This is a genomic window from Streptomyces sp. AP-93 (assembly GCF_022808175.1).
In the GTDB taxonomy this organism is placed as follows: domain Bacteria; phylum Actinomycetota; class Actinomycetes; order Streptomycetales; family Streptomycetaceae; genus Streptomyces.
This window is the reverse complement of the sequence record NZ_JALGBX010000018.1, coordinates 1-211,606: the sequence shown is the minus strand read 5'-3', so window position 1 is coordinate 211,606 and position 211,606 is coordinate 1. Positions and strand designations below refer to the sequence as shown.

Sequence of the window (211,606 nt, the reverse complement as noted above, 5' to 3'; positions counted from 1 at the left end):
ATGGAACAGCCGCTGAACGCACACCGCTCCGGCACCATCGTCGGCCTCGCCGCCGAAGTCGGCGCATCGCTCACCTCCGGCGCGGTGATCTGCGAGATCAAGAACTGATTCCTTCCGTTCCTTATCTTCCCTCCTTCTTTTCCCTCCTTCTCTTTGTTCACCATTCAGGAGCCTAACCATGCGTGTCTCGATAAATCCAGCAATGTGTTGCGCTGCGGGCCAGTGCGTATTGATTGCCCCCGATGTCTTCGACCAGGCCGACGACGGCACTGTCGTGGTGCTGCTCTCCGAGCCGCCCGCTGACCGTGAGGGGGCGGTCCGCGAGGCGGAGGCCGTGTGCCCCGGCATGGCCATCCAGGTGGAGGGATGAGCTCCACACCCACTATCGCCGTCGTCGGCGCCTCGGCGGCCGGTATCGCCGTCGTCGAGTCCCTGCATCGCTCCGGCTACGACGGCTCGCTGACCCTGATCGGGGACGAGTCCCGGCTCCCGTACGAACGGCCGCCTCTCTCGAAGCGGGTGCTCATCGGTGACCAGTCCCCCGAGTCCACGACGATCCGCGACGCGGGCCGCCTGGAGCAGCGGCCCGGCCTCGACCTTCGGCTCGGCATACGGGCCACGGCCCTGGACGTCGCGGACCGCCGACTGACCTTGGAAACCGGCGAAGAGCTGGACTGCGCCGCCGTCGTCATCGCGACCGGTGTCCGTCCGCGCCGGATCCCGGGTGCGGCCGGCACCTCCGGCGTCCATGTGCTGCGTACCGTCGACGATGCGACCGCCCTGCGCAAGGACCTGCTGGCCGGCGGCGACGTGGTCGTCGTGGGCGGCGGAGTCCTGGGCACCGAAGTGGCCGCCGCCGCCCGCACGCTGGGTCTGCGCGTCACCCTCGCCACGATGGACGAACAGCCGCTGGCCCCCGTCCTGGGCGCCTCCGTCGGCAGGATGATCGCCGACGAACACAGGCGCCGCGGCATCCACGTACGCCTCCGACGGACCGTGGCCGGACTGCTGACGGCGTACGGCCGGGTGACGGGGGTACAGCTGGACGGCGGTGAGGTGATCCCCGCCGACGTCGTGGTCGTTGCCGTGGGATCGGTGCCAGCGACGGGGTGGCTGGCCGGCAGCGGGCTCGACCTCGCCGACGGAGTCGGCTGCGACAGCTTCTGCGTGGCGGCGCCCTACGTGTACGCGGCGGGCGACGTGGCCCGTTGGTGGCATCCTCGCTACGAACGTGCCCTGCGTATCGAACACCGCATGAACGCCTCCGAGCAAGGCATGGTGGTGGCCCGCAACATCCTGGCCAAGCTGATCGGTTCGGGCACGCCGCCCGAAGCGTACGAGCCCGTGCCGTACTTCTGGTCCGATCAGTACGGCTGGCGCATCCAGGCGTACGGGGTGACCTCGGGCAGTCGGCGGATGGAGGTAGTCCGCGCCGAGCCCAGCGCGGCGGCCGATGAACCGCCGAGGGTTGTCGCCCTCTACGGGGACGAGAAGCGTGTGCTCGGCGCCGTGGGCATCGACCTGCGCCCGCCCGCGCTGCGGTCGCTGCGGGCCGCGGTAGCCGGGCTGGTTCCGTGGGACGAGGGGCTCGACGCCGCGCGGGCCGCGAGCGACGGTAATTGGTAGGGGTTCCCCCCATTCATTGTCTGGGGTATGCGATAGGGGCCTTGTGTCACTAGCGTGCATAAGCGACCCGGGATCACGGGCCGCGTACGTAAAGAGGCAGAAGGAATCCTTACCACCATGAACTCTGGAAACCCCGGTGACAGCCGGAGTTCCACGTCCGAATTCCTGGAGAGTTTCGACGCGGGACGGCTGCTGTGGTCCACCCTCGGCGAATTCCCCAAGCAGGACCCGGAGAACCGGAGCGTCGGCGACCGGATCGTCCAGGAGGTCGGCGAGTTCCTGGCGTCGACGCTCGACCCAGAGGAAGTCGACCGTACCGGCCGGCTCCCCGACGGCTTCATCGCCGCCCTGCAAGAGCGCGGCCTTCTCCGGCTTCGGGCGGAGCCGGAACTCGGCGGTCTCGGGCTCTCGGAGTACAACGCCTTTCGGGTCATCGAGTGCGCGGCCGCCTGGTCGGTGCCCGCCGGTCAGATCCTCGGCATCCAGGCCGGGGTCGGAGCCGGGGCGATGATCCCGGCGATGCCCGAGGGAGAGCTGCGGGACTTCGTCCGGCGCCGGATCGCCGAGGGAATGATCTCCGGGTTCGGCGACACCGACGAGTCCGGCCAGAACAACGCCTTCCCTTCGATGACTGCCACCCTCACCGAGGACGGCTCCGCGTATCTGCTGCGCGGCCGCAAACTCTTCACCGGCCACGGGACGGTCGCCGACCTGCTCGGCGTCTCGGCCACTCTGACCGAGGCCGGTCGGCGGCGCGTGGGAGCCTTCTTCGTCGACACCCGGGACGCTCCCGGCTTCCAGGTCTCCGCCACTCTGGATTACCTGGGCAGCCGCGGACTGCCGAATGGCGAGCTTGTCTTCGACGACGTACGGGTGCCCCGGGAGCATGCGCTCCTGGACAGCACCGGCGACCAGCTGCCCCCGCTGGTAGGGCTGCTGGCGCTGACCGGCCGGGTGTACTTCACCGGGGCCCCGGCGCTGGCCATCGCCCGCAACTGCCTCATCTGGTCACGTGAGTTCCTGGCACGGCGTGCGATCGACGGCCGCGAGCTCGCCTCGTACGACTCTGTGCAGCGGATCGTCGCCACCACCGTCGCCGACGTGTACGCGATGGACAGCGTGGCACGGTGGAGCCTGACCGGACGGGGCCCTCAGGACCGGCTGTTCGAGCGGTTCGTGGCCAAGAACGTCCTGACGACGACCGCCTGGCGCGTCGTCGACCGCACGATGTCGCTGCTGGCCGCCGAGGGTTTCGAGACGGTGGACAGCAAGGCGCGGCGCGGCGGTCCGGTGATTCCCCTGGAGCGGGCGTTCCGCGACGCGCGCGGGCTACGGGTGGCCGGGAACATCGACTTCCGGCTCGATGAGCAGGCCGGACAGCTGCTGCTGAAGCGTCATTACGCCGGCCAGGCCAAAGACTGCACACCGGACGGCGAGCTGACGCCCGAGGCCGATCCTCGGTTGTCGCGGTCCAACCAGGAGCATCTGAAGCACCTCGGCCGGACTCTGGTCGAACTGGGCCGTCTGTGTGCCTCGTTGACACAGGCCTGCCCCGATCCCGAGGAGCTTTTCAGCCGGCAGCACACGGTGCTGGCGATCGGCCGGATCGCAACCGAGCTGTTCACCGTCTGCGCCGTGCTCTCCCGGGCTGCGGATACGGCGGGCACCGATGCCGGGGTGAGCCAGGACATCGCCGACGTGCACAGCACGCAAGCCTGGCACCGGATCGCCACCCACTGGCGTGAGCTGCACGCCTTCTCCGAGCCGGACTACACGAAGGTCAGCGACAGCTGGCTGGCCGGGACGGCTTCCGTCGACCTGAACAGCCATTGAGGAATGCGAGGAATCAATGAGCGAACTGCCTGACGTTCTGGGTGGTTTCGACCTGACTGACCAGTCGCTGTACGCGGCGGGCGTGCCGTACGACGTGTTCGCGCGGCTGCGCCGGGAGGCCCCGGTGTTCTTCCATCCGCCGGGCACCACCGCGGACGGCGAGGGCTTCTGGGTGCTCACTCGGCACGCCGACATCGTGGCGGCCGGCGCTGACACGGCCTATTCGGCCCAGGGCGGCGGCAACCGGGCCGGCGGCGGTTCCCATCTGGAAGACCTTCCCTTCGGCGTCCACGCCGGAGTGCTGTTCGCCATGATGGACAACCCGCGCCACGAGCTGATCAAACGGCTCCTGACGCCCGCGGTGACCGGTCGCGTGGCGGCGCGGCTGGAGGGCGAGCTGCGCGGCATCGCGGCAGAGCTCGTCGACGCGGCCCTCGCGCACGGTGGTGAGACCGACTTCATGAGCGAGGTCTCGGAGCCGTTCGCCCTCCGGGCCATCGCGCTGATGCTGGGCGTTCCGCGCGAGGACTGGGACCAGCTCACCCAGTGGGGCCGGGGGGTTCTGGGCTTCGTGAACCGCCGTACCGGAAGGGTCGACGAATTCTCCACTACGACGTTCCACGCCATGCAGGCCTATTTCAAGGAGCTGTTGGACTCCAAGAAGGGACTGCCAGGCGACGACCTCGGCGCGATCCTCGCGAACGGGGACGTCGACACCAGCGGTGGTGAGGGTGCGCTGTCGCCGTACGAGCGCGAGGCCAACCTGACTCTGCTGCTGATCACCGGGTTCGAGCAGCCTCGCAATGTGATAGCCGCCGCGGTCCAGGCGTTCGCCGACCACCCGGAACAGTGGAAGGCCCTGCGCGACGACCGTTCGCTGCTCCCGACGGCGCTGGAGGAGGCGCTGCGCTGGAATCCGCCGAACCCATACAACCGGCGGACCGCGACCCGTGACATCGAACTGCGTGGGTCGCTGATCAAGGCGGGTGACAAGGTCACCTTCTGGTGGCCTGCCGCAAACCGCGACGAGGACGTCTTCCCCGAGGCCGACGTGTTCGACATCCGCCGGAACTCGAACCCCCACCTTTCGTTCGGCACCGGCACCCACTTCTGCATGGGCGACGAAGTCGGCCGACTGGAGATCAGGCTGGTCCTGGAAGCGCTGCTGGACCGGGTCGAGGAGATCCGCACGGCCGCACCGGTCGTGTACGCGCCGAACAACAAGCACACCGTGATTCTGGACATGCCAGTCGGGCTTGTCCGCGCCGCCGGCTGACCATCCGGGTGCCGGAGGCCCGTTTTCACGGTGATTTCCGCAGTCAATTTTCGAGACAGGACTCATCACATGACAGAGACCCACGCCCTCCCGCCGTCCGAGGCACCCGAGGTGCTTCCGTACGACCCGTTCGATCCCGCGTTCCACGCGGATCCGTACAAGGTCTACGAGAAGCTGCGGTCGGAGCAGGGCCAGGTCATACGGACGGCCGCCGGTGTGGCCGTCCTGGGCTACAAGGAGATCTCCGACCTGATGCGCGACCCGCGCTTCGGGCGGGGCGACGGCGCCGGTGTGCAGGACACCCTGATCCCCACCGACGAGGGGCTTGCCCGCGCCTTCATGTTCATGGACCCGCCGGACCACACCCGGATCCGGTCCCTGGTGAACAAGGTGTTCACGCCACGGACAGTGGAGCGGGTGCGACCGCAGGCCGAGAAGTTCGCCGCCGATCTGCTCGCCAAGCTGCGGGCCGAGCACGGATCAGGCGAGGTCGACCTCGCGGCGCAGTACTTCCGCCCGCTGGGCGCGTACGTGCTGAACGTCCTCGTCGGCGTCCCCGAGAAGTACCTGGAGCGCTCCATCGGGTTCGCGAACGACGCCGGCCGGGGCCTGGACCCGGAGTACACGCTGAGCCCGGCGGAGCTCGCGACCCGCATGGAGGCCCGCGAGGGCTTCGTGGAGATCTCGATCGAGCTGATCGAGACGCGCCGCAAGAAGCCGGTCGACGACCTGATGAGCGAGCTGGTCGCGGTCGAGCAGGACGGCGAAAAGCTCAGCGAGACCGAGCTGCTGACCACGGCCGCCAACATCTTCCTGGCGGGCTTCAGCGCCCCGCAGGCGATGATGGGCCTGAGCACGCTGGGGCTCCTGCGCCACCGCGAGCAGCTGGACTGGTTCCGGGCCAACCCGGACAAGGTCGCCAACTCCGTCGAGGAGCTCATGCGTTACGACTCCGCGGTGCAGTTGGCCAACCGTACGGTCCTGGAGTCCGCGGACATCGCGGGTGTGCCGGTCGAGCCGGGTGACGAGGTGTTCCTGCTGCTCGGCGCCGCCAACCGGGACGAGAGTTTCTACCCGAACGCGGCCACGCTGGACCTGACGCGTGTACCCAGCCGCAACCTGGTCTTCGGACACGGCATCCACTTCTGCGTGGCCGCGCCGATCGCCCGGCTGCTCACCCAGGTCGGGCTCAACGCGCTGACCGCGTACGACGTGGAGCTGGTGACCGAGACGCCGCGGACGAACGGAGCCCTCGCGATCCGCAGCCTCGCGGAGCTTCCGGTGACGCTGGGGGAGGTCAAGTGAGCCAGGACGTCCTTGCGCTCGCCGAGCGCTACCTGACTCTGTGGAACGAGCCGGACGACCTGCGCCGTCGCGTGCTGGCCGAGGAGGTCTTCACCGCGGACGGCGAATACACCGACCCAAACACAGCGGCCCGGGGCGCCGAGGCCATCACGGCCTACATCAACACTGAGCGAAAGAAGTTCGGCGACCTGGTCTTCACGATCGGGCAGCTGATCAGCGCGCACCACGGCGTCGCCCTCTTCACCTGGGAGCTGGGCCCCGCCGGTGCGGGTGCACCCGTCGCCACGGGGTACGACACCGTGTTCGTCGACGGCGGTCGGCTCCGCCAGGTGTACGGCTTCTTCGCCTGAGCCACGGCTCAAGGCCTGCCGGTGCCGCGCGGGCACCGGCAGGCCAAAGCAGGCTGGTCATCCGTCAGTCGACGGCCGGTTCGGGGGCCACGAGCCCGAGCGACTGGATCAGGTCGAGCATGTCGGCCTCGTAGAGCTTCTCCGGGTCGAGGACCTGGTGACGCAGGTGGCCGTAGACCTCCAACGCGAGGAGTCCGTGCATCCGGCTCCATACCCGCAGGCACAGCGCCACAGCGGCCGGCGGCAGCTCGGGGAAGGACTCCCGCGCCATCGCGACCAAGCCCGGCTGGAAGTCGGACCATGCGTAGTCGCAGCCCTTCCGTGACGCCGCAGCCTGTGGCCAGGCGGCAGCGACCAGCCCCAGCAGAGCGGCGCACAGCCGGTGTTCGGCTTCCTGCGCGGCACCCTCCTCCGGCGCCTCGTACCCGGGTACGGGGTCGCCGTAGATCAGCCGGAACTCGTCGGGGTGGGCGATGGCCCACTTCCGGTAGGCGTGCGCGTGGGCGAGCACCTTCTCCCGGGCGCCGCCCTCGGGCGCCGTCCTGTGTGATGCCTCCAGCACATTGGCCAGCGAGTCGTACACGTCGGCGGTCAGCGCGGTGATCAGGTCGTCGCGGCTTCCGAAGTAGCTGTAGATGGCGCCTGCCGTCATGCCCATCTCACGGGCGATGGCCCGCAGTGAGATGGAGGCCGGGCCACCGGCCGCCATGTGCTTCAACGCAATCGTCTTGATCTCGGACGTGGCCTCTGCCCTCAGTCGGGCCCGTCGGCTGTGCGTCGCATCTCCCATGTTGACAGCGTAACAGGGTTCAGGCACAGTACTCCGTGCCAAGACTGAACACCGTGCAGTAAACCTTCACCGTTCACCTCCTCTCTCCTCTCTCCGCTTACTACGCAAGAAGGAAGCCAAGTCGTGGTTGATACCGCCTCCGGAACCCAGCGGCGGACCGGGCTGATGCTCGCTCTCCTGGCGTTCGCCCAGTTCATCGTTGCCGTCGACTACAACATCGTGTTCGTCGCGCTTCCTGAGATGGGCAGCGCGCTCGGCTTCACCACCCAGTCCCTGCAGTGGGTGGTCAGCGCGTACGCCGTGGCCTTCGGCGGGTTCCTGCTCTTCGGCGGCCGAGCGGTCGACCGCCTCGGCGCCCGCCGCCTGTTCATCCTCGGCCTCACGATCTTCGGCCTCTCCTGCCTCCTCGGAGGCTTCGCCGAGAGCCCGGCCCTGCTGATCACGGCCCGCGCCATCCAGGGCTTCGGTGCTGCGCTACTCACGCCCGCCACCCTCACCCTCATCCACACCCGCTTCGCCGAGGGTGCCCCGCGGAACAAGGCCCTCGCGCTCTGGGGCGCCTGTGGCAGCGGCGGCCTGGCGGCCGGCGCGCTGCTGGGCGGTGTGCTCACCGACGCCTGGGGCTGGGAGTGGGTCCTGTTCATCCTCGTCCCGCTGGCGCTGCTCGCCGCGGTTCTCTCCCCCGGCATCCTCGCCGCCGACGAGCGTCCCGCCGGTGACCAGGGCGGCTTCGACGCCTTCGGCGCCATCCTCGCCACCGTCGGCTCCTCGCTGCTCGTCCTCGGCCTCGTGAGCGGTCCGGAGGCCGGCTGGGGCTCCCTGCGCGGCGCCGGCTCGATCGTCGCTGGTGTCGTGATCCTGGCGATCTTCACCCTCGTCGAGAACAAGACCAAGAACCCGCTCGTCCCCATGCGGTTGTTCGGCAACCGCAGTCTGGTCACCGCGATCCTGATCATCCTGGTGTTCCAGAGCGCCCTCGGCGGCGCTTACTACATCTTCACCAACTACGTTCAGGGCGTGCTCGGGTACGACGCCCTCCAGGCCGGTCTCGCCTTCATCCCGCTGACGATCATTTCCATGGCCGCCTCGCTGAAGCTGGCCGGGGCGCTGCTCGGCAAGTGGGGCCCGAAGGGCACCCTGTTCTTCGGCATGGCCGTCAACGGTGTCGGCATGATCGTGCTGGCCGTCGCGATGTCGACCAACGCCTCCTTCTGGGCCCTGGTTCCCGGCCTGATCGTCTGGGGCATCGGCGGCGGTGTCACCTTCCCGGCGATGTTCGCCTGCGCCGCCTCGGGTGTCGCCCCGCAGGAGGCCGGTATCGCCTCGGCCCTCGCCAGCACCTCGCAGCAGATCGGTGGCGCCGCCGGCCTCGCGCTGCTCGTCGCCGTGGCCACCGCGGGTCTGGCCGGCGACGCCGGTGCCGCCCCGGCCGTGGCGGATGTCGCGGACGGCCTGCGCACCGCGATGTGGATCGGCGGCGCCGCCTCGGTCATCGGCGGTCTGCTGGCCTTCACCCTGAAGTCCCCGGGCGCCTCCCCGGCGCCCGCGCCGGTCGCCGAGGGCGCCGACGGGCGGGTCGACGAGGTCCGCATCAACGGCTGACCCGACTCCGCCCCCTCATACGGTTCATGACCGGTGTTACCCCCGGCACCGGTCATGAACCCGTTCCGTTACCCAACCCCGGACTCCCGCACCACCCATCCGACTTGGTGAACTCATGTCCCAGCGCACTCCCCTCGACGACTCCTGGCTCCGCCGCTTCGCCCCTGCTGCGCAGCAGAGCACCGTGCGGCTCGTCTGCTTTCCGCACGCGGGCGGCTCCGCGGGCTGGTTCCGCCCCCTCACCCAAGCTCTGACGCCGCGCGTCGAAGGCCTCGCGGTCCAGTACCCAGGGCGTCAGGACCGGCGCCGGGAGCGACTCGTCGACAGTGTCCAGGAGCTCGCGGACGCCGCCTTCGCCGCCCTGCGCCGCGAACTGGAACCACCGTTCGCCTTCTTCGGCCACAGCCTGGGCGCCGTCGTCGCCTTCGAGGTGGCCCGCAGGTTCGAGCAGTTGACCCCGGCCGGTCCGGTCCGGCTGTTCGCCTCCGCGCGCCGCGCACCCTCCGTCGTACGCGACGAGACGGTCCACCTACGCGACGATGCCGGCCTGATCCACGAGATGATCCGGCTGGGCGGCACCGAGGAGGGCGTCCTCGACGATTCGGAGATCCGGCAGATGGTGCTGCCCGTCGTACGTGCTGACTACCGAGCGATCGAGACCTACCGGGCTGCCCCCGGGGCGCGGATCACCTGCCCCGTGTCGGTTCTCGTCGGCGACCGCGACCCGGTCACGCCGGTCGCGGACGCCGCCGCTTGGGGGGCGCACACCACCAAGGGCACCGACCTCCACGTCTTCGCCGGCGGCCACTTCTACCTCGAACCAAAGATCACCGAGGTGGCCGCCGCGATCGACGCGGCACTGTGAGCACCGCGAGGGGCGCTCTTCTGGCCATCAGCGATCTGCACATCGCCCACGCCGAGAACCGCAAGCTGGTTCAGGAGATGCGGCCGGGCTCCGACGAGGACTGGCTCCTGGTCGCCGGCGACGTCAGCGAGACGTACTCCGATGTCGAATGGGCCCTCACCCTGCTGCGGGACCGCTTCCACACCGTCGTGTGGGCTCCTGGCAACCACGAGCTGTGGACTCCTCCGGACGATCCGGTCCGCTCCCGGGGTGAGCGGCGCTACCGCGAGCTCGTGGACCTGTGCCGGGGGCTGGGCGTCCACACCCCCGAGGACCCGTATCCGGTGTGGGACCAAGACGGCCGGCGCCTGGTCGTCGCGCCGCTCTTCGTTCTCTACGACTACTCGTTCCGCCCAGCCGGTACGACCACCACGGCGGCCGCGCTCGCGCAGGCCGAGGAGGTGGGCGTGGTGTGCACGGACGAGTTCCTGTTGCACCCCGACCCGTACCCCAGCCGCGCGGCTTGGTGCCACGCCCGCGTCGCGTACACCGAGGCCCGGCTGGCCGCCCTGGACGGGACGCCCACCGTGTTGGTGAACCACTATCCGCTCGTCCGCGAACCGACCCGGATCCTGCGCTACCCGGAGTTCGCCCTGTGGTGCGGCACCGACCGCACCGCCGACTGGCACACCCGTTTCCACGCCGAGGCCGTCGTCTACGGCCATCTGCACATCCCCCGCACCCTTCATGTCGACGGCGTGCCGTTCCAGGAGGTGTCGCTCGGCTACCCGAGGGAGTGGCGCGCTCGCTCCGGGCCGCCGACGACACCGCGGCCCGTTCTGACCCGCCGCACGAACACGACGAGAGCACTGTGATCGAGATGCTGCTGCCGTCGGCGGTCGCCACCGCCGAGGCGTACGGCGACCCCCCGGCCGCCGTCCTGCTACCCGAGGAACACGCGGTCGTGGCGCACTCGGTGGCCTCCCGCCGCCGCGAGTTCTCGACCGTACGCCACTGCGCCAGGCAGGCGCTGAGCGAGCTCGGCGTCGGCAGCCCCTGGCCGGTCCTGCCGGGGCCGGGCGGTGCGCCGGTATGGCCCGACGGAGTGGTGGGCAGCATGACCCACACCGCCGGGTTCCGAGCCGCGGCCGTGGCGCGGTCCGCGGACATCCTGGCCCTCGGGATCGACGCGGAGCCGCACGAGCCCCTGGACCCCGATGTCCGCACGGCCGTGACCCTGCCTCAGGAGCGCGAGATGCTGGCCGCGCTGGCAGCCGCGCACCCCGGCACCGCCTGGGACCGGATCCTGTTCAGTGCCAAGGAGAGTGTCTACAAGGCGTGGTACCCGGTGGCCGGACGGATGCTCGAGTTCGAGGACGCGCTCGTGGACATCGACCCGCGCCGGGCGCGGTTCCGCGCCCGTCTGCTGGTGCCGGACCCACCGGTGTCGGGGGTCCGGCTCCAGTCACTGAGCGGCATGTGGTGTGCGGACGCCGGACTGGTGGCGACCGCTGTGGCGGTAGTGAACTCGCCGGACGAGGGGCGGACTCGAATCAGCAGGCCGGGCGGGCCTCGTCGGACCGCCGGGCCCCCCGAATGGCCTCCGCGAGATCCGTACGCCGCTTGATACCGAGCTTGCGGTAGATGCGGGTGAGATGCTGCTCCACCGTGCTCACGGTCACGAACAACTGGTTGGCGATCTGCCGGTTGCTGTGGCTCCCGATGGCGAGGTCCACCACCCGCAGTTCCGCCTCGCTGAGCGTGCTCAGCCGACCCGCCCGCCTGGGCGACAGCTCGGTGGGGAGGATCCCCTCGTCAGCGCTTGTCGCCGTGACAGGCACGGTGCGCGCCGGGACTCTTGCCCCGGACTCCTCCGCCATCAGCCGGGCCCGGCGCAGCATCAGGCGGCCTTTGCTGTACTGGCCCTGCTCCTGCAGAGCCCAGCCCAGGTCGTACAGGACAAGGGAGAGTTCGAGCGGGGCATCACAGTTCTCCAGTTGGTCGGCGGCTTTGCCCAGCAGCCGGAGCACCTCACCTCCACTGCTGCACGCGGCCAGCACCCGTAGCGCGCCGGCCATCACCCGGGGATGCCGAGTGCCGCACATGCGCAGCTCCTCAGCCGCCAGGACACGCGCCCGGTCGAGGGCACCTAGCCGCACGTAGGCCAGGGCGGCGCTGGAACGCCAGGGCACGGCCGCCGGATTGTCCGCGCCGTGGCGCGCGGCGATCTCCCCCACGGCGAGGAAGTCATCGAGTGCGGCGGCCGCTTGGCCGTTCTCCAGCGACCTGTGACCCCGCGCCCTGAGGAGCCGCATGCCGAGCGGCGTCTCGAACGTGGCGGCGGGCAGTACGGACAGCGCCTCGTCGAGCGCCTCGGACTCATTTCCGGTGAGCGCGTTCGCGTGCAGGGCGGTGCTGAGCGGCATGGCGAGCGCGATGCCCCAGTTCCGGGCCGGCAGCAGCGCCAAGGCCTCGTGCACCTCCTGCTCGGCGAGCTGCGGCTGGCCTTTCCGCAGCAGGATCTCCGCTCCTACACTGCGAAAGAACGCCTCCCACACAGGGGCGGACTGCCGCTGTGCCTCGGCAGTGAACTTCTCGACCCACTCGTGGGCCTCGCGCAGCCGTTCCGCGTAGATGAGAGTCTGCAGGGGCACCAGCAGCGCGGTAAAGGTGTCCTCGGAAAGCGGGTAGGTCCGCAGGACGTCCTGCGCCTCGCTGACGGCGGCCGCGTTGGGGCCGGACCCCATGTTGGCCCGCAGCATCGCGGCCGCCCTACGTTTCGCGCCGAGTTCGGGCGCCACTCCGAGAGCCCACGCGCTCGGCTCATCGTCATCGGGTCCGCCGGCGGCCCAGCCGGGGTACATGGCGTGCAGCCAGAGCTTGGAAGCACCCAGGTGGGACGTGGTCAGGGCGTCCTCGGCCGCCAACGGCTCCAGGGCCTCGCGGGCGATGAGTTCCGCGGCCTCGTCGGGGCGCCCGAACCACAGGAACGCATCGATGGCGGCAGACACCCGGGTGCCCGACAGCAGTCCCGCCATGGAGTCGTCGGTGAGGGAGGGCAAGCGGCGGTAGGCGGCGTACGGGTTGGAGCGCCAGGTCGCACGGACGAGCATGGCCATGCCGGCCGCCCGGCGGCGATCGTCGGCGTCGTACTCGTGCGCGAGACGCAGGCAGTCCAGTGCGAACTGGCCTTCGCCGTCCGCCAAAGCCTGCTCGGCCGCCTCGTGCAGCACGGGGATCGCGCACTGGCTGTCCAACCGATCTGCGGCGACCAGATGCCGGGCGACGGTAGCGACCGAAGATCCGTTCTTGAACAGCTCGTTGGCGGTGTGCGTCTGCGCCGCGCTGCGCTCCTCGGCGCTCATGCCTCCGAGGAGCGCGGCAGATGCCTGGGAATGGCGCAGCAGACCGTTCGAGAGGAGTCCGGTCTCGCGCATCAGGTCCAGGGCCTGGGCGGCGTTGTCCGTGTCGAGTCCGGCGAGCCTGGCCAGGACGGGAAGGGACGGAGCCTCGTCCAGCATGGCGAGTCGGCGGGCAACTTGACGGACTTCGGGTTCGTAGCGGTAGACACAGCTGATGAGGGCCTGACTGAAGCCGTCGGCGACGCGGAAGACGGGGATGCGCGGGGGCACCGGGTTCCGGTTGTCCTCTATGAGTCCGCGCAGCAGCATCGGATTGCCGCCGCTGACGTCGTAGGCGTCGTCGGCCAGGGTCCGGGCCACGATGGGGCCAAGGTGTTCGGCCATCATGTCCTCAACGCCCTGCCGTGAGAGCAGGGGGAGCCTGAAGTGGCGGGCGATCGGCTCGGCTGGGAGTTCCGCCTGGGAGAGAGTGGCGGGCCATCGGGCGTGCAGGGACTCGTTCAATACGACGAGCAGGCGAGCGGAACGCAGCCGCCGGACGACGAAGGAGAGGCATCGCAGGGAGTCCACGTCGGCGTACTGGGCGTCGTCTATGCCGATGACCAGCGGGCCGGGGGCCCTCTCGACGATGTCCAGCAGGGTCATGCACATACCGTGGAAGGTCCCGGGCGCGACATCGGGTGTACTGCCGTCAACGACGCTTCGGGACACCGGCGCCGACTGGGCTTCGTATACCCATGACGCGGCGCGGGACCTGAGGTCGGGGCCGATGTCGGCCCCATGGAGCAGGTGAGCCAGCAGTCCGAAAGGGACGGCCCGTTCCGCGCGGGACGCGGTCGCCAACAGCACGTCCGCGCCGGAGGCGGCCGCGTGAGCGGAGAAGGCGTTCAGTAACTCCGTCTTCCCGCAGCCGACCGGACCGCTGACGATCCCTACCCGGCTGCCGTCGTCCACTGCCTCCTTGAAGAGCGCCTGGAGCGAAGCAAATTGTCTGAGGCTCTCGGAGAGCGTCGGAGTGCTGACGCGTTGGCCAGGTATGCCGCTCTCGGCTGTGATGGCATGGGTCGACCCGCTAGTCATTTGCTCCCCCTGCAATTGCGAGTGCTACACCGGGGTGACTGTCGGGCCACCCTTCGTATCAACTGGCGTCCGAGTAACGGGGTTACCTCATCACACACCAGTCGACACGGACCTGGCGACGCTAACCCTGGGCACTTGTTCGAGTCAACTGATGTTGGATGTATCCACCATCGGCCCTCACACCAGTGTGAGGATAAGATGCATCCCGAACGATGGAGGCGCGGCGATGACCGACCTGGAGAGTGGGCCCGTGAACGGCCTGGCCCACAAGCTGAACCACCTGTTCACCAGCACGGTCCCTGCCGGCCGCAGCCCTTACACGACCGAGGAAGTCGCGCGCGCGATCACCTCTGCCGGTGTTCCCATTTCCGGCAGTTACATCTGGTTGCTCCGCAAGGGACAGCGGGACAACCCCACCTTGCGGCACGTGGAGGGGCTGGCCAAGTTCTTCGGCGTCCCACCCGCATACTTCTTCGACAACCGGGTCACTGACACCGTCAACACCGAGCTGGCCCTCCTCACGGCCCTCCGGGATGCGCAGGTGCAGCGAGTCGCACTGCGGACCGCCGGCCTGTCGGAGAAGAGCCTCAGATCCATCAACGAAGTTATCGAGCGCGTCCGCGAACTCGAAGGGCTCCCTGGAGATCCGCCAGAAACGGGTCGCTAGCGGAAGATTTCCTGTCCCACTTCTTGACATGTGACGTACTGTCTCATTCGAACCTGTACGAGCACAGAGCGCTGTGTTCAGATGGCCTTCATGGCGATCACACAGGGGGGCCCATGAGGAACACCAACACAGCACGCGCTGTCGACGTTTCGTGATCGTTGTGCGTTGGCGATTGAAACCCCCTGCCCGCGTCCCGAACAAACTGGGCGAACGCTGCGAAGAGCGAGTACACAGCCTCGGCCTACCTCTCAATCAGAGTCTGACCATCGGGGAACTCTGCGAACACATCGGTGGTCTGCGGCAGCGGCCGATGCGTGTGGCCTCCCTCACGCTTCCGCCTGCCAGTCCGCACGGCCTGTGGGTCTCCACCGAAGCCAACGACTACATCTTCGTCGAAGAGCGCCTCGTCCCCGTGCACCAGCAACAGGTGATCCTCCACGAAATCGGCCATGTCCTGTGCGACCACGAGGCATCGCCCGTCATGTCGGCGGAGGCCTCCCAGCTCCTGCTCCCCTCGCTCGACCCGAGTCTGGTACGTCGTGTCATGGGGCGCGAACACGCCCAGTCCGAAGCGGAGATCGAGGCCGAGATGGTCGGGTCGCTGATCGGTCAGCGCATCAGCACCTGGGGGGTACAGCGCACGTGGGCGGTGCCACCTGAAGCCCGGGAGATAGTCGAGCGGCTGACGGCCCTGGAGTCCCCTACCCATGAAAGAGACGATGAATAGCCTTCTGTACCCGCTCTGTTCGGCCGTCGCGCTCCTGGCGCTCATCTACAAGTCGCGGGTACTGAGAACCGAACGCTCCGTCACACAGGCTGCCCTCGTGGCCAATTTCTTCCTTCTCTTCGTCATCTTCACCGTGTCCACACCGTCGGTGTGGGTGGCGACAAGTGAACTCGTAGGGATCGCCAATTTCTCCGGACTCCTGACCCAGAGCTGCGTCGTCATCATGACCGCATGTCAGCAGCTCGTGCTTCTCCACCTCACATACGGTCCGGAAGCCGCGCGGCGCAAAGCGATACCCCGCATCCTGGCCCTGGGGCTGGTGCTGATCACCATGGCGGTGCTGTTCACCGGTGCGACGGCCCACGGCGAAGCACCGAACGATTTCGCAGTCACACGCGCCCAGTACACGCCTGCCTACCTCGCCGTCTACCTCGCGGCCTTCACGGCGAACCAGGTGGAGATCGGCGTGATGGGATGGCGGTACTCCAGGATCGCCCCCTCTGCCTGGCTGCGCCGCGGACTGCGGATGGTGGCCTTCACCCTGCCGTTCGCGCTTGTCTACACGGGGTGCCGAACCGCCGACATCGTCGCGGCGCAGTTCGGCGAGACCGGACACCCGTGGGAGCCGGCCGCACAGCTCGGCGTGGGCATCGCCGTCATCGTCCAGACCGTGGGGTGGATCCTGCCGGACTGGGGCCCGCACCTCACCTCCGCAGGAGACCAGCTGAGGTACCGGCGGGCCTACCGCGTACTGACCCCCCTCCACCGAAGCGTCACCGAGGAGGTGCCGGAACCGGTCATCCCGGTCAGTCCGGCCCTGCATCTACGCGCCCGGCTGTACCGCATGATGATCGAAATCCGCGATGCCCAATGGGCCCTGCGCACCTGGATGGATCCTGAAGTCGCCCGAATCGCCGGCGTGGAGGCCGAACGGGTCGGCCTGTGCGGCGAAGAACTCGCGGCCGTCGTGGAAGCCGCTCAGCTCCGGGGCGCGATCGAGGCAAAGCGCCGCAACCGCCCGCCTGAGCGGCCACCAGAGACACCTGTGGCCACGGCCCCGGGTGACCTTGCCGCCGAACTCGCCTTCCAGCAAAGACTGGCCCGGGCCATGACCTCACCCATCGCCATACGATCCGCCCGCTACGCCACCGCCTCCAACACAGCGCACAAGGAAACCGCATGAGCCAGAGCATCGCAGCGGAAGCCCTCCCCCAGCCGTTCGGAGGCGGCTTTCAGACCGATCCCCATGCGGTCTACTCACAGCTGCGCGAGCAAGGGTCCGTGCACCGTATCGCACTGCCCGACGGCTCGCCCGTGTGGCTGGTGACCCGTGAAGTCGACGTGCGGCAAGGCCTTGCCGACCCCCGGCTCTCCGTGAACAAAAGGCACTCCGGGACCGGCTTCAAAGGCTTCTCCCTGCCCCCTGCCCTGGACGCAAACCTTCTCAACATCGACGCGGACGACCACCTGCGGCTACGTCGCCTCGTCTCTCAGGGGTTCACCGCCCGGCATGTCGAAGGCATGCGTGGCCATATCCAGGGTGCTGTCGACGCCCTTATCGACCGGCTCGTGGAGCGCGTCGACTCCGAAGGCCGTGCCGACGTGGTGGCGGAGTTCGCCAAGCCCCTCCCCCTGAAGGTCATCGGGGATCTTCTCGCGGTTCCGGAAGCCGACCAGCAACGGTTTTCCGGATGGGTCTCCGGCATGCTGGCGCCCACCACACGCGATGGGCTGGTGGAGGCGATCGAACGCATCCACCGGTTCCTCATCGACCTTGTGGCCCAGCGACGCGCCGCCCCGGGCGACGACATCCTGTCGAGCCTGATCTCCGCGCGCGACGCGGAGGACCGGCTCACCGAGGACGAACTCGTCTCTCTCACTTTCCTCATCCTCATGGCCGGCAGCGAGAACGTCCAGCACCTCATCAGCAACGGTCTGCTCACGCTCATCACACACCCCGATCAGCTGGCTGCCCTGCGTGCTCGTCCGGACCTGCTTCCGGAGGCCGTCGAGGAACTGCTCCGGTACGCCAACCCCAACCACACGGCCATCCGCCGCTTCGCCACCGAGACGGTTGAGATCGGCGGGGTCCGGATTCCCTCTGGCGACACGGTGCTCTTCGCACTGGCCGCCGCCCATCGAGATCCGGCTCGGTACTCCGCGCCGGATCGGTTCGACATCGGGCGAGCAGACAAGGGCCACCTCGCGCTCGGGCACGGACTCCACTACTGCCTCGGCGCGCCCCTCGCCCGCATGCAGATCACCCTCGCCCTCGGCGCACTGCTCTCACGACTTCCCCTCATCCGGCTCGCGCAACCCGCCGAGGAGCTTCCGTGGACCGCGACCTTCAGGTTCCATGCCCTTCAAGAGCTCCCGATCAGCACAGATGAGACAGCTTCCTGATCCTTTGGCCGGCCTCCGTTCAGATCCCTGCCAAGCACGGAGATGAGACCGACAAGCCGCCTCCCGGACCAGCTTGTACACCTGGTACGGAAGGCGGCTTTCCGTTACTGACGCCCCATCAGCAGCTGCGTCGGGCGTGCACCGAACGAGCGTCACGTGCATCAGATCAGCGTCAAGACGGCGGCCATGGCTGCGGCTGGGGAGTTGCCGGCGGTCGAGGACGGCCCGGACCAGTCAGAGGCGACGGCAGGACCGAAAACGATCCGCCTGGGCAAGACCTACGGCCGCACGCCACAACAAGGGCCATGCGCAGGCCGAGCTGGAGCACCTCACCCGCCTGTGCATCGAGGACCCGAACTCGCCCACCGGGTCATCAGCGGCGAGTGAGCCCGACCAGGCCCGAACCGGGCAGCACCAGCTCACGTCTACTGTCCGCCGTCAGCGTCAGGTGGGGCCACGCCCGCCGGAGCTCCGTCAACGGTGTCCGGATCCAAGACATCGGCGGGAGTCCACTCGTGCTCCAGGATCGAGTAGGTGATCGAGTCTCGCCAGGCTCCGTGAACGAAGACGTGATCGCGGATCCGCCCGTCCTCGGTCATGCCCGCTCGCAGGAGGGTGCGCGCGCGGATGCCTCGCTGAGTGGCGCGCGCGCCGCCCAGATGCGGTACCGACCCAGGGCCTTGAAGCCGAGCGCGCACAGCAGGTGGACGGTCTCCGTACCGAGGCCCTTGCCCCACTGTGCCGGGTTCAAGGCGAAGCCGATGGTGGCCGCCTGCTGCGGTTCGGTCGCCAAGCGCGCGTAGCCGATCAGCCGGTGTTCACCGAGCGGGTGATGGCAAGGCAGTACTCGGTTCGCGGGGTGTCCTTCGCGGAGGCGATGGACCTGTCCGTGATCGCCTGGACCTGGTCGCGGGTACGGGGCTCGAAGCTGAGGTGCCGGGTCGCCTCGGGGTCGCCGTAAGTGGCCAGGATGGCAGCGGTGTCCTCGGGCTCGACTTCGCGTAGCGCCAGGCGGGGCCGGCCAGGCTGACCGGGGTCATGCCTTCGGAGCCTACCTGCGGGGTCACCGGGCGAGGACCGACGTCGCGAACGCTAGTATATGGACATGATTTCCATTACCGATAAGTGATGGCCCAGAGAGAGGCAGGAATCACCCATGTCCGCACACTGCCAACTGACCGGCGCCAAGCCCGGGTTCGGCAACAGCATCTCCCACTCGCACCGGCGCACGTCACGCCGCTTCGACCCGAACATCCAGAACAAGCGCTACTGGCTGCCCAGCGAGGGCCGCAATGTCCGCCTGACCCTGAGCACCAAGGGGATCAAGACGGTCGACGTCATCGGCATCGAGGCCGCCGTGGCCCGGATCAGGGCGCGAGGAGTGAAGGTCTGATGGCGAAGAAGAGCAAGATCGCCCAGAACGAGAAGCGCAAGGACGTCGTCGAGCGGTACGCCGCGCGGCGGGCCGCATTGAAGGAGATCATCCGGCGCCCTTCGTCCACCGAAGACGAGCGCCGGGGCGCACTGGCGGAACTGCGCCGGCAGCCGCGTAACGCCAGCGCCACCCGCGTGCGCAATCGCGACAGCGTCGACGGCCGCCCCCGCGGCTACTTGCGCAAGTTCGGACTCTCCCGCGTACGCGCCCGGCAGCAGGCACACGCCGGCTTCCTTCCCGGCGTGACCAAGTCCTCCTGGTAGCCCCACCCCCCGGATGACGCTCCGCCGGCGACGTACCCCGTCATGAGATCCGGTGGGGTACGTCGGCCTGCGCGGACGCCGGTTCAGCTGCCGTTCAAGCTGCGGCCGCCGCGCAGTCGGCGCAGGTTCCGAAGACTTCCACGGTATGGGCGATGCCGACGAAGCCATGTGTGGCCGCGATCTCCGCAGCCCACTTCTCGACGGCCGGACCGTCGACCTCCACCGCCTTGCCGCACGAGCGGCAGACCAGATGGTGATGGTGATCGCCGCTGGAACAGCGCCGGTAGACGGCCTCGCCGTCGCCGGTACGGAGCACGTCGACTTCACCCGCGTCCGCCAGGTGCTGGAGGGTGCGGTAGACGGTCGTCAGACCCACGGAGTCGCCGCGACGCTTGAGCACATCGTGCAGCTGCTGCGCACTCCGGAACCCGTCGACGTCGTCGAGCGCCGCCACTACGGCGGCCCGCTGCCGGGTCGACCGCTGCCGGACTGGCGTACCACTCGTCTCGCCAGGCACAGGCGCCACAGTCGCCACCGCTTCCTCCTCCTTGGGCACGCAGGCTCGTTGCGTCAGGCCACGGACCCTACGGACCCTACGCCCCCACCCTTACAAACCATGACAGATGCCACGGCAATTCCCCTGGCTCAGCGATCGGGAAGAGGAGGCCTCGCGAGGTCCGCCGCGTGCGCGAGTTCGGTCCTGCCGGGGGCCGAACCGACGCCGTTGACGACCGCAGCGTACTCCCAACCCGCGGCACGTCCCGCCCCCCTCTCACGCTCACTGCGCGGCCGGAAGCGCCGCGCCGCCGCCCCAGTGCGGCAAGGACGACCGCTTCATCCTCAGGTTGCCCGACCCTCCGCCGTTGAAAACGATTCCCATAACTGATTGAGTGGGCGCGGTCGCGCGCGACGCCCCCGCGGCGCCAAGGGGGGCTCCAACGGGCGTCGCGCGCGGCTGCGTTGAGCCAGAGGTCCCGCCTGCGCACGCCAGCCACAGAGACCCCGCCCCCCAGCCGCTCCCCGTTGGCGACACCCCCGCCTCCCCCGCACGGGAGGCCGCGCCCCCGCAACGCCGCACGCCGGCCTGCTGATCCTGGGACGACTACTACGGCGACCCTCCGACGGCAATTGAAGATCCACTCGCTTCGGCGGCCCTAGATTGAAAATGGTCGTCATTTTCATGTAGCTTTCCCGTCGAACGCTCTCGACACCTCAGGAGATCCCGATGGCCGTCCCCAAACGGAAGATGTCCCGCAGCAACACCCGCCACCGCCGGGCCCAGTGGAAGGCCACGACACCGCAGCTCGTCCCGATCACGGTCGACGGCTCCGTGTACCAGGTCCCCCAGCGCCTGGCGAAGGCCTACGAGCGCGGCCTCCTGCGCCCCGAAGGCTGAGCCGGATGACTGGCACGAAGCCTGCCGCGCTGCCCGTCACCGTCCTGTCCGGCTTCCTCGGGGCCGGCAAGACCACGCTGCTCAACCACGTGCTCGGCAACCGCGAGGGCCTGCGGGTCGCGGTCATCGTCAACGACATGAGCGAGGTCAACATCGACGCCGCCCTCGTGCGCGGCGGAGAGGCGGCACTGTCGCGCACCGAGGAGCGGCTGGTCGAGATGACCAACGGGTGCATCTGCTGCACCCTGCGCGACGACCTACTGGAGGAAGTCGACCGGCTGGCCCGCGAGGGGCGCTTCGACTACCTGCTCATCGAGTCCAGCGGGATTTCCGAGCCGATGCCCGTGGCAGCCACGTTCGCGTTCCCGCGCGACGACGGGGCCACCCTGGGCGACGTCGCCCGCCTCGACACCATGGTCACCGTCGTGGACGCGGCGAACTTCCTGCCGGAGCTCGCCGGCGGCGACGAGCTCACCGCCCGCGGGCTCGACCAGTACGAGGACGACGAGCGCACCGTCAGCGATCTCCTCATGGACCAGATCGAGTTCGCGGACGTCATCGTCCTCAACAAGCTCGATCTGGTCGGGCCGACTGATGTCGCCCGGCTTCGCGCGACGCTCTCGCGACTCAACCCGGAGGCGAGGATCGTTCCCGCCGTCCGCGGGCAGGTGGCTCTTGAGCAGGTGCTGGGCACGGGCCTGTTCGATGTCGAGCGGGCCCAGCAGGCCCCGGGCTGGGTCAAGGAGCTGAACGGCGACCACGTCCCGGAGACCGAGGAGTACGGAATCTCCTCGCTCGTGTTCCGCTCCGACCTGCCGTTCCACCCCGGCCGGCTGTGGACCTTCGTCACCAAGGGGCTCGACAGCGGGACGTTCGGGCAGATCCTGCGCTCCAAGGGCTTCTTCTGGCTGGCCAGCCGCCCCCGCGTGACCGGCCTCTGGTCTCAGGCCGGCGCCGTCGCCCGCTTCGAGCCCTCGGGCGCCCGCGGGCCGGACACCGCTCAGGGCCAGGAGCTCGTGTTCATCGGCACGGGCCTGCGCGCCGACTCACTGCGGGCGGCGCTCGAAGCCTGCCTGCTCTCCCCGGGCGAGGCCGTGCCCGCCGTGGACGACTTCCCGGACTGGGAGACGTACGGAATCGACGACGTCTGCGCGCACGAATCCGCCGCCGCCCCTCAAGCGGCCTGAAACTCCGGGCCGGACGGTGGTCGCAGCCACGGCACCGTCCGGCCCGGCCCGGCCTTCCATGCACACATCATTCGCGGGTTCACGCTCCCCCCAGGAGAGGAGTCGGAGTCATTATTGAAAATGATTCCCATTCCCGTATACTGTCGCCATGGCACGCAACGAAGTACGTCCGATCATCAAGCTCCGCTCCACCGCCGGCACTGGTTACACGTACGTCACCCGCAAGAACCGGCGTAACGACCCGGACCGGATGGTGTTGCGCAAGTTCGACCCGGTCCTCCGCCGGCACGTCGACTTCCGCGAAGAGCGCTGAGCAAGCCCCTCCTTCACAGAGAGCGACCCCATGAAGCCTGGAATCCACCCCGCCTACGGACCCGTCGTCTTCCGCGACAAGGCCGCCGACTTCGCGTTCCTCACGCGCTCGACCGCCTCCAGTGACAAGACGGTCGAGTGGGAGGACGGCAACACCTATCCCGTCATCGACGTCGAGATCTCCTCGCAGAGCCACCCCTTCTACACCGGCACCGCGCGCGTCCTGGACACCGCCGGCCGCGTCGAGCGCTTCGAGCGCCGCTACGGAGGGCCCAAGTGACCCTCCCCGTCGTGATCGTCGGCGGCATGCACGCCGACGCACGCAAGGAGACCGTCGAGCACCTGCTGCGCGCCGTGCCGGGGAGCATCGCCCTGCACCACGACCTGTCCTCCGCTGCCGGCGGTACGGTGCTCCGCACGCTGCGCGATTCCGGGGGCGCGATCTCCGCCGACGAGACGTCGCTGGTCAACGACTGTGCATGCTGCGCATTGTGCGAGGACCTCGTTCCCGAGCTGGAGCGACTGGCCGCCGGCGGGCTGACCCGCCTGGCCGTGGTGGAACTCTGGGACTCGGTCGAGCCCAAGGCGATGGCCGAGGTCGTGGCCGCCCACGCCGGTGACGTCATGGAACTCACCAATGTGATCACCGCCGTTGACCCCGCGCTCGTACTGCCCTGTCTCGCCAACGGGGACGACCTCAGCGAGGCCGGACTCGCCGCGGCGACCACCGACCAGCGGACCGTCGGGGACACCTGGGCCCGTCAGCTCGAATACGCGCCGGTCCTCGCGATCGCCGACAGCGAGGAGGCCGACGACGAGGACCGCGCCCTGCTCGCCCAGCTGCACCCGACCGCCCGCCAGGCGCCCACCGGCTCCAGTGAACTGACCCGCCTGGCGTTCGCCGGCTTCGATGTGGAGAGCGCCGCGGCCGCCCAGCACCCCGCCTGCGCGCTCCTCCCCCAGGAAGCCGACGAAGCCGGAGTCGCCACGCTCGTCTGGCAGCGCCGCCGGCCCTTCCACCCCGAGCGGCTCTACGAGGCCTTGGAGGACCTGACCTGCGCCGCTGCCCGCAGCCGCGGCCGGTTCTGGCTCGCCGACCGGCCCGACACCCTCTTGGCGTGGGACGCGGCGGGTGGCGCGCTGTGCGTGGAGAGCGCCGGCCCCTGGCTGGCCTCGCTCCCCGACGCCGCCTGGGACCTGGTCCCCGCCATGCGCCGGGCCGCGGCCTCCCTCGACTGGGACCCCGAACACGGCGACTGCTGCCAGCACCTCGTCTTCACCTCACCGGGCCTCGACCGCGACGGGCTCGAACAGCTCCTGGACTCCTGCCTCCTCACCGAAGCCGAGTACACAGCCGGGCGAGAGGGCTGGAAGCAACTCCCCGCCGCCTTCGGTCCGTTGCTCGACCCGGTCTCCTGACCGACCGCCCCCTTCACGCCCCACACCCCTGAGGAACACCGATGGCCCGCCGCCCCTCCCCGAGCAAGCCCCTGAAGTCCCGCCCCAATCCTCTGGACACGGCAGGAATCACGTACGTCGACTACAAGGACACCGACCTGCTCCGCAAGTTCATCTCCGACCGGGGCAAGATCCGCAGCCGCCGCGTCACCCGCGTCACCGCCCAGCAGCAGCGCCGGCTCGCCCTGGCCATCAAGAACGCCCGCGAGATGGCCCTGCTCCCGTACGCGGGCCGATAGGGGCCCTACGGCTCGGGCTCGCCATCGGCTCGCCCTGCCGGATCCCGGTGGGCCACACGGCGCTCCTCCAGCGGGGCCCGCCGCAGGACGTCGTCACCCACGCGGGGCAGGTGTGGGGTGTGGTTGACCAGGCGGGCCGAGTTCCCGACCACGGCGATGCTGCTCGTGTTGTGCAGCAGGGCCGCGAGGACGGGATTCATGGAACCGCCGGCGCCCGCGACCAGGCCGACGAGATTGACCCCTATCGCGAGCCCGTAGTTCTGCCGTACGACGCGCAGGGTATGGCGGCTCAGTTCCACGACCGCCGCGACCTGGCGCAGGTCGTTGCCCGCCAGGGCGATGTCGGCGGTTTCCAGGGCCACATGGGAGGAGTGCTCGCCCATGGTGATGCCGACGTCGGCGAGGGCCAGGGCCGGGGCGTCGTTGGTGCCGTCGCCCACCATGGCGACGGTGTGGCCTTCGGCCTGGAGATCGCGGATGAGTTGGAGTTTGGCCTCGGGGAGCGCGTGGGCGTGGACTTCGGTGATCCCGAGGGTGTCGGCGACGACCTGGGCGGTCTCCGGGGCGTCGCCGGTGAGCAGAATCAGGCGGGAGACCCCGAGGTCGCGCAGCTGCTGAACGACGGTTTCCGCGCCGGCCCGTACGGCGTCGGAGACGCCGAGCATGCCGATGAGGTCCTCGTCGTGGGCGAGGCAGATGACGGTCTCGCCGCCGGCGCGCAACCGGTCCGTCCAGTTGCGGGCGTCTTCGGTGAGGTCGACTCCGTGCTGGCGCAGGAGGGCGGGGCTGCCGACGAGGAGGCGGGTTCCGTCGAGTTCGGCGCGCATGCCCATGCCGAGGACGACCTCGCACGCTTGGTGGATCGGCACGTGGAGGTGCTGCTCTTCGGTGCGCGCGACGATGGCCTGGGCGAGCGGGTGACGTGCGTGCAGTTCGCCGGAGGCCGCCAGGCTCAGCACCTCGTCGGCGGTGACCGTCTCGCTGAGGGTCACCACGCTCGTGACCAGGGGCTTGCCGAAGGTGAGGGTGCCGGTCTTGTCGAAGACGACCGCGGTGACCCGGCCGATGCCCTCCAGGTGGGTGCCGCCCTTGATGAGGGTGCCTCGGCGGGCACCGTTGCCGATGGCCGCGCTGATCGCGGTCGGGGTGGCCAGCCCGGCCGCGCACGGGCAGGCGATGAGCAGCATGGTCATCGCGCGCCGGGCGTCACGGGTGACGACGTAGGTGAGCGCGGCCAGGCCGAAGGAGACCGGGACGAAGCGCTGGGTGAAGCGGGTGGCCACGGTCTGGATCGGAGCCCGGTCCGACTGGGCCTCCTCGACCCGGCTGATGATCCGGCCGACCGTGGTGTCCCGGCCGACGAAGTCCGCGCGGATGGTGAGCGAGCCGGAGGTGACGATGGTGCCGGCGTACACGTGGGCGCCTTCCCTGGCGTAGACGGGCAGCGCCTCGCCGGTGACGGCCGCCTGGTCCACCAGGGCCTCGCCGGTGAGCACGTGCCCGTCGACGGGGATGCGGTGGTATTCGTACACGGCGACGGTGTCGCCCGGCTCCACGGTCTCCAGGTCGACCTCGAGCTCGACGCCTTCGCGTACCAGCCAGACCCGCTCGTCACCGATGGTGAGCAGTTCTTCGATGGCGCGGCGGGTACGGCGCAAGGTGAGGGTCTGGAGGAACTCGCCGATGTTCAGCAGCCACAGGACGGTGAGGGCCACCACGTTCTCGCGGAGCACGAGGGAGATCACGGTCGCCGCCGTGACCAGGGTGTCCGTACCGGGGCTGCTGCGGCCGCGCAGCGTGCGCAGTGCGCCCCGGAAGAAGGGCAGGCCGGTGAAGATGGTGACGACGCCGAGCAGCCCGGAGGATCCGAAGGTGATCCGGGGCCGGCCCAGCAGGCGCCGCAGTGCCACGAAGGCCAGGACCGCTCCGCCGACCACCAGCCGGGCCACTTCTCCGGTGGAGGTGTCGGGCAGGGACCGGGAGGGCTTGGCCGCCACCACGGCGGCGGGCGGGGCCTCCTCAAGGGCGTCGACGAGCTGCTCGACGTTCAAGTGGTCGGGGGCCACCCAGATCACGACGCTGCCGGTACGCGGGAAGATCCGCAGCGCGCGGAAGCCGCTGATGCCGGTCAGCCGGTCGTCGACGAGGCCCGCGCAGCCGGGCCGTGCTCTCAGCCAGGGCACTGACAGGCGGATGCGCCCCGCAGCAACCGAGCAGACCAGGACGGTCGACATGATCAGTGCTCGTGTCCGTGATCGTCGTGATTGACGTTGACCGCGGACGGCGGGGGTACCTCTTCGCCGAGCGTGGTGCGGGCCTCGGCGAGCATGTCACCGGCCTTGAGCCGTGCCTCCTCGGCTGCCGAGGCCAGCCAGCGGCTCGCGACGATGCCGCCCGCGAGGCCGCCGACGAGCGCCTTGCGCGCAGCAGGCTTGGCGGCGGGGAGGTTCTTGATGATCAAGCCGCCCACCACGCCGGATACCGCGTAATGGGCCAGCTTGCCGGCTGTCGCACCGGCTATCGCGAGGGGGTGCATGAACAGCTCCTTCCGTACGCACCGAGCAGGTACGACGGACCTCCCTCTCAGTGTGAACCCGCCGAGCCCACCGGGTCGAGCCGAGCCCGGGCCACAGCCCCCCTGGGCGCCGCGCCGCCCGCCGGCCAGTCGGCACCCCAGGTAGATGAGGAACGAGATGGTCGTGACGTACGGGCTGATCGGGACGGTGCTCCCGAGGGCGAGCAGGATGCCCCCTTCCATCGCCACGAGCGCGAAGGCGACGCTCAGCACCGGCAGCAGCACCGGGGAGGCCGTGAGCCGGGCGGCGGCGGCCGCCGGGGTGACGAGCAGTGCGAGGTCGGCACGGGCCCCGGCCGGGGGCACCAGACGAGGGTCAGCGCGATGGTGACCCCGACAAGCGGGCCCAGACCACGGGCTGAAGAGACGCGCATGGCGTCCTCCCTGCCGGAGGGAAACCGAAACGGTCATCACTTCCACTATCTCCCCGTTTGACCCAGCCCTCTACTTACCGACCAGGCACCGCGCCCTCAGCATTCCGGCGCGTGGCCTGTCAGCGCCGTCCGCGAGGCGGACAACAGCTCCTTGGTGATCGCCTGCCGCGGCAGCTCGATCAGCTGACGAGCCGGGCCGGCCTCGACGATGCGCCCTGCGTCCAGGACCGCGATGCGGTCCGCGAAGGCTCCGGCGGCCGCGAGGTCGTGGGTGATGAACACCAGGCTGAGTTCGCGGTGTTCCCTGAGCCGGGCGAGGGCGTCGAGGATCGTGGTCCGCGTCTTCGAGTCGAGGCCGGAGGTGATCTCGTCGCAGATCAGGACGCTTGGCCCGGCCAGCAGGGCCCGGGCCAGCGCCGCCCGTTGGAGTTCGCCGCCGGAGAGCTCGCCGGGGCGGCGCCCGGCAAGCTTCTCGCTCAGGCCGAACTCGCCGAGGGTGCTCACGGCTGTACGGCGCGCTTCCGCCGGGGTGGCGCCCTGGAGCCGTACGGCACTGCGGGCGACCTGGTCGAGGACCGGCCGGTGTTCGTCGAAGGCGGCCTTCACGTCCTGGAACACGTACTGCACGGCGGCCAGTTCGGAGCGATTGCGGGAACGCAGGCTGCGCGGCAACGGCATCCCGTCGAGCAGGACCGTGCCCTCGTACGCCCGGTGCAGCCCGGCCAGGCAGCGTCCCAGGGTGGTCTTGCCGCTGCCTGAACGGCCGACGAGCGCCAGGCACTCCCCTGCCGCGACCGAGACTCCGATGTCGCTCAGCACCTCGGACACCCCGCGCGTGGTGCGGTGCCGTGCGGTCAGATTCCGCGTCTCCACACGCATCGGACCGCGTGGGCGGGGCTCTCGCGCAGCGCGCAACTCCTCCCGTGCGAGACCTTCCAGGACCGACGACGCGGGTCCGCGGTCCACGACCCGCCCGTCCCGCATCACCACGACCTCGTCGGCCAGCTCCCGTACGACGTCCAGGTCGTGGCTGAGGAGGACGACGGCGATGCCCTGTGCGGCCACGGCCGCCAGTTCCGCGACGATGCCCTGTTTGGTGAGGGCGTCCTGCCCGGTGGTGGGTTCGTCGGCGACGATGACCCGGGCGCCCAGCAGCAACGCCTGGGCCAGCACGACCCGCTGCTGCTGTCCGCCGGAAAGCTGGTGGGGAAAGCGCCGCAGCACGGCCCCTGGATCCGGGAGCTGCGCGAGCCGCAGGGCCTCGTCGACACGGCGCCTGCGTTCGAGCCGGTCTCCTCCCCGGCGGGCGGCGATGTCGGCGAGGAGCGCGCCCACCCGACGGGCGGGGTTGAGGACCGACGCCGGGTGCTGGGGGATGTATCCGACCGGGCCCGCGGGTGTGTGGACCTCGCCGCCGACGACGGCGCCGGCCGGGTATTCGCCGAGGAGGGCGAGCCCGGTGGTGGTCTTGCCGCTGCCGGACGGGCCGATGACGGCGGTGATCCTGCCGGCGTGGGCGGCGAGGCTCACACCGTCCACGATCGCCCGTCCGCCGATGGCGACTCGCAGGTCCCGTACCTCTGAGACAAGGGTCATCGCGTCGCTCCCTTCCGGGGAGTGTGCCGTTGGAGGGCGGCGTCGAACAGGAGGTTGGTGCCCATCGAGAGGGCCGCGATGAGTAGCGCGGGCACGACCACGGCCCAGGGCTGGAGGAAGAGGCCGGTGCGGTTGCGGTCGACCATGACCGCCCAGTCGGCGGCGTCCGGCTGGACGCCCACGCCGAGGAAGGCGGCGGTCGCGACCAGGTAGAGGGCTCCGGTGAGCCGGATCCCGGCGTCGGCGGCGAGGGTGCGGCGCATGCAGCGGGCCACGTAGCCGATGGCCGTGCGCCACCAGGACTCGCCCTGCATGCGCAGCGCTTCCACGGCGGGCCGGGAAGAGATCTCGACGGCCGCCGCGTGCACGACGCGGGCGGCGTCGGGTACGGCGGCCAGCCCGACCAGGATGGTCAGTCCGGCGGGTCCCGGGGTGAGGGTGGCCGCGACGAGCAGGACCAGGAGGAGGGAGGGGACCGCGATGACCACATCAAGGGGCCGCATCAGCGCCTCCTCCAGCCAGGTGCGGCGGGTCAGGGCCGCGGTGAGGCCGAGGGGGACGGCGACGAGGTAGGCGAGGGCGGTGGCGGCGAGCGCCACGAGCACGACGGAGCGGCCGCCGAGGAGCACCTGGTGCCAGACGTCGCGTCCGCTGAAGTCGGTGCCGAGCCAGTGCCCTTCGAGGGAGGCGAAGGAGACCGAGCGGGGGCCGGCCGGGCCCGCCACGAAGGGCCCGGCCAGCGCGAGGAGGACGGGAAGGACGATCAGCCCGAGTGCGAAGAGGGACCGTGCCGGCTTCTGCTTCATGCCGCCGCCTCGGACCGGGGCGCGAAGCGGCGGGCTGCCAGGTCGGCGGCGAGGTTGACCAGGACCGTGACGATTCCGAAGACGACGGCCATGCCCTGGACGACCGGGAGGTCACGGGCCGCGACAGCCTCGATGAGCACGGTGCCGAGGCCGGGGATCACGAAGAGTGCCTCCACGACGATCACTCCGCTGAGGAGCCAGTCGCAGGTACGGGCCAGTTGCTGAGTGGCGGGGGCGAGTGCGTTGGGCAGGGCGTGGGTCCAGGTGATGCGGGCGCCGGAGACCCCGTAGCGGCGGGCCTGGGCGACGTACGGCGAGGCCATCGCGTCGATCATCCCGGCGCGCACGAGGCGGCTGATGGTGCAGACGGGCCGCGACAGCAGGACGACGACGGGCAGGACCAGGACGGCGGGCTCGGTGAACGGGTCGGCTCCGACGGCCGTGGGCGGCAGCCAGGCCAGCCACAGTCCGAAGAGCGTGGCGAGCAAGATCCCGATGGCGAATTCCGGTACGGCGTGCACGGCGAGGGTCAGCGCGCTGACGGTGCGGTCGAGCGGCCCGCCCTCGCGGCGGGCGGCCAGGACCCCGAGCCCGACCGAGAGGGGGACGAGCAGGGCGAGGGTGGCGCCGGCGAGGAGGAGGGTGGGGCCGAGTCCGGCGGCCAGGTAGCCGGTGACGGGCCGTCCGCTGACCAGTGAGGTGCCGAGGTCGCCGTGCAGGAGGCCGACGGCCCAGTCCACGAAGCGTTCGGGGGCGGGCCGGTCCAGGCCCATCGTCTCGCGGATGAGGGCGATGCGGGCCGGATCGGGCTGGTCACCGGCGAGGGCGACCGCCGCGTCACCGGGCAGCGCCTCGGTGAGAGTGAAGATGAACAGGACGACGGCCGCCGTCTGCCCCAGACCGAGGAGCAGGCGGCGGCCGATCCATGACAGGTGCGGTGTCACGCGATCCAGATCTTGTCGAAGCGGGCCCAGTCGAGGGTGTTGGCGGGTGCCGTCTTGGACACCCCGTGCACCTTGGGTGCGGTGGCGATGATCCAGTCGGCGAAGCCCCAGATCAGGAAGCCGCCCTCGTCGTGCAGCCGGCGCTGCATCCGCTCGTAGAGGGCGCCGCGCTGCGTGACGTCGCGCGTGGACTGGGCCTGCTGGTACAGGTCGTCGAAGTCCTTGTGCTGCCACTTGGTGGCGTTGGTGGTGGAGCCGGTGAGCAGCCGCTGCGAGATGTGGGACTCGATCGGCATGGCGCCCGAGCGGTAGGAGGCGAAGGTGCCGGCGTTCAGGATGTCCTTCCAGTACGTGTCCTTGCTGCCGACCTTGACCTCGACGGTGACTCCGGCCTTCGCCGCCTGCTCCTTGAAGATTCCGGCGGCCTCGACGAAGCCGGTGGCGGCGGGGGCGGTGTCGAGGGTGACCTTGAGGCCCTCGGCACCGGCTTCCTTGAGCAGGGCGCGGGCCTTGTCGAGGTCCTGGGCGCGCTGCGGGAGGCCGGCGGGGTAGTACTGGTAGCCCTTGCCGAAGAGGTCGTTGCCGATCTCGCCTGCGCCGGAGAGAGCGCCGTCGACGAGTTCCTTGCGGTCGGCGATGAGGAAGAAGGCCTGGCGGACCCGAGGGTCGTTGAAGGGCGGGCGGTCGGTCTTCATGACGAAGCCCTGCATCGCGCTGCCAGGGAGGCGGACGATGTCGATCTTGCCCTTGCCCTCGTGGGCGCGGGCGGTGGCCGGGTTCAGTTCGTGGGCGTACTCGACCTGACCGCCGAGCAGGGCGCTGACGCGTGCCGACTCCTCGCCGGCGACGACGAATTCGAGCTCGTCCAGGTGGGGGGCGCCCTCCCAGTAGGCGTCGTTGCGCTTGACGACGAGGGAACTGCCCGGCTTGAAGGAGACGAAGCTGAACGGGCCGGAGCCGATGGGGTTGGCGAAGGCGGTGGCGTCCTTGGGGACGATGTAGGCGCCGAACGCGGCGAGGACGTTGGGGAATTCGGCGTACGGGCGCTTGAGCTTGAACTCGACGGTGGAGGCGTCCACCGCCCGGCTCGCGTCGAGGTCGATCGGCTCCAGGGAGGCCTTGGCGCGGAAGGTGCCCTTGGGGTCGGCGATCCTGCGGTAGCTGTACAGGACGTCCTCGGCGGTGACGGGCTTGCCGTCGTGGAAGGCGGCCTTGCGCAGGGTGATCTTCCAGGTGTCGAGAGCGTCGTTGGGCTCCCAGAGCTCGGCGAGCCGGGGGACCGCGGAGAGGTCGGCGCCGAAGTCGGCGAGCTTGTCGAACAGGGCCTTGGCGCGGGCGGCGTCGACGAACAGGTTGGCGGCGTGCGGGTCCAGGGTCTCGCTGGCTCCGCCACCGGCGAAGGCGGCGCGCAGCCGGCCGCCCTGCTTGGGGGCTCCCTCGGCGGCGTTCTTGGCGTCCGGGGTGGTGTCGCCGGAACCGCAGGCTGCGGTGAAGGCGAGGGCGGTGGCGCCCGTGGCGATCAGGAAGCCTCTGCGGGCGAGGCTGGAGCGGGCGTCGTTCATGGGGTGGTGTCTCCGTTGCTGGGGTGGGGCTTGAGCCGGGCGATGAGGTGGAGGCGGTCGGAACTCGTGGTCCCGTGCGGGGCCTCGCCTTCGCTCCACGGCGGTTCGGTGCGGGGGCCGGGTCCGTCGTGCAGCGCGAGGACCTCGAACCCTGCGGTGGCGAGGAAGTGCCGGAGTTCCTGCGGGAAGAGGAGCCTCCAGGCGGAGCGCTGCTCTTCCCGCGGACAGCCGTCGTCGGCGGTCCAGATTCTCCGGCGGCGCAGGAGTTGCGCGCCGTGATCGATCCACAGGGTGGTGTGGGAGGTGTAGGTGGTGCCGCGCCATGCGAAGGAGGCGGTGCGCGGGCCGTCGAGGAGTTCGGTGTTGCCGAGGAAGAAGGCCCCGTTGCGCATCTCCGCGACGAGGAGTCCGCCCGGGGTGAGGTGGGCGCGGCAGCGGGCGAGGAAGGCGGCGAGGTCCTCGTTGGTGTGGCAGTAGAGCAAGGCGCTGTCCAGGCAGACGATCGCGTCGAAGGTCGCTCCGAGGTCGAAGTCGCGCATGTCGGCCAGGCGGTACTCAGGGCCCGGGTGGTGCGTGCCCGCGTGCGCCAGCATGGCCTGCGAGGTGTCGATGCCGGTGACCTCTCGCCCGGCCCGGTGGTGCAGCCAGGCGGCGTCCCGGCCCGTGCCGCACCCGACATCGAGGACGCGGGGGCCGGCGCCGTGGCGGGTCAGCACCTCCTCGGTCCAGCGGGCGGCGAGCCGTTCGGGGTCGGGGAAGCGTTCCTCGTAGAGCTCGGGGTGGTCGGTGAGCAGGTTGCTGCTTGTCGTCACTGTCATCGCGTCTCGCTTCGGGGCCGGTCGGGGAGAGCGGGGGCCGTCGGATCGTGTGCCTGCCCTACGGGCAGCACGCCTCGGCGCTGGAGGTGTGCGACGCCCGCTGCGGATGCCAGGCCCAGGGCGAGGCAGCAGCCGTAGGGCAGCCAGGTCAGGCCGGTCTGGCCGGCGGTGTCCATGGACCAGCCGATGGCCGCGCTGCCGGCGGCGGCCGCGACCCCGGAGACCGCGTAGAAGAGGCCGTAGAACGTGCCGGTCAGGCTGTCGCGGCCGAAGGCCGGTATCAGCTCCATCACGAACGGCGAGGCGATCATCACCCCGAGGTGCAGCAGCAAGGCCCCGGCGAGCACGGGCAGCAGACGCAGGGGGTGCGCGGTGGCGGCGCCCGCGACGAGCATCGGGGGCAGAAATCCCAGGCCCATGACGCCCAGGCCGGTGGCGATCCAACGGCCCCTGCTCCCCCGGGCCTTCAGGGCGCGGGTGATGCGCAGCTGGAACAGCAGGTTGGCGACGGTCCCGGCGAGGAACAGCAGGCCGACCGAGCCGCCCCAGCCGGAGGCGTCGGTCGCCGCACGGGGCAGCAGCAGGTAGAGCTGGTTCTCCAGGCCGTACATCCCGACCATGGCGAGGGAGAAGAGCAGGAACCGGCGGTTGCCGGCCACCTCTCGCCAGTCGGCGAGGACACCCGACTCGGGAGCCGGTACCTCACGCGCCGGGAGCACCAGGAACTGCGCGAGCGTGAGTACGGCGAATACGCCGGCCGCGGTGACGGCGGCTGCCCGGAAGTCCACGAGCAGCAGCAGGGTCCCCAGCAGCGGGCCGAGCAGCGCCCCGGTCGTGGCGAACACGTTGAACAGCGCGAACGCCTCCGCCTTGCGCTCGCCGGCCTCCTGGGCGACGTACGTCCGCACGGCGGGGTTGAAGAGGGCCCCCGCGAGCCCGCTGAGTATGGAAGCGGCGATGAGCAGCGGCAGGCTGTCGCCGAGGGCGAACAAGCCGAATCCCACCGTGCGCAGCCCGCAGCCCGTGACGATCACGCCGCGGGCGCCGAGCCGGTCGGCGGCCGAGCCGCCGATCAGGAACAGGCCCTGCTGGCTGAGGTTGCGCAGGCCGAGGACGATGCCGACGACGGCGGCCGACAGCCCCAGGTCGTCGGTGAGGTGGGTGGCGAGGTACGGGATGAGCAGGTAGAAGCCGGTGTTGACGCCGAGCTGGTTGACCAGGAGGAGTCGTACGGCGAGCGGGAAGCCCCGCACGGATCTGAGGATCTTCACCGGACGACCGCCATGTGGGTGCGTCTGACGCCGAGTCCGGCCCGGTCGGCAGCACGTACGGTGCCGTCCGTGCCCCCGATGCCGGTCCACGGGTCGTCGGCGAGCAGCAGGTGCCCGTCGAGGTCCACCCAGCGGGCCCGGTCGGCGAGGTGCACGGCGGGGGCGATGCCGAGCGAGCTGGCGGTGAGGCAGCCGAGCATGAGGTCGGTGCCGGTGCCGCGCAGGGCTTCGTGGATGCGCAGCGCGGCCCGTACTCCGCCGCACTTGGCGAGCTTGACGTTGACGCCGTGGACCAGTCCGGCGAGCGCCACGGCATCCTCGTACGAGACGGCGTCCTCGTCGGCGATGACGGGGATCGGTGATTCCTTGGCCACGCGGGCGAGCGCGTCGGGGCTGCCCGGCGCGATGGGCTGTTCCACGGCGGTGACCCCGAGGTCGGCGAAGCGTGGCAGCAGGTCGATCGCCTGGCGTTCGGTCCACGCCCCGTTGGGGTCGAGCAGCAGGCTCGCCTCGGGGGCTCCGGTGCGTACGGCCTCCACGCGCGCGAGGTCTTCGGCCGGATCGGGGGATCCCGCCTTGACCTTGAGGGCGGTGAAGCCGCTCACGGCGAGCCGGGCCGCCTGCGCTGCGGCCGGTACGGGGGCGGTGATGCCGATCGTACGAGTGGTCTGCGCGGCCGGTGCGGTGGGCGTACCCAGCAGCTGGTGGGCGGGCCGGCCGGACCGCTTGCCGACCAGGTCGAGCAGGGCCGCCTCCAGCCCGGCCAGCACACCGGCCGGCAGCTTCGGCAGGCCGGGCAGCGAGGCGGCCACGTGTTCGTCCCACGCGGTCTCGGGGTCAGGCAGGCGTTCCACCGCGGCCCGCGCCGTGGTGAGGTACCGGACGATGCGGGAGGTGGGCAGGCCGAGGTACTCGCTGCTGACGACCTCGCCCCAGCCGGTCATGCCGCCGTGCTCGATCGCGACCCAGACCGCGTCGCGTCGGGCCATCACCGAGCGGGAGATGCGCAGCGGCTCGGCCAGTTCCAGCTCGGTGGTGTGCCAGGTGAGTCTCATGCGGCATCTCCCCGCGTCGGTGCGGGCAGGTGGTGCGGCCGGGTGGCCGCGCGCGGGTCGAGGACGGTGCGGCAGCGGGTCCAGCCGATCGCCTCGGTCGCGCGCGGGTGTGCGATCTCCAGGGGGCGCAGGGCCAGTTCAGCCCGGTCGAGGCCGTGGGCGTGGCAGAAGTCGTCGTCGTAGACGGTGCCGAGGTAGCGGTGCGGCCCGTCGGGGAAGACCGTCGCGACGACCGCGCCCGCTTCCACGCGGGCGGCCCAGGCGGAGACGAGGGCGACGGCGCCCGTGCTCCAGCCGCCGCTGACGAAGCTGGTACGGGCGAGCCTGCGGCAGGCGTCGACCGCTTCGGCGGGGCCCACCCAGTGGACCTCGTCGAAGGCGTGGTGGGCGACGTTGCGCGGGTGGATGCTGCTGCCGAGTCCGCGCATGAGGCGGGGGCGGGCGGGCTGGCCGAAGATCGCGGAGCCGATGGAGTCGACGCCGATCACCTTCAGCCGCGGCCAGCGGCGGCGCAGCGGGCCGATGAGCCCGGCGCTGTGGCCGCCGGTTCCGACGCTGCACACCAGGACGTCCAAGTGATCGAGCTGTCCGCAGAGTTCGGCGGCCATGGAGAGGTATCCGGCCGCGTTGTCGGGGTTGTTGTACTGGTCGGGCCAGTAGGCGTCCGGGATCCGTTCCAGTACCTCGCGGAGCCGGGCGATCCGGGCCGCCTGCCAGCCACCCTCGGCGGCGGGCCGGTCCACGAGCTCCAGCTGTGCACCGTACGCACGGAGCAACTGCCGCATGGACGGTTCGAGTTCGCGGTCACCGATGAGGACGACCGGGTGACCGAGGGCCTGCCCGGCGAAGGCGAGCCCGATCCCGAGGGTTCCGGAGGTGGATTCGACCACGGTGGCGCCCGGGCGCAGTTCGCCGCGCTGCCGGGCACCGCGCAGCATGGACACGGCGGACCGCGCCTTCATCCCGCCGGCGCCGAGGCATTCGAGTTTGGCCCAGAAGCCCGGGTGGGCGTAGGGCAGTTCCGTACGGATCCGCGCGAGCGGGGTGCGGCCGACCAGGGTCAGCAGCTCGGGGTTCGTGCTGTGGGCCGGCAGGCGGTCCAGCGGGGGTGCGACGGTCACCGGGTGCCTCCGTAGCGGTGGATGACCCCGGGGCCGCCGTCGAGCCAGAAGAAGGGGTAGGGCTCCGCGGACACGGCGCTGACCCCGGAGCCCAGGAAGCGCGGGAGGATCGCACTGCCGGTCTGCGCGAACATGACCAGGGGCTTCCCGGTGGCGGCGACGTGGTCGAGCAGGGGCTGGAAGGTGCCGTTCCCGAGGGTCATGCCGGAGGCGAGCACGGCGTCGCAGTGCCCCAACTCCGCGAAAGCGTCGGCCCGTACCTGCTCGCCCCACTCGGTGGTGCCGCCCTTGAGGTCGCAGGGCACGTATCCCAGGCCGCGCGCACGCAGCTGTTCCAGCAGGGAGTTGACCACACCGATGACGAGGATCCGGCGGATCCCGGCCTCGGGCAGCAGATCCACCACGGCGCGAGCGCGGGCTCTGGACCGGTGCAGGGAGCTGCCCGCCGGCAGGGCGTACGGGCGGGCGCCGTGGTCGGGGGTGTGAGGGCGTACGTGGCTCAGGTACGCGTCGAGCGCGGCGACCCGCACGGGAAGCATCGGGTGATCGAGGAGCTCGGCCACCGAGGCGCCGACACAGTCATCGAGTGCCGCGGCGGGCAGGGCGCCCGGCTCCACCGCGCAGGATCCGACGGCCGCGTCCAGGCGCAGACTGAGCACCTCGTTGCGGTAACCACTGCTGCGGCCGGCGTGGCGGACCGCCTGGGCGGTGGTGAAGGCGAGCGCGATGCGTTCCCGGGCGGGATCGGAGCCGTACGCCCCCGCGCGGACGGCCTCGACGAGCTGGTCGACGGTGCGTACGGCGAGCTCGGACAGGGTGGGTGCGGTCATGCGGGCACCGCCGAAGGCAGCTCGGCACCCTGCTCTTCAAAAGTGGGACGCAGGTGAGCCAAGAGCCGTTCGGCGCTTTCCCGCGCCCCACCGCCCTGGGTGTCGGCGGTCATGATGTGGCCGAGGTACTCGTTGTTGCTGGTCGCGGCCCGTACGGCGCGGCCGGGCTCGGCGAGGGTGAGCTCCAGGACCCCGGACTGCGCACGGACGTCGTCGGCGCCCTCGATACCGGCGAGGGTGCCGGTGGTGTGGGGAAGCAGGAAGGCGATGGCGGCGCTGTGCACGCCGGTCGCGCGCGCTGTCAGATCCGGCTTACGGCCGAGGGCGACGTCCACGCAGGCGGCTGCCAGGTCGATGCCCGTGACGTGGCGGACCAGCTCGGTGATCCGGTTGCCGGCGGGGCGCGGGTTGACCTCGACCACCTTGGGACCTTCGGGCGTCAGTTTGATCTCGGTGTGACACACGATGTGGTCCAGGCCCAGGGCCTTGATCGCAGCGACAGCCGTGTCGACCGCTTCCCGCTCCGACTGCGGTGCGATTCCCGCGGGGAACATGTGACCGGTCTCGATGAAGGCGGGTGCCCCGCCGATGCTCTTGTCCGTGACACCGACCACGCCCGTGACGCCGCCGAATGAGACGGTCTCGACACTGACCTCCGGGCCGGTCAGGAGCTCCTCCAGAAGCACGACGGGCATCCGGTCCTGTCCGCGCGCGTTGACCGGGAACTCGGCCAGCGCCCGGCAGGCCGCCTCCAGTTCCCGCTCGTCGCGGACCTCCCGTACGAGCATTCCGGCGCACAGGTCCACGGGCTTGACCACCAGCGGATAGCCGATCTCCCGGGCGGCGGCCGCGGCCTGCGCCGTGTCCGCGCACAGCGCGAAACGGGGGCCCGGCACGCCGGCCTCCGCCAGCACCCGGCGGGTCAGGTCCTTGCGGCAGGCGGCCTCGACGGCCTGGACGGCCGGGCCGGGCAGGTCCAGCCGGTCCGCGATCCGGGCAACGGCCGGCAGGTAGTAGTCGCAGGAGGAGACGACCCCGTCGAAGGCAAGCACCGCGTGCAGCCGTTCCAGGTGGGGCAGCAGCTCATCCATGTCGTTCGTGTCCGCGGTGATGATGTTGCGCGCCGCCAGCAGCGGATGCGGGCCCTCCGATCCGGCGCCGCGCAGGTAGTGGTGCAGGTCCCGGGTGACGAAGGTGAACTCGTGCCCGCCTTCCCCGATCGCCCTGGGCAGCAGCCTGCTCATCGACCCCACCCAGCTCTCGACAACCAGCAGATGTGCCAAGGGACTTCCTCTCAAGATGCCGCCACGACCAGTGGGCATACCTGCGAAGCGGACCGCCTGACGGGAGGCGTCCGCATCGAACCGAGGAGGAAGCTACCTGAAATCGTTTTCATTTCCAATAGGACGGATTTCCGGTAGCCTGCCGCTCACGAGACCGGAGTGCCGGAAGGGAGCCACCGAGCCATGAGAGACCTGACGCAGGGGCAAGAGATCGGCCCGTACGTGGTGCGGCACGCCAGGCCCGAGGACGTGGCCGGCGCGCGGAGCGTCATGCTCGACACGTTCTACCGGGAGTTCGACTACGGGTACGTACCCCAGTGGCACGACGACGTCGTCGACATCGACAGCACCTACCTCACGCACCCGCGCCACACCCTCGTCGTGGCGGTCCTGGGCTCGGAGGTGGTCGGCACCACCGCGCTGAACTCCCGGGGCCCCGCACACCCCCCGCACCCCCGATGGCTCACCGAGCGCTACCCCTCGGGGCGCACGGCGCAGCTCCTACGGGTGTACGTACGCCCGGACCACCGCCGACACGGTCTGGCCCATTCCATGGTCAGGACAGCCTGCGAGTTCGCGGCAGGCGTCCCCGGCTACGACGCCGTCTACCTGCACACGAACGTCGACATCCCCGGCGCGGAAGCCTTCTGGCGCAGCATGGCCGACGAGGTCTGCGACGCCCGCACAACCGGCGAACACGGCGGCTACGGGACCGTCCACTTCGAGATCCCGCTCCCCGTCCCGGCCACCACCGGCCGACGCGGCGACTAGGCGAAGCCGGCGAGCTGGGCCTCTGTCCGCCCCCGACCTGGCGACCACCCAGTGCCTGCACGACACCGGCTCCGGCAACGTGGACGGCCCTCCTTCACGGGGTTGATGCGGACGGATCCTTCATTCGCCGCCCGGCTTGGACTCCATGGCCCGCTCGGCTTCCCCGGAACGCTTCTCCATCTCGTCCGGCGGAACGTCCTCGATGTGCGTGGCGATGCTCCAGCGATGTCCGAACGGGTCCTCGAACTGGCCGGTGCGGTCGCCGTAGAACTCGTCCCTGATCGGCCGCAGCTCGGTGGCACCCCGGGCAAGGGCCTTGGCGAAGACCGCGTCGACGTCCTCGACGTACACGTGCAGGGTGACGGGCGTGCCGCCCACCGACTTCGGTGAGCGGAAGCCGATGTCGGGGTACTCGTCCGCGAGCATGATGACCGAGCTTCCGAGCTCCAGCTCGGCGTGGCCGATCTTGCCTCCGGATCCCGCCATCCTCATCCGCTCCCGTGCGCCGAGCACGGAGGCATAGAAGTCGATCGCGGCCGCGGCACCGTCGATACAGAGGTACGGAGTGACGCGCGGATATCCCTCGGGAACGGGCTGGACGCTCACCGGCCACCTGCCTTTGCGGACCGTGGCGGCCACGCCGACCGCCATCTGCGACCAGAGATATCCCGAAGGTGACGCACACGTGCCGGCGGCGCGCGGCGGCCGGGCACCGGATGCCCCAAAAGGGCTGCGGGCCCGGCGGGACGGTCGGCGCGCTCACCTACCGCCCCACGCGCCACTGCACGCGGCGGCCAACGAGGTCCCTCCACCCCACCGTCGGCGCCGCAGGCGCGTACCCGCGAGGTGGAACCCACGCACGGTCTCGGCGGCGCGCGGAAGTCAGCCGCCGTCGCACCTGCCACCTCGCACCCCACTCGCAGACGGACCGATCAGCCGAGGACACCTTTCCGCACACCGGTCTCCTCGTGCGCCTCCCGGACAGCAGCAGCCTCGCGCGACTCCCCCGGCTCCACCTTGCCGGCAGGGAACTGCCATGACAGGTCCCCCTCCGCGATGCGACGCCGCACCAACAGCAACCGCCCGTTGTCCACCACAACAGCGGCGGCAACAGGCCGCTCAGACTCATCGGCCACAGAGACCACAGCCTCCTCATCCAACCTGGACTCGGCGATACGCAGGGACGTCCGTGATCGCCAGGTCGCACCCTTCCCTTTCCTACGTCGCGTAGCTATCCCTACCGCCGGGATCACGGTCCCAGCCAGCGGCGATCCGCCGCCAGAAGCCGCCTCCGCTGGGGGGAATCTGGGGGGAATGAGGCCTCGCTGGGGGGGCGGCTGGGGGGAATCGGCTGCATATCAAGGGCAGCAGGGTGAAAGGCTCGGAAAGCTCTCGCATCACTTACGAATCGACTCAGAAGCGGCCACGGGGAGCCCCTGGGGAGAAACGGATGAGCGCCGGTCACTCCGCGGGTTCACTGCCGGATCCCTGGCGGGCCTGCTCGTAGCGGACGTCCTGCAGCTGGCGCTCACGACGCTGAACGAGACCAGGGCAGTGCAGTCCTCACGCCAACTGGCGGGCGCTGCGAGAGTAGTTGCTCAACCGGAAACGCTTGCTTCGACCCGGCCGGGATCTCGCCAGGCTCCGTCCCCATGCGGCGGGCCTGCCCGATGGTGAGCACCCACGCGAGTACGGCGTTCAGCAGCATCAGGGGCCGGCCGGGCGCCAGATCGCGCCGGGGCAGAAGGACCCCCGGTGGGTCGGCGCAGGCGGGGCCAGGCGGACGTGCGGTGGGGCGTACGTATCTCCGGGGATGCCGTGTCCGGAGAACAGCTCCCGCTCAGCTCTCCATCCCGCGCCGGCCTCCGCCGCGGCGCTCGTGATTTCCTACAACCGTTGCCCGGATGGGCAGTTGGATCGGCCACTCTTCCGGGAGCGGCACCCACAAGCCGGCGAATGCCGACTACGATCACGGCGTGATGACAGCCTGGTCGCGTTCCGGCGGCACGCCGACCCTCTCGCAGGTGCGTCGGCTGGTCATCGCCGGGCTGGCTGCCTTTCTCCTCCTGCCCCTGTTGGGCGTGTGCTGCTCGCTGCCGGGACACCATGGTGGAGCCGCCGCGCCGATCGCCTCAGCCTCCCTCGCACATGCGGCGGGCCCGGCAGCAGGGACTGCTGCGGACTGCTCCGACGGCGAAGGCCACTCCACAGATGAGGGTGGGCGCCGCTCGACGAGCGGACCGTCGCGTGCCGCGGACAAGCCCGTCCTCACCGACGCGCTGGACGGGGGGCAGGCTTCCCAGCCCCTCGGGCGTACGCGACTGGCCGAGCAGTTGAAGCGATCCCCTGCCGCGCCCTGCGAACATCTCAGATCACGCATCGTCCTTCAGGTGTAGGCGTCGGAGCTTTCCGACGACACCCCACGCGTTGCGGGATTCACGGACTTGCCCACCGGACGGCGATATGTTCAGCCGTCTCGGCTCCTGGCGTCCAGATCTCCCTGGCCCCGCGCGCACCCGCCCGCGTCACTTTCTCCGTCCGTCGGCCGAGGAAGCGACTGCCGCACGGAGGACTTGTGCTCCCCTTTCCACCGCCACGCCTTGATCGCCGGCTTCCGTCCTGGCCCGGCATCCTGCTTGCCTGCGCGCTGAGCGTGCTGCTCCTGGCCGCCGTCCACTGCTCGTCCTACCTCGTCAACGACGGTCACCAACACCTCTCCCTGTCCGAGCCGGCCACGTCGGGCGGACACGAAGAGCTCCCACACGATCCCCAGTCACCGGACCGTCCTCAGCACGAGCACGGTTCCGCCTGCGTCTCGCCCTGCCTGACCACTTGGGCCTCAAGCGCGGTGCAGCGCCCGGTCGATACGACCGCAGTCCTTGTTTCGCTCGAGCCCGGCGCGGTGCACCCCACACCGGTGACGGCGGTGCTGTCAGACCCCGGCAGATCGCCCATAGCCCGCACAGGTCGCTCCACGTTGGCCGACGTCTGCCGGTGGCAGATCTAGACCACTCGTCCCGTCCCGCAGCCGCGCGCGGCTGCCGCACGCCGTCCTCCGGGGCCGGAACCCCTGTTCCTGATGCCCTCCGACCACGGCGTGCCCTCCGAACGAGTAGTCGAATCCACCGCGAACGAAGGCACAGCCATGCATTCTTCGACCACCGACACGTCAGCCACAGGCCGCACGGCCTTGTCAGAACTGGTGGGCAACACCCCCCTGTTGCGCATCTCCGAACCCCTCACCCCGGCGGGACGCGGCTTCTGGGCGAAGCTGGAGGGCTTCAACCCCGGCGGCATCAAGGACCGTCCCGGCCTGCACATGGTCGAACGGGCCCGTGCCCGCGGCGACCTGAAGCCGGGCGCGAGGATCATCGAGTCCACCAGCGGAACCCTGGGCCTGGGCCTCGCTCTGGCGGGCATGGTCTACGGGCACCCGATCACGCTGGTCACCGATCCGGGCCTTGAGCCGTCCATGACCCGGCTGCTGGTCGCGTACGGCGCCCAGGTCAACATGGTCTCCGAGCCGCACCCCACCGGCGGCTGGCAGCAGGCCCGCCGCGACCGCGTGCAGCAACTCATGGACCAGCACCCGGGCTCCTGGTGCCCGGACCAGTACAACAACCCCGACAACACCACCGCCTACACCCCGCTCGCCCTCGAACTGGCCACCGAACTACGGCACATCGACGTTCTGGTGTGCAGCGTCGGCACCGGCGGCCACTCCGCCGGCATCTCCCGGGTGCTGCGACAGCTCTACCCGGATCTGACGCTGGTGGGAGTGGACACCATCGGCTCCACCATCTTCGGACAGCCCGCCCGGCCGAGGCTCATGCGCGGGCTGGGGTCGAGCATCTACCCCCGCAACGTCGCCTACGACAGCTTCAGCGAAGTGCACTGGGTCTCCCCCGCCGAAGCCGTGTGGACCTGCCGCCAACTGGCCGGATCCCATTACGCCACCGGCGGATGGAGCGTCGGAGCAGTCGCGCTGGTCGCCGGCTGGCTCGCCCGGTCGCTTCCCGAGGAGGCACGGATCGCGGCCGTCTTTCCGGACGGCCCGCAGCGCTACCTCGGCACCGTCTATGACGACGGCTACTGCGCCGCCCACGGTCTGCTCGACTCCCCGCCCGCCCCGGAACCGGACCTGATCGGCCGCCTGGACGAGAAGGAGGTCACCCGCTGGACCCGCTGCACCACCGTCGTCGACCCGCTCACCCTCGCCGGTGGCGGCAGGAGCGACACCTCCGGCGCACCTGAGGCCCGGGAGGCCCTGTGAGGGACACGATCAAGCAGGTCCGCTCGTACGACAGCAGCGTCCAGCTCCTGATGTTCAATCAGTTCACCATCAACCTGGGCTTCTACATGCTGATGCCCTACCTGGCCACACACCTGGCCGGGCCGCTGGGCCTCGCGGGCTGGCTCGTCGGGCTGATCCTCGGCCTACGGAACTTCAGCCAGCAGGGCATGTTCCTCATCGGCGGGACCCTGGGCGACCGGCTCGGCTACAAGCCGATGATCATCGCGGGACTCGTGCTGCGCATCATCGGATTCGCGACGCTCGGCCTGGCGGAGTCGGTTCCCGCGCTACTGGCCGCGTCGGCGGCCACCGGCCTGGCAGGGGCCCTGTTCAACCCGGCCACCCGGGCCTACCTGGCGGCAGACGCGGGTGAGCGCCGCGTCGAGGCGTTCGCTCTGTTCAACGTCTTCTACCAAGCGGGCATCCTGCTCGGTCCGCTGGTCGGCATGGTGCTGACCAACGTGGACTTCAGCGTCACCTGCCTGGTGGCGGCCGGTATCTTCGCGGTCCTGAGCATCGTCCAGATCCGGGCCCTGCCCGCCCGTCGCGCCGCCTACGCCGACACGGCGGAGGGGGAGCGTGAGGGAATCCTGCGGCAGTGGCGGGGGATGTTCTCGAACCGTCCGTTCCTGCTGTTCTCCCTGGCCATGATCGGCTCGTACGTCATGACCTTCCAGGTCTACCTGGCCCTCCCCCTGGAGGTCAGGCGCCTGGGCGGTGACGGGTCGTTCGCCGCCGCCGCGGTGGCGGCCCTGTTCGCCGTCTCCGGGCTGAGCACGATCGCCTTCCAGACCAGGGTCACCGCCTGGTGCAGCGCCCGGATGAAACCGGGCAGTGCGCTCACCTGGGGCCTGCTGACGATGGGAGCGGCTTTCGTCCCGCTCCTCGCGGCCTCGGCGGTGCCGGTGCCGGACAGCGGGGTGGGTCTGTGGCTCCTGGCCGCGCTGCCGTCGGCCGTGGCGGCGCTGCTCCTCGCGGTGGGAACGATGATCGCCTATCCCTTCGAGATGGACACCATCGTCCGCCTCTCCGGCAACCGTCTCGTGGCCACGCACTACGGCCTCTACAACACCATCTGCGGAATCGGCATCACGGTCGGCAACCTGGGGATGGGCATGGCGCTGGACGCGGCCCATGAAGCGCGAGTGCCTGCGCTGCCCTGGCTGGCGCTTGTCCTGCTCGGCCTTGCCTGCGCGACGGCGCTCCACAGGTTGCACCGCACCGGCAGGCTGTCACCCGGGCCGGCAGAGGGGGAACGCAGGCCAGTGGCCGCCTGACCGACGCCGCGCCGTACGCGCGCGGGGCGGCGGCCACTGCCGCCTCTCCCTGCCCCGCTCGGTGAGGCTGCCGCAGCGACTCGGGACACGCACGGGAATGCGCGGGCCGGCCGAACACCGCCGGCCCGCGCAGTCCTGCTGTCCACGGACAGTGCTCGTCGAGGAGTCCACCGCCCGCCCCTCGCCCGGAGCCAGGCGCTGCTCAGACGCCGCTGATGGCGGTGACGGCGCCATCGGCGACGGCTCCGGTCAGCAGGGCGTGATCGGCCGCGGTCCGGTCGGCGTAGCGGAGGGCGAAGTCGGCGACGGCGCGGTCGAAGGTGTCGGAACCGCCCAGGTATCCCGCGATCGCAATACGGTCACCGGAGCGGGCATGGGCGCGCGCCAGCGCCCTGCCGCACAGCCCGGCGTACTGGCCGAGGAGGACCCGGGACATGGTCGCGACATCGGCCGATCCCTTCATGTCGCGCAGCTGCCGACCGTAGAAGTGGCGCCCCTCGGGGCCGCTCATCCAGCCGAGGAAGATGTCGCCGGTGGCCTGCAGAAGCCTCTGGCCCGACACGACCCGGTGACCGTGGTGATCATGACCGTCGGCCGGGAGGTGGCCTTGCAGGACGGACGGACCGGCCTCCTTGATCTGCAGGAAGAGCGGGTCGTCATCGTCGCGTCCGGCGAGCAGCACGATGTAGCAGCGGGTCCCCACGCTCCCGACACCGACGACCTTCCGTGCCGCGTCGACGAATCGGTACCGGTCCAGCAGGAGGCGGCGCTCCTCGGGAAGTGTGGTGCGGTACTCGCTGAAGACCGTGCCCACGGCCTGTGACTCGGCTCCGGCCAGCGGTTCCAGCAGGGGCGGATCGTGGACGATCCGCCGGCCGCCGTCGCGGACCTCGGTCAGCTTCTCCAGAGCACGAAGGCTGGTGCGGCCGCGGGCGCGCGCCAGCCCGGCCTCGACCCGGCCCCGCAGCTTGGGCTTGCGGATGAGGGGCAGCAGATCGGCGGTGTCGATCCGGTGGTACCAGACCTCCAGTTCGCCCTGCCCGGCGAGCTCCCTGATGGTCTGCCGGTAGGACCGGGCCGCCGAAAGGGCCGATCCTCTGGCCCAGTCGTCGCCGTGACCGTTCTGGCGGGCGGCCACCGAGACACTCGCGGCGAGCCGTTTGACGTCCCACTCGAAGGGGCCGGGCAGCGTCTCGTCGAAATCATTGAGGTCGAAGAGCAGGGACCGCTCGGGCGAGGCGAACATGCCGAAGTTCAAGAGGTGCGCGTCCCCGCACAGCTGGACGGTCAGGCCCGTGTCCGGCTGGGCGGCCAGGTCGGCCGCCATGACCGCGGCCGCGCCCCGCAGGAACGCGAACGGCGAAGCCGCCATTCGGCCGTAGCGGATCGGCAGCAGCTCCCGTACCCGGTCGGCCGCCTGCCGCTCCAGCACACCGACGGGATCGGGCCGGTCGGTCGACGCGGTCCACCGTCCGTGCGAAGCACGGCTGACGTTCTTGCGGACGGCCCGCCCGCGTCGGGACCGCTCACCCGGACTGGTCATGATCCGCTCCTTCTCGCCGGTCCCCCTCATCCTGAGCGCACCGCGCCTGAAGCGCATGTCACTGCCCGCGCACCCGTCTGCGCGGGACCTGGGTAACGAAAGCGGGTGGCACGGCATCTGCCGTGCCACCCGCTTTCGGTCACAGCACTAGCGAGCGAAGTATCCGAAGGCAACACCATTGGCCGGCAGGCCGCCCGAGCCGGGCTTGTACGTGGTCACGGGAGCGACCTTGCCGCCCTGGGTGACGTTGGACATCGGCAGCGCGTAGAGCGCACCGGCCGCGTTCGGCCCGAACGGCATCCCCACGTACAGCTTGGTCGCGGTGAAGTGGATGTTCTTGCCGAGCTGCTGGTTGGCCCCGGGCGTCCCGGGGATCCCGTCGCCGTCGCCCGCCTCGATCCAGCGGTCGTTCGGTCCGGCCGAGCCGGCCATGGAGAACGTGTGGATCGCGCCCGCCTTGGTCACGGTTCCGAGTGCCTCGCCTGGCGTGCCGACCGCGAGCCGCATGGAGGCCACGGTGCTGACCGAGCCCGGGGCGGTGTTGACGGCGGCCAACGTCTCGCCCATGCGGTCACCGGTCTCGGAGGTGCCGGAGACGTCGTCTTCCGCGGTGCCCTGCTTCAGCTCGCGCAGATAGCTCCAGCTTCCGTCCGCCTTGATCCGGATCAGCACCACGCGGCCCGCGTTGAGCCGGTTCTCGGTGCCCACGACCACACCCTCACCGGGCGAACCGATCGCGAGGATCGATTCGGTCGGGGCCGGGGAGCCCGTGGCCCGGAACGGTGCGACGGCCACCGCGTGGCCGAACTGGTCGCCCGCCTCGGCGTCACCGGAGATGGCGGCGCTGTCCTGGTCGAGACCGGCCAGCGGGGCCGGGCGGCCGTCGGCGTCGTACGCATTGGCGTCGAAGATGGCGACACCGCCCGCCTTCGCCTTGGTGCCGAGCGCCTCGTTGGGGGAGGCGATGGCGATGTAGTTGGCGTCCGCGGTCAGGGCGAAGCCGAAGTTGTCGCCCGCCTCGGGGTCACCGGGGACGCCCGGCTTCTCCTGGCTGATCGTCAGGCTCGTGTTGCCGTACACGTAGAAGGCGGTACCCGCGCCGGTGAGCGTGCCGATGGCCTCGCCGGGCGAGCCGATCAGCAGGTACGGCCGGCCGGCGTCGTTGACGGCCGCCGCGAGCGACTGCCCCATCCGGTCGTTGGCCTCGGCCGTCGACGCGGCGATCGCGCCGGTGCCCGCGCCCTGCTCGAAGGTCGTGGACTTGAGGGTGCCCGCGCCCAGGCCGCCCGCGGAGCCGTACAGGATGTCGACCTTGCCCGCGTTCGTGGCCGTGCCGATGGCCTCGCTCGGGGTTCCGGCCACCAGGTCGGTGAAGCCGTCCTTGTTCCAGTCGATGGTGGCGAGGGTCTCGCCGAAGTAGTCGTCCTTCTCGGAGCCGCCCGACACCCAGTCCAGGTCCTGACTGAGCTCTGCGGTGCCCTTGCCCGCGCCGTACACGACGCGGATCAGGCCGGCATTGGCGTTCGTACCGACGGTGGCCTGGGTGTCGGAGATCGCGATGTCCTCGGCGCCGTCACCGTTGAAGTCGCTCATGCCGGCCGGCTTGGGCGTGTTGCCGCCGCCGCCCAGCGCCGCGCCGAGGTCGATCCGGGACGTGGTGGCACCCGTGTAGATGACGGGGCGGCCGCTGTTCTTCAGCAAGGCCGTGAGGTCCGCGACGCTCTTGGCCGGGTAGGCCTGCTTGAGCACGGCAAAGGCGCCGGCCACGTGCGGGGTGGCCATCGAAGTGCCGTTCTTCGGGGCGTAGTTGCCGCCGGGCACCGAGGAGACGATGCTCGTCCCCGGGGCGAAGAGGTCGAGCAGCGGGCCCCGGTTGGTGAAGGTGGACAGCTCGTCGTCGTCGGTGGTGGAGCCGACCGTGACGGCGGAGGAGATACAGCCGGGGACGCTCACCGCGTCGGCGTAGCCGTTGTTGCCGGCCGCGATCACGGTGGCGACACCGGCCGCGAGCAGGTTGTCGACGGCCGCCTTCCGCGGGTCGGCGTCACAGGCGGCCGTGTAGTGGCCGCCGCCCAGGCTCAGGTTCGCCGCGATGACCGGCGTCCCCGCCTGCTTGATCTTCAACACCTGCTCCAGACCGGCCAGTTGGGCACTGGGGAAGCTGGCGACACACGGCACTTCGCCGGCACAGGAATCGGCCGTGTTGAACTGCGAGAAGACCTGGATCGCGATGATGTCGGCGCCGGGGGCGACACCCGTCTTCGGCGCCCCGGTGGCGCCCGTGCCCTTGCCCGCCGCAATGCCGGCCACATGGGTCCCGTGGTCGCAGGCGGTCAGGGTCGCGCACGGCCCGGAGTCGGTGTCGGCGGAGCCGGGACCCTCCTGCTCGGCGGCACCGTTGGGGCAGAGGCTGGTGGCGCCCAGATCCGGATCGATCGGCGAGAAACAGGCCTCGGCCTTGACCCGGCCCTTCAGGAACGGGTGCTGGGTGGCGACACCCGTATCCAGAACGGCGATCGCGGTGCCCGCACCGGTCTTTCCCGCCGCGGCCGCCGCGTCACCGCCGATGAGCGGGACGCTCTCGTCCAGCGACGCCGGCTCCGGCTTGTCCTCGGTGACGGCGATCACGCCCGGCTGGGCGGCGAGCCGGTCCAGGCCCGCCCTGTCCACCTTGAGCGTGACCACCGGCAGCGACTCGAAGTCCTGCTTCGTCACACCCGCGGCGGCCGCCTCGGGGAGGTCCGTACGGCTCTTGGTGAGAACGTTGACGCGGATGGTGCCGGCGTCGGCGGCCCGCGCGTACAACGGCGGGTCGACGACCCCGCTCGGGACCGCGGCCTTGACGGCGTCGGGGACGCTCGTCGGCGCGGCGGCCCGGGCCGGTATCGCACCGAGGGCCGTGGTCATCGCGACGGCGACGACCGTGGCCCAGATCTTCTTCTTCATGGTGCCTCGGGGAGCAGGGGGCCTGGCGTGGCCCGTGGACGGGCGGGCATGGCCGGACCCGTGGAGATGGGGGGAGAGTGCGACGGAGAAGAGGTGGGGTGAGGAAGAGGTGGGTGCCGACCGGGCCGGGTGGCGCTGCTGGGGCGCCACCCGGCCCGGTCGCCTCACCGGGGCATGAACCATGAACCTCAGGAGGTCGTGCGGAGGAACATCAGGAGTCCTCGCCCGTCATCAAGTGGCGTTCGCGCCGTTCTTGGCCCGCCCGAAGACCGTCACCGCGCCGTAGTACGTGTTGGCGAGGGAGCGGCAGGTGCTCTTCCAGAAGTAGGCGGGGCAGGTCTTGCTGTAGAGCGTGTCGTAGAACACGGCGTCCACGGCGAAGCCCTTGTTGCGCGACAGGTAGTACTTGTAGCCCTTGTACGAGTTGCCGATCAGGCCGTAGCCGTAGTCGTGCATGTCGCAGGACGGGATGAAGTTGTAGCCGAGCGGCTTGTCGGGCGCGGTGGTGCAGTGGTCGTGGTTGATGCCCCGGACCCAGTAGCCGGTCGGGGTCTTCTTCCACTGGGGCGAACGCCACCCGTAGTGGGCCACCTTGGCGGTGCAGCCGGTCTTCCAGTAGTACATCCAGTGCCGCGCCCAGCTGCACTTCGACGGGTACGACGTCGGGTCGGTGATCTCGCCGCCGGGGAAGTCCGAGGCGGGCGGCGGGGTGGTGACGCCGGTGCTGCCGTCCGGGGCGTCACCCTCGACGGGCAGGCCCGGGGCCGGGACGGCCTCGCCGTCGAGGGTGGCGGTCGGGGCCGCGGAGTTGGCCGCGAAGCTCAGGTCCCAACTGCCGCTGCTGGGCGAGCTGATGTCGGAGAGGCGCCGGGTCGCGTCGTAGGCGTAGGTGGCCTGCGGCTCGGCGGCTTCGCTCGGGTTGGTCACGGTGCGCAGCAGGCCTGAGGAGTCGTAGGCGTACCGGGCGAGGGTCTGCGTGGTGGCGCCCTCGGTGACGGTGATCTGCTTGACGCGGCCCGTGTAGTCACCGAACGAGGTGCCGGCCGCGGTGGTCGAGGCCGCGTAGGTGACCGCGGTGGACGTCGCGAGCCGCTCGCCCGCGGCGGGGTTCGAGATCTTGAACACGCGGCCCTGGGCGTCGTACTGCACCGTGGTGGCGTAGACGTTGTTGCCGACGCTGGTGACCCGCCACCTGTCGGTACCGGTCGCGGACTGCTGCCACTTGTAGGTGGGCTTGAGGTCCGTGGCCGGGATCGGGTTGCCGGCCGCGTCGGTGAACGCGTCGTCGCCCGAGGCGACCGCCGAGAGGTCCACGCCGAGCACCTCGACGATGGTCGTCACCAGGGTTCCAGTGGCGTCGTTCCACTTGGAGGTCGCCGTGACCTGGGACCCGTCGGTGGTCGCGTACTTCTTCACGCCACCCCCGTCCGGGTAGTCGATGCTCGACTTCAGCGCGTACGTGATCTTCTCGTCGACCCCGAGGTCGGTGACGACGACGCTGTCGCCCTTCTGCTCCAGCTTCCGGTTGAGCTGGCCGCCGACGAACTCGGCTTCCCAACTGGGGCCGAAGACACCCATCTCGGGGCGCGTGGTGGGCGCGGACTCGGGCTTGGCGAGTCCGCCGTCAGGCTGCGCGGCGACGGTGTGGCGGCGACCTATGAGGGCCGCGTCCACGTCGTTCTCGGTGACCTGGAAAGTCTTGTCCTCGGTCGAGTACTGACCGGGGCCGATCGTGGACAACGTGCCCTGGGCCAGCGGCTGGTCAGGTATCTCGGCCGCCACGGACTGCGGCTGCTGGGCGGATGCGACCGCCACGGACTGCTGCGGCAGAAGCAGCGTCAGTGACAGCGCGGCAATGGCAGGAAGCGCGATTTTACGCACGAGTCCCCCGTCGAGGTCGTTCTTGGCTGGTGATCGCTGCGGACAGTAGACGCCTGAAGATCACCTCCACAAGGCACTCCTGACGCGGACACAGCAGCCCCGCGCTTGCTCCCGTGAAGATTCCGCTACCGCCGCCGAATGCCCGAACACAACTGAGTACCGGTACTCATGTGGCGCTCGGTCCGCCGCTCCAGACTGTGCGCATGACGGAAACCCCGGCCCTGATCACGGTCACCGCGCGGCCCGCGAGCCCCCTGCGCCAAGAGGTCGGGAGGCTCCGCTCAGCGAAGCCGAAAGGACCCTTTCCAGGGCGCGCCCAGCACCCCGAAGGGACGTTCCCGATAGCGAATAAAAAGATCCACACCTCGACCGCGAGCGACTCCAGCCGCCTACCCGACACTTACACCGGAAGGGATCCCATCGACTCCCAATCCCCATAAACCGGACATAATCAGCCCCAATACTCCCTCTCCGAGAGGCTTCGAATGGTGCGCACCTCTCACTCCCACCACCCGAACCGATCACCCCTCTTGTTGCGTCAGCAATTCCGGAGCCGTTCGGGGCAGTCGGCGAAAGCCATGGGGCTCGGCGGTGCGCAACTTCCTCGGGCTTCGTCGAGGTGGGTGGGAGCGATCACGCGAAGCAGGGCGGGGCCGTCGTCGACGATCAGCCAGGCCGCGTTGAGGCCGAGTTGGCGGGCGGTGGCGAGCCCTGCGATCGAGTACACCGCCCCGCCGTCCCCGGAGACGGCGAGCACCGGGCGGTCCGGGGCGGCGACCGCTGCCCCGAGCGCCTCGTGGAAGCCGCAGCCGAGGCCGCCGGCGCCCCGGGCGGGATGGAGTTGTGCAGGGCAGCCAGGGCGAGGCGGGCGTCGGAGCAACGTCTGCGCGGAGGCGGCCGACAGCGGCGGGCCACCTCACAGATTCACCCAGAAGCGGCCGTGGGGAGTCCTTGGGGAGAACAGATGCGGGTGATCTCCTCGCTCAGTCCCTACCAAATCCCTGACCAGGCGCCTCGCATCCCGCGGGACGATCTCCAAGGCAAGGCATGGCAGACCGGGCAGCGCCTGCTCACGTCTCCAGTCCGCTGTCGGCGTCAGGTGGGGCCACGTCCGCGGGAGCTCCGTCGGCGGTGTCCCGCTCCAGGACGTCTCTCGGGGTCCACTCGTGCTCCAGGATCGAGTAGGTGATCGAGTCTCGCCAGGCTCCGTGAACGAAGACGTGATCGCGGATCCGCCCGTCCTCGGTCATGCCCGCTCGCAGGAGGGTGCGCGCGGATGCCTCGTTGAGTGGCGAACGCGCAGCCCAAATGCGGTGCAGGCCCAGGCCCTTGAAGCCGAGCGTGCACAGCAGGTGCACCGTCTCCGTGCCGAGGCCCTTGCCCCACTGCGCCGGGTTCAATGCAAAGCCGATCGTGGCCGCCTGCTGCGGTTCGGTAGCCAGACGCGCGTAGCCGATCAGTCGGCGTTCGCCGAGCGGGGTGATGGCAAGGCAGTACTCAATTCGCGGAGTGTCCTTCGCGGAGGCGATGGACCGGTCCGTGATCGCCTGGACCTGGTCGCGGGTACGGGGCTCGAAGCTGAGGTGCCGGGTCGCCTCGGGGTCACCGTAGATGGCCAGGATGGCAGCGGTGTCCTCGGGCTCGACTTCGCGTAACGCCAGGCGGAGGCCCGCCAGGTTGACTGGGGTCATGCCTTCGGAGCCTACCTGCGGGCCACCGGAGGAGGACCGATGTCGGGGTGGCCATAACTCAGCGAGGTGAGCGGTGGGCATGCCTTCGCGACAGGTACCGTCGAGGATCTCCTGCTTCCTGCGCTCCAGGCGCTCGGTACGCCGTACAAGGCTCCTGTGGATCGCCTCGGGGCTGGAGGCCAGGCGTCGCTGCAGAACGGTGAGCGCGAAACCGACGGTGTTCTTGCGTGTGCCACCGATGCGGCCGGCACGGTTCATCCCCTCGCGGACGTAGTGGGTGACGTCCTCGTAGAGGTCGCACTCAAGTGCCGTGAGTTCGTAGGGGACGGTCTCCGCCGAAACCGCCGACAGCGCCCCGGAGGCATTCGACATCACGGACGCCGAGCTGGCGCGGGAGATCGTGGCGGCCGAGCGCGAGCGGCTGCTCGCGGGCGGCTGCTCGCGGGCGGCTGACGGACCCGGGCTCCCGCGGTGCGTCCTGGTGTGCGACACGAGGCGGGCGGGCGGCCCGGAGGAACTCTTCGCGCGTACGCCACACACGTAGGCTGCCCGTACTGGCCCATTCGTCACGAAAGGGAGTGAACGTGTCCTCTCGCCTGAATCCGTACATCAGCTTCGCCGGTGAAGCGAAGCAAGCCATGGAGTTCTACAAGGAGGTGTTCGGCGGCGATCTGGCCGTCCACACCTACGGCGAATTCGGCTCCGAGGCGCCCTCCGGATACTCGGACAAGATCATGCACGGCATGCTCGAGACCACCGGGGGATTCACGCTGATGGGCGCCGACAATCCGCCCGGAACGGAACACACACCCGGGAACAACATCGCTGTGAGCCTGAGCGGCGACGACATGGACGAGCTGCGAGGTTATTGGAGCAAGCTGTCCGATGGCGGCACGGTGTCCGTCCCCCTGGAGAAGCAGATGTGGGGCGACGTCTTCGGCATGTGTACGGACAAGTTCGGTATCACGTGGATGGTCAACGTCAGCGAACAGCAGAGCTGAATCCGGCGGCCTCAGGGTCCGGGGGCGCACGTCTCTCAGTCGGCGAAGCGCCGGCGGGTCCGGCTGAAGCCTTGACCTCTGCCTTCATGGTGTCCGTAGGGACTTCACCGCTCCCGGCTCGTGAGCAGCAGCCCCCGGGTCCAGGCGATCAGCTGTCGCACGATGGCGGTGGCATGTGCGCTGCGGCGCCGGGAGAACGGCAGTACCAGCAGTGCGGGCACGCAGGCGAGCGTCACGATGACGACGGGCACGAGCGCGAGCCCGACGATGAGCACCCGAGCGGCCCATCCGGCGCCGGCGACGGCAGAGGTCCATACGGCGGTGGCCATGGGCGGAGTCCTTCCAGGAGCGGCTGATTGACGACCCCAGCCTGGGGAGGGCCGGATAGGCTGCGACAGCCGCAAGGCTTGCCAGTACGGGTGCAAGGCACGGGGAGGCCGAGATGCCGGAGATGGCCCGCTCAGCTGCGAGTTCGTCCGCGACCGAGCGGGGCGATACGCCGGAGGTTGCGGCCCTCGGCAAGACGTTGACAGACCTGTTCAAGACCCTGGGCATCTCACAGGAGGCGTACGCGGTCCGCGTTTCCCTGGACCCCGGCACCGTCTCCCGCTTCCTGCGCGGACGCCGGCTCGCCACCAAGGACTTCATCGGCCGCCTCATCCGCGAGGCGGAGCACAAGCTCGGCAGCCCTCTCAAGGAGGAGGTCAGGGCCGAGATCCACCGGCAACGCCTGACGGCCCTGCGGGCCACCGATCCCGCCGGGTACGAACTGGAAAGCCTCCGCCAGGAGATGATGCGCTCCCAGCGCACGATCGCCCGCCTGACCCGTCAGGAGGAGGCGCTGCACGACCTGTTGGCGAAGCGCGAGTCCGAGGTCCTGTCCGTGAGGGGTGAACTCGACTCCCTCCAACGCGACTGGTCGGCGGACCTGACCGCCGCCACCCGCCGCGAGGTCGAGCTCCGCATCGCGCTCGACGACCACGCCTCCGTCCGCGACGCCCTCCTGGCCGAGATCACGAAGCTCCGCACCGATCTGGCCGACACCTCCGCCCTGCGGGCCGATGCGGAGACCCGGTGCCGGGGCTTGGAGGACCGGGTACTGGCCATGGAAGAGGAACTGGCCGGGCTCCACCGGGACGGTGGCGGGCCGATCGGGGTGCTGCTGGCGCGCCTTGACGGTTTCCGGTCCGGCGGTGACGTACGCACGCTGGGCCGCGAGCTGGCCGACGTGGCCTGGGAACGTCCGGCCGCGGAGATCGTGGTGGTGCTGCAATGGCTCGGGGACGCGGGTGAGCGTTCCAGGGGGGAGTCCTTGCTCCGGGACGTCGCGCAGTCCCGGCCCATCGGCGTGGTCACGGAGATCGGTGACGTGATGCCGCAGGGGCCGTTCCACGCCGCCTTCAGGTCCCATCTCGTCCGGTGCGCCGCCCGGTTCCGGTCCGTGCCCGAGCTGGCCGTGCTGCACCGCCACTGGCACGGCGGGACGTGGCCCGCGGCGGACGACGTCCTGGTGTGCCTCGTACAGACGGACCGACCTGCCGTCGAGGTGCTGGAGGTGATCTCGCTCCTGGCCGACGAAGACGCGTCCGTCCTGCCGAGCCTGTCGACGGCCGCAGCTGCCTACCGGCTTCCCGATCGCCTCGTCGCTGTCCTGGCGGAGCTCGCGCACCGCGGTGACGAGCGCCTCGTCCGTGCCCCGTTGGGACACCTGATGAGGAACGTCCACGCAGCGGGCCTGGGGCAGTCCTTCGGCGCCGACCTGATGACGCTCCCCCAGGACCGGCGGCGCGCACTGCTGGAACACATGGCCGCGGCACCGATGAGGACCCTGCTGGACTTCCTCGACACCCTCAACTCTTCGCCCAGGACGGCCCAAGCGGCCGCGGAGCTGCTGAACCGGATCGAGGCGACGGGCCGCGGCGCCGACGTGCGTTCGTACCAGGGGAAACGCGCCCGGGCGTACCCGCACCACGAACGGGAGGATGCGGCGGACGGCAGGTGACTCCCCATGAGTTGGCGCACGGGCCAGGAGAAGCCGCACGGTCGCGGCGGGCGAAAGAGCGAAATCACGCCGCCAGGCCGAGAATCGATCACGAGCCAATGCCGGGCGCCGCAACCTGCCGGTGAGGCCCTGCCCGCCCAGGGGTTCGGTTGGCGGTGCATCGTCGGACAGATGTGAGAGATCGCCCCTCCTCTCGTGAAGAACTGCTTAACGAATCGGTTGCGAGAGGGGCGGCCGCCGACGGAAGCAGAGGGCTGAAAGGCCAAGTCAACCCGCCCCTGTGGCAGCCTGGTTGGGGAGATACCGTGCAGTAGCGGGCGTCCGAGAGGGCGAAGATCCGGTGATAGCATCCCGGCATCTGTGATCTTGTTCCATTTCGGCGCAGATGCTGATTTGGATCGGCGGCATGCTCTCCGCATAACAGCAGGTGAACCGTGCCGATCAGCTGTGTTGCGGGGCCTCGCGAGGTGTATCTGCAGCCGTCCGCATGGCACGCGCCGGGAAAGGTTTCCATGAATCGAGACGCACTTGTGTGGTGCCTGGTTGCGGTGGCGGCGATAGCCGTTGCCGCGGTCGCGGCACTGGTCGCCCGCAACAGAGCACTGGGGGCGAAGAAAGAGCACACCGAGGCCGAGCTGAGGCACCAACTGCTCACGGCGGACAGCTACCTGCACGCGTCGCACGCCGAGCTGCAGCGGTTCCGCAGCGAGCAGGACGCCACCCTCCGCGATGCCAAGGAAGCGGCCGAGGAGAACACCAAGGCCGTCCTCAAGGGGGCCGCCAGCCTCCTGCAGAGCCTCGCGGCCGAGCAGACGACGCTTCTGGACGGCATCCAGCGCAAGTACGGCGGACACACCGTCCTGAGCGACCTGTTGGACGTGAACCACGCCAACGCCCAGATGGCGCGCAAGGCTCAGGGCATCGCCGTCATGTGCGGTGCGCCGCTCGGCCGTCGCAACCGGCCCGCCAGCGTCTACGACGTGGTGCGCAGTGCCCAGGGCCAGATCCGCAACTTCCACCGGGTCGCCATCATGCAGCAGACCAGTCTCGCCCTGAAGGCGTCCGCGGTCGCGCCCGTCGCCCTCGCCGTGGCGGAGCTGCTCGACAACGCGGCCAGCTTCTCGCAGCACGACGCGCCGATCGAGGTGACGTTCCAGCGCGTCCAGAACAACCTGTGCATCGTCATCGACGACGCCGGCGTCAGCATGAACGACGAAGAGCGGCAGCGGGCGACCGCGCTGCTCTCCGGGGAGGTCGCCCCCCGCCTGTCGCAGCTCGGGACCCAGCCGAAGTTCGGCTTCCCGGTCATCGGCCTGATCGCGCGCCAGCACGGTTTCAAGGTCGATGTCACCGGAGTCTCCCGTTACGGCGGCGTCCGGGCCGTCGTCCTCTTGCCCGAGGAGCTGTGGACCATGGAGGAGATACCGCCCGTCCAGGAGGCTCCGGTCAGCGAGATCCGGCGCGTCACCGAGAGCAGGCCCCCGCAGACCACGGCGACGCAGACCACGGCGACGCAGAGCGTGACGCCGCAGAGCACGACGTCGCGCACCATGCACGGTCTGCCCAAGCGCGGCGCACGCCAGGTGCCCATCGCGAGCGTCCCCGATCCGGACGCCACCGCGCCGGCGCCGCGGACCCCGGGGGAAACGGGCCGCGCCTCCGGGCGCAGCCTGGGCGCCTTCCAGCGCGGCACTCTCTCCGGCCGCAATCTTGACGCCACCTCGTTCGAAGGGCCCGAAGAGGCATGACCTCAGACCTCTCGTGGATGCTCGAGGACATCGTGCACAACGTGCCCCGTGCGCGGCACGCCGTCCTGCTCTCCGCTGACGGCCTTCCTCGCGGCGCGACCGAAGGCCTGGCCGAGAAGGACGTACGCACCATCTCCGCGGCCATGGCCGGGATGCAGTCGCTCAGCCGGGCGACGGCCCACTTCGCCGGGCCGGAGGAGGACCGGCAGTGGAACCAGACCATCATCGAGTTCTCGCACGGCTGGAGCTTCCTGATCGGGGCGGGGCAGGGCTCCTACCTCGCCGCCGCGGCCGCGCCCGATGTGGACATGCAGCAGATCTCCTTCCGCATGCACCGCCTCGTCGCCCGGCTGGGCAACAACCTCACCTCGCCGCCGCGGGTGAGCACCGAGGACGCCGGAGGTCCGCGCGGGAGCGCACCGCGGCAGCAGAGCGCCGGTGACGCGGGATTCGTCCTCGGCGAGCTCGACCGGGTGATGTCGGAGGTCAAGGGCGCCCGCCACGCCGTACTGCTGGGGTCGGACGGCCTTCCCCGCGGGGCGACCGCCGGGCTGAGCCGCGACCTCGCGGACACGATCTCCGCGGCCATGACGGGCATCCACGCCTACAGCCGGGTCACCTCCCAGTTCGCGGGGGCCGCCGAGGACGCGCAGTGGCGTCAGACGGTCATCGAATTCCAGCACGGCTGGATCTTCCTGATGGCGGCCGGCCCCGATGCCTTCCTCGCCGCCGCCGCCGAACACGACTGCGACATAGAGCAGTTCACGACGCGTCTGCACGAGGTGGTTCCCCGACTGACCGCGACGGCGACGGCGACGGCGACGGCGACGGCGACAACAGGGAAGGGGACGGGCCGTGCCTGATGGGTTCGAACAGGACGAAGAGCTGGAACTGACCTCTCCATTAGTCCCGCTCTTCGTGATCACCAACGGACGAGCGCTGCCCCCGGAGCACGAGTACGAGCACACGACGCTCGTGACGGCGGCGGTGGACAACGGACAGGTCGCGGCGCGCACGCTGTCGCCGGAAGCGGGGCAGGTCATGGACCTGGTCGCGAAGGGCTTCCTGTCCGTGGCCGAGGTGGCAGGGCACACGCACCTGCCCCTGGGCATCGTCCGCATCCTGCTGGCGCAGTTGGAGGATGACGGTCTCATCCTCGCGAGGACACCGATACCGCGCGCCGAACGTGTCGACAGAGAACTGGTCAGCGCCGTGCTCGAGGGCCTGAAGAATCGATTCGGAGCGTAACGCGTGTACCTGGATCCAGATGTCTCCCACGCGGTGAAGATCCTCATCGTGGGGCATTTCGGGGTCGGCAAGACCACCTGCATCGGCAGTCTCTCGGAGATCGAGCCCCTGCGGACCGAGGAGGAGATCACCGAAGCCAGCGTGGGCTTCGATGACCTGTCGGGCACGCCCGACAAGACGACCACCACCGTCGCCATGGACTTCGGCCGGCTCACCCTGAGCGACACCCTGGTGCTCTACCTCTTCGGTACGCCCGGCCAGGAGCGCTTCAAGGAGATGTGGGAGGAGCTCTCGCGGGGCGCATTGGGCGCGCTGGTGCTCGTCGACCCGGAGCGGCTGCACGAGTCGTTCCCCGTCCTGGACCTCGTCGAGCGTTTCGGCCTGACGTACGCCATCGCGGTGAACCACTTCGAGGGCACCACGCACTACCCGCTCGACGAGGTCCACGAGGCCCTGAACCTCACCGCCGAGACCCCTGTCGTGGAGTGCGACGTACGGGACCAGAACTCCTCCGCGCGGGCCCTCATCACCCTCGTGAAACACCTCATGTCCCAACTCGGCTAGGAGCGCCGGAATGCAACAGCCACGTGACCCGCAGGAGATACCCCCCGGGTGCCCCGCGCACGGGAACGTCCAGATGTTCGGCCCCCCGTTCGGGGCCGACCCCGACAGCCACTACGCAGAGCTGCGTCAGTACGGTCCCAGTGCACCCGTGGACATCGCCCCCGACGTCCAGGTCGAGCTCGTCACGAGCTACGACGCCGCTCTGTACGTCCTGCAGAACCCCGCCTCCTTCGTGCGCGACTCCCGCCGCTGGAATGCCCTGGGCGAAGGCCGCGTACCGGCCGACAGCCCGGCACTGCCCATGATGGGGTACCGCCCCAACGCGCTCTTCAGCGACGGCGCGGCACATGCCCGGCTGCGGCGCGCCGTCACCGACAGTCTCGCCACGGTCAACGAGCACCAGCTCATCAGGCAGACGCAGCAGTCCGCCAACTACCTGATCAGCCAGTTCAGTACCGACATCCGCGGCCAGGCGGAGCTGATGGCCGAGTACGCCCAGCCGCTGCCCCTGCTGGTCTTCAGCGACCTGTTCGGCTGCCCGCCCGAGATCGGCGACCGCGTGATCGCCGGCATCAGCGGCATCTTCGAGGGAACACCCGGCGCCGACGAGGTGCTCGGCGGGGCGCTCACCGAGCTGATCGCCCTCAAGCGCCGGCGCCCGACCGACGACCTGACGACGCGTCTGATGGAGCACTCGGCCCAACTGAGCGACGAGGAGGTGCTGCACCAGCTGGTCACCCTGCTCTCCGGCGGCACCGCGCCGCTGGCCGCGGCCATCGGCACCAGCAGCGCCCTGTACCTCGGCGAGGAATGGCAGGGCGGCCTGCCGGTCGAGGACGCGGTCTCCCAGACGCTCTGGAACTACGCGCCGATCGCCAACTACGCGGCGCACTACCCGACTCACGACGTGGAGCTCGGCGGCAGGCTGATCCGCGCCAACGACCCGGTGCTCGTCTCGTTCGCCGCGGCCAACACCGACCCGAAGCTGACGGAGCACCGCGAACAGCTCAGCGCCAAGGCGCACTTGGCGTTCGGAGCGGGCCCGCACGCCTGCCCCGCCAAGGACCCGGCCTTTATGATGGCCGTGACCGCCGTCGAGACGCTGCTCAACCAGCTTCACGACGTCGAGCTGCGGGTCCCCTTCAAGTCGCTCACCTGGGCGCCGAGTCCGTGGAGCCGCTCGCTGGTCACCCTCCCGATCCGTTTCACCCCGAGGACCGTTCACCATGCGGCCGTGCCTGGCGGACCGGCCGGATCGAACGCGGGCTGGGCGCCTCAGCAGCAGACGGCCGCCGCCTCCCCCGCCGACACCGGCCCCTCGCGTACGAACACCGGTGCCGCACCGCAGCCCAAGGGCGGCCTGTTCAGCCGCTTCCTGGCCTGGACCAGGGGCGAGTAGGAGCTAAGAGGAGGATGTGATTCTAGTAACATCCTGAGTACTCAGTGGTAGCGGATGCCCTAATGATCATGCGGGTATGCATGGCGGCTGGTTCTCAGAAAGGAGCCGCCATATGGGCGTTGCCACGATCCCGACGTACGACCGCCGGGCGTCCGCCTCCCTCTTCTCCCGTCTACGGACGGCCAGAGGGCAGGCCGACCCCTTCCCCATCTACGACGAACTCCTCGCGCGGGGCGAGGTGGTGCCCGCGCCCTGGGGCGGTTTCGCCATAACGGGCTTCGCCGCCTGCGACCAGATCCTGCGCAGCCGTCAATGGCTGGAGCCCGACCGGGCATGGCGGGAGCGACAGGGCGCCGGGACCCGCTGGAACGCGCCCTCCTCGCGCGAGATGGGCAACACGCTCGCCGCGCTCAACCCCCCGGACCACACCAGGGTTCGGCGGGCGGCGGGCACGTTCGACCGCGGCACCGTGGAACGCATCGGCCGCAACGTGAAGGGGACCGCGGATCTACTCCTCGACGCCTTCACGGAGCGAATACGCACCGGCGAGGCGGACTTCTCGCAGCTTGTCTGCGAGGAGCTGCCGGTGGCCACCATAGGAGACTGGCTCGGACTTCCGCAGGCCGACTGGCCGAGGCTCCGGGAATTGACACACGATCAGGTATTCACCCAGGAGCTGCTGCCGTCGGCCAGCCAACTGGCACTGTCCGACGCGGCCACGGCCGAACTCCGCACGTATTTCACGGACCTCGTGCGTGACCGGCGCTCCCGCCCCGGTGACGACCCCGTCAGCCGGTGGATCCAGGCGTGGGACGCGATCGAGCCCGACCGGGACAAGGCCGACGAAGCCGTCTACCACCTGGTGTTGTTCGTCCTGCTGGCCGCCCTGGAAACCACCGCGACCCTCCTCTCGACGATGGTGCTCCGGCTCGTCGAAAGCCCGGACCGCTGGGCCGTGGTCGCCGACAACCCGGACCTCGTGCCCGGGTTCGTGGAGGAGACCCTCCGCTACGACCCGCCCACCCACGTGATCAGCAGGGTCGCATCGCAGGACTCCGTGGTGGGCGGCTTCGAGATCCGCCGCGACGAGATGGTCCACCTCATGATCGGAGCGGCGCACAGGGACCCGTCCCGGCACCGCGACCCGGACCGGTTCGACCCCGAACGCGCCCCCGACCACCTCGCGTTCAGCGGCGGCATCCACTACTGCCTCGGCGCGCCGCTGGCCCGCGTCGAAGCCCAGACCCTTCTCCACCAACTGGTCCAGCGCCTCCCCCGCCTGACCCTCGTACGCCCCCCGTCGATGGCGCCCCGCGTGGCGTTCCGGCGACTCCTGAACCTGGACGTAGCACTCGCATGACCGACTCCACCCCCGTCCCCACCCTCATTTCCTCCCCCTCCCCCTCCCCCTCCCCCTCCCCCGTCCCCGCGCACGTCCCCGCGTACGTCCGGACCGCTCCCAAGGCGATACGCACCGACCAGGACGGCCCCGTCCTGCACGTCCGCCTCAACCCCTGGGGGCAGGACGACACGTTGGACACCACGGTCCTCGACGATCTCATCACCCTGCTCGACGAGCTCCACGAGAGACCCGACGTCCGGATCCTGACGCTGTCGTCACTGGGTTCGGACTTCTGCCTGGGCGCCGACCGCGGCGAGTACCAGGAGGCCTTGGCCGCCGATCCGTCCGGCGTGGGCCTGCGGCGCATCGCCGACAAGGCACACCGCCTGTGCCAGGCCCTGGAGAACACCCACGCGGTCACCATCGCCCGGCTGCACGGGCGGGTCATCGGCGCGGGCCTCGCCCTCGCCTCCTTCTGCGATCTGCGCGCCGGCGCCGACACCAGTCGCTTTCGCATGCCGGAGGTCGGCATAGGGCTGCCGCCCGCCTGGGGCGGGGCCATGGGACGCCTGGTCTCCGAGGCCGGCACCTCCAGGATTCGCGAACTCCTGCTCACCTGCGACGTCTTCGACGCCGACACGGCCCACCGGATCGGTCTGCTCCACAAGACCGCCCCGCTCGACCAGTTGGACAAGGTGGTCGATTCCTGGATCGGGCCCCTCGCCCGGCGCTCCCCCGAAGCGCTCGTCCTGACCAAACGGATGATGGCCGGCTACGCACGGGCAGACAGGACGGCGGACGTCTCCCTGCTCGACTCCCACCTCCTGGCAGCCACCCTCCACCAGCACACACGCGGCTGATCGGGGAGGGACGGACCCCGGTATCACCGGGGCCCGCCCCCTCCGTCGCCTTCGTCGGTGTCAGCCGCCCGTGGCCACCGTAGCCGGGCTGTCGTGAGCCGGGTGGGGCGTGATCCGTTCGAGGATCTCCGCGTAGCGGGACCGCTTGTCGGGGCGGGCGTGGACGGTGACGTGTCTGAGTGCCGGGATCGCCGACGTGCCCATGGCGACGAGTCCGTCGGCCGCAGCCCTGCGGACGACGGGGTGCGGGTGCTCCAGCAATCCCGTCAGCGCGGGGATCGCGGGGACCCAGGTCGCGTGGCAGAGGGTACGGATGGCCGCGCGCACCAGGTCCGGCTGGGGGTCGTCCAGCAGGATCGCCGTGTGGTGCAGGTGGGTCTGCCGGTCGAGCATGGCCCGCGAGGTGCGGTGGGCGTGCAGGCGGACCTTGGGCTTGGGGTGACGCAGCAACTCGCCGATCAGGTCCCGTAGGCCGGGGTCCTGGTCGGGGTCCGGGCCGGTGTGTCCCTCGGACAGTCGCGTGAGCGCGTGGCGTATCCACACCGGGTCGCCGGTCCGTGCCAGATCCAACAGTTCCTGGCGGGACCGGGGTTGTGACGCCCCCGCCGACGCGGCCGGGCCACGGTCGCGGGGTGCTGCCAGCGCGGCGGCATCCTGCCGTACGGTGCCAGGGCGGCGCAGCGGACCGTCTACGAGGAGCAGGCTGTCCGCGAGGGCGTCGCGTCCTTCGGCGCGCAGCCGGCGGCAGGTCTCCGTGAGCGCGGGGGTGCGCAGCAGGGGACGCCCGCCGAGCAGGTCGAGGAACCCCCAGGCGCCGGCGCCGAGGCGGTCGCCGAGGCACTGCGCCAGTACGTCGGCGGGGACCCGGCGCAACGCCTGCCCGGCTGCGGAGCTGCCGGCCGGCGGGTCGTGCTCCCACCATTCCAGCAGCAGCGGGACCAGCGGTTCCAGGTCCCACGGGTCGAGTCGGCTCGCCGTGAGGGCGACCCTGTCGTGCAGGATGCCGTCCGCGCGGAGTTCCCTCTCGTCGACGGCGCTCAGTGCGCGGGCCAGGTCGACGCCGACGGGTACGTCGACGCGGCCTCGCAGGAATGCCCGGAGCACGGGAAGCCTGCACTCCAGCTCGGGCCATTCCAGGAGTGCGTGGGCCGCGGTGTGCCGGCGGTCCTGAGCAGGTGCGCGCAGCATGGCCAGCAGGCGGTCCCGCAGTGCGGTCGACCGGGGCTGGTCGAGGTCGTCGATGTGCACGGTCCTCGGTCGCGCCGCCGGCGCGCGGGCGGTTTCGGTGAGCGTCCAGGGTGGTGCGTCGAGGGGCTGGACGTCCGTCATCCAGTCGATGAGGGCGGCGCGGACCTCGGCGCCGGCCCTGGTGTAGACATCGATCAGCGCGGTCAGGCGGTCCCGGGAGGCCGGGACGGTGCCTCCGTCCTCCCGGCGAAGGCGGTCGCGTCGGCGGAATCCCTCCAGGGTGCCCGGTGTGCGCACCGCGGCATCCAGCGCGGCCCGCCACGCCTCGGCTTCGGCGTCGGACTCGGACTCGGACTCGGGGGTAGCCGACGCAGTGGACGACCCGATGGATGACCCGATGGCCTCAGGCGACCGCGGGGCGGCGAAGGCGGCCCGCAGGGCGGCCGTCTCGGCCTGCCGGGGGCTGGTGCCCAGCCGGGCCGAGGCCAGTGCCTGGTCGAGGTCGGCGCGGACCAGTACCGTGCCGAGGCCGCGGAGCAGTGTCAGGGTGGACGGGCTGTCCGCCGGGGCGCCGGGCAGTGCGCGTACCGCCTCGGCGACGGCCTGCTTCGTGACCGCGGGCAGGGTCGGCGCGACCGCTTCGAGTACCGCCATGAGCGCGTGCCGGTCTTCCGCGCAGGCTCCGGCGAGCCCGTCGAGGAGGACCCCGGTGGACCGGGCGAAGGCCGCCACTTCCCCGGGTGTCCACGGTGCGGGGCAGATCCGGAGCGTGAGCCGCAGGACGCGGGCCCGCCCGGCGGGTTCTTCGGCGGCGGCCAGCCGCAGCCAGTCCGGCAGCAGGGGCCGAAGCACCCACAGCCGGGTGGGACGCGGCAGTTCGTGCCGGGCGGCGAGACGCAGGGCGACGGATGGGTGCCAGCCCTGCGCCTCCAGCGAGCCGACGTCGAGGTCCGCTCCGGCGGGCACGGTGATCCCGTGCCGGGCCATGGCCGTCGACAGGTCCTCGACCGTCCCGGAAGCGAGTCCGACGCGACCGGTCGCCACCAGGGCGAGCAGGGTCGGCGCGACCCGTGATGCCTGGTCGTCCAGGGCGAGGACCGAGCGCGCGGCCAGCGTGCGGTCGAGGCCGCCCAGCAGGAGTTCGCGGGCGCGGCCGTCATCGGTGTGTTCGGCGGCGGCGAGGACGGTCGCCGGGTACGCGTCGCCGAGGATGGCGCGCAGCGCCTCGATGAGCGTGCCGCGCAGACCCGGATTGTCGTGACGCCCGAGCCGGAAGAGCAGTGCCGGTACCGCCGTGGGCGTGCCCGCGCCGACCAGGACCGCGGCGGCGGTCTTCTTGATGTTCATGTTCGGATGGGCGAGACATGCGGCGATCGCGGTGGAGGCCCAGCGGGCCCGCGCGTGGCCGAGGGCGAGCAACGCCTGCCGGACGGTCTGGACGTCCTGGGCGGCGGTCAGTGCGATCAGCGTCGCCGACAGCGCCTGCGCATCGTCCCCCGTGGCGTCCCGGGCGAGCAGCGCGATCACGTGCTTGCGCACGTGCCGGTCGCGGTGGCGCAGCAGGCGGTGCGCCCGCGCACGGGTGCCCGCGTAGGGGGCCCGGAGCAGGAGTTCGAGCAGGATCGTCTGCTCGCCGCTCGACAGTCCGGGCCGGTCCAGCAGGTCCAGCGCCGTGGTCGCGACGAGCGCGTGCCCCGCCTCCTGCCGGGTCTGCGCGTCGAGCAGGCAGGAGGGCCTGATCCGTCCCCGTTCGTGGAGCCGGCGGCCCAGACCGTGTACGGCGTCCAGGATCTCCTGGGGTACCACGGGCTCCCCGGCCGGCTGTCCGGCGTCGGGCCGCGGGGCGGGTCCACCCGGCTCCCGGGACGCCGCCAGCTCGGCCACGATGCGCAGGAGGAGGTCCGCGATGACCGGCAGGGTACCGGCGCTGCCGTGGGCGGCCAGTCGGCACAGGGCCGCCACGGGCTGGTCCGGGTCCAGATGGGAGCTCAGGAGGGCCAGTTCCCGCTCGTCCGGCCCACCGACGTCCGCCGCGATGCGCGCCGGCAGATCGGCGGGATCGAGCCGGACGAGGAGGGCACTGCGCTGTGACGGATCGTCGGTCAGGTGCCAGAGCACCTCAAGGGCCCGGTTCCGCACGGCGCGGAGGTGCGACGCGATCTCTCCCCCGCTCTCCTGAGCCTCCTGCGCTTCCTGCGCCTCCAGCCCGGCGAGACCGAGCCCTTCCCTCAACGTGGTCGTCGTCCGGTGCCCGCCGATGGCCTCCAGAGCGTCCAGGGCCGCTGCGGGCGCCGAGGGCAGGAGGGCGATCACCGCGTCCTCGGCATCCGCGTGGCGCACCGCGCGGATCGCGTCGAGGAACGGCCCCGGCACGGGAGCCGAGGGAAGGACCCGGGTGATCGCGTCCCCGATCGGAAGTTCCCCCGCCCCCTGTCCGGCCAGGGCGACCAGCAGCGTGAGCCGACGCGGCCAGCTCGGATCGTCGGCGGGTGCGTCCACCAGTACGCGGAGCATCTCCTGCCGGCAGGTGAACAGGATCGTCGCGACCTCGTGGGGCGCAATCGTGTGATCGGCCAGCGCCAGGCCGATGAGGGACGGGACGTGCGCCCCGTCCGGGAAGTGTCCGCGCCGGTGGAGCCCGCGCAGGCAGGTCACCGCCGGACCGCCGAACAGCAGCGGGTCGCGTGCGGCGATGGCCGTCAATGCGCCGATGTCCCCGCGGTCGGCCAGGTCACCGAGCCGTTCCATCGCGCGCCGGCGAAGACCCGGTGGCAGATCCGGGTCGCCGATGACCTGCCGCAGCAGGGCGTGGTGTCCGTGGTGGGCCGGGGCCGCGAGTGCGGCTTCGGCGGCCTGTGGCCGTGCGATCACCGAATCGGCGGCGAGGAAGGGCGACAGCCGCCCCGCGGGTAGTGGCTCCAACGCCGCCCAGGGCTCGGCGAGTTCCCCCAGTGCGGCGGCGACGACGGCCGCGCTGCCGGCGCCGAGCAGGCCGATCACGTGTGCGCGTACCAGTGCGGGAGCCAGCAGGCCGGCGTGCAGCCCCTGCCGGGCCAGCCGCAGCGCATCGGCCTGGAGCACCGGGTCGCCGCTGTCCACCAGCTCCTTCACGAGGTGTTCGGGCCGGTGCGCGGGGGTGACGGTCGTCTCCCGCACGGCCTGGTAGAGCAGTTCGCCCGGAGGCTCCTTCCGGAGCAGCGCCGGATCGTTCAGGAGCTCGGCGCGCAGCCAGGCGATCCGTACGCGTACCGGCAGCCCGGCCGTACGCCAGGACGGCCGGCGGGGCCCCGGGAGGTACGGCCCCAGTCGTTCGTGGAGCCGCGCCAGGACGAGCGCCTCCTCCGGCGCCGCCGGCACCGACACCGGCAGCAGCTCCGCGAGTTCGGCCGTCTCGTGCTCGTCGCCCGTCCGGCCCGAGGTGACGCGCTCGGCCAGGAGGACCAGCCCCAGGTACCGCACGCGGGAATCCTCGTGCCGGATGAGGAGTCCGAAGACGGCCGGCGGGCACAGCTGTGCGTCGAGCAGCGCTGCCAGCCGGCCGACGTCGGCTCGGCGTACCGCGTCGTGGAAGGACTTGTCTGCCGGCATCGTCATCGTCGGACTCTAACCGGGACGTTCCCGGCGCCACCAAGTGATTTCGTCCAGCCGGCGCGGGCAGGGTCAGATCCAGCCCCGACGGGCGGCGTCGACCAGGGCGGCGTCCAGCGCCTGGAGCTGGACGACTGAGACGGTCCGGGCCCTCGCGGTCCGGGCCCTCGCGGTCCGGGCCCGGGCGGCGCGATCTTGACAACTCCTCATGGGCATGACACGAGTGGGGGCTGCACCACGTCCACACCCGTCAGCGGCACCACACCCCGGAGGGGGCGATCAGGGCATGCCCAGGCCTGAGAGCGCGGAACACGACTACGACGTCGTCATCAGCGGAGCCAGCCTCGCCGGCAGTGCCGCGGCGATCCTGCTCGCCCGACGCGGCCTCCGCGTCGCACTGCTGGAACGCCACTCGGACCCCGGGGCGTACAAGGTGCTGTGCACCCATTCCCTTACGGCCAACGCCTATCCGGTGCTGCACGAGCTCGGCCTCGTCCCCGCCTTGGAGAAGGCCGGGGCCATGCGCAACACGGCGCGCTGGTACACCCGTTGGGGATGGATCGAGCCGAGGCCCGCTCCGGGAGGGCCCGAGCTGCCGTACGCGTACAACGTCCGCCGCAGCACGCTCGACCCGTTGATCAGGTCCCGTGCGGCGCAGACCCCCGGCGTCGAGCTGCTGCTCGGCCATCGCGTGACCGGGCTGGTCCGGGAAGCCGGACGGACCGTGGGGGTCCGCGCGTCGACCCCGGACGGGGAGCGCGAGATCCGGGCCCGCCTGGTGGTCGGCGCCGACGGCAAGGACTCGGCCGTGGCGGGGTTCGCCGGGATGCGCACGTGGAAGCACGAGAACACGCGCTTCGGCTACCTCGCCCACTACCGCAACCTCCCGCTGCCCGACGGGATCGGACACACCTGGTTCCTCGAACCCGACATGGCGTACGCGTTCCCGAACGACGACGGGGTGACGGTCCTCGCGGTGCTCCCGGACAAGAAGCGGCTCCCGGCCTTCCGGGAGGACCTGGAGGGCAGCTTCTCCGCGTTCGTCCGCGCCCTGCCCGGGGCGCCGCCCCTCGACTCCGCCGAGCGCATCTCGAAGATCATCGGCACGGTCGACTACCCGCTGCAGATCCGGAAGCCGACCTCACCGGGCGTAGCCCTCATCGGCGACGCCGCCCTCACCGGCGACCCCCTGTGGGGAGTCGGATGCGGGTGGGCCCTGCAGTCCGCGCAGTGGCTGGCCGAGGCGGTCGCCCCGGCCCTGGCCGGCCGGGGCAGCCTCGACAGATCCCTCGACAGATCCCTCGGACGGTACAAACGACGGCACCAGTGGCGACTTCGCGGTCACCAGCAGCTGGCCATCGACTTCGCCGAGGCCCGCCCGTTCAATCCCGTGGAGAAGCTGGTGTTCTCGGCGGCGGCCCGCGATGCGTCGATGGCGCGGCACATGCACCGGTTCGCGTCCCGCCTGATCGGCCCCGGGCGGTTCCTGAACCCCGTGGTGATGGCCAAGGCGGCGGTCGTCAACATCAGACATCGCGAGGTCTGATGCGCCCGACCGGATCAACCCGGCGGGCTTGCACCGCCGTTGCGGCCGGGTAGCAGGACACGGACCGTGAGCCCCCCGCCCGCGCGGGGCGTGGCCACGACCTCGCCGTGGTGCGTGGCGGTGATCGCCTGGACCACGGCGAGCCCCAGCCCGAACCCGCTGCCGCGCTCCCGGCCCTGGTGGAACGGCGCGAACAGGGCGGGAACCTCCTGCGGCGGCAGGACTGGGCCGGTGTTGGAGACCTCCAGGAACACCGTGCCGCCCGTGGCTCCGGTCGTGATCACGGCGGTGCCGTCGCGGTGGTTGTGGCGTACCGCGTTGGCCAGCAGGTTGAGCGCGACCTGCCGGAGCAGCGAGGGGTCCCCGTCCACCGGCGCGTGCGCCGCGTCGAGCGTGACCCGGACCCCGGCGCCAGAGGCCTCCTCGGCCAGCTCCCGCACCGCGGCCCGCGCGGCGTCCGCCAGATCCGTGGGACGCAGCGCCAGCGCGGCGGTCTCCGCGCGCGCCAGGGTCAGCAGCGCCGCGATCAGCCGCTCGATCCGCACGTTGGCGTCCAGCGCGCGGAGCACCGAGGGCCGCAGGTCGTCCGGGACCCGGCCCTGGGCCAAGGGGATCTCCAGCGCGGTGCGCAGGACGGTCAGCGGGGTGCGCAGCTCGTGCGAGGCGTGCGCGGTGAAGCTGCGCTGGGCCGTGAAGCTGCGGTCGAGCCGGTCGAGCATGGCGTCGAAGGTGTCGCCGAGTTCGCGGATCTCGTCGTACGGACCGTCGAGCGCGAGCCGCTCGTCCAGGCTGCTGCCGGTGCTGATCCGCCGGGCGGCCGCGGTCACCTGGTGCAGCCGGTGCAGGGAGCGGTGGCTCGCCCACCAGGCCAGCAGGGCTGCGAGCGCCGTGAAGACGGTGAGCAGCAGCACGGAGCGGGTCAGCAGGTCGCCCAGGATGGCGTTCTGGAAGTGGTCGAAGGCCCGGGCCGGGGTCGTGAGGACGGCGTCGGTGGGGCCCGGGGGCACCTCGACGGGCGCCGGGTCGGGGAGCGGCGGCTCCGGGGCTCCCGCGGCCTGTGTGATGAGGTCGCGGTTGGCCTCGATGAGCTGGCGCGAGCTGAGCCAGTTCAGCGCCAGCACCCCGCAGCCGAGTACCGCGAAGACGGCCGTGGTCACCAGGGTCAGCCGGCCGCGCAGCGGCAGGCGGCCGGGGCCGAAGCGGCTCACAGCCGGTATCCGTAGCCGGTGTCGTGCACGATGAGCGGCGGATCGCCGATCTTGCGGCGCAGCGCGTGCACGGTGACCCGTACGGCCGTGGTGGCCGGGTCGAGTCCCGTGTCCCACAGCCGCTCCCGCAGTTCCTCGGTGGAGACCGGGGCGCCGTCCGCGGCCAGCAGCAGTTCCAGGACGCCCAGTTCCTTCGGCGTCAGGTGCAGCGGGCGGCCGTCGCGTTCGGCGACCCGGCGCACCGTGTCGAGGCTGATGCCGCGCCGGCTGAGCACGACGTCGGCCCGGCCGGCCGCGGAGCGGCGGCCGAGCGCGCGCAGCCGGGCGACGAGTTCCAGGTAGGAGAAGGGTTTGGTCATGTAGTCGTCGGCGCCCTGGCCGAGGCCTTCGACCAGGTCGGACAGGGTGTCCGCAGCGGTGAGCATCAGGATCCGGGCGGGATGGCCCATCGCGACGAGCGCCCGGCACACGGCGTCGCCGCCCAGTCCGGGCAGGTCCCGGTCCAGGATCACCACGTCGTAGTCGGCCTCGCCGGTCCGCCGGAGCGCCTCCAGGCCGTCGTGGGCGAGGTCGCAGAGCATCCCCTCGTCGCGGAGCCCTTCGGCGAGCATCACGGCCAGTTCCCGCTCGTCCTCGACAATCAGCACCCGCATCGCGTCCCGCTCCGTTCGCCCGTGGCGCCGCTGTTCCACCCGAGCCGGCGCCGGGGACCAGCCTGCCCGCAGGCGGGTTAGCCGGTGGTTAGGCGCGCGATCACAGGTGGCTCACCGCGCGGCCCATAGAACTTGGGCGTTCATCAGGAACGCCCAGAGGAGTGTGGGACATGCGAAGCGCATCCGCGATACGCGGCCGGTCGGTACGAGGGCTCGGAGGGCTCGGAGGGCTCGGAGGGCTGCGAGGCCGGCACGGCGTGCGAGGTCTGCCCGGTCTGCAGGGCCCGCGCGGTCTACGAGGCGTGCGCGCGCTGCCCGCTGCGGCCGCCGCGGCGGTGGTGCTGGCGCTGGCCGGTTGCTCGGCCGGCGCCCCGGCGCCCGAGGTCGCCGGGGGCGAGGGCGGGGGGAAGGTGAAGCCGCAGGACGACAACGCGGTCCGCCGGGCCTGGGTGGACTGCATGCACAAGCAGGGGCAGACGAGCGTCGAGCAGGACAAGGACGGCAACATCGGCTTTCCGGCGGCGAGCACGGACTCGGGCCTGCCGTCCGGCTACGAGGCCGCGAGCCGGCTGTGCGACGAGAAGGTGCCCGGCATCCATCAGGTCCAGAAGGCCGACAACGCCAAGTTCGTGGAGATGGCCCGCAAGTGGGTCGACTGCGCGCGCAAGAACGGCTACTCCGACATGCCGGACCCCGATCCCAAGGAGGCCGTGGTCGTCGTCCCGCGCGCCGTGTTCGACGCGGCCAAGTGGGATGCCGCCTCGCGCGCCTGCGATGCGCAGTTCCCGCTGCCCGGCTACCGGATCGGTGAGTGAGCGTGACCCGCACGGTGGAACCCGTGAACCCCGTGAACCCCGTGAACCCCATGGAACCCGTGGAACCCCTTGAACCCGTGGTCCGCGGGAAGAAGCGCGGCAGGGTCCTCGTCCCGCTGCTGCTGGTCGCCGTGGTGGCCGGGACCGGGGCCGTCGCCGTCACCCGCCCGTGGGACCGCGGCACCGCGGGGACCGAGCGGGAGGGTGTGGAGTACGGCCTCGCCCCGGTGGAGCAGGGCTCGCTGTCCAGCAGCATCCAGCTCACCGGCTCGCTCGTGTACGACGCTCCCACCCCCGTCCTCCCGGCCGCCAAGGGCACCCTCACGGGGCTCCCCGCCGTGGGCGCCGTCGTCAAGGCCGGACAGAAGCTCTACGAGGTGGACGGACAGCCGGTGGTGCTGATGGTCGGCGACCGCCCGATGTGGCGCGACCTGGGCCCCGGTGTTCCGGCCGGCTCCGACGTGGAGCAGCTCGAACGCAACCTGATCCGGCTCGGCCACGCCAGGGGGCTCGGCCTGACCGCCGACCAGAAGTTCACCCCGGACACCGCCACCGCAGTGAAGCGCTGGCAGAAGTCCCTGGGCTTGAAGGAGACCGGCACGGTCCCCCTCGGCGGCATCACCATGCTGTCCCACGCGTCCGTACGCGTGCAGCAGGTCGGCGTGCAGCTCGGCGCGGCCCTGGGCGGTTCCTCCGTCATGACCGTCACCCGCGAGGATCTCGTGGTCACCGCACGGCCCGCCGAGAACCAGCTCTCCCGGTTCAAGCCGGACGGGCGCGTCCGCATCAAGCTGGCCGACGGCGCCGATGTCGAGGGCCGCATCCGTTCGCTGATCCGAGGCTCCGGCTCCGGCTCCGGCTCCGGCGGGGAGGACGGCTCCGGCGGGTCGGGAGGCGGCTCCGGGGAGGGCCCCGGTGGAGCCAGGACCACCGTGACGATCGTGCTCGACGGCCAGGAACAGGCGCAGCGGGCGGGGCAGTCCGCGGTGACCGTCACCGTGGTGGGCGACACCGCCGACCACGCGCTCATCGTTCCGGTCACCGCGCTGCTCGCCCTCGACGGCGGCGGCTACGGCGTACGGGTCTCCGACGGCCCCACTCCCCGGCTGGTCAGGGTCCGGCTCGGCCTGATCGCCGACGCCAAGGCACAGATCACCGGCGACGTCCGGCCCGGCGCGCAGGTGGTGATCCCGAAGTGACGCCTCCCCCTGCGGCGAACGCCGCCCCCGTCCTGGGGTTGTCCGCCCCCGTCCTGGAGTTGTCGGCCATCGTCAAGGAGTATCCGGGCACGCCCGCGCTGCGCATCCTGCACGGCATCGACCTCACCGTCGAAGCCGGTGAACTCCTCGCCGTCGTCGGGCCGTCCGGCTCCGGCAAGTCCACCCTCCTCGCGCTGCTCGGCTCGCTCGACCGGGCCACCTCGGGCCGGCTCCGCTTCGAGGGCCGCGATCTGGCCGGTCTCTCCGACCGGGAGCTCGCCGCGCTGCGGGCGCACCGGATCGGTTTCGTGTTCCAGCAGTTCTTCCTGCTGTCCGGACTCACCACCGTCGAGAACGTCGCGACGGGGCTGCTGTACGCCGGGGCGCCGGTCTCCGAGCGGCGCGCGCGAGCCGTCGAGACGCTGCGCTCCGTGGGCCTAGGGCACCGGCTGGAGCACCACCCCGACCAGCTCTCCGGCGGCGAGAAGCAGCGCGTGGCGATCGCCCGTGCGCTGATCGGCCGCCCGGCGCTGCTGCTCGCCGACGAGCCCACCGGAGCCCTGGACAGCGTGTCCGGCGCCGCCGTCGTCGATCTGCTGTGCACCCTGAACGCGAATGGCACCACGGTGGTGGTCATCACCCACGACCGTGCGCTGGCCTCCTCGTTCCCCCGGCGCGTCGGCATCCAGGACGGCCGCATCGAGTTCGACGAACGTCTCCCGGAGCCCGCTGGAGCCAACCGATGACAACCCACCGGGCGCAGGCCGACCTGGCCGACACCGAATCGACGCCACCTGACCCGCCGAAGGCCGGGCGCAGGAAGCGGCTGCGCCGCACCCGGCCGCGGCGCAGCCGGCTTCGCCCCATGGATCTGCTGCGCCTGGGAATGATCGGGCCCCGTACCCGCAAAATGCGTACCGCGCTGTCCGCGCTGGGCATCTCGCTGGGCATCGCCGCCGTGGTCGCGGTCACCGGCATCTCGAACTCCAACCAGCAGCACCTGCTGGCACGGCTGGACCAGCTCGGCTCCAACCTGATCACCGTGGCCCCCGGCAAGGGGCCCGACCAGCAGCCGGTGCCGCTCCCGCTCACCGCGGAGAAGATGCTCTCGGCCATCGCGCCCGTGCAGCGGACCACCGCCACCGGGGCCACCAAGGCCCAGGTGTACCGCAACGACCTGGTACCGGCGCAGCAGACCGGCAGCCTCACCGTGCTGGCCGCGCGCCTCAACCTCCTGGAGGTGCTGCGCGCCGAACTGCACAGCGGGCGGTGGCTGGACGCCGCGAGCGAGAACCTCCCGGTGACCGTGCTCGGCGGCCAGGCCGCTCAGCGCCTCGGCGTCACCGGACCGGGCGAGCGGGTGTGGCTGGGCGGACAGTGGTACCAGGTCCTCGGCATCCTCGCTCCGAACGAGCTCGCCCCCGAGCTGGGCACCGCGGCCCTGGTCGGCTGGCCCCAGGCGGTCGCCCACCTGGGGGCCGACGGGAGCGCGGCGACCGTCTACCTGCGGTCGCACTCCGCACGCGTGCCCCAGGTCCAGGCGGTGGCCGCGGCCAGCGCGAACCCCGGCAGCCCGACCATGGTCGCGGTGAGCCGGCCCTCCGATCTCCTCCTGGCCCGCACCGAGACGGAGAACAGCCTCACCGCACTCGTACTCGTCCTGGCCGGCGTGGCGTTGCTGGTGGGCGGCGTCGGGATCGCCAACACCATGGTGGTCGGCGTGATGGAACGCCGGGGCGAGATCGGGCTGCGCCGCGCCCTGGGTGCCCGGGGCGGCCAGATCTCGGCGCAGTTCCTGCTGGAGGCCGTGCTGATGGGCTTCATCGGCGGGATGGGCGGACTGGTCCTCGGCAGCCTGACCGTGTACGGCTACGCGCTGGTCCAGGGCTGGCCGGCGGCCATCCCCCTCTACACCCTGGTCGCCGGCCCCTCGGTCTCCGTGGTGGTGGCCGCGCTCGCCGGGCTCTATCCCGCACTGAGGGCCGCCCGGGCCTCCCCCACGGACGCCTTGCGCTCGGCGTGACGCCCACGGATCCGCGCAGGTCGGGGAGCTCTTTCACGCTACGAGTGCGCAGGTCCGGGATAGGGTGCCGCCGACGGACGTACACGGGTGGGCGGGGCGGGACATGACACTGCGGGACGGGGATCCGCGGGCGATCGGCGGGTATGTCCTGATCGCCCGGCTGGGTTCCGGCGGGATGGGGACGGTGTACTCGGGGCGGGCCGCTTCGGGGCGGCTCGTCGCGGTGAAGCTGGTGCACCAGCAGTTCGCCGACGACCCGGAGTTCCGGACCCGGTTCCGGCAGGAGGTGGCGGCCGCCCGGCGGGTGAGCGGGGCCTTCACCGCCGCGGTGGTGGACGCCGACCCGGACGCGGAGCGGCCCTGGATGGCCACCCAACTGGTGCCGGGGCGGACCCTGGGCGCGCGGGTGAAGGCGGACGGGCCGCTGCGCGGGAGCGCGCTGCGCGTGCTCGCGCTGGGACTGGTGGAGGCGCTGCGCGAGCTGCACACCACGGGGGTGATCCACCGCGATCTGAAGCCGGACAACGTCATGCTGACGGACGACGGGCCGCGGGTCATCGACTTCGGGATCTCGCGGGCGACGGGGCAGCAGACGCTGACCTCGACCGGGCAGATCCTGGGGACGCCGCCGTACATGTCGCCGGAGCAGTTGTCGGCTCCGGCGCGGGTGCGGGCCTCGTCGGACGTGTTCTCGCTGGGGTCGGTGCTGGTGTTCGCCGCGACCGGGCGGGGGCCCTTCGAGGCGGAGTCGCACTACATGACGGCCTACCGCGTGGTGTCGGAGGCGCCGGACATCGCGGGTCTGGCCGATTCGCTACGGGGCGTGGTCGGGGTGTGCCTGGCCAAGGAGGCGGCCGCCCGGCCCGGCCCGGACGAGCTGTTGGAGGCGCTGGCGCGGATCCCGGCGGCCGACTGGGAGAACCCGGTCGGCGAGGACGGGGAGCCGGGCGGGGAGGCCCGTAAGCCCCTCGGGGCCGGGACCTGGACCGGCTCGCGGGCCGGCGCGGAAACGGATCCGGCGGCCGGTGCTGGTACTGGCGCCGGAGCCGGAGCCGCTGCCGGCGCTGCCGGCGCTGCCGGCGCAGACGGCGCAGACGGCGCAGACGGCGCAGACGGCACCGACGCAGACGGCACCGGCGGCCCGGCGGGATCTCCCACCGGGCCCGGGGAAGGAGCCGAGGACACCGGCGGGCCGCTCACCCGGCGCTCCGGGCCGCCGACCGGCCCCGCCGGAGACGTGGCGGCGGCCGTGCGGCCCCGGCGGCTGCGCAGGCCCCGCAGCTCCCGCAGCCCCCTCATCCCCCTCAGCCCCCGCAGGCGTTCCCTCCTCGCCGGCGCGCTCGTGGCTTCGCTGCTGGCCGGCGGCGGGGTTTACCTGCGGCTCTCCCCCCTGGACGGCGGTTCCCGGGACAACGCGAAGGCCCCCGAGTCGTCCGCCGGGCCCTCCGGGACGCCCGGCCCCTCGGGCAGCCCCGGCGGGGCCACGACTGCGCCCTCCCGGCCGGCGGTCACCGGGAGCCTCGCGCCGTACGTGGCCACCGAGGGCGGCAGCCCGGGTGGCAGCCGTGCCTACGCGGACACGCCCGCCCGGCGTCCCGCCGGGTGGCGGGCCTGGAACGGCGGCGACCGCATGGGGTCCTGCGCGTACGCGGAGTCCTCACTGGTGTGCACCTCGCCCCGCCCCGGCAAGGAGCTGCCGGGCGACGCGATCAGCCGGTTCGACGCGGCGACCGGCGAACTGCTGTGGGGGCAGATGCTGGAAGGCGCCGCGGACGGGCAGGCCCCGGTCGTGGCCCCGGGAGCGGTCGCCGGAACCCGCACGGTGATCGCGCTCGACAGCAGGGGGTTCTCCGCGCTGGACCTCGCCGAGGGCACCCCCCGGTGGGAGTTCCCCACCAAGGAGAAGCTGCGGCGGCCGGTGCTGGACGCGGACGGCGGCCGGGTGTTCGCGGTCTCCGCGTCCGGCACGGTCACCGCGCTGGAGACCCGGTACGGGAAGGTCCTGTGGCAGCAGGAGGTGTCCGGGTCGGACGACGGCTATCCGGCGCTGCGCGTCGACGGGGACCGGGTGTACGTACAAGGGCGGGCCCAGAACGCCGACATGGGGTTCGAGAGCTTCGTGACCGCCCTCGACGGGGCCACGGGGAAGAAGCTGCCGTTCGGGACTCCCCAGGACGGCACCCGCTTCACGATGCCCGGGACCTGCGAGACGCGCGGACTGACGCTGGGACGGGACGAGAGCGGGGCGACCGTCTTCCTGTGCAACAAGGAGAACGGGGCCGGGGTGCTGCGCGGTGAGCCGGCGCGGCGGCGGAGCGCGGACCTCCCGTACGCCGGCACCACGCTGTCCGGACCGGCGGTGGTCGGGGACAAGGTGTACCTGATGGCGACCGCGGCGGGCGGCGAGCCGGGGTTCATGGAGCTCAACCAGGAGTCCGGCGGCGCCGTGTGGCGGATTCCGCTCGCGCAGGAGTGCACCGACCCGGAGCGACCGGAGGCCGCGAACGCGGTGGTGGTGACGGGCGGGCTGGCGTACGTACGGTGCCGGACCTCGGGCGTGGTCATCGACCTGGTCTCCCGCAAACAGACCGGCCGGTTCCCGGTCCCGGGCGGCGTCCGCCCCGGAGCCGACGACCCGTTCGGTTTCCTGGTGGTGGGCGGAATCGTCTTCACCCCCACCACCAAGGGGTGGTCGTCCGTCCAACCCTCCCCGGTCTAGGACCTGTTCCGCGGCGGCCCACGGCGGATTCCGCCCCGCACCGAACCGAACCGAACCATCGCCGCCTAGCGCGCCACGCGGTAACGGAGGTAGACGACCTTCGAGCTGAAAGTGCGAGTCTCGACGAGTTCGAGGTCCACCCGGCGCTCGCGCCGGGGAAAGAACGGAATGCCACCGCCGACCAGCACCGGGTAGACCATGGCCCGGTACTCGTCGATCAGACCCGACGCGGCCGCCTCGGCGGCGAGCGTCGCGCCGCCGATCGCGATGTCGCCCTCCCCCGGCTCGGCTCGCAACCGCTCGATCTCCTCCGCCAGGCTTCCGGAGGCCAGGCGTGCATTGCCCTGCACCGCCGACAGCGTGGTGGAGAACACCACCTTCGGGAGCGGCTTCCAGAGCGCGGTCCACTCGCGCATCGAGTCGTCGAGTGCTGGATCCTGGTCGGCGGTCTCCCAGTACAGCATCGTCTCGTACAGCCGTCGTCCCAACAGGTGGACGCCGACGTCTCGAATCTCGTCGATCCAGAAGCGGAAGACCTCCTCGACGGGCTCCGTCCAGTCGAAGTCACCGTCCGGCCCGACGATGTAGCCGTCGAGCGATACGCCCATCGAATAGGTCACGCTGCGCATCAGAAGTCCTCCTCGGTAACGGGTTCGACAGTACGACCGCCGGACTCCGCAGGACTCGTCGCGACTCGCGAAATCCCTCAGATCCCACCCCCCGGAAGCCGGTGTCGGGGGCGCCGGCAGGACGCCGAGTGGTCGGGATGAGCGCGGCCGGTCACCGTTGACGTATGACCGCACCCTCCCGGACCAGCTCCGCGCTCCCCACCGTGACCGGCTCCCGGGGCTCGCGGGTGCGGCAGCTCGGCCCGAACTGGTACGCGAGCGTGATGTGGCCAACGCCGGCGTGGCCCTCCCCTGGCGCATCCCGGGCCTGCGTACGGCCTGCACGGTGGTCTGGGCCCTGTCCGCGGTGATGCTGGCGGTGCTGCTCATCACCCGCACGGTCCATTGGGCCCGCCACGGCGACCAGGCGCGCGCCCATCTGCTCGATCCGGCGGTGGCGCCGTTCTACGGCTGCCTCTCCATGGCCCTGCTGGCGGTGGGAGCGGGCACGCTGCTGGTCGGGAAGGACTGGATCGGCCTGGGCGCGGCCGTCGCCGTGGACGCGGTGCTCTACGCGGCCGGCACGGCCGTCGGGCTGCTGGTGGCCGCCGCCATCCCCTATCTGATGGCGCTGCGGCACGAGCTGAAGCCGGGCAGCGCCTCGCCGGTGTGGATCCTGCCCGTGGTCGCGCCCATGGTCGCCGCCGCGCTCGGACCGCTGCTGCTCCCGCACCTGCCGGCCGGCCAGTGGCGACAGGCCCTCCTGCTCGGCTGCTACGCGATGTTCGGCATGAGCCTGCTGGCGACGCTGTGCCTGCTGCCCATCATCTTCGCGCGGCTGCTGGCGGGCCCGCGGCTGCCGCTCGCCCTGACGCCCACGCTCTTCCTGGTGCTCGGCCCGCTGGGGCAGTCCACGACGGCGGCGAACAACTTCGCCGATGCCGCGCCGCAGGTGCTCCGGGACCCCTACTCCGAGGGTTTCAGGATGCTCGCGGTGCTCTACGGGGTGCCGACGATGGGTTTCGCCCTGCTCTGGTTCGCGCTGGCGGGCGCGGTGGTGCTGCGGGCCCGGCGCCGCGGCATGGGGTTCTCGATGACCTGGTGGGCCCTCACCTTCCCCGTCGGCACCTGCGTCACCGGCGCGGAGGGGCTCGCACGGCACACCGGGCTGACCGCCTGCGCCTGGCTCGCGGGCGGGCTCTACGTGTTCCTCGTGCTGGCCTGGCTCACGGCCGGGATCCAGACGCTGCGCGGACTGTTCGCCGGGACCCTCGCCCCGGCCTCGTAAGGGGCCGGCCCCTCAGGATCCACACGTGCCGATTCCCCGGCCGGGCCAGGTGGCCGGCCGGGGAAGGAATGCCCCGGCCTCAGAAGAGGTCGGTGAAGAACCGGTAGCCGGTGGGGTCTCCGGGCATCTGCCAGTGGAAGCCCTGCAGGAAGAAGCAGGCGATGAGGTTGCTGACGGCGAAGAGGGCCAGGACGGCCAGGGTGAGGGTGGCGGCGCGGCGAAGGGCGGGCGAGCCGGCTGCGGCGTCCAGGGGTGCGGCCTGATCGGCCAGGACGAGGTTGACGCCGGCGGCGAGGGCGGCCAGGAAGAAGGTGATGGCGGCCCAGGTGTACAGGTGCAGGCCGAAGAGGGCGCCGGCGTACCCGGGGTCTCCGGGGGCGATGTGCATCAGCACCTGTGCGCCGGAGACGGTCCCGCCGACGAGGGCCGAGACGATGGCGACGCCCCAGCCGGAGGCGAACTCCCGGGTGGTGACGGGGCCCTTGCGGGAGCGGGCGATGATCATGGCGGGCCCGATGGCGCTGAGCAGCATGAACATCCGCTGCAGGAGGCACATGGGGCAGGGGTACTCCCACAGCCCGAACTGGAAGACGTAGGCGCCGCCGATGGTGGCGCACATCCCCAGCACGTAGACGTGGGCGAACCAGAGGCCGAGGCGCTGGGTGAGCCCGGCGGTGGTGCGGGTCGCCGCGGGGCGGGCTCCGGGGGTGGTGGTTTCGGTGGTTTCGGTGGTTTCGGTGATGGACATGGCTGCTCCTCCTCAGAAGCTCAGGTTGAAGGCGCGGTCGAGGTGGGGGAGGAACGTGAGGAGCGTGACGCTCAGGGTTCCCGCCCACAGCAGGAGCCGTGTCCTGCCTGGCCAGTCGCGGACGACTGCCAGGACGCATACGGAGATCAGGAGGAAGAGGATGGTGTACATGGTGTCCCTGCTTCATCGGAGGCTTACGTGTTCATCCTCCGGCGGGGACTTCCGGCCCGGTAGCGGCAACGGATCAATGGATCCATAGAACGAATCTATGGCCATCCCTCATCTATGCCCCCGCGGCGAGCTGCCTGCGCGCCAGGGCGTACAGGTCCCGGGCCGGCCCGGTCGGACGCCGGCCGGTGGGCCAGACGGCGCGCAGCGAGCGGCCGAGTTCGAGACCGGTGACCGTCGGGGACCGCAGGGTGCCGGCGGCCAGTTCGTCGGCGACGGCGAGCGAGCTGAGGACGGCGGGGCCGCCGCCGCCGGCCACGGCGGTCTTGATGGCGGTGGTGGAGGCCAGTTCGAGCAGGGCGGAGGGCTTCCAGTCGGGCAGGTGGGCCGTGATCGCGCGCTCGAAGGCGGTGCGCGTACCGGATCCCGCCTCCCGCTGGATCAGGGAGGCGGCGGCGAGTTCGTCGAGCGTGATGGCGGTGCGCCGCGCCCAGGGGTGCGCCGGCGCCACCACGACGCGGAGCCGGTCCCTGGCCACGGCACGGCTCTCCAGCCCCTTCGGCGCGCGGGGGCTCTCGATGAAGCCCAGCTCGGCGCGGCCGTCCAGGACCGCCCGTGCCACGTCGGCGGAGTTGCCCGATTCGAGGGCGACGCTGGTGGCGGGATGCTGCGCACGCAGCCCGATGAGCCACTTGGGGACCAGGTACTCGGCGACCGTCTGGCTGGCCGCGACCTTCAGGTGGGAGCTGCGCCGTTCGCGCAGGGCGCCGATGCCGGCGTCCAGCTCGTGCGCCGCGTCGATCACGGTCCGGGCCCACTCGGCGATCAGCGCCCCGGCCGGGGTGGGCTTGGAGCCGAGCGAGGAGCGTTCCAGTACGGGCAGGCCGACGAGCTTCTCCAGGTAGCGGATGCGGGAGCTGGCCGAGGGCTGGCTGATGCCGTGCGCCTCGGCGGCCCGTCCCAGACTGCCGAGCTCGATGACGCTGAGCAGCAGGTCGAGGGCGGGGAGGTCGGGGACGCGGGGGGAGATGGGCATAGAGCCATTCTATGGATGCATCGATCCGGTGCCGCTACCGCGACGCGTGGCACCGGCCGATGGTGGACCCATGAGCACCAGGACCGCGCCTTCCACCCCTTCCACAGCCTCAGCCCCCTCCACACCCTCCACACCCTCCAAGCCCTCCGCACCCTCCACGCCCTCCGCCCCCTCGCAGCGCCGGCTGCTGCGAGACCTCGAACGCCCCCGCGACGCCTTCCGGCACCTGGGGCCGAACTGGTTCGCCTCGGTCATGGGAACCGGGATCGTCGCCAATGCGGCGGCCTCCCTGCCCCTGCGGTTCCCGGGGCTGCGCACCGCCGCCACGGTGGTGTGGGCGGGCGCGGCCCTGCTCCTGCTCGCGATGTGTGCCGCCTGGGCCGTGCACTGGGTGCGGCACCGCGGCAACGCCCGTGCCCACGGCGCCGATCCGGTGATGTCGCAGTTCTACGGCGCTCCCCCCATGGCCCTGATGACCGTCGGCGCCGGCACCCTGCTGCTGGGCAAGGACGTCATCGGCCCGGACGCTGCCGTCGCCGTCGACTGGGCGCTCTGGCTGACCGGCACCGCACTCGGCCTGCTGGCCGCCTTCGCCGTCCCCTACCGGATGATCACCCGGCACGCGGCGGCTCCCGACGCGGCCTTCGGCGGCTGGCTCATGCCCGTGGTTCCCCCCATGGTCTCCGCCGCGATGGGCGCCTTCCTCATCCCCCACACCGGATCCGGCCAACTGCGGCTGACCATGATCCTGGCCTGCCTCGCGATGTTCGGCATCAGCCTGATCGCCGCGCTCCTGATCATCACGATGATCTACTCCCGGCTGGTGCACCACCCCATGCCCGCCGCGGGCACCGTCCCCACCCTCTGGATCGTGCTCGGCCCCCTCGGCCAGTCGGTCACCGCCGCCGGGCTGCTCGCCAACGCCGCCCCCTCGGCCCTGCCCGCCCCCTACGCCCAGGGCCTCCAGGTGTTCGCGCTGATCTTCGGGGTGGTGACCTGGGGGTTCGCCATGCTGTGGCTGGCCGTCGCGGCCGCCGTCACCGTACGGACCGCACGCGTCGGCGGACTGCCCTTCAGCCTGACCTGGTGGGGGTTCACCTTCCCCGTGGGCACCTGCGTCACCGCCAGCACCGTCCTGGCCGCCCGTACCGGCGCCGACCTGTTCATCTGGGCCGCCGTCGCCCTGTACGCACTCCTGGTCACCGCCTGGGCCGTGGTGGGGATCCGTACCGCGCGCGGCGCCCTGCGCGGCACCCTCTTCCTCCCTCCCCGCGCCCCGGCCGTCACCGCCGCTCCCGCCCCCGCCCACCTCGCCGCGGTGCGGGCCGCCTCGTGAACCTCGCACTGGCACCGGAGACCATGGCCCGCTGGCAGTTCGGCATCACCACCGTCTACCACTTCCTCTTCGTCCCGCTCACGATCAGCCTGGCGGCCGTCACCGCGGGGCTGGAGACGGCCTGGGTGCGGACCGGCAAGGAGAAGTACCTTCACGCCACGAAGTTCTGGGGCAAGCTCTTCCTGATCAACATCGCGCTGGGCGTGGTGACCGGCATCGTCCAGGAGTTCCAGTTCGGCATGAACTGGTCCGACTACTCGCGGTTCGTCGGCGACGTCTTCGGGGCTCCGCTGGCCTTCGAGGCGCTCATCGCCTTCTTCCTGGAGTCCACCTTCATCGGCCTGTGGATCTTCGGCTGGGACAAGCTGCCGAAGAAGGTCCACTGTGCGTGCATCTGGATGGTCTCGACCGGCACCGTCCTCTCCTCGTACTTCATCCTCGCGGCCAACTCCTGGATGCAGCACCCCGTCGGCTACGCCGTGGACGGGGCCACGGGACGGGCCCGGCTCACCAACGTCCTCGCGGTACTGACCCAGCACACCACCCTCGTCCAGGCCTGGCACACCCTGTCCGCCTCCTTCCTGACCGGCGCCGCCTTCGTCGTCGGCATCGCCGCCTTCCACCTGCGGCGGGCCCGGCGCAGCCGGAGCGGGCCCGGCATGCGGACCGCGGTGATGCGTACGTCGCTGCGCCTGGGGCTCGTCCTCGCGGTCGTCGCGGGCACGGCCACCGCGCTGAGCGGCGACAGCCTCGGCCAGGTCATGTTCGAGCAGCAGCCGATGAAGATGGCGGCCGCCGAAGCCCTGTGGGACACCACGGCTCCCGCCCCCTTCTCCGTCTTCGCGGTCGGTGACGTGAGCCGCGGACGCAACGACGTCGCCATCGAGGTGCCCGGGGTCCTGTCCTTCCTCGCCCACCACGACTTCACCGGCTCCGTACCCGGCATCAACGACACCGCCCGCCAGGAGGCGGCCCGCTTCGGCGGAAGGCCCGAGGACTACGTCCCCGGCGTCTTCATGACCTTCTGGGGCTTCCGGCTGATGATCGGCTTCGGCATGGTCTCCTTCGCGGCCGGAGCGGCCGGCCTGTGGCTGACCCGTACGAGATGGCGGCTCGACCCGCGCCTGCGCACCGCCCCGGACGAAGTGCCCCGGCTGGCGCTCACCCGCCGCCGCGAGCTCGGCCCCCGGCTCACCAAGTGGGCCTGGCGGACCGGGACCCTGACCATGGGCTTCCCGCTGATCGCCAACTCCTTCGGCTGGATCTTCACCGAGATGGGCCGCCAGCCGTGGGCCGTCTACGGACTGCTGAAGACCAGGGACGCGGTCTCGCCCGGGGTCTCCACCACCTCGGCCGTCATCTCCCTGTCCGTCTTCACCCTGCTCTATGCCGCGCTCGCGATCGTCGAGGTCAGGCTCCTGGCCAGGTACGCGAAGGCAGGCCCGCAGACCGACGGGGCGACGGACCCCGCATCCGGCTCCACGTCCGACCCCGCGTCCGGCCCCACGCCCGGCGGCCTCGTATCCGGCCCCGCGTCCGACACCGCGTCCGGCGCCGCCCGGGCGTTCACCTACTGACCTCCGCCCACCGGCCTCCGCCTACTGGCCCACCACCCCGCGAGGACCACCCCGTGCAACTCCACGACCTCTGGTTCGTGCTCATCGCCTTCCTGTGGACCGGCTACTTCTTCCTGGAGGGCTTCGACTTCGGCATCGGCGTCCTCACCGGGCTCCTCGCCCGCGACCCCGAGGAACGCGGCGTGCTCCTCGCCACCATCGGGCCGGTCTGGGACGGCAACGAGGTCTGGATGCTGACCGCCGTGGGCGCGACCTTCGCCGCCTTCCCCGACTGGTACGCCACCTTCTGCAGCGGCTTCTACCTGCCCGTGCTCGCCGTCCTGGTGTGCCTGATCGTGCGCGGCGTCGCCCTGGAGTACCGGCACAAGCGCGAGGACGAGCGGTGGCGGCGCACCTGCGACCGCTGCGTGTTCTGGACCTCGCTGGTCTGCTCCGCCCTGTGGGGGCTGATCTTCGCCAACATGGTGCGGGGCGTGCCCATCGGCGCGGACAAGAACGTCACGGGCGGCCTCCTCGACCTCCTCCACCCGTACGCGCTGCTCGGCGCGTCGGCCACCCTGTGCCTCTTCACCCTGCACGGCGTCCTCTTCGCCGCGCTGAAGACGAAGGGAGTGGTACGGGACCGGGCCCGGGCCAAGGTCCGCCCCCTCGCGAACGTCACCACCGTGGTCGTCGGCACCTTCCTCTTCTGGACGCAGGTCCACAACGGCCGTCAGGTCTACGGGCTCATCGTCCTGGGCGTGGCCGTCCTGGCGCTCGTGGCCACCGTGGAACAGAGCGCGACGCACCACGACGGCCGGGCGTTCGCCCTGTCCGCGACGGCCGTCGCCGCCACCGTCGCCGTTCTCTTCCTCTCCCTCTTCCCCGATGTCATGCCCTCCTCCACCAACCCCGCCTGGAGCCTGACCGTCGCGGGCTCGGCCGCGAGTCCGTACGCGCTGAAGATCCTGACCTGGGTCGCCGCGTTCATGACCCCCGTCGTCCTCGCCTACCAGACGTGGACGTACTGGGTCTTCCGCAAGCGCGTCGGCTGACCCCGGCGGTCCGGGAACAGGTGCTCGGTTTGGCGGGTGCGGGGAATCTCAATACGATCCGGCGATGATCACTAGAAGATGGGTGAGGGCCAGTGCGTGCGGCCTGTTCGTCACCCTCGCTGTCGGGTTGTTCCCGTCAGGTGCCGCCGCCGGTGAGCCGGTGGCGAAGGAAGCGCCCAAGGTCGAGTTGGTGCTGGACGTCAGCGGCTCGATGCGCGCGCGGGACATCGACGGGCAGACGCGCATGTCCGCCGCGAAACAGGCGTTCAACGAGGTGCTGGACGCCGTACCCGACGAAGTGCAGCTCGGCATACGGACCTTGGGCGCCAACTACCCCGGCCCCGACAGGAACCTCGGCTGCAAGGACACCAAGCAGCTCTACCCCGTCGGCCCCCTGGACCGCACCGAGGCCAAGACGGCCGTGGCCACGCTGGCCCCCACCGGGTGGACGCCCATCGGACCGGCGCTGCTCGGAGCCGCCGAGGACCTGAAGGGCGGCGACGCCACCCGGCGGATCGTGCTCATCACCGACGGCGAGGACACCTGCGCCCCGCTCGACCCCTGCGAAGTGGCCCGGGACATCGCGGCCAAGGGGATCCACCTGGTCATCGACACGCTCGGGCTCGTTCCCGACGCCAAGACCCGCGACCAGCTGATCTGCATCGCCGAGGCCACCGGCGGCACTTACACCTCCGTGCAGCACACGGCCGAACTCTCGGGCAGAGTCCGGCAGTTGGTGGGCCGGGCAGCCACGCCGGTGGTCAATCCGGTGGCCACCGAGGGCGCGAAGCAGTGTGCGGGAGCACCGGAGTTGAAGCCCGGTCTCTACAGCGACCGCGAGACCTTCGGGGAGCACCGCTGGTACCGGGTCTCCGTGGCACCGGGCCAGGAACTGCGGGCCTCGGTCAGCATCGGCGCCGACCGCGCCGTGAACAACGACTACGGCGTGCTGCTGCGCGCGACGACGGCGAGCGGCCGGGAGATCGTACGCGGCCAGGAGGCCGGTGACGGGCGGACCGACCTGATCTCGTCCGGGCTGCGCTACCCCAAGGCCGGGGACGCCGACGACGAGGAGCCGGTCGAGACCGTGTGTCTCCAGGTCAGCAACTCCTTCTCGGCGCCCGCCTCGGTCAAGACCACCCCGGGCATGCCGGTCGAGCTGACCATCGACGTGGTGGACGGCCCCGACGGGGCCTCCGACGTGGCCTCCTTCGGCCTCGGACGCGGCTGGTGGCTGCTCGGCGCACTGGCGCTCACCGGCCTCCTCGCCGGACTGGTGTGGGGCTGGGTCTCCCGCTGGCGCATCGCGGTCTGGAGGACCAACTGATGAGTACTGCCGTCCTGCGACGTGAACGAAACGAGGGCCCCGCGCCCACCGGACGGCGCGCGCGACGCGCGCTGACCGCCGCCCTCCTCGTGGGCGGCGGCCTCCTCGGGGTGGCGGCCTCGCCGTCGCCGAGCCCGAGCGGCTCCGGGGAGGGTCCGACCGAGGCCGGTACGGCCTTCCGTACCGCCACCCCGCTCCAGTTGGGCCAGGAGGCCACGGCCGACGCCTCCACCGGCGACTACCTCTACTGGGTGCTCCCCCTGGACTCCGGCCGGCGCGCCACCGTGCGGGCCTCGGTCACCCTGCCCGCCGCGACCGGCCGACACTCCGCCTCCACGTGGCAGCTCGACGTGTACGACGGCCTGCGCCGCCGCCAGCCCTGCATGTACGGCACGCAGACCGCCGCGGCCGCCAAGGACGCCTCGACCGTCGACCTGTCCTGCACCCTGCGCCCGGTCCGCTCGGGCGCCGACCAGTGGGCCAACGACCCGCTGCCCGGGGCCTATTACGTCCGGCTCACGGTCACCGACCTCGCGCAGGAGGACCTCGGCCAGCCGGTACGGGCACGCCTGCGGGCCGAGGCCGAGGACGTCGGCGGCGCCTACGCCGCCGACAACGCCCTGGCCGTACCGCTCGTCCCCGGCGCCGGCACCGCGTCCGGCGTCGCACCGGCCGACGGCTGGTCGGGCACGTGGTGGTCGGACCGCTGGCTCTGGACGGCGGCCGGCGGTCTGCTCGCCGCCCTCGCGGGCATCGGCGGCTACCGCCTGACCCGCGGCGCGGGCCGCCCGGGACGGGTACCGCCCACCGCCTGACCCGGGGAGCACGCCCGGGTGCGGGACCGGCAGGCCCCGCACCCGGCCGATCCACCGGGGTCACGGTCCGGGCCGGGGGGTACCCCCCTCGGCGCCGGCCAGACGGAACGTCGCGGTGCCCGACTCCGGCAGGAGCGGCCGCCACGCGAGGGGAAGTGCGGCGGGAACGTCGAAGGTCACGTCTTCGAAAGCCCCGTAGTCCGCGAAGTCGGCCCCGGCGAAGGTCGCCATGTCCGCGAAGACCGCGTGCTTGAAGACCACCGAAGCCCCGAACACCGTCTGATCGAAGACGGTATGGCCCTCGAAACGGACCTCGTCGAACACCACGGGGTGTCCCCATAGGGTGTGGGCGAAGGAGGCCGTTCGGAGGAAGACCGCACGGGTCCACACGTCCCCGCCGAAGAAGACCGCGTGCGAGAAGTCGGCCAGCCCCCGGACCTTCACCCCGCTCATGCGCAGCTGGTTCGACAGATCCGCCCAGGTCAAGTCCAGGTCCTGGGCGAACAGTGCGTCCGTGAAGACCGCGAGGCCACCGAAGTCCGCCATGACGAACCGTGCGTCACGGTCGAAGGTGGTCCCTTCGAAGGTGGCCCCATGGCGGAACACGGTCCGCCCGAAGGACGCGGTCCCTTTGAAATGGGAGCCCATGAAACCCGCACCCTGGGTGAATCTGGCCCGGTCGAAGGAGACACGCCCCTCGAACTCGGCGCCCGACGTGCTCCAGGCGTCGACGAAGTCGGCGCGGTCGAAAGCCGCGTTCCCCATCCGGACGTGCCCGGTCAGCCTGTCCTGCAGGGCGATCAGCACGTCGCGGAGCAGACCACCGGTGAACGTGGTGCCCCGCAGGTCGATGTCATGGCCCGGCCGGAGCTCCCTCAGGTACGCGTCCCGTTCGGGGAGCGTCACATGGGCCAGGCAGCGCTCCCGGCCCGGCAGCCGGATCCCGATGCAGCCGGTCGGAGTCTGCGCCCTGGCCCTGTCACCGCAGTGCGCCCAGTCGAGTGCCGGGTCGTCGGCCCTCAGGTCGGCGCTGATCAGCACCCTGGCCAGCCCGACGGGACCGTTCTCGACGACCCACCCTGCCGGTCGTACGCGCTCCGGCCCGGTCCGCGGACCCATGACGTCCGGCAGGTCGCCCGGCCCCCCGGCCCTCGGCTCCGGGCCCAGCCGCCGGACCGTCAACATCTCGAACCCGTCCACATCACCAAGCGACTCGCCCGCCAGCAAGAGGATGCCGTCCCGAGTGTCCGACCGGTCCAGCCTCGCGGTGATCTCCGGGTGGCGGACCAGCCGCAGTGCCTCGTTCGGCCCCGGCCCGTCCGCCCTTTCCCCCTGCCCCGCGAACGGGCCCCTGGCCAGGGCCACCGCCAGACTGAGCCCATGCTCGCGGGAGCTCGCGCGCAGCCGGCCCAGGGCGTCGGGGAGTGCGGACAGCAGCAGCCCGGTCTTCCCGAGAGCTCCCGGATCCGCCACCACCATGACGCGCAGGCCGCCCTCGTGGGTTGCCACCGCCCCGCGCACCCCCGAGTCCGCCATCGCCTCCACGAGGAGCTCGTCGATCGCACGCCCCACCCATGTGTCCGAGCCCGAGAACACCCGGGGCAGTACCGCCAGGCAGATCGCGGACCGCTCGTTCAGCCCTCGCGCGTGCGTCGCCACGACCTCGCGGAACCCCGGCTGCTCCAGCAGCGTCTGGCCCGTGAGGAACACCATCCGGTCCCGCAGCACCGTGTGCACGATGCCCACCAGCAGGCCGTCCCGGGAGACCGGGGAGCCCACGTAGTGGGTCCAGGCCTCCGGCTCGGCGGAGAGCCGGACGAGCTCCCCGTTGCGCTCCCCCTCGTACGGGAGGACCCCGGCGGCCAGCGCCACCGCCTCGCTCTGATCGGTCGCACCGTCCACGACCAGGCGATCCCCCGGACCCGCGAACCCCTCCGCCCAGGCCGGCTCGGTCCAGTCCGCCGGGTCCACGAGGTCCGTGTCGGAGACGAACAGGAGCACTTGGGGCGCCGCTCCGTCTCCCCAGGCGCGCTGACAGAGCACCTCCTGCCCGTCGACCCGGACCCAGGCCGAGGTGTGCGGCGGCCCGGTCTGCGCATCGCCGACGACCGTCAGGACCAGCCGGGGCGACAGCAGCACGCCCACCGCCTGCGGCTCCCGCTGCGACTCGAGTCGGACCCGCACCACCCGGTCGGCCAGCCCCGACACCGGCCCGGCGGCGAGGGCGAACGGCATGGCCTCCGGCGCCAGTTCGCGCCGTCCCCCGCCCCGGGGCCCCCGGCGGATGGCCGTGAAGTCCCGGCCGGTGCCGCGTTTGTGGGACATGTACTCCCACACGCGCCGCCGCACCAGCTCCCGTACGGAGGCCACGTCACCGCGCAGCTGCGATCCGAGCAGGGCCTCCCGTACGCCCGGCAGGAACTCGAACTGGGCGGTGTCGGCGTCCTGTTCGCCGTCCCAGGGAGCGAGCAGCCCGCCCAGGGCCACTTCCGCGAGGTGGCCGTGCTCGGACTCCCGCAGCAGGGACCGGCGTACGAGGGTCATCACGGGCAGGGTGAGCGGTACGGCGGCCAGGTGGTCGGCGAGGCGCTGGGCCGTCGGCGAGGCGCTCGCGCGGAAGCGCTCCACCGCCTCCAGGGGGTCCGGGAAGAGCTTCGGAGCCCCGGGTGCCTCGTACGGGACACCGCGCGCGGGTTCCGCGTCGAGGCGCAGGCACGCGAGCCGCCGCCAGCGGCCGTCGCCGGACACCACCCGCACCAGCCGGGCCAGGCTCCCGGAGGCGATGCCGACGACCGGGACCACCGCCCCGCCGCCGCGGGCCCGCCGGGCGACCGGGACCCGCTGCCAGGAGCGGGTGGCCGCCGCGGGCCGGTCCGCGCGGACGGCGAAGGGGACCGGCTGGACCGCGCCGCGCGTCCAGAGCCGCTCGGGCAGGACGTTCAGTACGGCCACGGCGTTGTGCGTGGACCACTGCCGGAGCAGACCGCGCAGGGGGGCTTCGCGCCAGCCGCCGGCGACCGTGTCGGAGAGGACCAGGATCAGCCGCCGGGCCGCCGGGTCGACCAGCTCCAGGGGGTTGCGGGGCGGGCTGTCGCGATGGTGCGCGACCATGGGGGCGCCGCCGGGGCCGGTGCCCGTGAGCCGCCAGGTCCGTACGTCGCGGAAGACTCCGCTGCGGATGAGGACCCCGCGCACCTCCTCCACCAGATCGGACCAGAGCAGCATCGAGTGGTGGGAGTCGACGACCAGGGCCACGTCCAGCCAGCGGCTCTCGGCGGGGCGCAGGACCGGGGTGAGCACCATCCGCTCGATGCTGCGCTCGACGGTGAGCTGTTCGTCCAGCTCCTCGCCCGGGCCGCCGATGTTGCGGCGGCCGATCGGGCGCAGGGCGCGCATCAGGGCGAGCGGGTCGTCGAGGGTGGCGGCGCGCGGCAGCCGCACCGCCGTGCCCCGGCGCGCGGCCGGCGCGGGCGCGCCGCCGGGGGTGCCTCCCGCGGTCCGGCCGGCGGAGGGGTCCGCGGGGGCGTCGGGGGCGGGGGCGGGGGCGGGGGCGGCCGCGGGGAAGTACTGGACTCCCGGTTCGACGGCGCCGCCGCGCGTCTTGGGGGGTGACTCCGCTGCGATGGCGGCGGGTTCGGGGGCGGCGGCGGGGGGCGCTGCGGGAGGCTCCGGGCGGAGGGCGGCCGCGTCCACCCGGGTCGCGAGCCACAGGATGTCGGCGATCTCCTCCGCTCCGACTCCGGGGCGCGGGCCGTTGTCCTCGGCGCCTTCGGCCAGGGCGGCGAGGAGCCTCTCGATCACGCGGAGGGTCCGGTGAGGTGGTGCATGACGGTGGCGAGGAAGCGTTCGCGGTCGCCGGGGGCGGACCAGGCGCCGGCCAGCCGGAGCTGGATGGCGTTGAGGAGCTGGTCGGTGGCGAGGTCGCCGTCCTCGGCGCGTTCCAGGAAGCTCTGGACGAGATCTCGGTACTCGTCGCTGTTCTCGATGTCGACGCCGAGCCGGCCACGCACGATGCGGGCGAGTTTGTCGGGTCCCGGCGGGTCCAGGTGGAGCCGGACGCAGCGGCGCAGGAAGGCGGGCGGGAAATCGCGTTCGCCGTTGCTGGTGAGGACGACGATGGGGAAGTACCGGCACTGGACGCGGCCTTGGGAGATCCGGACGGCCGCGTCCGTGTCGTCGTCGGTGCCGATGGAGACGGTGGGGGCCTCCTTGACGAGCCGGGCGAGCTCGGGGATCACGAAGCCGCCGTCCTCGAAGACGGTGAGGAGGTCTCCGGGGAGGTCGATATCGCTCTTGTCGATCTCGTCCACGAGCAGGACGCGGGGGCGGTCCTGGGGCAGGAGGGCCGTACCGAGGGGGCCGAGGCGCAGGTAGCGGGCGATGGACGGTCCGCCGTCCGCGGGGGCCGGGGTCTGGGACTGGGACTGGGCGGGGGTCTGGGGGCGGGCAGCGGGCGGCTCGGCTCCGGGCGTGCGCAACTGCTCCAGCCCGGCTTCCTGGAGCCGGCCGATCGCGTCGTACAGGTACAGGCCGTCGCGCAGGACGGTGCGGCTGGTGACCGGCCAGTGCAGTACCGGTCCCAGGTCGAGGTCGGCTGCGATGCTGGAGGCGAGCGTGGACTTGCCGACCCCCGGCTTGCCGGTGATCAGCAGCGGCCGGCGCAGGTGCAGGGCAGTGTTGACCACGTCCTTCTCCAGCTCGTCGGGCACGTAGCCCTCGCCGCGCCGCCAGGTGCGCTCCCAGGCCTCCCCCGCGCAGCCGGGGGGCGTGTACCCCGGGTCGGGCACGCCCTTGAAGTCGCGCCAGGGCGGTGGCGGTCCGGCCTCCAGCCTGGCCCGGCGCTCGGCGGCCTCGCCGGTCCCTTGGTACAGCCACCAGTCCTTCACCACAGCCTCTGCCTCCATCGTCGGTGTCGCGGGCCGTCGCCGCGAACGGTCATCGGGATCGGTGCGGATGCGAATTCGGGGTCCTGCCCGGGCCCAGGGTCGGCGTCGGGCCCGGGGTCGGTCCCAAGCCCTGGGTCCGGCCCAAGCCCGGGATGGGGCCCAAGCCCGGGATGGGGCCCATGGTCCGGCCCCGGGGCCGGGATGGGGTCCGGGGTCCGGCGTCCGAGGTCCGGATGGGGTTCGGGATCGGCGGTGGCATCGGGAGCGGGTTCAAGCCAGGGACCGGAGGGTGAGGGTGTCGTCGGGATCGTCCCACAGGAGGACCAACCGGTCTCCCCCCGACGGCTGTCGGAGGTCGCCGCCGGGGGCGCCCGCGCCCGCGACGGCGGCCGCCCGGCGCACCGCGCGCACGCGGGCGGGCAGGGCGAGCACGTCGAGTGCGCCGGGGTCGGACGGCCGCCCGTCCTCGCCGGCCGGCGCCAGCAGATCGAGCAGGTCGCCCGCGGACCCGCCGGGACCGGCGCCCCCGGCACCCCCGGCGGCGTACGCGAAGCCGCCCCGAGCCGCGTGCGCCGGCCCCGGCTCCCCGGCCCGGTCTGAGCCCGCCGGAGCGGGGCCGCGGTGCCAGAGGGCCACCGGGACACCGCCCTCCAGGACCGCGTCCACCACCGCCGCCGTCCGCGCCCCCGCCCGCGTGTGCGCCAGTACGCACGCGGGCGCCGGTCCCGCACCCAGTTCCATGCCGAGCCCGTCGCCCGCGTCCGCGTCGGCCACCACCCGGACCGCCTCCGGGTGCCGGCCGCCCTGGGCCCACAGCCAGCGCCACTTGCCGCGCCATTCGGTGCCGGTGTACTCGCGCTCCTGCGGGCAGCGCACCACCACCTGGTAGAGCACGCCCAGGGCCCGGGTCCGCCCGCCCGGGCCGCGCGGGACCGGCCACTGGTCGAAGTCCAGGTCCAGCAGCTCGTACGGCACGTGGAACTCGATCCGCTCCACCGCGCCGGAGAGCCGCCCCGCATCCGCGTCGGCGCCCAACACCTTTGCCGTCGCCACGAGTTGCCGTACGAGTGCGTCCCGTACCGCGTCCAGCCGTACCGGCGCCCCCTCCGATTCCCAGATGTGCTCGGTCGTCTCCCGCCGCAGCCACATCCGGGCGAGGAACCCCTCCTCCCCGCCCGGCGGCGTCTCCAGCCGCACGTGCAGGGCCGTCCTGCGCGGCGGCGGGGGCGGGGGCGGCAGCGCGGGCAGGGCGAGGCGTTCGCGGGTGGCGTGCACCCAGTCGCGCAGCCGGGCCGACCACGGCCCGTCGCCGGGCGCGCCCTGTTCCGCGAGGAACCGTACGAAGGGCACCGGGAGCGGCATCCCGCCCGGTCCGCCGTGGCGTTCGTCGAGGTCCTGGACCACCTCCAGCAGGGTGTCGCCGGGCAGGCCGCCCCGGACGGGGGCCGCGCAGCCGGCCGCCTTGAACGCCCACAGGTACGCCTCGTGGGCGCAGCGCGGCAGGTCGCGGTCCTCGAAGAGTTCGCCGAGCCCGTCCCAGGCGACCTGGTCGAGGCGGCCCGTGCGCGGCGGCGCCATCCCGGGCAGATCGTCATCGAGGAAGGAGGAGGCGTCCCAGTCGCGGTCCACGACGAACTGCGGGAGCTGCCAGCCCTCGCCGCGTTCGCGCAGGCCCAGGAAGGTGCGGTGAATGGAGCGGGCGGTGTCGGCGAGACCGGAGACGGCCTCGCGCACCGGGCGTTCCCCGAGTTCGGCGAGGAGCTCCTCGGTGAAGCGGCCCGCGCCGCGCTCGGCGTCGTTCTTCGCGGCCTCGCCCTCGCGGGAGGCGTACAGCCGGAACTGGCGCCGCCCCGGGACGGTGGCGCCGCCGCCGTAGTCGCTGGTGCCGAAGTTCCACCGGACGTCGCGGGGTGCGTCGACCCGGCATGCGTCCACCAGGGCGGCCTGGTACCGGAAGAGCTCGCGCTTGACGAGGCTGGTGCGCCACCAGCGCAGCGCGGAGTCGAGGTTGAGGTGGCGGATCTGGCCGGGCCGGGCGTCCGTGGAAGGCAGCATCAGTTCACCGCGGCGCGGTTCCGTGTAGCCGTGCCCGGCCCAGAAGATCACCAGCAAATCGCCTTCACAGGCGGGGAGTTCGTCGAACAGCACCGACTTCACGTTCGCCTCGGTCGCCGGGCGGTGCGTGGTGCGCAGGGCCCGCAGAGCGGCGGAGGCCGACCAGTCGAGCGAGTCCGGGTCATCGAGCGGGGACAGCAACAGCCGTACGTGGCCCGGCGGCACCTCTCCCGGTCCGGTCAGCCAGCGGGCGAACCGCAGGGCGTCTCGGGCCGGGCCGCGCAGGTTCCAGTGGCGGCTGACCTCGTAGCTCTCGACCCCGGCGACGAGCGCGAAGGTGCGCGGCCCCAGGTCGGGGGGCAGCAGGTCGAGGGGGTTCACCCGATCTCCGCTTCGGCCACCGCCTGTTCGATGCGTGCGTAGAGGGAGTCCTGTTTCCAGTAGGCGCTGTGGCAGGCCGGGAAGGGCTGGCGGCTGCCGATCTCCTGGTCGCTGACGCGCGGGTCGCCGGGGAAGACGGGCTCGGCGAGGTAGGACAGCACGTCCTGGCGGTCGTAGACGTTGAGCCAGCGCGGGAAGGCGTACGGGAGCCTGGCGCCCGGCACGATCCCGGCCAGCGCGCCGAGTTCGTGGAGGAAGGGTGCCTGCGAGCCGACGGTGACGAGCAGTTCGACGCCGGGCACCGGCTCGCCTCGGGCGGCCGCCAGGGCGAGGAGGTCCACCAGGGCGATGCCGCCGAGGCTGTGTCCGATGAGGACGGTCGGCCCCGGCTCGGCGGTGATCCGCTCGTGCAGGAACGCGCGGAGGCCGGCGCCCCGGGCCTGGTAGCGCAGGATGTCGCCGAGGGCGGGGGTGGCCCCGACGGTGAGGGAGCCGCGCCAGGCGTTGAGCAGCGGTTGGGTGGTGACGCGCATCGCGAGCCGGCCGAGGACGGCGGCGGCGCGGGCGCCGGGGACCCGGGCGTCGCCGCCGAGGCGGGTGGTGATCAGCTCGACGAGGCGGTCGCGCTCGGCTCCGGTGCAGTCGGCCTCGGCTCCGGCCGAGGCGAGTGCGGCGGCGGTCACCGCGCGGGCCAGGACCTTGGCCAGCTCCCGGGCCTGCGTCTCGCCGGCGGCACGGGCCCCGGCGCGGGCGGCCTCGTCGGAACGGGAGACGGTCTTCAGGGCGGCGGGGAATCCGGCGGCGAGGCCGGTGCCGAGCAGTAACGCGGCCTGTTCGCCGCCCTCGGGGACCCCGGAGACCCCGGAGACTTCGGAGACCTCGGCGAGCAGTTCCAGTACGCGGTCGCCCGCGGACTGTACGCCGGGCATCGCGAAGCCGTCGTCATCGGAGGCGCCGTCCGGGTGGCCGTCCGGGTGGCCGTCGAGGTCGCGGTCGGCTCCGGTGTCCCAGCCGGCTTCCGCCAGTACCCGCAGCTCGCAGAGCGGGTCGGCGACCAGCAGCCCCCACTCGGCGGTCTCCTCGTCGTCCGGTCCCATGGCCGCGCCGGGGGCGCTCAGTCCGGGCACGGAACGGCCCTGGGCGCTCAGGGTGGCCCCGTACCGCTCCCCCCAGAAGCAGGAGTCGACGCTCGCCCCGGGGAACCGGGCGGTCAGCCGGTCCCGGACCAGGGCGAAGAGCAGGTCGTGCCGCTCGCGCCGCACCCCCGTGCCGTGCACAAACAGAAATCGCATCGCGGCTCCGCCCCCTCGCACAGTCGTCCCCGCTCGGCACGATAGCGCCGCGCGGCGAACGGGGCCCTTGGAACGTCGAGTTCGGATGGCCGGCGCAAACGCCCGGCCCCACCCGGGCACATGCCCGGCCGCGCCGGACGCCCACCCCTCCCACATCTATCAATCACCTGTCACATGTGAAATATTACTCGCGCTCCGGCCAACCCGGCCGACCGGAAACTCCAGAAAGGTCAGCTACGTTGCGCAGACTCGCTGCGGTGGGAGCGGCGATATCACTCGCCCTCCTCGCCGCCCCCGCGCTCGCCGCCACCGCATCCCCGGCCCCGCCCGCCACGCCGACGCCCGTCGGGCAGCAGCACGCCGAGCAGCAGCAGGCCGCCGCCCCGCCGCCCGCCCCCCTGGAGCTCCAGCGCCAGGCCCTGCGCCGCCAGGCCCTCGAAGAGGTGGCCGCCGGCCGTCCCGGCGGCCTGCGCGCCGAGGCCGACGGCACGCTGCCGCGCCTGGCCAAGGTCGGCAAGCGGTACGTCGAACTGGCCCGGGAGCGCAAGGACAAGGTCTTCGTGATCCTCGCCGAGTTCGGCGACCAGGTGGACAACACCACCGAGTTCGAGGGCAAGCCGCGCTTCGGCGGCACCCCGGGCCCGGCGCACAACACCATCGGCAAGCCGGCCGCGGACGACAACCACACCCTGTGGCGCAAGGACTTCGACCGGTCCTTCTACGAGAAGCAGTTCTTCTCCACCGACCCGCGGTCGGCCTCCCTGCGCGCCTACTACCGGCTCCAGTCCTCCGGCCGGTACGACATGGACGGCATGGTGACCGACTGGGTCAAACTACCCTGGAACGAAGCCCGTTACGGCACCGACAACTGCTCCGAGCCCGGCCAGTGCCGGACCAACTGGGACATGATCCGGGACGCCACCGACTCCTGGTACAAGTCCGAGCGGACGAAGGGCCGTACGCCCGAGCAGATCAAGGCGCAGCTCGCCGAGTACGACGTGTGGGACCGCTACGACGCCGACCACGACGGCAACTTCGACGAGCCGGACGGCTACCTCGACCACCTCGTCGTCGTCCACGCGGGCAAGGACCAGACCTGGGGCGGCGGGACGCAGGGCAAGGACGCCGTGTGGGCGCACCGCTGGTTCGCCTACTGGAACCAGGCCGGCAGCGCGGGCCCGGAGGGCAACAAGGCGGGCGGCACCCCGGTCGGCGACACGGGCATCTGGGCCGGGGACTACCTGACCGGCGGGGAGAACAGCGGCGCGGGCCTCTTCGCGCACGAGTTCGGGCACGATCTGGGCCTGCCGGACCTGTACAGCTCGGACGGGGACAACAGCGTCAACTTCTGGTCGCTGATGTCCTCGGCGTCCTACCTGGGCAAGGGCCGCAATTCCACGGGCGAGTTCCCGGGCGACCTCGACCCCTGGAGCAAGCTCCAGCTGGGCTGGCTCCAGTACACGGAGGCCGACGCGGGTCGCACGACACGGGCGACGCTCGGGGTGTCCGGCTACAACACCGAGGATCCGCAGGCCCTGTTGGTGCACCTGCCGCCGTCTTCGACCACCATCGACCTTGTCGACCCGTACGAGGGCGCCGGCCAGTGGTGGAGCGGTACGGGCGACTTCATGGACAACACGCTGTCGCGCACGGTCGACCTCTCGGGAATCGCGGCCGGCACGGCGGCCCGCCTGGACGCCCGGGTCTGGTACGACATCGAGCAGGACTTCGACTACCTGACGGTGGAGGCCTCCACGGACGGCGGGGCCGGCTGGACGGCGCTGCCGGGCACGGTGGAGGCCACGCCGATCGGGGCGAAGGGGATCTCCGGTACCTCGGCGGGCTGGACGCGGCTCTCGGTACCGCTGACCCAATTCTCCGGCACCTCAGTCCAGTTGAGGCTGCGCGTCACCTCGGACAGCAACACCCACGGCAAGGGCGTCACCTTCGACGACATCCGTGTCACCGCGGGCGCCGACGGCCGGGAGCTGCTGCGCGACGGGGCGGAGCAGGGCGCGAACGGCTGGACTGCGGTCAAGTGGTCGCGCACGCAGGGCCGTACGGGCAGCGAGCAGCACCCGCGCGCGTACCTCGTGGAGAACCGCCGCTACACCGGCTACGGCAGCCTGCTGAGGACGGGGCCGTACAACTTCGGCTTCACGGGCGACAAGGTCGAGTTCTACCCGTACCAGCAGGGCGTGCTGATCTGGCTCTGGGACACGGCGTACAGCGACAACACCACCAAGGCGCACCCCGGCGGCGGCATGCTGCTGCCCGTCGACTCGCGCCCCGAGCCGCTGACCCACGCGGACGGCACGCTGCTGAACGCGCGCGCCCAGACGTTCGACGCCCCCTTCTCCCTCGGGAAGAGCGACCGGATCGTCCTGCACAAGGCGGGCGTCCCCACCACGATCCCGGCCCGGAGCGGCGTACCGGTCTTCGACGACCGCCACGGGTCGTACTGGAACCCGGGGCTGCCGCAGCTCGGCGTCAAGGTGCCGGACACCGGGACCCGGCTCACGGTGGTGAAGGAGGCCGGGGGCGGGGCGCTGACGACGGTGCAGCTCAGCCCGTCGAAGTGACCTTCCCGGGCTGAAGCACGGGGGCCGGCGGGGGCAGGCGGGGCCGGCGGGGGCAGGCGGGGCCGGCGGGGACCGGGGTCAGTGGCGCACCAGACAGAAGGGGTGCCCGGCCGGATCGGCGTAGACCCGCCAGCCCTCGCCCGCCCGGTCCCCGTCGAGCAGGGTGGCACCGCAGGCCAGGACCTCCGCATGGGCCGCGTCCAGGTCCGCGACGGCGAAGTCCAGGTGCAGCTGCTGGGGCCGGGCCGGGTCCGGCCAGCGGGGCGGCCGGTGGTCCTCGGCGTACTGGAAGGCGAGGACCTGGCCGGCCGGAAGGTGCAGGGTCGCCCAGGTGGCGTCGGTCGCCCAGCGCCGGTCGGGACGGTTGACCTCACCGCCGGTCAGGCGCTGGTAGAACGCGGCCAGCGCCGCCGGGTCGGGACAGTCCAGCACCACGCACTGCATCTCGGCGATCACGGGCCGATCCTAGACTCGCCCTAGACGGTCCGGCGCGCGCCCCGCTGCGCCGGCGGACCGTGGTGGGCCGGGTAGGCGGTGGACTCCGGGCCGGCCGGGAGGTGCCGCTTGGACAGGACCCGGAGCATCGTGACGGGGTCGAGCAGGGTGCCCGGCGGGCTGGTCAGCGACAGCACGCCGAAGAAGCGGGCGGCGATCGCCGGGTCGGTGTTGGCTCCCGCCATCACCCGGGACATGTAGCGCTGCAGGATCCGGGTGGCCCGGTCCGGCGGCGGCCCCTCCGTCACCGGGTACCGCATGTCCTCGCTGGTGGCGATCTGCCAGGGCACGGCGGCCGCCGCGAGGGTCCGGCGCTGGATCCGGCGGGAGGCCGCCGCGATCCGCTCCGGGTCCAGGGTGCGGATCTCCTTGGCCAGGGCTTCCGCGGCGAGCGCGGCGACCGTCATGCCGTGCCCGTACACGGGGTTGAAACGGCAGGCCGCGTCGCCGAGGACCACGAACCCGGCCGGCCAGCGCTCCAGGCGCTCGTAGTGGCGCCATTCGTTCGCCGTGTTCCGGAAGGCGGTGGGCGAGGACAGCGGGACCGCGTCCCGGATGGCGTCGTACAGGGCCGGGCTGCGCAGGCTCCCGGCGAACGGGAGGAACTCCTCCTCCCGCACGGGCGGCGCGTGTTCGCCGTTTCCGACCAGGGTCACCAGCCAGCGGTTCCCGTCCAGCGGCATCAGCACTCCGCCGCGCGGAAGGTCCGGACGGCCCTGGACGTACAGGCCCTGCCAGCGCCGTCCCGGATCCTCCGGGATCTTGAAGTAGCGGCTGGAGTACCCGAGATGGGAGTCGTACCGGGTGACCTCCGGGGCCGGGTGACCGAGCGCGGCGAGCCAGGCGGGGGCCTTGGAGGTGCGGCCGGTCGCGTCGACGACGAGGCGTGCGGCCAGCCGCTCGCCGTCGCGCAGTTCCACACCCGTCACCGTGCGGCCGTCCGGCCCGGCGACCAGTCCGGCGGCCGCCCGGCCGGCCCGGATCCGCACGCGCGGATTGCGGAGCACTTCCCGGCGCACCGCCGAGTCGAGCAGTTCCCGGCTCGCGAGCAGGACCCTGGCCCCGGCCACCGGCCCGAACCAGTCGGCCGGGCTCAGCCAGAGGAAGTCGCGCGGCGAGTCGGCGAGGACGGCGCCCGCGGCCAGGAGCTTGCCGGTGATGCCCGGCAGCATCAGCTCGATCAGGTCCAGGCCCCGCGCCCACAGGACGTGCGTGTGCCGGGTCTGAGGTAGCCCCGGCCGGAACACCGGCTCGCCGTCGGGTAGTTCGTCCCGCTCGATCACCGTGACCCGGGAGAACCGCATCGCGAGCACCCGCGCCGCCAGCAGCCCGGCCATGCCCGCGCCGAGGACCACGGCATGGTCCCCGGCGTGCTCCTCGGCATGGTCCTCGGCATGCGGTCCGGTGGTGCGTGGGTGGTTGTCCGTCGTGTCGTCGTCCATGCCGCCGAGTGTGACGGCGGGCGGGGCTCCCAGGTCAGGGCCCGGACGGGGCGCCCGGAGGCTCGACGGGGGCGGACGGGCTCATACCGGGGCGCGCCCCCGTCCGGACCCCCGTCCGGACCTCCGCCCGGACCCCCGTCCGCACCTCCGCCCGGACCTCCGCCCGGATCAGGGGCAGAGGGCGGTCCAGGTGACCTTCACGTGCCCTCCGTCGTCCCCGCGGAACTCGCTGGTGCGGGTCCCCGGCTGATCGGTGTACGGATCCCAGGCCACCGTGCCCCGGGCGACCAGGTCGTCGGCCGAGGAGGCGTCGTAGTCCCAGAGGAAGACGCCGATCTCGAACGGGCCGGGCCCGTACGTGGTCCCCGAGCCGACGCGCTGGTAGAAGTACGGGTCGGGGTTGGTGCGGTTGCCCTGGTTGGGGAAGGTCGACGGGTCCGAGCCGGAGCGCGACCACACGGCGGTGCGCGCACCGTCACCGGTCCGGACCGCGATGTCGCCGTAGAGCGCGGGCCGGGTCGTGCCGTCGTCGAAGTAGGTCAGCTCCGCCTGGTCCACGCGCACCCGGCAGGCGGGGACGCCCTGCACCGGGGTCACGGTGTAGGTGACGGAGGCCTCGCCGCCGTCCACACCGGCCATCTTGGCGGTGAACCGGCCGAAGCCGAGCGCCGGGTCCCAGTGGACGCGGCCTGCGGCCATCACGTCGTCGTTGTTCCCGGCGCTGTAGTCGGCGTCGACGAGGTGGGCGGTGACGGTCGCCCGGCCGCTGAAGACCTGACTCCTGACGGAATCATCGAGCCCGAACCACGGGTCGTGGTCGGGGAAGGCGGTGGCGCCGGACCGGTCGCGGTGCCAGAGGGAGCGGGCGGTCCCGTCGGTGGTCAGGGTGAGCCCGTCGTAGAGCTCGGGTCCGCTCTCGCCGCTGGAGGTGAACCGCGCCGAGTCGACCGTGATCCGGAACGGACCGGCCTTCAGGTCGACTTGACTCACCGGGTCCTTGGAGAACTCGGCGACGATCTGCCGGCGGACCCACTCGTTGCCGAGCAGTCCGTAGTGCGAGGGGCAGCCGCTGTCGCCCACCGGCAGGACGTGGTTCACGGCTCCGGCCAGTGCGGTGGAGCGCGGGGCGCGGCTGTCGCCGGGTGGGATCTGCTGGTCGCAGGTGGAGCTGAAGGTGGTGTAGCGGGTGGCGCCCGGGGTTTCGTCGCCCGCGTTGAGGGAGGCCAGGAAGGGGCTGCCGGGGGTCATGTCGGCGAGCGAGGCCGCATGGATGTCGCAGAAGGTGGCGAAGGGGCCGCAGGGCGCGGCGTCCCCCGCCCCGTGGTTGGGTCCGCCGAGCGAAACCCAGGAGCGGACCCGGGAACTCCCGCCGTCCTTGAGGTACTTGCGCGTCAGCAGCGAGCCCATGCTGTGGGCGACCACATCGACGGGGCGGCTGCCGAACCGTTCGGTGAGGAAGGCGCCGAAGCGGGCGGCGTTGGAGTCGTTGGTGGCGGCCCAGTCGTAACCGAATTCGGCGAGGTCGCTGGATAGCCACCCCTGGGCGTGCAGGTGGTCCTCCAGCCCGTCGAGGGAGGCCGCGGTGTCCCCGAATCCGTGGACGAGGACGACCGGCGTACGCCGCTCCGCACGGGCGGCGGCCTCCGCCGCCTCCACGGCCCGAGCCGTCGGGGCGGTGAGCAGGGTGGCGACGAGCGCCGCGGCGAGGGCCGCGGCGAGGGCGACGAGCATCGGGAACAACAGGGGCACGGGCAGGGCGGATCTGCGCATGGCTCTCCCAGGGGAATGCGACGTGACGCAACTCGGACTCGAGCTCGGACTCGGCAGCCTGAAGTGACTGGCGAGTAGCAAGCTAGCCCCCGGGGATTCAGCGCGATAGGGACGTGTACGAGACTCCGGTGAGCTTTTCGGAGGCGCCCCAGAGCCGTTCGCCGGACTTGTCGTCCAGGGTCCATTTCGCCCGCCGGGAACGGACGGGAGCGCCGCGCCAGCCGAGCCGCGGCCCGATGAACTCGTCGGGCCCGACGCCGGGCGCCGTGGCCGCGAACAGGGTGGGCAGCGCGCCGGCGGCAGCGGACTGCGCGATGACGGTGGTGCCGATCTCATGTCCGACGGCGGTGGCGGCCGCGGCGAACCGCGAGGTGAGCGTGGCCCCCGCCTGCGGGGTCGCCCCGACGTGCAGGTTGGTGGCGGCGTAGCCGGGGTGGGCGGCGGCCGCGACGACCTCGGAACCGGCGGCCGCCAGGCGGCGGGCGAGCTCGTGGGTGAAGAGCAGGTTCGCGCTCTTGGAACGGCCGTACGCGATCCAACGCCGGTAGTCCCGCTCGCTGTTCAGGTCATCGTGCGCCACGTCCCCGAGGGCGTGGAAGCTGCTGGAGAGGTTCACGATCCGGGCTCCGGGCGGGGCGTCGAGGAGCCGGGGCAGCAACAGCCCGGTGAGGGCGAAGTGGCCGAGGTGGTTGACCCCGAACTGCGTCTCGAACCCGTCGGCGGTCCGGCCGTAGGGCAGCGCCATCACGCCGGCGTTGTTGACGAGCAGATCAAGAGCCCCGCTCCGCCGCCGCCCGTACGCGGCCGCGAACTCCCGCACGGAGGCCAGATCGGCGAGGTCCAGCTCCATGAACTCCACTTCCGCGCCGGGTACTTCACCCCGCAACGCGACCTCGGCGGCCCGCCCCCGCGCCGCGCTCCGGCAGGCCAGCACCACCGAGGCGCCGCGGCGTGCGAGCTCCCGGGCGGCGGCGTAGCCGATCCCGCTGTTGCCTCCGGTGACGACGGCGGCACGCCCGCTCTGGTCCGGCATCCGGGTGGCCTTCCAGCCCGCCATGGCAGCTCCTCCCGTCCCGGCGGCCCCCACGGCCCACCGGCCCCCGCACCCTACTCCCGGCGCCGCGCCCGTAACACGGCCCCTCAATCCGGGCCCGCGCTCGGGTGCGCGCCGCCGCTGCGCGGGGCGGATTTCCCCTACCCGCCCTTCGCCCGTTCCCCGGGGCTCCGCCCCGACCCCGCGCCTCAAACGCCGGCGAGGCTGAAATGGCGCTCCGCGCCATCCAGCCCGCACCGGCCACATCCAGCCCCTCCGGCGTTTGAGGAGCGGGGGTCCGGGGGCTGGCCCCCGGGAACGGCGCCGCACCCGGCAACGGGTCCGGGCGGAGCCCGGGGAACGGGCGAAGGGCGGGTAGGGGACCAGCCCCGCGCCAGGGGCCGGACCCGGCTCGGGGCCCGCCCGCCGGGGGCCCGGGGCGGGCCCAGTAGGCTGCGGGTCCACCCGCTTCCCGTACCCCGAGGTCCACCCAGTGAGCTCCGCACCGCCCCCCGTACCCGTGTCGGTCGTCGGCCTCGGCGCCGACGGCTGGGACGGGCTGACCGCCCCCGCCCGGGCCGCGCTGGCCGGGGCCGAGGTGCTGATCGGCGGGCCACGGCAGCTGGACCTGATCCCCCTCGGGGAATGCGGCGGCGCCCGGGTGGCGTGGCCCAGCCCGCTGCGCCCGGCCGTGCCGAAGCTGATGGCCGAGCACGCGGGCCGCCGCATCGCGGTGCTGGCCAGCGGCGACCCGATGTTCTACGGGATCGGCCGCGCGCTGTCCGAGGAGCTCGGCCCCGGCGCCCTGCACGTCCTGCCGCACCCCTCCTCCGTCTCCTACGCCTGCGCCCGCCTCGGCTGGCCGGTGGAGGACACCGAGGTGGTCACCGTGGTCGGCCGCCCGGTGGCCCGGCTCGCGGCCGCGCTGTACGAGGGCCGCCGGGTCCTGGTGCTGAGTGCCGGAGCACTGACCGCAAACGAGATCGCCGCTCTGCTTCGAGAGCGGGGCTTCGGCCCCAGCCGGATGCGCGTCCTGGAACAGCTCGGCTCCGAGCGCGAGGACACGTACGAGGGTCTCGCCCAGACCTGGCAGCACCCGCCCGGCGACCCCCTGAACGTGGTCGCCGTCGACTGCCGCCGCGACCCCCGCGCCGAAGCCCCCCGGCTCGGCGCGACCCCCGGCCTGCCCGACGCCGCCTACGAGCACGACGGCCAGCTCACCAAGCGCCACGTCCGCGCCGCCACCCTGTGCGCCCTCGCCCCCGCCCCCGGCGAACTGCTGTGGGACATCGGCGGCGGCTCCGGCTCCATCGGCATCGAGTGGATGCGCACGCACCCCTCCTGCCGGGCGGTGACCGTGGAGCGGGTGACGGAGCGGGCCGCGCGGATCACCCGTAACGCGGCCGCCCTCGGCGTGCCCGCCCTGCGCGTGGTCACCGGCTCCGCGCCCGACGCGCTCGCCGGGCTGCCCGCCCCCGACGCGGTGTTCATCGGCGGCGGCCTGACCGCGCCGGGCCTGCTCGACGCGGCCTGGGAGGCACTGGCCCCCGGCGGCCGGCTCGTGGTGAACACGGTCACCCTGGAGTCGGAGGCGGTCCTCACCGACCGCTACCGGCGCCACGGCGGCGAGCTGGTGAAACTGGCCGTCGCGCACGCCGTACCGGTCGGCGGTTTCACGGGCTGGCGCCAGGCGATGCCGGTCACCCAGTGGTCCGTTACGAAGCCCCATCCCGAACCCGAATTGGTGGATCAGACGATATGACCGTGTACTTCATCGGTGCGGGCCCCGGCGCCGCCGACCTGATCACGGTGCGCGGCGCCCGGACGCTGGCCGCCGCCCCCGTCTGCCTGTACGCGGGCAGCCTGGTCCCCCGCGAACTCCTCGCCGAATGCCCGCCGGACGCCCGCCTGATCGACACCGCACAGCTGAATCTGGACGAGATCATCGCCGAGTGCGTACGCGCCCACGCGGCCGGCCAGGACGTGGCCCGGCTCCACTCCGGCGACCCCTCCGTCTTCAGCGCCGTTGCGGAGCAGATGCGCCGGCTCGACGCGGCCGGCATCCCCTACGAGGTCGTCCCCGGCGTCCCCGCCTTCGCCGCGGCGGCCGCCGCGCTGAAGCGGGAGCTGACCGTCCCCACCGTCGGCCAGACCGTGATCCTGACCCGGATCTCCCAGCAGGCCACGCCGATGCCGCCCGGCGAGGACCTCGCCACGCTGGGCCGCAGCGGGGCGCTCCTGGTGCTGCACCTGGCCACCCGCTACGTGGACCGGGTCGTGGACGAACTCCTGCCGCACTACGGGGCCGAGTGCCCGGCGGCGGTGGTCGCGATGGCCAGCCGCCCCGACGAGCTGATCCTGCGCGGGACGCTGGCCGACATCGCCGCCCAGGTGAAGGAGGCCGGGCTGGTCCGCACGGCCGTCATCCTGGTGGGCCGCACCCTGGGCGCCGAGCAGTTCCGCGACAGTCACCTGTACTCCGCCGAGCGCGACCGGCATGTCTGCTGATCCGGCCGGCCCGGGTCCGCACGTCCTGATCCTCGGCGGCACCACGGAGGCGCGCCGCCTCGCGGAGGCCCTGGCCGCCGCCCCGGACTCTCCCCGGGTGACCACCTCGCTGGCCGGCCGGGTCGCGTCGCCGGTACTTCCGCCGGGCGAGACCCGGATCGGCGGCTTCGGCGGTCCCGACGGCCTGGCGGCCTGGATCTCGGCCCACGGGGTCACGCACCTGGTCGACGCCACGCACCCCTTCGCGGAGCGGATGAGCTTCAACGCGGCCGGGGCCGCGGCCCTTTCGGGCGTACCGCTCCTCGCGCTGCGCCGCCCCGGCTGGACCCCGGGCCCCGGCGACGACTGGCACTTCGCGGACTCCCTCACCGAGGCGGCCGCGCTGCTCCCCGCGCTCGGCACCCGCGCCTTCCTGACCACCGGCCGGATGGGCCTGCACAGCTTCGCGCACCTCACCGAGCCCTGGTTCCTGGTGCGTTCGGTGGACCCCCCGGACGCCCCGACCCCGCCTCGCCTCGAAGTCCTGCTGGCCCGCGGCCCGTTCACACTGGCCGACGAGCGAGAACTCCTCGCCGGGCACCGCATCGACCTCCTGGTGAGCAAGGACAGCGGCGGCTCCGCCACCGCCCCCAAACTTGACGCCGCCCGCGAGGCCGGCATCCCGGTCCTCCTGGTCCGCCGCCCGCCGGTACCGCGGGGCGTCCCGCAGACCGGCTCGGTGGACGAAGTCCGGACCTGGCTGTCCGGCTGAGAGCCGAGAGGTGAGAGCTGCGGGCTGCGGGCTGCGGGCTGCCGCCCGGATTCCGGGTCCGGCAGCGCCGAGCTCGCCACGCCGAGGGATCGCGGAGGATCGATTCGCCGTTCGGAGCCCTTCTAGGGTCGTGCCCGCACTGCCCGACCCGCCCCCACGGAAAGGGATCCACTCCCTCATGAAGCTCCGCACCACCGCTGCCGCTGGCCTGGCGGCCTTCGCCCTGGTCCTGTCGCTGCCCGGCTCGGCCCTCGCCGCCGAAGGCTATTTCCACTACAAGTACGTCGACGGATACGGGCAGGAGCAGCACGTCACCCTGCACGACCCGCACAGCGGCAAGTGCGTCAACCTCTACGCCGTCGCCGACGACGACGAGCAGCCCGGCTACGGCCCGCACAACGACACTGACTCCGCCGTGGTCGTCTACGCGGGTGCCAACTGCGAGGGCCCCGAGTGGAGGCTGCGGGCGCACGGAAACCCGGCGCGCGACGACCTCCTCGTCCGCTCCGTACGCTTCGAAGTCAAGACCGGCTAGCGCGCGGAGCCCCCTGAACCCGGTGAGCCCCGGGGCGGCCAACCGCCCCGGGGCTCACACCTGTTCGCCGCCCGGCAGGCGTCAACCGTACCGGCGCGGAGTCCACGTCACCCTCGACCCGTCGGGCCGCACGGTCACCTGGGTCTGCGAGGAGCCGATCAGCAGGATCGTCCGCATGTCCACCTCGGACGGCTCCAGTTCGGCCAGCGTGACGATCCGGACCGACTGCTCCGGCCCGCCCACGTCGCGCGCCACGACCACCGGGGTCTGCGGTGCGCGCAGCTCCAGGAGCAGTTCGCGGGCCTGGGCCACCTGCCAGTTCCGGCTGCGCGAGCCCGGGTTGTACAGGGCCAGTACGAGATCCGCCGCGGCGGCCGCGCGCAGTCGCTCCGCGATGACCTCCCAGGGCTTGAGCCGGTCCGAGAGGGAGATGGTGGCGTAGTCGTGGCCGAGCGGGGCTCCGGCCGCGGCGGCCGCCGCGTTGGCGGCCGTCACCCCGGGCAGCACCCGTACGGGCACGTCCTTGTACTCGGGCTGCCCCGCGACCTCCAGGACGGCGGTGGCCATGGCGAAGACCCCGGGGTCACCGCCGGAGACCACGGCCACCCGCTTGCCGCGCCGGGCGAGGTCGAGCGCGAACTCGGCTCGCTCCGACTCGACCTTGTTGTCGGAGCCGTGCCGGATCTGGCCCGGCTTGACCGGCACCCGGTCCAGGTACGTCGTGTAGCCGACCAGCACTTCGGCGTCGGCCAGCACCCGCCGGGTCTCGGCGGTGAGCCACAGCGGCCCGGCCGGTCCGGTGCCGACGACGGCGACCTCGCCGGGGCCGGACGGCACGCTGCCCGGGTTCCCGATCCGGCTGGGCACCACGGCGACGGCGAAGTAGGGGACGGATTCGGGGTCGGTGTCGGCCAGGACGCCGGTCCGCTCCCCCGCCATCGTGGCGCGCTCCACGTAGCGCGCCTCGGCGAGCCGGCCGCTGTTCTCCATGGCCCGCCGGATGGCGGGGAAGGTGCGGCCGAGCTTCATCACGACCGCCGAGTCGGTGGCGGCGAGGCGGGCCGTGAGCTCCTCCTCGGAGAGGGTGCCGGGCAGGATCGTCAGCACCTCCTCGCCCTCGACGAGCGGGGTGCCGAGCCGTGCGGCGGCGGCGCTCACCGAGGTCACCCCGGGGATCACCTCGGTCTCGTACCGGCCGGAGAGCCGCTTGTGCATGTGCATGTACGAGCTGTAGAAGAGCGGGTCGCCCTCCGCGAGCACGGCGACGGTGCGGCCGGCGTCCAGGTGGACGGCGAGCCGGGCGGCGGAGGCCTCGTAGAACTCCTCCATCGCACCCTGGTAGCCGCCGGGGTGGTCGGTGGTCTCGGTGGTGACCGGGTAGACCAGCGGCTCCTCGATGTGGTCGGTGCGCAGGTGCTTCGCGGCGATGGAGCGGGCGATCGAGCGGCCGTGGCGGGCGGAGTGGTACGCGACCACGTCGGCCTCCGCGATCACCTCGACGGCGCGCAGCGTCATCAGCGAGGGGTCGCCGGGCCCGAGCCCCACTCCGTAAAGCCGTCCGGTGCTCATTCGGCCACGCTCGCGATGGCGTTGACGGCGGCGGCGGCCATGGCGCTGCCTCCGCGCCGGCCCCGGACGATCAAGTGGTCGAGGGCGGAGGGGTGTTCGGCGAGGGCGTCCTTGGACTCGGCGGCGCCGATGAACCCGACGGGGACCCCGATGACCGCGGCGGGGCGCGGGGCGCCCTCCTCGATCATCTCCAGCAGCCGGAAGAGCGCGGTCGGCGCGTTCCCGACGGCGATCACCGATCCCTCCAACAGGCCCCGGTCCCGCCAGACTTCGAGGGCGGCGGCGCTGCGCGTCGTGCCCATCTTCGCGGCGAGCTCCGGCACGGCCGGGTCGGAGAGGGTGCAGATCACCTGGTTGTCGGCGGGCAGCCGCTTGCGGGTGACCCCGCTGGCGACCATCTGCACGTCGCACAGGATCGGCGCGCCGGCCTCCAGGGCGGCGCGCGCCCGCAGGACGACCTCGGGCGAGTAGCCCAGGTCCCGGGTCAGGTCGGTCATCCCGCAGGCGTGAATCATGCGCACCGCGACCTGGGCGACCGAGGCGGGCAGCCCGGAAAGGTCCGCCTCGGCGCGGATCGTGGCAAAGGACTGGCGGTAGATCTCGGCGCCGTCCTTCTCGTACTCGAACACGGTGTACTCGCTCATTTCTTCACTGCGTCTTCGGACACTCGGGGTTGGCTGCGCGCGTCGGCGACGGCCTGGGCAAGTTCGTGGGACGGCACCGGGCGACCGTCGAGGCGGTACCCGCCGGGGGTGGCGACGAGGTCGACCCAGGCGGCGCCGCGCGGATGCCCGCACCGGCGCTCGCACCCGGACCAGTGCACGGGCGCGCCGCCGGGCCCGGCCGGCGCCTCACCGTCCGCGACGCCCGCACCGTCCGCGTCCACGACGGCCCGCGCGTCGGCGCGTACGTCGGACAGCGCCTTGGCGCAGCCCGGCCGCCCGGTACATGCGGTGACGGACTCCCAGGGGCCGTCGGGTGCGACGGACAGGCCGGCGGCCACGAGCTGGGCGTAGCCGTCGACGGGCCGCCGGGTGCTCGCGCGGGGCAGGACGATGCTCCGCCAGGGGGTGATCCGCAGCTCGCCGTCGCCGCCATCGGCGCCGGTGCCGGTGCCGGTGCCGCCGTCGGCGCCGGTGCCTCCGTCGGCGTCCTCGGCTCCCTCGCCGCCGCCCGCGACGCGCACCAGGAGCCGCCACTGGTCCGCGGTGAGCCGGCCGAGCGGGGGCAGTACGCACAGCGGCGTGCGGTCACCGGTGCCGGCGCCCCACGGCTTGGGCGGCGGGGCGTACGGCCAGGCCACCTCGGGAACGAGGTCCGCCGCGATGCCGGCCGCCCCGAGCCGTGCCGCGAGCTCCGCGGCCTCCAGGGCGTGTACGGCGGGGAGTTCGGACACCCGCCAGGCGCGGGTGCCGGCGGCGTCCGCGGAGTCGAGGAAGTACTCGGCAGCGAGCAGCGCGGCCCGGGGCGCGTCGGGAGCATCCACCTCCACGGCGTCCGGGGCCGCGCCGAGCCGGACCAGTGCCCGGCCCCGCGGTCCGCCGAGCACGGTGACATCGGGGTCGAGCGCGGCGACGTCACCGCGCCCGTCGTCGATGGCGAACAGGAACCGTCCGGACAGGGCCGCCGCTCGGGTGCTCGCGCACAGCAGCCGGTCCAATTCCCCGACCCAGGGGGTCACATGGGGCCGCTCGGGGCTCAGGATCCCCGACAGCGGGGTCGCCACGATGTTCCGTACGCGCTCGTGGCCCGGCGCGGGCAGCAGTCCGGCCCCGTCCAGCAGCTCCGCCAGCCCCCCGCCGCAGCCTTCGGCGAGCCCGCGCAGTTGCACGTTCCCGCGCGAGGTGAGTTCCAGGTGGCCGTCCCCGAACCGGTCGGCGGCGAGCGCCAGTACCGAGGCCTGCCGGGCGGTCAGCAGACCCCCCGGGATCCGGACCCGCGCCAGGTACCCGTCGTCGGCGGCATGCAGGCGCAGCGCGCCGGGGCAGGCGTCGCCGCGATCCCGTATGACGGGTTCGTCCCGCGCTGTGGCGGAGGGGGGCGTGGGCATGGCGGCGAGCATACCCACGATTCTGCGCCCACCCCCTGTGTCGATCACCACCCCGAACCGGCCACCGTCCGGCCCCCCGGTCTCTCCCGGCCCCGCCGAATCCAGCCCCGCCGGCGTTTGAGGCGCGGGGCCCGGGGCAGAGCCCCGGCAGCGGCGCCGCACCCGACCACGCCCACGCCCACGCCCCCGGACCCGCCCCCGGACCCGCCCCAAGACCCCCACTCACCAGCCCCCTAAGATGAGTCCAAGGCGGCCAACAGGCCCGCCATCGCCGAGGACGGCGACATGGGAGGAAGCCCGGTGCGAATCCGGCGCGGTCCCGCCACTGTGAATCCGCGCGGCCCCGGCCGCACCGGATGAGTCAGGAACTCCCGCCGTCCTCACTGCCCGGGGCGCGGAAACCCCGAGGAAGGCCTGCCGCCGCATGATCCTGCTGCTGTCGACGTCCGACACCGATCTGCTCAGCGCCCGCGCAGCGAACGCCGGGGACGCTCCCGTCCCGTACCGGTTCGCCAACCCCTCCCGCCTTCCCCTCGACGACCTCCCCGGTCTCCTCGACGGCGTGACCCTGGTCGTCGTACGCCTCCTCGGCGGCCTGCGTGCCTGGCAGGACGGCCTCGACCTGCTCCTGGCCCCCGGCCAGACCCGCCCGGTGGTCGTCCTGACCGGCGAACAGGCCCCCGACGCCCAGCTGATGGAAGCCTCCACCGTCCCGATCGGCATCGCCGCCGAGGCGCACGGCTACCTCGCCCACGGCGGCCCGGCCAACCTGGACCAGCTCGCCCGCTTCCTCTCCGACACCGTGCTGCTGACCGGCCACGGTTTCGAGCCCCCGGCGGCCTCCCCCACGTGGGGCCCGCTGGAGCGCACCCCGCAGCGCACGGAGGGCCCCCGGATCGCGGTGCTCTACTACCGCGCGCACCAGATGAGCGGCAACACCGCCTTCGTGCACACCCTCTCCGAGGCGATCGAGGCCCACGGCGCCCAGGCGCTCCCCCTCTACGTCTCCTCCCTCCGCTCCCCGGAGCCGGAGCTGATCGAGCAGCTCGCGTCCGCCGACGCGATCGTCACCACGGTCCTCGCGGCCGGCGGCACCAAGCCCGCCACCGCCTCCGCCGGCGGTGACGACGAGTCCTGGGACGCCGGCGCCCTCGCCGCCCTCGGCGTGCCGATCCTGCAGGCCCTGTGCCTGACCGGCTCCCGGTCCGCCTGGGAGGCGAACGACGAGGGCCTGTCCCCCCTCGACGCCGCCACCCAGGTCGCCGTCCCGGAGTTCGACGGCCGCCTGATCACCGTCCCGTTCTCCTTCAAGGAGCTGGACGAGGACGGCCTGCCCGCCTATGTCGCCGACGCCGAGCGGGCCGCCCGCGTGGCCGGCATCGCCGTGCGCCACGCGCGCCTGCGCCACATCGAGCGCCGCGACAAGAAGATCGCCCTGGTCCTCTCCGCGTACCCCACCAAGCACTCCCGCATCGGCAACGCGGTCGGCCTGGACACCCCGGCCAGCGCCGTGGAGCTGCTGCGCACGCTCATCGCGGGCGGGTACGACTTCGGCCCCGTCGAGGACGTCCCGGGCCTGGTCTCCGGTGACGGCGACGAGCTGATCCGCGCGCTGATCGAGGCCGGCGGCCACGACCAGGACTGGCTCACCGAGGAGCAGCTCGCCCGCAACCCGGTCCGCATCCCGGCGGCCGACTACAAGCGCTGGTTCGCCGAGCTCCCGGCCGAGCTGCGCGAAAGCGTCGAGCGGCACTGGGGCGAGGCCCCGGGCAACATGTTCGTGGACCGCTCGGCCAACCCCGAGGGCGACATCGTGCTGGCGGCACTGCGCCGCGCCAACCTCCTCATCCTCATCCAGCCGCCGCGCGGCTTCGGCGAGAACCCGATCGCGATCTACCACGACCCGGACCTGCCGCCCTCGCACCACTACCTGGCCGCGTACCGCTGGATCCAGGCCCGCGCCGAGGACGGCGGTTTCGGCGCCGACGCGATGATCCACCTGGGCAAGCACGGCAACCTGGAGTGGCTGCCGGGCAAGAACGCCGGCCTGTCGGCGGCCTGCGCCCCCGACGCCGCGCTCGGCGACCTGCCCCTCATCTACCCGTTCCTGGTCAACGACCCGGGCGAGGGCACCCAGGCCAAGCGCCGCGTGCACGCCACGCTGGTCGACCACCTGGTGCCGCCGATGGCGCGTGCGGAGTCGTACGGCGACATCGCGCGCCTGGAGCAGCACCTCGACGAGTACGCCCAGATCTCCGCGATGGACCCGGCGAAGCTGCCGGCCATCCGCGCCCAGATCTGGACCCTGATCCAGGCCGCGAAGCTGGACCACGACCTGGGTCTGGAGCAGCGCCCCGACGACGACGGCTTCGACGACTTCCTCCTCCACGTCGACGGCTGGCTGTGCGAGATCAAGGACGCCCAGATCCGCGACGGCCTGCACGTCCTGGGCGGCGCCCCGACCGGCGACGCCCGCGTCAACCTGGTCCTCGCCATCCTGCGCGCCCGCCAGATCTGGGGCGGTACGACGGCCCTGCCGGGTCTGCGCGAGGCGCTCGGCCTCGACGAGTCCGCGGCCACCCGCACCACCGCCGACGAGGCGGAGGAGACGGCCCGCGCGCTGGTCCAGGCGATGGAGGACGCGAACTGGGCTCCGGAGGCGGTGGCTTCGGTCGCCGCCGGGCACTCGGCGGACGTGGCGGCCGTACTGGACTTCGCGGCCCGCGAGGTCGTCCCGCGGCTGGCAGGCACCACCGACGAGATCGCCCACGTGGTGAGCGCCCTGGACGGCGCCTTCGTCCCGGCGGGCCCCTCCGGCTCCCCGCTGCGCGGTCTGGTCAACGTGCTGCCGACCGGCCGCAACTTCTACTCGGTGGATCCGAAGGCCGTCCCCTCGCGCCTCGCGTGGGAGACCGGCCAGGCCCTGGCCGACTCCCTGCTGACCCGCTACCGCACGGACAACGGCGAATGGCCCGCCTCCGTCGGCCTGTCCCTGTGGGGCACGAGCGCGATGCGCACCTCGGGCGACGACGTGGCCGAGGCCATGGCGCTGCTCGGTGTCCGCCCAGTCTGGGACGAGGCCTCGCGCCGCGTCACCGGCCTGGAGCCGATCCCGCTCGCGGAGCTCGGCCGGCCGCGCATCGATGTGACCCTGCGCATCTCGGGCTTCTTCCGCGACGCGTTCCCGCACGTCATCGGCCTGCTGGACGACGCGGTACGGCTGGCGGCCTCGCTGGAGGAGCCCGCGGAGGACAACTTCGTACGGGCCCACGCGCAGGCGGACCTGGCCGTGCACGGGGACGAGCGGCGGGCCACCACCCGCATCTTCGGCTCGCGCCCCGGTACGTACGGCGCGGGCATCCTGCAGCTGATCGACTCCCGCGACTGGCGCACCGACGCCGACCTGGCGGAGGTCTACACGGTGTGGGGCGGGTACGCGTACGGCCGGGGCCTGGAAGGGCGCGCGGCGCGCGAGGAGATGGAGACCGCCTACAAGCGGATCACGGTCGCGGCGAAGAACACCGACACCCGTGAGCACGACATCGCCGACTCCGACGACTACTTCCAGTACCACGGCGGCATGGTGGCCACCGTCCGCGCCCTGCGCGGGACGGCCCCCGAGGCGTACATCGGGGACTCGACCCGGCCCGAGACGGTCAAGACGCGCACGCTGGTCGAGGAGACCTCCCGGGTCTTCCGTGCCCGCGTCGTGAACCCGAAGTGGATCGAGGCGATGCGCCGCCACGGTTACAAGGGAGCCTTCGAGCTCGCGGCCACGGTCGACTACCTCTTCGGCTACGACGCCACGACCGGGGTGGTGGCCGATTGGATGTACGACAAGCTGACCGAGACGTACGTCCTGGACCCGGAGAACCGCGCCTTCCTGGAGGAGGCCAACCCCTGGGCCCTGCACGGGATCGCGGAGCGGCTGCTGGAGGCCGAGTCCCGCGGGATGTGGGAGAAGCCGGACCCGCAGGTCCTGGAGGCGCTGCGCCAGGTGTACCTGGACACGGAGGGCAACCTCGAGGGCGAAAGCGACTAACCGGGCACCGGCTGGATCAGACTGAGCCGCATGTGCCACTACTGCGGCTGCCGCGAGATCCCCCTGATCAAGGAGTTCATCGCCGAGCACGAGGCGGTGACGAACGCCGCGGGCGACGCCCTGCGCGCCCTGGACGCGGGGGACCTCCCGAGGGCGCGTGTCCTGGTCGCGGAGATGACGGCCGTCCTGCTCGCCCACTGGAAGGGCGAGGAGGACGGCCTGTTCACCGTCATGGAGCAGGACCCGGAGTACGCCCCGTACATCGCGGCGCTGGTCGGGGAGCACCGCGAACTGGCGGCGTTCCTCGCCGGCGCCGACCTGGCGGACCCGGCGGACACGGCGGCGCTGCGCCGGGCGGTGGAGGAGCTCCACCACCACATCGCGAAAGAGGAGGACGGCCTCTTCCCCGCGTCCCTCACCGCCCTGACGGGCGACGACTGGGACCTGTCCATCAAGGCCTGGCGCGCGGCCCATCCCGACGGGGACCTGAGGCCCGCCGGGTAGCCGGGCACCCGGCGGCCGCGCCTACTTCGTGGTCTGGTTCAGCGCCACCAGCGCCTGGGCCCAGCGCGCGTACTTCAGCTGGCCGAAATCGGCGACGGTCTTCACCCCGAACGCTTCGAGGAGCAGCTCGCCGTCCTTGTCGGTGACTCCCTTGAGCGCGGCCACCGGCGCCGCGAGCACCTCCGCGAGCGGCTTGTCTGCCCACGCCTTGTCCAGCACCTTGTCGAGGTCGATCGCCATGAGTCTCTCTCTCCCGGAACTCGAAAGTATGAACTGATGGGGCAAACCTAGAACAATCGGACAAGCATGTCGGGGTGCGACACCAGCGCCTCGGGCGCGCCGGGCACCCTTCCGGCCAAGGGGCGGGCGTCCCCCCTCACCCTTACCGATTCCACGTATAATCCGCCCCGTTCACCCTGTACGTCGCGTCGGATATCGGAATCGAAAAGGCTGTGACCAAGAAATGAATTCACTGCGGGCGCTTCTCGACGGCGGGATTCCGCTGGTGGCCGTCAGCTTCGACGACAGCGAGACCGAGCCGCGCGCACACGCCGCGAAGAGCGCCGGCGTCGACGTGGCCGAACTGCGCGTCGACCGGTACGCGGCGACCGACACGGCCCACGTCCTGGCGCAGGTGGACGCGTTCAAGGCACTGCCCGTCCTGGCCACCATCCGGTCCGCCCACGAAGGCGGCGACTGGAAGGGCACCGAGGCGCAGCGCCTCGAACTGTTCCGCGCGCTCGCCCCTCAGGTCCAGGCCGTGGACATCGAACTCTCCTCCGGGGAAATCCTGTCCGAGGTGATCGAGGCCGCCCACCGGCACGACACGGTGGCGCTCGTCTCCTATCACAATTTCGAATTCACCCCGGCCACCGAGGAACTCCAGGCCGTCATCGACGACGCGAAGAGCGCCGGCGCCGATGTGGTGAAGGTGTCCACCATGGCCCGGTCCGAGGACGACGTCCGGCGGCTGGCCTCGCTGCTGCTGCGCGCCGGAGCCGAGGACACCCGGCTGATCGTCATCGCCATGGGCGGGGCCGGAGCGGTCTCGCGCGTCTTCTTCCCCGCCCTCGGCTCGCGGATCACGTACTCCTTCTTCGGCGCCAGCTCCGCCCCCGGCCAGCTCGACTTCCCCGAGACCTTCGGCCTGCTGCGCAAGTTCTACCCGGCGTTCGACGAGCGGAAGTCCGCCGGGGCCTGAGCCCCGGGCCGGAGAGGGGAACCCAGCCCCGGGCCGGGGAGGGGGACCCCCTTCCCGGCCGCCACGGCAGCCTCACTACCGGTCCCCGGCCCCATCCGCCACAGAACGACCCGCGCGTCACCTGATGAAGTGAACTCCCCCTTATCCCACCGGCAACACGGGTAGTGCCCTGCTGATCTCGTGAGGAACCAACGAGACAGTCAGATGAAAGGCCCACCCTGCCGTGACGCAGCCGTTTCAACTGCCGGATTTCTATGTGCCTTATCCGGCGCGACTGAACCCCCACCTGGAGGACGCCAGGGTCCACACCAAGAAGTGGGCCCGCGACTTCGGGATGCTGGAAGGTTCCGGCGTCTGGGAGGAGAGCGACCTCGACTCGCACGACTACGCCCTGCTCTGCTCCTACACCCACCCCGACTGCGGCAGCGAGGCGCTGTCCCTGGTCACCGACTGGTACGTGTGGGTGTTCTTCTTCGACGACCACTTCCTGGAGATGTTCAAGCGCTCCCAGGACCGTGCGGGCGCCAAGGCCTACCTCGACCGGCTCGGCGCCTTCATGCCGATGGACCTGGGCCCCTCCTTCGACGGGTTCCCCGAGGCCACCAACCCCGTCGAGGCAGGACTCGCCGACCTGTGGGCCCGTACCGTCCCGGCCATGTCGATGGACTGGCGGGAACGGTTCTCCCTGTCCACCAAGAACCTGCTCGACGAGTCGATGTGGGAACTCGCCAACATCAACATCGGACGGGTCTCCAACCCCCTCGAATACATCGAGATGCGCCGCAAGGTCGGCGGCGCCCCCTGGTCGGCCGGGCTCATCGAGTTCGTTTCCGCGGAGGTCCCGGCGCGCGTCGCGCACTCCCGCCCCCTCGGCGTGCTGCGCGACGCCTTCTCCGACGCCGTGCACATCAGGAACGACATCTTCTCCTACCAGCGCGAGGTCTCCGATGAGGGCGAACTCTCCAACGCCATCCTGGTGCTGGAGACCTTCCTCGGCTGCACCACCCAGGAGGCCGCCGAGGCCTCCAACGACCTCCTCACCTCCCGGCTCCAGCAGTTCGAGCAGACCGCCCTCGCCGAACTCCCCCAGCTCTTCGCCGACCACGCCATGAACCCGGCGGAGATCGCCGCCGTCCTCGCCTACGCCAAGGGGCTCCAGGACTGGCAGTCCGGCGGCCACGAGTGGCACATGGTCTCCAGCCGCTACATGAACAAGGAGGCCCGGGCCACCGCGCCGCTCACCCTGCCGTTCATGCCCACGGGCCTGGGCACCACCGCGCTCGACCTCCGCTCCATCCTCGCCCCCCGCGCCATGGAACTGCGCCGGCGCTCCTTCACCCACGCCCCCTTCGAGCGCACTGGCCCGTCCGTCGTCCCGGACATCTACATGCCGTTCCCGCTCACCCTCAGCCCCCACCACATCCGCGCGCGCGAGGAATCCATCGAGTGGTCCCGGGAGATGGGCCTCCTCCACCCACAGCCCGGCGACCCCGGCTCGACGATCTGGAACGAGGAGAAGCTGCGCGGCTACGACTTCGCGCTCTGCTCGGCCGGCATCGACCCCGACGCCACCCCCGAGGCCCTGACCCTCAACGCCCTCTGGCTGACCTGGGGTACGTACGCCGACGACTACTATCCGCTGGTCTTCGCGCAGGCCAAGAACCTGGCCGCCGCCAAGGCCGCCACGGCCCGGCTCATCGCCATGATCCCGGTGGACCACGCCGAACAGGCGACGCCGGCGATCGCGATGGAGCGCTCGCTGGGCGACCTGTGGGTGCGCACCAGCCGCGACATGGGCCCCGACATGCGCACGGAGTTCCGGGCCACGCTCGTGGGCATGCTGGAGAGCTGGCTGTGGGAGGTGGAGAACCAGATCCAGAACCGCATCCCGGACCCGGTGGACTACGCCGAGATGCGCCGCTACACCTTCGGCACCTACCTCACCACGTACCTGTGCCGACTCGGCCAGGCAGGCCGGGGCATCCCTCCCGAGATCTACGCCTCCGGCACCATCCGCTCCCTGGAGAACGCGGTCGCCGACGCCGCCTGCCTGATGAACGACATCTTCTCGTACCAAAAGGAGGTGGAAGTCGAGGGCGAGGTGCACAACTACGTGCTCGTGACCCGCAACTTCTTCGACATCGGCTACGCGGAGGCCCTGCACATCTGCCACTCGCTGATGACGCAGCGCACCGAGGAGTTCGAGCACATCATCGCCTCCCAACTGCCGCTGCTCTACGAGGACTGGAAGCTGGACGAGGGAGCCCGGGCGGGACTCGACAGCTATGTCGGCGAGTTGCAGGACTGGCTCGCCGGAATCCTCAACTGGCACCAGAAGGTGAAGCGTTACCGCGAGGAGGACCTTCACCGGCTGGGTGACGGGATCTCCACCGGCGTCCTGAGCCCCGGCTTCGGCATGTCGGCGGCCCGGATCTCCCTGCCCGCCCGCTGAGCTGCCGAGCCCTTCAGAACTCGTCCGCCGTATGCGGGAGCAGCGCGGTGCGCAGCCCCGCGTCCAGGGCCGCCGCCGCGCCGGACGTGTGCTCCACCACCAGTGCGGCCGCGACCAGTTCGACGGCCCGGGTCCCGCCGAGGTAGCAGGCCGCGAGCTCCCGTACGTCCAGGGACAGGTCCGGGGCCCGGCCCGGGGCGGGCTCGTACGCCGCCCCGTCCGGTCCGGCCTTCAGGAGGAACCGCCCCGCGTTCGCGGGCAGCCGTACGTCGGTCAGCTCCAGTACGAGTTCCACGGGCGCGGCCCACGCGCGCCCGGTCAGTGCCGCCGCCACGTCGACCAGCCGCAGCCACAGCGCCGGGAACACGGAGGTGACCCGGACCTGGTCCCGGTCGGCGGCGAAGTGCAGCAGCGGGTCGTCGGCCGGCCGGCCCCACGCGATGACCCGGCCGGTGAGGTCGAGGGAGGCCAGGCACTGCCACAGCGCGGCGGCGGCCTCCGGGGTGTCGGCCTCCAGCTCGTCGACCCGGACCAGGCCCGGGGTCCGTACGCCCCCGGAGTCCTCCCCCGGCTTCGTGCGGTAGAGGACGTAGCCCGCGATCGGCTCGCCCGGCTCCCCCAGGACGACGATCCGCGGCGGGCTGAGCTCCTCGTCCTCCTCGTCCTGCTCGGTGAGCCACTCCTCGGTCCAGCGCCGGTCGCTGCGGGTGGGCCGCCCGGCCCGGACCGCGCGGGCCGCCTCGTGGTACGGGCCGACGACGGCGACGGCGTCCTCGGGGTCCGCGGTGGCGACCAGCCGCAGCGGCCGCCGGTCCGGCTCGATGCGCAGGGCCAGCGGCCGGGTGGAGTCGATCTCGATGGTGGCGCCCTGGGTGGCGCCGCCGTAGCCGAAGCGCCCGTAGATGGCGGCCTCGGAGGCCCACAGTGCCGCGACGGGGCTGCCGGCCGCCCCCGCCCGCCGCAGCATCTCGTCCATCAGGGCGGTCAGCACGCCGCGCCGGCGGTGGGTGGGGGCGACGGAGACGAAGGTGAGCCCGGGACAGGACAGGTCCGCCCCTGGCACCGAGAGCCGGAACGCGTGCGCGGCCATGAAGCCGACGATCGCGTCGCCGTCGTAGGCCCCGATCCGCAGGCAGTGGCCGAGCAGTTCGCGGTGCCGCTCGCGCACCTCCTTCTCGGGGCGGTCGTGGAAGACCAGGTACGCGAGCTCCAGAGCACGGTCGATGTCGAACTCGGGCACCTCGCGGATCTCCACCATGATCCGGAGACTAATCGGTCATGGCGGACCAGTCACTTCATAAGGGGCGGATTCCCGCCACGGCCGGGTGCATTCCCGCCCCGGCCGGCTACGGGTCAGCGCGCCGCGGGCCCCGTCCAGCCTGCCGGGACGCGTCCGAGGCGGATCCGCTGCGGGTGGTCGCCGACGGGTACGGACACCCGCTTGGTGCCGGTCGCGAAGTCGATGGCCGTGACCTGGTCGGCGCCGCTCTCGGAGATCACGCAGCCGGAGCCGTCGCCGTCGACCGTGGCCCAGTACGGCTTGGCGGCGGGTACGAGCGGACCTTGCTCCAGGGTGGCCCGGTCCACGACGGTCACGTAGTCGTCCATGGTCCCCGCGACGCACAGCTTGGACCCGTCCGGGCTCATGGACATGCCGTGGTGCCGGGAGTCGTTGACCCACGTGGTGCGGTCGGTGCTGGTGGCGGGGTTCTCGGGGAGGGTCTTGATCCGGGTGATCCGGTCGGCGGCCACGTCGTACTCGACGAAGCCGTTGAAGAAGGAGACCTGGAAGTACAGCTGCGACTCGTCCGGGGCGAAGGACATGGGCCGTACCGCGTCGGACAGGTCGGAGCGCCCGAATGCGTCCAGGCGGGCCCGCATGTCGATCACCCGGACCGGGCGGAGGGTCTGCGCGTCGGCGACCGTGATCCTGCGGTCCCCCTTCGTCCAGTCCAGCCAGGGCGCGTCGAGGGCCGAGGTCACGTCACCGATGGAGCTGTTCCACAGGAAGCGGCCGCCCTGGGTGAAGGTGTTCTCGTGCGGCTTGTCGCCGGTGGCGAAGGAGCCGGCCTGCCGGCCGGTCGCGATGTCGAGGACGTGCACGGTGTTGGCGGTGGAGGCCGAGACCGCCACGCGGGTGCCGTCCGGGGAGACCGCCATGTGGTCGGCCCGGTAACCGGCCACGGGAAAGCGCCAGTTGACCCGGCCGGTGCGGACGTCGATGGAGACGACGTCCGCGAAGCTGGGGCGGGAGGCGACGACCGCGGAACCGTCCGGGGTGGTGTACATGTCGTCCACGAACTGGTCGTGGCCCTCGCCCGCGGTGGCCCGGACGCCCAGGAAGTAGGCGAGTTTCACCGGGTTGAGGTAGATCTCCCGGAGCCGCTCCTGCTTGTCCGGGATCATGTTGATCCGGCCCACCTTGGCCAGGTTCCCGGTGGAGGCGAGGACGTCGGCGGTGCCCTCCCAGTTGTTTCCCACGAACAGGACCTCGCGCGGGCCGGAGCCGGCGGCCCCGGTGCCCGCCGCGAATCCGGCGCCCACCGCGGGCGCGGGACCGGCCACGAGGGCGGCCAGCGCCAGCGCGGCCACGGCCGCCACGGCCGACAAGGCGCGATGGTTACTCGATCGACTGGCGAACATCCGGTCAACTCCGTTACGGGGAGACGCTGTTACCGGCCGGTAAGATAGGTGGAACAACGAAAGGGCGCAACCCCCACGGGGTTGCGCCCTTTCCGCACCGCGCCAGAAAGCTAGAGCTCGTCACCTCTTCAAGCGACGGAACCGATCCTGCTGATCACCGTGTTCGCGACGTCCGGGTGGATCGGGATGTGCGCGCCGGTCAGGGCCACGCCGGTGCCGCCGCGCCGGTTGGCGACGATCTCGGCGGCGATGGACAGCGCGGTCTCCTCCGGGGAACGGGCCCCGAGGTCCAGGCCGATCGGGGAGCGCAGCCGGGCCAGTTCGAGCTCGGTCACACCGACCTCGCGGAGCCGCTTGTTGCGGTCCTCGTGGGTGCGGCGGGAGCCCATGGCGCCGACGTAGGCGACGGGAAGTTTGAGGGCCAGTTCGAGGAGCGGGACATCGAACTTGGCGTCGTGCGTGAGGACGCAGAGGACCGTCCGGCCGTCGACCGTACCGGCGGAGGACTGCTCCTCAAGGTAGCGGTGCGGCCAGTCGACCACGATCTCGTCCGCTTCGGGGAAACGCTTCTTCGTGGCGAAGACGGGCCGGGCGTCGCACAGCGTCACCCGGTAGCCGAGGAACTTGCCGATCCGCACCAGGGCGGAGGCGAAGTCGATGGCCCCGAAGACGATCATCCGCGGCGGCGGGACGCTGGACTCGACGAGCACCTTGAGCGGCTCTCCGCAGAGGCGGCCGTCGGCGCCGATCTCCAGCACACCGGTCTTGCCGGCATCGAGCATGGCCCGCGCCTCGTCGGCGATGGCGCGGTCCAGCTCGGGGTGACCGCCGAACCCGCCCTCGTAGGAGCCTTCGCCCCGGACGAGTACGGCGCGGCCCATGAGCTCGGCCGGGCCCTCGGCGATCCGGGCGACCGCCGCCGCCTCCCCGCGGGCGGCGGCGGCCAGCGAGGCCGCGAACACCTCCCGTGCGGGAGAGCCCACGGGGACCGGGGTCACGAGGATGTCGATGATTCCGCCGCAGGTCAGACCGACGGCGAAGGCATCGTCATCGCTGTACCCGAAGCGCTCCTGGACGGTCTCGCCGTCCTCCAGCGCCTGCTGGCACAGCTCGTACACCGCACCCTCCACGCATCCACCGGAGACCGAACCGATGGCCGTGCCGTCACTGTCGACGGCGAGGGCCGCTCCGGGCTGCCTGGGTGCGCTCCCGCCGACCGCCACGACCGTGGCGACGGCGAAGTCACGTCCCTGCTCGACCCACCGGTTCAGTTCTTCGGCGATATCCAGCATGGGGGCCTCCTCGGAGGGGTTCAGATTCCAGTATCGGATACGTGGAGGGTGCGGCTTTTGGTACTGATCGGATCAGCCGGGGTCAGCTGACCCCGAGCCAGCCCTCGATCGGGTGGAGCGCGAAGAAGACCAGGAAGATTCCGGTCAGCGCCCACATGAAGGCACCGATCTCGCGCGCCTTGCCCTGAGCGACCTTGATGGCGACGAAGGAGATGACACCCGCGGCGACACCGGCGGTGATCGAGTAGGTGAAGGGCATGACCACGACGGTCAGGAAGACCGGGATCGCGGTCGAGCTGTCGGCCCAGTCCACGTGGCGGGCGTTCTGCATCATCATCGCGCCGATGACGACGAGGGCCGCGGAGGCGACCTCACCCGGGACGATCTGCGTGATCGGGGTGAAGAAGAGGCAAGCGGCGAAGAAGAGGCCGGTGACGACGGAGGCGAGGCCTGTGCGGGCACCCTCACCGACGCCGGTGGCGGACTCGACGAACACGGTCTGGCCGGAGCCACCCGCGACGCCACCGATGGCGCCACCGGCACCGTCGATGAACAGCGCCTTGGACAGGCCCGGCATGCGGCCCTTGTCGTCGGCGAGCTTGGCCTCGGTGCCGACGCCGATGATGGTGGCCATCGCGTCGAAGAAGCCGGCGAGCACCAGGGTGAAGACGATCATGCCGACCGTCATGTAGCCGACGTCGCCCCAGCCGCCGAAGGAGACGTCACCGAAGAGGGAGAAGTCCGGCGCCGAGACCGCGGAGCCGGTGAGCTCCGGGGCGCCGTTCTTCCAGGCCTTCGGGTCGATGTCCACGATGGCGTTGAGGATCGCGGCGAGGACCGTGCCGCCGACGATGCCGATCAGGATCGCGCCGGGGATCTTCCGCGCCTGGAGCATGAAGATGGCGATCAGGGTGACGGCGAAGAGCAGGACGGGCCAACCGGAGAGTTCACCGGTCGCACCGAGCTGGACGGGGGGCATGAACTCCCCGCCGTTGCCGACGAAGCCCGCCTTCACGAAGCCGATCAGGGCGACGAAGAGGCCGATGCCCATGGTGATGGCGTGCTTGAGCGCGAGGGGGATCGCGTTCATGATCATCTCGCGGAGGCCGGTGACGACCAGGAGACAGATCACGACGCCGTAGACCACGCACATGCCCATGGCCTGCGGCCAGGTCATCTGGGGGGCTACCTGCGAGGCCAGCACGCCGGACACGGAGAGACCGGCGGCGAGCGCGAGCGGGACCTTGCCGACGAAGCCCATGAGGAGCGTCGTGACGGCTGCGGCGAACGCCGTGGCGGTGATGATCGCCGAGGCGGCCATCGTGTCGCCCGCGACGTCCTTGCCCGAAAGGAGCAGGGGGTTCAGCAGGAGGATGTAGGCCATGGCCATGAAGGTCGTGATACCGCCACGAACCTCGTTGCCGACCTTGGATCCGCGCTTGCTGATGTGAAAGTACCGGTCGAGCCAAGACTGTCCAGCGGGAGTAGAAGAGCCGTCTCCGGCTCCCTCCGCACTGGTCTTGGGCTCCACAGAGGACTGGGTCATGGTGCCTAACTCCCAAGGTTCAAAGGGGCACCCGCATAAAGATTGGAGACACGGGATTTGGGAAAACGCGTTTGGCTGCACGACCCGGGGTGACGGCCCGAGGCGACGCACATTGTGCACTGCGTGTACTGCGGGTACTGCGAGGGTTCTGCGGTACGGCTGGTACTCCTGGTGTCACCTGGGGTAGGCGGTGCACCGGGGGGTACTACTGGGGGGTACTTCCGGTGAAACTGACCGCGAGCGGTGCGGTACTGATGACTCCGGACTTCTGTGCTCCGGGCGGTGCGACTGGAAGTGTGACGTTCCCGTGTCACACCGCCCGGAAATCTGGGGGGGGTCCGGGGGCCTCGCGGCCCCCGGACCACGCCGTCCTAGAGGGTGCCGGTGAGCAGTTCCGGACGGATCGGCGTCTTGTTGATCTCCAGACCGGTCGCCGCCCGGATCGCCGCGATGACGGCCGGGGTGGACGAGAGGGTCGGGGCCTCGCCCATACCGCGCAGGCCGTACGGGGCCTTCGGGTCGGCGAGCTCCAGGACGTCGACCGGGATGGTCGGGGTGTCGAGGATGGTGGGGATCAGGTAGTCCGTGAAGGAGGGGTTGCGCACCTTCGCGGTCTTCGGGTCCACGATGATCTCTTCCATGATCGCGACGCCCAGGCCCTGGGTGGTACCACCCTGGATCTGGCCGACCACGGAGAGCATGTTCAGCGCCTTGCCGACGTCCTGGGCGGTCGCCAGCTCGACGACCTTGACGAGGCCGAGCTCGGTGTCCACCTCGACGACCGCGCGGTGCGCGGCGAAGGTGTACTGGACGTGGCCGTTGCCCTGGCCGGTGACCAGGTCGAAGGGCTCGGTCGGGGCGTGACGGAACTCGAGCTCGATGTCGATCGCGTCCTCGCCCTCGAGGATGTCGGCGATGTCCGCGAGGACCTCTCCGCCATCGGTGACGACCTTGCCGCCTTCGAGGAGCAGCTCGGCGGTCGCCCACGCGGGGTGGTACGAGCCGTTCTTGCGCCGGCCGATCTCCAGGACCGCCTCGCGGACGGCCTCACAGGTGTTCTTCACCGCGCCACCGGTCATGTACGTCTGCCGCGAGGCGGACGTGGAACCGGCGGAGCCGACCTGGGTGTCGGCCGGGTGGATGGTCACCTGCGTGACACCCAGCTCGGTACGGGCGATCTGCGCGTGGACGGTGATACCGCCCTGGCCGACCTCCGCCATGGCCGTGTGGACCATCGCGACGGCCTCGCCGTTGATGACCTCGAGGGTCACGCGGGCGGTGGAGTAGTCGTCGAAGCCCTCGGAGAAGCCGACGTTCTTGATGCCGACCGCGTAGCCGACGCCGCGGACGACGCCTTCACCGTGGGTGGTGTTCGACAGACCACCGGGCAGCGCGCGGACGTCCGCGCTCTCGCCGGCGGACTCCCACTGGCGCTCCGGCGGCAGCGGACGGGCCTTGACCCGGCGCAGCAGCTCGGCGACGGGCGCCGGAGCGTCCACGACCTGGCCGGTGGGCATGATCGTGCCCTGCTCCATGGCGTTGAGCTGGCGGAACTCGACCGGGTCCATGCCCAGCTTCGCCGCGAGCTTGTCCATCTGGGCCTCGTAGGCGAAGCAGGCCTGGACGGCGCCGAAGCCGCGCATCGCGCCACAGGGCGGGTTGTTCGTGTAGAGCGCGATCGCCTCGATGTCCACGTCCTCCAGGACGTACGGACCGACCGAGAGGGAGGAGGCGTTGCCCACGACCGCCGGGGAAGCGGACGCGTACGCGCCGCCGTCCAGGACGATCTTGCACTTCATGTGCGTGAGCTTGCCGTCCTTGGTGGCGCCGTGCTCGTAGTACAGCTTCGCCGGGTGACGGTGCACGTGGCCGAAGAAGGACTCGAAGCGGTTGTAGACGATCTTGACCGGCTTCTGCGTGGCCAGGGCCAGCAGGCAGGCGTGGATCTGCATCGAGATGTCTTCACGGCCACCGAACGCGCCGCCGACGCCCGAGAGCGTCATGCGGACCTTCTCCGGCGGCAGGCCCAGGACCGGGGCGATCTGCTGGAGGTCCGAGTGCAGCCACTGGGTGGCGACGTAGAGCTCGACACCGCCGTCCTCGGACGGTACGGCCAGACCGGACTCCGGGCCGAGGAAGGCCTGGTCCTGCATGCCGAAGGTGTACTCGCCCTCGACGATGACGTCGGCGCGCTTGCGGGCCTCTTCCACGTTGCCGCGGATGATCGGCTGGCGGTGCACGATGTTCGGGTGCGGGACGTGACCGATGTGGTGGTCGTCGCGGCCCTCGTGGATCAGCGGCGCGCCCTCGGCGAGGGCGGAGGCCTCGTCCGTGACGAGCGGCAGCTCACGGTAGTCGATCTTGATCTTGGCGGCCGCGCGGCGGGCGGTCTCCGGGTGGTCGGCGGCCACGAGGGCGACCGGCTCACCGTGGTGACGGACCCGGCCGTGGGCGAGAACCGGGGTGTCCTGGATCTCGAGGCCGTAGTTCTTCATCTCGGCCGGCAGGTCGTCGTACGTCAGCACCGAGTAGACACCCGGCATCGCCAGGGCCTCGGAGATGTCGATCGAGACGATCTCGGCGTGGGCCACGGTGCTGCGGAGCGTCTGGCCCCACAGCATGTCCTCGTGCCACATGTCCGAGGAGTACGCGAACTCACCGGTCACCTTGAGGGTGCCGTCCGGGCGCAGCGTGGACTCGCCGATGCCGCCCTTGGTGTGCTTCTGCGTGACGTTGGTCGGCGTGCCCGCCGGGACCGTGCGCGTGTTCTGGGCCATGGTCAGACCGCCTCAGACTGACGGGCGGCCGCGAGGCGGACCGCGTCGAGGATCTTCTCGTAGCCCGTGCAGCGGCAGAGGTTGCCGGACAGGGACTCACGGATGTCCTGGTCGGACGGGGAGGGGTTCTCCTCCAGCAGCGCGTCCGCCTGGACCAGGAGGCCCGGGGTGCAGAAACCGCACTGGACGGCGCCGGCGTCGATGAACGCCTGCTGGATGGTGGAGAGCTCGACGCCCTCACCGGTCTGCGAGTCGCCCGGCTTGGCCTGCCACTGCTTGGCCGCGTCCAGGGTGACGCCGCCCTTGCTGCCGCAGCCGCCGCCGGTGCCGCAGGCACCGCCGTGGCCGTGCTCGTCGCGCTGCTTGGCGAACTCCGCCAGGCCCTCGACGGTCACGACGTCGCGGCCCTCGACCTGACCGGCCGCGACCAGGCAGGAACAGACCGGCACGCCGTCGAGACGGACGGTGCAGGAACCGCACTCGCCCTGCTCACAGGCGTTCTTCGAACCGGGCAGGCCCAGGCGCTCGCGCAGGACGTAGAGAAGGGACTCGCCCTCCCAGACGTCGTCGGCTTCCTGCTGACGGCCGTTGACAGTGAAATTGACGCGCATGATTACGCAGCCCCTTCAAGCGAGCGGCCGTTGTTCGAACCGCGGTACTGCTCCCACGTCCAGACGAGCTGGCGGCGAGCCATGATGCCGACCGCGTGGCGGCGGTACTTCGCCGTGCCGCGGACGTCGTCGATCGGGTTGGCCGCGCCCGAGGCGAGGTCACCGAACTGCTTGGCGATCGACGGGGTGATGACGTTGCCGGACTCCCAGAAGCCGCCCTCTTCGAGCGCGGCGTTGAGGAACTCCTCGGCGGCCTTCGCCCGGATCGGGGTCGGCGCGGCCGAACCGATACCGGTACGGACCGTGCGGGTCTCGGGGTGCAGCGCCAGGCCGAACGCGCAGACGGCGATGACCATCGCGTTGCGGGAGCCGACCTTGGAGTACTGCTGGGGGCCGTCCGCCTTCTTGACGTGGACGGTCTTGATGAGCTCGTCGGCGGCCAGCGCGTTGCGCTTGACGCCGGTGTAGAACTCGTCGATCGGGATCAGGCGGGATCCGCGTACGGACTCCACCTCGACCTCGGCACCCGCCGCGAGCAGCGCGGGGTGGGAGTCGCCGGCCGGCGATGCGCAACCGAGGTTGCCGCCGACACCGCCGCGGTTACGGATCTGCGGGGACGCGACCGTGTGCGAGGCGAGCGCGAGTCCCGGAAGCTCCGTGCGGAGGTTCTCCATGATCTGCGTGTACGGGACGGAGGCGCCCAGACGTACCACGTCCTCGCCGACCTCCCACTCCCGCAGGAGACCGATGCGGTTCAGGTCCAGGAGGTACTCCGGCCGACGGTGGTCGAAGTTGATCTCGACCATCACATCGGTGCCACCCGCAATCGGCACAGCTGTGGGGAACTCGGCCTTAGCGGCGAGCGCCTCCTCCCAGCTGGCGGGGCGAAGGAAGTCCATGTGCGGCTCTCTTCTTCTTAATCGGGTCGTTCACTTCAAGCCAGGAGGCCGTTGGGCCCTCGACTGGTCGTTCACGTGCTGTTAACGCGGTGTGGACTCAGTACACCGGCCGCGTGTCCCCCGGGTGCAGTCACCGAAACCATGAAGGAGTTGGCTGGGGACCTCCCTCGTCTTGTAGATTCGTATGAAAGGCAGGATGCGACGACCTGCCCGATTTCCAACGGCAACATTCGAGACAGATCGGCGGCGACATCATGCGGCTGCGCGCACTGCTGGAAACCGAGGCGCTGGGGCTGCGGCTGCTGGGCGGCGAGGAAGAACTCGACCGGACGGTCCGCGGGGTCATGACGACCGACCTGAGGGATCCCAGCCGATACCTATCCGGAGGGGAGCTAGTCCTCACTGGCCTGGCATGGAGACGAAATTCAGCCGACTCCGAGCCGTTCGTACGAATCCTCGCGAGCGCCGGCGTGGCCGGGCTCGCGGCCGGCGAGGCCGAGCTGGGTGACATTCCCGACGACCTCGTCTCGGCGTGTCTGCGCAACCGTCTGCCGTTGTTCGCTGTAAACGAAGACGTTGCATTCGCCACCATCACCGAGTACGTGGTGCGGCAGGTGTCGGGAGAGCGTGCCGGCGACCTCGCGGCCGTCGTGGACCGCCATCGGCGGCTCATGACCTCCGGTCCCGCCGGTGGCGGACCCGATGTGGTGCTCGATCTGCTCACCACGGACCTCGATCTCCGGGCCTGGGTGCTCTCCCCCACCGGCCGGCAGATCGCCGGGGCGGGCGAGCCGCTGGCGCCGGGCATCTGCGCGGCACTGGCGAGCGAGCACCTCGCGGCGGTCCGGACGGGCCGCAGAGGACCGCACCGGATCTCCCTCCAGGGTATTACCTACTCCCTCTTCCCGATCAGGGGACACGGGCGCGGCGCCGCAGGTCCGGCGGCCCGCGACGTCCGCGAGAGCGTGCTCTCCGACTGGCTGCTGGCCGTCGAGGCCGACGCCGGCGACTGGCCGGCCGAGCGGCTCGACCTGCTCCAGGGCGTCACCCAGCTCATCGCGGTCGAGCGGGACCGCCGCGACGCGGCCCGTACGGTGCGCCGCCGCCTCGCCCAGGAAGTCCTGGAGCTGGTCCAGACGGGCGCTCCGCCCGCCGAGATCGCCGCCCGCCTGCGGGTGGCCGCGCCGGTCCTCCTGCCCGGCCTGGGCACCGCCCCGCACTGGCAGGTCGTCGTGGCCCGGGTGGACTGGGACGGCGGTGACATCGCGGGCGGCCCCGTAGCCCAGTCGCTGCTGGAGGAAATCCTCGTAGACCCCTCCGTCTCCGGTCCCGAACCCTCGGACCGGATCGCCGTCGCGCACGCCGGGGACGAGGCGATCGCCCTCGTACCGCTGCCCGCGCCCGCCGGGGAGCCCGGCGAGGAGAAGGGCCCCGACACCGCCCTGCACGCGGAAACGCTGCTCGCGTCCGTACGGGACCCCCTGGCGGCCGGACTCGCCGACGACGGCCGGCTCACCCTGGGCGTCAGCGCGGCCGTGTCCTCCGCCGAGGGGCTCCGCGGGGCCCTGGAAGAGGCCCGGCACGCCCGCCGGGTCGCGGCGGCCCGCCCGGGCCGGGTCTGCGCGGCCGGCCACCACGAGCTGGCCTCGCACGTCCTGTTGCTCCCCTTCGTCCCGGACGACGTCCGCCGCGCCTTCACGGCCCGGCTGCTGGACCCGCTGCGGGACTACGACCGCCGCCACCGGGCGGAGCTCATCCCCACCCTCGAGGCCTTCCTGGACTGCGACGGCTCGTGGACCCGCTGCGCGACCCGGCTGCACCTCCACGTCAACACGCTGAGGTACCGGGTCGGGCGAATCGAGCAGTTGACGGCGCGGGATCTTTCCCGGCTGGAGGACAAGCTCGACTTCTTCCTGGCACTGCGGATGAGCTGAGAAGATCCACCGCCTGACCGGCCGGGGGGCCGGTCGGGACCGACCGGGCTCCCGTCCGGGGCCGGTTGGGGGCGGCTGATGATCCGTCCGGACTTTGTGAAAGAGTTCACCCGACCCCTTGGCCGAACCTGCCGATCCGTGCTCTCATTTCGCCCCAGGGCTCAACGACGTGCTGCTTGGTTGCTTTGGGGAGGGCAATGTGGCGGATACCGCCATGTCCAGTGCCGGAACTATCGGGGGAGACGACCCCCTCCAGCGGGCGATATGGCGGCTGCGCTCGCGCGGCTGTTGGACCGACGCGGCGGCCCTGCTGACGCCGCACCTGCACGATGCCGGAGCCACCGTGCAGCGGACCGCACTGCTGGTCGAACGCTGCCTGTTCACCGGACAGGGCTGGGCCGAGGCGGAGGACGCGCTACGGGTCGCCGAAGCGGTCTCGCAGGACGACGACGACCGGGGCGCGGCCGCGTGCGAGCGCGGTCACCTGGCGTACGCGGCGACCGTACTGGGCGTGCGCGACCGGGCCGACGAGGCCCGCTCGGCGCTCGGCCGGGCCGCGGCGCTGCTGTCCCCGGGGTCGCGTACCCGGCCCCTGCTGGACTTCCGGCGGGGCCTGGTCGCCGAACACCTGGCGGACGCCCCGTCCTCGGCCCTGCCGGCGTACCGGCGGGCCCACGCGGGCGCCCTGGCCCACGGCGACACCCTCCTCCTGTCCTTCACCTGGCGGCACCTGGCGGCGCTGGCCCTGCGGGACGGGGAGGTCGCCGAGGCCCGCAAGGGCTTCGCGGAGTCCCTCCGCATCCGGGAGGACCTGGGCTTCCTGGTCGGCACGGCCCCGGCGCTGGCGGCCCTGGCCGAAGCCGAACCGGAGCCGGAGGCCACCCGCCTCCGCGCGGAGGCCCGCCGCCTCTTCCACCTCCTGGGCGGCATCCCCACCTGGCTGGCGGACCAACTCCACCCCCTGCCCGCAGTGCCTTCGTGACGCGCCGGGCCCTTTTTGACGCGCCGGTCCGGGTGCGGGTGGTTCTGCCCTCCGGGGCCGAGTTCCCCTACCCACCCTTCGCCCGTTCCCCGGGCTCCGCCCGGACCCGGTCCTCAAACGCCGGACGGGCTGAAGGCGGGCTCCGCCCCAGACCCCGGTCCTCAAACGCCGGACGGCTGAAAGAGCAACCCCGGCGGAGCTGAAAAGCCCACCCGCCGACGGGGCTGGAGGCGGCCGGGACGGGGCTGGAGCCGGCCGGGACGGGGACGGGGGCGGGGTGGGGTGTCGGCCTGGACGTAAAGCGTGATTTGTGGCGCAGGTACACCCCACGCCCTGTCGGAGTAGAGCCGAGGGCGCCTAAATCATGCAGTCCAGGCCGACACCCCACCCCGACCCCGGCACCGGCCCACCCCCGCAGCCCAACCCCACGACCCGCCACATACAGGCCGACGCCGGCCACAACCCAGCCCCGCCGGCGTTTGAGGCGCAGGGTCTGGGGCGGAGCCCCAGGGGCTCCGGCGCAGCAAAGGGTCAGGGGCCCGTGAAGTGGGCCCGGATCAGGGACTCCGCCTCCGGAAGCGCGCCCGAGGACAGCGCGGCCAGGACGCCCACATGCTGCGCCGCGTCCGCGACGAGGTCCGTCCGGCGGATGCGGCGCGGCCCCGGCAGGGGCCACTGGGAGCGGCGGTGGAGATCCTCCGCCACCACGAGGAGCTGGCCGTTGCCCGCCAGCGCGAGCACCGCGCGGTGGAACGCCCGGTCCGCGTCGGCGTACCGCGCCGCATCACCCTCGGCCGCCGCCTCCACGGTCTCCGCGGCCGCAGGCCCCAGCGCGGCCCAGGCCCCGGACGGCACCGTACGGGCCAGCCGCAGCATCACGGGGACTTCGAGCAGCGCCCTGACCTCGGCCAGCTCCGCCAGCTCCCCCGGGGTCCGGGTCAGGACCCGGAAGCCCCGGTTCGGGAGGCATTCGACGACCCCCTCCAGCGCCAGCTGCTGCATCGCCTCGCGCACGGGCGTCGCGGAGACCCCGAAGCGCTCCCCCAGGGCCGGGCCCGAGTAGATCTCCCCCGGGGCCAGCTCGCCCGCGACCAGCGCCGCGCGCAGGGCGTCGAGGATCTGCCCGCGCACGGAGTGGCGTACCACCTTGCGGTCCTGCTTGCCGTCCTGCTTGCGGTCCTGCTGTTCCGGTACCCGCGCTCGGTCCGTATCGCGCACTCGGCCCTCCCACGGGTTTCGACCTGCCCGAAGAATAGCCCGCCTTCCCACACCCGACGGAGATCAGGTAAGGTAAGGCTTACCTGTTAACGATCGCGTGATTCGGTGGTTCGCGCATGACCGTCATGACCGTCACGGCCGTCGCGCCCACCCAGGGCGGCGTCCGCTTCGTACACCCCGTACGCACCCCCGCCCCGGCCGGCTCTCCGGTGTCGGACGCCTACGCCCGGCTGACCGAGGCCTACGGCGGACTGCGCGTCACCGAGCTCGCCCCGCACGAACCCTCCCCTCGCGGTGTGGGGTGGGTCGGTGCGGACGAGCTCGCGGCGGGCGGCGAGGCCCTGGAGGCCTTCATCGCGTGGGACGAGGCGCAGATCCTCCGCGACTACGGGCGCCCGGGCCGGCCCGACGTGGTGGCGGGGTTCGGGCTGCACCGGTACGCATGGATGGCCTGTCTCCTGATCACGATCCCGTGGTTCCTGGACCGGCGCGTACCGCTCCTCCCCCCGGAGTCCGTGTCCTTCCACCGGACGCAGGGCCGGATGGCCGTCCGCGTCCACTCCTTCGCCTGCCTGCCGGACGACCCGGCGGCAGCGCTCCCCGGGGCCCGGGTCGTGCCCGACGAGGACGCGCTGCGTGCAGAGGTACGGGCTGCGGTGGCCCAGCACCTCGAACCGGTCATGGAGGGCTTCGGCCCGCGGATGCGGCGCGGGCGGCGGGCCCTGTGGGGCATGGTGACCGACGACGTGGTCGAGAGCCTCTGGTACGTGGGCAACCTGCTCGGCGAGGCCGAGGAGCAGCGGGCGATGCGCGAGCTGGACCGGCTCTTCCCCGGCGCGACCGCCCCGTACACCGGAGGCGCGGGCTTCCGCACCCTGGAGGCCCCGGACGGCCGGGAGCTGCCCACCCGTGACCGGGCGAGCTGCTGCTTCTTCTACACGATCCAGCCCGACGACACCTGCGTCACCTGCCCCCGCACCTGCGACGAGGACCGCGTCGCGCGCCTGACGGCCGACGGCTGAGAAAGCCGGTCCCGCCCGACGGCCCTACGGCCCGACGGCCCTACGGAGCCAGAGTCCGCAGTACGCAGAACTCGTTCCCCTCGGGGTCGGCCATGACCACCCAGCTCCGGTCCGGGCCCTGGCCCACGTCCGTCCTGGTGGCGCCGAGGCCGAGCAGCCTGGTCACCTCGTCCTCGGTACTGCGGTCGATCGGGCTGACGTCGAGGTGCAGCCGGTTCTTCACGTCTTTGCCCTCGGGCACCCGGACGAACACCAGGGTGGGCGGCATGTGACGGGCCCGGATGTCCTCGACGGTCGGCACCCAGGAGCCGATCTCGACCATGTCCTCGCGCCGGTCGATCACCTTGATGTCCAAAACCTCGCACCAGAAGGCCGCAAGCCGCTCCGGATCGTGGCAGTCGACGCTCAACTCGGTGAACCTGCTCGTCACGAACCTTCTCCAGGACAGTGCGGACCGGCACCACGCAGGGCGCCGACGGTCGGCCAGTGTTACCCACCCGGCCGTACGGCCGCCACCAAGTTTCCCCGCCGCCACCCCCACCGCCTCAACCCACCCGTCCGGCTGACGAAAATCGAACTCAACTCAACGCGCACGACCTGGAGTTCGATCCGCAACACCCTATCCGGCGGGCTCCGCCCCCCGTTGGCGTCCACTTGCCCCGAAACCCGCGTGTACGGCTCACCGGCTGCGCCACTATGGCGCCCGGAAAGCCGCACCGGCCACAAGCCGAACAGCTGCATACGCGAGGCAAGGGACAACCGCATGAGACTGACCGACATATCGCTGGACTGGCTGCTGCCCGGCAGCCTGCTGATCCTGGGCGTACTTGCGGCAGTGGCGGTACTGGCCCGGGGCAAGCGCGAGGGCGAGAAGGCCGGAGTGGCCGAGGACAGCTGGGAGCGCAGCGAGGAGCGGCGGCGGCGCAAGGAAGCCGTCTACGGGACCGCCTCCTACGTCCTGCTGTTCTGCTGCGCGGCGGTCGCCGCGGCGCTCTCCTTCCACGGGCTGGTCGGCTTCGGCCGGCAGAACCTCAACCTCACCGGAGGCTGGGAGTACCTGGTCCCCTTCGGTCTCGACGGCGCCGCCATGTTCTGCTCGGTGCTCGCCGTGCGCGAGGCCAGCCACGGCGACGCGGCCCTCGGCTCGCGCATGCTGGTCTGGCTGTTCGCCGGCGCCGCCGCCTGGTTCAACTGGGTGCACGCCCCGCGCGGCCTCGGCCACGACGGGGCTCCGCAGTTCTTCGCCGGCATGTCGCTCTCTGCGGCCGTGCTCTTCGACCGCGCGCTGAAGCAGACCCGCCGGGCCGCACTGCGCGAACAGGGCCTGATTCCACGGCCGTTGCCGCAGATCCGGATGGTCCGCTGGCTGCGGGCACCCCGGGAGACCTTCGGCGCGTGGTCGCTGATGCTGCTGGAGGGGGTCCGCACGCTCGACGAGGCCGTGGACGAGGTGCGCGAGGACAAGAAGGAGAAGGAGAACGACCGGCACCGCCGGCGGGAGCAACACCGCCTGGACCGGGCGCACATCAAGGCGCTCGGCCGGCAGAACCGGGCGTTCGGGCGCGTGGCCCGGGCCCGTCAGGTCGAGGTACCGGGGCTGGCCCCCGGAGCGGGCTCCGCGCCGGTCGGCGCGGAGCCGGCCATAGCGGAAACCGGACAGCTGCCCCTACGGCGCCGGCCCTCCCTGCAGGCGGTGAGCGGAAGCGACCCTCATGACCAGGCCGACATGGCCCTCGGCCCCCGGACGGTGGACCTCACCGCCGAGGACGACACGCAGACGCTTCCCCGACTCGACTCGCTGGAACGCAAACTGAAGGACCTGGAGCAGCAGTTCGGCTGAGGCGGAGGTGACGGGCACGGTCCCCCGTCCAGGATCCACCGCTTCGCGGGGCTCGCCGGTCATCACTCAGGCGGGCCCCGCCTCCTTCGCTCCGTCGAGCTCGAACCACACCACTTTGCCTCCGCCGAGCGCGAGCCCGAGCGCGTCCACGCCCCAGGCGTCGGCGAGCGACTGCACCAGCACCAGCCCCCTGCCGTGCGTACCGTCGTCGGCGGACGGTACGTGCGGCCGGGGCCGGCGGGCGGCATAGTCGCGGACCTCCACCCGTAGCCGGTCGGCGGCGAGCGTCGCGGAGACCTCGGCTCCCTGATCGGTGTGGACGAGGGCGTTGGTGACGAGCTCGGTGATCAGTAGCTCGGCCACCTCGGCGGCCTCCACTCGGCACCGGTGACGCATCAACTCCCGTAAGTCCCTGCGGACTTCCCCGACCGCTTTCAGATCGGCCCGCCGCACGCTCCGGGTGATCCCCGACGCGTCCACCGCCGCCCCGTCCTCGGCCGACGGTTCGCGCGGCACCGGCCGCCCTCTCCGCCACAGCTTTCCGGCCTTCGCCCCCACCCGCACGGCGATGTACCTCCCGTATGCCCCCTGCTCCGACGGCCCGCCGGTCGAACAGGCCTACGGGATGCATGCCCCCCGGGGGAATCCGCACGCATCCGGCCTCAAGGGCGCGGCACGTTACGGAGGTTGGATCGCGCCATCTGGATCATCCGGCCCACCCCTCCGTCCAGCACGATCTTGCTGGCCGAAAGTGCGAATCCGGTCACCATTTCAGCGCTGATCTTCGGCGGAATGGACAGGGCGTTGGGGTCTGTGACCACGTCCACCAGAGCGGGTCCCTTGTGCTTGAAAGCGTCCTTCAAAGCCGCTGTGAGCTGCTTGGGCTTCTCCACCCGGACCCCGTAGGCGCCCGCCGCGCGGGCGATCGCCGCGAAGTCGGGGTTCTTGTTCGTCGTTCCGTACGAAGGAAGGCCGGAAACCAGCATCTCCAACTCGACCATGCCGAGGGATGAGTTGTTGAAGAGGACCACTTTGACGGGGAGGTCGTACTGCACCAGGGTGAGGAAATCTCCCATCAGCATGGAGAAACCGCCGTCGCCCGACATCGACACCACTTGACGTCCGCGATCGGTGAACTGTGCGCCGATGGCCTGTGGAAGGGCGTTGGCCATGGAGCCGTGGCTGAAGGAGCCGATGATGCGGCGCTTTCCGTTCGGGGAAAGATAGCGCGCCGCCCATACGTTGCACATGCCCGTGTCCACGGTGAAGACGGCGTCCTCGTCGGCGAGTTCGTCGAGGACCGCGACCACGTACTCGGGGTGGATGGGCGTGCGCTTCTCCACCTTGCGCGTGTACGCCTTCACCACTCCTTCCAGGGCGTCGGCGTGCTTCTTCAGCATCCGGTCGAGGAACCGGCGGTCCGTCTTGGCCTTCACCCGGGTGTTCAGCGCGCGCAGGGTCTCGCGTACGTCGCCCCAGACCGCGAGGTCCAGCTTGGTGCGGCGGCCCAGGTGTTCGGGCCGGATGTCCACCTGGACGATCTTGACGTCGTCGGGGAGGAAGGCGTTGTACGGGAAGTCCGTGCCGAGCAGGATCAGCAGATCGCACTCGTGGGTGGCCTCGTAGGCCGCGCCGTAGCCGAGCAGCCCGCTCATGCCGACGTCGTACGGATTGTCGTACTGGGGCTACCTGCGTACCTCTACGCCGCCGGCCACCCCCCAGGAAGGTACGCACCTAGGAATTGTCGTACTGGATCCATTCCTTGCCGCGCAGGGCGTGCCCGATGGGGGCCTTGACCCGGCCGGCGAACTCCATGACCTCGGCGTGCGCGCCGGCGGTGCCGCTGCCGCAGAAGAGGGTGACCCGGTCGGCCTCGTCGATGAGCCGGACCAGCTTGTCGATCTCGCCGTCGCCGGGCCGTACGGTCGGCCGCGCGGTCACCAGCGCCTGCTCGGCGCTCTGCTCCGGTGCGGGCAGGGAGGCGATGTCCCCGGGCAGGGACACCACGCCGACGCCGCCGCGCCCGATGGCGTGCTGGATGGCGCTCTGCAGCACGCGGGGCATCTGGCGCGGGTTGGAGATCAGCTCGCTGTAGTGGCTGCACTCGGTGAACAGCCGGTCGGGGTGGGTCTCCTGGAAGTAGCCGAGGCCGATCTCGGAGGAGGGGATGTGGGAGGCCAGCGCGAGGACCGGGGCCATCGAGCGGTGGGCGTCGTAGAGCCCGTTGATCAGGTGGAGGTTGCCCGGGCCGCAGGAGCCCGCGCAGGCGGCGAGGGAGCCGGTGATCTGGGCCTCGGCGCCGGCCGCGAAGGCGGCGGTCTCCTCGTGGCGCACCTGGATCCACTCGATGCCGCCGGTGCGGCGGATCGCGTCGACGACGGGGTTGAGGCTGTCCCCGACGACTCCGTACATCCGGCGCACGCCGGCGCGCACGAGAATGTCGATGAACTGCTCCGCCACGTTCTGCTTGGCCATGGAGGGGGGCGCCCTTTCCGGTTCGGCTCTGCTTCGGCTCTGCCGCGTGCGCCTCCCATCCACGCATGATCCGCCGGGTTACGCCTCCCAGACCGCGGCGGCCGTCCGGTCGTCGGCGTAGCCCTTGAGGCGGAGCTGGGTGTCCGCGAGGAAGGCGGCGAGGCCCGGCGGGGCTGCGTCGGCCCAGCGGGCGGCGAGCTCCGCCGAGAGCGGCTCCTCCTCGCGCATCGGGTCCGCGAGGCCGCCGGAGCACAGGAGCAGGGTGTCGCCGGGGCGGGCCACGGAGGCCCTGAAGCGGAAGCCGGCGGGTCCGGCGGGCGCCGGAGCCGGGGTCGTCGGTGTCGCCGCGGCCTGCGCGGGCTCCTCCAGGTCCCGCCACTGTCCGTCCCGGAGCCGGAACAGGCCGCCCGCGCCCGCGCCGAAGCAGACCCGGGTGCGGCAGCCGGGGTCGACCGGCAGCAGCAGTCCGCGCAGCCCGGCCGTGTAGCCGTCCTCCGGGAGCCCCAGCTCGGCGGCGCGGGCGCGCAGCTGCCCGTAGCCGCGGTCGGTGAGCCGCTGGAGCCCCGAGCGCAGGGCTTCGCGCCGGCCGTCACGGATGTCCTGCGACAGCCGCTCCTGGCTCCGCCCGACGGCTCCCGCGACGGAGCGGCACACCTCGGCGGCGGCCTCGGCGGCTCCGGGCGCGGCCCGGTCCCCGCCGGCGAGCACGACCAGCACCAGCGCGTCGGGGCCGGTGCCGAAGCGGGCGGTGAGCAGGAAGTCCCGCCGGGCCTCGCCCCGGAACCGGGCCGAGTCCCCGCGCACGGAGGCGGCGCGCAGCGTGTAGCCGCCGTACTGGGCCCCCTCCAGCACGGTGTCGGGGGTCAGCGCGGCGAGCCCGGCCGGATCGGCGGTGGGCAGCGCGATGGGCTCCGCGGCGTAGGTGGGCGGCCGGTCCCCCAAATGCGCCACCACGGGCCGCGGCCCCCCGGAAACCCCGGCTCCCGAAGCCCCGGACCCCGACACCCCGGCTCCCGATAGCCCGGCTCCCGAAGCCCCGCCCCCGTGCCGGGCCCCTTCCCCGGCCTCCGGGACGGCTCCCGCGCCGACGCCCGGCAGGGCCCCGGTCCCGGCCCCTTGCCCGGCCCCGTGCCTTGCCTCCGGGACGGCTCCCGGGCCGGCATCGTTCCCTGCCGGGCCGCCCGGCGCGCCGGGCCGGGCCCCGTGACCGGAGCCCGACCCGAGGCCGGCGCCGGACCCGTCCCCGGGCGCGGCACCCCAGCCCGCCCCGGACCCCGGATGCGAGCCCAGGCCGAAGCCGGTGCCGAGGTCAGGACCTGAATCGAGCCCGGGCCCGAAGCCGGGTCCCGGAGCGGCTCCTGAGCCGTGACCGCGGCTGCCGCCGAACCCGGAATCGACCCCCAAGCCGGACCTAGCACCCGAGCCGAGACCAGGCCCCACACCAAGACCGGACCCGGGCACGCCACCAGCACCCGGCCCAGAGCCGGGACCGAACCCGGACCCGCGATCGGGACCGGAACCGGGGCCATAACTGGCGCCAGGCCCGGAATCGGCCCCCAAGCCGGAACTAGGGCCTGAGCCGAGACCAGGACCCGCACCAAGGCCGGACCCCGGGACTGGATCAGAACCCGGCCCGGAGCCGGGACCGAACCCGGAGCCGCGATCGGGACCGGAACCGGGGCCGGAACTGGCGCCGGGCCCAGAATCGGCCCCCAAGCCGGAACTGGGACCTGAGCCGAGACCAGGACCCGCATCAAGGCCGGACCCCGGGACGGGACCAGAACCCGGCTCAGAGCCAGACCCGGGAACTGGACCAGAGCCGGAGCCGGAATCGGCCCCCAGGCGGGAACTAGGACCTGAGCCGAGACCGCGACCCGCGCCTAGGCCGGACCCCGGGACGGGACCAGCACCCGGCCCGGAGCCGGGATCGGGACCGGAGGCGGGACCGGCAACGAAGCCGGTGTCAGAGCCGGGACCGGACCCGTGGCCGGAGATGGCGCCGGACCCGTGGCCGGGGATGGCTCCGGACCCGTGGCCGGGGATGGCTCCGGACCCGTGGCCGGGGATGGCTCCGGACCCGTGGCCAAGGCCGGGCCCGGGGCCGGACCTGAGGTCGGGACCGACCCCGGAGGCGGGACCGGGGTCAGAGGCCGGACCGGGGTCGGAGGCGGATGCGGGCCCAGGGCCGAAGCCGGCGTCATGCGCGGGGCCGGACCCGAAGCCCCCGCCGGGCCCGGAACCGGCGGCAGGGCCGGACCTGGGATCTGAGCCGGGGCCGGACCTGGGCCCGGGAGCCGGAGCAGAGCCAATGCCGGAAGCGGGAGTCGGCCCGGAGCCCGGGCCGGACCCGGAAGCGGGGCCCGGCGGTGGGTCGGTGTCCGGACCCGTCCACGGATCGCCGTCGCGGCCCGCACCAGGGGCCGGGCCGGACCCTGCCGGGGTGGCCGGTGTCGTGCCGGATCCCGCCGGGCCGGCCGGGCCCGGGTGCCCGGCTCCGGCGTACGCGCCGTCGGGGCCGCGCCCGGCCCCTGCCGGGTCCCGCTCCGGGGGCGCAGCCGCTGTGGGCGCCTCGTCCCGTAGGCCCCAGCTCCAGTCGGACGGTTCCCCCGACTCCTCGGCGGGCAGCGCGGGCGGGACGGCGACGCTCCCGAGCGCGTACCAGGTCTGGCCGCCCTCCCGGGGGTCACGGGGCGGCGGCAGCACCGAGCCGCCGTACGCCTCCCCCGCCTGGGCCTCCGGCTCCACCGCCGGCCCGGAAACCGCCGCGGGCGGCTCCGCTTCCGCCTCGGGCACCTGTCCGAAGGCCGGCGCATGCAGCCCCGCCCCAGGCCCGGACTCCGGCGCGGGCGCCCCGACCGCGGCCACCGGCCCAGACTCCGGCACCGGCACCGGCACCGGCAGCCCGAAACCCGCCACCGGGACCCCGACCTCCGCCGCGGGCGGCCCGGCCTCGGCCACCGGCCCGGCATCCGCCGCCGCCGGGCCCGACTCCGTCTCCGGACCCGGCGCGACCAGCGCCCCCGCCCCCGCCCCCGTCCCCGAGTCGTGTTCCGTCACCGGGGCCGGGTCCCTCCGGGGGTGGGGTACCGGGGTCGGGGCCACCAGGACCGCTGCCGAGCGGAAGCGGTGTTCCAGGGTGTCCCGGGGGTCGGGTTCCGGTCCCGCGTCGGGGTCTTCGTAGAGCTTCTGCCACCAGTCATCCGCGCCCGCGTCCCGCTGACTCATGGCCCTCATTGTCGGGCTCCGGCGTAGCCGAAATCCGGCGAACGCCGGAAAAAGGGCAGGGAAGCGCAGGGAAGGGCGGGGAAGGGCAGGGGAAAGGGGGGCCCATCGGACCGCCGTCCGATGGACCCCCCTGCTTCGTGTCGTACGACTCAGCGAATGTCGTACGCCCGCGCGACCATCTGGGTGACGGTGGCGCCGTTCTTGTCGGTCAGCTCGACCTTGAGCATGACCTGCTTGCCCGTGGCTCCGGCGTGGTCCACGGTCGCGGTCCACTGCCCGCCGCGCTCGGCGACTTTCGCCTCGGTCCAGCTGCCGCCCTCGTCGTACGAGTACGACAGCTTGGCCGACTTCAGCGCGCCCGGCGCGTAGCCCCCGTGCCCGCTGACCGAGAGGCCGATCTGCTGGCCGTTGGCCGCGGCCAGCGTCTTCAGGCCGTCCAGCGGGGCGGAGATCCGCGGGAAGACGATCGGCAGCGCCTGCGAGTACTGCGCCGCGTCGAGCTTCGAGCGGAAGGTCCAGGTGGTCTGGATCCCCGAGGAGCGCTGCCAGGTGCGGGCCGGCTGGCCGATCTTCTCCAGGTACTGGGTCAGTTCGTACGTGGCCTCGCCGGCCGGGACCTCGAAGGCCCCGAACGGGTAGCCGGTGTCGCCCAGCGACTCGCCGTCGCGCTTGAGCGAGACGTTGCCGAGGTCGCCGAAGCCGCCCTGCTGCGCGTAGTGGCCGGTGTCGCCCCACATGGCGGAGGCGAAGCCGATCCAGTTGCCCTGCCGCTCGGCCGCCAGCTGCTCCTTGCCCGCGGTGTCGCGCGGCGCCACCGGACCGATGACCCCGTCGTACCAGTTCTCGGCGCGCCGGGAGCCCGCCGTGTACGTGCGGTGCTGGTCGGTCATGAACTCGCCCCACGGGAAGCTGCTGGAGACCATGTGGTCCCAGGCGGTGTCCCCGGCGGAGTAGTACTCGGTGCGCTTGCCCGGTACCGCGACGGTGTCGATGGAGCCGAAGTACACGGCGTTGCCGAGCGGGCGGTAGGCCCCGGTCACGTCGATGAAGTCGGAGGCGACGCCCATCGACTGGTAGGCCGATTCGACGGCGCCGAGCTCGCGGTCGCGCACCCGGTAGGTGCGGTCGCCGTGGATCGAACCCTTCTCGATCTGGGCCAGGTTGTAGACGTACGGGCTCTTCGCGCTGCCCTTCCAGCTCAGCGTGACCGGCCCCTGGGCGAGCTTGGCCAGCAGGGCCTTGCCCTCGGCGGACTCGATGGACAGGGCCGGGAGCGAGCCGCCCGCGTAGCCGGTGAAGCCGGCCCAGCGGCCGGGGGCTTCGCGATAGGCGAGGAGGGCCTTGGCTCCGGCCGCCTTCGCGTCGGCAGCGACCCGGTAGAGCGAGGACTCCTCGACCTTGACCAGGACGATCGCGCCCTTGGCGGCGACGGCGGCGAGCTCCTCGGGGGTACCCGAGCCCGCGCCCACGAGCGGGGCGCTGCCGGTGCCGTCGAGGTTGTCGCTGCCGGTGGAGGCGGTGATCGGGTGCAGCACCGGGCCGCCGTTCGCCTTCAGCTCGGAGAGCAGCGGAGCGGCCGCCCGCCAGTAGCTGCCGAACTCGAAGTCGCCCTCCTTGGCATTGCCGTCGACCGAGGCGTAGTAGCCGCGGATGGTGCGGCCGCCCATGGCGGTGCCGGCGTGCTGCCATTCCGCGCCCCAGGTGCGGGAGAAGGCGAGGGTGGTGGCGCGCGCCTCGGTGGGCTTGTCGGTGGCGATGCTCAGCCTGGCCGCCTTGCGGGCGTCCAGCACGATCACCGTGTCCTTCTTGATCTCCGTCTGCGGACGGCCGAGGTAGGTGAGCGAGTCGTACATCGTCGCGTTCTCGCCGGCGTCGGGGGTGCCGACGAAGGCGGAGAGGAAGTACGAGCCCGGACGGACCCGGTAGACCTGGTCGGCGGCGCCCTCGTTGAAGCGGCGCTCACCGGTGGCGTCGTCGGTGCCGATCACGTCCAGGGAGGACGGGCCGGTGGCCGGCTTGCCCGCGCGGTCGAGGAGCTTGACGCGCAGCGTGACCGTCTGCGGCTCCACGTAGAGGGAGAAGGGGGTGGAGACGTGCACGCCCCTCGCCGTGGCGACGACGCGGCCGGTGACGTCTCCGTACTGGGAGCGCTCCAGCTTCGCGGCGGGGTCCAGGGCGAGCGGCACCTTGACGGTGGCGCCGGCCGGGACGGTCACGGTGCGCTTGTCCAGGCGGGCGACCTGGCTGCGGACGGCGGACCCGTCGTTGCCGGTGACCTTCTCGACGGAGAGGTTCAGCGTGACCGGCTTGGTCCCCGTGTTGGTGTACGGGACCGAGACCGCGGTGCGGTCGCTGCGGTCCTGCGGCCAGTTGAAGGTGCCGCCCTGGAGGGCGGGGGCGCCGGTGACGGTGGTCTCGACGGCGGCCTTGACGTCGAGCCGCCCGCCGCCGGTCTCCCGTACGTCGCCCGGGACCGCGGTGTTGGCGGAGCCGACCAGCGCGGCCTTGATCTGCTGCGGGGTCCAGTCGGGGTGGCGCTGCTTGACGATGGCGGCGGCGCCCGCGACGTGCGGGGTGGCCATCGAGGTACCGGACATGGACGTGTACGCGTACACCCCGCGGCCGCCCATGGCGGCGGCGGAGATCTGGACGCCGGGGGCGGCGATCTCGGGCTTGAGGGTGTGGTTCAGGCCCGCCGGGCCGCGGCTGGAGAAGGAGGCCGTCTTGTCGTCGCGGTCGACGGCGCCGACGGTCAGCACGCTGGGCGCGCAACCGGGCGAGGAGACCGTGTTGTTGCCGGGGCCGGAGTTGCCGGCGGCGATGACGAACAAGGTGTCGCTGCTCTGGGCCAGCGCCTCGGTGGCGGCGGCCATCGGGTCGTCACAGGAGAGCTGGGAGGGGTCTCCCAGGCTCATGGAGACCACGTCGGCCTTGCTGTCCACGGCCCACTGCATGCCCGCGATGATCCACGAGTCCAGGCCGTAGCCGTAGTCGTTGAGGACCTTGCCGCTGAGCAGCTGCGCGCCGGGGGCGACGCCCTTCTTCGCGCCGCCGCTCTCGGCGGCGGAGCCGCCGACGGTGGAGATGGTGTGGGTGCCGTGGCCCTGGCGGTCTTCGGCGGTGTCCGAGTCGGTGAAGTTCTTCGCCTCGGTCACCCGGCCCTTGAGGTCGGGGTGTCCGAGGTCGGTGCCGGTGTCGAGGACGGCGACCTTGGTGCCCGTGCCGTCGAGTCCGGCGGCCCACGCGGCGGTGGCTCCCACCTGCTTCGTGGAACGCTCCAGGTTCGCCTGGACCTTGCCGTCCAGCCACAGCTTCTTCAGCCGGGGGGCGGCGGCCGACCGTGCGTGGGGGTTGATGTTCGCCCCGGTGACGTCGGCCCAGAAGTCGGCGGCCTTCTCCTTGTCGGCGGCGAGCGCGACGCCGCCGATGGAGCCGAGGACCAGCGACTGTTCGGCGCCGGCCGGAACGGGCGGGGCGCTGCGCGCGAGGCCCGCGGAGGCCTCGTAGACCGCGATGAGCGGGAGCTTCTTGGCGTGGGCGTCGTCGTAGCCCTGCCGGATCAGGCCGGTGACGTTGAAGAGTTCCTCGTCGGCCTTGCCCGCGGCGAGCGCCTTGACCGCGCTCTCGGGGTAGACGTAGAGGTCCTTGCCCGCCTGGCGGGTCTGCACGATCGGCTGCGAGCCGTCCTCGCGGGGCATCGCCGTGGCGGCGGTGCGGCCGGCCGCGTCGGTGGACACCAGGATCCGGTCACCGGTGACCAGGGTCACCGTGACGGGCCCGGTGGGCTGCTGCGCGGCGGCCTCGCTCCCGGTGAGGGGCCTCTTCTCGGTGCCGGTCCCTGCTCCGGACGCTCCGTCGCTCGGCTGTGCCGTGGACGGGCCCACGGCCGTGACGGCCAGGACGGCCGCGACGGCCGCTCCCAGTGCCGTACGCGATATCGGGCGCATCGCTCTCCCCAGGTGAATTCCGGCCAACTACTGCATTGCACGGCGAAAATGCCGCGTAAATGGCTTCTGGCCAGCGGATGTTGGTGCTGCGGTGGCGCCACCTTGGCAGAGGGGCGCCGGGTGCGGCGATGATGTCGGCGGCGGGTTTGCGCCGTGGCCGCTTCCCGCCAGGAACGGCACTGAGAGGGTTGGGTGGACGGGTTGCTGAGTGCGATAGGTCTCGACGAAGGACAGGAGTCCGCTTACCGCGCGCTGGTCGCGCTGGGGGCGGCGGAGATACCGGACCTCGCGCACCGGCTGACGCTGCCGGTGCAGCAGACCGAACGGACCCTGCGCCACCTGGAGCGCCACGGGCTCGCCGCCCAGTCCTCCGCCCGGCCCGGCCGGTGGGTGGCGGCCCCGCCCGGGGTGGCCCTGGGCGCCCTGCTCACCCAGCAGCGGCACGAGCTGGAGCAGGCGGAGCTGGCGGCGGCGCTGCTGGCGGAGGAGTACCGGGCGGAGGCCGCCGAGCCGGCCGTGTACGACCTGGTGGAGGTGGTGACGGGTGCGAGCGCGGTGGCCCACCGCTTCCACCAGCTCCAGCTCGGCGCCGTGGAGGAGGTGTGCGCGCTGGTCAGCGGCCGGCCGCAGGTGGTGACGGGCACGGACAACGAGGCGGAGGAACGGGCGTCCGTACGGGGCGTCGCGTACCGCGTGGTCATCGAGCGGGAGGTACTCACCCTGCCGAGCGGGATCCGCGAGGCGTCCACGGCGCTGGCGCGCGGCGAGCACATCCGGGTGACGGCCGCGGTGCCGACCAAACTCGTCATCGCGGACCGGACGCTGGCGATGGTCCCGCTGACGGCGCGCGGCGCGGAGCCGGCGGCGCTGGTCGTGCACGCGTCGGGACTGCTGGAGTCCCTGATGGGCCTCTTCGAGGCGGTCTGGCGGGAGTCGCTCCCGCTGCGGCTGGGCTCCACCGGGGCGCCGGAGGAATCGGGCGGCGGACCCGACGTCACGGACCTGGAGATCCTCACCCTCCTCCTGGCGGGGATGACGGACGCGAGCGTGGCGAAGCACCTGGAACTGGGCCTGCGCACGGTCCAGCGACGGGTCAAGGGCCTGATGGAACTGGCGGGGGTCACGACCCGGCTCCAGCTCGGCTGGTACGCGTACGAACGGGGCTGGGTGGCCCGATAGCCCCGGGCCGGGCAGGCTGAGCAGATGGATCTGCCTCAGCTGCCCCAGTTGCTGCTGGTGGGGCTGGTGCTGGTGCTCGGATTGCTCGGGGTACTGGTCCCCGGCGCCCCCGGCACCCTCCTCGTCTGGGCCGGACTCCTGTGGTGGGCGCTGCACGAACGGTCGTCGGTGGCCTGGGGCCTGCTGGCGGGCGCGACGGCGCTGCTGCTGGTGGTGCAGGTGGTGAAGTGGCTGTTGCCCCCGCGGCGGCTCCGGGGGGTCGGCGTCACTCGCCCGATGGTGGTGTACGCGGGTGTGGGGGCGGTACTGGGCTTCGTGCTGCTCCCGGTCGTGGGCGCGGTCCCCGGCTTCGTGGGCGGCATCTACCTCTGCGAGCGGCGCCGCCTGGGCACCCACGGGGAAGCGTGGGCGTCGGTACGGGCGGTGATGCGGGCGGTGGGGACGAGCGTGCTGGTGGAACTGTTCGCGTGCCTGCTGGTGGTGGGGGCGTGGGTGGGGACGCTGCTGTGGTCGTAGCCGCGTAGCCGGGGGGGCGGGCGGGCCGTCCGCCGCGCCGGGTCCCCCACCCGCCCTTCGCCCGTTCGCCGGAGCACCGGAAGCCCGGAACCCCGGCACCCCGGAATCCCGGACGGGCGCGCCGGCGTGATGAGAGGTGCCCGCGGCGACTCGTCAGCAGCGGTAGCCGTGGGGAACCTGTAGGAGAGCGACGAAGATCCGCACCATGACCGCGGTGCCGACCGTGCCGCCCAGAAGGGCGACCGGGAGGTTCCGGCGTCCTACGTACCCGATGAGCACCCCCCACCACAGCGCCGCGATGCCTGAGAGCAGGGCTCCGTAGAAGATCAGCGCGAGCCCGTTGGCCGCGCCGTTGACTCCTACGCCGCACGTCCGCCAGGCTGCCGCCAGGAGTACCGACCCGAGCACGCCGGTCGCCAGACCCGCCACAGGAGCGACCACACAGCCCCACTGTGACCGCGTCACTTCCGGTTCCGGATCTGCGGGACGTTCTCCCCGTTGCGCTGCGCCTGCTCCATCGTGTCCATCGCGTCGTTGATTCCTTGGCGGAGCTGGTCTTCGGTCATGTCGTCGCCGTACTCCTGGAGTTGAGGCTTGTGGTCCCAGTCCTGCCCCGGGGCCACCTTGACACCCCACATCGCCAGGGCGGTCCACGGCCCGCACCGCCGGTGGGTGACTTCGCCCCGCGCAGCGGCACGCCCCCGCCCGGGGCCGGGCGGGGCCCAGTCCGGACGGGGGCGTGCCCGGCCCACGGCGGGGGCGGGAGGTGTCAGGCGTCAGGCCCGGCCGGTTCGCTTCGCGGAATAGTTCGCGCGGCCCTCCGCCGAGCGGAGCCTCCAGTCGCGCCTGATCTCCGCCCGGAGCCGCGCGTCGGTCTTCGCGACGATCCGCTGGTTCTCCCGCAGCAGCTTGCGGTAGCTCTCCAGCCGCCGCACCGCCAGCTCCCCGGAGTCCACCGCGGCCCGCACCCCGCACCCCGGCTCCGCCTCGTGCGCGCAGTCGTGGAAACGGCACCGCTCCGCGTACTCCTCGATCTCCGAGAAGACCTGCCCGACGCCCGCTTCCGCGTCGAAGAGCCCGACGCCCCGCAGCCCGGGGGTGTCGATGAGCACGCCGCCGCCCGGCAGCGCGAGCAGGTTGCGCGTCGTGGTGGTGTGGCGGCCCTTGCCGTCGACGTCACGCGCCGCCTGGACCTCCATCACTTCCTCCCCCAACAGCGCGTTGGCCAGCGTGGACTTGCCCGCGCCGGAGATCCCGAGGAGCACGCTCGTACCGTCCCCGACCACCGCGGCGAGCACGTCCGTGCCCTCCCCGGTCATCGAGGACACGGTGAGGACGGCGACCCCGGGGGCCGTCGCCTCCACGTCCTCGACGAGGTGTCCGAGGGTGACCGGGTCGGGGACCAGGTCCGCCTTGGTCAGGACCACGAGCGGCTGCGCCCCCGATTCCCAGGCGAGCGCGAGGAACCGCTCGATGCGGCCCAGGTCCAGTTCGACGGCCAGCGATACCGCGATGATCGCGTGGTCGACGTTCGCGGCGAGGATCTGCCCCTCGGACCGCTGGGAGGAGGTGGACCGTACGAAGGCGGTCCGGCGCGGCAGGTACGTCTTCACGTAGCGCGGATTGCCGTGCGCCTCCAGCACCGCCCAGTCGCCGGTGCAGATGACCCGGAGCGGGTCGTGCGGGGTGACGAAGGCGGTGTCGGCGCGGACGATGCCGTCCGCCGTCATGACGTCGCACTGGCCGCGGTCGACCCGTACGACCCGGCCGGGCAGCAGGCCCTGATCCGCGTACGGCGCGAACTCGGCCGCCCACGCCTCGTCCCAGCCGTAGGGGGCCAGGGCGTGCGGAAGCCCGGAGGGCTGCGGGGAGGACGAAGAGAGGGAGGAGAAGGAAGAGAGAGACAAGGGAAACCCTTCACAGGGTGGCCCCGGCGGTGCGCGCCGCTACCGGGCGCGAAAGAGGTGAGAGGTCAGCCGGAGACCACAGAAGTGACATTGATGGTCTTCTGAGTGCGGGCAACGCCCTGCGCCATGGCGACAGTCATCAATGAACTCACCTCCGGGTCTGCATACGTACTGACGAGCCGTCCCGCACTGATCGGCGGGAACGTCCCCACGGTAACAAGCGCCCTCGGGCGTGCGCCACTTCTTTTACGGGCTGCCTGAAGCCGGAAATCGAACTTACCGCCGGTCAGGGGGGACCGAGAGGATCGACGGGCAAGTCGGTTACAGAGATTAGGGTGTTCCGCATGGACAGCAGCGGAACCGCAGATTCTGAGACGATTTACGAGACGCACACCGCGCTCGCCGCGTCGCGGAACGCCTCGACGACCGATACGGCTACCGACACCCGGCGGCGGATCCTGCGCGTCTCCACGGAGTTGTTCGGAGTCCGCGGCTTCCACGAGACCTCGCTGCGGGAGATCGCCGAACAGGTGGGCGTCTCCAAGCCGGCGGTGCTCTACCACTTCCCCGGCAAGGCCGACATCCTGGGCGCCCTCGTCGAGCCGATGCTCCGCGATCTGGCGGCCGCCCTGGCCCGCGCCGCGGCAGCCGGCGGTTCCGGCGCGACCGAGGGGCCCGACGGGCCCAGCGCGTCCGGCACGTCAGGGACGTCCGGGACGCCCGACGCGCCCGACGCGTCCGGCACGCCCGGCCCCTCGGACCGGGTCCGGTGGGCCGCCATCGAGGGGGTGCTCGACGTCTGGCTGGACCACCGTCACCTGCTGCGCCTGAACCTCCAGGACATGGCACTGGCCACCCCCGGCCCGGCCTTCGCCCGCCTGCGCGACGCCATGCTCCGGGCCGGCTTCCTGGTCGCGGGGCCGAACCCCGGATTCGCGGAACGGGTGCGGGCCGCCCAGGCCGTCGCGATGCTCTCCGACCCGGTGGTGCTCTTCGCCGACGCCCCCGTCCCGGCCCTGCGCGAGGCCGTCCTGGACGGCGTACGGCGCCTGCTCGACGGGCCGCACGGCTCCGACGGGCCCGCTCGGCCCGTGCCGGGGGGACGGCGCGGGCGGCCCGCCGCCATGAGCCCGGCCATGATCGAGGCGGCCCGCCGGATGCACGCGGCGGGCAGCGGGGCCACCGCGATCGCCGCCGCCCTCGGGGTCTCCCGGGCCACGGTCTACCGGCACCTGCCCCAGGAGGAGCCCTCCGAGTGACCGGAGCGGACCGAACCGGACCGAACCGAACCGGAGCGGACCGGACCGGCCTGCCTCGCGGGCCCGGCCCCGCGCGGCAGGCCCGTGTCCGATGCGTTCAAGACCGGCCCGGCCCGGCGTGCCTACGGTGAGGTCATGACTCCCCGACTCGACATGATCGGCATCATCGTCTCCGACATGGCCGCATCGCTCGCCTTCTACCGCCGCCTCGGCATCGACGTACCCGCCGAGGCCGACTCCCAGCCGCACGTCGAAGCCGTCCTGCCGGGCGGGCAGCGGATCGGCTGGGACACGGAGGAGGTCATCCTCTCCTTCGACCCGTCCTGGACCCGTCCCACGAGCGACGGCCGGGTGGGGCTCGCGTTCCTGTGCGACTCCCCCGCCGAGGTGGACTCGCTGTACGCGGAGCTGACGGCGGCCGGGAACACGGGCCACCTGAAGCCCTGGGACGCCTTCTGGGGGCAGCGCTACGCCGTCGTCCTGGACCCGGACGGCTCCGGGATCTCGCTCTTCGCCGCCTCCGAAGCCGCCGGAGCCGACGCGCCGGCCCCAGCCCCCGGCCCCGCCGCGTAGGCCCCCGGCGTGGTCCCCGCCAGGGCGCGCACCTCGCGGGTGTAGTGGGCCTGGTCGGCGTATCCGGCCGCCGTGGCCACCGCCGCCGGCGGCAGCCCGCGCCGGGTCAGCGCGAGGGCCCGCTGGAGGCGCAGGATCCGCCCCAGGGTCCGGGGCCCGTAGCCGAAGGCGTCGAGGGAGCGCCGGTGCAGCTGCCGCTCCCCGAGGCCGACCGCCCCCGCCACGGCGGCCACGCCCTGCCCGGCGCGCAGCCGGGCCGTCACCTCCGCGACGAGGGGGTCCGGGGGGCCGCCGTCGGCCGTGCGGAGCCGGGCCAGCTCCTCCAGTCCCGCGCGGGGATCCCCGTACGCGGCCACGAGCGCGGTGAGGCGCCGTACCTCGGCGGCGGGCCACAGGTCGGCCAGCTCGACCCGCCGGTCGCGCAGGGCCCTGGCCGGTACGCCGAGCAGCGCGGGCGCCGTGCCGGGGGCCAGCCGGATCCCGGCGAAGCCCGAGCCCGGGACCTCTCCGGCGGGGTGCGCGGCGGTGTCGGGTCCGGCCACCAGGAGCCGGCCGTCCACCCACAGCAGGTCCATGCACCCGTCGGGCAGCACCAGGCCGGCGCCGGCCCCGCCGGCCCGCCAGAGCACCGCTCCGGCGACCGTCCGGGACGGGTGTTCCTCGTACCCGGAGCCGGAGCCGGAGCCGGAGCCGGGCACCGAGTCCGAGTCCGCGCGATCCGTCACGGACACCACGCTACGGCGGCGGTCAGTGCTTGCGCAGGCGGGAGTGGTAGTCCTCCGGGGGCAGGAACTTCGACCAGCGCTCCGGGAACTCCGAGGGCATGCCCCCGTCCTCCTCGCCCTCGTCGTCCTCCGACTCCCCCTCGGCCAGGGCCCGCCAGGCGGCCGCCCGGGCCACGAGCTGGGCTGCCTCCGCCTCGCGGACCCGCTCGTTCGCCTCGCGCGCCGCCGCGGTGGCCACCGAGGGCCAGACCCGGTCGATGGCGGCGTTGACGGCGGCCCCGACGAGGACGGCGAAGGCCGAGATGCCGATCCACAGCAGGATGGCCACGGGGGCGGCGAGCGATCCGTAGATGGTCGGGCCCTCCACCGTGTTGGTGAGGTAGATCCGCAGCAGGAACGAGCCGAGCACCCACATGGCGAGGGCGACCAGCGCGCCGGGCACGTCCTCGATCCAGGGCGAGCGGACCGGGACGGAGACGTGGTAGAGCGTGGTCAGGAAGGCGATGGAGAGCAGCGTGACCACGGGCCAGTACAGGACCGCGATCACCTCGGTGCTCCAGGGCACCAGGCGCACCACCGCGTCCGGGCCGACCACCATCAGCGGCAGCACGATGGCGCCGATCAGCAGGGCGGCGATGTAGAGGACGAAGGCGAGCAGCCGGGTCTTGACGATGCCGCGGTGTCCGTCGAGCCCGTACATGACGGTGATGGTGTCGATGAAGACGTTGACGGCGCGCGAGCCCGACCAGAGGGCGAAGGCGAATCCGAGGGAGATGAGGTCGGGGCGGCCCCGGCCGGTGACGTCGTCGAGCATCGGTTTGGCGATGTCGTTGACGCCCCGGTCGGAGAGCACGGTGCCGACCGCCCCCAGGATGTTCTCCTCGATGCTGGCGACGGTCGTACCGCCCGACCAGCCGTCCACGTAGCCGAGGAGGCCCAGCAGGCCCAGGAAGAGCGGGGGCAGCGAAAGCAGGGTGAAGAAGGCCGCTTCGGCGGCGAGTCCGAGGATCCGGTACTCGATGCACGAGTTCACGGTGTCTTTGAGCAGCAGCCACGCCATCTTGCGCTTGGAGACGTTGCGGTAGAGGGCGCGGGCCCGGTGGAGGCGTCCCGGAATCCGCTCGGGTGTTTCTTTCGCGTGCTGCACGTCCTTACGGTATCGGCATGGCAGCCACCACCCACACAGTCAGCAACCAGGCCCCGCCCCTCGTGGGCCACGACGTCTACGGCAGCGACCGGGCCCTGAGCGAGGGGGTCGAACGGCACCTCGCGGACGCCGCGCCCGAACTTGCCGCGGAGGTAAGGGAAGAGCTCACGGATCTCGGGCGCGCGGCCGGATCCCGGCAGGCGCAGGACTGGGGGACGCAGGCGAACGAGAACCCGCCGAAGCTGCGGACGCACGACCGGTACGGCAACCGGATCGACGAGGTGGAGTTCCACCCCTCGTGGCACCGGCTGCTCGGGCAGGCGGTGGGGAGCGGGCTCACCGACGCGTGGGGGCGGCCGGCGGGGCACCTGCGGCGGGCGGCCGGGTTCTTCGTGTGGTCGCAGGCGGAGGCCGGGCACGGCTGCCCGGTCTCGATGACGCACGCGGCGGTACCGGCGCTGCGGACCGATCCGGAGCTGGCGGCCGAATGGGAGCCGCGGCTGACCTCGCACGTGTACGAGGAGGGCCTGCGGCCGGCCGGGCAGAAGGCCGGGGTGCTCTTCGGGATGGGCATGACGGAGAAGCAGGGCGGCAGCGACGTCCGGGCGAACACGACGACGGCGGTGGCGCTGGACGCTTCGGGCGAGTACCTGCTGACGGGGCACAAGTGGTTCTGTTCGGCGCCGATGTGCGACGGGTTCCTGGTACTGGCGCAGGCGCCGGGCGGGCTGACCTGCTTCCTGGTGCCGCGGGTGCTGCCGGACGGGACGCGCAACGTCTTCGCGATCCAGCGGCTGAAGGACAAGCTGGGCAACCGGTCGAACGCCTCGAGCGAGGTGGAGTTCGACGGGACGTGGGCGCGGCGGGTGGGTGAGGAGGGCCGGGGGGTGCGGACCATCATCGAGATGGTCGCGGCGACGCGGCTGGACTGCGTGATCGGTTCGGCCTCGCTGATGCGGCAGGCGCTGACGCAGGCCGCTCACCACGCGGAGCACCGCTCTGCTTTCGGAGCACCGCTCATCGACCAGCCTCTGATGCGCAACGTGCTGGCCGACCTCGCCCTGGAGTCGGAGGCGGCCACCACCCTCACGCTCCGTCTCGCGGCCGCGTACGACGCCGTCCAGAGCACGGGCAACGAGCAGGAGCGGGCCTTCCTGCGCATCGCGGTGCCCGCCGCGAAGTACTGGGTGACCAAGCGCTGTACGCCGATGGTGGCGGAGGCACTGGAGTGTCTGGGCGGAAACGGCTACGTCGAGGAGTCCGGGATGCCCCGGCTGCTGCGCGAGTCCCCGCTGAACTCCATCTGGGAGGGATCGGGCAACGTCCAGGCCCTCGACGTGCTGCGCGCCCTGCAGCGCGAGCCGCAGGCGCTGAACGCCTTCCTCCAGGAGGTCGGCCTGGCGCGCGGCGCCGACCACCGGCTGGATTCGGCCATCAAGAACCTGCTGACCGAGCTCGCGGACCTGGAGGGCATCGAGGCGCGGGCCCGGCGGGTCGTGGAGCGGATGGCCTTGGTACTGCAGGGATCCCTGCTGGTGCGCTGGGCCCCGCCGGAGGTGGCCGACGCATTCTGCGCCTCGCGCCTGGGCGGTGACTGGGGTGCGGCCTTCGGCACGCTGCCGCACACTCTGGATCTGGGATCCGTGGTGGAACGGGCCCGGATCGCGGGCTAGCGGAGGGCCCCAACCCTCCGGAAGCCGGGCTGATGCGGAGGGCCCCAACCCTCCGAAAAGCACTGCGGCCGGGATCCGGGCCCGTTGACCTGGAACAGGGATGGCGCCGCGCCGACTCGGCACCACCCCTGATCCGAGAAGCCCCGAGGAAGGAGCTGTCACGTCGCTCGGCGACGTCCGTACAGTTTCGATCGGCCGACCGGGACTTGGCGAGAGTTGCAAGACGTTGCAACCTTTGACTCGGAACCGCCCTCCGGACGTACCGGTCCGCCCCTGGAAGGGGCGCGCACCGGACGGCCCACCGGGCGGGAGCCGTCGTACGTCTGTTCCGCACGGGGAGGTTCCGGTGGCCCACACCACAGGCAGCGCGGTCGATGCGGCACGCATCTCGGCCATGGACGCGCGGGAGGCCGCACGTCTGCTCAAGGGGGTACGGGCGGCCGCGCTGGCCGGGGACCGGCCGCCGGCCGCGCCGCGCCCGGAGATCGCCGAGTCCTGGCGCCGGATGATGGCGGGCGGGGTGCACCCGGACCGCGACAGCCGTTCGCGGATGCTGTCGCTCGCCGAGACCGAGGAGCGGCGCCAGACCTCTCCGCTACGGGACCTGCTGCCGGTCCTGCGCGAAGGGCTGCTGCCCTCGCTGGACGAGGCCCTGCACATCATGGTCGTCGCCGACGCCGACGGGCGGCTGCTGTGGCGGGAGGGCCACTCCTCGATCCTGCGCAACGCGGACCGGCTCGGCTTCGGGGTGGGCGCCCACTGGGACGAGGCGGTGGTCGGCACCAACGGGGTCGGCACCGCCCTGGTGGCCCGCAGACCGGTCCAGGTCTTCTCGGCGGAGCACTTCGTCTCCAGCCACCACGACTGGACCTGCGCCGGAGCCCCCGTGCGGGACCCCCGCGACGGCTCCCTGTTGGGGGTCCTCGACGTCAGCGGGCCGCTGGCCACCATGCACCCGGCGACCCTGGCCTGGGTGAGCTCGGTGGCCCGGCTCGCGGAGCGGGAGCTGCGCGTACGGCACCTGGAGTCGCTGGAACGGCTGCGGGCGGTGGCGGCCCCGCTGCTGGCCCGGGTGCCGGGGCGGGCGCTGGCCGTGGACGGCAACGGCTGGACGGCGGCCGTCACGGGGCTCGCACCCGTCGACCGGATCCCGCTGCCGAAGTCCTTCGGACCCGGCCGGGTGTGGGTGCCGCAGCTCGGCGACTGCCTGGTGGAGCCGCTGCCGGGCGGCTGGCTGGTGAACGTCACGGAGGCCCGTGCCGGCGCCGGGGCGGCCGCCCGCGTCGTCCTCGACCTCAGCCGGCCGGGCGCCTGGCGGGCCACCGTCTACGGGGCCGCGGGGAGCTGGTCGCAGGAACTGAGCCCGCGCCACGCGGAGCTGCTGTTCCTGCTGGCGGAGTCCCCCCGGGGACGCTCGGCGGCGGAACTCTCGCAGGAGCTGTTCGGGGACCCGACGCGCACGGTGACGGTCCGCGCGGAGATCTCCCGGGTGCGCCGCAACCTCGGCGGCGTGCTCGCCCACCGGCCGTACCGCTTCGCGCACGACGTGGAGGTGGAGCTGATCCGCCCCGGGAACCCGGCCGCGCTGCTCCCGCACTCCACGGCGCCCGCGGTGATCAGCGCCCGGCTGGGCCCGAACGGGACCGGCATGATTCCCTGACGTCCATGAGCACCATCACGCTGACCACCTGGTCCCTGGAAATGACCGCACCGTCCGACCTCGTCCCGGCGGCGGTCCCGGGCCCCGAGATCCGGATCGTCCGGTCGGAGGTCCCCTCCCCCGAGTTCAGCCGGTTCCTCTACGCCTCGGTGGGCGGTGACATCCACTGGACGGACCGGCTGGCGCTGACCCGCGCGCAGTGGATGGAGCAGCTGGGCCGTCCCGGCGTGGAGACGTGGGTGGCGTACGACCGGGGCACCCCCGCGGGGTACGTGGAACTCGACCCGCAGCCCGACGGTGTGGTGGAGATCATGTACTTCGGCCTCCTCCCCGACTTCCGGGGGCGCCGCATCGGCGGCCACCTGCTGACCGTGGGCATCGAGCGGGCCTGGTCCCTGGCCGAGCGCTGGCCGGAGCTGGACCCGACGCGGCGCGTCTGGCTGCACACGTGCAGCGAGGACGGGCCGACGGCGATGGCGAACTACCAGCGCCGCGGCTTCAAGGTCTTCAAGGAGGAGACGGAGGAGAAGGTCCCCGCCCCCACCCCGGGCCCCTGGCCGGGCGCGTAGCCGCGACCCGGCCTGGCCGCGCCTCAAACGCCGGCGGGGCTGGATATATCCAGCCCCGCCGGCGTTTGAGGCGGTCTTTCAGCCTCGCCGGCATTTGAGGCGGGAACGGCGGAAGGGCGGGTAGGGGACAAGAGCCCGCGCAGCGGAACAGGTGGGGCTCAGGGGGGCCCTGAGGTGACCCCCATCACGGGGATCTTGCGATGCGAGACGAGTTCGTCCGGATTGTGGACAGTAGTGGACTCCTCCAATCGCCCCATGCCACGCTTCCCCCCATGAACGGAGCTGGAATTGCCTTGGTGAGTCGGCGGCACGTCGACCTCGGCCGCATGTCCAGCGCCATCTGTCCGGCGCGCTGACGCACAGCACCGCCGTGACAGCGCCCCGCAGCGCTGACGCCGCGGACGCGATCACACCGCCCGCCGTCAGCTACCACCGCAGTCCCCTGTAGGCCGGTCGTCGCCCCAAAAAGGCGACGAAACAGCCACATCCGCTCCACGCGCGCCAGGGGTCACGCCGCCGCTCCCCCCTGCCCCTGCCTCGAGCCGCCGAAGAAGGACGTACCGCCATGGCCGCCACCCCCGATACGACCGCAGCCGCCGCACCCGCCGCCGCCGCGCGCCGCAAGACCGGCCGTCACCGCGGTGAGGGCCAGTGGGCCGTCGGACACCACACGCCCCTCAACGGCAACGAGCAGTTCAAGAAGGACGACGACGGTCTCAATGTGCGGGCGCGCATCGAGAACATCTACTCCAAGGCGGGCTTCGACTCGATCGACCCCAACGACCTGCGCGGCCGCATGCGCTGGTGGGGCCTCTACACCCAGCGCAAGCCCGGGATCGACGGCGGCAAGACCGCGATCCTGGAGCCGGAGGAGCTGGACGACAAGTACTTCATGCTGCGCGTCCGCATCGACGGCGGCCGGCTGACCACCGAGCAGCTGCGCGTCATCGGCGAGATCTCCGAGGAGTTCGCCCGCGGCACCGCCGACCTCACGGACCGGCAGAACGTGCAGTACCACTGGATCCGCATCGAGGACGTCCCGGAGATCTGGCGCCGTCTGGAGGCCGTCGGCCTCTCGACCACCGAGGCCTGCGGTGACACCCCCCGCGTGATCCTGGGCTCGCCCGTCGCCGGCATCGCGCTGGACGAGATCATCGACGGCACCCCCGCCATCGACGAGATCTACGCCCGCATCGTGGGCAACCCGGACTTCTCCAACCTGCCCCGCAAGTTCAAGTCCGCGATCTCCGGCTCGCCGCTGCTCGACGTGGCGCACGAGATCAACGACATCGCCTTCGTGGGCGTGAACCACCCCGAGCACGGCCCCGGCTTCGACGTCTGGGTCGGCGGCGGCCTCTCCACCAACCCGAAGCTGGGTGTGCGCCTGGGCACCTGGGTCTCGCTCGACGAGGTCCCGGACATCTACGAGGGCGTCATCTCGATCTTCCGCGACTACGGCTACCGCCGGCTGCGCACCCGCGCCCGCCTGAAGTTCCTCGTCGCCGACTGGGGCCCGGCCAAGTTCCGCCAGGTCCTGGAGGACGAGTACCTGAAGCGCAAGCTGACCGACGGCCCCGCGCCCGAGCAGCCCAGCGGCCAGTGGCGCGACCACGTCGGCGTGCACCAGCAGCAGGACGGCAACTTCTACGTCGGCTTCGCGCCGCGCGTGGGCCGTGTCGACGGTGCCACCCTGACGAAGATCGCCGCCGTCGCCGAGCAGCACGGTTCCGGCCGGCTGCGCACCACCGCCGAGCAGAAGATGATCGTGCTCGACATCGAGGCGGGCCAGGTCGACTCGGTCGTCGCGGCCCTAGAGGCGCTGGACCTGCGGGTCAACCCGTCCCCGTTCCGCCGCGGCACGATGGCCTGCACCGGCATCGAGTTCTGCAAGCTGGCCATCGTCGAGACGAAGGCGCGCGGCGCCTCGCTGATCGACGAACTGGAGCGCCGCCTGCCGGAGTTCGCCGAGCCGCTCACCATCAACATCAACGGCTGCCCGAACGCCTGCGCCCGTATCCAGGTGGCGGACATCGGTCTCAAGGGCCAGCTGGTCCTGGACGACGACGGCAACCAGGTCGAGGGCTACCAGGTCCACCTGGGCGGCGCACTCGGACTGGAGGCCGGATTCGGCCGCAAGGTCCGCGGTCTCAAGGTCACCTCGGCCGGTCTGCCGGACTACGTCGAGCGGGTCGTCTCGCGCTTCGAGGACCAGCGCGAGGACGGCGAGCGCTTCGCCGCCTGGGTCACCCGCGCCAAGGACGAGGATCTGTCGTGAGCGAGCGCGCCGCACCGTTCTACTGCCCGTACTGCGGCGACGAGGACCTGTTCCCGAACGAAACAGGCCACGGCGCCTGGGAATGCAGGGCCTGCAATCGAGCCTTCCAGCTGAAGTACCTCGGGCTGCTGGCCCGGGGTGTTCAGTCCAATGACGCTGGAGGGGACGAGATATGACCACGATTCAGGACGCCGGTCTCAAGGCCGCGGACCTCACGTCCGCAGACCTCGAGACTGCCGACCTCAAGGCGCTGGCCGAGCAGGCCGGCCGTGACCTCGAGGACGCCACCCCGCTGGAGATCCTCACCTGGGCGGCCGAGACCTTCGGCAAGAAGTTCGCCGTGACCTCCTCCATGGAGGACGCGGTCGTCGCCCACCTCGCCTCCCGCGCCTTCCCCGGCGTGGACGTGGTCTTCCTCGACACGGGCTACCACTTCGAGGAGACCATCGGCACCCGTGACGCGGTCGAGGCCGTGATGGACGTCAACGTCATCACGCTCACCCCGCGCCAGAGCGTCGCCGAGCAGGACGCCGAGTACGGCCCCAAGCTGCACGACCGCGACCCCGACCTGTGCTGCGCGCTGCGCAAGGTCAAGCCGCTCGAAGAGGGCCTGACCGCGTACGCCGCGTGGGCGACGGGCCTGCGCCGCGACGAGTCCCCGACCCGGGCGAACACCCCGGTGGTCGGCTGGGACGAGAAGCGGCAGAAGGTCAAGGTCTCGCCGATCGCCCGCTGGACCCAGGACGACGTGGACGCGTACGTCCTGGAGCACGGGGTGCTCACCAACCCGCTGCTGATGGACGGGTACACCTCCGTCGGCTGCGCCCCCTGCACCCGCCGGGTGGCGGAGGGCGAGGACGCCCGCGCCGGCCGCTGGGCCGGGCGCGGCAAGACCGAGTGCGGACTGCACGGCTGATGGCGACCACCAGCACGACGACCAGTGCGTCCGGCAGCGGGGCCACCGGCAAGACCGACGCACGTACAGAACCGACGGAGACGAACCAGATGAGCGTGAGCGACCAGGGCGCCACCGTGTGGCTGACCGGGCTGCCGAGCGCGGGCAAGACCACCATCGCCTACGCGCTGGCCGAGCGGCTGCGCGCCGAGGGCCACCGCGTGGAGGTCCTCGACGGCGACGAGATCCGCGAGTTCCTCTCCGCCGGTCTCGGTTTCAGCCGCGAGGACCGGCACACCAACGTGCAGCGGATCGGCTTCGTCGCCGAACTCCTCGCGTCCAACGGCGTGAAGGCTCTCGTCCCGGTGATCGCGCCGTTCGCGGACAGCCGTGAGGCCGTCCGCAAGCGGCACGCCGCCGAGGGCGCCTCGTACCTGGAGGTCCACGTGGCCACCCCCGTCGAGGTCTGCTCCGAGCGTGACGTGAAGGGCCTGTACGCCAAGCAGGCGGCGGGCGAGATCTCCGGTCTGACCGGGGTCGACGACCCGTACGAGGCGCCGGAGTCCCCGGACCTCCGTATCGAGTCGCACACGCAGTCCGTACAGGAGTCGGCTTCGGCCCTGCACGCGCTGCTCACCGAGAGGGGTCTGGCATGACCGCCACCGTCGCACACGTCCACGAAGGGACGGACGCGCCCTACGCGCTGTCGCACCTCGACGCCCTCGAGTCGGAGGCCGTGCACATCTTCCGCGAGGTGGCGGGCGAGTTCGAGAAGCCGGTGATCCTCTTCTCCGGCGGCAAGGACTCCATCGTCATGCTGCACCTGGCGCTCAAGGCGTTCGCGCCCGCGCCGGTGCCGTTCACCCTGCTCCACGTGGACACCGGCCACAACTTCCCCGAGGTCCTGGACTACCGCGACCGCGCGGTCGCCAAGCACGGCCTGCGCCTGCACGTGGCCTCGGTCCAGGAGTACATCGACGCCGGCAAGCTCCGCGAGCGCCCCGACGGGGTCCGCAACCCGCTGCAGACCGTCCCCCTCACGGAGGCGATCCAGCAGCTCAAGTTCGACGCCGTCTTCGGCGGCGGACGCCGCGACGAGGAGAAGGCCCGCGCCAAGGAGCGCGTCTTCTCCCTGCGCGACGAGTTCTCCCAGTGGGACCCGCGCCGCCAGCGCCCCGAGCTGTGGCAGCTCTACAACGGCCGCCACGCGCCGGGCGAGCACGTGCGCGTCTTCCCGCTCTCCAACTGGACCGAGCTGGACGTGTGGCAGTACATCGCCCGCGAGAAGATCGAACTGCCGGAGATCTACTTCGCCCACGAGCGCGAGGTCTTCAAGCGCAACGGCATGTGGCTGACGGCCGGCGAGTGGGGCGGCGCCAAGGGCGACGAGACCACCGAGACCCGTCTGATCCGCTACCGCACCGTCGGTGACATGTCCTGCACCGGTGCCGTCGACTCCGACGCCACCACGCTGGACGCCGTGATCACCGAAATCGCCGCCTCCCGGCTCACCGAGCGGGGCGCGACCCGCGCCGACGACAAGATGTCCGAGGCCGCGATGGAAGACCGCAAGCGCGAAGGGTACTTCTAACCATGACCTCCACCACCGATCAGTTCGCCGGCTTGGTCGACCCTTCCGTGACCACGCTGCTGCGCTTCGCGACCGCCGGTTCCGTCGACGACGGCAAGTCCACGCTCGTCGGGCGCCTCCTGCACGACTCCAAGTCGATCCTCACCGACCAGCTGGAGGCCGTCGAGGCCGTGTCCGCCCAGCGCGGTCAGGACACCCCCGACCTGGCGCTGCTCACCGACGGCCTGCGGGCCGAGCGCGAGCAGGGCATCACCATCGACGTCGCGTACCGCTACTTCGCCACGGCGCGGCGGCGGTTCATCCTCGCCGACACCCCGGGGCACGTGCAGTACACCCGGAACATGGTCACCGGCGCCTCCACCGCCGACCTGGCCGTGGTCCTGGTCGACGCCCGCAACGGCGTGATCGAGCAGACCCGCCGGCACGCCGCCGTCGCGGCCCTGCTGCGGGTGCCCCACGTGGTCCTGGCCGTCAACAAGATGGACCTGGTGGGCTACGAGGAGGCCGTCTTCGCATCGATCGCCGAGGAGTTCACCGCGTACGCCTCCGACCTGGGCGTCCCGGAGATCACCGCGATCCCGATCTCGGCCCTGGCCGGTGACAACGTGGTGGAGCCCTCCGCGCACATGGACTGGTACGGCGGCCCCACGGTGCTGGAGCACCTGGAGACCGTCCCGGTCAGCCACGACCTCACCGCCTGCCCGGCGCGTTTCCCGGTGCAGTACGTGATCCGTCCGCAGACCGCCGAGCACCCGGACTACCGGGGCTACGCGGGCCAGATCGCCTCCGGCGTGCTGCGCGTCGGCGAGGCCGTCACCGTCCTGCCGTCGGGCCGCACCTCGGTCATCGAGGGCATCGACGCGCTCGGCGAGAGCGTCGACATCGCGTGGGCCCCGCAGTCGGTGACCCTGCGCCTGCGGGACGACATCGACATCTCGCGCGGCGACCTGATCGCGCCGTCGTCGAGCTCCCCCGCCACCACGCAGGACGTCGTGGCGACGGTCTGCCACGTGGCGGACCAGCCCCTCGCCGTGGGCGCCCGGGTGCTGATCAAGCACACCACGCGCACGGTGAAGGCGATCGTCAAGGAGATCCCCTCGCGGCTGACCCTGGACGACCTGTCCCAGCACCCGAACCCCGGGCAGCTGGTGGCCAACGACATCGGCCGAGTCGTCGTCCGTACCGCCGAGCCGCTCGCGCTCGACTCGTACGCCGACTCGCGCCGCACCGGGTCCTTCCTGCTGATCGACCCGGCGGACGGCACGACACTGGCGGCCGGCATGGTCGGCGAATCCTTCGCCTCCACCGCCGAGACCACCGTTCAGGCTGATGAGGAAGGGTGGGACTTCTGATCATGCTTGCCGATATCTTCTCCACCTTCGCGAAGGAGGGCGGCCGCGTAGGCAGCGGCTCCCTCGGCAGCGGCACGGGAGGCGTGGGGCGATGTGCGTGATGACGTACGCGCACCGCATGCGCGCCCACACCCCCCACGAGCCGTACCTGCCCTCGCTCAGCAAACGAAGACGTGCGTCGTGACACGACGCTACGAGAGGAAGCCCTCCCGTGCCTGCCATCGGTACCTCCGCTAAGACCCTGCGCCGCAGCATCGTCGCCGCTGCCGCCCTCCCGCTCCTGATCGGCGCGCTCGCCTCGTGCGGCTACGGCTCCGAGGCCACGAAGGACGACGCTCCCGCGAAGGAGAACGTCGCCGCCGACGCCGGCAAGAAGCTGTCGGCCTCCGAGGTCCGCATCGGCTACTTCCCGAACCTGACGCACGCCACCGCGCTGGTCGGTCTCCAGGAAGGCCTGATCGCCAAGGAGCTCGGCGCCACCGCGATCAAGCCGCAGTCCTTCAACGCCGGCCCGTCCGAGATCGAAGCCCTCAACGGCGGCTCTCTCGACATCGGCTTCATCGGCCCCTCGCCGTCGATCAACGCCTACGTGAAGTCCAAGGGCAACAACCTGCGGATCATCTCCGGCTCCGCATCCGGCGGCGTCAAGCTGGTCGTGAACCCGGACAAGATCAAGACCCTGGACGACCTCAAGGGCAAGAAGATCGCCACCCCGCAGAAGGGGAACACGCAGGACGTCGCGTTCCTCAACTGGATCGCCGAGAAGGGCTGGAAGGTCGACCCGGAGTCCGGCAAGGGTGACGTCTCCGTCGTCCGCACGGACAACAAGGTCGCCCCGGACGCCTTCAAGTCGGGCTCGATCGACGGCGCCTGGGTGCCGGAGCCCACGGCCTCCAAGCTCGTCTCCGACGGCGCCGCCGTCCTCCTCGACGAGACGGCCCTGTGGCCCGACAAGAAGTTCGTGATCACGAACATCATCGTGTCGCAGAAGTTCCTCAAGGAGCACCCGGACGTCGTCGAGGCCGTGCTCAAGGGCACGGTGAAGACCAACGAGTGGATCAACGCCAACCCGGACAAGGCCAAGGCCTCCGCGAACGCGAAGCTCGCGGCGGAGGGCGGCAAGCCGCTCGACGCCAAGGTCATCGACCCGGCGTGGCCGAGCATCCTGATCACCGACGACCCGCTGGCGGCGACGCTGAAGACGCAGTCGGAGTGGGCGGTCAAGGCCAAGCTCATCGAGAAGCCCGACCTGAACGGCATCTACGACCTGACGCTCCTGAACAAGGTGCTCAAGGCGGCCGGCAAGCCCGAGGTCTCCGACGCCGGTCTCGGCGCCACCAAGTAGTCCGTCCAGCAGTCCGTCCAGCAATCCCTTCAGTACCCGTCCCGAATCCCAGGAGGTGACGACCATGGCCACCATGCTTGCCAAGGCTGCCGAGGGCACCGTAGCGGAGCAGACGCACGCCGCTCGGATCGAGCACGTTTCGAAGTCCTTCTCCGGCCCGGCCGGATCGCAGCTCGTCCTGGACGACATCAGCCTCGATGTCGCTCCCGGAGAGTTCGTCACCATCCTGGGTGCCTCGGGCTGTGGAAAGTCCACGCTCCTCAACCTGGTCGCCGGACTGGACAAGCCGTCCGCGGGGTCGATCGAGACCCCCGGCGGCCGTCCGGCCCTGATGTTCCAGGAGCACGCCCTCTTCCCGTGGCTCACCGCGGGCAAGAACATCGAACTCGCCCTGCGCCTGCGCGGGGTGGCCAAGGCCGACCGCAAGCCCGAGGCCGAGCGGCTGCTGGAGCTGGTCCGCCTCGGCGGCTCGTACGGCAAGCGGGTCCACGAGCTGTCCGGCGGCATGCGCCAGCGCGTGGCCCTGGCCCGGGCGCTCGCCCAGGACAGCCAGCTGCTGCTGATGGACGAGCCCTTCGCGGCGCTCGACGCCATCACCCGCGACGTGCTGCACGGCGAGCTCACCCGCATCTGGGAAGAGACGAACCTGTCCGTCCTGTTCGTCACGCACAACGTCCGCGAGGCCGTACGGCTCGCGCAGCGTGTGGTCCTGCTGTCCTCGCGCCCCGGCCGGGTCGCGAAGGAGTGGACCGTGGGCATCCCGCAGCCGCGCCGCATCGAGGACGCGGACGTCGCGGAACTGTCCCTCGAAATCACCGAACACCTGCGTGGGGAGATCCGCCGCCATGGCCAGCACTGACACCACTCCCGAGGCCCAGTCCAAGGCCAAGGCCGAGGACCTCGCCGGACTGGAGGCGGGCCTCGACGCGCTCGACGCCGTCCAGACCCACCGCACCCCGGTCCGCGAAGTCCTCGTCAAGAAGGTCCTGCCGCCGGTCATCGCCGTCGGCCTGGTCCTCCTCGTCTGGCAGATCCTCGTCGCCGCGAAGATCACCGACGAGACCAAGCTCCCCGCCCTGTCCTCCGTCTGGGACAGCCTGTCCGACATGTGGATGAAGGGCACCCTGCTCGAGGTCATCTGGACCAGCGTTTCGCGCGGTCTGCTCGGCTTCCTGCTGGCCCTGGCCATCGGCACCCCGCTCGGTCTGCTCGTCGCCCGGGTGAAGTTCGTCCGCGCCGCGATCGGCCCGATCCTGCAGGGGCTGCAGTCGCTGCCCTCGGTCGCCTGGGTGCCCCCGGCGGTGCTCTGGTTCGGGCTCAACGACGCGATGATGTACACCGTCATCCTGCTCGGCGCCGTCCCGTCGATCGCCAACGGCCTCGTCTCCGGCATCGACCAGATCCCGCCGCTGTTCCTGCGGGCCGGCCGCACCCTGGGCGCCACCGGCCTGCGCGGCGCCTGGCACGTGGTCATGCCGGCCGCGCTGCCCGGGTACCTGGCCGGCCTCAAGCAGGGCTGGGCCTTCTCCTGGCGCTCCCTGATGGCCGCCGAGATCATCGCCAGCTCCCCCGACCTGGGCCTGGGCCTCGGCCAGCTCCTCGAGAACGGCCGCAACAACATCGACCTGCCGGGCGTGTTCCTCGCGATCATCCTGATCCTGGTCGTCGGCATCGCGATCGACCTGCTGATCTTCAGCCCGGTCGAGCGGTGGGTGCTGCGCACCCGCGGCCTGCTGGTCAAGAGCTGATCACCGTGCCGGCGCACGTCACGCACTCGACGCAGGCTCCCGCCCTGCTGGTCATCGCCCACGGCAGCCGCGACCCGCGGCACGCGGCGACCGTGCACGCCCTCACCCGGCGGGTACGGGCGCTGCGGCCGGGGCTGCGCGTGGAGACCGCGTTCCTGGACTTCGACACCCCGACCGTCGACCAGGCGGTGGCCTCGCTCTACCTCTCGGGCGTACGCGAGATCGTGGCGCTCCCGCTCCTCCTGACGCGGGCGTTCCACGCGAAGTCCGACATCCCGGCGGTGCTCGCCGGAGCCACGTCCCACCTGCCGGACCTCTCGGTCCGGATCGCGGATGTGCTCGGCCCGTCGCCGCTGCTGCTGGCGACCCTGGAGCGCCGGCTGTGGGAAGCCGGCCTCACCCCGGCGGACCGCGCCACCACCGGTGTGGTGCTCGCGTCCGCCGGTTCCTCAGACCCGGAGGCGATCGCAGTGATCGCTGAAATCGCGCGGGAGTGGCGGCACACCGGTTGGTGCGCCGTGCGGCCTGCGTTCGCCTCCGCTGTTCTCCCCCGGACGGAGGACGCCGTACGGGCGCTGCGCGCAGAGGGCGTCCGCCGGATCGCGGTGGCCCCCTACGTCATCGCCCCCGGCCGGCTCCCCGACCGCATCGCGGCGGGCGCCGAAGCCGCGGGCGCCGACGTGATCTCCGGCGTCCTGGGCCCCTCCCCGGAACTGGCCCGGCTGCTGCTGCGCCGCTACGACGCGGCCGCCGCGACCCCGGCCCGCATCCCGGCCCTGGCGGCCTGACCCGCCGACTGCGGTCTGCCGCTGCGCGGGGCGGTGTCCCCTACCCGCCCTTCGCCCGTTCCCCGGGCTCTGCCCGGACCCGGTCCTCAAACGCCGGACGGGCTGGATTTGCCGCTGTGGGGCGAAATTCAGCCTCGCCGGCGTTTGAGGCGCGGGGTCTGGGGCGGAGCCCCAGGGGGTCCGGGGCGCAGCCCCGGGGAACGGGCGAAGGGCGGGTAGGGGATTTCGCCCCGCGCAGCGGCAAGGGTCGCTGCGGGGACTTCGCCCCGCGCAGCGGCTCAGGACCGCGCCGCGGCCTCGTCGGCCAGGGCCGTCAGGTCCTCGACGGACATCGCACCGGGCGGCAAGCCCTCCCGCGCGAAGATGTTCGCCGCGTGCCGCAGCGTGTCGTTGACCGGCGTGGCCACCCCGTGCAGCCGCCCCAACAGCACGACCTCCCCGTTGAGATAGTCCGCCTCCACCGACCCCGTCCCCCGCGCCAGGCTCTGCCAGGACGACCCGCCCCGCACCACCCCGGCCGGCGCCTCGACCTTGCCGTCGCGCGCCGCCGACTGCTCCGCGTCCGAAGCCCAGTCGACCCCCGCGGCGCCGAAGGCGGCCTTCGCCTCCCGTACGGCCCGCAGCAGCAGCGCCGCCTTCGCGGGCTCCGGCTCGGGGCCGGTCGTCGCCTGGATCGCGTTGCCCAGATTGCCCAGCAGCTTCGCGTACTTCCACCGCATCACGTCCTCGACGACCGGCGCCCCGAACCCGGCCTTCTCCAGGTCGGCCGCGATCCGCCGCACGGGCCCGTCGGCGCCCCCGGCGGCCTTCCCCAGGTGCAGGATCCCGGTCAGCGGCGCGCAGAGCGCGGAGACCGCCCCCGGCTCCAGGAAGGTCGCCGGCAGCCATACGCAGACCCCGTACACGCGCGCGAAGCGGCGCAGGGCGAGGCGTTCGCTCTCCACGCCGTTCTGCGCGCACAGCACCGGCAGCCGCTGCGCGGCCGTACCGCCGCCCGCGACCTCCGCGTCGGCCCACGCGTCGAGCGCGGCGAGCGCGTCCTGGGTCTTCACGGTCAGCAACAGCACGTCGCCGGGGCGCAGTTCACCCAGCTCGGCCGGCCCCGTGACGACGGGCAGCCGGTGGACCCGCTCCCCGTCCGCCGTGGTGAGCCGCAGCCCGTCGGCCCGCAGGGCCTCCGCATGAGGGCCGCGCGCGACGAGGACGACCTCACTGCCGGACTCCGCGAGACGTCCGCCGATGGTCGCGCCGATCGCTCCGGCGCCGATGATGATGTAACGCATGCCCACGAGCCTGGCACATCGGCGGGCCCGGGATACGGTCGGGCCATGTCTGTTGACGTGGATGAGACGTTCGCCCTCGGTGGGGACCTGCCCGTACGCCGCCTCGGACTCGGCACCGGCGGCCTGGTCGGCGCCGGCTACTGGGGCCCGCGCGCCGCCCGCCCCGCATCGGTCGCGCTGCTGCGCACCGCCGTCGCACGCGGGGTCACCCTGATCGACACCGCCGACAACTACGGCCCCCACCTGGCCGAGGAACTGGTCGCCGAGGCCCTCCACCCGTACGGGGAGCGGCTGGTGGTCTCCACCAAGGGCGGGGTGGTGCGCACCGGCCCCGGCCAGTGGCACGCGGCGGGCCGCCCGGAGGACCTGCGCGCCATGTGCGAGGCGAGCCTGCGCAGGCTCCGCCTGGACCGGATCGACCTCTACCAGCTGCACCGCTTCGACCCGGCCGTCCCGCCGGCGGAGCAGCTGGGCACGCTGGCCGAGCTCCGGGCGGAGGGCAAGATCCGCCACATCGGGCTGAACACGGTGACGGCGGACCAGCTCAGGGAGGCCCTGTCCCTGGTCCCGGTGGCCTCGGTCCAGAACCCGTACAACCTCCTGGACCGCTCCTCGGCGGAGCTCCTCGCGCTGTGCGAGGAGCGCGGCATCGCCTTCCTCCCCTACTACCCGCTGGGCAGCGGAGCCCTGACCCGGGAGAGCGCCGCCGCACTGACGGCGGTCGCCGCCGAACACGGCGCGTCCACCGGCCAGATCGCCCTGGCCTGGCTCCTCCAGCACTCCCCGGTGCTGTGCCCCACGCCCGGGACGGGTTCCCCGGACCACCTGGCGGAGAACCTGGACGCGTCGACGGTCCACCTGACCCCGCACGAGATGACCCTGCTGAACGGGCTGGCGGACTGAGCCGCTCTCACCAGTGGGCGGTGGCGTCCCAGGGCTCGAAGAGCGCGTACGCGACGGGGTCGTCGTCCTGGTCGAGCCCGAGGAGCCCCTCCGTCCCGAACCGGCCGCGCCGCCAGGCGAGCAGGGTGTCCACGAGCCCGTACGGCAGGACCGGCCCCTGTGGGGCGTGCCGGGGCCAGACGACGAGCGGCCAGGCTTCGGGGTCGGGACCCTCGGTGAGCCAGCCGAGCTTGTCGTTGTCGAGCGAGGTCGCGAAGGTGAGCAGGGAGCCGTGCTCCGGCCAGAGCGGGTACGGGTCCCGCGCCCGCCAACTGCCCCTGGCTCCCCGGTAGGCCTCGGCGTCCTGCTCCGCGTGGCGGCGGAATCCGCCGTCGCCGCGCAGCGGGGTGTGGAAGCGCAGCCAGTCGCCCCAGCAGCCGGCGCCGTACCGGTCCATGAGGGTCACGTACTCGGTGGGGAGGCGGGTGCCGAGTTCCCCGAAGAGCCGCTCCCAGGTGCCGTCGCCGAGGTACGGGGTCCGCGGGGGCGGCGTGAGCACCGTCAGGGCGGCCAGTCCGGTGCCGGAGTCCAGGGCGAAGTCCCGTCGCTCGCCGGTCAGTCGTGGAGCGGTGTGCGGGGGCGGGGTCCAGGGCAGGGGGTGTTCCGCGTCCCAGCGGCGCCCCAGGGTGGCGGGCAACGCGTTCAGCGGGCGGGTGCAGGCCTCCGTCAGGTACTCGGTGAGCGTGAGGTCGTAAGCCTCCCACCGGTCGCCGGAGCAGCGGTCGCACTGGCGCGGGCGCAGGACGACCACGGTCCACCGGTCGGGGTCCGGGGAGGCCGAGGTGTCCCAGAACAGCGTGTCGGACCGGTCGGTGCCCCAGGCCAGCAGCCCGCCGGGAGCCGGGTGGACGGCCGGGCGGGCCGGCTCCGCCAGGGTCCGGGCTTCGATGCGGGCTTCGCGGTGGGTCTCCCGGAGCCAGTCGCCGTAGTCGAAGCGGTCCCTGTCCTGTCCGTCCTCGGCCTGGTGGTACGGGGTCCGAACCGTGAGCCGTCCGCCGAACTGCGCCGTCCCCCAGGCTTCGGCCAGTCGTTTGTAGTCGGCGGGGAGCGGCAGCCCGAGCCACTCCTCCACCGCCGGCCAGTCCACGGGTACCGGTGCCGGTGGCGGGTGCTCGGCGTCCTCGGAGGTGAGGCCGGCGAGTTCGGCGAAGTCCATGCGTCAGTCTCGCGTGAGCTCCACCAGCTTGGCGACCGTGTTCCAGTTGCGGGTGGTCACGTCCAGGCCCTTGACCACCGCCGGCTTCGCGAGGGCCTCGCCGAGTTTGGAGCGGCCGAGGCCGTTCGGGGCGTAGAGGTAGATGACGCGGTCGCCCACTCGGTACTCCTCCGGGAGGTAGGCGGGGGCGTCGACCGAGGCGAAGCGGGACTCGGCGGGCTGCTCGGAGCAGAAGGTGGCGTGCAGCTGCTTGCCTTCGAGGTCGGCGGCCGGGAAGGGGCAGGCGTCGGCGACGGCGCGCAGGTAGGCGCCGTCGAGGACCAGGCAGGGGACCCGGAAGCCGAAGTGGGCTTCGATGGCCGCCTCCAGGTCGCGGGCGAGGGCGGCAGGGGCCTTGCCCGTCGTACTGGTGAAGACGGCGTTGCCGCTCTGGAGGTACGTCTGCGCGTCCTCGTGGCCGAGGCCGTCCAGGACCTGGCGCAGCTCGGCCATCGGGACCTTCTTGTTGCCGCCGACGTTGATGCCCCGGAGCAGCGCCGCGTACTTCGCCTTGGCCGGCTTGGTCGTCTTGGTCATGCCTGCACGATAGGGCGCGGGACGGGCGGAGTGCGCGTGGCGCAGGAGGAGCCAATTCGTTTGATGGCAGGGGCAGTCGGTAGGGTGCCAGGTCACGACCGCAACCGGTGGGACACGGGCTGGTCAGGGCTCTGCCGCAGTGTGTGGCATCTCCACCGCTGCCGCTGCGGCGCCTGCCCGCTCGCGTCCCGGGGCGGTCTTCACGGCCGGGCAGTCGGAACCCGGCCGCCGGGTCAGGAGGAATGCGTGGCACAGCTCATTGCCGAGGTCTCGAGGACGTTCAACGAGTTCCTGCTCTTGCCCAACCGAACCCGGACCGGCTGCTCGCCCGCCACGGTCGACCTGTCCACGCCCCTGGTCCGGCACCTCGCGGGCCGGCGGTCGGCGATCGAACTCGGCTCTCCGTTCACCTCCGCGATCATGCAAGCGGTGAGCACACCGGAACTCGCGATCGCGCTCGCGCGCAGCGGCGGACTGAGCTTCCTGCACCACAACCAGTCGGTCCAGGACCAGGCCGCAGCCGTCCGCCAGGTGAAGAACTTCAAGGCCGGCTTCGTCACGAGCGACACCAACGTCCGCCCGGACGACAGCCTGAGCCACCTGGTCGCCGTCATGCGGTGCACTGGTCACAGCACCGCCGCGGTCACCCACGACGGCACCCCCGTCGGCCGCCTGCTCGGCCTGGTGACCTCGCGCGACTTCCACCCCCAGCGCCACGACCTCGACGGACCGGTGAGCGGCCGGATGACCGCCCTCGCCGACCTGCCCCACGCCGGAGCCGACACCACGCTCTCCGAGGCCAACGCACGGCTGTGGGACCAGCGGCTGGACTGCCTCCCGGTGCTGGACGCCGAGGGCCGTCTGCAGCACCTGGTGTTCCGGTCCGACTACGCGGACAACAAGCGCTTCCCCAACCAGGCCGTGGACAGCGCCAAACGCCTGCGCGTGGGGGCGGGCATCAACACCCACGATTACCAGGAGCGTGTCCCCGCCCTGCTGGAGGCGGGCGCGGACGCCCTGTGCTTCGACTCCTCCGACGGCTACAGCGACTGGCAGGCGCAGGCCCTGGCCTGGGTGAAGAAGCACTACCCGGAGATCCCGACGGGCGGCGGAAACGTGGTCGACGGCGAAGCGTTCACCTTCCTCGCCGAGGCCGGCGCGGACTTCGTCAAGGTGGGCGTGGGCGGCGGTTCCATCTGCATCACCCGCGACCAGAAGGGCATCGGCCGCGGCCAGGCCAGCGCCGTGCTGGACGTCGCCGCCGCCCGCGACGCCTTCCGCGACCGCACCGGCGAGTACGTGCCGATCTGCTCCGACGGCGGACTGGTGCACGACTACCACGTGGCCCTGGCGCTGGCGATGGGAGCCGACTTCGTGATGATGGGACGCTACTTCGCCCGATTCGACCAGGCCGCCGGCGCCAAGCTCCCCACCCGGGACGGCTTCGTGAAGGAGTACTGGGGCGAAGGCTCGCACCGCGCCCGCAACTGGCAGCGCTACGGCCAGGGCGGCCAGGGCCTGATCTTCGAGGAAGGCGTGGACGGCTACGTCCCCTACGCCGGCGACCTCGGCGAAGGGCTCGCCCTGACCATCGCCAAACTCAAGACCACGATGGTGTCCTGCGGCTCGGCCACGCTCGCGGAATTCCAGTCCACCGCCCGGCTGACCCTGGTCTCCGACCAGAGCTTCCAGGAGAGCCACGCCAACGTCACCCTGCGGGACACCCCGGCGACGCTCGCCTGAGCTCACGCCGTCCGCGCCCCGGACAGTTCGGCCCCGGACAGTTCGGCCTCGATCAGGTCGGCCGCCTGCCGCGTGCCGCCTTCCGTCGCCATCTCGCGGCGGATCCGGTCCGCGCGGGCGGCCACCTCCGGGTCGGCGACCAGGGCGAGGACGGCTTCGCGCAGGGTCGCGGCGTCGGCCTCGGCCATCGGGACGTGCCGGGCGACACCGAGGGCGGCCAGCATGTCGGCGTTGCCGAACTGGTCGACGGCCTGCGGGACCGCGACCATCGGGGTGCCGGTGGCCAGCCCCTCCTGGCAGCCGCCCGTGCCCGCGTGGGTGATGAAGGCGTCGGCCTGGCGCAGGATGTCCAACTGGGGAACCCAGCGGTGGACTTCGACGTTGGCGGGGACCGCTCCGAGCTCGGCCTCGTCGGTGAACTTGCCGATCTGGAGCACCACGTGCCAGTCGGGCAGGTCGCCGAAGGCCTCCAGGCAGGCCCGGTAGAAGGCCGGCTGCTTGGTGAAGGTGGACCCGAAGGAGACCAGGAGGACCTTCTTCCCCTCGGCGGCCGCGGGGCGCGTCCAGGTGCCCTGGGTGGCGCTGCGGTCGCCCTGGCAGGCGCCGACGAAGGTGTACACGGCCTCGTCGACCCGGTCGGCGTGGGGCTGGAGGGCGCGCGGGATGAGTACGACGCTGCGGCGGGGGCGGCCGACGAAGCGGTCGCTGTCCTCGTCGATGCCGTTCTCGTCGAGCCAGGCGCGGAAGCGGTCGTAGTACGCCTTCCCGCGCTCGGACGCCCGCAGTTCGGCGGTCATCGGCTCGCCGACCTCCTCCTCGTAGCCGGTCCAGGCGACCAGGGTCGGGGAGAGGGAGACGGCGGGGACGTCCCAGCGGTGGGCGAGGACCCTCGCGGGGTAGGCGGTGATGTCGTGGAGGACGAGGTCGGGCTCGTCGCCCTCGAAGGCGGCCGCCAGCTGAGGCAGGGCCTGGACGGCGTCGGCGAGGAAGGGCTCGATGTTGTCGATGAGCTCGGTGCCCCACGCGTCGGGGTCCTCGTCGGTGGGGAGGGCGGAGTTCCAGATCACCGGGGTGGCGCCGGTCTCGGCGATCTTGTCGGCGTACGCGGCGGGGATGGCGTAGCTGACGCGGTGGCCACGGGCGACCAGTTCGCGGATCACTTCGATGCTCGGGTTCACGTGGCCGGCGGCGGCGATGGAGAACATGGCGATGTGGGCGGGCTTCGGTGTCGTGGTCATGAGGAAAAGATAACGAGACGAGACGTCTCGTGCAACCTGTAGGGGAGAACTGGGGAGAATTCTCGAGGACGGGCGGGACGGGCCGGATGCGAAACTTGTCCGGTCATGAGTACCCGGGTACGCCCCGGTGCCGCCCGGGGCACCCGGGGAAACGGACGGACTGCGGAGAACGGCATGGACGAGGCACGCGCCCGGGACGCCCTGACGGCGGCGGGCCTGGCACCGGCGGGGGCGGGCACCGGGGCGTCCGGGCCCCGGCTGCTGGCCCTCGGGGAGAACGCCGTCTTCGCGCTCGGCGACGGCCTCGTCGCCAAGGTCGGCCGGGAGGCGGCGCTGCTGCCGCGCGCCGAGCTGGAGCTCGCGGTGGCGGCCTGGCTCGCCGAGTGCGGGGTCCCCGCGGTCCGCGCGGCCGAGCCGGAGCCCCGGCTGGTCGACGGGCACCCGGTGACCTTGTGGCACCGGCTCCCCGACGCGGTCCGCCCGGCCGGCCCGGGCGACCTCGCGGCGCTGCTGCGGCAGATCCACGCCCTGCCCGCGCCCCCCTTCGCACTGCCCCCGCGCGATCTGCTGGGCGGGGTCGAGCGCTGGCTGCGGCTCGCGGGCGGGGCCGTCGATCCGGCGGACGCGGCGTACTTGCGGGCCCGCCGCGACGGGTACGCCGCCCAGGTCGCCGGCCTCACCCCGCACCTCGCGCCGGGCCCGATCCACGGCGACGCACTGCCCCGCAACGTCCACGTGGGCCCGGACGGGCCGGTGCTCGTCGACCTCGAGACGGTCTCCGCCGACCTGCGCGAGCACGACCTGGTGGTGATGGCCCTCTCCCGCGACCGGTACGGACTGCCCGGCGCGTCGTACGAGGAGTTCACGGCGGCGTACGGCTGGGACGTGCGCGACTGGGAGGGCTGCGCGGTCCTGCGCGGCGCCCGCGAGACGGCCAGCTGCGCCTGGGTCTCCCAGCACGCCCCGGCCAACCCGAAGGCCCTGGCCGAGTTCCGCCGCCGGGTGGCCTCCCTGCGCGAGGGCGACCCGGAAATCCGCTGGCACCCGTTCTAGGGGTGGCGTATCACTTCCCCCATATGAAACTGCCCCTCTCCATCCACTGGGCCCGGCTCGGCCCGTCCGAGTTCAAGGTGATCCGCCCGGCCCGGCCGCCGGCGCGTGCGTTCCTGTCCGCCGGCGCCGGCGGCTGGTACACGGACGCCCAGGTCGACCAGCAGGCCGCGCAGCTCGTCGCCGCGCTGTGGTCGCTCGCGGCCACGTCCCCCCGCTCACTGGTCCACGTACCGCTGCGGCGCACCGACCCCGACACCGGGCAGCCCGGCCTCGACCTGGTCCTCCTGCACCACTCGCTCCAGTTCGCCCCCTCGCGCTGGAAGGAGCTGCGGGCCCGGCTGGGCCCGGGCCGGCCGCAGACCGCGGACCTTCCCGGACCGACCTCCTGCGCCCCGGGGGTCGACCCCTGGCCGGAGCGGCGTCACCGGGAGAACCGGGACCGGTTCCACCAGCACGTCAACGCCGGGACGCTGTTCATGACGGGGAGCGCCAAACTCTTCGCCGACACCGCATGGCTCTTCGCCGACGTCGCCCACCAGGGCTCCGGCTACGTCTACGCCCACCCCGACCACCGGCACTACTGCGCGACGCTGGGCCACTACGACAACACCATCGGCGCCGGCAGCGGGATCCACATCGTCTACCGCGACCGGTGGCCGACCCCATGAGGGCCTCTCCCCCGGATCAGACCGCGCCGGAGACCGAACGGGCCTGCCATTCGCGGCCGATGCCGCGGATCAGCGCCGGATACACCCCCAGGTACCGGAAGGGCTTGATGCCCACCATGTAGACGGCGCCGAGCAGGCCGTTGGGCTTGACCAGGACGGCCATCTGACCGCGGTAGCCGCCGTTTCCGTCCGGGACCCAGCTGATGTGCATCACACCGTGCACGGTCCGGTTGGCCGTCTCCGCCGCCCACTCGTCGTGCGTCTGGTACAGGGAGCTGAACGGAACCGAGCCGAGGTCGGGCCCGCGGGGACCCTCGCGCAGGTCCGCCGGCAGCCGGTCGCGCAGCGTCGCCACCCGGCCCCCGATGCCGTCGGCGGGCTTGTCCCAGCCGAACAGGGCCCCGAGCTTCCAGCGGATCTCAAAGAGCGCGCGGCCCAGGAAGGAGGGGACGGGGTCTGCGCCGCTCGCGAACTGGCGCACGAGCCGTTCGAGGTCGTCCGGGCCGCCGGGCGTCGGCAGCTCCCACACGTCCTCGACGTGGAAGTCGCCGGCGATCTCGTGGATCCGCCAGGGGCGGTCGGTGTGCGCGGTTCTGGGGAGTCTCATGAGCAAGCCCCTATCTATACGATGCCGTATAGAAGAAGGTTAGCCGATCTATACGGCACCGTATAGATCAGGCTCGTGCAGGACGGAGAGACATCGTGGGCGCGACCCGCACGCCGCGGCGCAGCTGGATCGAAGAGGGCCTGCGGGCGCTCGCCGCCGGGGGCCCCGAGGCGGTCCGGATCGAGTCGCTCGCACAGTCGCTCGGCGTCACGAAGGGCGGCTTCTACGGGTACTTCGGCAATCGCGACACGCTGCTCGCCGAGATGCTCGACACCTGGGAGCGCGAGGCCGCCGAGGCCGTGATCGAACAGGTCGAGGGCGCAGGCGGAGACGCCAGGGCCAGGCTGAAGCGGCTGTTCGCGATCGTCTCGGTCGCCGACGGGCCGGCGCAGGGCGTGGCGGCCGAGCTCGCGATCCGCGACTGGGCCCGGCGCGACGAGTCCGTCGCGGAGCGGCTGCGGCGCGTGGACAACCGCCGCATGGACTACCTGCGTTCGCTGTTCGGCGCGTTCTGCCCCGACGGGGACGAGGTCGAGGTCCGCTGCATGATCCTCTACTCCATGCGGATCGGCGACCACTTCATCGCCGCCGACCACGGCGGCCGCAGCCGCGCCGAGGTCATGGAGCTGACCCGCGACTGGCTGCTGCGGTAGGGCCCCGCCCTCGTGCGTCAGATCCGGTACGGCACGACGGGCCAGGCCCGCTCGACTATCGCCTCGGGGTCCGAGGTCCGCCGCAGGTAGCTCTGCAGCGAGGCCGCCTGCTCGGCCGCCGCGCGGATCTGGAGCTCGTGCAGGTCCGCCAGGGCGACCGTCCCTATCGCCGCGTGCACGGCTCCCATCCGCCGCGCGGCGCGGGCCGCCGCCAGAGCGTCCGCGCCCGCGTCGTGCGCCGCTTCCAGGGTCACGCCGTAGTGCTCGCAGAGGGCCTGGAGGGTACGCCTGCCCTTGCGGTACCGGTCCGCGTGCTTGTCCAGCACCAGCGGGTCGATGACGGGCGGCGCGGAATTCACCGGCCAGCGCTCGCCGAGCGGACGGATCCCGTGGCGGCGGCACTCGCGGTCCAGCAGGGTCAGGTCGTACCGCGCGTTCATCACCACCAGCGGGGTCCCCGAGCTCAGCGCTTCCACGAGCGTCCGGGTGATCTCCTCGATCGCCGCGGCCGCCGCCATCCCCCGCGAGCGGGCGTGGTCCGTGGAGATGCCGTGGATGGCCGAGGCCTGCTCCGGGATGGGCACGCCCGGATCGACCAGCCACGTCCGCTCCCGCGCCACCTGCCCGTCCGGCCCGACCGCGACGACGGCCGCCGTCACGATCCGGTCGGACTCGATGTCGGTCCCCGTGGTCTCCAGATCGAAGGCCACCATCGGCCCGCCGTGCCAGTCCCCCATCCAGTCCCCCGCCCAGTCCCCCATCACGTGCCCCCCGTACCCGTCCCTTTACGTCAACGGCTTTCAGCCTGCCACGGGCCACTGACAGCCCTGGAGCCGGGGCGGCCGCCCCCGCTCACGACACGGGGCGGGAGTCCTGCCAGATCGACTCGAATTCCTCGCGGTACGTCGGGAACAGTCCGTGCTCCGCATCCCGTGCGGCCCGCCCGCCGCCCCGCAGGACCAGGACCGGTGCCTCCATGCCCCGGGCCCGGCGCAGGTACGACTGGACCACCGCGATGCCCGAGGAATCGCCCTCCACCAGGTACGCGGTGAAGCGCGGGGTCTCGTCGAAGACGTGGATCTCGAAGCGCGAGGGGTCGCGCAGGCCCGCCCGGACCCGTCGCACGTGCAGGATGTTCATCTCCACCGAGCGGCTCAGCTCGCCCTTGCGCAGGCCGAGCTCCCGTTCGCGCCGCTTGACCGCGCTGCTCGCCGGGTTCAGGAACAGCAGCCGCACCCGGCAGCCGGCCTCCGCGAGCCGTACGAGTCTTCGGCCCGAGAAGTTCTGGACCAGCAGGTTGAGCCCGATGCCGATGGCGTCGAGCCGCCGCGCGCCGCCGAAGAGGTCCTCGGCCGGGAGCTGGCGCTGCAGCCGCACCCGGTCCGGGTGGACGGAGATGACGTCCGCGTACCGGTCGCCGACCAGGTCCTCGACGGCGTCGATGGGCAGCCGGTCCGCCGCCGGCGAGCCCGCGCCGCCGCCCAGTACCTCCAGCAGCCGCGCCGACGCCCGCTCGGCCTGTTCCAGGACCGCCCGCGACAGGGCCCGGTTGCGCGAGACGACGTTGCGGGTGACCTCCAGCTCGTCCAGCGCCTGCTCGATCTCGCGCCGGTCGTCGAAGTACGGCTCGAAGCAGGGCCAGTGCTGGACCATCAGCTCGCGCAGCTGCGGCAGGGTGAGGAAGCTCAGCACGTTGTCGTCGGCGGAGTCCAGCAGGTAGCCCTTGCGCCGGCTGACCTCGCGTACGGCGACCGCGCGCTGCACCCACTCCTGGCCGGCGGGACCCGCGGCCGCCACCACCCAGTCGTCCCCGCCGTGCACCGGCTCGTAGACCGGCCGCAGGACCGCCCCGACCACGGACCGCAGCCGCTGCTCGATCAGGTTCAGCCAGATGTACGCACGGCCGGCGCGCTGGGCCCGGGTCCGGACCTCGCTCCAGGCGTCGGCGCCCCAGTCCAGTTCGGCACCGGCTCCCGCCTGCGCCTTCCCGGTCCCACCGGCCTCCGGCGGGGCCAGCGACACGGCCCCGGCGGGGATCCCGCCGGCCGCACCGCCCGCGGCGTCCGCCGGGCCGCCCTCGTGACCACCGTCACCAGGGGGCAGCTCCAGACCTCCCGAGCTCACCCGTGCACCGCCTCCTGCGTCTGGACGCCCGTCTCCAGTGATCACGGAAGGGTACTCCGCGCGTGCGGCACCCTGCAGCCCGATGCGCGGCCCTGCGGCCCGGCGCGGGCTCACGGTCCGTACCCGGCCCGCCCGTTGGCCCATTATCCGCTCTGCCGACGATCCGATCTCCCCATGGTCCGGCAACCCTCTTACCAGCTCTCCGGGTCACCCGGTAGCACCCTCCCAAGTCCCCGCGTGGAAGCCCTCTTTCGGGGAAGATCTGCCAGTGACGTGGTCCACGCCGGATCAGCCCTACGCAGAGGGACACCAGAGGGACAGAGGGGAAGAGTCGTTTCTATGCAGGTCTGGCCGGGACAGGCGTATCCGCTCGGCGCCACGTATGACGGCGCCGGCACCAATTTCGCGGTCTATTCGGAGGCCGCCCGACGCATCGAGCTGTGCCTGCTGCACGACGACGGTTCGGAGACCGCGATCGAACTGCGCGAGACCGACGCGTTCGTCCGGCACGCCTACCTGCCGGGCATCATGCCCGGCCAGCGCTACGGATTCCGGGTGCACGGCCCCTACGAGCCCGAGCGCGGCCGGCGCTGCAACGCGGCGAAGCTGCTCCTGGACCCGTACGCGCGGGCCGTCGCGGGGAGCGTCGACTGGGGCGAGGAGGTGTACGGCTACCACTTCGGCCGGCCCGACTCCCGCAACGATCTGGACTCCGCGCCCAAGAGCATGAGTTCGGTCGTGGTCAACCCGTACTTCGACTGGGCCAACGACCGGCCGCCGCGCCACGAATACCACCACACCGTGCTCTACGAGGCCCACGTGAAGGGCCTGACCATGCGTCACCCGGACCTCCCCGAGGAGCTGCGCGGCACGTACGGGGCCCTGGCGCACCCGGCGGTCATCGGGCACCTGACCAAGCTGGGGGTGACGGCGCTGGAGCTGATGCCGGTCCACCAGTTCGTCAACGACCACCGCCTCGTCGACGACGGGCTCAGCAACTACTGGGGCTACAACACCATCGGCTTCTTCGCCCCGCACAACGGCTACGCCTCGGGCGACCGCGGCCAGCAGGTGCTGGAGTTCAAGTCGGCCGTCCGGGCCCTGCACGAGGCCGGCATCGAGGTGATCCTCGACGTGGTCTACAACCACACCGCCGAGGGCAACCACCTGGGCCCGACGCTGTCCTTCCGGGGCCTGGACAACGCCTCGTACTACCGGCTGGCGGACGACCCCCGGCACTACATGGACACCACGGGCACCGGGAACTCGCTGCTGATGCGCTCCCCGCACGTGCTCCAGCTGATCATGGACTCGCTGCGCTACTGGGTCACCGAGATGCACGTGGACGGCTTCCGCTTCGACCTCGCGGCCACGCTGGCCCGCCAGTTCCACGAGGTGGACCGGCTGTCCTCGTTCTTCGACCTGGTCCAGCAGGATCCGGTGGTCAGCCAGGTCAAGCTGATCGCGGAGCCGTGGGACCTGGGCGAGGGCGGCTACCAGGTGGGCAACTTCCCGCCGCTGTGGACCGAGTGGAACGGAAAGTACCGGGACACCGTACGGGACTTGTGGCGCGGTCAGCCGCGCACGCTGGCGGAGTTCGCGGGCCGGCTGACGGGCTCCTCGGACCTCTACCAGGACGACGGCCGGCGGCCGCTGGCCTCGATCAACTTCACCACCTGCCACGACGGTTTCACCCTGAACGACCTTGTCTCGTACAACGAGAAGCACAACGAGGCCAACCGTGAGGGCAATCGGGACGGCGAGACCCACAACCGCTCCTGGAACTGCGGGGTGGAGGGGCCGACGGAGGATCCGGAGACCGGGGAGCTGCGCGAGCGCCAGATGCGCAACTTCATCGCCACGCTGATGCTTTCGCAGGGCGTGCCGATGATCAGCCACGGCGACGAGTTCGCCCGCACCCAGGGCGGCAACAACAACGCCTACTGCCAGGACAACGAGCTGTCGTGGGTGACCTGGCCGGAGCCCGGCAAACCGGCGCCCGCGCTGCTGGAGTTCACCCGGCGGATGGTGTGGCTGCGGCGGGAGCACCCGGTGTTCCGGCGGCGCCGGTTCTTCCACGGCCGGCCGGTGGAGGGGACGCACGACGAGCTCTCGGACATCGCCTGGTTCACCCCGCACGGCGAGGAGATGCGGGCCCGCGACTGGCAGGCCCAGCACGCGCGGGCGCTGGCGGTGTTCCTGAACGGGGAGGCCATCTCGGAGCCCGGCACCCGCGGGGAGCGGATCACCGACGACTCGTTCCTGCTGATGTTCAACGCGGGCGCCGAGGCACAGGACTTCACCGTCCCGGCCGGGCACGGAGCGCAGTGGCGCCTGGTCGTGGACACGGCGCGGCCGGAGGTCCTGGCACCCGGTACCGGGCCGCAGTATGCGGCCGGGGACCGGGTGACACTGACGGGACGGTGTCTGGTGGTGCTTCAGCGCCCGGCGTAGGCGGCCGCTTCAGCGCCCGGCGTAGGCGGCGCCTTCCAGGACGGCGTCCGGACGGGCGGCCGCGCCGGAGGCCACCGGGGCGTGCGTACGGGCCGCCGGCACCTTGGTGACGAGGGCCAGGACCAGGCACAGGGCGGCCGCGCCCACGGCCACCGCGAAGGCGGCCCAGGGTCCGTACCACTCGGCGAGCCGCCCGGAGACGGCGAGCGCGGCGGCCTGGCCGGCGACGAGCGAGCTGGCGGCGAAGGCCATCGACTCGGCGAGCCGGGACGGCTCCACCGCCCGCTCGGTGAGCGCGAAGGCGGTGATCAGGTGCGGTGCGTAGGCGGCTCCGAGCACGGTGACGACCACGTACAGCGGCCACAGGGTGTCCGTGAAGAGCAGCGGTACGGAGAGCACGAGCGCGGCGGCCGTGGCCACCCGCCAGCGCAGCCGCAGTCCGAAGCGGGCGGGCAGCGCGCCGAGCGAGAGCCCGACGGCGGCACTGACGACGCCCATGGCCGCGTACACGATGCCGGCCTGGCCGGGGACGCCCAACTGTGCGGTAAGGGCGGCGATTCCGGCCTGGCAGGCACCGAACATGGCGCCCTGGAGGGCGAGGGAGCCCCGCACCGCGATGACCACGCGCGGCGGGCGGACCCGGGAGCGCTCCTTCTCCCGGCGGACTCCGGCGGGCACTCCGGCCGTGACGGCGGCGGTCGGGTGCAGCGCGTAGAGGGTGCCGAAGACGGCGACGAGGGCGGCCGCGCCACCGAGGGCGATGGCCGGGTGCAGGGCGAGCGTGGCCAGACCCACGAGGGCGGGCCCGAAGACGAAGGAGACCTCGTCCAGGGTGCCTTCGAGGGAGTGGATGGCGCCCACGACGCTCTCGTCGGACTTGGCGCGGTGCGCCAGGGCCACGGAGCGGGTACGGGCGAGCGGTCCGATCAGCGGGACGGAGGCCCCGGTGACGAAGCCGATCGCGGCGAGCGGGACGGTGGCGAGCTCGGCGAGCGCCCCGGCCACCAGGGCGGCGGTCGCCACCGCGTTGACGGCGGCGGCCGTCAGGACGACGGTACGCTGCCCGTGGCGGTCGGCGAGCCGGCCCAGGACGGGTCCGAAGACGACCTGTCCGGCGGAGAGGGTGCCACCGACTATGCCCGCGGTGGCGAGGGAGCCACTGGTCTCGGCGACCAGGAGGACGCTGCCGAACTGCGACATCGCGACGGGCAGTCGGGCGAGGAAGGAAATGAGCGGGAGTAGGGGCCCGGTCAGGGCAATTACTTTTCGATAGGTGTTGACGGTTCCAAACACTTGAGCAACGTTAACCCGGCGCAGTCACCCGGATGCATTGGGTAATGGCACGGAATCCCGCATCCTGGGTACGTACGTTCTCATGAGCCTGCCCCCGCGCACCGGTCGCACGAGTCCTGAGTTCAACCGCCCGGAAACCGATGTACCACCGGCCGTCGCCCCGGCGTCGACCTACCGCCTCCAGCTGTGCCCCGAGTTCACCTTCGGCCACGCGCGGGCCGTCGTACCGTACCTCGCCTCGCTCGGAGTGTCGCACCTGCACCTGTCCCCCGTGCTGGAGGCGGTGCCCGGTTCGGCCCACGGGTACGACGTCACCGACCACACCCGGGTCCGGGTGGAGCTGGGCGGGGAGGAGGGGCTGCGGGCCCTGGCCGCCGAGGCGCGGGCGCACGGGCTCGCACTGGTGCTCGACATCGTGCCGAACCACATGGCGCTGCCGGCGCCGCTCGGCCTCAACCGGCCCTTGTGGGAGGTGGCCCGGGAGGGTCCCGGCTCGCCGTACGCGCGCTGGTTCGACATCGACTGGGAGGCGGGCGGGGGGCAGCTGCTGCTGCCCGTGCTCGCGGAGCCGCTGGATCCGGGATCCATCGAGGTCGGGGAGAGTCCCGGCGGGGCCGTGCTGCGGATCGGGAAGCTGGAGTTCCCCCTCCGCGAGGGCACGGCCGGGCTGGAGCCGGCGGCGCTGCTCGCCGCCCAGTGGTACCGGCCCGCGCACTGGCGGGAGGCCCGAACCGGCCTCAACTACCGCCGCTTCTTCACCATTTCGGAGCTGATCGGGGTCCGCGTCGAGGACCCGGAAGTCTTCGCCGTCACCCACGCCAAGGTACTGGAACTGGTCCGGGAGGGGGTCGCCGAGGGACTGCGGATCGACCACGTGGACGGCCTGGCGGACCCCGAGGGGTACCTGCGCCGGCTGCGGGACGCCGTCGGCGCGGACTGCTGGGTGGTGGTCGAGAAGATCCTCGCCCGCGAGGAGCGGCTGGCTCCCGCCTGGCCGGTGGCCGGGACCACCGGGTACGACGCGCTGTACCGGGTGGACGGGGTGCTGACCGACCCGGCCGGGGCCGCGCGGCTCGACGCCCGGTTCCGCGGGGCGACCGGGCAGCCCCACTGGGAGGTGACGGCCGCGGCGGGCGCCCGGGAGGTCCTGACACGGGACCTGGCCGCCGAGCTCGCCACCCTGGAGCGACTGGCGGGGCCGGAACTGGCCTCGGCCGTACGCGAGTTGCTCATCGCCTATCCCGTCTACCGGCCCTACCCCGGCGATCGGCTGCTCGCGCCCGAGGCCCTGGAGCGGGCCGCCGCGCGGGCCGGCGCGGGCCCGGTGGCCGGCGTACGCGACCTGCTGCTGCGGGACCCGGCCTTCGCGGCCCGCTTCGCCCAGACCTCGGCGGCCCTGCGCGCCAAGTCCCTCGAGGACAGGGCGTTCTACCGGTACGCCCCGCTGCTGTCGGCCACGGAGGTGGGCGGGGATCCGGGGGCTCCGGCGGTCACGGTGGCGCAGTTCCACGCGTACTGCGCCGAGCAGGCGCGGCTGTGGCCCCGCGCCGGGACCGTGCTGACCACGCACGACACGAAGCGCAGCGCGGACGTCCGGGCACGGATCTCGGCGCTGTCACAGGACCCGGATTCCGTACCGGAGCCCACCGGGGCCGATCCCCAACTCGCCTGGGTCGCCTGGCAGACGGCGTTCGGACTCGGGGGCGGCGGCAACGCCATGGTGCGCCGCGACCGCCTCTGGCAGGCCCTGTTGAAGGGCGTGCGCGAAGCCGCCCTGCACACCATGTGGACCGAGAGGAACCCCGCGTACGAGGCCACGGTCCCGGAGTACGTCCCGCGAGACGCACTCGAGCCGTCCGGGCCCCTGGCCGCCGCGGCCCGCGCCAACCTGCTCGGCGCGGCACTGCTGCACCTGGCCATGCCCGGGGTCCCGGAGGTGTACCAGGGCGCCGAGACGGAGTACCGGGCCTTGGTCGACCCGGACAACCGGCGGCCCGCCCGCTTCCCCCGGGAGGCCCTGGCCCGACTGGACGCGGGGGCCGCGCCGTCCGGCACGGCCGAGGAGAAGCTCGCCCTCACCGCCGCCCTGCTGCGGCTGCGGCGGAGCCGGCCCGGGCTGTTCGCCGGCTACGCGCCGCTGCTCGCCCGGGGCCCGGCGGCGGAGCACTGCGTGGCCTTCGCCCGCTCGGCCGGGCTGGTGGCGGTGGCCACCCGCCTGTCGCACGGACTGGCCGGGGCGGGCGGCTGGCGGGACACGGCCCTGCCCCTCCCGCCGGGGCGCTGGCGGCACCTGCCGCTCCTCGGGGCCGCGCCCGCAGCCTCGTACACAGGCGAGCTGCCGCTCGCGCAACTCCTCGGCGCCGCCACCCCGGTAGCCGTCCTCCTCCGGGAGGCCCCGGAGCGGGCATGACTCCCCGGGGCGGGCTTCCGCCGCCGCGGCGGCGGCACGGCAGGCCGCTGCGCGGAGCTACTCCCCGCCCCGCCCTTTCGCCGTTTCCTGGGGCTCCGCCCCAGACCCCGGTCCTCAAACGCCGGACGGGCTGGATTTCCAGCCCGTCCGGCCGCATCCAGCCTCGCCGGCGTTTGAGGCGCGGGTCCGGGCGGAGCCCGGGGAACGGGGGAAGGGCGGGTAGGGGACGGCTCCGCGCAGCGGCAGCGGCAGCGGCAGCGGCAGCGGCAGCGGCAGCGGCAGCGGCACAGTATGCGACGGCACGGCGGTTCCCGGCGCAGCGCGGGCCGCCGGCGCCGGGCGGCGCCCGGGCCGGGCTAAGACGGCTAGGGCAGGCTCGCGGCGGGAATGGGATCACTTGTGACCCTCATCCGTGACATGTGCTACCCCACCCCTCACGAACTGGCCCTGGCCGCCCGCGCCCTGGCCGATGAACACCCCGCCCTCGCCCGGCTCCGCCAGATCGGCGCGTCCCGGGCCGGGGAACCCCTGTGGCTGCTCTCCGTCGGGGCCGACGCCACCCACGCCGTGCTCGTCGTCGCCGGCGCCCACGCCAACGAGCCCGTCGGCGGGGCCACCGCCCTCGCGCTCGCCCGCCACCTGATCCGCGTACCCCCCGCAGGAGCGGCCTGGCACTTCCTGCTCTGCGCCGACCCCGACGGCGCGGCCCTGCACCGCACTCCCCGCCCGTACTCCCTGCTCGACTACCACCGGAACTTCTTCCGGCCGCCCGGCCCCGAACAGCCCGAGTGGGCGCCGTCTTTACTGCCCCCGGACCGTCTGCCGCCCGAGACCCTCGCCCTGACCCGGCTCATCGACGAGCTCCGGCCCGCCCTCCAGGTCTCCCTGCACGGCACCGATCTCGGCGGCTCCTGGGTGCAGCTGACCCGGGACATACCCGGCCTCGCGGAGCCCTTCGGCAAATCGGCCGCCGAGCTGCGCATTCCGGTCGAGACCAGCGCCTCCGACGCCTCGGGATGGCCCTCGCCGGGGGCGGGGATCTTCGTGATGCCCGAGCCCGGGACCACGGACGACGGGCCGTTCCACCCCGAGGACACCCGGCTCAGCACCTGGTACCACGCCCACCGCCACGCCGGCACCACCGCGATCGTCGAAGTCCCCATGTGGGCCTCGGACCTGGTCGACGACCCGGCCCCGCACCCCGACCCCCGCGCCGCCCTGCGCATCCTGGCCGGCCGGCTCACCGCCGACGCCGCGCAGGTGGCGGCCCTGAGGGGAGGCGCGGCCGACGGTACGGACCCGGCCGCCGCGGCCCTGCTGCGCGCCGTGGACTGGACGCTCGCGCTGATCCCCCGGATCACCGCCGAGTGGACGGGCCCCGGGGCTCCCGCCGAGGCGACGGCGGCGTACATCGGGAGCATCGACGCCTTCGGACGGCGGCTCTCGCTGCGCGCCGCGGCGATGCTGCTCCGGGTGCTGCGCGCCCAGGGGCAGCCGGCGGCGCCGGCCGTGGACCGGCTCGTGACGGGCTGGTGCGAGGAGTTCGCGGACCGCTTCCAGGCGCGCTGGGTCCCGGTGGCCACGCAGGTGGAGCACCAGTCGCGGGTCGTCCTGGCGGCCTACGACCGGCTCGTGGCGGCGGGCCGGTAGGCGGCGGCCGTCAGCGGGGGGGCAACCGGCGCGGGCTACTCCACCGGCAGGGCGTACCGGAGCTTCGGCTTGCCGGTGACCCCGAGCCGGTCGTAGAAGCGGATCGCGCCCTCGTTCCAGTCGGGCGTCTGCCACTCGACGTGGCCGAGGCCCAGCTCGCGCGCGAGCGCGGCCACCCCGTCCATCAGGGCGGCGCCGAGGCCGTGTCCGCGGGCCTCCTCGGCCAGGTAGAGGCAGTCCATGTGGAGATAGTGGCGGGCCTCCCAGAAGGAGAACTCGGCCGAGCAGGCGGCGTACCCGGCGACCTCGCCCCGCGGGGTCTCGGCCAGCAGCACCCACAGCCGGGCCCCGTCGGCGAACAGCTGCGCGCCGAGCCGGTCGGCGAGGGGGGCCGGGCGGGGCGCGGACCTCTCGTACACCATGTGCTCGCGCATGAGCTCGACCAGGCGGGGCAGGTCCTCGGGGCGCGCGGGCCGTACGACGGGGGCGGCAGACGTGTGTTCCATGATTGAATCCTCCCCTCCCTGAAGGGAGGGGATTCCTCACCCTCCAGGGCTGATCGGGGATTTCTAGCTCACGCTGCCAGGCGGGGCAGCGCCCCACCTGGTCTTCCACGATCAGCACCAGCCGGGTTGAGACCAGCCCGGACCAGCATCACGCGGGCGGAGTTCTTGTCCCTGGGGGACACGGCTCCGCACGCGGTGCAGGCGTAGGTTCGTTCTGAGAGAGGTAGTGCGTGCTTGGTTCTCGCTCCGCACTGCGCGCAGTCCATGGTGGTGTGCGCGGGGTGTACCAGGTACACGGTCCGTCCGTGCTTTCGGCCCATCTCGACCAGGGCCGTCTTGGTGGCTCCGATCGCCGCGTCGGCGGCCTTCTTGGCCATGGTGGACTTGGCAAGGAACTTCGGACGGAAGTCCTCCACCGCCAGAGCATCATGGTCGCGGACGACGGACTTGGCCCACTTGCGGCCGGTGTCCTGGCGCTGACGGGCGACCTTCTTGTGCAGCTTCGCCGTCAGCTTCTTCGCCGCCTGGTACCTCTTCGAGCCGGGCTTGCCCTTCGCCGGCTTACGGCGCGCCATCATCCGCTGACAGCGGGCGAGCCCAGCAGCCGCCTTCTTGCCGTGCTCGGCGTGCGGGAGGTCGTGGTCGTCGCTGGTGGTGGTCGCCGTCTCCCTCACACCCCAGTCGATCCCGATCACCGCACCCGTCTCCGGGAGCGGCTGGGCTTCGGTCGGGACGACGAACGAGCAGTACCAGTGCCCGAGACTGTCCTGATACACGCGCACGCTGGACGGGCCGGCGGGAAGGTTCCGCGACCACACCACCGTCAGGGCGATCCCGCCCGCCAGGTACAGGCGGCCGTCCTTCAAGCGGAATCCGCGCTGGGTGTAGTTGAGAGACGGCAGCGCTTCCCGCTTCTTCTTCCACTTCGGCATACCGGCCCGCTGCCGCACCGGCAACCGGTCCTTAATATCCTTCTGCGCCTTGGCCCGGGACTTCCCGAAATCCCGGATCAACTGCTGCTGCGGAACGCTGGAGCCCTCACGGAGCCAGGTGTTCGTCTTGCGGCCCTCGGTCAGCATCTTGTCGAGCTGCCCCGGACCACACGTCTGCTTGTCCACGCCCTCGGGCCGGCGCTTGTTCCACAGGTGCGTCTGCTTCGACTTCGCGCAGCACTCGTTCCAGATCCACCGGCATCGATCCCACTCCGCCATCAGGGTGGCGAGCGCGGTGGACGACACGCGGACGCGGAACGTCCACCGGGCATGCCCGGCATCCCCCACGATCGGTGTCGTCACCATCCCAACAACCTAGCCCCGCCCACTGACAACAACCGAAAGCACAGGTCAGACGAGATACGAACCGAACTCCGGCGCTCCGCGCCTCCGCCCCAAGGACCCATTGCTCCCCGGCCTGAAAGCCGGGGCCTCCGGGGAGAAACCCGGTGACATGCTCCGCACGGCCCGATCCCCCCGGCAACCGGGTCCCGGGGGCGGGCCTGCGACCGCTCCCCGCCCGCGCCCCGCACACCCGGGCCTCCGCCCGGATCCTCAGCCGCCCGACAGCCGGAAGCTCATCCGGCCGAAGCCGATCTGGTCCCCGTCCCGCACCACCGCCGAGCCCGTCACCCGGCGCCCGTTGACCGTGGTCCCGTTCGTGGAGCCGAGGTCCCGGACCACCCAGACCCCGTCCCGGATGCCCAGTTCCGCGTGGGCCCGCGACACGGTCTCGTGGCTCAGGCGCAGCCCGTTGCCCGGGTCGCGGCCGATCCGCAGCGGTCCGGCGCTCGGGTGCGGGAGGAGCAGCGTCGGCAGCTTCTCCACGGCCCAGGCCCGCCGTACGCCCACGGACACCGCCGAGACCCGCCCCACCCAGCCGAACAGCCGACGGGTCCACGGGCTCTCCGCGCCCTCCCGGCCCTCCAGGTCCGCGGTGAGCACGGCGAGGTCCTCGGAACGGCGGGCGACGAGGGCGAGTTCCATGCGGCGCAGGAAGGTGTCGTGCGACAGCTTGCCGACGGCGGCACCCTCCCTGAGCTGGCCCAGGGCGCGGTCGCGCTCGGCATCGGAGAGCCGCGGGGCGGGGAAGGCGGAGAACTCGAAACTCGACGTCACCAGGTGATTGTCGGCCTGTCGGGGGCAGAGTGTCCAGAACTCCCGCGCCCGGCCGGGGATGATGGCCCGGACACGCAGGTTGGGGTAGCGCCGCCAGACGAGGGGACCGTCCGTGCAGTTCGAGGTGTGGGCACCGCTGACAGACCGGGTAGCACTGCGGCTCGACGGGGCCGCGTACGCGATGGAGCGCGATCCGCAGCGCCCCGGCTGGTGGGTCGTGGAGGCCGGGGCGCGGGACGGATCCCACTACGGGTTCCAGCTGGGCGGCGGTCCCGAGGCCCTGCATCCCGGGGACGATCCGCGCGACCCGGTCCACCCCGGACAGCACGCGGAGCACCCGGAGCACGCGGAGCACCCGGACCACACCCGCCCCGTACGCCCCGATCCGCGCGGCCGGCGCCTGCCGGAGGGCCCCGACGGGCTCTCGGCCGTGGTCGACTTCGCCTCCCTCTCTCCCGCCGAGCCGGCGCCCTCCCCGCGGGTGCCGCTGCAGGACGCCGTCCTGTACGAGCTGCACGTCGGCACCTTCACCCCCGAGGGCACCTTCGACTCGGCCGCCGCCCGCCTCGGCCACCTCACCGCCCTCGGCGTCACCCACGTCGAGCTGATGCCGGTGTGCTCCTTCCCCGGGCGGCACGGCTGGGGGTACGACGGGGTCGCGCCCTGGGCGGTGCACGAGCCGTACGGGGGCCCGGCCGGGCTGATCCGGTTCGTGGAGGCCGCGCACACCGCCGGGCTCGGCGTGGTGCTCGACGTGGTCCACAACCACCTCGGCCCCTCCGGCAACCACCTCCCCGTCTTCGGCCCGTACTTCACCGAGACCCACCACACCCCCTGGGGCGCGGCGGTGAACCTGGACGCGCCCGGCTCCGACGAGGTGCGCGCGTACTTCCTGGGCAGCGCGCTGGCCTGGCTGCGCGACTACCGGATCGACGGGCTGCGGCTGGACGCGGTGCACGCCCTCGCCGACGACCGGGCGCTGACCTTCCTGGAGGAGCTGTCCGCGGCGGTGGACGAGCTGGCCGCCGAGACGGGACGGCCGCTGTTCCTGATCGCGGAGTCGGACCGCTGTGACCCCCGCACCACGAACCCGCGCGCCGCCGGGGGCCTGGGACTGCACGCGCAGTGGAACGACGACTTCCACCACGCCCTGCACTGTGCGCTCACCGGCGAGTCCCAGGCGTACTACGCGGACTTCGCGGAAGCCCCGCTCGGGGCCCTCGCCAAGACCATGACCCGGGCCTTCTTCCACGACGGGACCTGGTCCTCCTTCCGGGGCCGCCACCACGGCCGCGCGGTGGACCGCGGCCGCACCCCGGCGCACCGCTTCCTCGGCTACGCCCAGACCCACGACCAGATCGGCAACCGCGCGCTGGGCGACCGGCTCTCGGCCTCCCTGTCCCCCGGGCTGCTGGCGTGCGCGGCGACGGTGGCGCTGACCGGGCCGTTCGTGCCGATGCTGTTCATGGGCGAGGAGTGGGGCGCCGGCACGCCGTGGCAGTACTTCACCGACCATCCCGACGAGGAGCTCGCCGAGGCCGTACGGGCGGGCCGGCGGCGGGAGTTCGCGGAGCACGGCTGGAAGGCGGAGGAGATCCCCGACCCGCAGGACCCGGCCACCCGGGACCGCTCCTGCCTCGACTGGGCGGAGCCGGGCCGGGAGGCCCACGCCCGCCTGCTGGACTGGTACCGCACCCTGATCACGCTCCGCCGGACCCACTCCGACCTGCGCGATCCCGATCTGGCGGCGGTGCGGATCGCCCATGACGAGGAGCGCCGCTGGCTGACGTTCCGCCGGGGCGACGTCCGCGTGGTGGTGAACCTCTCCGGGGAGCCGGTCACCGTCGCGCTCGGCCGCAACGGGGTCCGGGTGCTGGCCGCCTGGCTCCCCGTCGAGCATCCGGACGCCGACGGGCGGGTCCACGTACCGGCCGAGTCGGCGGTGGTGCTGGGCCCCTGAGGCCCGTAAACCCGGTCGCGGGGGCCCGGGGCCGTCTGGTGGGATCGGCCCATGAAGATCGAATCTGCCGGAACGTCCGCGGCCGGGGGCGGACACGCCGCCACGTACGACCGGATCGGGGTGGGCTACCGGGAGGTCCGGCGGCCCGATCCCCGGCTGGCCGCGCTGATCGCGGAGGCGCTGGGGGACGCCCGGACCGTCGTCAACGTGGGCGCGGGCGCCGGTTCGTACGAGCCGCAGGATCGCGAGGTGACGGCCGTGGACCCGTCCCGCGTCATGCTCGACCAGCACCCGGGGACCCGCAAGGTCAGGGCCGGAGCGGATCAACTGCCCTTCGCCGACGGGGCGTTCGACGCCGCGATGGCGGTGATGACCGTCCACCACTGGCCGGACCCCGCGCGCGGTCTGGCGGAGCTGCGGCGGGTCTCCCGGCGCCAGGCCGTCTTCACCTGGGATCCGGAGCACGTGACGGAGCTGTGGCTCTTCGAGGAGTACCTGCCGGAGGTCGGGGCGCGGGAGCACGCCACCTTCACCCCGCTGTCCGTGGTGACCGGGGCGCTGGACGCGCACACCGTGCTGCCCTTCCCCGTCCCGCACGATTTCACCGACGGTTTCCGGGCCGCCTTCTGGCGCCGGCCCGAGTCCTACCTCGATCCGGTCGTACGGGCTGCCGGCTCCACCTTCGCGAGCCTGCCGGCCTCCGTCGTGGAGCCGGCGATCGCCCGGCTGCGCGAGGACCTGCGGTCGGGGGCGTGGCAGCGGCGCCACGCCGCCCTGCTGGAGCGGGAGAGCGTCGACTACGGCTACCGCCTGGTCCTCGCCGGGGCCTGAGCCCCGGCGAGGAGGCGGCGGAGGTCGCCTCGCGCTGCCGCGCCTACTCCACGACGGCCAGCTCCCGGGAGGCGTTGTTGAAGCTGCGGCAGCCGTTCTCGGTGACCGTGATGATGTCCTCGATGCGGACCCCGAACCGCCCCGGGAGGTAGATCCCCGGCTCCACGGAGAAGCACATGCCGGGGACGAGGACCTGCTCCTCCCCTTCCACCATGTACGGCGGCTCGTGCGTGGTGACGCCGATGCCGTGGCCCGTGCGGTGGATGAACTGCTCGCCGTATCCGAACTCCGTGATCACCGCGCGGGCCGCCCGGTCCACGTCCTGGCAGGCGGCCCCCGGCCGGGCCGCCGCCACGCCCGCCAACTGGGCCTCGCGGACGATGTCGTGGACGCGCTGCTCTTCCTCGGTGGGCTCGCCGACGTGGACGGTACGGGAGATGTCGGAGCCGTAGCCGTGCTTGAGGCCGCCGAAGTCGAGGACCACCATGTCCCCGTGCTCGATGACCCGGTCACCGGCCTCGTGGTGCGGGTTGGCGCCGTTCGGGCCGGAGCCGACGACGGTGAAGTCCACCTGGGAGTGGCCGTGCACGCGCAGCAGCGCGGCCAGGTCGGCGGCGAGGTCGCTCTCCCGGCGCCCGGCGAAGGGGACATGGAGGATCTGGGCGTACGCGGCGTCCGCCGCCTCGCCGGCCGCCGCGAGCCGGGCCAGCTCGCGCGCGTCCTTGACCGCGCGCAGCATCGGCAGCGCATCGGTCAGCGAGACGTACGAGGTCGTCGGCAACGCCCTCTGCAGTCCCAGCAGATGCAGCGCCCAGGCGTTGTCGCTGACCCCGAAGCGGCCGGCCGCGTCCAGCAGCGGGGAGGTCACGGCGTACGGGTTCTTCCCGTCGGCCCAGTCCCGCAGGGTCAGCGCGCCCGCGCCGGGGGACTTCGCCGCGTCGGGGGCTTCCAGCGCGGGGACGACGAGGACGGGGTCCTGCCCGGCGGCGAGGACGAGCAGGGTCATCCGCTCGGTGTCGACGGGCCGGTACCCGGTGAGGTGGGCCAGGTCGGGCCCGGGGGCGACCAGCAGGCCGGCCAGCCCCGCGTCGGCGGCGGCCTGCGCGGCGGCGGCCATCCGGGCGGCGTAGTCGGCGGCGGTGAAGGGATCGGAGTCATGGTCCATGACGGGATCCTCCCGCGCCCCGCCCCGGACGGCAGGGGGCCGCGCCGATCACCCCGCCCCCGCCCTGCCCGCTTCGCGGGTCTTGTCCCCTACCCGCCCTTCCGCCGTTCCCTGGGCTCCGCCCAGACCCGGTCCTCAAACGCCGGACGGGCTGAAGATTCAGCCTCGCCGGCGTTTGAGGCGCGGGGTCCGGGGGCCGGCCCCCGGCAACGGCGCCGCACGCGGCATCGGGTCCGGGGCGCAGCCCCGGGGAACGGGGGAAGGGCGGGTAGGGGACAGGCCCCGCAGGGCTTCGCGTCACGCCGGGGTCACCGCCCGCAGCGCCCACTCCAGCGGCCCCCGCCGCAGCTCCGTACCGCGCAGGAAGTGACCCCAGGCCAGGCACGCGATCACCGCGACCCCCGAGAACGCGGCCAGCACGCCCCACCCGCTCCAGCCCCGCAGGAACACCGCCAGCGCGAGCGCGTGCGCCACGTACACCGTCAGGGCCATCGCGCCGACGGCGGCGAGCGGCCGCAGCAGCCGCGTCGCCGCCCGTCCCGCGCCGTGGGCGGCCAGGGCGAGCAGGCCTATGAGGGCCGCCCCGACCCCGGAGTTGCCGAGGGTCTCCAGCGGGGTCTGGCTGTAGGGGCCGGCCACCAGCAGCCAGTCCCAGGAGGTGCTGGGAACGGCACCGAACTGCTCCGCCAGTACGGCCGCGACCGGGTCGGGCTCCGCCGCCGCCCAGGGGTGCTCCCGCGCGACGGCCTCCAGCAGCGGCCCGCGCCGGCCCCCGGGTCCCAGCGCGAGCCAGGAGGCGCCGTAGCCGGCGACGGCGGCCGCCGCCCCGTAGCCGGTCAGCAGCCGCAGCGACCGCCGGCTCCGCAGGTCGGCGAGGCGGCCCAGGGCCATGCCGGCCAGGATGTACGGGAAGTAGGTGAGCAGCGGGTACGCGCCCGAGAGCAGCAGCTCCCGCAGCATCCCCCCGGCCCCCGCCCAGCTCGCCAGGTCGGCGGGGACGGGTGTGGCACCGCGCCCGCCGGTGCGCAGCCCCAGGGCCGGGCCCAGGAGGTACGAGAGGACCGGGCCCAGCACCACCGAGGCGCCGGCGACGGCCGTCAGGGTGCGGGTGCGCAGCCGGGTGAAGGGTTCGGCGGCCAGGAAGTAGACGGCGTAGAAGGCCAGGATCACGAGGATGCCGGGCGAGAGCGCGGCGAGGCACAGGCCGAGCGCGGCGAGGATCGCGCAGCGGGTCAAGGTGGCCCGCAGGGGCGGGGGTCCGGCGGAGCGGGCGCGGGCGAGCGCGAGGGAGAACCCGGCGATGAGGGTGAAGACGGCGGGTGCCCGGCCGTCGGCGGCGACGAGCAGCCAGCCGGGCCCCTCGGGCGTGGGCGGCGGGCCGACGTGCACGGCGAACATGCCGAGGACGGCCATGCCGCGGGCGGCGTCCAGCCCGGTCAGTCGGTTTGGTCCCATACGGGTAGGGATGAGGATCCGGGCCGCGGGGTTGCCTGCGCCCCCGCCCGGAGCCGGGGCGGCGGCCGGGTCGGCGGGTCGCAGGGCCGGGTCGCCGGGTCGCAGGCCGGGTCGCCGGAAAAGCCGTCGCGGGAGCACCCCGCTGATCAGCTATGCTGTGCTTGCACATCGAACGGGTGGTCCGCCGCCCTTCGTGGTGGGTGTAGCTCAGTTGGTAGAGCACCTGGTTGTGGTCCAGGTGGCCGCGGGTTCAAGTCCCGTCACTCACCCTGTTGATCCCGTGGGGGTTACGAGTTTTCCTCGTAACCCCCACGGGTTTTTTCGTTCCCCTGCGGGAGCGGCGCGTCGCGGCCGGCCGGGCCCGCCTGCCCGGGCCCTGGCAGGATCACACGCATGACATGGGACATCGGGGGCGCTCCGGCGCTGCTCCTCGCCCTCCTCGTGGCGGCCGCGGTGTTCGGGACCACCGTGTGGCTGTGGCCCCGGCTCGCGGGGTCGGGGGTGCGGCCGGTGCTGGGGCGGGCCGGGCTCCAGCTCGCGATCACCCTCACAACCGGGTCGGCGCTGCTGCTCGCGGTGAACTCCTCGTACGGCTTCTACGGCTCCTGGCGCGACCTGCTGTCGCTGCGCCGCGAGGACCCGGCATCGGCGGGCTCCCAGGCTCCGGGGCGGGGGGCGCTGCTGGTGCGGGGGACCCACTCCTGGCGGCATGCGGGCTCCGACGACCCGGCGGTGATCGGCCGGATCGAGGTGGTGACTGTGCGCGGGGCCCGCAGCGGGCTGTCGGGGCAGGGGTACGTGTACCTGCCGCCGCAGTACGTGCACGCGTCGGCCGGGCGGCGGGCGGAGTTCCCGGTGGTGCTGGCGCTGAGCGGGTTCCCGAGTACGCCGGGGGTGCTGATCGACCGGCTGCGGTATCCGCAGCTGGCGCTGGAGGCGGTACGGGCGGGGCGGATGCGGCCGGCGGTGCTGATCCTGATGACGCCGACGGTGGCGCCGCCCAGAGACACGCAGTGCGTGGACGTGCCGGGCGGGCCGCAGGCGCAGACCTTCTTCGCCCGGGACCTGCGGGCGGCGGTCTCCTCGTCCTACGGCCTCACCCGCGATGCCCGGGGGTGGGGCGTGATGGGCAATTCGGTGGGCGGCTACTGCGCGCTGAAGCTGGCCCTGCGCACGCCGGACGCCTACCGGGCGGCGGCCGCGCTGTCGGCCCCGTACGCGACGACGCGGGACGCGGACACCGGTGACCTGTTCGGCGGCGACGCGGGCCGCCGGCAGGAGGACGACCTGCTGTGGCGGCTGCGGAACCTGCCGCAGCCACCGGTCTCCCTGCTGGTGGCGAGCAGCCGCAAGGGCGAGCACCAGTACCCGGCGACGCTGGAGTTCATCGACGCGGTACGGGCGCCCGCACGGGTGTCCTCGATCCTCCTGCCGAGCGGCGGGCACAACTACGAGACGTGGGCCCGCGAGGTGCCGTCGGCTCTGGAGTGGCTGGTGGGGCGTCTGAGCCCGCACTGAGGGACGGCACCCGGCCCCGCCCTACCCGCGCAGGAAGGCCTCCACCTCGGTGGCGAAGGCCACCGGGCTCTCGTGCGGCGGGTAGTGGCCCGCGCCGGGCAGGAGCCGGATGCGGCAGTTCGGGTACGAGACCTGCCAGGTGGCCCGCATGACGTCGGCGGTGAGCGCGAGGTCGTACTCGCCGACGAGGACCAGCACCGGGACGGTGCTGCCCTTCACGGCGGCGGACAGGTCGAGCGGCTGCCAGCTCGCGAGGTACCCGGCGAAGGCCTCCGGCAGGGACACGGCGAGCGAGTGCGCGACCATCCGCTCCAGCCAGTACGGGCTCGCGCGGCGGCCGGTGACGATGTCGAGGATGGCGCGGCGGTTCTCCGCGTTGCCGGCGGCCCCGTAGAAGAGCCCGTGGGTGGCGTCGTCCATCTCGTAGGGGCCGGCGGGGACCGGGTTGATGCCGATCAGCTTCTCGACGCGCTCGGGTGCGCGCACCAGGACCTGCTGCATGGCCTTGCCGCCCATGCTGTGGCCGAGGAGGGAGAAGGTGTCCCAGCCGAGCTCGTCGGCGAGCGCGAGGACGTCGTCGGCAATCTCGGGGAGCGCGTAGCGGCCGGGGACGTCCCTGCGGTCGCCGTAGCCCCGGTAGTCGAGGAAGGCGTACGAGAACTCCCCCGGGTCCAGGTAGTCCAGTACGGAGCCCCAGTTGGCGGACGTGCCGAACCAGTCGTGCAGCACGATGACGCGGACGGGGCCGGTACCGATCCTGCGGTGGGCGATGGCCATGCGTTCTCCCTCGGTGGCGGGGGCGGAAAGAATTGCCGCCGTAGGTTCTGCCCACCGCGCCTACCATCACACCGTGACGACCCGACCTTCCGTCCCCGTCGAACGCATCCGGGTCCGCGACGCGAAGAGCGCGGACGGCCACCCGTACCACCCGGCGCGGTACGAGATCACCGACCCGGCCGAGGTCGCGGAGGTCCTTGCCGTGCTGCCCGCCGAACGGGTACCCGAGCCGGGCTCCGGAGGGTTGGCGGAAGCCGACCCCGAGGTCGACTACTTCACGTGCATGTGCATGGAGCACGAACCCGACCCGTTCGACGCCACGGACGATCCCGCGATCCGGCACGTACCGTCCGACCGGCCGGGGCGGCTCGCACGGCTGCTCGACCCCGGCGCCCCGGACGGCATCCCGGCCCGGCACCGGGCCCGGTGGGTGGCCGCCGCGCCCGAGGTGCTGCGCGGCTACGACGGGGCCATGGCGCGGGGTGAGGACCCGCCGCGCCCGGCACGGATCCCGTTGGCCGCCGCCTTTTCCTGGCAGGGAGCCGTACGCGAGGACCCCACCAACGCGGCCTCGCTCCTGGCGGAACTGGCCCCTCCTCGGCTGCTCGTGGGTGCCTCCACGGAGGACCTGGCGTGGGCGGTACGGGAGACCGACCGCGGCGGGCTCGACGCGGCCGTGCGGTTCTTCGCGAGCGAGGAGTTCACCACCCGGCACCCCAAGCGGCGCCGCGTCCCGGACACGGCCCGGGACCTGCTGCTCCGGCACGCCCGCAGCCACCGTCCTCGCGACCTCCCGGTCCTGGAACGGCGGCTGCTGCGCATGCCGGACGACCGCGTCAGACGGTCTTGATCGCCGGGTCCGAGACTCCGGCCGCGCCCGTCTCCACGTGGCCGGCGAAGCGGCGCAGGAAGGTGGTGTCCGCGTCGGAGACGACCGTGACGTCGTACCAGCGGGCCGTGCCGGCCAGGGCCACGGTGTGCGCGACGGTGGCGGCCGCCGCGACGCGCACGACCTGGGCAGTGCCGCCGTAGGCGTTGGTGACGGTCAGGTTGACGGCCGCCGTGCCGTCGTTGGTCAGGGACAGCACCAGGTTGCCGGTGGACGCGGAGTGGCGGGCCGTGGCCTCGGGGCCGGCCTTCTTCGCCGGGCCCTTCCAGGTGCGCAGGAAGCCGTTCGGGCCCCAGACCGTGAGGTTGATCTGGTTGCCCGTGGAGGCGCTCGTGCTCCAGGTGTCCGACAGGGTCTTGCCCGCCTCGACCGTGTAGGGCCAGGGGCCGTCCGTACGGTTGCCCGAGGTGCTGTGGAAGTGGGCGCCGAGGGTCGGACCCGAGGAGAAGGTCAGGGTGAACTTGCCCGTGGAGACCGTGGCCTTGCCGTCCACGTACGGGGCGTAGCCCAGTGCGCGGGTCGGCTTGGAGCCCGCCTCCTGCTTGGGCAGGGTGCCCGTGGCCGGCGGGGTCGGGTTGTAGGACGAGTGACGGTTCTTGTCCGGCGGTACGTACGCGGCCGTTGACGGCAGGGCGGCGGGCGCGGCGTCGGCCCGGGTGAAGTCGAAGGCCGAGGTCAGGTCGCCGCAGACCGCGCGGCGCCACGGGGAGATGTTGGGCTCCTGCACGCCGAAGCGCTTCTCCATGAAGCGGATCACCGAGGTGTGGTCGAAGGTCTCGGAGCAGACGTAGCCGCCCTTGCTCCACGGGGAGACCACGATCATCGGGACGCGGGGGCCGAGGCCGTACGGGCCGGCCGCGTAGCCGGAGACGCCGCCGGTGTACAGGTCGCCGGTGACGCTCGCCGTGGACAGGCCCCAGGCGGAGGAGGCGGGCGGGTACGGCGGGACGACGTGGTCGAAGAAGCCGTCGTTCTCGTCGTAGGTGATGAACAGGGCCGTCTTCGCCCACACGGCCGGGTTCGCGGTCAGCGAGTCCAGGACCTGCGAGATGTACCAGGCGCCGAAGTTGGTCGGCCAGTTGGAGTGCTCGCTGAAGGCCTCGGGGGCGGCGATCCAGGAGACCTGCGGGAGGGTGCCGTTCACCACGTCCGCGCGCAGCTTGTCGAAGTAGCCGCCGCCCGCCTTGACGTTGGTGCCGGTGCGCGCCTTCTCGTACAGGGCGCTGCCGGGCTGGGCATTGCGGTAGGTGTTGAAGTAGAGCAGCGAGTTGTCGCCGTAGTTGCCGCGGAAGGCGTCGTTGATCCAGCCCCAGGATCCGGCGGCGTTCAGGCCGTCACCGATGTCCTGGTAGACCTTCCAGGAGACTCCGGCCGTCTCCAGGCGCTCGGGGTAGGTCTTCCAGCCGTAGCCGGCTTCCTGGTTGCCGAGGACCGGGCCGCCGCCCACTCCGTCGTTGCCCGTGTAACCCGTCCACATGTAGTAGCGGTTGGGGTCGGTGGCGCCGATGAAGGAGCAGTGATAGGCGTCGCAGACCGTGAAGGCGTCGGCGAGCGCGTAGTGGAACGGGATGTCGTTCCGGGTCATGTACGCCATGGTCGTGGCCGTCTTGGCCGGGACCCACTTGTCGTACTTGCCCTTGTTGTAGGCCTGCTGGCCGCCCGCCCAGTCGTGGTTCAGGCCCGTCAGGAACTGCATGCCCAGGTCGTTGATCTGCGGGTTGAAGGGCAGGATGTCCTTCGTGCCGTTGGACTGGTGGAAGACGGACTTGCCGTTGTCCTGGAGGACCGGCCTCGGGTCCCCGAAGCCCCGGACCCCCTTCATCGCACCGAAGTAGTGGTCGAAGGAACGGTTCTCCTGCATGAGGACCACGATGTGCTCGATGTCCTGGATCGTGCCGGTACTTCCCTCGGCCGAGATGGCAGCGGCCCGCGCGATGCTCTCGTTCAGCATCGTCATGGCGGCGGCGCCACCGGCGATCTGCAGGAACCGGCGCCGGTTGAATTCAGTCATGGAGGACGACCTCTGCGGGTGAGACGGGTGCGGGGGGTGTCGAGGGGCGCCCCAAGAACAGCGGTCCCGGGGTACCGGTCGGCGTTGCTTTCATGACAGTGGGCCGTACACCTGGAGAACGGAATACCTCGTCGGACGGTTCGTGCCCCACACACCACTTCCCTTCGCGGCCACGGTCGGCGTGCGGTGGACCCGCGGTCCCGCCTGCGGTCCCTGGTGCTCACCCGCCCGGCGGGCCGGATGAGCATCCGTACTCAGGACCGCGCCCCGCTCACGCGTCATGGTGAGGACATGCCGAATCAGCCATCCGTACCGCGCCCTCCCGGCCCGCCTCCGCCCGGCCCGCACGCGCCCGTGCGGCATGCGCCCGTGCGGCATGCGCCCGGCCCGCACGCGCCCGTGCGGCAGTCGCTGCCGCTGCCGCGGCAGCGGCTCCGGGCCCACGCCAAGGCCCGCCGCCGGGACCGGCGCGTCTACCTGCGCGCCCACCCGCTCCTGTTCGCACTGCTCGCCGCCACCCGCGGGCGGCCCGTGCGCCGGCTCGGCCGCGGCATCCTGCTCGTCCACGGCACGGCGGCCTACCGGGAGGCGCTGACCCGGCTGCCGCTGGACCGCACCGCGCCCGGCGCCGCCGAGTCGGCCGGGTTCAGACGGTCGCCGCGGTCCCGCCCGCCCTGACGATCAGCAGGTCGAGGAGCGCGAGCAGAGACGCGCGGACGTCCGTACGGGAGCGGGCGTCGAGCATGAGGACGGGCGTGTTCGCATCGCGCAGATGCAGGGCCGCCGCGATCTCCTCCGCGGTGTACGGCTGTTCGCCGTGGAAGCAGTTCGCGCCGACCACGAACGGCAGTCCGCGGCTCTCGAAGAAGTCCACGGCCGGGAAGCTGCGGTCGAGACGTCGCGTGTCGACCAGCACGATCGCCCCGAGCGCCCCGGCCAGCAGGTCGTCCCACATGAACCAGAAACGTTCCTGGCCCGGCGTGCCGAACAGGTAGAGGACGACTCCGGCGTCGGTGAGGGTGATCCGGCCGAAGTCCATGGCCACGGTGGTGACCGACTTGGACTCGATGCCGTCGAGGTCGTCGACGCCGACACCCGCGGCCGTCAGCCGCTCCTCCGTGCGCAGCGGCTCGATCTCGGAGATCGTCTCCACCAGGGTGGTCTTGCCGACTCCGAAACCACCGGCGACGAGGATCTTGACCGGGGCCGCTTCCCGGGGGGCGGGCACGTCGTATACGGGGAGGCTATATCCGGGCAAGGCTGTCCTTGATTCTCATGAGCAGGTCGACGTCGGTGGTCTCGGCTGCCGCCAGGGGTGGCCGGTGGTGGATCAGCCCGCGGTCGGCGAGTTCGCCGAGGAGCAGCGTCATCGGGGTGAGGCGCATGTGCATCCGCGCCGCCACCTCGGCGACCGCGCGACCGCCCGGCGCCGCGCACATGGCGAGGATCTCCTGCCACTCGGTGGGCAGCCCGGCGTGGGCGTCCGCGGCCACCGCCGCCGTGATCGTGGTGTCCATGGTGAGGACGGTGTGCGCAGCGGCCGTACGTCCGTCGGTGAGGGCGTACAGCCGCGTCCGGCGGCGTCTTGCGGGCTGGGGCTCGTCCTGCGGCATTACGCGGTCGGCACCTGGCCCCGCTCGGGGGTGCCCAGCCACTCGCCGAGCGCCTGGGCGGTCCGCACGGCCTCGCCGCCCAGCTCCCCGAGCCGCGCCTTGCGGGAGGTCACCACGATGAGGGTGCTGCCCTCGCCGCAGCCGACGATGCAGAGGTACCTGTCGTCCATCTCGACCAACTGGCGAATGACGCGGCCGCCGTCGACCTCCCGCGATATCGCCTTCATCGTGGCCGCGATGCCGGACGCGGCGGCCGCCATGCGGTCGGCCTGGGCCTCGTCCAGCAGGTAGGCGCTGAGCTTGATGCCGTCGTTGGACAGGAGCACCGCTCCCTGAATGCCGGCGATCCTGCTCAGGTTGTTGTCCAGGACGCTGTAGATGGCGTTGTTGGATGTCGCTGTGGTTGATGAAGCAGTCATGGCTGATCCCGTCGGAGCTCTTCTTCCACTGTCTGGGTCCCGTGTTCGTAGTCCGCCCAGGCGTCGGCAACCTCTTCGGGTGTCGCCGTGTCCGGCCGGACGGCTGTTTCCGGCGCACGGGGCGCGCGTAGTTGCTCGGCGATGTGGGTCTGCGGGACCCGTTCGGGGAGTACGGGCCGCGCGGGGGCGTCCGCCGGGGCCGGCCGGACCTCGGGCACGGGCGCCTTCGTACGGCGGCTCGGCAGCCCGGCGGCCGTGTGCAGGACCGGCTCGGGCACCCGTTCCTCGGGCACCTGTTCCTCGGTAAGGCGCGGCGCCGGGACGGCGGCGGACGGCTCCAGAGCCGCAGGCGTAGCCGCGGGCACAGGCGCGGGCACAGGCGCGGGCTCGGCCGCAGGCACGGACGCAGCCTCGCGTGGTGCTTGCGCCACGGTCGCCACCAGCAGTTCCCCGGGGAGGATCACCACGGCGGATGTCCCTCCGTACACCGAGCGGCGCAGGGTGACGGTCGCCCGGAGTTGGTCGGCGAGGTGGCCGACCACGAAGAGCCCGAGCCGGTGCGCGTTCTGTGCCAGAACGGAGTACGGCGGGGCCTGGTGCAGGCGTCCGTTCATCTCCTCGTACCGCTCGGGGGTCACCCGCGGCCCACGGTCCTCGATCTCGACCGACAGCCCGTCCGCGACCAGTTCGGCGCGGATGACCACCTTCGAGCGCGGCGGGGAGAACCGGGTGGCGTTGTCCAGCAACTCCGCGAGCAGGTGGCTGATCTGGCTGATCGCGCGCGGCTCCACGCTGGTCTCGTCCAGGGCCTGCCGCTCGATGCGCCGGAAGTCCTCGACCTCCGCGGCGGCTTCGCGCAGCACGTCGGCGATGCGCATGGGCTCGGTGTGCGGGTCGGGGACCTCGCCGCCCGCCAGGATGAGGAGGTTCTCGATCTGCCGTCGCATGCCCACCGTCAGCTGGTCGGCCCGCATCAACTGCGCCAGCAGCGCTTCGTCGTGGCCGAAGGTGTCCTGGAGCTCCTCGGTGAGGCTCAGCTGGCGGCTGACCAGGTTTCCGGTGCGCGAGGCGATGCCCGTGGCGAACAGACCGAACCCGTGGCGCTCGTCGGCGAGCTGCCTGTGCCCGTCGACGGATACCGCGACGGCCCGGGCGAACGCGTCGCTGATGCGCCCGACTTCGTCCCCGTCGCCGCGCACCGTCGGCAGGACCTCGACGTCTACGGACTGCCCGCGCTGGAGCCGGGCGACGACGTCGGGGAGGGTTTCCTCGGCGACGGTCACCGTGCGTTCGTGCAGGTCGTGCAGACGGCGCAGCACCGATCGCGTGGTGAACACGACGACGAACACGACGATCAGCAGCCCGCCTCCGCTTCCCCCTATGAGCCAGGCGACCTCGGTCTCCAGCTCCGCGGCCTTGTCCTCGCCGCGCGTGAGCACCTGCCGCGCCCGGTCGACGTTGAGCGTGGCCATCTGCACGGAGAAGTTCTCGTACGCGGACCGCCAGCCGCCGATCTCGGCGGGCAGCTTGATGCCGGATTCGACGTCCGTGTGCTGGGAGATGACCGCGTTCTCGATGCGGACCTTCGCCTGCCAGTCCGAGGAGGCGACGATCCTCTCGTAGAACCGCCGGTCGTCGCCGGGCAGATACGGCAGAACCCATGTGTCGTACAGGTGTCGGTGGGCTCCCACGGCACTGGTGAACTGCTCGAAGCCGGCGGAGTTCAGCTGCCTGGACGGCCCGGCCAGGGACAGGATCGTGTCCTCGCGCGCCAACATCTCGGTGGCCGTCAGCATGGACACCACGGGCCGGCTCGCCTGGACGATCTCGGCATCGTCCGCGTGGCTGAACCCCGTCTGGTATGCCTGGATGACCGCGCCGATCACCCCGTTGTAATAGGTGAGCGTGCCGTCGGCGCCGCCGGTACGGGCATCCGCGCGCTGGCGGTACGCGGCCAGGCCGTCGAGCCGCCGGTTCACTTCCCCGAAGGACCCGTCCGTACCGGCCGGCACCCGACGGAATTCGGCGGCAGCCGCGTCCGTGGCCTCCCGCCGGATCCGCAGCTCCTCCTCGGCCCCGGCGGTGCCCGCCCACAGCGCGGCAGTCTTCGTCCGCTCGGCCTGCATGTCGACCATGAGCGTGTACAGCGGTGCGCCGATCCGCTCGGCGTCCGCGACATCGGCCCGCAGATGCTCCGACTGCGTCAGCAACCGGTCGGCGGTCACCGCCACTTGGGCGCCCATCGCCACGGTGGGCAGCACTGCCAGCCAGATGAGCAGGGTGCGCAGGCGCACCCTGCGCCGTCGGCGGGCCGTCGACTGCCCTCGTACACCTGCGGGTTCTATGGGAGACATCGGACCTCGGGAACGGGGCAGCGGGGGCAGCCGGACGGCCGGACGGCCGGACCGGGCACGACCAGTCCTGCTGCGGCGGGATGCGAGGGGCCGATCATAACCAGCCACCACGAGAAAACATATAGGTGTCTTCCGCTCCCAAAGCGCGCTAAAGGCGGACGGATCGTCGCAGGTGAGAGACCTGATCGGGACCCAACCGCGACGCCCCCGACACAAAGGCGGGCCCTCCGGCCAGCATGTGGTCAAAAGGCCCGCCCGGGTCCCGAAGGTCAGCTCTCGTCGGAGGCCGGCGTCAGGCGCAGGGAGATGCTGTTGATGCAGTAGCGCTGGTCCGTGGGGGTCGGGTAGCCCTCGCCCTCGAAGACGTGGCCCAGGTGGGAGCCGCACTTCGCGCACAGGACCTCGGTGCGGACCATGCCGTGGGCGACGTCCGCCTTCAGTTCGACCGCGTCGGAGGCCTTCGGGTCGTAGAAGGACGGCCATCCTTAGTTTGTGGATGCACACTAATGCATAGGGATGGTGACATGAGCGAGCGCGTAATCGGCGTCATCCGCCTCTCCGACAAGACAGACGCAACAACATCGCCCGAACGTCAACGAGCAAGCATCACAAGCGCGGCTGCCGCACGAGGTGCCGCAATCATTGGGTGGGCTGAGGACATCGACGTATCCGCGTCGCAGAAGTCGCCCTGGGAACGCCCAGAGCTGTCCAAGTGGCTCGCCCGCTCGGAGGAGTGGGACGCCCTCATGTTCTGGCGGCTCGACAGATTTGTACGAAGAGTCTCGGACTTCGCCGAGATGATCAAGTGGTGTCAGGCGCGCGACAAGAACTTGATCTCGGCAAGCGAGACGATTGACATCCGCTCCCCCATCGGCCGGGTGATCGCCTACATCGTGTCCGCCTTCGCCGAGATGGAAGCCGAAGCCATTCGCGAACGCGTCACAGGGTCACATGACTACCTTCGCAAGAATGGCCGGTGGGGTGGGGGGCTCGCTCCGTACGGCTACCGCGCCGACGCCATTCCAAACGGCAAGGGCATTCGGCTCGCAGAAGATCCCGACGCCGCAGAGATCGTGCGAGAGATCGCCAGGCGTGTGATCGCACGTGAGTCATACGTCTCCATCGCAGCCATCCTGAACGAGCGCTCCACACCTTCCCCGACGAATCAACGGAACATCAACGCCGGCCGTCCCGTCGACCCCAAGGTAGTGTGGAGCAGCAACAGCATCGCCTCGATCATCCAATCGGAGCGAATCCGCGGCCGGGTCGAGTTCAAGGGGGACGTCGTCCGTGACGACGAGGCGAACGTCGTGCTACGCGGACCTGAACTCGTGGACGGGGCCACCTGGCAGGCTCTGGAACGAGAATTCCAACGGCGTCGGCTTCCCGACCGGCGCCGCGCGGCATCGGCTCATCCACTCCTCGGCGTGGTCTTCTGTGGATCTTGCCAAGAGCGCATGTACCAAGGGTGGGCGACTGAGCGTGGGCGCCCCGACAGGCGGACATACGTTTGCCGCTCACGGATGCGCGGACGACGCTGCGAAAGGCCCACATCAGTATCTGCCGATGCCGTAGACGAGTACGCCAAGAACGAGTTTCTATCGAGAGTCGGTAGCTGGCCCGTCAAGATCGAAGTCATTGAAGAGGGCGAAGATCACCGCCCGGAGATCGAAGAGCTGGAACAAGCCCTGGATCGGCTTGAAACGGACCGGTACGAGCGCGGCCTGTTTGAAGGGGAAACAGGTGCACACCGATTCGAGCGCCGCCACAAAGCACTGTCAGCCAAATTGGACCGGTTGAACGCACTCCCCTACCGGGCACCCGCCAGCACATGGGTGGAGACGGGGCGAACATACGCGCAGGAATGGAACGCCGGCGACCTCATCGAGCAGCGACGCATGCTCGTGGATGCTGGCTGCCATATCAAGGTGAAGCCCTCTGGACGCGGGAAGCGCGATATCTGCGCCCGCTTGTCCTTTACCCTGGGGCGCCATACCGATACCTCGGTTGCTCCAGACGCTTCTCTGGAGGGCACCTTGTAATTCCGGTCATCGCTGGCACGACGGGGATCCCGGGCGACCCGGGATCCCCGGACCGCGTCGACCTGGCAGAATTTTGCGGCAGCCGTAGCGAGGCGCTGACACACCCGCCGGCGTCTCGCAAGCAGCCCATCAATTCGTTAATTGATTCCACAAATTCCCAGGACGTTGACACGAACCGAAACACACCCAACGCCGGACAGGCGGCCAGGCGGAAGTTCAGCGATACGCATGGATACGGCCCTCGTACGACTACAGCCTGAGCCCTGAGAGCTGCGATTGATGGTAGAACGTCGGCTCGCCCAACTGGAAATTGGACCCTAACACCGGGCAGGCGCATTTCCGCAGTAATCTCCTGGGGCCCACCGACCGTAATATCGACGGCGGTTGCTTCAGTAATCACCTGGAGATGGCCGTTACTGGGAGGGTCGGCCTCCGGCTGCCCACCAAGAAGCTCAGAGACCATGTGGGCGATTAGCGGACTTTGAGTAGTAACCCGCCAGTGTTCGACATAGGTCTGCTTTCGTCCCTGTACGACGCCCATGTGGAATCGCCCCACCAGGGCAGCCGTACCACCCCCGCACTCGGCACTACTCATGGGGTACCCAACCCTGCATTCTCTGAGCCGAATAATCGGGCTGTAGCCGTCCGGACTTGCCCTTGCCGGTCCGTCCAGTGAGACGGCGGGAGGATGACGTGCCCACGGGGGACCACGGATTCTTCGGCGTGGCTGACTTGCCAGAGTCGCGACCTCGCCCGCCACTGCTGGACAGCGGAGAGGCGCTCACGGCTGTCCTCCCGCTCCTGTGCCGTGCTGCCTCGCGTGGTGGTGAGCCGAGATGCCGTCGGGGAGGAGGATCCCCAGGGCACATGTGGCTTGCTGAGGGACGACGCCGTTACCAAGCAGGTGGAGTTGGGCGCCGCGAGAGAGCCCCGGCACGTCAGTCACGTGACCCTCAGGAAGTCCCATCATCCATTCGACGAAGGCGGGAGCGAGGCGTCGACGTTCGTCGACGGGTGCGGGGGCGGGCCGGGTGGCTCGCTCCCAGCGGCGGATTGCTGGCTCGAAGCGGCCCCCAGTTGGTGTGCTGGGAACAGCGAGCGTGGCCGCGGTGGAGGCCAGGGTGAGGCTTCCGTTGCCGTACCGCTGGTTCGGAGACCCCTTGGAGCCGTCGCTGGCTCTCGGCGTAGGGAGAAGCTCGATCTCGTCGGCCAGGGTGGGGCCGTGGCCTCCGGCCTTGCGCTTGTCGGGGTGCTGGGAACCGCCGTTGCTGCCCAGGTTCGACGTGGGTGTCTTCAACAGCGCCATGCTGTACGGCAGGTTGGGCTGGCCAGGCCACGAGGAAGACTCTCTCCCGCCGGTGCGGGGCTCCGCTCTCTGAAGCGCGTAGGCAGCGCCAAGCCGCGTCATACCCGCAGTCGGCCAGGTCGCCGAGTAGCACGCCCAGGGCACGCATGCGGAGTTGCCCGGGCATGCCTCCCAGATGCGTCTCCCCGAGTTCCATCGGGCGAGAAACCTGAGCCCCGGCAGGGGTGGAGAGCAGGCCGCGGACATTCTCGATCACCACCAGGCAGGGGTTGAGGGCGTCGATGGCTTGAATGATGTGCCGCCACAGGCCGGAGCGGGTGCCGGGCGCGAGTCCGGTGCGGGGGCCGGCGACTGACAGGTCCTGGCAGGGAAATCCGGCCGTGACGATGCAGACGGGCTCGGCCTGGCGCCAGTCAATGGCCCGTAGGTCGCCGAGGTTGGGGACATGGGGCCAGTGCCGGGCGAGTACGCGGGCCGCGCGGGGATCGGTCTCGGCGTGCCAGGCGATGTCGCCGCCGAGGGCGGCCTGGACGCCCAGGTCCAGGCCGCCGACGCCGGAGCAGAGTGATCCGATCCGCACCTCAGCCGCGGCCATGGCGATGTCCGGCCGTGCAGGTACGGGAGCGGAAGGCGTTGCCGCCTGCCGATTTGCGTGCGGCCCGAAGCGTGCAAACGGCGGTGCAGCTTCTGGTGGTGCGTCCGCCGTCCGTCCAGGTGTCGGGCCGGGTGAAGACGAGTACGTCCTCGTGCTGGACGACCGAGAGAGGGATGCCCTGGCGGCGGGCGTCTCGGACGTTCTTCATCTGGAAGAACGAGGGGCGGGAGATGAGCTGGCTGTCGCGGATACCGGCGAGGAGTGCGACGCACCGCTCGGTGGGGATGAGCCCTGCGGCCCGACCGGCGGCGAGGACCGCGGAGGGCAGGTCGATGAGTTCGCCGCGCTCGCGCCAGGGGCGGGTGGTGACGACGGCCGTACCGCCGGGACGCAGCATGATCCGGCACTGGGCGAGGATCTCGGTGAAGGCGGTAAGGAGCTGGCCGGTGGTGACGTGGGCGAGGTTGGCGGGGTCGTGGCTGTAGCGGTAGTCCTTCTTGACCACCCCGGCTTCGCCTGTCTCACGGGTGGAGCGGACCTGTCCGTGGACGCTGGGCCCGTACGGGGGCGAGGTGACCACGAGGTCCACGGTGCCGTGCAGGGCTGCGGGGATGAGCTCGGTGAGCTTGCGGGCATCTCCGCAGTGGACGGCGCCGGAGCCGGTTCCGCCTTCGTGGGCGGCGGAGGCGGCGTTGAGGCGGGCGAGGTTGGCCCACTTGGGTTCGTACTCGACGCCGAGGGCGCTGCGGTTCAGGTGGATGGCTTCGACGAGGGTGGTGCCGATGCCGCACATCGGGTCGAGGACCAGGTCGCCGGGCCTGGTGTAGGTGCGGATCGCGTGAGCGGCGATGCAGGGGAGCATTTTGGCGGGGTGGGCGGCGGAGCCGGGTACGTAGCGGCCCCTGCGCTGAGCGGGGGCGGAGGTGGGGGCGGTGTTCCACACCGAGATGGGAGCAGGCATGGGCGGTCTCCTCGCGGCGGTCAGGCGTGGTGGATCGCGGACAGGACGATCAGGTCGCTGTGCGCGACGCCGGGGCTAGCGTCGGTGGGCGGGGCGGGCACCAGGTGGTTGCCGGCGGGGTGGGCGTGGGCGATGACGATGTGCTGCAGGTAGCGGAAGCCGGCGGTGCGCGCGCAGGCGATGAGCGAGCCGAGCGGGTCGGTGAGGATTCCGGTGTCGCGGCGCTGACGGGTGGCCAGGAGGAGGAGTCCGTCGGGGGGAAGGATGCGGTGGGCGCGGTGGAAGAAGCCGGGCCAGCCGTCCTCCATGGCTCCGGGCATGTCGCTTCCGGCGACCGGGAGGTCACCGTGGAGTGCGGGGAGGGTGTCGGGGTGGAGTTCGGCGAGCAGGACCCGGGCCGTGCCGGTGGTACCGCCGGCATCGGTGTAGGTCGTGCAGCGGGCACGGGCGTCCATGCCGGGGGCAGCGTCCTGGAAGGAGATCTTCAGCAGGGCTGCGGACGTGCGGCCGGGGCGGCGGGTGTATTGGGCGCGGATGGTCTCGATCGCCCAGTCGGGCAGCACGCTGCCGGGGGCAGGGGCGGCGTCGGGCTCGTTGGGGGCGGGAAGCCAGATGGTGGTGGGCAGCGGGCGAGTGCGGGGAGTGGGAGCGGTAGCTCGACGTCGAGGCGAGGTGTTGGGCATCTGTGGGTGGGGCCCGGGCTTCTGGGATGACGGTCCGTCTGGTGCTGACGTGAGGTATAGGGACGCGGCCGGGCCGGATTGCCATCGCCGCTGAAGGCGTTCGATTCGGACGTGGTCGAAATGGGGGCAGACTGCCCACCCGGGGGATCCTCGGGCGATCCCGTTCCTTTTCGCAGGTCAGCCTGTCTGCGGCCCAGGGTCGAGCCACATGGGAGCCACTGCCGAGCCACTCCCGCCAGCTGCGCGGTGGGCGGAAGACTCGGACGGAAAATTCTTTGGGTGTAGCTGTTTGTAGCAACGTTCGCTGGTACCAGAGTTCCGAGTTCTTTTGGCTCCGACGCCCGTTCGACCGCCGGGCTGGTGATGGGTTGATGCACAGGCGCAACCTGCGAGAAGAGGCCGCCAGGGGCGAGGGTGACTGGTCGGCCACCGGTTCGAGAGTGGTACCAAAACTCCTCGGAACCGTGGTCCCCACGGAAGTGCTTACAGACAGGTGGAGGGGCCTTGACCCAAGGCCGGGTAGTTAACGTTTTCGCAGGTCACGCAAGGGGTGTTGGGGTCCATGCTGTGGCGGCGTAGAGGCCGGGGCCGAGTTTGTGGATGAGGCCGTCGGCGGCCCATCTGGAGAGCTGTCGATACATGGTTTCCATGGTGATGTCGCCGAAGTGGGAGGCGATGTCGCGGGGGCGCCAGAGGCGGGTGGGGTCCTTTTCGAGCAGGGTCAGGATCCGGTGACGGCGGCGGTCGGTGGGGGCGGTTTGCCGGTCGTCGCGGGAGGCGGCGGGGAGCTGGGGGCGGGATTCCGGAGGCTCGAGGATGTTGATGTCGAGTCCGGTGATGTTGCGGCTGGTGTCGGGCCTGCCGTCGTCGTGGCGGGTGCTGTAACGGGACATCGGTGACTTGACCTTGCGGGTACTGACCCGCTGGCGTCGGGGCGGGAGGAGACGGGCCAGGATCCGGTGCCCGATCAGTCCGAGGCGATTGGCGTCGGCGGGGTCGGTGATGACAGCGGCGGCCTGGACGACCTGGTCGCGGGCGGTCTGGAGGGCGACGGTGAAGCAGCAGCGGTCCGGATCGGTGCCCGGGAGTGACTCCGCAGCCTCGACCATCATGATGCGTAGGGCCTGGTAGAGGGCGAGAAGAGCCCACATCTCCTGCCTGACGCCGGCCGGGTCTTCCGAGCGCAGGACACGCCCGTTCATGATCGTGTGGCGGAGCGCGTAATACGCCGATTCGTGTTCCCATCGCTGGTGATAGAGGGCCGTGAGCGCGGCCGCTGGGTAGCGGCGGGCATCGGTCAGGGTGGTGGCCAGCCGGTAGGAGCCGGCGAAGAGGGTGCCGTCCGCGCAGGTCACGGTGATGGTCGCGTCGATGACACGGACTTTCTCGGTGCCGATCACCGACAGGTAGGAGCCGTCGCCAAGACGCGCCAGGACCGGGGTGCGGCGGTTGGCGCGGAGCCGTCCCAGCACTTGGGCGCCAGTCGCGTTCACGGCGGCGAGGAAGCTGTTGCCGTCGAAGCCCTTGTCCCACAGGACCAGCATGTCCGGCCGCAGCAGATGCAGC

Annotated in this window: 171 protein-coding genes, 1 tRNA gene, 8 pseudogenes and 1 riboswitch; of the genes and pseudogenes, 92 read left to right on the top strand and 88 right to left on the bottom strand. The window is 71.9% G+C overall.

The window, feature by feature from the left end:
• Positions 1 to 178 precede the first annotated feature (178 nt).
• From MTF69_RS27755 to MTF69_RS27730, 6 genes are all read left to right on the top strand, one after another.
• Positions 179 to 370, top strand: a complete 192-nt coding sequence (locus MTF69_RS27755) for a ferredoxin (RefSeq protein WP_243338884.1) — start codon at positions 179 to 181, stop codon at positions 368 to 370.
• Complete coding sequence (locus MTF69_RS27750; protein ID WP_243338883.1) at positions 367 to 1,626, top strand: NAD(P)/FAD-dependent oxidoreductase; 1,260 nt, start codon at positions 367 to 369, stop codon at positions 1,624 to 1,626. Before MTF69_RS27755 ends, MTF69_RS27750 begins: the two co-directional genes overlap by 4 nt.
• A gap of 117 nt (positions 1,627 to 1,743) precedes the next feature.
• Positions 1,744 to 3,459, top strand: a complete 1,716-nt coding sequence (locus tag MTF69_RS27745; RefSeq protein ID WP_243338882.1) for an acyl-CoA dehydrogenase family protein — start codon at positions 1,744 to 1,746, stop codon at positions 3,457 to 3,459.
• Between the two features lie 16 nt (positions 3,460 to 3,475).
• Positions 3,476 to 4,735 (top strand): cytochrome P450, encoded by a 1,260-nt coding sequence (locus MTF69_RS27740; protein ID WP_243338881.1) that lies wholly within the window; start codon positions 3,476 to 3,478, stop codon positions 4,733 to 4,735.
• A gap of 69 nt (positions 4,736 to 4,804) precedes the next feature.
• A complete protein-coding gene (locus tag MTF69_RS27735) occupies positions 4,805 to 6,040 on the top strand; it encodes a cytochrome P450 (protein WP_243338880.1) in 1,236 nt (411 codons plus the stop codon).
• A complete protein-coding gene (locus MTF69_RS27730; RefSeq protein ID WP_243338879.1) occupies positions 6,037 to 6,390 on the top strand; it encodes a nuclear transport factor 2 family protein in 354 nt (117 codons plus the stop codon). The genes MTF69_RS27735 and MTF69_RS27730 overlap by 4 nt, the downstream gene beginning before the upstream one ends.
• Positions 6,391 to 6,454: 64 nt before the next feature.
• Here MTF69_RS27730 and MTF69_RS27725 read toward each other — a convergent pair whose 3' ends face one another.
• Positions 6,455 to 7,180, bottom strand: coding sequence for a TetR/AcrR family transcriptional regulator (locus MTF69_RS27725; RefSeq protein ID WP_243338878.1), 726 nt, complete (start codon positions 7,178 to 7,180; stop codon positions 6,455 to 6,457).
• A 123-nt stretch (positions 7,181 to 7,303) separates the two neighbouring features.
• On the opposite strand from MTF69_RS27725, the gene MTF69_RS27720 reads away from it, so the two are divergent.
• The 4 genes from MTF69_RS27720 to MTF69_RS27705 all read left to right on the top strand — a co-directional run bounded on the left by MTF69_RS27720 (position 7,304) and on the right by MTF69_RS27705 (position 11,253).
• A complete protein-coding gene (locus tag MTF69_RS27720; RefSeq protein ID WP_243338877.1) occupies positions 7,304 to 8,782 on the top strand; it encodes an MFS transporter in 1,479 nt (492 codons plus the stop codon).
• A 115-nt stretch (positions 8,783 to 8,897) separates the two neighbouring features.
• The gene (locus tag MTF69_RS27715) at positions 8,898 to 9,647 is read left to right on the top strand and encodes a thioesterase II family protein (RefSeq protein ID WP_243338876.1); all 750 of its coding nucleotides are present in this window, start codon (positions 8,898 to 8,900) and stop codon (positions 9,645 to 9,647) included.
• Complete coding sequence (locus MTF69_RS27710) at positions 9,644 to 10,501, top strand: metallophosphoesterase (protein ID WP_243338875.1); 858 nt, start codon at positions 9,644 to 9,646, stop codon at positions 10,499 to 10,501. Before MTF69_RS27715 ends, MTF69_RS27710 begins: the two co-directional genes overlap by 4 nt.
• Positions 10,502 to 10,506: 5 nt before the next feature.
• A complete protein-coding gene (locus MTF69_RS27705; protein WP_243338895.1) occupies positions 10,507 to 11,253 on the top strand; it encodes a 4'-phosphopantetheinyl transferase in 747 nt (248 codons plus the stop codon).
• Here MTF69_RS27705 and MTF69_RS27700 read toward each other — a convergent pair.
• Positions 11,180 to 14,068, bottom strand: coding sequence for a LuxR family transcriptional regulator (locus tag MTF69_RS27700; RefSeq protein WP_243338874.1), 2,889 nt, complete (start codon positions 14,066 to 14,068; stop codon positions 11,180 to 11,182). The two genes, MTF69_RS27705 and MTF69_RS27700, sit on opposite strands and share 74 nt — an antisense overlap.
• Before the next feature lie 226 nt (positions 14,069 to 14,294).
• On the opposite strand from MTF69_RS27700, the gene MTF69_RS27695 reads away from it, so the two are divergent.
• The 4 genes from MTF69_RS27695 (at position 14,295) to MTF69_RS27680 (ending at position 17,865) form a co-directional block, all read left to right on the top strand.
• Positions 14,295 to 14,735, top strand: coding sequence for a helix-turn-helix domain-containing protein (locus tag MTF69_RS27695; protein WP_243338873.1), 441 nt, complete (start codon positions 14,295 to 14,297; stop codon positions 14,733 to 14,735).
• Positions 14,736 to 14,886: 151 nt separating this feature from the next.
• On the top strand, positions 14,887 to 15,462 hold the full coding sequence (locus tag MTF69_RS27690) for an ImmA/IrrE family metallo-endopeptidase (protein WP_243338872.1): 576 nt from the start codon (positions 14,887 to 14,889) through the stop codon (positions 15,460 to 15,462).
• On the top strand, positions 15,455 to 16,645 hold the full coding sequence (locus MTF69_RS27685) for an MAB_1171c family putative transporter (protein WP_243338871.1): 1,191 nt from the start codon (positions 15,455 to 15,457) through the stop codon (positions 16,643 to 16,645). The genes MTF69_RS27690 and MTF69_RS27685 overlap by 8 nt, the downstream gene beginning before the upstream one ends.
• Positions 16,642 to 17,865, top strand: coding sequence for a cytochrome P450 (locus MTF69_RS27680; RefSeq protein ID WP_243338870.1), 1,224 nt, complete (start codon positions 16,642 to 16,644; stop codon positions 17,863 to 17,865). Before MTF69_RS27685 ends, MTF69_RS27680 begins: the two co-directional genes overlap by 4 nt.
• Positions 17,866 to 18,460: 595 nt before the next feature.
• On the opposite strand, the gene MTF69_RS43495 is transcribed toward MTF69_RS27680, so the two are convergent.
• Together MTF69_RS43495 and MTF69_RS43810 are read right to left on the bottom strand one after the other, a co-directional pair.
• Positions 18,461 to 18,658: a GNAT family protein gene (locus MTF69_RS43495; protein WP_308401462.1), complete on the bottom strand. Its 198-nt coding sequence runs from the start codon at positions 18,656 to 18,658 to the stop codon at positions 18,461 to 18,463.
• A gap of 14 nt (positions 18,659 to 18,672) precedes the next feature.
• The gene (locus MTF69_RS43810) at positions 18,673 to 18,834 is read right to left on the bottom strand and encodes a hypothetical protein (RefSeq protein WP_374324029.1); all 162 of its coding nucleotides are present in this window, start codon (positions 18,832 to 18,834) and stop codon (positions 18,673 to 18,675) included.
• Positions 18,835 to 19,021: 187 nt separating this feature from the next.
• Between MTF69_RS43810 and rpmB the strand changes: the two genes are divergently transcribed.
• Both rpmB and rpsN read left to right on the top strand, forming a co-directional pair.
• Positions 19,022 to 19,258: a 50S ribosomal protein L28 gene (gene rpmB / locus MTF69_RS27670; protein WP_243338869.1), complete on the top strand. Its 237-nt coding sequence runs from the start codon at positions 19,022 to 19,024 to the stop codon at positions 19,256 to 19,258.
• Positions 19,258 to 19,563: a 30S ribosomal protein S14 gene (gene rpsN / locus MTF69_RS27665; protein WP_243338868.1), complete on the top strand. Its 306-nt coding sequence runs from the start codon at positions 19,258 to 19,260 to the stop codon at positions 19,561 to 19,563. Before rpmB ends, rpsN begins: the two co-directional genes overlap by 1 nt.
• Positions 19,564 to 19,657: 94 nt before the next feature.
• On the opposite strand, the gene MTF69_RS27660 is transcribed toward rpsN, so the two are convergent.
• On the bottom strand, positions 19,658 to 20,089 hold the full coding sequence (locus MTF69_RS27660; protein WP_243338894.1) for a Fur family transcriptional regulator: 432 nt from the start codon (positions 20,087 to 20,089) through the stop codon (positions 19,658 to 19,660).
• Between the two features lie 699 nt (positions 20,090 to 20,788).
• Between MTF69_RS27660 and rpmF the strand changes: the two genes are divergently transcribed.
• From rpmF to rpsR, 6 genes are all read left to right on the top strand, one after another.
• Positions 20,789 to 20,959 carry a 50S ribosomal protein L32 gene (gene rpmF / locus MTF69_RS27655; protein ID WP_243338867.1) on the top strand — a complete coding sequence of 57 codons (171 nt, stop codon included), beginning with the start codon at positions 20,789 to 20,791 and terminating at the stop codon, positions 20,957 to 20,959.
• Between the two features lie 5 nt (positions 20,960 to 20,964).
• Positions 20,965 to 22,146, top strand: coding sequence for a GTP-binding protein (locus tag MTF69_RS27650; RefSeq protein ID WP_243338866.1), 1,182 nt, complete (start codon positions 20,965 to 20,967; stop codon positions 22,144 to 22,146).
• A gap of 148 nt (positions 22,147 to 22,294) precedes the next feature.
• The gene (gene rpmG, locus MTF69_RS27645; protein WP_243338865.1) at positions 22,295 to 22,459 is read left to right on the top strand and encodes a 50S ribosomal protein L33; all 165 of its coding nucleotides are present in this window, start codon (positions 22,295 to 22,297) and stop codon (positions 22,457 to 22,459) included.
• A 30-nt stretch (positions 22,460 to 22,489) separates the two neighbouring features.
• Positions 22,490 to 22,738 carry a type B 50S ribosomal protein L31 gene (locus MTF69_RS27640; RefSeq protein ID WP_031149134.1) on the top strand — a complete coding sequence of 83 codons (249 nt, stop codon included), beginning with the start codon at positions 22,490 to 22,492 and terminating at the stop codon, positions 22,736 to 22,738.
• A 26-nt stretch (positions 22,739 to 22,764) separates the two neighbouring features.
• Entirely contained in the window at positions 22,765 to 23,877 is a 1,113-nt protein-coding gene (locus MTF69_RS27635) for a GTP-binding protein (protein WP_243338893.1), read from the top strand.
• A gap of 41 nt (positions 23,878 to 23,918) precedes the next feature.
• Positions 23,919 to 24,155 carry a 30S ribosomal protein S18 gene (gene rpsR / locus MTF69_RS27630; RefSeq protein WP_243338864.1) on the top strand — a complete coding sequence of 79 codons (237 nt, stop codon included), beginning with the start codon at positions 23,919 to 23,921 and terminating at the stop codon, positions 24,153 to 24,155.
• A 5-nt stretch (positions 24,156 to 24,160) separates the two neighbouring features.
• On the opposite strand, the gene MTF69_RS27625 is transcribed toward rpsR, so the two are convergent.
• The 13 genes and pseudogenes from MTF69_RS27625 to MTF69_RS27565 all read right to left on the bottom strand — a co-directional run bounded on the left by MTF69_RS27625 (position 24,161) and on the right by MTF69_RS27565 (position 38,390).
• Positions 24,161 to 26,389 carry a cation-translocating P-type ATPase gene (locus MTF69_RS27625; RefSeq protein ID WP_243338863.1) on the bottom strand — a complete coding sequence of 743 codons (2,229 nt, stop codon included), beginning with the start codon at positions 26,387 to 26,389 and terminating at the stop codon, positions 24,161 to 24,163.
• A gap of 2 nt (positions 26,390 to 26,391) precedes the next feature.
• Positions 26,392 to 26,691 carry a DUF1490 family protein gene (locus tag MTF69_RS27620; protein WP_243338892.1) on the bottom strand — a complete coding sequence of 100 codons (300 nt, stop codon included), beginning with the start codon at positions 26,689 to 26,691 and terminating at the stop codon, positions 26,392 to 26,394.
• A 72-nt stretch (positions 26,692 to 26,763) separates the two neighbouring features.
• A pseudogene (locus MTF69_RS27615) lies at positions 26,764 to 27,024 on the bottom strand (metal ABC transporter permease); the annotation flags it as partial.
• A gap of 176 nt (positions 27,025 to 27,200) precedes the next feature.
• The gene (locus MTF69_RS27610; protein ID WP_243338862.1) at positions 27,201 to 28,700 is read right to left on the bottom strand and encodes an ABC transporter ATP-binding protein; all 1,500 of its coding nucleotides are present in this window, start codon (positions 28,698 to 28,700) and stop codon (positions 27,201 to 27,203) included.
• Positions 28,697 to 29,506: an ABC transporter permease gene (locus tag MTF69_RS27605; protein WP_243338861.1), complete on the bottom strand. Its 810-nt coding sequence runs from the start codon at positions 29,504 to 29,506 to the stop codon at positions 28,697 to 28,699. The genes MTF69_RS27610 and MTF69_RS27605 overlap by 4 nt, the downstream gene beginning before the upstream one ends.
• Positions 29,503 to 30,450, bottom strand: coding sequence for an ABC transporter permease (locus tag MTF69_RS27600; RefSeq protein WP_243338860.1), 948 nt, complete (start codon positions 30,448 to 30,450; stop codon positions 29,503 to 29,505). The genes MTF69_RS27605 and MTF69_RS27600 overlap by 4 nt, the downstream gene beginning before the upstream one ends.
• Entirely contained in the window at positions 30,447 to 32,012 is a 1,566-nt protein-coding gene (locus MTF69_RS27595; RefSeq protein WP_243338859.1) for an ABC transporter substrate-binding protein, read from the bottom strand. Before MTF69_RS27595 ends, MTF69_RS27600 begins: the two co-directional genes overlap by 4 nt.
• Entirely contained in the window at positions 32,009 to 32,830 is an 822-nt protein-coding gene (locus MTF69_RS27590) for a trans-aconitate 2-methyltransferase (RefSeq protein ID WP_243338858.1), read from the bottom strand. The genes MTF69_RS27595 and MTF69_RS27590 overlap by 4 nt, the downstream gene beginning before the upstream one ends.
• A complete protein-coding gene (locus tag MTF69_RS27585) occupies positions 32,827 to 34,101 on the bottom strand; it encodes an MFS transporter (protein ID WP_243338857.1) in 1,275 nt (424 codons plus the stop codon). The genes MTF69_RS27590 and MTF69_RS27585 overlap by 4 nt, the downstream gene beginning before the upstream one ends.
• Complete coding sequence (locus MTF69_RS27580) at positions 34,098 to 35,156, bottom strand: dipeptide epimerase (RefSeq protein ID WP_243338856.1); 1,059 nt, start codon at positions 35,154 to 35,156, stop codon at positions 34,098 to 34,100. The genes MTF69_RS27585 and MTF69_RS27580 overlap by 4 nt, the downstream gene beginning before the upstream one ends.
• The gene (locus tag MTF69_RS27575; protein ID WP_243338855.1) at positions 35,153 to 36,277 is read right to left on the bottom strand and encodes a PLP-dependent cysteine synthase family protein; all 1,125 of its coding nucleotides are present in this window, start codon (positions 36,275 to 36,277) and stop codon (positions 35,153 to 35,155) included. Before MTF69_RS27575 ends, MTF69_RS27580 begins: the two co-directional genes overlap by 4 nt.
• Positions 36,274 to 37,107, bottom strand: coding sequence for a Rossmann-like domain-containing protein (locus MTF69_RS27570; RefSeq protein ID WP_243338854.1), 834 nt, complete (start codon positions 37,105 to 37,107; stop codon positions 36,274 to 36,276). The genes MTF69_RS27575 and MTF69_RS27570 overlap by 4 nt, the downstream gene beginning before the upstream one ends.
• The gene (locus MTF69_RS27565; RefSeq protein ID WP_243338853.1) at positions 37,104 to 38,390 is read right to left on the bottom strand and encodes an ATP-grasp domain-containing protein; all 1,287 of its coding nucleotides are present in this window, start codon (positions 38,388 to 38,390) and stop codon (positions 37,104 to 37,106) included. Before MTF69_RS27565 ends, MTF69_RS27570 begins: the two co-directional genes overlap by 4 nt.
• 183 nt (positions 38,391 to 38,573) lie before the next feature.
• Between MTF69_RS27565 and MTF69_RS27560 the strand changes: the two genes are divergently transcribed.
• The gene (locus tag MTF69_RS27560; protein ID WP_243338852.1) at positions 38,574 to 39,161 is read left to right on the top strand and encodes a GNAT family N-acetyltransferase; all 588 of its coding nucleotides are present in this window, start codon (positions 38,574 to 38,576) and stop codon (positions 39,159 to 39,161) included.
• A 120-nt stretch (positions 39,162 to 39,281) separates the two neighbouring features.
• Here the strand turns inward: MTF69_RS27560 and MTF69_RS27555 are convergent, their stop codons facing one another.
• Both MTF69_RS27555 and MTF69_RS27550 read right to left on the bottom strand, forming a co-directional pair.
• Positions 39,282 to 39,767, bottom strand: a complete 486-nt coding sequence (locus MTF69_RS27555) for a VOC family protein (protein WP_243338851.1) — start codon at positions 39,765 to 39,767, stop codon at positions 39,282 to 39,284.
• Between the two features lie 347 nt (positions 39,768 to 40,114).
• Positions 40,115 to 40,297, bottom strand: a pseudogene (locus MTF69_RS27550) (NUDIX hydrolase); the annotation flags it as partial.
• Positions 40,298 to 42,306: 2,009 nt separating this feature from the next.
• Here MTF69_RS27550 and MTF69_RS27545 point away from each other — a divergent pair.
• A complete protein-coding gene (locus MTF69_RS27545; RefSeq protein WP_243338850.1) occupies positions 42,307 to 43,434 on the top strand; it encodes a PLP-dependent cysteine synthase family protein in 1,128 nt (375 codons plus the stop codon).
• Positions 43,431 to 44,732 carry an MFS transporter gene (locus MTF69_RS27540; RefSeq protein ID WP_243338849.1) on the top strand — a complete coding sequence of 434 codons (1,302 nt, stop codon included), beginning with the start codon at positions 43,431 to 43,433 and terminating at the stop codon, positions 44,730 to 44,732. The genes MTF69_RS27545 and MTF69_RS27540 overlap by 4 nt, the downstream gene beginning before the upstream one ends.
• A 202-nt stretch (positions 44,733 to 44,934) precedes the next feature.
• On the opposite strand, the gene MTF69_RS27535 is transcribed toward MTF69_RS27540, so the two are convergent.
• The 5 genes and pseudogenes from MTF69_RS27535 to MTF69_RS43485 form a co-directional block, all read right to left on the bottom strand.
• Entirely contained in the window at positions 44,935 to 46,275 is a 1,341-nt protein-coding gene (locus MTF69_RS27535) for a DUF2252 domain-containing protein (RefSeq protein WP_243338848.1), read from the bottom strand.
• 147 nt (positions 46,276 to 46,422) lie between these two features.
• Positions 46,423 to 49,221 carry a S8 family serine peptidase gene (locus MTF69_RS27530; protein WP_243338847.1) on the bottom strand — a complete coding sequence of 933 codons (2,799 nt, stop codon included), beginning with the start codon at positions 49,219 to 49,221 and terminating at the stop codon, positions 46,423 to 46,425.
• Positions 49,222 to 49,452: 231 nt separating this feature from the next.
• Positions 49,453 to 51,102, bottom strand: a complete 1,650-nt coding sequence (locus MTF69_RS27525; protein WP_243338846.1) for a phospholipase A2 — start codon at positions 51,100 to 51,102, stop codon at positions 49,453 to 49,455.
• Between the two features lie 652 nt (positions 51,103 to 51,754).
• Positions 51,755 to 51,940, bottom strand: a pseudogene (locus MTF69_RS27520) (thiamine pyrophosphate-dependent enzyme); the annotation flags it as partial.
• Positions 51,941 to 52,172: 232 nt separating this feature from the next.
• A complete protein-coding gene (locus MTF69_RS43485; RefSeq protein ID WP_308401460.1) occupies positions 52,173 to 53,363 on the bottom strand; it encodes a GNAT family protein in 1,191 nt (396 codons plus the stop codon).
• A gap of 14 nt (positions 53,364 to 53,377) precedes the next feature.
• Here MTF69_RS43485 and MTF69_RS27510 point away from each other — a divergent pair, with 14 nt between their 5' ends.
• The gene (locus MTF69_RS27510; protein ID WP_243338845.1) at positions 53,378 to 53,794 is read left to right on the top strand and encodes a VOC family protein; all 417 of its coding nucleotides are present in this window, start codon (positions 53,378 to 53,380) and stop codon (positions 53,792 to 53,794) included.
• 104 nt (positions 53,795 to 53,898) lie between these two features.
• On the opposite strand, the gene MTF69_RS27505 is transcribed toward MTF69_RS27510, so the two are convergent.
• Positions 53,899 to 54,123 carry a hypothetical protein gene (locus MTF69_RS27505; RefSeq protein ID WP_243338844.1) on the bottom strand — a complete coding sequence of 75 codons (225 nt, stop codon included), beginning with the start codon at positions 54,121 to 54,123 and terminating at the stop codon, positions 53,899 to 53,901.
• 113 nt (positions 54,124 to 54,236) lie between these two features.
• On the opposite strand from MTF69_RS27505, the gene MTF69_RS27500 reads away from it, so the two are divergent.
• The 8 genes from MTF69_RS27500 to MTF69_RS27465 all read left to right on the top strand — a co-directional run bounded on the left by MTF69_RS27500 (position 54,237) and on the right by MTF69_RS27465 (position 62,957).
• Positions 54,237 to 55,796: a helix-turn-helix transcriptional regulator gene (locus tag MTF69_RS27500; RefSeq protein WP_243338843.1), complete on the top strand. Its 1,560-nt coding sequence runs from the start codon at positions 54,237 to 54,239 to the stop codon at positions 55,794 to 55,796.
• Between the two features lie 512 nt (positions 55,797 to 56,308).
• Positions 56,309 to 57,544, top strand: a complete 1,236-nt coding sequence (locus MTF69_RS27495; RefSeq protein ID WP_243338842.1) for an ATP-binding protein — start codon at positions 56,309 to 56,311, stop codon at positions 57,542 to 57,544.
• Positions 57,541 to 58,407 carry a roadblock/LC7 domain-containing protein gene (locus MTF69_RS27490; protein ID WP_243338841.1) on the top strand — a complete coding sequence of 289 codons (867 nt, stop codon included), beginning with the start codon at positions 57,541 to 57,543 and terminating at the stop codon, positions 58,405 to 58,407. The genes MTF69_RS27495 and MTF69_RS27490 overlap by 4 nt, the downstream gene beginning before the upstream one ends.
• The gene (locus tag MTF69_RS27485; protein WP_243338840.1) at positions 58,400 to 58,792 is read left to right on the top strand and encodes a DUF742 domain-containing protein; all 393 of its coding nucleotides are present in this window, start codon (positions 58,400 to 58,402) and stop codon (positions 58,790 to 58,792) included. The genes MTF69_RS27490 and MTF69_RS27485 overlap by 8 nt, the downstream gene beginning before the upstream one ends.
• Before the next feature lie 3 nt (positions 58,793 to 58,795).
• Entirely contained in the window at positions 58,796 to 59,356 is a 561-nt protein-coding gene (locus tag MTF69_RS27480) for an ATP/GTP-binding protein (protein ID WP_243338839.1), read from the top strand.
• Positions 59,357 to 59,366: 10 nt separating this feature from the next.
• A complete protein-coding gene (locus MTF69_RS27475) occupies positions 59,367 to 60,755 on the top strand; it encodes a cytochrome P450 (RefSeq protein ID WP_243338838.1) in 1,389 nt (462 codons plus the stop codon).
• Between the two features lie 112 nt (positions 60,756 to 60,867).
• Positions 60,868 to 62,115 (top strand): cytochrome P450, encoded by a 1,248-nt coding sequence (locus tag MTF69_RS27470; protein WP_243338837.1) that lies wholly within the window; start codon positions 60,868 to 60,870, stop codon positions 62,113 to 62,115.
• Entirely contained in the window at positions 62,112 to 62,957 is an 846-nt protein-coding gene (locus MTF69_RS27465) for an enoyl-CoA hydratase/isomerase family protein (protein WP_279346321.1), read from the top strand. Before MTF69_RS27470 ends, MTF69_RS27465 begins: the two co-directional genes overlap by 4 nt.
• A gap of 60 nt (positions 62,958 to 63,017) precedes the next feature.
• Here the strand turns inward: MTF69_RS27465 and MTF69_RS27460 are convergent, their stop codons facing one another.
• Entirely contained in the window at positions 63,018 to 67,739 is a 4,722-nt protein-coding gene (locus MTF69_RS27460; RefSeq protein WP_243338836.1) for a HEAT repeat domain-containing protein, read from the bottom strand.
• Between the two features lie 280 nt (positions 67,740 to 68,019).
• On the opposite strand from MTF69_RS27460, the gene MTF69_RS27455 reads away from it, so the two are divergent.
• Complete coding sequence (locus MTF69_RS27455) at positions 68,020 to 69,279, top strand: NAD(P)/FAD-dependent oxidoreductase (protein ID WP_243338835.1); 1,260 nt, start codon at positions 68,020 to 68,022, stop codon at positions 69,277 to 69,279.
• Between the two features lie 14 nt (positions 69,280 to 69,293).
• On the opposite strand, the gene MTF69_RS27450 is transcribed toward MTF69_RS27455, so the two are convergent.
• Together MTF69_RS27450 and MTF69_RS27445 are read right to left on the bottom strand one after the other, a co-directional pair.
• Positions 69,294 to 70,487, bottom strand: a complete 1,194-nt coding sequence (locus MTF69_RS27450) for a HAMP domain-containing sensor histidine kinase (RefSeq protein ID WP_243338834.1) — start codon at positions 70,485 to 70,487, stop codon at positions 69,294 to 69,296.
• Positions 70,484 to 71,140, bottom strand: a complete 657-nt coding sequence (locus MTF69_RS27445) for a response regulator transcription factor (protein WP_243338833.1) — start codon at positions 71,138 to 71,140, stop codon at positions 70,484 to 70,486. The genes MTF69_RS27450 and MTF69_RS27445 overlap by 4 nt, the downstream gene beginning before the upstream one ends.
• Before the next feature lie 302 nt (positions 71,141 to 71,442).
• Between MTF69_RS27445 and MTF69_RS27440 the strand changes: the two genes are divergently transcribed.
• The 5 genes from MTF69_RS27440 to MTF69_RS27420 all read left to right on the top strand — a co-directional run bounded on the left by MTF69_RS27440 (position 71,443) and on the right by MTF69_RS27420 (position 77,896).
• Positions 71,443 to 71,955: a hypothetical protein gene (locus MTF69_RS27440; RefSeq protein ID WP_243338832.1), complete on the top strand. Its 513-nt coding sequence runs from the start codon at positions 71,443 to 71,445 to the stop codon at positions 71,953 to 71,955.
• A gap of 23 nt (positions 71,956 to 71,978) precedes the next feature.
• The gene (locus tag MTF69_RS27435) at positions 71,979 to 73,154 is read left to right on the top strand and encodes a peptidoglycan-binding protein (protein WP_243338831.1); all 1,176 of its coding nucleotides are present in this window, start codon (positions 71,979 to 71,981) and stop codon (positions 73,152 to 73,154) included.
• Complete coding sequence (locus tag MTF69_RS27430) at positions 73,151 to 73,900, top strand: ABC transporter ATP-binding protein (RefSeq protein ID WP_243338830.1); 750 nt, start codon at positions 73,151 to 73,153, stop codon at positions 73,898 to 73,900. Before MTF69_RS27435 ends, MTF69_RS27430 begins: the two co-directional genes overlap by 4 nt.
• Positions 73,897 to 75,177, top strand: a complete 1,281-nt coding sequence (locus MTF69_RS27425; protein ID WP_243338829.1) for an ABC transporter permease — start codon at positions 73,897 to 73,899, stop codon at positions 75,175 to 75,177. Before MTF69_RS27430 ends, MTF69_RS27425 begins: the two co-directional genes overlap by 4 nt.
• Positions 75,178 to 75,280: 103 nt before the next feature.
• On the top strand, positions 75,281 to 77,896 hold the full coding sequence (locus MTF69_RS27420; protein WP_243338828.1) for a PQQ-binding-like beta-propeller repeat protein: 2,616 nt from the start codon (positions 75,281 to 75,283) through the stop codon (positions 77,894 to 77,896).
• Between the two features lie 65 nt (positions 77,897 to 77,961).
• On the opposite strand, the gene MTF69_RS27415 is transcribed toward MTF69_RS27420, so the two are convergent.
• On the bottom strand, positions 77,962 to 78,525 hold the full coding sequence (locus MTF69_RS27415; RefSeq protein ID WP_243338827.1) for a dihydrofolate reductase family protein: 564 nt from the start codon (positions 78,523 to 78,525) through the stop codon (positions 77,962 to 77,964).
• A 164-nt stretch (positions 78,526 to 78,689) separates the two neighbouring features.
• On the opposite strand from MTF69_RS27415, the pseudogene MTF69_RS27410 reads away from it, so the two are divergent.
• Positions 78,690 to 79,792 (top strand): annotated as a pseudogene (locus tag MTF69_RS27410) (TDT family transporter).
• A gap of 79 nt (positions 79,793 to 79,871) precedes the next feature.
• Here the strand turns inward: MTF69_RS27410 and MTF69_RS27405 are convergent.
• From MTF69_RS27405 to MTF69_RS27395, 3 genes are all read right to left on the bottom strand, one after another.
• A complete protein-coding gene (locus tag MTF69_RS27405; protein ID WP_243338826.1) occupies positions 79,872 to 80,540 on the bottom strand; it encodes a disulfide bond formation protein B in 669 nt (222 codons plus the stop codon).
• A gap of 12 nt (positions 80,541 to 80,552) precedes the next feature.
• A complete protein-coding gene (locus tag MTF69_RS27400) occupies positions 80,553 to 80,711 on the bottom strand; it encodes a hypothetical protein (RefSeq protein WP_243338825.1) in 159 nt (52 codons plus the stop codon).
• Between the two features lie 112 nt (positions 80,712 to 80,823).
• Positions 80,824 to 81,744, bottom strand: a complete 921-nt coding sequence (locus MTF69_RS27395; RefSeq protein ID WP_243338824.1) for a LysR family transcriptional regulator — start codon at positions 81,742 to 81,744, stop codon at positions 80,824 to 80,826.
• A 70-nt stretch (positions 81,745 to 81,814) separates the two neighbouring features.
• Here MTF69_RS27395 and MTF69_RS27390 point away from each other — a divergent pair, with 70 nt between their 5' ends.
• From MTF69_RS27390 to MTF69_RS27370, 5 genes are all read left to right on the top strand, one after another.
• On the top strand, positions 81,815 to 83,080 hold the full coding sequence (locus MTF69_RS27390; RefSeq protein ID WP_243338823.1) for a TDT family transporter: 1,266 nt from the start codon (positions 81,815 to 81,817) through the stop codon (positions 83,078 to 83,080).
• Positions 83,077 to 84,657, top strand: a complete 1,581-nt coding sequence (locus tag MTF69_RS27385; RefSeq protein ID WP_243338822.1) for a cytochrome ubiquinol oxidase subunit I — start codon at positions 83,077 to 83,079, stop codon at positions 84,655 to 84,657. Before MTF69_RS27390 ends, MTF69_RS27385 begins: the two co-directional genes overlap by 4 nt.
• Positions 84,658 to 84,710: 53 nt before the next feature.
• Complete coding sequence (cydB, locus tag MTF69_RS27380; protein WP_243338814.1) at positions 84,711 to 85,691, top strand: cytochrome d ubiquinol oxidase subunit II; 981 nt, start codon at positions 84,711 to 84,713, stop codon at positions 85,689 to 85,691.
• A gap of 64 nt (positions 85,692 to 85,755) precedes the next feature.
• Positions 85,756 to 87,018 carry a VWA domain-containing protein gene (locus tag MTF69_RS27375; protein WP_243338811.1) on the top strand — a complete coding sequence of 421 codons (1,263 nt, stop codon included), beginning with the start codon at positions 85,756 to 85,758 and terminating at the stop codon, positions 87,016 to 87,018.
• Positions 87,018 to 87,833 carry a hypothetical protein gene (locus MTF69_RS27370; RefSeq protein ID WP_243338809.1) on the top strand — a complete coding sequence of 272 codons (816 nt, stop codon included), beginning with the start codon at positions 87,018 to 87,020 and terminating at the stop codon, positions 87,831 to 87,833. Before MTF69_RS27375 ends, MTF69_RS27370 begins: the two co-directional genes overlap by 1 nt.
• Before the next feature lie 60 nt (positions 87,834 to 87,893).
• On the opposite strand, the gene MTF69_RS43045 is transcribed toward MTF69_RS27370, so the two are convergent.
• The 4 genes from MTF69_RS43045 to MTF69_RS27345 form a co-directional block, all read right to left on the bottom strand.
• Positions 87,894 to 91,634: an SAV_2336 N-terminal domain-related protein gene (locus MTF69_RS43045; protein WP_308401459.1), complete on the bottom strand. Its 3,741-nt coding sequence runs from the start codon at positions 91,632 to 91,634 to the stop codon at positions 87,894 to 87,896.
• A complete protein-coding gene (locus tag MTF69_RS27355) occupies positions 91,631 to 92,719 on the bottom strand; it encodes an AAA family ATPase (RefSeq protein ID WP_374324024.1) in 1,089 nt (362 codons plus the stop codon). Before MTF69_RS27355 ends, MTF69_RS43045 begins: the two co-directional genes overlap by 4 nt.
• Positions 92,720 to 92,989: 270 nt before the next feature.
• Positions 92,990 to 95,155: a caspase family protein gene (locus tag MTF69_RS27350; RefSeq protein ID WP_243338807.1), complete on the bottom strand. Its 2,166-nt coding sequence runs from the start codon at positions 95,153 to 95,155 to the stop codon at positions 92,990 to 92,992.
• On the bottom strand, positions 95,152 to 96,447 hold the full coding sequence (locus MTF69_RS27345; protein ID WP_243338806.1) for a hypothetical protein: 1,296 nt from the start codon (positions 96,445 to 96,447) through the stop codon (positions 95,152 to 95,154). The genes MTF69_RS27350 and MTF69_RS27345 overlap by 4 nt, the downstream gene beginning before the upstream one ends.
• 257 nt (positions 96,448 to 96,704) lie before the next feature.
• Here MTF69_RS27345 and MTF69_RS27340 point away from each other — a divergent pair, with 257 nt between their 5' ends.
• Positions 96,705 to 99,029: an immune inhibitor A domain-containing protein gene (locus MTF69_RS27340; protein WP_243338805.1), complete on the top strand. Its 2,325-nt coding sequence runs from the start codon at positions 96,705 to 96,707 to the stop codon at positions 99,027 to 99,029.
• A 78-nt stretch (positions 99,030 to 99,107) separates the two neighbouring features.
• Here the strand turns inward: MTF69_RS27340 and MTF69_RS27335 are convergent, their stop codons facing one another.
• The 4 genes from MTF69_RS27335 to MTF69_RS27320 all read right to left on the bottom strand — a co-directional run bounded on the left by MTF69_RS27335 (position 99,108) and on the right by MTF69_RS27320 (position 103,793).
• Positions 99,108 to 99,485, bottom strand: coding sequence for a VOC family protein (locus MTF69_RS27335; protein WP_243338804.1), 378 nt, complete (start codon positions 99,483 to 99,485; stop codon positions 99,108 to 99,110).
• A 20-nt stretch (positions 99,486 to 99,505) separates the two neighbouring features.
• Positions 99,506 to 100,966 carry an NAD(P)/FAD-dependent oxidoreductase gene (locus tag MTF69_RS27330; protein ID WP_243338803.1) on the bottom strand — a complete coding sequence of 487 codons (1,461 nt, stop codon included), beginning with the start codon at positions 100,964 to 100,966 and terminating at the stop codon, positions 99,506 to 99,508.
• 168 nt (positions 100,967 to 101,134) lie between these two features.
• Positions 101,135 to 102,736: a triacylglycerol lipase gene (locus tag MTF69_RS27325; RefSeq protein WP_243338801.1), complete on the bottom strand. Its 1,602-nt coding sequence runs from the start codon at positions 102,734 to 102,736 to the stop codon at positions 101,135 to 101,137.
• A 97-nt stretch (positions 102,737 to 102,833) separates the two neighbouring features.
• Entirely contained in the window at positions 102,834 to 103,793 is a 960-nt protein-coding gene (locus MTF69_RS27320) for an oxidoreductase (RefSeq protein WP_243338799.1), read from the bottom strand.
• 469 nt (positions 103,794 to 104,262) lie between these two features.
• On the opposite strand from MTF69_RS27320, the gene cbiE reads away from it, so the two are divergent.
• The 4 genes from cbiE (at position 104,263) to MTF69_RS27300 (ending at position 107,563) form a co-directional block, all read left to right on the top strand.
• Positions 104,263 to 105,531, top strand: coding sequence for a precorrin-6y C5,15-methyltransferase (decarboxylating) subunit CbiE (cbiE, locus tag MTF69_RS27315; protein WP_243338796.1), 1,269 nt, complete (start codon positions 104,263 to 104,265; stop codon positions 105,529 to 105,531).
• A complete protein-coding gene (gene cobM, locus MTF69_RS27310) occupies positions 105,528 to 106,277 on the top strand; it encodes a precorrin-4 C(11)-methyltransferase (RefSeq protein WP_243338795.1) in 750 nt (249 codons plus the stop codon). The genes cbiE and cobM overlap by 4 nt, the downstream gene beginning before the upstream one ends.
• A complete protein-coding gene (locus MTF69_RS27305) occupies positions 106,267 to 107,028 on the top strand; it encodes a cobalt-precorrin-6A reductase (protein ID WP_243338792.1) in 762 nt (253 codons plus the stop codon). The genes cobM and MTF69_RS27305 overlap by 11 nt, the downstream gene beginning before the upstream one ends.
• A gap of 178 nt (positions 107,029 to 107,206) precedes the next feature.
• Complete coding sequence (locus MTF69_RS27300; protein ID WP_243338789.1) at positions 107,207 to 107,563, top strand: hypothetical protein; 357 nt, start codon at positions 107,207 to 107,209, stop codon at positions 107,561 to 107,563.
• Positions 107,564 to 107,644: 81 nt separating this feature from the next.
• Here the strand turns inward: MTF69_RS27300 and MTF69_RS27295 are convergent, their stop codons facing one another.
• Genes MTF69_RS27295 through MTF69_RS27285 form a run of 3 tightly spaced genes read right to left on the bottom strand, consistent with a single transcriptional unit; the run spans position 107,645 to position 111,182 of the window.
• A complete protein-coding gene (locus tag MTF69_RS27295) occupies positions 107,645 to 109,132 on the bottom strand; it encodes a precorrin-2 C(20)-methyltransferase (protein ID WP_243338787.1) in 1,488 nt (495 codons plus the stop codon).
• Entirely contained in the window at positions 109,129 to 109,776 is a 648-nt protein-coding gene (locus MTF69_RS27290) for a precorrin-8X methylmutase (RefSeq protein WP_243338785.1), read from the bottom strand. The genes MTF69_RS27295 and MTF69_RS27290 overlap by 4 nt, the downstream gene beginning before the upstream one ends.
• Positions 109,773 to 111,182, bottom strand: coding sequence for a cobalamin biosynthesis protein CobG (locus MTF69_RS27285; RefSeq protein WP_243338783.1), 1,410 nt, complete (start codon positions 111,180 to 111,182; stop codon positions 109,773 to 109,775). The genes MTF69_RS27290 and MTF69_RS27285 overlap by 4 nt, the downstream gene beginning before the upstream one ends.
• A 289-nt stretch (positions 111,183 to 111,471) precedes the next feature.
• A riboswitch (cobalamin riboswitch) is annotated at positions 111,472 to 111,553 on the top strand.
• A 53-nt stretch (positions 111,554 to 111,606) separates the two neighbouring features.
• Between MTF69_RS27285 and cobN the strand changes: the two genes are divergently transcribed.
• Together cobN and MTF69_RS27275 are read left to right on the top strand one after the other, a co-directional pair.
• On the top strand, positions 111,607 to 115,224 hold the full coding sequence (gene cobN, locus MTF69_RS27280) for a cobaltochelatase subunit CobN (RefSeq protein WP_243338781.1): 3,618 nt from the start codon (positions 111,607 to 111,609) through the stop codon (positions 115,222 to 115,224).
• Between the two features lie 30 nt (positions 115,225 to 115,254).
• Positions 115,255 to 115,728, top strand: coding sequence for a hemerythrin domain-containing protein (locus MTF69_RS27275; protein ID WP_243338779.1), 474 nt, complete (start codon positions 115,255 to 115,257; stop codon positions 115,726 to 115,728).
• Between the two features lie 21 nt (positions 115,729 to 115,749).
• Here MTF69_RS27275 and MTF69_RS27270 read toward each other — a convergent pair whose 3' ends face one another.
• On the bottom strand, positions 115,750 to 115,968 hold the full coding sequence (locus MTF69_RS27270; protein ID WP_243338778.1) for a hypothetical protein: 219 nt from the start codon (positions 115,966 to 115,968) through the stop codon (positions 115,750 to 115,752).
• A 223-nt stretch (positions 115,969 to 116,191) separates the two neighbouring features.
• Here MTF69_RS27270 and aroD point away from each other — a divergent pair, with 223 nt between their 5' ends.
• Positions 116,192 to 116,929: a type I 3-dehydroquinate dehydratase gene (gene aroD, locus MTF69_RS27265; protein WP_243338776.1), complete on the top strand. Its 738-nt coding sequence runs from the start codon at positions 116,192 to 116,194 to the stop codon at positions 116,927 to 116,929.
• A gap of 223 nt (positions 116,930 to 117,152) precedes the next feature.
• Positions 117,153 to 119,381, top strand: coding sequence for a germacradienol/geosmin synthase (locus MTF69_RS27260; RefSeq protein WP_243338775.1), 2,229 nt, complete (start codon positions 117,153 to 117,155; stop codon positions 119,379 to 119,381).
• A gap of 13 nt (positions 119,382 to 119,394) precedes the next feature.
• On the opposite strand, the gene MTF69_RS27255 is transcribed toward MTF69_RS27260, so the two are convergent.
• From MTF69_RS27255 to MTF69_RS27225, 7 genes are all read right to left on the bottom strand, one after another.
• Positions 119,395 to 120,639 carry a GNAT family N-acetyltransferase gene (locus tag MTF69_RS27255; protein WP_243338774.1) on the bottom strand — a complete coding sequence of 415 codons (1,245 nt, stop codon included), beginning with the start codon at positions 120,637 to 120,639 and terminating at the stop codon, positions 119,395 to 119,397.
• 95 nt (positions 120,640 to 120,734) lie between these two features.
• Positions 120,735 to 122,024, bottom strand: coding sequence for a YncE family protein (locus MTF69_RS27250; protein WP_243338772.1), 1,290 nt, complete (start codon positions 122,022 to 122,024; stop codon positions 120,735 to 120,737).
• Between the two features lie 128 nt (positions 122,025 to 122,152).
• On the bottom strand, positions 122,153 to 123,316 hold the full coding sequence (locus MTF69_RS27245; RefSeq protein WP_243338771.1) for an XdhC family protein: 1,164 nt from the start codon (positions 123,314 to 123,316) through the stop codon (positions 122,153 to 122,155).
• Positions 123,317 to 123,398: 82 nt separating this feature from the next.
• Positions 123,399 to 124,862 carry an NCS2 family permease gene (locus tag MTF69_RS27240; protein WP_243338770.1) on the bottom strand — a complete coding sequence of 488 codons (1,464 nt, stop codon included), beginning with the start codon at positions 124,860 to 124,862 and terminating at the stop codon, positions 123,399 to 123,401.
• 371 nt (positions 124,863 to 125,233) lie between these two features.
• On the bottom strand, positions 125,234 to 127,639 hold the full coding sequence (locus MTF69_RS27235; protein WP_243338768.1) for a xanthine dehydrogenase family protein molybdopterin-binding subunit: 2,406 nt from the start codon (positions 127,637 to 127,639) through the stop codon (positions 125,234 to 125,236).
• Between the two features lie 2 nt (positions 127,640 to 127,641).
• The gene (locus tag MTF69_RS27230; RefSeq protein WP_243338761.1) at positions 127,642 to 128,250 is read right to left on the bottom strand and encodes a (2Fe-2S)-binding protein; all 609 of its coding nucleotides are present in this window, start codon (positions 128,248 to 128,250) and stop codon (positions 127,642 to 127,644) included.
• 2 nt (positions 128,251 to 128,252) lie between these two features.
• Complete coding sequence (locus MTF69_RS27225) at positions 128,253 to 129,149, bottom strand: xanthine dehydrogenase family protein subunit M (protein WP_243338754.1); 897 nt, start codon at positions 129,147 to 129,149, stop codon at positions 128,253 to 128,255.
• 254 nt (positions 129,150 to 129,403) lie between these two features.
• Between MTF69_RS27225 and MTF69_RS27220 the strand changes: the two genes are divergently transcribed.
• Together MTF69_RS27220 and MTF69_RS27215 are read left to right on the top strand one after the other, a co-directional pair.
• Positions 129,404 to 131,083: a PucR family transcriptional regulator ligand-binding domain-containing protein gene (locus MTF69_RS27220; protein WP_243338753.1), complete on the top strand. Its 1,680-nt coding sequence runs from the start codon at positions 129,404 to 129,406 to the stop codon at positions 131,081 to 131,083.
• Positions 131,084 to 131,297: 214 nt separating this feature from the next.
• Positions 131,298 to 132,065 (top strand): hypothetical protein, encoded by a 768-nt coding sequence (locus MTF69_RS27215; RefSeq protein ID WP_243338752.1) that lies wholly within the window; start codon positions 131,298 to 131,300, stop codon positions 132,063 to 132,065.
• A gap of 531 nt (positions 132,066 to 132,596) precedes the next feature.
• Here the strand turns inward: MTF69_RS27215 and MTF69_RS27210 are convergent.
• Positions 132,597 to 133,283 (bottom strand): GntR family transcriptional regulator, encoded by a 687-nt coding sequence (locus MTF69_RS27210; protein WP_243338751.1) that lies wholly within the window; start codon positions 133,281 to 133,283, stop codon positions 132,597 to 132,599.
• A gap of 125 nt (positions 133,284 to 133,408) precedes the next feature.
• Between MTF69_RS27210 and MTF69_RS27205 the strand changes: the two genes are divergently transcribed.
• Positions 133,409 to 134,305, top strand: coding sequence for a (2Fe-2S)-binding protein (locus MTF69_RS27205; protein WP_243338888.1), 897 nt, complete (start codon positions 133,409 to 133,411; stop codon positions 134,303 to 134,305).
• A 40-nt stretch (positions 134,306 to 134,345) separates the two neighbouring features.
• On the opposite strand, the gene MTF69_RS27200 is transcribed toward MTF69_RS27205, so the two are convergent.
• A complete protein-coding gene (locus MTF69_RS27200) occupies positions 134,346 to 134,735 on the bottom strand; it encodes a VOC family protein (protein ID WP_243338750.1) in 390 nt (129 codons plus the stop codon).
• Between the two features lie 333 nt (positions 134,736 to 135,068).
• On the opposite strand from MTF69_RS27200, the gene MTF69_RS27195 reads away from it, so the two are divergent.
• Positions 135,069 to 136,145 carry a DUF2637 domain-containing protein gene (locus MTF69_RS27195; protein ID WP_243338749.1) on the top strand — a complete coding sequence of 359 codons (1,077 nt, stop codon included), beginning with the start codon at positions 135,069 to 135,071 and terminating at the stop codon, positions 136,143 to 136,145.
• Positions 136,146 to 136,211: 66 nt separating this feature from the next.
• Here MTF69_RS27195 and MTF69_RS27190 read toward each other — a convergent pair whose 3' ends face one another.
• From MTF69_RS27190 to MTF69_RS27170, 4 genes and pseudogenes are all read right to left on the bottom strand, one after another.
• Positions 136,212 to 136,661, bottom strand: coding sequence for an ATP-binding protein (locus tag MTF69_RS27190; RefSeq protein WP_243338746.1), 450 nt, complete (start codon positions 136,659 to 136,661; stop codon positions 136,212 to 136,214).
• Between the two features lie 146 nt (positions 136,662 to 136,807).
• A pseudogene (locus MTF69_RS27185) lies at positions 136,808 to 138,620 on the bottom strand (pyruvate oxidase).
• 78 nt (positions 138,621 to 138,698) lie between these two features.
• On the bottom strand, positions 138,699 to 139,574 hold the full coding sequence (locus MTF69_RS43480; protein ID WP_243338745.1) for a protein phosphatase 2C domain-containing protein: 876 nt from the start codon (positions 139,572 to 139,574) through the stop codon (positions 138,699 to 138,701).
• Between the two features lie 2,420 nt (positions 139,575 to 141,994).
• On the bottom strand, positions 141,995 to 145,792 hold the full coding sequence (locus tag MTF69_RS27170; protein ID WP_243338743.1) for a S8 family serine peptidase: 3,798 nt from the start codon (positions 145,790 to 145,792) through the stop codon (positions 141,995 to 141,997).
• A gap of 201 nt (positions 145,793 to 145,993) precedes the next feature.
• Between MTF69_RS27170 and MTF69_RS27165 the strand changes: the two genes are divergently transcribed.
• Complete coding sequence (locus tag MTF69_RS27165) at positions 145,994 to 146,971, top strand: helix-turn-helix domain-containing protein (protein WP_243338742.1); 978 nt, start codon at positions 145,994 to 145,996, stop codon at positions 146,969 to 146,971.
• Between the two features lie 24 nt (positions 146,972 to 146,995).
• On the top strand, positions 146,996 to 147,487 hold the full coding sequence (locus tag MTF69_RS27160) for a DUF456 domain-containing protein (protein WP_243338740.1): 492 nt from the start codon (positions 146,996 to 146,998) through the stop codon (positions 147,485 to 147,487).
• A gap of 153 nt (positions 147,488 to 147,640) precedes the next feature.
• Here MTF69_RS27160 and MTF69_RS27155 read toward each other — a convergent pair whose 3' ends face one another.
• The 3 genes from MTF69_RS27155 to rsgA all read right to left on the bottom strand — a co-directional run bounded on the left by MTF69_RS27155 (position 147,641) and on the right by rsgA (position 149,394).
• Positions 147,641 to 147,928, bottom strand: coding sequence for a hypothetical protein (locus tag MTF69_RS27155; protein ID WP_243338739.1), 288 nt, complete (start codon positions 147,926 to 147,928; stop codon positions 147,641 to 147,643).
• Between the two features lie 20 nt (positions 147,929 to 147,948).
• On the bottom strand, positions 147,949 to 148,125 hold the full coding sequence (locus tag MTF69_RS27150) for a hypothetical protein (protein WP_243338737.1): 177 nt from the start codon (positions 148,123 to 148,125) through the stop codon (positions 147,949 to 147,951).
• Positions 148,126 to 148,263: 138 nt separating this feature from the next.
• Positions 148,264 to 149,394: a ribosome small subunit-dependent GTPase A gene (rsgA, locus tag MTF69_RS27145; RefSeq protein WP_374323955.1), complete on the bottom strand. Its 1,131-nt coding sequence runs from the start codon at positions 149,392 to 149,394 to the stop codon at positions 148,264 to 148,266.
• Between the two features lie 344 nt (positions 149,395 to 149,738).
• On the opposite strand from rsgA, the gene MTF69_RS27140 reads away from it, so the two are divergent.
• Together MTF69_RS27140 and MTF69_RS27135 are read left to right on the top strand one after the other, a co-directional pair.
• Positions 149,739 to 150,653, top strand: a complete 915-nt coding sequence (locus MTF69_RS27140; RefSeq protein ID WP_243338736.1) for a TetR family transcriptional regulator — start codon at positions 149,739 to 149,741, stop codon at positions 150,651 to 150,653.
• A 135-nt stretch (positions 150,654 to 150,788) separates the two neighbouring features.
• Positions 150,789 to 151,226, top strand: coding sequence for a VOC family protein (locus tag MTF69_RS27135; protein WP_243338735.1), 438 nt, complete (start codon positions 150,789 to 150,791; stop codon positions 151,224 to 151,226).
• Here MTF69_RS27135 and MTF69_RS27130 read toward each other — a convergent pair.
• Together MTF69_RS27130 and MTF69_RS27125 are read right to left on the bottom strand one after the other, a co-directional pair.
• On the bottom strand, positions 151,121 to 151,951 hold the full coding sequence (locus tag MTF69_RS27130) for a helix-turn-helix domain-containing protein (RefSeq protein WP_243338733.1): 831 nt from the start codon (positions 151,949 to 151,951) through the stop codon (positions 151,121 to 151,123). The genes MTF69_RS27135 and MTF69_RS27130 overlap by 106 nt on opposite strands.
• A 22-nt stretch (positions 151,952 to 151,973) precedes the next feature.
• Positions 151,974 to 153,098, bottom strand: coding sequence for a YihY/virulence factor BrkB family protein (locus tag MTF69_RS27125; RefSeq protein WP_243338732.1), 1,125 nt, complete (start codon positions 153,096 to 153,098; stop codon positions 151,974 to 151,976).
• Between the two features lie 17 nt (positions 153,099 to 153,115).
• Here MTF69_RS27125 and MTF69_RS27120 point away from each other — a divergent pair, with 17 nt between their 5' ends.
• The 14 genes from MTF69_RS27120 to MTF69_RS27060 all read left to right on the top strand — a co-directional run bounded on the left by MTF69_RS27120 (position 153,116) and on the right by MTF69_RS27060 (position 166,994).
• Positions 153,116 to 154,771, top strand: a complete 1,656-nt coding sequence (locus MTF69_RS27120; protein ID WP_243338723.1) for an acyl-CoA dehydrogenase family protein — start codon at positions 153,116 to 153,118, stop codon at positions 154,769 to 154,771.
• 394 nt (positions 154,772 to 155,165) lie between these two features.
• Positions 155,166 to 156,431, top strand: a complete 1,266-nt coding sequence (locus MTF69_RS27115; protein ID WP_243338886.1) for a helix-turn-helix domain-containing protein — start codon at positions 155,166 to 155,168, stop codon at positions 156,429 to 156,431.
• Positions 156,432 to 156,436: 5 nt separating this feature from the next.
• Positions 156,437 to 157,000, top strand: a complete 564-nt coding sequence (locus MTF69_RS27110; protein ID WP_243338721.1) for a GNAT family N-acetyltransferase — start codon at positions 156,437 to 156,439, stop codon at positions 156,998 to 157,000.
• 200 nt (positions 157,001 to 157,200) lie between these two features.
• The gene (locus MTF69_RS43805) at positions 157,201 to 157,356 is read left to right on the top strand and encodes a putative leader peptide (protein ID WP_351382296.1); all 156 of its coding nucleotides are present in this window, start codon (positions 157,201 to 157,203) and stop codon (positions 157,354 to 157,356) included.
• Between the two features lie 209 nt (positions 157,357 to 157,565).
• Entirely contained in the window at positions 157,566 to 159,275 is a 1,710-nt protein-coding gene (locus MTF69_RS27105; RefSeq protein ID WP_243338719.1) for a nitrite/sulfite reductase, read from the top strand.
• Positions 159,272 to 159,451, top strand: a complete 180-nt coding sequence (locus MTF69_RS27100; protein WP_214956597.1) for a DpnI domain-containing protein — start codon at positions 159,272 to 159,274, stop codon at positions 159,449 to 159,451. Before MTF69_RS27105 ends, MTF69_RS27100 begins: the two co-directional genes overlap by 4 nt.
• On the top strand, positions 159,448 to 160,191 hold the full coding sequence (locus MTF69_RS27095; protein ID WP_243338717.1) for a phosphoadenylyl-sulfate reductase: 744 nt from the start codon (positions 159,448 to 159,450) through the stop codon (positions 160,189 to 160,191). The genes MTF69_RS27100 and MTF69_RS27095 overlap by 4 nt, the downstream gene beginning before the upstream one ends.
• 89 nt (positions 160,192 to 160,280) lie before the next feature.
• Positions 160,281 to 160,826, top strand: a complete 546-nt coding sequence (gene cysC, locus MTF69_RS27090) for an adenylyl-sulfate kinase (protein WP_243338885.1) — start codon at positions 160,281 to 160,283, stop codon at positions 160,824 to 160,826.
• Entirely contained in the window at positions 160,823 to 161,761 is a 939-nt protein-coding gene (gene cysD, locus MTF69_RS27085; protein WP_243338715.1) for a sulfate adenylyltransferase subunit CysD, read from the top strand. The genes cysC and cysD overlap by 4 nt, the downstream gene beginning before the upstream one ends.
• 2 nt (positions 161,762 to 161,763) lie before the next feature.
• The gene (locus MTF69_RS27080; protein ID WP_243338714.1) at positions 161,764 to 163,113 is read left to right on the top strand and encodes a sulfate adenylyltransferase subunit 1; all 1,350 of its coding nucleotides are present in this window, start codon (positions 161,764 to 161,766) and stop codon (positions 163,111 to 163,113) included.
• 211 nt (positions 163,114 to 163,324) lie between these two features.
• Positions 163,325 to 164,458, top strand: a complete 1,134-nt coding sequence (locus MTF69_RS27075; RefSeq protein ID WP_243338712.1) for an aliphatic sulfonate ABC transporter substrate-binding protein — start codon at positions 163,325 to 163,327, stop codon at positions 164,456 to 164,458.
• 64 nt (positions 164,459 to 164,522) lie between these two features.
• The gene (locus MTF69_RS27070; protein ID WP_243338711.1) at positions 164,523 to 165,317 is read left to right on the top strand and encodes an ABC transporter ATP-binding protein; all 795 of its coding nucleotides are present in this window, start codon (positions 164,523 to 164,525) and stop codon (positions 165,315 to 165,317) included.
• Complete coding sequence (locus MTF69_RS27065) at positions 165,304 to 166,206, top strand: ABC transporter permease (RefSeq protein ID WP_243338709.1); 903 nt, start codon at positions 165,304 to 165,306, stop codon at positions 166,204 to 166,206. Before MTF69_RS27070 ends, MTF69_RS27065 begins: the two co-directional genes overlap by 14 nt.
• Before the next feature lie 5 nt (positions 166,207 to 166,211).
• Positions 166,212 to 166,994 carry a sirohydrochlorin chelatase gene (locus MTF69_RS27060; RefSeq protein ID WP_243338708.1) on the top strand — a complete coding sequence of 261 codons (783 nt, stop codon included), beginning with the start codon at positions 166,212 to 166,214 and terminating at the stop codon, positions 166,992 to 166,994.
• A 278-nt stretch (positions 166,995 to 167,272) separates the two neighbouring features.
• Here MTF69_RS27060 and MTF69_RS27055 read toward each other — a convergent pair whose 3' ends face one another.
• Entirely contained in the window at positions 167,273 to 168,277 is a 1,005-nt protein-coding gene (locus MTF69_RS27055; protein WP_243338703.1) for a ketopantoate reductase family protein, read from the bottom strand.
• 45 nt (positions 168,278 to 168,322) lie between these two features.
• Here MTF69_RS27055 and MTF69_RS27050 point away from each other — a divergent pair, with 45 nt between their 5' ends.
• Positions 168,323 to 169,180 carry an aldo/keto reductase gene (locus MTF69_RS27050; protein ID WP_243338702.1) on the top strand — a complete coding sequence of 286 codons (858 nt, stop codon included), beginning with the start codon at positions 168,323 to 168,325 and terminating at the stop codon, positions 169,178 to 169,180.
• A 7-nt stretch (positions 169,181 to 169,187) separates the two neighbouring features.
• Here MTF69_RS27050 and MTF69_RS27045 read toward each other — a convergent pair whose 3' ends face one another.
• Together MTF69_RS27045 and MTF69_RS27040 are read right to left on the bottom strand one after the other, a co-directional pair.
• Positions 169,188 to 170,375, bottom strand: a complete 1,188-nt coding sequence (locus MTF69_RS27045) for a hypothetical protein (RefSeq protein ID WP_243338700.1) — start codon at positions 170,373 to 170,375, stop codon at positions 169,188 to 169,190.
• Between the two features lie 3 nt (positions 170,376 to 170,378).
• Positions 170,379 to 170,951: a DUF1697 domain-containing protein gene (locus MTF69_RS27040; protein ID WP_243338698.1), complete on the bottom strand. Its 573-nt coding sequence runs from the start codon at positions 170,949 to 170,951 to the stop codon at positions 170,379 to 170,381.
• A 246-nt stretch (positions 170,952 to 171,197) separates the two neighbouring features.
• On the opposite strand from MTF69_RS27040, the gene MTF69_RS27035 reads away from it, so the two are divergent.
• A complete protein-coding gene (locus MTF69_RS27035) occupies positions 171,198 to 172,694 on the top strand; it encodes an IMP dehydrogenase (protein ID WP_243338695.1) in 1,497 nt (498 codons plus the stop codon).
• A 2-nt stretch (positions 172,695 to 172,696) separates the two neighbouring features.
• Here the strand turns inward: MTF69_RS27035 and mgt are convergent.
• Positions 172,697 to 173,967 (bottom strand): annotated as a pseudogene (mgt, locus tag MTF69_RS27030) (macrolide-inactivating glycosyltransferase).
• Positions 173,968 to 174,106: 139 nt separating this feature from the next.
• Between mgt and MTF69_RS27025 the strand changes: the two are divergent.
• Both MTF69_RS27025 and MTF69_RS27020 read left to right on the top strand, forming a co-directional pair.
• Positions 174,107 to 174,985: a phosphotransferase enzyme family protein gene (locus MTF69_RS27025; RefSeq protein ID WP_243338692.1), complete on the top strand. Its 879-nt coding sequence runs from the start codon at positions 174,107 to 174,109 to the stop codon at positions 174,983 to 174,985.
• A gap of 23 nt (positions 174,986 to 175,008) precedes the next feature.
• On the top strand, positions 175,009 to 175,653 hold the full coding sequence (locus tag MTF69_RS27020) for a hypothetical protein (RefSeq protein ID WP_243338690.1): 645 nt from the start codon (positions 175,009 to 175,011) through the stop codon (positions 175,651 to 175,653).
• A 16-nt stretch (positions 175,654 to 175,669) separates the two neighbouring features.
• Here MTF69_RS27020 and MTF69_RS27015 read toward each other — a convergent pair whose 3' ends face one another.
• Positions 175,670 to 176,260, bottom strand: a complete 591-nt coding sequence (locus MTF69_RS27015) for a DUF2867 domain-containing protein (RefSeq protein ID WP_243338688.1) — start codon at positions 176,258 to 176,260, stop codon at positions 175,670 to 175,672.
• A gap of 95 nt (positions 176,261 to 176,355) precedes the next feature.
• On the opposite strand from MTF69_RS27015, the gene MTF69_RS27010 reads away from it, so the two are divergent.
• Positions 176,356 to 176,913 (top strand): TetR/AcrR family transcriptional regulator, encoded by a 558-nt coding sequence (locus MTF69_RS27010; protein ID WP_243338687.1) that lies wholly within the window; start codon positions 176,356 to 176,358, stop codon positions 176,911 to 176,913.
• Between the two features lie 17 nt (positions 176,914 to 176,930).
• Here the strand turns inward: MTF69_RS27010 and MTF69_RS27005 are convergent, their stop codons facing one another.
• On the bottom strand, positions 176,931 to 177,674 hold the full coding sequence (locus MTF69_RS27005; RefSeq protein ID WP_243338685.1) for an exonuclease domain-containing protein: 744 nt from the start codon (positions 177,672 to 177,674) through the stop codon (positions 176,931 to 176,933).
• Between the two features lie 91 nt (positions 177,675 to 177,765).
• Positions 177,766 to 179,037 carry an SAV2148 family HEPN domain-containing protein gene (locus tag MTF69_RS27000; RefSeq protein ID WP_243338683.1) on the bottom strand — a complete coding sequence of 424 codons (1,272 nt, stop codon included), beginning with the start codon at positions 179,035 to 179,037 and terminating at the stop codon, positions 177,766 to 177,768.
• Positions 179,038 to 179,376: 339 nt separating this feature from the next.
• On the opposite strand from MTF69_RS27000, the gene glgX reads away from it, so the two are divergent.
• On the top strand, positions 179,377 to 181,491 hold the full coding sequence (glgX, locus tag MTF69_RS26995) for a glycogen debranching protein GlgX (RefSeq protein WP_243338676.1): 2,115 nt from the start codon (positions 179,377 to 179,379) through the stop codon (positions 181,489 to 181,491).
• Positions 181,492 to 181,500: 9 nt separating this feature from the next.
• Here glgX and MTF69_RS26990 read toward each other — a convergent pair whose 3' ends face one another.
• Entirely contained in the window at positions 181,501 to 182,784 is a 1,284-nt protein-coding gene (locus tag MTF69_RS26990) for an MFS transporter (RefSeq protein ID WP_243338675.1), read from the bottom strand.
• Between the two features lie 82 nt (positions 182,785 to 182,866).
• On the opposite strand from MTF69_RS26990, the gene treY reads away from it, so the two are divergent.
• Positions 182,867 to 185,194, top strand: coding sequence for a malto-oligosyltrehalose synthase (treY, locus tag MTF69_RS26985; RefSeq protein ID WP_243338674.1), 2,328 nt, complete (start codon positions 182,867 to 182,869; stop codon positions 185,192 to 185,194).
• 399 nt (positions 185,195 to 185,593) lie between these two features.
• Positions 185,594 to 186,844, top strand: a complete 1,251-nt coding sequence (locus MTF69_RS26980) for a M14 family zinc carboxypeptidase (protein WP_243338673.1) — start codon at positions 185,594 to 185,596, stop codon at positions 186,842 to 186,844.
• Positions 186,845 to 186,879: 35 nt separating this feature from the next.
• On the opposite strand, the gene MTF69_RS26975 is transcribed toward MTF69_RS26980, so the two are convergent.
• From MTF69_RS26975 to MTF69_RS26965, 3 genes are all read right to left on the bottom strand, one after another.
• The gene (locus tag MTF69_RS26975; protein ID WP_243338672.1) at positions 186,880 to 187,350 is read right to left on the bottom strand and encodes a GNAT family N-acetyltransferase; all 471 of its coding nucleotides are present in this window, start codon (positions 187,348 to 187,350) and stop codon (positions 186,880 to 186,882) included.
• A gap of 68 nt (positions 187,351 to 187,418) precedes the next feature.
• Positions 187,419 to 188,648 carry a transposase gene (locus MTF69_RS26970; RefSeq protein WP_243338670.1) on the bottom strand — a complete coding sequence of 410 codons (1,230 nt, stop codon included), beginning with the start codon at positions 188,646 to 188,648 and terminating at the stop codon, positions 187,419 to 187,421.
• A gap of 249 nt (positions 188,649 to 188,897) precedes the next feature.
• Complete coding sequence (locus MTF69_RS26965) at positions 188,898 to 189,461, bottom strand: DUF1707 and FHA domain-containing protein (RefSeq protein WP_243338669.1); 564 nt, start codon at positions 189,459 to 189,461, stop codon at positions 188,898 to 188,900.
• Between the two features lie 112 nt (positions 189,462 to 189,573).
• On the opposite strand from MTF69_RS26965, the gene treZ reads away from it, so the two are divergent.
• Both treZ and MTF69_RS26955 read left to right on the top strand, forming a co-directional pair.
• Complete coding sequence (gene treZ, locus MTF69_RS26960; protein ID WP_243338666.1) at positions 189,574 to 191,421, top strand: malto-oligosyltrehalose trehalohydrolase; 1,848 nt, start codon at positions 189,574 to 189,576, stop codon at positions 191,419 to 191,421.
• A 51-nt stretch (positions 191,422 to 191,472) separates the two neighbouring features.
• Positions 191,473 to 192,252 carry a class I SAM-dependent methyltransferase gene (locus MTF69_RS26955; RefSeq protein WP_243338665.1) on the top strand — a complete coding sequence of 260 codons (780 nt, stop codon included), beginning with the start codon at positions 191,473 to 191,475 and terminating at the stop codon, positions 192,250 to 192,252.
• Positions 192,253 to 192,295: 43 nt separating this feature from the next.
• Here MTF69_RS26955 and MTF69_RS26950 read toward each other — a convergent pair whose 3' ends face one another.
• Together MTF69_RS26950 and MTF69_RS26945 are read right to left on the bottom strand one after the other, a co-directional pair.
• The gene (locus MTF69_RS26950) at positions 192,296 to 193,417 is read right to left on the bottom strand and encodes an aminopeptidase P family protein (protein WP_243338656.1); all 1,122 of its coding nucleotides are present in this window, start codon (positions 193,415 to 193,417) and stop codon (positions 192,296 to 192,298) included.
• 297 nt (positions 193,418 to 193,714) lie between these two features.
• On the bottom strand, positions 193,715 to 194,872 hold the full coding sequence (locus tag MTF69_RS26945) for a heparan-alpha-glucosaminide N-acetyltransferase domain-containing protein (protein ID WP_243338655.1): 1,158 nt from the start codon (positions 194,870 to 194,872) through the stop codon (positions 193,715 to 193,717).
• A 196-nt stretch (positions 194,873 to 195,068) separates the two neighbouring features.
• On the opposite strand from MTF69_RS26945, the gene MTF69_RS26940 reads away from it, so the two are divergent.
• Positions 195,069 to 195,141: transfer RNA gene (locus MTF69_RS26940), tRNA-His, on the top strand.
• A gap of 124 nt (positions 195,142 to 195,265) precedes the next feature.
• A complete protein-coding gene (locus tag MTF69_RS26935; RefSeq protein WP_243338653.1) occupies positions 195,266 to 196,390 on the top strand; it encodes an esterase family protein in 1,125 nt (374 codons plus the stop codon).
• Positions 196,391 to 196,411: 21 nt separating this feature from the next.
• Here the strand turns inward: MTF69_RS26935 and MTF69_RS26930 are convergent, their stop codons facing one another.
• Entirely contained in the window at positions 196,412 to 197,167 is a 756-nt protein-coding gene (locus MTF69_RS26930; RefSeq protein ID WP_243338651.1) for an alpha/beta fold hydrolase, read from the bottom strand.
• A 73-nt stretch (positions 197,168 to 197,240) separates the two neighbouring features.
• Here MTF69_RS26930 and MTF69_RS26925 point away from each other — a divergent pair, with 73 nt between their 5' ends.
• Positions 197,241 to 198,017 carry a hypothetical protein gene (locus tag MTF69_RS26925; protein ID WP_243338650.1) on the top strand — a complete coding sequence of 259 codons (777 nt, stop codon included), beginning with the start codon at positions 197,241 to 197,243 and terminating at the stop codon, positions 198,015 to 198,017.
• Here the strand turns inward: MTF69_RS26925 and MTF69_RS26920 are convergent.
• Entirely contained in the window at positions 198,004 to 200,067 is a 2,064-nt protein-coding gene (locus MTF69_RS26920) for a phosphocholine-specific phospholipase C (protein WP_243338648.1), read from the bottom strand. The two genes, MTF69_RS26925 and MTF69_RS26920, sit on opposite strands and share 14 nt — an antisense overlap.
• 369 nt (positions 200,068 to 200,436) lie before the next feature.
• Here MTF69_RS26920 and MTF69_RS26915 point away from each other — a divergent pair, with 369 nt between their 5' ends.
• Positions 200,437 to 200,745: a hypothetical protein gene (locus MTF69_RS26915; protein WP_243338647.1), complete on the top strand. Its 309-nt coding sequence runs from the start codon at positions 200,437 to 200,439 to the stop codon at positions 200,743 to 200,745.
• Here MTF69_RS26915 and MTF69_RS26910 read toward each other — a convergent pair.
• The 5 genes and pseudogenes from MTF69_RS26910 to MTF69_RS26890 all read right to left on the bottom strand — a co-directional run.
• Positions 200,714 to 201,295, bottom strand: a complete 582-nt coding sequence (locus MTF69_RS26910) for an ATP/GTP-binding protein (protein ID WP_243338645.1) — start codon at positions 201,293 to 201,295, stop codon at positions 200,714 to 200,716. The two genes, MTF69_RS26915 and MTF69_RS26910, sit on opposite strands and share 32 nt — an antisense overlap.
• Positions 201,296 to 201,311: 16 nt before the next feature.
• Positions 201,312 to 201,680, bottom strand: coding sequence for a DUF742 domain-containing protein (locus MTF69_RS26905; RefSeq protein ID WP_243338644.1), 369 nt, complete (start codon positions 201,678 to 201,680; stop codon positions 201,312 to 201,314).
• Positions 201,680 to 202,099, bottom strand: coding sequence for a roadblock/LC7 domain-containing protein (locus tag MTF69_RS26900; protein WP_243338643.1), 420 nt, complete (start codon positions 202,097 to 202,099; stop codon positions 201,680 to 201,682). Before MTF69_RS26900 ends, MTF69_RS26905 begins: the two co-directional genes overlap by 1 nt.
• Positions 202,096 to 204,393 carry a sensor histidine kinase gene (locus MTF69_RS26895; RefSeq protein ID WP_243338641.1) on the bottom strand — a complete coding sequence of 766 codons (2,298 nt, stop codon included), beginning with the start codon at positions 204,391 to 204,393 and terminating at the stop codon, positions 202,096 to 202,098. Before MTF69_RS26895 ends, MTF69_RS26900 begins: the two co-directional genes overlap by 4 nt.
• A gap of 329 nt (positions 204,394 to 204,722) precedes the next feature.
• Positions 204,723 to 204,938: pseudogene (locus MTF69_RS26890) on the bottom strand (peptide-methionine (R)-S-oxide reductase); the annotation flags it as partial.
• Positions 204,939 to 204,977: 39 nt separating this feature from the next.
• Between MTF69_RS26890 and MTF69_RS26885 the strand changes: the two are divergent.
• The gene (locus tag MTF69_RS26885) at positions 204,978 to 206,495 is read left to right on the top strand and encodes a recombinase family protein (protein WP_243338639.1); all 1,518 of its coding nucleotides are present in this window, start codon (positions 204,978 to 204,980) and stop codon (positions 206,493 to 206,495) included.
• Between the two features lie 781 nt (positions 206,496 to 207,276).
• Here MTF69_RS26885 and MTF69_RS26880 read toward each other — a convergent pair.
• From MTF69_RS26880 to MTF69_RS26865, 5 genes and pseudogenes are all read right to left on the bottom strand, one after another.
• Positions 207,277 to 207,801, bottom strand: coding sequence for a DNA (cytosine-5-)-methyltransferase (locus MTF69_RS26880; protein WP_243338638.1), 525 nt, complete (start codon positions 207,799 to 207,801; stop codon positions 207,277 to 207,279).
• A gap of 28 nt (positions 207,802 to 207,829) precedes the next feature.
• Positions 207,830 to 208,396: pseudogene (locus MTF69_RS43800) on the bottom strand (DNA cytosine methyltransferase); the annotation flags it as partial.
• Positions 208,383 to 209,357 carry a TRM11 family methyltransferase gene (locus MTF69_RS26875; protein ID WP_243338635.1) on the bottom strand — a complete coding sequence of 325 codons (975 nt, stop codon included), beginning with the start codon at positions 209,355 to 209,357 and terminating at the stop codon, positions 208,383 to 208,385. The pseudogene MTF69_RS43800 and the gene MTF69_RS26875, both read right to left, overlap by 14 nt.
• A 20-nt stretch (positions 209,358 to 209,377) precedes the next feature.
• Positions 209,378 to 210,040, bottom strand: coding sequence for a hypothetical protein (locus MTF69_RS26870; protein WP_243338633.1), 663 nt, complete (start codon positions 210,038 to 210,040; stop codon positions 209,378 to 209,380).
• Between the two features lie 539 nt (positions 210,041 to 210,579).
• A partial coding sequence (locus MTF69_RS26865) for a transposase (RefSeq protein WP_243338631.1) occupies positions 210,580 to 211,606 on the bottom strand: 1,027 nt, incomplete at its 5' end.

Excerpts from the sequence above, each read along its gene's own strand:
- MTF69_RS27295 (WP_243338787.1), bottom strand. The coding sequence starts at position 109,132 with ATGAGCACCGGACGGCTTTACGGAGTGGGGCTCGGGCCCGGCGACCCC.
- MTF69_RS27205 (WP_243338888.1), top strand. The coding sequence starts at position 133,409 with ATGACCGTCACGGCCGTCGCGCCCACCCAGGGCGGCGTCCGCTTCGTA.
- MTF69_RS27255 (WP_243338774.1), bottom strand. The coding sequence starts at position 120,639 with ATGGTGGAGATCCGCGAGGTGCCCGAGTTCGACATCGACCGTGCTCTG.
- MTF69_RS27695 (WP_243338873.1), top strand. The coding sequence starts at position 14,295 with ATGACCGACCTGGAGAGTGGGCCCGTGAACGGCCTGGCCCACAAGCTG.
- treY (WP_243338674.1), top strand. The coding sequence starts at position 182,867 with ATGAGCCTGCCCCCGCGCACCGGTCGCACGAGTCCTGAGTTCAACCGC.
- MTF69_RS27110 (WP_243338721.1), top strand. The coding sequence starts at position 156,437 with ATGAGCACCATCACGCTGACCACCTGGTCCCTGGAAATGACCGCACCG.
- MTF69_RS27680 (WP_243338870.1), top strand. The coding sequence starts at position 16,642 with ATGAGCCAGAGCATCGCAGCGGAAGCCCTCCCCCAGCCGTTCGGAGGC.
- MTF69_RS27425 (WP_243338829.1), top strand. The coding sequence starts at position 73,897 with ATGACAACCCACCGGGCGCAGGCCGACCTGGCCGACACCGAATCGACG.
- MTF69_RS27170 (WP_243338743.1), bottom strand. The coding sequence starts at position 145,792 with ATGCGCCCGATATCGCGTACGGCACTGGGAGCGGCCGTCGCGGCCGTC.
- MTF69_RS27640 (WP_031149134.1), top strand. The coding sequence starts at position 22,490 with ATGAAGCCTGGAATCCACCCCGCCTACGGACCCGTCGTCTTCCGCGAC.
- MTF69_RS27530 (WP_243338847.1), bottom strand. The coding sequence starts at position 49,221 with ATGAAGAAGAAGATCTGGGCCACGGTCGTCGCCGTCGCGATGACCACG.
- MTF69_RS27460 (WP_243338836.1), bottom strand. The coding sequence starts at position 67,739 with ATGACGATGCCGGCAGACAAGTCCTTCCACGACGCGGTACGCCGAGCC.
- MTF69_RS27095 (WP_243338717.1), top strand. The coding sequence starts at position 159,448 with ATGACCACGATTCAGGACGCCGGTCTCAAGGCCGCGGACCTCACGTCC.
- MTF69_RS26950 (WP_243338656.1), bottom strand. The coding sequence starts at position 193,417 with ATGGACCATGACTCCGATCCCTTCACCGCCGCCGACTACGCCGCCCGG.
- MTF69_RS26880 (WP_243338638.1), bottom strand. The coding sequence starts at position 207,801 with ATGGCGCTGTTGAAGACACCCACGTCGAACCTGGGCAGCAACGGCGGT.
- MTF69_RS27215 (WP_243338752.1), top strand. The coding sequence starts at position 131,298 with ATGTCCAGTGCCGGAACTATCGGGGGAGACGACCCCCTCCAGCGGGCG.
- MTF69_RS27740 (WP_243338881.1), top strand. The coding sequence starts at position 3,476 with ATGAGCGAACTGCCTGACGTTCTGGGTGGTTTCGACCTGACTGACCAG.
- MTF69_RS27455 (WP_243338835.1), top strand. The coding sequence starts at position 68,020 with ATGCCCAGGCCTGAGAGCGCGGAACACGACTACGACGTCGTCATCAGC.
- cysD (WP_243338715.1), top strand. The coding sequence starts at position 160,823 with ATGACCGCCACCGTCGCACACGTCCACGAAGGGACGGACGCGCCCTAC.
- MTF69_RS27445 (WP_243338833.1), bottom strand. The coding sequence starts at position 71,140 with ATGCGGGTGCTGATTGTCGAGGACGAGCGGGAACTGGCCGTGATGCTC.
- rpmB (WP_243338869.1), top strand. The coding sequence starts at position 19,022 with ATGTCCGCACACTGCCAACTGACCGGCGCCAAGCCCGGGTTCGGCAAC.
- MTF69_RS27195 (WP_243338749.1), top strand. The coding sequence starts at position 135,069 with ATGAGACTGACCGACATATCGCTGGACTGGCTGCTGCCCGGCAGCCTG.
- MTF69_RS27475 (WP_243338838.1), top strand. The coding sequence starts at position 59,367 with ATGCAACAGCCACGTGACCCGCAGGAGATACCCCCCGGGTGCCCCGCG.
- MTF69_RS27290 (WP_243338785.1), bottom strand. The coding sequence starts at position 109,776 with ATGAGCGAGTACACCGTGTTCGAGTACGAGAAGGACGGCGCCGAGATC.
- MTF69_RS27235 (WP_243338768.1), bottom strand. The coding sequence starts at position 127,639 with ATGGCCCAGAACACGCGCACGGTCCCGGCGGGCACGCCGACCAACGTC.
- MTF69_RS27405 (WP_243338826.1), bottom strand. The coding sequence starts at position 80,540 with ATGTCCATCACCGAAACCACCGAAACCACCGAAACCACCACCCCCGGA.
- MTF69_RS27050 (WP_243338702.1), top strand. The coding sequence starts at position 168,323 with ATGTCTGTTGACGTGGATGAGACGTTCGCCCTCGGTGGGGACCTGCCC.
- MTF69_RS27390 (WP_243338823.1), top strand. The coding sequence starts at position 81,815 with ATGAGCACCAGGACCGCGCCTTCCACCCCTTCCACAGCCTCAGCCCCC.
- MTF69_RS27755 (WP_243338884.1), top strand. The coding sequence starts at position 179 with ATGCGTGTCTCGATAAATCCAGCAATGTGTTGCGCTGCGGGCCAGTGC.
- MTF69_RS27055 (WP_243338703.1), bottom strand. The coding sequence starts at position 168,277 with ATGCGTTACATCATCATCGGCGCCGGAGCGATCGGCGCGACCATCGGC.
- MTF69_RS27580 (WP_243338856.1), bottom strand. The coding sequence starts at position 35,156 with ATGAGACTCACCTGGCACACCACCGAGCTGGAACTGGCCGAGCCGCTG.
- MTF69_RS26920 (WP_243338648.1), bottom strand. The coding sequence starts at position 200,067 with ATGACTGAATTCAACCGGCGCCGGTTCCTGCAGATCGCCGGTGGCGCC.
- MTF69_RS27305 (WP_243338792.1), top strand. The coding sequence starts at position 106,267 with ATGTCTGCTGATCCGGCCGGCCCGGGTCCGCACGTCCTGATCCTCGGC.
- MTF69_RS27135 (WP_243338735.1), top strand. The coding sequence starts at position 150,789 with ATGACTCCCCGACTCGACATGATCGGCATCATCGTCTCCGACATGGCC.
- MTF69_RS27300 (WP_243338789.1), top strand. The coding sequence starts at position 107,207 with ATGAAGCTCCGCACCACCGCTGCCGCTGGCCTGGCGGCCTTCGCCCTG.
- MTF69_RS26905 (WP_243338644.1), bottom strand. The coding sequence starts at position 201,680 with ATGCCGCAGGACGAGCCCCAGCCCGCAAGACGCCGCCGGACGCGGCTG.
- glgX (WP_243338676.1), top strand. The coding sequence starts at position 179,377 with ATGCAGGTCTGGCCGGGACAGGCGTATCCGCTCGGCGCCACGTATGAC.
- MTF69_RS27725 (WP_243338878.1), bottom strand. The coding sequence starts at position 7,180 with ATGGGAGATGCGACGCACAGCCGACGGGCCCGACTGAGGGCAGAGGCC.
- MTF69_RS27415 (WP_243338827.1), bottom strand. The coding sequence starts at position 78,525 with ATGCGCAGCGTGACCTATTCGATGGGCGTATCGCTCGACGGCTACATC.
- MTF69_RS27620 (WP_243338892.1), bottom strand. The coding sequence starts at position 26,691 with ATGCACCCCCTCGCGATAGCCGGTGCGACAGCCGGCAAGCTGGCCCAT.
- MTF69_RS27080 (WP_243338714.1), top strand. The coding sequence starts at position 161,764 with ATGACCTCCACCACCGATCAGTTCGCCGGCTTGGTCGACCCTTCCGTG.
- rpmF (WP_243338867.1), top strand. The coding sequence starts at position 20,789 with ATGGCCGTCCCCAAACGGAAGATGTCCCGCAGCAACACCCGCCACCGC.
- MTF69_RS27700 (WP_243338874.1), bottom strand. The coding sequence starts at position 14,068 with ATGACTAGCGGGTCGACCCATGCCATCACAGCCGAGAGCGGCATACCT.
- MTF69_RS27560 (WP_243338852.1), top strand. The coding sequence starts at position 38,574 with ATGAGAGACCTGACGCAGGGGCAAGAGATCGGCCCGTACGTGGTGCGG.
- MTF69_RS27610 (WP_243338862.1), bottom strand. The coding sequence starts at position 28,700 with ATGACCCTTGTCTCAGAGGTACGGGACCTGCGAGTCGCCATCGGCGGA.
- MTF69_RS27220 (WP_243338753.1), top strand. The coding sequence starts at position 129,404 with ATGCGGCTGCGCGCACTGCTGGAAACCGAGGCGCTGGGGCTGCGGCTG.
- MTF69_RS27140 (WP_243338736.1), top strand. The coding sequence starts at position 149,739 with ATGGACAGCAGCGGAACCGCAGATTCTGAGACGATTTACGAGACGCAC.
- MTF69_RS27420 (WP_243338828.1), top strand. The coding sequence starts at position 75,281 with ATGACACTGCGGGACGGGGATCCGCGGGCGATCGGCGGGTATGTCCTG.
- rpsR (WP_243338864.1), top strand. The coding sequence starts at position 23,919 with ATGGCCCGCCGCCCCTCCCCGAGCAAGCCCCTGAAGTCCCGCCCCAAT.
- MTF69_RS27705 (WP_243338895.1), top strand. The coding sequence starts at position 10,507 with ATGCTGCTGCCGTCGGCGGTCGCCACCGCCGAGGCGTACGGCGACCCC.
- MTF69_RS27470 (WP_243338837.1), top strand. The coding sequence starts at position 60,868 with ATGGGCGTTGCCACGATCCCGACGTACGACCGCCGGGCGTCCGCCTCC.
- aroD (WP_243338776.1), top strand. The coding sequence starts at position 116,192 with ATGAATTCACTGCGGGCGCTTCTCGACGGCGGGATTCCGCTGGTGGCC.
- MTF69_RS26885 (WP_243338639.1), top strand. The coding sequence starts at position 204,978 with ATGAGCGAGCGCGTAATCGGCGTCATCCGCCTCTCCGACAAGACAGAC.
- MTF69_RS27065 (WP_243338709.1), top strand. The coding sequence starts at position 165,304 with ATGGCCAGCACTGACACCACTCCCGAGGCCCAGTCCAAGGCCAAGGCC.
- MTF69_RS27245 (WP_243338771.1), bottom strand. The coding sequence starts at position 123,316 with ATGCTGGATATCGCCGAAGAACTGAACCGGTGGGTCGAGCAGGGACGT.
- MTF69_RS27745 (WP_243338882.1), top strand. The coding sequence starts at position 1,744 with ATGAACTCTGGAAACCCCGGTGACAGCCGGAGTTCCACGTCCGAATTC.
- MTF69_RS26955 (WP_243338665.1), top strand. The coding sequence starts at position 191,473 with ATGAAGATCGAATCTGCCGGAACGTCCGCGGCCGGGGGCGGACACGCC.
- MTF69_RS27735 (WP_243338880.1), top strand. The coding sequence starts at position 4,805 with ATGACAGAGACCCACGCCCTCCCGCCGTCCGAGGCACCCGAGGTGCTT.
- MTF69_RS27285 (WP_243338783.1), bottom strand. The coding sequence starts at position 111,182 with ATGCCCACGCCCCCCTCCGCCACAGCGCGGGACGAACCCGTCATACGG.
- MTF69_RS27005 (WP_243338685.1), bottom strand. The coding sequence starts at position 177,674 with ATGGGGGACTGGGCGGGGGACTGGATGGGGGACTGGCACGGCGGGCCG.
- MTF69_RS27650 (WP_243338866.1), top strand. The coding sequence starts at position 20,965 with ATGACTGGCACGAAGCCTGCCGCGCTGCCCGTCACCGTCCTGTCCGGC.
- MTF69_RS27160 (WP_243338740.1), top strand. The coding sequence starts at position 146,996 with ATGGATCTGCCTCAGCTGCCCCAGTTGCTGCTGGTGGGGCTGGTGCTG.
- MTF69_RS26975 (WP_243338672.1), bottom strand. The coding sequence starts at position 187,350 with ATGGAACACACGTCTGCCGCCCCCGTCGTACGGCCCGCGCGCCCCGAG.
- MTF69_RS26900 (WP_243338643.1), bottom strand. The coding sequence starts at position 202,099 with ATGACTGCTTCATCAACCACAGCGACATCCAACAACGCCATCTACAGC.
- MTF69_RS27500 (WP_243338843.1), top strand. The coding sequence starts at position 54,237 with ATGCCGGAGATGGCCCGCTCAGCTGCGAGTTCGTCCGCGACCGAGCGG.
- MTF69_RS27395 (WP_243338824.1), bottom strand. The coding sequence starts at position 81,744 with ATGCCCATCTCCCCCCGCGTCCCCGACCTCCCCGCCCTCGACCTGCTG.
- MTF69_RS26970 (WP_243338670.1), bottom strand. The coding sequence starts at position 188,648 with ATGGTGACGACACCGATCGTGGGGGATGCCGGGCATGCCCGGTGGACG.
- MTF69_RS27120 (WP_243338723.1), top strand. The coding sequence starts at position 153,116 with ATGGCAGCCACCACCCACACAGTCAGCAACCAGGCCCCGCCCCTCGTG.
- MTF69_RS27535 (WP_243338848.1), bottom strand. The coding sequence starts at position 46,275 with ATGACCAGTCCGGGTGAGCGGTCCCGACGCGGGCGGGCCGTCCGCAAG.
- MTF69_RS27375 (WP_243338811.1), top strand. The coding sequence starts at position 85,756 with ATGATCACTAGAAGATGGGTGAGGGCCAGTGCGTGCGGCCTGTTCGTC.
- MTF69_RS26875 (WP_243338635.1), bottom strand. The coding sequence starts at position 209,357 with ATGCCTGCTCCCATCTCGGTGTGGAACACCGCCCCCACCTCCGCCCCC.
- MTF69_RS27495 (WP_243338842.1), top strand. The coding sequence starts at position 56,309 with ATGAATCGAGACGCACTTGTGTGGTGCCTGGTTGCGGTGGCGGCGATA.
- MTF69_RS26945 (WP_243338655.1), bottom strand. The coding sequence starts at position 194,872 with ATGGGACCAAACCGACTGACCGGGCTGGACGCCGCCCGCGGCATGGCC.
- MTF69_RS27635 (WP_243338893.1), top strand. The coding sequence starts at position 22,765 with ATGCACGCCGACGCACGCAAGGAGACCGTCGAGCACCTGCTGCGCGCC.
- MTF69_RS27715 (WP_243338876.1), top strand. The coding sequence starts at position 8,898 with ATGTCCCAGCGCACTCCCCTCGACGACTCCTGGCTCCGCCGCTTCGCC.
- cysC (WP_243338885.1), top strand. The coding sequence starts at position 160,281 with ATGAGCGTGAGCGACCAGGGCGCCACCGTGTGGCTGACCGGGCTGCCG.
- MTF69_RS27570 (WP_243338854.1), bottom strand. The coding sequence starts at position 37,107 with ATGACCGCACCCACCCTGTCCGAGCTCGCCGTACGCACCGTCGACCAG.
- MTF69_RS27330 (WP_243338803.1), bottom strand. The coding sequence starts at position 100,966 with ATGGACGACGACACGACGGACAACCACCCACGCACCACCGGACCGCAT.
- rpsN (WP_243338868.1), top strand. The coding sequence starts at position 19,258 with ATGGCGAAGAAGAGCAAGATCGCCCAGAACGAGAAGCGCAAGGACGTC.
- cobN (WP_243338781.1), top strand. The coding sequence starts at position 111,607 with ATGATCCTGCTGCTGTCGACGTCCGACACCGATCTGCTCAGCGCCCGC.
- MTF69_RS27230 (WP_243338761.1), bottom strand. The coding sequence starts at position 128,250 with ATGCGCGTCAATTTCACTGTCAACGGCCGTCAGCAGGAAGCCGACGAC.
- MTF69_RS27015 (WP_243338688.1), bottom strand. The coding sequence starts at position 176,260 with ATGAGACTCCCCAGAACCGCGCACACCGACCGCCCCTGGCGGATCCAC.
- MTF69_RS27225 (WP_243338754.1), bottom strand. The coding sequence starts at position 129,149 with ATGGACTTCCTTCGCCCCGCCAGCTGGGAGGAGGCGCTCGCCGCTAAG.
- MTF69_RS27370 (WP_243338809.1), top strand. The coding sequence starts at position 87,018 with ATGAGTACTGCCGTCCTGCGACGTGAACGAAACGAGGGCCCCGCGCCC.
- MTF69_RS27465 (WP_279346321.1), top strand. The coding sequence starts at position 62,112 with ATGACCGACTCCACCCCCGTCCCCACCCTCATTTCCTCCCCCTCCCCC.
- MTF69_RS27105 (WP_243338719.1), top strand. The coding sequence starts at position 157,566 with ATGGCCGCCACCCCCGATACGACCGCAGCCGCCGCACCCGCCGCCGCC.
- MTF69_RS27070 (WP_243338711.1), top strand. The coding sequence starts at position 164,523 with ATGGCCACCATGCTTGCCAAGGCTGCCGAGGGCACCGTAGCGGAGCAG.
- MTF69_RS27250 (WP_243338772.1), bottom strand. The coding sequence starts at position 122,024 with ATGTTCGCCAGTCGATCGAGTAACCATCGCGCCTTGTCGGCCGTGGCG.
- rpmG (WP_243338865.1), top strand. The coding sequence starts at position 22,295 with ATGGCACGCAACGAAGTACGTCCGATCATCAAGCTCCGCTCCACCGCC.
- MTF69_RS27685 (WP_243338871.1), top strand. The coding sequence starts at position 15,455 with ATGAATAGCCTTCTGTACCCGCTCTGTTCGGCCGTCGCGCTCCTGGCG.
- MTF69_RS27275 (WP_243338779.1), top strand. The coding sequence starts at position 115,255 with ATGTGCCACTACTGCGGCTGCCGCGAGATCCCCCTGATCAAGGAGTTC.
- MTF69_RS27625 (WP_243338863.1), bottom strand. The coding sequence starts at position 26,389 with ATGTCGACCGTCCTGGTCTGCTCGGTTGCTGCGGGGCGCATCCGCCTG.
- MTF69_RS27325 (WP_243338801.1), bottom strand. The coding sequence starts at position 102,736 with ATGCGCAGATCCGCCCTGCCCGTGCCCCTGTTGTTCCCGATGCTCGTC.
- MTF69_RS27270 (WP_243338778.1), bottom strand. The coding sequence starts at position 115,968 with ATGGCGATCGACCTCGACAAGGTGCTGGACAAGGCGTGGGCAGACAAG.
- MTF69_RS27150 (WP_243338737.1), bottom strand. The coding sequence starts at position 148,125 with ATGTGGGGTGTCAAGGTGGCCCCGGGGCAGGACTGGGACCACAAGCCT.
- MTF69_RS26935 (WP_243338653.1), top strand. The coding sequence starts at position 195,266 with ATGACATGGGACATCGGGGGCGCTCCGGCGCTGCTCCTCGCCCTCCTC.
- cobM (WP_243338795.1), top strand. The coding sequence starts at position 105,528 with ATGACCGTGTACTTCATCGGTGCGGGCCCCGGCGCCGCCGACCTGATC.
- MTF69_RS27115 (WP_243338886.1), top strand. The coding sequence starts at position 155,166 with ATGGACGCGCGGGAGGCCGCACGTCTGCTCAAGGGGGTACGGGCGGCC.
- MTF69_RS27240 (WP_243338770.1), bottom strand. The coding sequence starts at position 124,862 with ATGACCCAGTCCTCTGTGGAGCCCAAGACCAGTGCGGAGGGAGCCGGA.
- MTF69_RS26930 (WP_243338651.1), bottom strand. The coding sequence starts at position 197,167 with ATGGCCATCGCCCACCGCAGGATCGGTACCGGCCCCGTCCGCGTCATC.
- MTF69_RS27400 (WP_243338825.1), bottom strand. The coding sequence starts at position 80,711 with ATGTACACCATCCTCTTCCTCCTGATCTCCGTATGCGTCCTGGCAGTC.
- MTF69_RS27020 (WP_243338690.1), top strand. The coding sequence starts at position 175,009 with ATGAAACTGCCCCTCTCCATCCACTGGGCCCGGCTCGGCCCGTCCGAG.
- MTF69_RS27545 (WP_243338850.1), top strand. The coding sequence starts at position 42,307 with ATGCATTCTTCGACCACCGACACGTCAGCCACAGGCCGCACGGCCTTG.
- MTF69_RS27320 (WP_243338799.1), bottom strand. The coding sequence starts at position 103,793 with ATGGCGGGCTGGAAGGCCACCCGGATGCCGGACCAGAGCGGGCGTGCC.
- MTF69_RS27045 (WP_243338700.1), bottom strand. The coding sequence starts at position 170,375 with ATGGACTTCGCCGAACTCGCCGGCCTCACCTCCGAGGACGCCGAGCAC.
- MTF69_RS43805 (WP_351382296.1), top strand. The coding sequence starts at position 157,201 with ATGCGAGACGAGTTCGTCCGGATTGTGGACAGTAGTGGACTCCTCCAA.
- MTF69_RS27595 (WP_243338859.1), bottom strand. The coding sequence starts at position 32,012 with ATGAACGACGCCCGCTCCAGCCTCGCCCGCAGAGGCTTCCTGATCGCC.
- MTF69_RS27040 (WP_243338698.1), bottom strand. The coding sequence starts at position 170,951 with ATGACCAAGACGACCAAGCCGGCCAAGGCGAAGTACGCGGCGCTGCTC.
- MTF69_RS27345 (WP_243338806.1), bottom strand. The coding sequence starts at position 96,447 with ATGCGATTTCTGTTTGTGCACGGCACGGGGGTGCGGCGCGAGCGGCAC.
- MTF69_RS27590 (WP_243338858.1), bottom strand. The coding sequence starts at position 32,830 with ATGACAGTGACGACAAGCAGCAACCTGCTCACCGACCACCCCGAGCTC.
- MTF69_RS27605 (WP_243338861.1), bottom strand. The coding sequence starts at position 29,506 with ATGAAGCAGAAGCCGGCACGGTCCCTCTTCGCACTCGGGCTGATCGTC.
- MTF69_RS26870 (WP_243338633.1), bottom strand. The coding sequence starts at position 210,040 with ATGCCCAACACCTCGCCTCGACGTCGAGCTACCGCTCCCACTCCCCGC.
- MTF69_RS27750 (WP_243338883.1), top strand. The coding sequence starts at position 367 with ATGAGCTCCACACCCACTATCGCCGTCGTCGGCGCCTCGGCGGCCGGT.
- MTF69_RS27505 (WP_243338844.1), bottom strand. The coding sequence starts at position 54,123 with ATGGCCACCGCCGTATGGACCTCTGCCGTCGCCGGCGCCGGATGGGCC.
- MTF69_RS27025 (WP_243338692.1), top strand. The coding sequence starts at position 174,107 with ATGGACGAGGCACGCGCCCGGGACGCCCTGACGGCGGCGGGCCTGGCA.
- MTF69_RS27490 (WP_243338841.1), top strand. The coding sequence starts at position 57,541 with ATGACCTCAGACCTCTCGTGGATGCTCGAGGACATCGTGCACAACGTG.